Origin of the sequence: Micropruina sp., assembly GCF_047602085.1 — a bacterium.
Taxonomy (GTDB): domain Bacteria; phylum Actinomycetota; class Actinomycetes; order Propionibacteriales; family Propionibacteriaceae; genus Micropruina.
Genome location: NZ_JASGID010000002.1, coordinates 975,035 through 1,205,720, shown reverse-complemented (window position 1 = coordinate 1,205,720; position 230,686 = coordinate 975,035). Strand labels below are relative to the sequence as shown.

Sequence of the window (230,686 nt, the reverse complement as noted above, 5' to 3'; positions counted from 1 at the left end):
GTCCCGGGAGATCAACCTGGCAGCACTCGCGCACCCAGGCTACGCGTCGACGGCGACTGCCGAGGCTCCCGAGAACGGTCCTCGGGGAATGACGAAACCCAGGCGAGAAACATGCTCTTACCTGGGCTTTTACGTCGGGATGACAGGATTTGAACCTGCGACCCCCTGACCCCCAGTCAGGTGCGCTACCAAGCTGCGCCACATCCCGTTGTTCAATTTTCGACGCCACGGCACCTGATGAGCATTTGACCCCCAGTCAAGTGCGCTACCAAGCTGCGCCACAGCCCGCCCAGGGCGTGAGCCCCGACTGGTCACCTTACACGGTGGTCGGCGTCGTCCTCAAAGCGGCACTGCAGGCAGGACGGCACGCGCCCGGATGGGGCGGAGCGCAACCCCTCCGACTCCTAGACTGAACCGCGTGACCAACCCCACTCCCATGCTTCGCCCCAGCCCGATCGACATCGGCGATCTCTTTTCCGGGACCTTCGAGGCGCTCAAGCGCCGCCTGGGCCTATTCATTCTGCTCACCCTGGCCCCATCACTTCTGCTCATCGCGGTGATCCTGGTGGCGGTGCTGATCGGGGGCGGCGGAGCGCTCACCGGCAATCGATCCGCCGGCGGCGGCGCCCTGATCGTGGCAGTGTTGCTCGTCGCGGTCGGCGGCGCTGCAAGCATGCTTCTGTCGCTGAAGAGCTACGGCATGATCTCGCTGGGTGCCTACGAAATCGCTCAGAACCAAACCCCCACCTTCGGTGGCCTGTGGGCTCGCACCAAGGGGTTTCTGCCCCGCATGCTGGGGATCATCCTGATCGGCGCGGGTGTCGTGATTGCCTTGTACCTGGTCTTCTTCGGCGGCATTTTCACCATTGTCAGCAACTCCTCCCGTGGCGGTAGCCCCGGAGCGGCGGCGGCCGGCGTGCTGGGACTAATCGCCCTGATGCTCTTCGTGGCCACGCCGCTGGCAATCTTCTTGAGCGTGCGCCTGCTCTATGCGATCCAGGCGGTGGCCATCGAACAGCGCGGCAGCATCGATGCGCTGAAGCGCTCGTGGGCGCTCACCAAGGGCAGCTTCTGGCGCACCTTCGGCTACTCGCTGATCGCGCAACTCGCAGTCAGCGCGATTCTGTTCGTGATCAGCTTGGTCACGCAAGCGTTCAGTGGCGGAGTCGTAGGCCCACGGTTACAGAACCCGGAGAACACCGCACAGTTGATGGCGGCGCTGCTGGCCCTGGTGCCGGTGGTCATCGTGTCGCTTGTGCTGCAACTGGCCGTTCAGTTGCTCACCACGCCCTTTCTGCAGACCTACACCACCTACATGTACGTAGACCAGGTGCGCCGTCTTGAACTACCCCCGCAGCAGTACGGCTATGGCTCGCAGACCGGTTACGGCTACCCGGGCGCACAGGCCGGCCAGGCGTTCGGCCAGCAGGGCTACCCGCAGCAGTGCCCGGGTCAGCCTCAGTATCCCGGTCAGCCCCAGCAGTACCCCGGTCAGCCTCAGTACCCCGGTCAGCCCCAGCAGTACCCCGGTCAGCCCCAGTACCCCGGTCAGCAATACCCTCAGCAGGGCTACCCGCAGCCGCAGTACCCCGACCAGCCGGGACAGCCCGGCTCGTCACAGAACCAGTGGCCCGCCCAGAACTGACCTGAGCGGCTACTTGCCGCGCTTCTCGCGGGCCCGCACCTCGATGTGCACCGGCGTGCCGACGAAGCCGAATTCTTCGCGCAGCCGCCGCTTGACGAATCGGACGTAACCCGGGTCGAGCTGGCCAGAGGTGAACAGGGCGAACGTGGGCGGGCAGGTGTGCGCCTGGGTGCCGAACAGAATGCGCGACTGTTTGCCACCGCGCACCGGGTGCGGATGCGCTGCCGTGACCCGGCCCAGAAAGGCGTTCAGCTTGCCTGTCGACACCCTGGTCTCCCAGCCTTCGATGGCGGCCTCGATGGCCTTCGACAGCCGGTCGACGCCGCGTCCGGTCAGCGCCGAGATGTTCACCGACGGCGACCAGCCGAACGCCTGCACGTCCTGCTCGATCTCGCGGTTCAGGTAGCGCCGACGCTCCTCGTCGGTCAGGTCCCACTTGTTGTAGGCGATCACCAGCGCCTTGCCGGCCTCTTCGACCATGGTGAGCACCCGCAAGTCTTGATCGGCGATCGTTTCGGAAGCGTCGACCACGACCACGCACACCTCGGCCCGCTCGATGGCGCTCGCGGTGCGCAGCGAGGCGTAGTACTCGTGGCCCGAGGCCTCTTTGACCCGGCGCCGAATGCCGGCGGTGTCGATGAACCGGTACACGATGCCGCCCACCTCGACCAGTTCGTCGACCGGGTCGACCGTGGTGCCGGCCGCGTTGTCGACCACCGAGCGCTGTTGCCGAGCCAGCTTGTTCAGCAGCGACGACTTACCGACGTTTGGACGGCCCACGATGGCGACGCGGCGCGGCCCGCCGAGCGCCTCCTCGGCCTCACGGGGCGCCTCGGGCAGCGCCTCCATCAGGGCGTCCAGCAGGTCGCCCGACCCGCGTCCGTGCAGCGCCGACACCGGGTGCGGCTCACCCAGGCCGAGGTTCCACATCATCGCTGCCTCAGCCTCGTTGCGGGCGTCGTCGACCTTGTTGGCCGCCAGCACAACCGGCTTGCGGCTGCGGCGCAGCACGCCGACCACCGCCTCGTCGACGTCTTGAATGCCGACCGAGGCGTCCACCACGAACAGCACGGCGTCAGCCGCCGCGATGGCCAGTTCGGCCTGCTCGGCGATCTGCGCCGCCAGCCCCTTCGCGTCGGGAGCCCAGCCGCCGGTGTCGACGATCACGAACTCGCGGCCGTTCCAGATCGCGTCGTAGCTGACCCGGTCGCGGGTGACGCCCGGCAGGTCTTGCACGACGGCCTCGCGGCGTCCGATGATCCGGTTGACCAGCATCGACTTGCCCACGTTGGGCCGTCCGACCACCGCCACAACGGGCTTGATCGTCTCATCACATTGTTCACTCACTGCTGCACTCCCTTCGAGCCAGCGCCTGTTCGGCCAGGCCCACCACGGCGTCGATGGTCTGTTCGAGGGTGAGGTGGCTGCCGTCGAGGTGCACCACCCCATCGGCGGCGGTGGTGAAATCGACCAGCGTGGAGTCGTCGGCGTCACGGCGCAGAATCTGGTCGCGCAGGGCGGCGTCGTCGATCTGTCCCCCGTGGTCGAGCTTGCGCCGGGCCATCCGCACCTCGGGGTCGGCGCTCAGCAGCAGCCGCACCTCGGCCTCGGGGGCCACCACGGTGGTGATGTCGCGACCTTCGGCCACGATGCCGTTGGGCGAGGCCGCGATGATCGCCCGCTGCCGGGCCACCAGGTTGGCCCGGCACTGCGCGATCACCGCCACGGTCGACACATGGGTAGAGGTGCGCTGCGAGCGGATCTCGTCGGTGACGTCACGGTCGTTGACCCGCACCCACTGGTCGTCCGGGTCGGTCGAGATGGCGATGTCGGCACCGGTCACGGCCCGGGTGACGGCTGCCGGGTCGGTGCCGTCCACGCCCGAATCGAGGTAGGCCACGGTGACCGCCCGGTACATCGCGCCGGTGTCGAGGTAGGCCAGGCCGAGCCGCTTCGCCACCCCGCGGGCGGTGCTCGACTTGCCCGAGCCGCTGGCTCCATCGATGGCGATGACCAGGGGTTTCGTCATGATTCTCCTCACAGCTTCGGTGCCCATCAGAAGGGCTGGGCCGGACGCAACGCCCAGCCAGCCCGGGTCATGGCGGCCTCGAGTGCCTTGGCGACCGGCTTGGCCACCTCGACCGCCAGGTAGCCCACCTCGCGGGCCGGGTCGTGTTCGATGCGGACGTCCTCGACGTTGACACCGGCCGCCTCGATGTCGGCGAACAGCCTGGCCAAGGCCCCGGGGGCGTCCGGAATGGTCACGACCACCTGCCCGTAGGCCGCGGACCCGGTGCCGTGCTTGCCGGGAATCGCCTTGGCGCCCTGACGGCCCGCGGCCAGAAACCGGCGCAGCGACTCGTCGTCGCCCCAGCCGGCCAGCAAGTCGTCCAGAGCGTCGCGGACGGCCTCGAGCTCGGCCCGCACGGCCTCGGAGTTGGCGCTGATGATCTGGGTCCACAACCGGGGGTCGGAGGAGGCGATGCGGGTGACGTCGCGCAGCCCCTGCCCGGCCAGGTTGAGGTGCTCGTCGGGCACCTCGTTCAGCCGCCCCGCGGTGAGCGAACTCATCAACTGCGGCAGGTGCGACACCTGCGCCACCGCCTCGTCGTGATGCGTCGCGCCCATGCTGACGATGCGCGCACCACATGACCGCGCCAGCGCGTGCACAGTGAGCACCGCCTTGGCCCGGGACGTGTCGTGCGGAGTGATCACCCAGGTGCGGTCGTCGAACAGGTCGGCTCGGGCGGTCACCGGCCCGACCCGCTGCGAGCCGGCCATCGGGTGCGAGCCGACGTAACGGGCCAGGTTCACCCCACGGCCGCGTAGGTCGGCCAGCACGGTGCCCTTCACCGAACCGACGTCGGTCACCGTGGCCTTCGGGTAGGTGGCCAGGGCATCGGCGATGACCGCGGCCAGCTTGGCCGGCGGAACCGCGACCACGACCAGCCGGACGGCTGCGGGGTCGACCGGCTCGGTGGTGCCGCCACCGCGCGATGCGGCCACCCGGGCGTGCGACGACACGGAGTCGATCAGATGTACCTCGACACCGGCCCGGGTCAGGGCGGCACCGACCGAGGCCCCGACCAGTCCGGCTCCGATCACCACCGCTGGGGTCAGGGAGGGTTCGTTCACTGGCCGCCCTTCTGCACGAACGAGCGCACGTACTCCTCGGCGTCGGTCTCGAGCACCGCGTCGATCTCGTCGAGCAAGGCGTCGTAGTCGAACGAGGGCTTGGCAACGGCAGCGGTGACCTCGACCTGCGGCTCCTCGGCGCGCGTCGTGCCGCGCTGCCGCTGGATGCGCTCGGCCATGTCTCCTCCTGGTTCGACCAGACAGCCTATCGCGCGGCGCGCAGCCGTCCGTCCAGCCAGGTGCCCGAGCCCCAGGGACGCCCCATGGGGACGGTTCCGACTGGTTCAGGGGACGGTTCCGACTGGTTCACGGGACGGTTCCGACTGGTTCACGGGACGGTTCCGACTGGTTCAGTGGACGGTTCCGACTGGTTCACGGGACGGTTCCGACTGGTTCACGGGACGGTTCCGACTGGTTCAGTGGACGGTTCCGGCTGGTTCACGGGACTGTTCCGACTGGTTTAGTGGACGACTCAGTGAACGAGGACGGTTCGCCTCGGTCCGCTTTGAACCAAAGAGAACCGTCCCCTGAACCAAAGACCCAGGGTCAGCCGAGGCACGAGGTCACGTACGCGTCCAGGCCGCCGGACGCAGCCACGTCGGAGGCGCTGCCGCTGAACGGGTCATCCAGCCGCATCCGGCCCCGTCGGCCGCTCAGCAGCAGCCAGGTCCAATCGACGGCGGCCACCTCGGACGTCCGTTCGGACGCCAGCCGTCCGCGCAGGTACGCCCGGGTGTCGGACGGCGGCTCGGCCATTGCCGCCCGCACCTCGGCATCCGACACCAAGGCGGGCAGGCGCCCGGCCCGCAGCAGTGCCTCGTAGGGGCTGCGCTCGCTCAGTTCGGCCCAGGTCAGGTCGAGCTGGGCCAGCCGCGGATGCTCCCAGCCCAGGCCGTCCCGGCGCCTGAAGCTCTGCATCAGGTTGAGCTTCGCCACCCAGTCCAGTTCCCCACAACTCAGTGGATCGGCTGCCAGTCGGTCGAGCATCGACCCCCACAACGCCAGCACCTCGGCGTCGCCGAAACCCGCAGCCTGCACCTGAGCGTGATAGTCGCGTTGAATGCCGAGCGCGGAGAGCCGGCGGCCGTCGGCGAGTTCGAGCAACGCGCTGCAACGCACATCACGGCTCACGGTCTGGACGGCTCCGAGCGGGTCGGCCAGCCGCACCGGACGCACCGCGCCGGCCTCGATCGCCGCCAGCACCGCCGAGGCCGTGCCCAGCTTGAGCAGGGTCGAGGTGTGCGACCGGTTGGCGTCACCGGCGATCAGGTGCAGCCGGCGCCAGCGCGAGCGGTCTGCGTGCGGTTCGTCGCGGGTGTTCAGCAGCGGGCGCCGAATGGTGGTCTCAAGCCCGGTGATCGCCTCGAAGAAGTCGGCCCGCTGCGATAGCTGAAACCCCGGTGACCCACCGGCCTGGCCCAGCCCGACTCGTCCAGCACCGGTGAACACCAACCGGGTCACCACGAACGGCAGAAAGCCCTCGACGATCTCCTCCCAGGCGGTGGCGCGGCTGAGCAGGTAGTTCTCGTGATAGCCGTAGGACGCGCCCTTGCCGTCGGTGTTGTTCTTGAACACCAGCACTGGAGTGTCGAGCGCCGTCGTCGCGGCCTGCGCTCCCGCCCGCACCACCTCGTCACCGGCCAGGTCGGCCAGCAACCCCGCACGCGCAGTGGTCACCTCGGGGGTGGCGTACTCGGGGTGCGCGTGGTCGACGTAGAGCCGCGCCCCGTTACCCAGAAAGCGATTGTGGGTGTCTTCGAGCGGAACCACGCCGTCGTCGTCCACCCGCGCCCGCGTGCCCGGTCCGGGGTAGCCGTCCACGACTGCGGCTGAAACAAGGCTGGGGTGGAGCTCTGGCCGTCCGGGGGCCAGGATTCCGTACTCGGTCTCGGCTCCCAGCAACGGCATCCCCACATCGTAGGGTCGCTGCTGGTCCTAGGGTGGGCTCATGAAGTGGTGGACGACGCTCGGCCTCGACCTGCTGGTGGTGCTGTCATTCGCGGTGATCGGACGGCTGTCGCACGGCGAGGCCGCCGACCCGGCCGGCATCGCAACCGTGGCTTGGCCGTTCACCGTGGCACTGGTCGGCACCACGATCGCCCTGATCGGCATGAAGCGGCCCACCGACCAGGTGCTCAACGGCGCCCTCGCCTGGGTGGGCACTCTCGGTTTCGGCATGTGGATTCGCGCCACTGCCGGCGCCGGGGTGCAGGTCAGCTTCGTGGTCGTGGCCGGGATCTTCCTGGCCGTGCTCATGGTGGGCTGGCGATTATTGGCCGCCCGGCGGCGCACCGCGTCTGCCGCCGGTTGAGCTACGTCGAACACCCTTGCCACAGTGGCATAACCGGGGCCTTGACAGGCTCGACCAGCGAATATCAGCGGTTCGTCAGGCGACGGGCGCGAGGCGGGTCACCTTGGGCAAGCCTGCCGCGCGTTCCGTTGCCAGGTCATGGGCAGACTGCATGGCCAGCCAGGCCCGAGCGGTTCCGACACCGGCCTGCTCCAGACGAACGGCCAGGTTGGGGCTGATCCGGGCATGGCCGTGCAGCACGCGGCTCAGGGTCACGCGCGAGATGCCCAGCCGACTGGCCGCCTCACCCACGCTGAGGGCGAGATCGGCCAGAACGTCCTCGCGCAGAATCTCACCGGGATGCACCGGGTTGATCATTGCCATCGTGTTCACCTCTTCAGTGGTAGTCCTGGTAGTTGACGAGTTCGACATCGCTGTCGATGAATCTGAATGTGACTCGCCAGTTTCCGTTCACCCAGACCGACCAGTGACCCGCCAGGTCTCCCCTGCGTCGATGAGTCCTGAAACCAGGCAGGGCAAGGTCATCAGGGCTTTGAGTCACGTCCAGCAACGACAGAATGCGCAGCAACTTCGGCGCGTGAGCACTCTGGACCCCCTGGGTTGAACCGGAGCGATACAACCTCTCCAGACCTTTGTGCCGAAAGCCGACGATCACCTTCCCAGCGTATCGCGTAGCGCTACACGATACAAGCGCCGGTGTTGTCGTGCTTCGGCTCCGGTGTAGAACCCGCCACCAGGGAAGCCCAGATCATCGCAACCGCCGCTAGTTGGCTTATCGAACCCCCTTGCCACGGCGCGATGACCGAGGTCTCGACACGTTCGACCAACGAAAATCAACGTTTCCCTAGACGCTCACCTGACGCCCACCGCGCAGGGTGCGCATGAACGTGATCCTTTCGCCCTTGCGGCCCGAGATGCGGGCCCAGTCGTCGGGGTTGGTGGTGTTCGGCAGGTCTTCGTTCTCGGCGATCTCGTCGGCGCAGGCCGCGCGTAGATGCGCCAGGCTCACCCCGTCGGGGCCTCCGGCCAGCACCTGCTTGATCGCCGCCTTCTTGGCCCGTCCGACCACGTTGGCCAGCATCGCGCCCGAGCTGAAGTCCTTCACGAACAGCACCTCGCGGTCGCCCGAGGCGTAGGTCACCTCCAAGAACCGGTTCTCGTCAGTGTTCGCGTACAGCCCCCCGACCGTCGCCTCGATCAGCGCGCCGACCTCGGCCCCCGCAACCAGCGGCGTGTCACCGGTGAGGTACTTGCTCAGAATCTCGCGGGCCGCGGCCGCATCCGGACGGTCGAATTTGATCTTCACGTCGAGCCGTCCGGGCCGCAGGATCGCGGGGTCGATCAGGTCTTCGCGGTTGGTGGCGCCGATGATGATCACGTTGCTCAGCCGCTCGACGCCGTCGATCTCGCTCAGCAGTTGCGGCACCACGGTCGATTCCATGTCTGAGCTCACCCCAGAGCCGCGGGTGCGAAACAGTGAGTCCATCTCGTCGAAGAACACGATCACCGGACGGCCGTCGGCCGCGTGCTCGCGGGCGGTGGCGAAGATCACCCGAATCTGCCGCTCGGTCTCGCCGACATACTTGTTCAGCAGCTCGGGGCCTTTGATGTTCAGGAAGTGGCTGCCCACTCCCCCACCCACCTGCTGGGCCAGCGAGTTGGCCACTGCCTTGGCGATCATCGTCTTGCCACAGCCGGGCGGTCCGTACAGCAGCACCCCCTTGGGGGCCGGCAGTTGATAGCGGGCGAACAGATCGCGGTGCAGAAAGGGCAGCTCGACCGCGTCGCGAATCTGCTCGATCTGCCCGCCCAAGCCGCCGATGTCGGCGTAGTCGACGTCGGGCACGTCATCGAGCAGCAGGTCGTTGACGTCGGTGCGCTCCACCACGCGCAGCGCCAATCCAGCCCGGCGATCGGCGGCCACGCTCTGCCCGGCCTGCACGCCGGCCACGTCGGGACCGGCGGTCAGCAGGTGCTCGTCTTCGCCGCCACCGCCGACCAGCAGCCGTCCGCCCGGCAGCACGTCACGCACCACCAGCACGTCGAACTGGGTGGGCTCGGGGCCGGCGGCCACCAGCATCATGGCCTCGTTAAGCAGCACCGGCGCACCGGCGCGAAGCACCGGCTCACCCAGCCCATGCTCGCCCAGTTCGGGGGCCACGCTGACCCGCAACACCCGGCCGCCCACCGACACGTCCGCCTGCCCAGGCTCGGGAACCCCGAGCACGACAGCATGCGCCTGCGGCGGGTTCGAGAGGGCATCCAGTTGAGCCCGCAGCGCCAGTAGCGACTCGCGCGCCTCGCGCAGCGTCGCGTTCAGCTTCTCGTTCTGCTGCGCCAGCGAACGGGCATCGGCCCGGGCGTCGGCCAGCCGGCGCTCGGCGAGTTCGGCGGCCCGCCCGCGCGCCTCGGCACGAGCTTCGGCCGCGGCCAGCGAGTCGGGCTCGCTGCTCATTCCTTCGCCTCGGGCACCTCAACGCCGGGCGGACGCGGCCCGCTGTAGTCGGGACCATACGCCCCCGGTGCCGGACGCCGCCGGCGCAGCGGAGCGGTCACCCCCGGGGCCAGCCGACGGGTGAAGATCAAAAAGCCGGTATGCCCGGTGGTGCTGTGCCCGGGCCGAACCGCCAGCCCCTCGGCGTGCCACCCGCGCGAGGTCAGCTCGCTGGCCGCCGGCTCGGTGAACCCACCATGGGCCCGCAGCGTGTCCATGGTGCGGCCCAGTTGCGTGGCGGTGGCCACGTAGCAGCACAACATGCCGCCGGGCTGCAGCACCGCGGCCACCGCGTCGACACACTCCCAGGGGGCCAGCATGTCGAGGATCGCCCGGTCGACCGGTTCGGGCCCGATATCGGCGGCAAGGTCGCCGATGCGCACCTGCCAGGCCGGGTGCGGCCCCCCGAAGAAAGTCTCGACGTTCTTGCGGGCGACCGCTGCGAAATCGGCCCGCCGCTCATAGGAATACAGGCTCCCCGACGGCCCGATGGTGCGCAGCAGGTGCAGGCTGAGCGAGCCCGAACCGACCCCCGCCTCAAGCACCCGCGCGCCGGGAAAGATGTCGGTCTGCACCATGATCTGGGCGGCGTCCTTGGGGTAGATCACGGCCGCGCCGCGCGGCATGGTGACGGTGAACTCCTCCAGCAGCAGCCGGAACGCCACATAGCTCACGCCCCCGGCCGAGGTGACCACATTGCCGTCCGGCCCGCCGATCAGCGCGTCGTGGCTGATCGCCCCCTTGGTGGTGTGAAACGTGCCGCCGGGGGCCAGCACCACCGAGTGCCGGCGACCCTTGGGGTCGGTCAGGGTGACCCGCTCGCCGACCTGCAGCGGACCCGTCCGCACCCCGGTCAGCCCCGTTTCGTTCAACTCCGCCATCGTGCTCCCCACAACGCCAATTGCCACCCCGGCCCGAGGGCCTCGCCGACCAGTTCGACCCGGCTGGACAAAAACAACACCCCGTCGACCTCGGCGATCGGCACCACCGTGGCATCCGCCGCGGCCTGTTTCTGAATCTCTGACAACGCCGGCAGTTGCACCTCGTCCTTGCTCGAGGAACGGAAGCGTTCTTCCAGTTCCTCGAGCTTGCCGGCGCTGCCCGGCAACGGGTTCTTCAGGTAGTCCTGCAGCCAACCCAATGCGGTGTTCACCTGCGGGGCACTGTCGCGCAACTCCAGGTCGGCTGGCTCGCCCTCGGCCACCAGCCGCACGGTGATGCCCAGCCCGCTGTGCAGCCGATCGACCACCTGCCGGGCCAGATCTTCCATGCCGGGCGACGAGTCGGTGAACCTCACCGTGAGGGCACCTGCATGGTTGAGCTTGGGCAGCTTCGGGTCTCCACCCATGGCGAAGCTGTCGGTGTGGCCGTTGATCATGGAGGGAAGAATGGACGTGGCCGTGCGGTCGGCCTGCAGGGCGAGGGTGACAGCCCGTCGCAACGCGGCGTTCGACCGCTGCGCACTGCTCGGCAGCCAGACCAGCCGCTGCAGCACCGTCTTGAACAACCGCCAGCGATAGAAGTCCGGCTCCTGCCGCGTTGACTGCGCCTCGGCGATTTCCGCGGACAGCCGCTCAATGGCCGCCGGGCTGAGGGTGCGCCACACGATATCGGCCTGTTGGCCGACCAGGGCCTCTTCGGCCGTCGCCGAATCGGCCCAGTTGATCCTGATCTTCGGCATGTCGGTGTCGAGCGCACCCACGTAGCCGGCGAATTTGGTGATCGTCAGGCCGCGGTTGTCCCACGCTTCCAGTGCATAGGGGCCGCTGCCGATCGGTGCCTGGGTGACCGGACGCAGCTTGTCGGCGTCATAGGCCTCTTCGTCGACCACGGACGCCGCCGGCACGGCCAAGCCGTAACCGAACTGGTTGTCGGGGTACTTCAGCCGAAACCGCACCGTGTACGGGTCGGGGGTCTCGATCGTACGCAGGGCACCGAGCAACGACATCTGGCCGGGGGCGAGCCGCAGCGCCCGCAGCAGGCTGAACTTCACGTCCGAGCTGGTCAGCAGGTGCCCGTTGGAGAACTGGGCGTCTTTGGGCAGCGAACATTCGAACACGGTCGGGGCCGTGTACAGGCATTCCTTGGCCAGGTCGGGCTTGAGCAATTGGGTGCTGGGCTGCACCAGCATCAGCCGCTGAAACAGATCGAGCACCACCATCGAGTCGGAATCGTTGGTCACCCCGGCTGGGTCGGTGGTGGTCGCCGGCTGCACGGTCAGCACGGTGAACACCCGATCCGCGGTGGGCGTGGCCGTGCTGCCGGTGGGCAGCGGGTCGGGCGTACGAATGCAGCCGGCGGCCCCCACCACCGTCACGCAGGCTGTGGCCAACGCGATCAGGCTGCGGAGGAAGGGTGGCACGGACCCAAGGGTAGAGGTTTCGTCCACCGGGTGCCGACCGGGCCGGCCGGGGGCGCTCGCGTACAGTTGGCCGCGGGAACGCAGATCGTCGCCGGTCGAGCCTGCCGAAACCTCTGATATGCGCTGGCAAGGGGTTTCGACACGCTCAACCAGCGGGGCTTGGGTTGGTCGGCGCTTCCCCGTCTGACCCGGCCGAACGACGAAGGGAGGTGCCGGTGAGTTCCGATCTGCTGACCGCGCCCCGGCCCCACGCCGACCCGGCCGAGCTGCGTCCCGACGCCACCGCCGCATTGCGCGCAGCCCTGGCCACCCGGCTGCACTTTCTCGACGGCGCCATGGGCACGGTGATTCAACGCTTCGGGCTGCAAGAGGCCGACTACCGCGGCGCACGGTTCGCCGACTGGGGCCAAGACGTCAAGGGCAACAACGACCTGCTGTCGCTCACCCAGCCCGAGATCATCGCCTCGATCCACCGCGACTACCTGGCCGCCGGCGCCGACTTCATCGAAACCAACACCTTCAACGCCCAGCGCATCTCGCTGGCCGACTACGGTATGCAGAGCCTCGCCTACGAGTTCAACCTGGCCTCGGCCCGGCTGGCCCGAGCAGCATGCGACGCCGCCACCGCCGACGACCCGTCCCGGCCCCGCTACGTGATCGGGGCGCTCGGCCCGACCAGCAAGACGGCGTCCATCTCACCCGACGTTAACGACCCCGGCGCCCGCAACGTGCAGTTCGACGAACTCGTCGAGGCCTACCTGGAGCAGGCTGACGGGCTGGTCGACGGCGGCTCCGACCTGCTGCTGATCGAGACCATCTTCGACACCCTCAACGCCAAGGCGGCGATCTTCGCACTCGAGACCCTGTTCGAGCAGCGCGGACGCCGGTGGCCGGTGATCTTGTCGGGCACCATCACCGACGCCTCCGGACGCACCCTGTCGGGGCAGGTCACCGAAGCCTTCTACAACTCGATCCGGCACGCCAAGCCGATCGCGGTCGGGCTCAACTGTGCGCTCGGGGCGGCCGAGATGCGCCCCTATGTCGCCGAGTTGTCACGGGTGGCCGACTGTTTCGTCTCGTGCTACCCCAACGCCGGGCTGCCGAACGCGTTCGGCGAGTACGACCAGACCCCCGAAGAGATGGCGGCGATCGTCAGCGGGTTTGCCGCCGACGGCCTGGTGAACGTGCTCGGCGGCTGCTGCGGCACCACCCCCGAACACATCGCGGCCATCGTGGCCGCCGCCCGTGACTCGGCACCCCGGGTGCCGGCCGAGCCGGTGCCGGCGATGCGGCTGGCCGGGCTCGAGCCGCTGACGATCACCCCCGAGTCGCTGTTCGTCAACGTCGGCGAGCGCACCAACATCACCGGATCGGCACGGTTTCGGCGGCTGATCACCGAAGGCGACTACGGCACGGCGCTCGAGGTGGCGCGCCAGCAGGTCGAGAACGGCGCCCAGGTGATCGACGTCAACATGGACGAGGGCATGATCGACGGCGTCGCCGCCATGGACCGGTTCTGCAAGCTGATCAGCTCCGAGCCCGACATCTGCCGGGTGCCGGTGATGGTCGACTCGTCGAAGTGGCAGGTGATCGAGGCCGGGCTGCGCTGCCTGCAGGGCAAGCCGATCGTGAACTCGATCTCGATGAAATCGGGCATCGACGAGTTCATCGAGCAGGCCCGGCTGTGCCGCAAGTACGGTGCGGCGATCGTGGTGATGGCCTTCGACTCCGACGGCCAGGCCGACACCTTGCAGCGCCGGAAAGACGTCTGCGCGCAGGCGTACCGCATCTTGGTCGACGAGGTCGGCTTCCCGGCCGAAGACATCATCTTCGACCCCAACGTGTTCGCCATCGGCACCGGCATCGACGAGCACGCCAACTACGGCGTCGACTTCATCGAGGCCACTGGCTGGATCAGACAGAACCTGCCCGGCGCACAGATCTCGGGCGGCGTGTCGAACGTGTCGTTCTCGTTCCGCGGCAACAACCCGGTGCGCGAGGCGATCCACGCAGTATTTCTCTACCACGCCATCGCCGCCGGCATGAGCATGGGCATCGTCAATGCCGGCGCGCTGGTGGTCTACGACGAGATCGACCCACTGTTGCGCGAGCGCATCGAAGACGTGGTGCTGAACCGGCGCGCCGACGCCACCGAACGGCTACTCGAGATCGCCGCCGACTTCAACACCGCGGGACGTCCGGCCGAAGAGACCGTCGCCGAGTGGCGCTCGCTGCCGGTGCGCGAGCGCATCACGCACGCCCTGGTGAAGGGCATCGACGAGCACGTGGTGGCCGACACCGAAGAGCTGCGGGTCGAGCTGGCGGCGACCGGGGGACGTCCGCTCGACGTCATCGAAGGCCCGTTGATGAGCGGCATGGGCGTGGTCGGCGACCTGTTCGGCGCGGGCCGGATGTTTCTGCCGCAGGTGGTGAAGTCGGCCCGGGTGATGAAGAAGGCCGTCGCGCACCTGGTGCCGTTCATCGAGGCCGAGAAGAAGCCCGGCGAGGCGGCCTACAGCAACGGCAAGATCATCATGGCCACGGTCAAGGGCGACGTGCACGACATCGGCAAGAACATCGTCGGCGTGGTGTTGCAGTGCAACAACTACGAGGTGGTCGACCTTGGGGTGATGGTGCCGGCGCAGAAGATCCTGGCCGCCGCCGAGGCCGAGAACGCCGACATGATCGGGTTGTCGGGGCTGATCACGCCCTCGCTCGACGAGATGTCGAATTTCGCCGCCGAGCTACAGCGACTCGGGTTGACGCTGCCGTTGCTGATCGGCGGCGCCACCACCTCGCGGGCCCACACCGCGGTGAAGATCGCGCCGCGCTACGAAGGCCCGGTGGTGTGGGTGAAGGACGCCTCACGCTCGGTGCCCACCGCGGCCGCCCTGCTGTCGGACGAGAAGCGTCCGGGCTTCATGGCCGAGGTGTTTCGCGACTACGAATCGATTCGGGAACGGCACGCGGCCAAGCGCAACGACCGTCCGCTGCTCAGCTATGCCCAGGCGCTGGCCGAACGCACCCCGATCGACTGGACGGGCTACCAGCCGCCGCGGCCGGCCATGCTTGCGGTCGAACCGGTGCGCACGCTGGCGAACTACCCGCTGGAGGAGTTGCGGCGCTACATCGACTGGCAGCCGTTCTTCAACGCCTGGGAGCTGAAAGGCCGCTACCCCGACATTCTGAACAACCCGGCCTCGGGCGAGGCTGCGCGCAAGCTGTTCGGCGACGCACAGGTGATGCTCGACCGGGTGATCGACCAGGGCTGGCTGAGGGCCAACGGCGTGGTCGGATTCTTTCCCGCCTCGGCCGTCGACGACGAGCTCGAGGTGTACACCGACGAGACCCGTACTGAGGTGCGGCTGCGGCTGCAGCATCTACGGCAGCAGGGTCACCACCGCGACGGGGTGCCCAACCGCTCGCTGGCCGATTACGTGGCGCCGAAATCGTCGGGGCTGCCCGACTGGGTGGGTGGTTTCGCCGTGACCTCGGGGTTGGGCGCGGCCGAACGGGTAAGGGCTTTCAAGGAGTCGCTGGACGACTACAGCGCGATTCTGCTCGAATCGGTGGCCGATCGGCTGGCCGAGGCGTTCGCCGAGCGGCTGCACGAACTGGTCCGGCACGAGCTGTGGGGCTATGCGGCCGACGAGGCGCTCGACAACGAGGCGCTGATCGCCGAACGCTACCGCGGCATTCGCCCCGCCCCCGGTTACCCGGCCTGCCCCGACCACACCGAGAAGCTGGCCCTGTGGCAGTTGCTCGACGTGGAACGGCGCACCGGCATCGAGCTGACCGAGTCGATGGCGATGTGGCCGGGCGCGGCCGTCTCGGGCTGGTACTTCGCCCACCCCGAGAGCCGCTACTTCGTGGTGGGACGGCTGGCCCGCGACCAGGTCGAGAGCTATGCGACCCGCAAGGGCTGGAGCTTGGCCCAGGCCGAGAAGTGGCTGTCGCCGAACCTGGGCTACGACCCGGTCGACTGACCCTCGACGGTCGAGCCTCGCCCCCACCGCCGGTCGACCCCCACCACCGGTCGAGCCCGTCGAGACCCCCACCACCGGTCGAGCCCGTCGAGACCCCCACCACCGGTCGAGCCCGTCGAGACCCCCACCACCGGTCGAGCCCGTCGAGACCCCCACCACCGGTCGAGCCCGTCGAGACCCCCACTCGGAGCCACACCTACGAAACGCAGCGCCCGTGGCGCGGGCGAAGCACATCGCCCGGGCCCCGACCCGTCAACGCACTGATGATCGGGCACTCCACAAGGCTGTCCGCGACCATGAGTAGCATGGCCGGCATGGCAGAGGTGAAGCGGTTGAAGAACCTGCGCCGGCCGGCCGTGGTGGTCGCCTTCGGTGGCTGGAACGATGCCGGCGATGCGGCCAGTGGGGTGATCGACCACCTGGCGGCGCTGACCTCGGCCCGGCTCGCCTTCGCCCTCGACCCCGACGACTACTACGACTTTCAGGTCAACCGGCCCTCGTACACGATCACCTCGGGCGGCGAGCGCACCGTGCAGTGGCCCACCACCGAGGTGCTGGTGGCGCCGTTGCCACAGCGTGACCTGGTGCTGATCGGCGGCCCCGAGCCCAACTTCCACTGGCGCGGGTTCGCCTCGGCCCTGGTTTCGGCGATCCGGACGGTGAAGCCCGAGATCGTGGTGATGCTGGGCGCCATGCTCACCGACTCGCCGCATTCGCGGCCGGTGCCGGTGAATGGCACGGCCTCCACCCAGGCGCTGGCCGACCAGGTGGGTCTCGAGATGTCCAGCTACGAGGGGCCCACCGGCATGGTGGGGGTGCTGGCCTCCGACTGTGCGGTGGTCGGGCTGCCGACCGCCTCGCTGTGGGCGTCGGTGCCGCACTACGTGGCCGAGCCGCCCAACCCGAAAGCCACCCTGGCACTGCTCGACCGCCTGGAAGACCTGCTCGATACCCCGCTCGACCCGGGCGACCTGCCCGAGCAGGCTGCATCGTGGGAAAACCAGGTCAATGACCTGGCCTCCGAAGACAGTGAGATCTCCGCCTACATCAGTGCTCTCGAAGAGCGGCGCGACGAGAACCAGCCCGAGCCGCAGGGCGACGCGATCGCCGCCGAGATTCAGCGCTACCTGCGCCGGCGCAACCAGCCGCCCGGGCACCCCTCACGCTGACCGCTCGCCAGCCGAGAAGGCCAGGCAAGCTCTGACCTTCGTGGGTCGAGGTTGTCGCAAACCCCTAGTGAGAGCACTCTTTGAGGTCTCGACAAGCTCGACCAACGAAAAATCAGTGCTCCCCACGTGCTGCCCGGCAGACGTCCTCCGGGGGAAGGCGATGTCCGGGTGAATGCCCGGCAAGGCCGACGAGTGTCAATGGCCGGCCAGGGAGGCTTACCGGGTCGTGCGGCGATTGACAACAACGCCGCCGGACGCCGCCCTGGCGCGGAAAGACCCTCGAAAGACTTCCGTCGGGCAGCACCAGCCGACGCCCAGCCGTCGAGGACGCTCAGAAGCCTCCCCAAGCGGCGACCCGCGCCGACCAGTCGGCATCGACTCGCAGCGTGCGGCCGTCCAACCGGGTCACCGGGCAGACCCCGCGAATGGACGATGCCAGCCATACCCCGTCGGCCTCGAATAGGTCGGCCACCGGAATCAGCGCATGAGCCGTCGAAAAGCCCGCACCGGCCGCACGAGCGAAGACCTGCCGTGCGGTCACCGAGTCGAGAATGCCGGTGCCGCCGGTGGGGGTCGTGACCAGCCGCTCCCCCTGCCGTACGATCACCGCCGAGGTCGGCCCTTCGAGGGCATAGCCGTTGCTGCTGATGAACAGTGCATCGTCGTCGCCGGACGCCCCGGCGGCCCGCTTGGCGGCGGCGTTCACCGCGTACGACAGCAGCTTCACCCCACCCAGCAGCCAGGGGGCATCAGCGAACGCGTCGCTGGCATAGCCCCGGGGCAGCAGCCGCACGGCGATGCCCTGCCTGGCCCGCCGCATGACGTCCAGGTTCAACTCGGTGATGGTCAGAAAGCCGGTCGGTGCGCCGGGATCCGACTCGGGCCCACGGGTCAGCACCAGCTTCAGCACCGCCTCGGGGGCCGGCGGCCAGGCCGCCACCGCCTCGGCGATCAGCGAGCGCCAGGCATTCGCGTCGAAGGGCAGGCCCAACCTGTGTGCCGAGTGCTCGAAACGCTCCAGGTGTGCCTCGAGGTTCTCGATCACCGCGGGGCCGTCCGATGCCAGCACCCGCATGGCGTCGAAGCAACCGTCGCCCCTGACCAGCCCGACGTCGTCGGCGGTAGCGATCGGCGCTGTTGTCGGAACCACCCCGCGGCCCAGGACGGCGACCAACTGGCGGCTCACCGGCAGCACGCGGCGACGGCCTGCTCGCGCAGGGCCAGCACCATGGCGTCGGGGTTCTCGGCGCTGTACACGGCCGAGCCGGCCACGAACGTGTCGGCACCGGCCTCGGCACAGCGTTCGATGGTCTCCACCGAGACGCCGCCGTCGACCTGCAGCCAGATGTCGCCGCCGGTGCGTTCGATCAACTCGCGGGTGCGGCGAATTTCGGCAGCACCAGGTCGAGAAATTTCTGCCCACCGAAGCCGGGTTCGACGGTCATCAGCAGCACCATGTCGAGTTCGCCGAGCAGGTCGGCGTACGGCTCGATCGGGGTGGCCGGCTTGAGCGCCATGGACGCCCGGGCGCCCAGCGACCGCAGCTCGCGGGCAGTCTTGATCGGGGCGTCCGAGGCCTCGACGTGAAAGGTAACCGACTCGCAGCCGGCATCGGCGAAGGCCGGCGCCCAGCGGTCGACCTCGGCGATCATCAGGTGAATGTCGAGAAAGGCCGTCGTGCTCGACCTGATGCTCTCGACGACCGGTAGGCCGATGGTCAGGTTGGGCACGAAATGGTTGTCCATCACGTCGATGTGCACCCCGTCAGCGCTGGGAATGCGAGCAATCTCGCCGGTGAGATCGGCCAGGTCGGCGTTCAGGATGCTCGGAGTGATCCGCATCGTCATGGGCTCGACCCTATTGGGTCGCCTCGGTCTTGCGCAGCAGGGCCAGGAACATGGCGTCGGTGCCGTGCCGGTGCGGCCAGAGTTGCACGTAGTGCCCCCGGGCGGCGTCCGGCACCTCGGGCAGCGCCTCGGACGCGTCGAGCAGCTCAACGCCGGCGGCGGCCTCGACCACCTCGACGGTCTCGCGGTGGTGCGGCGAGCAGGTGACGTAGGCGATCAGGCCACCCGGCCGGGCCGAGGCAATGGCGGTGGCGAGCAGGGCGCGCTGCAGGGGCACCAGGTCGTCCAGGTCGGACGGTTGGCGGCGCCATCGCGATTCCGGACGCCGGCGCAGTGCCCCGAGCCCGGAGCAGGGGGCGTCAAGCATGACCCGGGCGAAGGCGTTGGCGGGCCAAGCGGGGCGGGTGCCGTCGGCGGCGATGACCAGCGGCGTCGGGTCTGGGTAGGCGTGCAGCGCCCGGGCGACGAGCGCGGCCCGGTGCGGCTGCAGTTCGGAGGCCAGCAGCGCGGTGTGCTGCCGGCGGGCCAGACCGGCGAGCAGCGCAGCCTTGCCGCCCGGGCCGGCGCACAGGTCGAGCCAGGGGCCAAACGGCGCGTCGGGCCGGCTGAGCGCCCACGCGACTAGCTGCGAACCTTCGTCCTGCACCCCGGCGCGGCCCTGGTGGACGGCGGCGATCTCGGCGGGGTTGCCGCTGGCGAGCGCGCCGAACGGTGACCAGCGCAGCGGCGTTCCGCCCAGTTCGGCGACCTCGGCCAGGTCCGGGCGGACCACCAGGTGCGGGCTTGGCGGGGCGTTGTCGGCCGCCAGCAGCGCCGGCAGTTCAGCGGCGGGCAGTACTTCGCCGAAGGCGTCGATGATCCATTGCGGGTGGCGGGCGATCAACGCCTCGGCGTCGTCTCGTTCGGCTCGCAGCCGCTCGGCCCAGCCGTCGGCGTCCAGGGCGGCGATCTTGCGCAGAATGGCGTTGACCACGCCGGTGACCCGTTGCGAGACCGCGGTGCGGGCCAGATTGACGGTGGCGGCGACGGCAGCGTGGCTGGGCACCCGCAGCTCGAGCAACTGGTGTGCCCCCAGCCTCAGCAGGTCGACCACGGCGGGCTGCAGGGTGGTCAGCGGCCGGCCACCGGCAAGGGAGATGATCGCGTCGTAATAACCCAGGGAGCGGCAGGTGCCGGCCACGAGTTCGGTGGCGAAGCCGGCGTCTCGGTGCGACAGCCCGGCTGTGTGCTCGGCCAGCACCAGGTTTGCGTAAGCACCCTCGGCGGTCACCGCTCGCAGTGCCCGGAAGGCCGCCAACCGCGCGGGATCACCTGTTCGCCGGTCGAGCTTGTCGACACCCCGGACACCCCCATCCACACCCCGCCGGTCGAGCTTGTCGAGGCCCGGCCCGACGTGCCCGCGGTTGCCGGGCATACTCCCGCGCCGCCGCCGTCCGCTCACTCGAACGACCCGGGGTCGGCACCCAGTCCACGGCCCCAGTCGGCAGCCGCCATCACCTTCTTGCCCGCGGGCTGCACCTGGAGCAGTTCGAGAACCCCGCGGGCGGTGCCGACATGCACACTGCGCTTGTCGACCGCGAGCACGCCAGGAGTCAGCACGGTGCCCGCATGGGCACGAGCCAGCCAGAGCTTGACCCGCTCGCCGCGGTGGGTGGTCCAGGCCACCGGCGAGGGGTTGCAGGCCCGGATCTGCCGGTCGATCGTCCTGGCAGACCCGGCCCAGTCGACCCGGGCGTCGTCGACGGTCAGCTTCGGGGCCAGCGTGATGCCGGTCTCCCCTTGTGCCGTTGCGACGGCAGTGCCGTCCGCCAGGTGGTCCAGCACCTCGACCAGCAGGTCGGCGCCACGGTGGGCGAGCCGGGTGAGCACCGCCCCGGCGGTCTCGGAGTCGCCTAGTGCGGACGCCTCCCGCAGGTAGACCGGGCCGGCGTCCAGAGCAGGCACCAGGTCGAAGATCGTGATGCCGGTGTCGGCGTCGCCGGCCAGCAGGGCGCGCTGCACCGGGGCGGCACCTCGCCAGGCCGGCAGCAACGAGAAATGCACGTTTACCCAGCCGTGCGATGGAATGGCCAGCACTTCGGACGGAATCAACGCCCCGTAGGCGACCACCGGGCAGACGTCGGGTTGAAGGGTGCGCAGCCGCTCGGCGAAGTCGGGGTCACGGGGCCGTTGCGGCTTCAGCGTCTCGATGCCGTGCTTCGCCGCCCAGTCCGCCACGGGGCTGGGCACCAGTCGCTTGCTGCGGCCCTGCGCCGCATCGGGCCTGGTCACGACGGCGATCAACTCGTGACCCGACGCAGCGATCGCGGCCAGGGCGGGCAGGGCAACCTCGGGGGTTCCGGCAAACACGACACGCACCGGGTCAGCCTAGTAGTGTGTCGTGTCTAAATATTTGGGTATAGGTGTCGGAGTTTGATGCGGGCGTCGTTTGTCGTGAACTGCCAGTCGACTTGCCGTTGGTCGTCGTTGGTCGCTTTCTGCCAGGCGGCGAGTTCGGCGTTGAGGACGTCGAGGTCGTCGATGCGGCGGGTGAGGCATTGCCGGCTGAGGGCGGACAGCTCGATCTCGGCGATGTTGAGCCAGGAGCCGTGCTTGGGTGTGTAGTGGATCTCGAGCCGTTCGGCGAGAGCGCGGGCCTTCGCGGGCTCGAACGCCTCGTAGAGCGAGCCGAGGGTATGGGTGTTGAGGTTGTCCATGACGAGGACGACGCGTTTGGCGTCGGGGTAGTCCATGGTCAGTAGCCGGTCCACGCCCGCGGCCCAGTCGATCCGGGTCCGCCGCGGCTTCGCGTCGACGTGGCGGTGTCCGGCGAGCGGCTCGACCCAGACGAAGATCGAGCAGGTGCCGTGACGGACGTACTCCGAGTCCTCTTTGAGATCGTGGCCGGGGCGCGCCGGGATCGGGTCACGAGCGTGGCCGAGCAGCTGGTACGGCTTCTCGTCCATGCACACCACCGGCACTGCCGGGTCGAAGGGCCGGTGGTAGACCTCCAGAACATCCTCCATCCGCGCCACGAACTCGGCGTTGGCTTTCGGCGGGATCGTCCAGCACTTCTTTAAGTGAGGACGAAGCCCCCCTTTTTCAGGGCCCGCCCAATCGTGGAGTGATCCAGAGGCGGCAGCCCGTCGGTAAGGGCCACGTGTTTCTCCAGCAGCCGCAACGACCACCGGTCGAACCCCTCCGGCGGTCTCGTGCACGCCAGCGCGATCACCCGCGCCTCGACATCCCCGGTCACCTTCGGTGGCACCGGCGGCGTGACCCGTTTGCGACGGCGAATCACCTCATCGGCATCCCCACCGGACTCGACGAACCGCTTCGCGATCAAATACACCGTCTGCTCGGACACCCCGACACGCTCCGCGACAACCCGCCGACCCGGCACGACCCTCGCGTTCTCATCCAGCTCAAGCAGAACCCTCGCCCGCGCAATCATCCGCGCCGGATGCGTCCCCCGCGACACGACCCTCGTCAACTTCACACGATCCTCAGCCGTCAACGCGACGACATGATCCTTCAGCCTGGGCACGATACGACTCCTCCCGATCAAGCATCAATCAGGACAAGCCAATCCCACCCATTACCAAACCATTAGGAGCGACACTCCACTAGTGCTGCCTGACGCAAGCCTCTCCAGGACTTTCGATGCCGGGGTTGCTGATCCGGTTCTGCACGAGGCGAATGGTGCGCCAAATCGGGCGCTCAAGGTGGTGCCCGATCTGGCCCGCTGTTCGTGGCGTCCCACTGACGCCCAAACCAAGCCCGTGACAAGCGTTCATCGAGGCTGCTTCGAGAAAAGAGCCTGTCCGGCCAGATGAGCGGAAACCACCAAAAGGCGCAGGCCTAGCGGTCATCCAGCACACGAGCCCGAGGCCCCCAATTATTTGGCCAAGTCCGCCGGGTGCACCCCAGCCGGAGCGTGATTGATCAGCGCCTTCCCAGGGAAGTCCTGATCAACGCACCCACCGCTGGTTGAGCTTGTCGAAACCCGAGTCAGAGCACTCTGTCCGAGGTTTCGACAAGCTCGACCAACGAAAATCAGCGTTCCCCTCACTCCGGGCTCTCACAGCACCGCCGGGTCGACCCGCACCCGCAGCGAGCCCTCCTCCTTGTGCGCGGCGCGCCGAACCTGGACGTGCTTGGCCGCCCCGACCAGCGCCGCGCCGGCACTGATCGGCACCCGCAGCATCGCGCGGACGGAGTCCTCGCCCGCCGGCACCGGGCCGAGCGGCGCCGCCCCGGTTTCGGTCGTGATCACCTGCACGGCCTCGTCGACCGCCCCCGCCATGCCCTCGAGGATGATCAACCGGGTCGCCGGAGGAAAGCCGGCTTCAGCCCGGTCAGCCAGCTCGCGCTCGGCGAAGCCGACCGGGTCGAGCCGCACCAGGGCCTGCACCGTCCGGGCCGACGCCTCCCCCACCACCATCACCGTGCCGTCGTCGGAGGCCCCGCGCACCAGTGCCACGGCGGACAGCCAGCGGCGCAGTGCCTCTTCGCCGGCCCGCAGGTCGGCCCGGGCCAGCAGCATCTCGGCGTCGAGCAGCACCGCCGCCGCATACCCGCCCACGGCGACCGGTTCGACCCCGGGGGTGGCCAGCACCAGCGCCGGCTCATCGGAGACCGAAGCCACCGGATGGTCGCCCGATGACTGCACCACCAGGGTGTTCGGAAACGCCCGGCCCAACTCTTCGGCCGTTCGCACCACGCCGACCCGCGGCGCGCGCAGCTCGGCCGACCCGCAATCGCCGCAGTGCCACGATTCGGGGTGCCCGCCGCACAGCCGGCAGACCGGCGCCGCACCCCGCTCGGTGCGCTCCCCCGCCAGCGGGTGGCCACAGTGGGGGCAGCGGGCGACGCTGCGGCAGCGGGCACAGGCCAGCGCCGCCAGATACCCGGCCCGGGGCACTTGCACTAGCACCGGCCCTGCCGCCAAACCGGCCCGAATAGCCGTGAAAACCTCGTGCGGCAAGCGGGAATGCGCCGCCGGGTCGCGACCTGCCACCGGGCTCGCATCGTTGCTGACCCGCACCACCGGGCACTCCTCGCGGCGTGCCGCCAGCGGCGCCGCGACCGCGGTGAGCCACCCCCGTTCGACCATCGCCTGGGTCTCGGTGCTGCGCCCGTAGCCGACGTACAACAGCCCGCAGTGCTGCACCGTCGCCCGCAGCCCCGCCACCACCCGAGCGTGCGGGTAGGGGGCCCGCGGCTCGGCCCACGAGTCGTCGCCGTCGTCGTACATCGCCACCAGCCCCAGGTCGGCCACCGGAGCGAACGCGGCCGCCCGGGTGCCGAGCACCAGCCGGACGCCACCCCGCGCCGCCGCCAGAAACGCCCGATAACGCGCCGCCGGACCCTTCTCGGCGGTCAGGGTAACGAAGCTGCCCCGGCCAAACACCTCCACGCAACGGGCCTCCAGCCGGACCAGGTCGGCGGCGTCTGGCACCAGCAACAGCACCCCACGGCCACCCCCGAGCGTGGCGGATGCCGCCTCGACCAACGCGCCCACCCAGTCGCCCACGGGACGAGCCACCGGAGCCAGCGTCAGTGCCGCGCGCGGGGCACGTCCGTCACCGAGCGCGGCCAACAATTGCGCGCCGTGCGGATAGCGCGCCACGCACCGGGACGACTCCCCCGCAAGGGGCACCGGGGCCGGGTGTTTGATCAGATCGGCCTTCTCGGTGATGCCGTGCCGGGGCGGAACAGCCAGCCGGACCACATCGGCGAAGGTGCCCGCGTAGTGGTCGGCGACCGCACGCACCAACGCCACGATCTCGGGCTTGAGCACCGGCTCGGACGACGTCACCTTGAGCAGCGGCGCCAGCTCACGGTCGACCTGCGACGAGTTCGCGACCTCGATCACGAAGCCGTCACGCTGCCGACCGGCGAAGCGGACCTTCACCCGGCACCCGGGCACCACCTCGGCCGCCAGCGCCTCGGGAATGACGTAGTCAAAAGGACGATCCAGATGCGGCAGCGGCATATCCACCACCACCCGCGCAACCTTCGGCTCACCCACGCCCCCGATGCTAGAGCCCCGCACTGACACCCCCCGCCCCCCCTTCCCCCTCCCCCCTTCCCCCCCCCCTCGTGCCGAAAGCGACACCCCTCGGACGTCCCCCACGACCACGTCTCCGTGATTCAGCTTCGTTTACTCGGTTTGAACCACGGAAAGGACACCGAAACACGGAATTGTGCCCCCGGAGGGGGATGGGAGGGAGGAGGAGGAGGAGGGGATGGGAGTCGTCCGGCTTGGGGGCGGTGACGAGGAAGCGGCGGAACCCCGAAGGGTTCCGCCGCTGGGAGTTGTTACCGAGTGGTCAGCTCACTTGATGCTGACGGCGGCACCGGCGGCCTCCAGGGCCTCCTTCGCCTTCGCCGCAGCCTCGCGGGTGACCTTCTCCAGCACCGCCTTGGGGGCGGCCTCGACCAGGTCCTTGGCCTCCTTGAGGCCCAGGCTGGTGAGCGCGCGCACCTCCTTGATGACCTGGATCTTCTTGTCACCGGCCGACTCGAGGATCACGTCGACCTCGTTGCTGACCTCTTCTTCTTCGGCAGCCTCGCCTGCACCGCTGCCGGCGGGACCGGCCGCGGCGACCGCGACCGGAGCGGCTGCGGTGACACCGAAGGTGTCTTCAAACTGCTTCACGAACTCGGACAGCTCGATCAGCGTCATCTCCTTGAACGCCTCGAGGAGGTCGTCAGTGCTGAGCTTCGCCATGATGGTTTCCTTTCTTTACTTCGATGCAGCGTCAGCCGCGTCTTCGGTGGCCTCCGCAGCGGGTGCTGCATCGGTTGCCGGGGTGGCCCCGGCCTGCTTCTGGTCGGTGAGCGCGGCCAGGACGCGAGCGGCCTGGCTGAGCGGGGCGGCGAACAGGCCGGCGGCCTTCGCCAGGTTGCCGTTCATGGCGCCCGCGAGCTTGGCGAGCAGAACCTCGCGCGACTCGAGGTCGGCCAGCTTCTTGACCCCGTCGGCGTCAAGGACGCGACCGTCCATGACGCCACCCTTGATGACCAGATGCGGGTTCGCCTTCGCGAAGTCACGCAGTCCCTTGGCGACGGTTGCAACGTCACCCGAGATGAAGGCGATCGCGGTCGGGCCGGCGAGCTGCTGCTCAAGGCCCTCGAGGCCCGCCTCGCGGGCGGCGATCGTCGTCAAGGTGTTCTTCGCGACGGCGTAGGTGGCGTTCTCTCCCAGAGACCTGCGCAGTTCTTGCAGGCTCTTCACTGAGAGACCGCGGTACTCGGTCAGTACGGCGGCAGCCGCGTTGGTGAAGCTGTCCTTCAGCTCCGCCACGGCTGCGGCCTTGTCATCCCTCGCCATGAGTCTCCTTCCCACTTCCGTCGATGCCTCGGACATGGAAAAACCCCGGCGCGCAGGGCTATCCGGGGCGAACTCTGACGAGCTGTTCAGGAATACCTGCGCGGGCGATCGTTGATCCTTAGGACATCGAGTGATGTCACCAGCGGTCTTCGGCTCCTCCTATCGTAAGACACGGCGTTCGGAGCGACCAAATCGTCGGGAGTCGGACGTGCACGGCGACAGGCCGGCCAGCCCCGGTCCCAGCGCTCGCCCGAGGGAAGAGTCGGCCTCCACCGGCGGGCCGGCCTCGTGCTTGTCTGCCATCACATCGTCTGGGAGAGTCTGCGAATGAGCAGAATTCGGGTTCGGGACTACACCGAGGCCGATGCCGCGCCGACCCTGAAGGTGTTCCGCGACGCGGTGATGATCACCGGGTCCCTGCGCTACACGACCGAGCAGATCGTGGCGTGGGCGGGGCCAGCGGAGGAGGACCGTCCGGGCTGGCACGCGCGACGGGCGTCGACGGCGACGATCGTGGCCGTGGTTGATGACCAGGTGGTCGGGTTCTCCGACGTCGACTCCAAGGGATACATCGACATGCTGTTCGTCGCGCCGGAATCCGGACGCCGCGGCGTGGCAAGTCGGCTCGTCGATGAGATCGAGGCCCGGGCGCGAGCGGCCGGACTCGGAGCGCTCACGGTCAGCGCCAGCCTGCTGTTGCGTCCGCTGCTCGAGCGCCGCGGCTTCGTCGTCGAGGCCCAGTTGGCTCCGGAGATCGGCTCGGTGACCCTGGTTAGCTTCGCCATGCGCAAGACCCTCTGACCTGACCAGATTCCGCGCCGTCGTCCCCACACGCTCGCCGAACTATCGGGGCTCGCTGAATTCGGCCGCCCAGATAGTTCGGCAAGGGTTGGGCCAACATGACGGCTGGTCGGGGACGCGAAACGGCCCGGCACCCCGTGGGGATACCGGGCCGCGGCCGGCGAATCGTGAAGCCGGTTGGCTCAGACCTCGGCGGGCTTGACCTTGGTCGGGTCGATGCTGACGCCGGGGCTCATCGTGGACGACACGGTGACCTTCTTCAGGTACCGGCCCTTGGACGAGGACGGCTTGAGCCGCAGCACCTCGTCCAGAGCGGCGAAGTAGTTCTGGGTGAGCTGCTCGGGGCTGAACGAAGCCTTGCCGACCACGAAGCACAGGTTGGCGTGCCGGTCGACGCGGAACTCGATCTTGCCGCCCTTGATGTCGCTGACGGCTTTGGCGACGTCCATGGTGACCGTTCCGGTCTTGGGGTTCGGCATCAGGCCGCGGGGGCCGAGCACCCGGCCCAGCCGTCCGACCTTACCCATCATGTCGGGCGTGGCCACGACGGCATCGAAGTCGAGGTAGCCGCCGGTGATCTTCTCGATCAGTTCGTCGGCGCCCACTTCGTCGGCGCCGGCCGCCAGGGCGTCCGCGGCCTTCTCGCCGGTGGCGAAGACGAGGACCCTTGCCGTCTTGCCGGTGCCGTTGGGAAGGTTCACGGTGCCGCGGACCATCTGGTCCGCCTTGCGCGGGTCGACGCCCAGGCGCATGGCTACCTCGACGGTCTCGTCGAATTTTGCGCTGGCGTTGTTCTTGACGAGCCCGAGCGCCTCTTCGGCGCTGTAGAGCTGATTCGGGTCGCGGGCTTCAGCCGCGGCCCGGTAGGCCTTGCTTCGCTTCATTCTGGTCTCCTTATGAGTCCGGCCTCGTATGGCCGGGTTGCCAGGTGCGGTACGGACCGACGTCCTGCCGCTGGGTGGTGTGTCTTCAGTTGTGTTCCGAGGTCTCGACAAGCTCGACCAACGCGGTGCAGGTCTCGACACGCTCGACCAACGCGGTGCAGGTCTCGACCGGCGGGGTGATTCAGCCCTCGACGGTGATGCCCATGGAGCGGGCGGTGCCCTCGACGATCTTGGCGGCGGCCTCAAGGTCGTTGGCGTTGAGGTCGGGCAGCTTGGTGGTGGCGATCTCGCGCACCTGGGCGGCGGTGATCTTGCCCACCTTGTCGGTGTGCGGACGAGCCGAGCCGCTCTTGATGCCGGCCGCCTTCTTGATCAACTCGGCAGCCGGCGGCGTCTTGGTGATGAACGTGAACGTGCGGTCTTCGTAGATGGTGATCTCGACCGGCACGATCGTGCCGCGCATGGCTTCGGTCTCTGCGTTGTACCGCTTGCAGAACTCCATGATGTTGACGCCGTGCGGGCCGAGCGCGGTGCCCACCGGCGGAGCCGGAGTGGCCGCACCCGCGTTGAGGGCGACCTTGACGATCGCCGATACCTTCTTCTTGGGAGGCATGGTTGGTTGGGTCCTTACTGGTTGTGTTTCTGAATCGCGAACTAGACCTTGGCGATCTGGTTGAACGTCAGGTCGACCGGGGTCTCACGACCCAGAATCTCCACCAGGGCCTTGAGCCGCTGGCTGTTCGCGTTGATCTCGGTGATGGTGGCGTGCACGCCGGAGAAGGGTCCGTTGACGACCATCACAGAGTCGCCCACCTTGAAGTCGGCGACCTCGACCTTGCGGGTGCGCCGCTTCGGTCCGTTGCTGGCGGCGGCGGCCGCAGCCAGTGCGGCCGGGGCCAACTGGTCTTCGACCTCTTGCAGCGACAGCGGCACCGGGGCGTTGGCATGCGCCACGAAGCCGGTGACCGACGGGGTGTGCCGCACCGCCGACCAGGACTCGTCGGTGAGATCCATGCGCACCAGCACGTAGCCGGGCATGCGGGTGCGGGTGACAGTCTTGCGGGTGCCGTTGCGGGTCTCGACGACCTCTTCAGTGGGTACCACCGACTCGAAGATCAGTTCCTCCATACCGAGGGTCTTCACCCGCGAGTCGAGGTTCTGCTTCACCCGGTTCTCCATGCCCGAGTAGGTGTGAATGACGTACCAGTCGCCCAGTTGGGTGCGCAGCTTCTCCCGCAGTTCGGCGAGCACCGCCTCGTCGCCGGCGTCTTCGTCGGACTCGTCCTCGGCGGCCGGCTCGGGCTCGCTCAGGTCGATCGTCAGGCCGTCGTCCGGCTCGTCGGTGTCGGCGCCGAAGCCCAGGTCGACCTCGAAGTCGTCGGAGGACGCGGGCGCGTCGGCCGGACCGAGATCGATCTCGAACTCGGTTTCGTTGCTCGTGGCATGCGTATCAGACACAGTTACTTCTCTCGTATTGACTTCGGTCAGCCCAAGATCTTCAGCAGGCCCCAGCCGAAGAGCAGGTCGAGGGCGAGGACGTAGGCGATCACCAGCAGCACGAACACCAGCACTACGACGAAGTACTGGCGCAACTGGCTGGCCGTCGGCCAGACCACCTTGCGCAACTCGCCGACCGATTCGCGCACGAACGAGACCGGAGTGGTGCGCTTACGCGTGGCCCGCGCACCGCCGGCGCGCCGCTTGGGGGTGGCGTGGTCCTTTTTGGTCGGCGCCTCGTCGCTCGCCGCCGCCTTGCGGACGGGACGGCTGCTCGCCGCCGCCTTGGCTACCTCGCGCGCGTGATCCTGGGCAGCCGGAACGCCGTTGTCGCCGTCGGCATTGTCCTTCTCCTGCGCCACAGATAGTCCTTCACACTCGGTTGGTCCAGCAGGGCAAGAGGGACTTGAACCCCCAACCTGCGGTTTTGGAGACCGCTGCTCTGCCAATTGAGCTATTGCCCTTCGTGGTGATCCCCACCCCGGCCGTCCCCGTCGCCTCGTGAGCATTATGGGCATGGCCGATCAGGGGTGGACTCACCAAGACAAGGAGTGTACCGGGCTTGCCGAAGCGAGTCGAACCGACGAATCGTTCAGGAACCGCGCCATCACCGCGACCACCGCTGGGGTTGAGCTTGCCGACATCGCCGACCCGCCGCGCCCGCCACCGGGGTCTGGGCTAGCTGTGCGGGTTGGCGATGGCTGGCCTGGGCTAGCTGGCCGGGTGGTCGGACCGGTTGTCCGGGCTCGCGTCGCGGCCCTTCGACAAGCTCGACCATCGTTGCTCCGGCACTCCGGCGAGGCCTCGCCCCAATTCGACCAGCCGCGATCACTGCTGCTCAGGCGCCTCGCACGGCCGCGACAGCCCGGCAGACGTACTCGACGTTGGTGTCGTTGAGCGCCGCAACGCAGATGCGGCCCTTGTCGGTGCCGTAGACCCCATGCTGCTCACGCAGAGCGACCATCTGCTGCTTGGTCAACCCTGAGTAGCTGAACATGCCCACCTGGGTGGCGATGAACCCCATGTCGGTGATGCCTGCGGCCTCAAGGCCGGCGACCAGCCGATGCCGCATGGCCTTGATCCGGTCGCGCATGGCCGCCAGTTCGGTGACCCAGAGGGCGCGCAGCTCAGGGTCGTTCAGCACGGTGGCGGCCAATTGCGCGCCGTGGGTAGGCGGGTTGGAGAAATTCGTGCGGATCACAATCTTGTCTTGGGAGAGCAGCCGGGCCGCCTCCTCGGCGTCCGCACAGACCACCGACAGGGCGCCCACCCGCTCGCCGTACAGGCCCAGGCTCTTCGAGAACGAGGTCGACACCAACACCGGCAGGCCCGTCTCGGCGAACCGCCGGACGACGGTGCCGTCGGCGTCCAGTGAATCGGAGAAACCCTGGTAGGCCATGTCGAGAAAGGGCACCAGCCCGGCCCGGGTCACCGTCTCGATCACCCTCCCCCACTGCTGCCCGGTCAGGTCGTAGCCGGTCGGGTTGTGGCAGCAGGCGTGCAGCACCACGATCGTGCCGGCGGGAGCCGCAGCCAGGTCGGCCAGCATGCCCTCGAAGTCGACGCCGCGGGCATCCGCGTCGTAGTAGCGGTAGGTCTGCACGGTAAATCCGGCCCGGGTGAACAGCGCCTCGTGGTTCTCCCACGACGGGTCGGAGATCAGCACCCTCGCCTCGGTGTCGAAGCGGCGTAGGAAGTCGGCGCCGATCTTCAACGCACCGGTGCCGCCGAGCGCCTGGACGGTGACCACCCGGCCGGCGGCTACGACCGGAGAATCGGCACCGAAGACCAGTTCCCGCACGGTCTTGGTGTAGCCGGGCAGCCCGTCGATCGGCAGGTAGCCGCGCGGCTTGGGGTCTTGCGCCAGCCGCTGCTCGGCCAGCCGGACGCACTCCAGCAGTGGCAGCTTGCCCGTGGCGTCCTGGTAGACGCCGACGCCCAGGTTCACCTTGTTCGGGTTGGTGTCGGCGACGTAGGCCTCGGTGAGGCCCAAGATCGGGTCGCGCGGGGCAAGCGGAACAGCGCTGAAAAGGGACATGGCGGCGAGTCTAGTGGTGCACCACCACCCGTCGAACGTCTCGTGCGCGGGCGAGCATCGGGTTCCGACCCGCTCACCCCCAGGCGCCGCCAGGCTCAACCATCTGGACGCGCCGATCATCGTCGGTCGAGCTCGTCGCGACCTCTCGCAACGGGTTTCGCCGCTCGACCCAAGAAAATGCTGATCACCGCAAGCACCACTGGTTGACCCCGTCGAAACCCCCTGCCACGGCGAGGGCCTGCCGTCGTTCGCACTCTCACCACTGGTTGACCCGTCGACACCCCCTGCCACGGCCACCTGCGAGGTGTCGACCAGCTCGACCAGCGAGAATCGGTGCTTACTACACGGTGACGCCCACCAGCACCGGCTCAGGGACCAGGGTGATGCCGAACCGGTCGCACACTCCGTCGCGCACCTGGCGGGCGAGGGCGAGCAGGTCGTCGGCGGATGCCCCGCCACGGTTGGTCAGGGCCAGTGTGTGCTTGGTCGACAACATCGCCGGCGCCGTGCCGAAGCCCTTGGGAAAGCCGGCGGCCTCGATCAGCCAAGCGGCACTGCTCTTGACCCGGCCATCAGGCTGCAAAAATCGAGGAGCCGCATCGGGCAGTGCCGCGGCCTGCTCGGCGTCCAGGATCGGGTTGGTGAAGAACGAGCCCGCGCTCCAGGTGTCGTGATCGGCTGCGTCCAGCACCATGCCCTTGCCGGCACGCAGGGCAAGCACAGCCTCACGAACCTCGCTCATCGGGGCCCGGCCCCGTCCGTCGAGCTGCAGCCGACGGGACAGTTCGCCATACCGGATGGGCATCGACAGTGCCCCCTGCTGAAACTGGAACGTGACGCTGAGCACCACGTAGCGCCCGGGTTCGGTCTTGAACCGCGACGTCCGGTAGCCGAAACCGCAGTCCCCCACCGCGAAGGTTCGGAAGCCGTTGGTTCGCCGGTCCCAGGTGCGCACCGACCACAGCGACTCGGCGACCTCCTGGCCGTAGGCGCCCACGTTCTGGATCGGGGTCGCCCCTACGCTGCCCGGAATGCCTGACAGTGCTTCGATGCCGCGCCACTGCCGCGCGATGGCGTGGGCGACGAAGTCGTCCCAGGTCTCACCGGCCGCCACCTCGATAACCGCACCGCCGCACATCGCCGCGCCCGGTTCGTCGATGGCGCAGGAGCCGCCGGCGAGCGCGATGCCGCGGGTGGCGACGTGCACGACGGTGCCGTCGAACCCATCGTCTGCGACCAGCACATTCGAGCCGCCGCCGAGCACCAGCACCGGCTCGCCGGTCGCGTCAGCACTGCGCACGGCCTCGACCAGCTCGGCCTCGGTGGTTGCTTCGACCCACCGCTTGGCAGTGCCGCCGACCCGCAGGGTGGTGTGGTCGGCGAGCCGGACGGTGTCGTTGCGCACCTCAGTCAAGGCGCACCTGCGCGGTGGCGGCGCCGAGCACTTTGGCACCGTCGAATACCGCTTCGATGCTGACCGTGGCCACGCCGTCGGCGACCTTGGTGACAGTGCCGCCAAAGGTGACCGTCGCCCCCTGGTCCTGATCGGGCACCACGACCGGCTTGGTGAACCGCACGTAGTAGTTCTGCACCCGGCCCGGGTCGCCGCACCAGTCGGTGACAACGCGCAGGGCGGTGCCCATGGTGAGCATGCCGTGAGCGATCACGCCCGGCAGGCCCAGGTCGGCGGCCGCCCGGTCGGACCAGTGAATCGGGTTGAAATCGGTCGACGCGCCCGCGTAGTGCACCAGGCAGGCCCGGGTGAAGGCGACGGTGATGCCGGGCAGCGTGGTGCCGGGTTCGACGGTACTCATGCCACCTCCGTGGGCCAAGTGTGCAACAGGGTGGACGTGGCGTCACAGACCCGCTCACCGGCGGCATCACACAGCCCGACCACGATGGTGATGAACGCGCTGCTGCCGCGGGCCCGGAACTTCTCGATGGTGAGCGTGGCGGTGATCTGGTCGCCCACCCGCAACGGGCGGCGCCAGGCGAACCGCTGGTCGGTGTGCACGGTGCGGCTCAGTGACAACTCCAGCTCGGGATCGTCGAACATGGCCCCCCAGGCTGCCGATGACAGCACCACGGCGAAGGTCGGCGGCGCGATGGCGTCCGATCCCGCATAGGCCGGATTGTCGGCGTCGCCGAGCGCGGCGGCGAACTCGGCCACCTTCGCCGCGCTGACCACGTAGGGGGCGGTCGGCGGGTAGCTGCGACCGATGTGGGTGTCGCTGATCATGGGCGTCAGGTTAGTGGCTGCTCTCGTCGCAGCGCACCGGCCACCGCCGGTTGAGGCTGTCGAAACCCATGCCACAACGCCACACGCCAGGTCTCGACAAGCTCGACCAACGACAACCAGCACCGCCGGTTGAGGCTGTCGAAACCCATGCCACAACGCCACACGCCAGGTCTCGACAAGCTCGACCAACGACACTCAACACTCCCCAACCCATCTGCCGCTGGCCCGGCTGCACGAGCGGCGAATGGTTGGGCGCACATCAGGCGACTAGACGCCAAAAAGCCGCCCGACGTGCGGGCGGCCCAGGCTTGGCTGCGCTCAGCGAGTCTCGCGGTGAGCGGTATGCAAGTGGCACTTGGGGCAGAACTTCTTCAACTCAAGACGATCCGGGTCGTTGCGCCGGTTCTTCTTGGTGATGTAGTTGCGCTCCTTGCACTCGGTGCACGCCAAGGTGATCTTCGGACGAATCTCCGATTGCTTCTTGGCCATCGCGTTGCTCTCTCTCGTCTTGCACGTTGTCGATCTGGTAGCGGGAGCGGGACTCGAACCCGCGACACAGCGATTATGAGCCGCTTGCTCTACCGCCTGAGCTATCCCGCCCCGTTCGGAGTACCCAACGGGCACGATGGGCGGTTTGTTCCATCACCCCAAACGCAGAGCCCCCATGCGGAATCGAACCGCAGACCTTCTCCTTACCATGGAGACGCTCTGCCGACTGAGCTATAGGGGCCTGAACCGCGAGAAACACTACACGAGTCGATGCGTGGGCCTCAAATCAACGACGATCGACGACGGCGGTCAGCCTTCGACAGCTACCGTCGGAGTGATCTGTGCGAACCCCAACGCCCGGTACAGGTAGCTTGCCTCGGCAGCGGTCTCGTCCTGCACGTTCAAGGCGATGCTCTGCCAGCCCTCGGCGTGGCAGGCGTGCGCGGCGGCCGACAGCAGCAGGGTGCCCAGCCCCCGGCGGCGATGGTCGGGGTGCACGAACAACTCGATCACGAACGGCACCGCGGGAATGCCCTCCCAGGGCGGGCTGGTGACGGTCTGAACGCAGCCGATCAGCCCGCCCGCGGGGTCTTCCACAACCAGCGATGCCGCATCGATCGGCGTGCCGTACTCACCGGCGAACACGCCCTCCATCTCTTCGACCGCGTCTTCGAGGTCGACGGCCGCCAGGCCCTTGGGGTACGAGTCCCAGTACAGGGCACCCAACGCTTCGGCGTCGGCGGGAACCTGGGGACGGAGCTTCACCCAGGCCGGCGGCTCCGGCGCGAGTAAGGGCAAGCCACGCTGCATCAGCATGGGGCCAGCTTAGGCACGAACTGGCGAGCCTCGCCCCGCCCTTGAGGGTTCGATGACCATCGCGACGCCGACTCGCTGTGACCCAGTACCCACGCTGACGGCACGAGAGCCGGGCCGAAACGCCCAAAAATGGCCCCTGACTCACCATTAAGGCTTATCAGAGGCCATTTCCGGCGCGTGGCAGGTGTAGGATTCGAACCTACGTAGGCGATGCCGACGGTTTTACAGACCGCTCCCTTTGGCCGCTCGGGCAACCTGCCAAGGCTGTGTGGGCCGACGACCAAGATAGCAACTCCACCGGCAGACCGACCAATCGAGACAGACGCGAGGTGAGGACGGACGATGGCGGGCGACAGCTCCTTCGACGTGGTGAGCAAATTTGACCAGCAGGAACTCGAGAACGCGGTCAACATGGCCGCCAAAGAGATCCGCAACCGGTACGACTTCAAGGGCACCGATGCCGCGATCACGGTGGCCGGCGACGTGATCGACATGGAGGCTTCCGGCGAAGAGCGGGTAAAGGCCGTGCTCGACGTGCTGCAGACCATGCTGGTGCGCCGCAAGATCGACCTGAAGGCGCTCAAGCCTGGTGAGCCACGGATCAGCGGCAAGATCTGGAAGCTGACCGCGACCATGCAACAGGGCATCTCGGGCGACGACGCCCGCAAGATTGCCAAGCTGATCCGCGATTCCGGGCCCAAGGGCGTCAAGACCCAGGTCCAGGGCGACGAACTGCGGGTTTCCAGCAAGAAGCGGGACGATCTGCAGGCCTGCCAGCGGCTGATCAAGGACGCCGACTACGACTTCCCGGTCCAGTTCGCGAACTACCGCTGAGGCGCCGGTCGAGCGTGCCGAGTCCTCGGATGCGGCGCTGAGGCAAGGAGTGTCGAGAAGCTCAGCCACTGTTCGCCCCATTTATCAGCCTTGTCCGGGCGCTACGTAAGAAGGCGCTGGTTCATCGCTGGTCGAGCCTGTTGAAACTTCGTACAGAGTGCCCTCACTAGGGGTTTCGACGTAGCTCAACCTGCGGTGGGCGCATTGATCGGCACTTCCCTAAGCGGGGACACGGACCCTGAGACAGTGCCGCACCGTCAGTTACCGTGACCGGTGTGAGTTCGACCCTGCGGATCGCCAGCGCCAACGTCAACGGAATCCGGGCCTGCGTCCGGCGCGGCTTCGCCGACTGGCTGGCCCAACGCGCACCCGACATCGTCGCTGTGCAGGAGGTACGCTGCCCGCACGACGAACTGCCCGCCGCTGCCTGGCCGGAGCATAGGTTCACGTATCACCCAGGGCTGCTGGCCGGCCGCAACGGCGTCGGCGTGCTGAGCCGCTGGGCTCCGTCCGCGGTACGGATCGGCTTCGGCAACCGGGCCTTCGACCACGAAGGGCGCTATATCGAGGTTGATCTGGAGCCGCGATCCGGGCCGGCGCTCACTGTGGGCTCGCTGTACGTGCCGAAGGGCGCGTCATGGGAGGGCCCCGACGCTGATCCGGAAAAGTACCAGCGCAAAATGCGTTTTCTCGCCTCGCTGGCGAGCTATCTGACTCGAGCCCGCCGGCAGGCCGTCCGACACGGTCGCGAGTTCTTGGTGATGGGTGACTTCAACATCGCCCACACCGAACTCGACCTGACCAACTGGCGGGCCAATCAGCGCAACTCCGGCTTTCTGCCCGACGAACGGGCCTGGTTCGACCGGATTCTGACCCCCCGGACCTTCGTGGACGTGGTTCGGAAGCTGCACCCCGATCGACCCGGTCCGAACTCGTGGTGGACGTGGCGCGGACAAGCATTCGCCAACGACACCGGCTGGCGGATCGACTACCACCTGGCCACTCCGGGACTCGCCGCCGCCGCCCGCACCGGCGGCACCGACCGTGAGCCGAGTTACGAGCAACGAATGAGCGACCACTCCCCCGTGACGGTGGACTACGTCGTGTGAACTGCCCCGGGGCCGTGGCCCGGTGTGAAATCTTCGCAGCAGTGATGCTGGCCCTGGCGGGCGAAGGCAAGGCCCGTGCCACTGGTGCGAAGAAATCACACCCCGGCGAACAGGGCCGCCACCTCGGCGGGGTTCACGTCTTCGAGCCGCCCCGGGCGCCAGGAAGGGTTGCGATCCTTGTCGACCAACTGGGCCCGGACACCCTCGGCGAAATCGGCGCGCAGCACCATCGGCACCGCCAGCCCCAAATCTTGGGCCAGCACGCTCACCACGTCGGGCAGCAGCGCCGCCCGCCGGATCGCGGCCAGGCTGACGGCCACCGAGAACGGGCAGCGCTGCCTGATCAGCGCGGCGGTGGCCCGGGCCTCGGCCTCGTCGTGGGCGGCCAGCCGGTGCACGATGGCGAGCGGGTCGTCGCCGGCGTAGCACTCGTCGATCCAACCCCGCCGGTCGGCCAACTCACCCGCCGGAACCTCGCCCTCGCTACGGTCGGCCAAGCCGACCAGCACCGCGTCGGCGGCCCCGATGCTGCCGCCGGTCAGCGCCAGATGCGTGCCCAGCTCGCCGGGCGCCCGCGACAACTCGAACAGCACCCCCACGTCGGGAAAGATCCCGATGATGGTTTCGGGCATCGCGAGGCGGCTGTCGGCCCGCACCACCCGTTCGGTGCAGTGCGCCGACAGGCCAAGCCCACCGCCCATGGCGATGCCGAACAGGTCTGCCCGCACCCGCTTGGGGTACGTGGCGATCAGGGCGTCGACCGCATATTCGACGCTGAAGAACACCTCGGCCGATATCTCCCCGCGCGCGAGCACGTCGGCGCGCAGGGCGCGAACGTCCGCGCCCGAGCACAACCCGCGCTCGCCCGCCCCGCGCAGGTGCACCGATTCGATCGACGGGTCGTCGCGCCAGCGACTCAACTGGTCACCGATGTCGGCCAGCATGGCGGTGGTGAGAGCGTTGATGGCGCGCGGCCGGTTGAGCGTCACCCGGCCGACGCCCTCGCTGACCTCGAAGATCACGTCGCTCATGGCGCCTCTCCACTGGCTCTGCGGTGTTCGTCAAGGTAGCGCACCAGCAGGGTGACGATCAGCGCCAGCCCGGCCAGGCCCAGCGCGATGCCGGTGTCGTTGCGCCAGGCCAGGTTGCCGGCCCCGTAGCCCAGCAGCACGCTGGTGACGCCGATCGCCACCCGCTGCAGTCGGTGCGTCGGCTTGGTGAGCGGCAGCAACAGGCCTCCCCACAGCAGGTACCACGAGTGCATGGCGGGGCCCAGCAGTGCGATCACCAGGTATGACCACGACAAGAAGGTGACCGGACGGCGCCGGGCCACGGTGACTGCCAGATAGGCCACGATCAGGGCGGAGGCCAGCACGCCGGCCACCAGCAGGCCGCCGGCGATCTGGCTGCCGAGTTCGGGGCGCCCTGCGGCCACGCAGAGCAGCCTGACGCCCTCGCCGAGCAACGACAGCGGGGCGAGGGTGACCACCCGTCCGGGCACGTCCAGGGCGTTGATCCAGCCGAAGTTCAGCCCGCTGACCAGCGAGATCGCCACGAAGGTGAACACGGCGATCAGCGACGACACCGCGGCCCGTCCGATCTTGTTGAGCACGTGCGAGGTGTTCCACTGCCAGGGCAGGCCGATCAGCGCCACCGGGTAGGCGGCCAGCAGGGCCGGCTGCTTGACCGCGGCCGCAACCCCCACCACGATCGCCCCCAGCCAGAAACGATCGGGCCGCAGGTGGGTGAGGTAGAGGGCCACGATGATCAGCCCGATCATCAACCCGTCGTTGTGCATGCCGCCGACCAGGTCGATGATGAGCAGTGGGTTGATGGTCGAGAACCAGGCCGCCAACTGCACGTCGGCGCCGAGCCGTGCGGCCAGCCGGGGCAGGAAGTAGACGATCAGCACCACGCCGACCAGTGCCGGAATGCGCATCAGCAGCGTGGCGTAGTACGGGTTGAGACCACCGACGATCACCATCAGATGCGAGATCTGCAGGCTCAGCGGACCGTACGGCGCGGGAGTGTAGCGCCACACCCACGCGACCTGGTCGGCGAAGGCGCCGGGCAGCACGCTGACCGGCGTGTCGTAGGGGTTGAGGCCGTTGTAGAGCAGCCAGCCCTGGGCGGCATACGAGTAGGCGTCGTGGCTGAAGATCGGTGGGGCGAACAGCAGCGGCAGGCTCCAGATCAGCCCGACCGCCCAGTGCTTGAAGTCGAGGTACAGGCCAGGACGCAGCCGGAACCAGGCATCCACCAGCAGCACCACGGCAGCCACGACCATCGCCGTGCCGAGCACCTTGGCCGGCCAGGTGTCCCAGCCCAGCGCCCGGATCGGATCCCACCACGGGCTGTTCTGCGGTAGGTAGGCGGGGGTCAGCGAGCCGACGAACAGCAGCGTGGTGGCCAGCAGGCCGCGGCGCACGGCGGGCACCCGCCACGCCGTGACGACATCGCCCCAGTAGCCGGCGAGCACTGCGCGACTGAACCGTTGGCGCCGAGGCGCGGAGCGCAATTGGTCCAGCTCACTCACCCGCGCACCCTTCGTCCGGTCTTCTGCCTCAGCCTACCGCCGTGGAATTTGGCGGCACTGAAGAAGCGATCATCGGTTGATCGGCGCCTTTTGCAGCCCCCACCGCCAGCCGCCGGCGCTGTCGCTGCCGAAGGGACGTCGAGCCCAAGCCGAACCGCACCCCAGCCCGCACCGCACCATGCGAGGGCAGTCGGATTCGGGCAGCCGTTACCCGACAGGTGGGCCGTTTGGCCACCCTTCGGGACGGCTCAACGCAAATACGTAGTACCATTGACGTAGTTTGGCTCTCTCGATTCAGGATCACCCAGCGTGGCTGTGTACGGTCGCACCATGCTTCGCATGCAACAGCCGATCTTCGTGACCCGACGTCACGTCGACCTGCTGCGCGTGCACAGCAGCGCGATGTGTTGCGCCTGAGTCAGAAGCCTCACCACGACCCGCGCTCCCCGCGAGTCCCCCACCTTCAGGAGTCTCATGAGCACACCTGCGTCCGCCCGGGTCCGCCCCCCGCGCGAGGGCCGCAGCAACGGCCAATGGCTGGTCGACGGCACCACGCCGCTCAACCACAACGAAGAGTTCAAGGCAGAGGACAACCCGCTCAACGTGCGCGAGCGGATCGAGAAGATCTACGCCAAAGAGGGGTTCGACTCGATTCCGGAGGACGACCTGCACGGCCGGTTCCGCTGGATGGGTCTCTACACCCAGCGCCGCCAGGACATCTCGGGCAGCCGCACCGCCTCCCTTGGCCCGGACGAACTCTCCGACAAGTACTTCATGCTGCGCGTCCGGATCGACGGCGGTGCGGTCACCACCGAGCAACTGCGCACCATCGGGCAGATCAGCCTCGATTTCGCCCGCGACACCGCCGACATCAGCGACCGGCAGAACATCCAGCTGCACTGGATCCGAGTCGAGGACATGCCCGAGATCTGGCGCCGGCTCGAATCGGTCGGGCTGATCACCACCGAGGCGTGCGGCGACTGCCCGCGCGTGGTGCTGGGCTCACCGGTCGCGGGCATCGCGGCCGACGAGATCATCGACCCGACCCCGGTGATCGAGCAGATCGTGCAGCGGTTCATCGGCGACCCCGACATCTCGAACCTGCCCCGCAAATTCAAGTCCGCGATCACCGGCCACCCCAGCCTCGACGTGGTGCATGAGATCAACGACATCTCACTGGTCGGCGTGGTGCACCCCGAACTGGGCCCCGGCTTCGACCTGTGGGTCGGCGGCGGGCTGAGCGTCGCCCCCCGGCTGGCCGAGCGGCTGGGCACCTTCGTCACCGCCGAGCAGGCGCCCGAGGTGTGGCACGGCGTGATCCGCATCTTCCGCGACTACGGCTACCGCCGGTTGCGCAACAAGGCCCGGCTGAAGTTCCTGCTGGCCGAGTGGGGGCCGCAGAAATTCCGTCAGGTGCTGCAGGACGATTACCTGGGCTACGAACTTCCGGACGGCCCGGCACCCGCACCGGCGCCCTACGCCGGCGACCACGTCGGCGTGCACGCCCAGAAGGACGGCCGCAACTACATCGGCTTCGCGCCCACCGTGGGCCGGGTCTCGGGCACGATTCTCAACCGTGTGGCGGACGTCGCCGAGGCGGCCGGGTCGCAGCGGGTGCGGTTCACCCCCCACCAGAAGATCCTGGTGCTCGATGTGCCGGGCGACCAGGTGGCCGGTGTGGTGGACGCGCTGCGCGAGCTGGGCCTGCACGCCGACCCCAGCCCGTTTCGCCGCAACACGATGGCCTGCACCGGCATTCAGTACTGCAAGCTCGCGTTCGTCGACACCAAGGACACCGCCACGGCGACCGTCGCCGAGCTCGAGCACCGGCTGCGCGACGTGAAGTTGGAGCTTCCGATCACGCTCAACCTGAACGGTTGCCCTAACTCGTGCGCGCGCATTCAGACCGCCGACATCGGGTTGAAGGGCCAGATTCTGACCGGCTCCGACGGCGAACCCGAGTTCGGCTTTCAGGTGCATTTGGGTGGTGGCCTGGCCAACGCCGATCGCGACGAGCCGGGGCTCGGCCGCACCGTGCGCGGGTTGAAGGTGAGCGCCGAGGAACTGCCCGACTACGTGGAGCGCGTGGTGCGCAGTTATGTGGGCTCCCACGATGCGGGTGAGACCTTCTCGGCGTGGGCCAAACGCTCCGATGAGCAGGCTCTGCGGTGACCGCCGAGGTGGCGATCGGCCGACGCAGCACCACCGAGCTCAAGGCCCTGGTGGCACAGGCCCAGGCCGAGTCGGCGAACTGGACCGCCGACGACGTGGCGGCCTGGACCTCCCGGCACTTCGCCGGACGAGTCGCCGTGGCCTGCTCGATGGCCGGTGACACCGTCGTGCCGCACCTCATCGGGCAGCACCTGCCCGGGGTGCACGTGCTGTTTCTGCAGACCGGCTACCACTTCGCCGAGACCATCGAGACCCGCGACTCACTGGCCCGCAACGCACCGGTGAGCATCGTCGACGTGCTGCCCCAGCAGACCGTGCCCGAACAGGACGCCCAGTACGGCCCCAGGCTGCACGACCGTGACGCGGCGCTGTGCTGCCAGTTGCGCAAGGTCGAACCGATCAACGCGACCCTGGCCGGCTACGAGGCCTGGGTCACCGGCGTGCGCCGCGAAGACAACGCGCTGCGCGCCAAGACCCCCCTGATTGAGTGGGACGAGGGCCACCAGATGGTGAAGATCAACCCGATCGCCGCCTGGACCTTCGACGAACTGCTCGACTACGCCCAACGGCACCAGGTACCCACCAACCCGCTGCTCACCCAGGGCTACCCGTCGATCGGGTGCGCGCCGTGCACCCGTCCGGTAGCCCCTGGCGAAGACCCGCGAGCCGGCCGGTGGGCCGGCCTTGCCAAGACCGAGTGCGGACTGCATGTGCAGGCCGACCTGACCGTTACTCCCATGGAGATCACCGTCGTGAGCGCATTGCACAGCCTGAACCCGGCCCCCCCTGTTGAGCCCGCCGAAACCGCCTCACCGCTGGTTGAGCCTGCCGAAACCCAGTCAGACGCCTCGACAAACTGGAGCGACGAGGACCAGGTCTCGACAAGCTCGACCGGCACAACGGACCAGGTCTCGACAAGCTCGACCGGCACGAACGCGGCCCCGGCCGACGTGCGGGCGCGACGGCTGAGCCAGTTACACGAGCTGGAGTCCGAGGCGATTCACATCATTCGCGAGGCGGTCAGCGAGCTGGAACGGCCGGTGCTGCTGTTCTCGGGCGGCAAGGACTCGGTGGTGATGCTGCACCTGGCCGCCAAGGCCTTCTGGCCGGCCCCGGTGCCGTTCCCGCTGCTGCACGTCGACACCGGCCACAATTTTCCTGAGGTGCTCGCCTACCGCGATGCCGAGGTCGAGCGGCTGGGCGTCCGGCTGATCGTGGCCAAGGTGCAGGACTACATCGACGACGGACGGCTGCTGGAGCGTCCCGACGGCACCCGCAACCCGCTGCAGACCCAGCCGCTGCTCGACGCGATCGCCGAGCATCGGTTCGACGCGGTGTTCGGCGGGGGGCGCCGCGACGAAGAGAAGGCCCGGGCCAAGGAGCGGGTCGTCAGCCTGCGCGACGAGTTCGGGCAGTGGGATCCGCGCAACCAGCGCCCCGAACTGTGGAACCTGTACAACCCGCGGCACCGGGCCGGCGAGCACGTGCGGGTGTTCCCGCTGAGCAACTGGACCGAACTCGACGTCTGGCGCTACATCGAGGCCGAGCAGATCGCGCTGCCCAGCCTGTACTACGCGCACTCCCGTGAGGTCTTTCACCGCGACGGCATGTGGCTGGCGGTCGGCGAGTACGCCCAGCCCAAGGCGTCCGAACCGGTGATCACCAAACAGGTGCGCTACCGCACCGTCGGCGACATGTCGTGTACCGGTGCGGTCGAGTCCGACGCCGCGACGGTGGCCGACGTGCTGGCCGAGGTCGCCGCCACCCGGATCACCGAGCGCGGCGCCACCCGAGCCGACGACCGGCTCACCGAGGCCGCCATGGAAGACCGCAAGAAAGAGGGCTACTTCTGATGAGCAGCACGGTTGTGACAAGTGCTGGGACTGCTGGCGAAGGATCGCGGCGGGTCTCGACAAGCTCGACCAACGAAGCAACGCGGGTCTCGACAAGCTCGACCAACGAAGCAACGCGGGTCTCGACAAGCTCGACCAGCGGGACGTTGTTGCGAATGGCGACCGCCGGCAGCGTGGACGACGGCAAGTCGACCCTGGTCGGGCGCCTGCTACACGACTCCAAATCGGTGCTGACCGACCAGTTGGACGCCGTCGAGCGGGTCAGCAAAGAGAAGGGCCTCGGCATCGTCGACCTGGCGCTGCTCACCGACGGCCTGCGCGCCGAGCGCGAACAGGGCATCACCATCGACGTCGCCTACCGCTACTTCGCCACCGCTAAGCGCACCTTCGTGCTGGCCGACTGCCCCGGCCACGTGCAGTACACCCGCAACACCGTCACCGGATCGTCCACCGCCGACGTGCTGGTGCTGCTGGTCGACGTGCGCAAGGGGGTGCTCGAACAGACCCGCCGGCACCTCGCCGTGGCGGCGCTACTGCGGGTGCCGCACCTGGTCTTCGCGATCAACAAGATCGACCTGGTCGACTTCGACGAGGCCCGGTTCAGCACGGTCGCCGCCGAACTCGACGAGGTGGCCGCCGGGTTGGGCATCGAGAACGTCCGTTGCGTGCCGGTCTCGGCGCTGCTCGGCGACAACATCGTGGAGCGTTCCGAGCACACTCCCTGGTACCACGGGCCCAGCCTGCTCGACCTGCTGGAGGAACTCCCCTCCGGCACCCCGGTGGAGGAAGAGCCGTTCCGCTTTCCGGTGCAGCTCACGATTCGGCCCCAGGCCGCGGCCCGCGACCCGCAGCACGCCGAGTACCGCGGGTATGCCGGCCAGATCGCCTCGGGCGTGGTGCGAGTCGGCGATCGGGTGAGCGTGCTGCCGACGGGACGCACCACCACGGTGACTGGCATCGACGCCGCCGGCGAGCAGCTCGACGAGGCTTTCGCACCGATGTCGGTGACGCTGCGGCTGGCCGACGAGGTCGACATCACCCGCGGCGAATTGATCGCCGGGGTCACCGACGCCCCGACCCCCACCCAGGACGTCGACGGGCTGGTCTGCTGGCTCTCGGATCGTGCCCTGCGACCCGGGTCGAAGGTGCTGCTCAAGCACACCACCCGCACGGTGCAGGGCATCGTGAAGCAGATCAAGGGCCGGCTCGACCTCGACACCCTGACGCCGGTCGAGGCCGAGGCGTTGACCCTGAACGACATCGGCCGGGTGACCATCAGGCTGGCTGCCCCGATCGTCGCCGAGGAATACACCACCTCGCGGCGCACCGGTGCGTTTCTGCTTGTCGACCCCCAGATGGGCAGCACGCTGGCCGCCGGCATGGTGCGCTCCGGTCTGGGCGCCGACGACTTCGAGGCCGAGACCCTGGACTGGTCGATCTAGATGACTTCGCTACAACCCGAACGCCGGCCGCTGGTGCTGGCCGTGCACGGCACCAGGTCACCGGAAGGAACCGCCACCTCGCGGGAACTAGCCACCGCCGTGGGCGACCGGCTCGACGTCGAGACCCATCTGGGCTGGGTGGATATTCACACCCCCACGCTGACCGACACCCTGCGCCGGCTCGGCGACGCGGTGGTGGTACCGGTGTTCCTGACCAGCGGCTACCACGTCACCTCGGACCTTCCGGCCGCGATCGCGGCGGCCGGCGGTCGGGCCACCGCCACCCCGATGGTCGGCGCCGACGTACTGCCCGCCGTGCTCGATCGGCTGGCCGAACTGGGCGGTTTCGATGCGGTCGCGCTCGCCGCGGCGGGGTCGCTGCGCTCCCGGTCCCTGGCCCAGGTCCGGGCCGCGGCGAACAAGCTCTCCGAGTCCGTGCACCGTCCAGCCCTCGCCGGGTTCGTCACCGCCGCCTCACCCACCGTGCCCGAGGCGGTGACCGCACTGCGTGCGGCCGGCCACGCCCGGGTGGCGATCGCCGCCTATCTGCTCGCACCGGGGCGGTTCAGCGCGCAACTCGCGAGCGCGGGGGCCGACGCCGTCAGCCGTCCCATCGGTGTGCACCCGCTGTTGATCGACGTGATCGCCCGCCGCTGGCACACCGCAACTGCCGACTCCCCCGCCGCGTTCCAACCGAAAGCCGTGAATGACTGATCTACTCGACCAACAGCTAGGCTTGACCGGTTCGTCACAACAGAGGGAGGGCGAAGCCGGGATGGGCGAAGTGCGCAGCATCGATCGAGTCGTGATCAGGTTCGCCGGCGACTCCGGCGACGGCATGCAGCTCACCGGCGACCGGTTCACCTCCGACACCGCGCAACTGGGCAACGACTTCTCCACGCTGCCCAACTTCCCTGCCGAGATCCGCGCGCCGCAGGGCACGGTGGCCGGCGTGTCGAGCTTTCAGGTGCACTTCGCCGATTTCGACATTCGCACCCCCGGCGACCGGCCGGACGTGCTGGTGTCGATGAACCCGGCGGCACTCAAGGCGAATCTGCCCGACCTGCCGCGCGGCGCGGTGATTCTGGCCGACACCGCCGATTTCACCGCCCGCAACCTGAACAAGCTCGGCTACGCCAGCAACCCCCTCGAAGACGGCACCCTCGACGCCTACGAAGTGCACGCTCTCGACCTGACCGGGCTGGCGGTGGCCGCGGTGGCCGGCTTCGGGCTGGGTCGCAAGGACGCCGCGCGCACCAAGAACATGTTCGCGCTCGGGCTGCTCACCTGGCTGTACAGCCGTCCGGAGCAGGGCACGCTTGACTTCCTGGCCCGCAAATTTGCCAGCAAGCCCGACATTCGCGACGCGAACATCGCCGCGTTCAAAGCCGGCTTCGCGTTCGGCGAGACCACCGAGGTGTTCACGGTCCGCTACCAGGTGGCGGCCGCACCGACGCCCCCGGGCACCTACCGGCAGATCACCGGCAACACCGCGCTCGCCTACGGGCTGATGGCCGGTGCCGCGAAGGCCGGCCTGCAACTGTTCCTCGGCGCCTACCCGATCACCCCGGCGTCCGACGTGCTGCATCTGCTGTCGCGGGCCAAGGACCACGGCGTGATCACCTTCCAGGCCGAGGACGAGATCGCCGCCGTCGGCGCCGCGCTCGGTGCCTCGTACGCCGGTGCTCTCGGCGTGACCAGCACGTCCGGGCCGGGCATGGCGCTGAAGATGGAGACCATCTCGCTCGCGGTCATGCTCGAGTTGCCGCTGGTGATCTGCGACGTGCAGCGCGCCGGACCGGCCACCGGCCTGCCCACCAAGACCGAGCAGGCCGACCTGTTCCAGGCGATCTACGGACGCCACGGCGAGGCCCCGCTGCCGGTGATCGCCGCGGCGTCCCCCGGCGACTGCTTCGACGCCGCGCTGGAGGCGACCCGGATCGCGCTCACCTACCGAACCCCGGTGATCCTGCTGTCGGACGGCTACCTGGGCAACGGCGCAGAACCCTGGGAGGTGCCGAACCTGGCCGACTTGCCCGCCATCGACCCGGGCTTCACCCTCGAACCGCCGGCCGACGGCCCGTTCCTGCCGTACTCCCGCGACGAGAAGCTGGCCCGCCCGCTGGCCGTCCCGGGCACACCGGGGCTGGAGCACCGGATCGGTGGCATCGAGAAGGCGGCCAACACCGGCAACGTCTCTTACGACCCCGACAACCACGAGTTCATGGTGCGGCTGCGGCAGGCGAAGATCGACGGCATCGCCGCCGACCTGCCGCCGCTGGAGGTCGAGGATCCCAGCGGCGACGCCCGGGTGCTGGTGGTCGGCTGGGGTTCCAGCTACGGCCCGATCTCGGCTGCCGCGCGCCGCGTCCGGCTCAGCGGCCGAAGCGTCGCCACGGTGCACCTGCGGCACCTGAACCCGCTGCCGTCCGACCTGGGCGACATTCTGCGCTCCTACGATCGGGTGATCGTGCCGGAGATGAACCTCGGCCAGCTGGCGTTTATCCTGCGCGGCAAATACCTGGTCGACTGCGAAAGCTACTCGCGGGTCCGCGGCCTGCCGATCTCGCTGTCGGAACTGGCCGAGGACTTGATCACCATCATCGACGGGAAGGACGGACGATGACCACCACGGCGACCGGCCTCGGAGGCGTTCCGTTGGCGCTGACCCCGCTGAACCGCAAGGATTTCACCTCCGACCAGGAGGTGCGCTGGTGCCCCGGCTGCGGCGACTACGCCGTGCTGGCCGCGTTCCAGGGCCTGATGCCGCAACTCGGCATCCGCCGCGAGAACACCGTGATCGTCTCGGGCATCGGATGCTCGTCGCGGTTCCCGTACTACGTCGACTCCTATGGCATGCACTCCATCCACGGCCGGGCCCCGGCGATCGCAACCGGTCTGGCGGTGGCCCGCGACGATCTGGCGGTATGGGTGGTCACCGGTGACGGCGACGCGCTGAGCATCGGCGGCAACCACCTGATCCACGCCCTGCGGCGCAACGTGAACATCACCATCGTGCTGTTCAACAACCGCATCTACGGGCTGACCAAGGGTCAGTACTCGCCGACATCCGAGCTAGGCAAGGTGACCAAGTCGACCCCGGCCGGCTCGGTGGACTACCCGTTCAACCCGATCTCGCTGGCGCTCGGCGCCGAGGCCGGTTTCGTGGCCCGCACCATCGATTCCGACCGGGCGCACCTGACCGAGGTGCTGACGGCGGCGATCGGCTACCGCGGGGCGTCCCTGGTCGAGATCTACCAGAACTGCCCGATCTTCAACGACGACGCCTTCCTCGAGCTCAAGGGCCCGAAGGCGCCCGGCGTGATCCGGCTGGTGCACGGCCAGCCCGTCACCTTCGGCCCGGACGGCGCCCAGTCGGTGATCCGGCGTGGCGACGGGTCGGTCGCGGTGGTCGACACCGTGGACGCCGACCCAGCCCAGGTCGTCGTCCACGACGCCCACGCCGAGGATCCGACGTCGGCGTTCGCCCTGTCGCGGCTGACCGATACTGGCGTGCTGCAGCAGGCACCGATCGGCATCTTCCGGCAGGTGGAGCGTCCCGCCTTCGACGACGGCGCCCGCGAGCAGGTCCGGATGCCGGAGCCGTCCGAACGGCTGGCAGCCCTGCAGGGTCTGATTAGCGGATCGGACACCTGGACGGTCAACTGACGCCTGACTCCACCGCTGGTCGAGCTTGTCGAGACCCTCGTGGCTTGCGCTTCGTCGTCGGTTGAGCTTGTCGAAACCTCCTCGTCGGGAGCAGTTTGGGCGTAGACAAGCGCGGCCAGCGACAGTCAGGCGTGCCTTTGCTCGATGGCATTGATCAGTGCTCGGTCGAGTTCCGGGGGCGTCCAGGCCGATCCTCCGGCCACGAACCGATCGACTCCCTGTCGCAGCGGTTCGGTGGGAGCAACCCCGCCGACAAGGGGTTCCAATGCTGGGAAGAGCAGGGCGTCGATGCCTCGCTCGTCACTGACGATGGCGACAGTGCGGGCATAGCCGAACAGGTAGGGGTCGATCATCGTCCAGTCGATCAGCCAGCCGGCGTGTAGCGCCAGTTGGTTGAAGAAGGTGAACTAGGTACGGGTGTTGACGTCGCGAAACGGGTGGATGACGGTCAGCTCACCCCACGTCCAGGTCAGCCCCCGCGAGAACGCGTCCCGGTCGCGGCCGCGCAGAAAGCTCTCTTCGGCGAGCGTGCCGAAGACTCGGTCGGTCTCCGCGCGGATGAACTCAGGACGGCAATGCGCGATGCCGGTGCCGCCCGGGCCGGTGTCGGCGGTTCGCAACTGGCCGCCCCAGCTGTAGAAGCCATCCACCAGCGCCGCATGGATCGCTTGCAGGTGAGCGAGGTCGAAGTCGCCCGTGATCGGGTGCTCAACGAGGTCGCCAAGGCGCGCCGAGACGTGTGCGACTGCCGCCTCCTTCCAGGCCTCGGGGTGGGTGTAGCCCGGGAGATTCACCAGGACATCACTGCCCGGGTAGGTGTACTGATCAGCCATCGCCGGCAATCACTGAGCCCGGCGAACGATCCCGTACTTCCTGTCGATCTGTTCGAACCGTTCGGCGATGACCTCATCCGCGGTCGCCTCGCCGGCAAGGACGCGGCGGGCGGCCTCCATGTCCTCGGCGGTGGGTTCCTCGCCCGCCATCCTTTGGGCGGCGGCGATGGCGACCAGGTTGCGCTCGATCTGCTCGGTCGAGCGGTGCTTCGTGAGTGCCATTGCGTCCTCCACGGAGTGTGAACCGGTTTGCGCCATGGTACGTCCCACCTCCGACGAATACTGAGTTATCCACAGCCTCTCGGGAAATCAGTTGGACGAGGCGTCACACCCTCGCTAGGCGAGCTTGTCGAGACCTCCGACCTACCAGGCAGAGGGTCTCGACAAGCTCGACCGGCGAAGGTCAACGTCTCCCGATGGCTTTCACCAACCGACGGTTGAACCCATCGAAACACCTTGTTATACCTTGTCAGAGCCATTTTTTGAGGCCTCGACAACCTCCCCCCGGCGACGATCGGCGATTCCGCAAACAAATTGAGCTCAGGGGTTCTCGCGGCCGCCGTCGTCCTCGGGGCCGGCGGCGTCGGCCAGGTCGGCAGGGTCGGTGGCGCCTTGGGGGTCGTCCTCGACGCTGAGGTTGCCGTACTCCTGCTCGGACGTCCCGGCCTGATCGGCGTCGGTCTTGGGGTCACGCTGTTGCTCGGTCATGGTTGGCACCTTTCGTTCGGGGAGCTTGAATGCGAGAATCCCCGCGGTCGGGCGTCCGCACCAGTGCCCAAACGGGTGGTTGAGCAGGCTGGGAGTGACTGGCAGCTTCGGGAGCCAGTGGCGCTTTGCAGGGCGGCAGTCACTCGCGAAGGTGCCAGTCAGTTCCGAGCCTCCGGACGGGGACGCGCTGCGGGTCCTGGGGGCAGGATGCCGACCGGACGGGCTTCGGAAACTGTCGGCCGGTGGCCATAGGATCGCTCGCGTGACCGCATTCGACGTCGATGCCCAGATCCGGCCCCAGGACGACCTGTTCCGCCACGTCAACGGGCCGTGGCTGGCCAGCACCCCGATTCCTGACGACAAGCCCGCCTACGGGGCCGCGTCCGTCCTCAGGGACGCCGCCGAAGAGGCGGTCCGCGAGATCATCACCGGCCTGTCCGGGGCCACCCCGGGTAACGAGGCGGCGAAGGTGCAGGACCTGTACGCGTCCTTCATGAACACCGACGACGTGGAACGCCGCGGGCTCGACGGAGTCCGTCCGCTGCTCGACGAGATCGACGCCATCGACAGCGTGGAGGCTCTGCTGGACTACTTCGGCCGCAGCGCCCGGCGCAACACGGGCACACCGCTCGACCTGTCGGTCGAGTCCGACCCCGGCGACCCGACCCGCTACGCACTGTTCGTCGGCCAGTCCGGGCTGGGCCTGCCCGATGAGGAGTACTACCGCGACGAACGGTTCGCCGACATTCTGGCCGCCTACCGCGACCACGTCGCCGAGACCCTGACGCTGGCCGGGCTGGACGCGTCCGAGGCCGATGCAGTGGTCGCGCTGGAGAGCGAGATCGCCGCCCGGCACTGGGACAAGGTGCGCACCCGCGACCTGCGCCAGATGTACAACCCGACCCGTCCGGAACCGTTCGCCGAACGGATCGACTGGCTGCGGATGCTGCGCGCCGCCGGGGTCGGCGAGATCGACCAGCTGATCGACGCGCAGCCGTCCTACGCGGTGGACGTCGTCGAGCTGCTCGGCTCGGAGCGGCTGCCCGATTGGCGCGCCTGGGCGCGTTTCCAGTTGCTGTCGGCGCTGTCGCCGTACCTGCCGGAGGTGTTCGTTCAGGCCCGGTTCGGCTTCTACGGCACCACGCTGAACGGCATTCCGGCCAACCGCGAGCGATGGAAACGCGGCCTGACCCTGGTCGAGCGGTGCCTGGGTGAAGCCGTCGGCAAGCTGTACGTCGAGCGGCACTTCTCGTCCGTCGCCAAGCAGCGGATGGACGAGCTGGTCGCCAACCTGATCGAGGCGTACCGAGGCTCGATCAGCACCCTCGACTGGATGACCGAGGCGACCCGCACCCAGGCCCTCGACAAGCTGAGCAAGTTCATCCCCAAGATCGGCTATCCGGACCAGTGGCGCGACTACTCCGGGCTCGCGGTGGACGCGTCCGACCTGATCGGCAACGTGCTGCGCGCCGCCGACTTCGAAAGCGACTACCAGCTGGCGAAGCTCGGTGGTCCGATCGATCGGCACGAATGGCTGATGACCCCGCAGACGGTGAACGCCTACTACCATCCGCTGCGCAACGAGATCGTCTTCCCAGCCGCCATCCTGCAGCCGCCGTTCTTCGACGAGAACGCCGACGCCGCACTCAACTACGGCGCCATCGGGGCGGTGATCGGGCACGAGATCGGGCATGGCTTCGACGATCAGGGCTCGACCTGCGACGGCGACGGCAAGCTGCGGGACTGGTGGACGCCGGAGGACCGCGAAGCCTTCGAGGAGCGGACGAAGGCGCTGATCGATCAGTACGACGCGCTCACCCCCGCCGCAACCCCGGGTCATCACGTCAACGGCAAGCTCACCATCGGCGAAAACATCGGCGACCTGGGTGGCCTCTCCATCGCCTACAAGGCGTGGCGGCTGGCGGTGGGCGAGGACGAACCGGAGCCGATCGACGGGCTGACCGGCGCCCAGCGGCTGTTCATGGCGTGGGCGCGCGCCTGGCAGCACAAGTCCCGACCCGAGGCGCTGATCACCCAGCTGACCAACGATCCGCACTCCCCGGACGAGTTCCGCTGCAACCAGGTGGTGCGCAACATTCCGGAGTTCTACGATGCCTTCGGGGTGACTGGCGACGACGAACTGTGGCTGGCGCCCGAGCTGCGGGTCAAGATCTGGTGATTCCGCGCTGGTCGAGCCGGTCGACCAGCAGGGTCGCGACACGCCGTGATCACCGGTGATTGAGCGTGTCGACATTTCTGCAGCCCGACCGTCAACTCAGCCCGTGTGGGCCAGCCGGGATGCCTGGTCGAGCAACCGGCGGTGAAACAGCTCCTCACCGGTGAGTTCAGGGTGGCAGGCCAGTGCGATCACCGAGGCGGAGGCCACGGCCACCACCCGTCCGGCATGCTCGGCCAGCACGTTCACGTCCGGGCCGACTCGTTCGATCGCGGGCGCCCTGATGAACGCCACCGCCGCCGGACCCCAAGCCGTGGCCAGCCGCACCTCGGCCGAGGCCACCTGCGGGCCGAAGGCGTTGCGCCGCACGTCAACGTCGAGCACGCGCAGACTCTGCTGACCAGGGGCCGGGTCAAGCACACCGTCGGCCAGCATGATCAGCCCAGCACAGGTGGCCAGCGTGGGCAGCCCGCCCGCAATCGCCCGCCGCAACGGCTCGGCCAGCCCCATCGAGCGGGCCAGCCGGTCGATCACCGACGACTCCCCGCCCGGCAGCACCAGGGCGTCGACCCGGGCCAGGTCGTCCGGACGGCGCACCAGCACCGGTTCCACGCCCAGCCCGGCCAGCAGGTCGGCATGCTCACGCACGCCGCCCTGCACAGCCAGTACCCCGATTCTCACCAGCCACGCTCGGCGAGCCGGTGCGGTGCGGGCACGTCAGCCACATTGATACCCACCATGGCCTCACCGAGGCCGCGCGAGACCCGGGCGATCAGCTCGGGGTCGTCGTAACCTGCGGTGGCGGCGACGATGGCCGCGGCCCGACGGACCGGGTCGCCCGATTTGAAGATGCCCGAGCCCACGAACACGCCGTCGGCGCCCAACTGCATCATCATCGCGGCATCGGCGGGGGTGGCCACCCCACCGGCCACGAACAACACCACCGGCAGGGCTCCCTTCTCGGCCACCTGCCGCACCAACTCGTAGGGTGCCTGCAGGTTCTTCGCCGCCACATACAGCTCATCGGGGTTGCTGCGCCAGGTCGCCTGCAACGCAGCGACCTCGCCGCGAATGGTGCGCAGGTGCCGGGTGGCCTCCGACACGTCACCGGTGCCGGCCTCGCCCTTGGAGCGGATCATCGCCGCCCCCTCGGTGATCCGGCGCAGGGCCTCGCCCAGGTTCGTGGCACCGCACACGAACGGCACGGTGAAGCTGTGCTTGTCGATGTGGTGGGCGTAGTCGGCCGGCGACAGCACCTCGGACTCGTCGATGTAGTCGACGCCGAGCTGCTGCAGCACCTGCGCCTCGACGAAGTGGCCGATCCGGGCCTTGGCCATCACCGGAATGGTGACCGCCGCGATGATGCCGCTGATCAGGTCAGGGTCGCTCATCCGTGCCACGCCGCCCTGGGCGCGAATGTCAGCGGGCACCCGTTCCAGGGCCATCACCGCCACGGCACCGGCGTCTTGGGCGATACGGGCCTGCTCGGGGGTGACCACGTCCATGATCACCCCGCCCTTGAGCATCTCGGCCAGGCCGGTCTTGACCAGATGAGTGCCGGTGCGGGGCACATCGTTCACGCGTGTCATGGGCCTAGCCTTGCCCTCTAACTGGTACTAGCCAAGCGCCAGAAACTCTGATCTGCAATGATCCAGTATGCGCACGACGGCCGAGGTCACGCTGCCGGTGCGGCTCGATCGCGACGATCTCAGGCCGCTGCCGGTGCAACTCGCGGACGCCCTACGACACCTGGTGCTCGACGGCTGGGTGGCGCCGGGCGACCCGTTGCCGTCCACCCGGTCGCTGGCCCGGGCGGCGGCGGTGTCGCGCGGCACCGTGGTGGCCGCCTACGACCAGTTGCGGGCCGAAGGGTTCGTCACCGCTCGCGAAGGCGCGGCCACGGTGGTCAACCCGCACCTGGCGGCGATACACCCCCAGCCGGCCCGCACCGGCCCGGAACCTCCGCCGGCGCCTGTCGCGCCGGTGATCGACCTGCGTCCAGGGCGTCCATGGACGGCGGGGGTGGCGACCGCCGGCTGGCGCGCCGCCTGGCGGGCGGCCGCCACCGACCCGTTCAGCACCGACCCCTCGCCCGCCGGCGACGCCGAACTGCGCTCGGCACTGGCCGACCACTTGCGCCGGATGCGTGGCGTCCATCGGCCGTCCGGGCAGGTACTGGTCACCGCTGGTGCTCGTGAGGGGCTGGCCCTGCTGCTGCATGCCCTGGGTCGTCCGGGTCCGATCGGGGTGGAGGAACCCGGTTACCCGTCACTGCGCCGGGTGCCCGGACGGCTGGGGCTGGCCACCACGCCGCTGCCGGCCGACGCCGACGGACTGGTCACCGATGCCTTGCCGGAGCACGCCGTGCCACCGGTGCTGGTGGTCACCCCCAGCCACCAGTACCCGCTGGGCGGGTCGATGCCGGTGTTGCGCCGCCAGCAGTTGCTGGCCTGGGCCGCGCGGCACGACGTGGTGATCGTCGAAGACGACTACGACGCCGAATTGCGCTACACCTCCCGTCCGCTGCCGGCGCTGGCGGCGCTGGACGACCCCGACCACGGCCGGGTGGTCACCCTCGGCACGTTCGCCAAGACAGTCGGGCCCGGCTTGGCCGTCGGCTACTTGCTGGCCCCGGGCCGATTGCTGCCCGACCTGCTCGCCGCGCGCACCGACCTGGGCCAGCCGGTGGCCCAGCTCACCCAGCGGGCACTGGCCCACTACCTCGAATCCGGCGAACTGCGCCGGCATGTGCAGCGCGTGCGGCAGCTCTACGGCAGACGCCGGCAACTGGTCGCCACTGCGCTGGCGGGGCTGCGGCACGGCCAGGTCTACCCGATGGACGGCGGCCTGCACGTGGTGATCGAGACCGAGCGCAACGAGGCCGAGGTGCTGGCGGTGGCTCGGGCCGGTGGCGTGCTGGCCGGACGCCTGTCGGCGCACTGGTCGGGAGAGCGCGACGATCGCTCGGGGGTCGTGTTCGGCTTCGGCGGCGTGGCCGAGCCTGATCTGTCGCGGGCGCTCACGGTGCTGGTCGCCGCAATCGACCGGTAGCCGGGGACGATGGTTCAGGGGACGGTTCCCGATGGTTCAGGGGAGTCTCTTGAACCAAAAAGAACCGTCCCCTGAACCAAAAAGAACCGTCCCCTGAACCATTCCGAACCGTCGCCGATGGTCAGGACAGCAGCGGACGTTCCCACGGCGCGACTGCCTCCAGGGCCGCGGCGAGTCCCAGCAGGGTGCTGTCGGCACCTAACCGGCCACCCAGCATCACGCCGATCGGCAACACCGGCGAGTCGGTGCCGTCCACCCGCGCGGTGTGCAGCGGCAGGCTGATCGCCGGCCGTCCGGACAGGTTGAACACCGAGGTCCAGGGCGTGAACCGCGTCTGAGCAGCGAAATCCGCCGCCGGGTCGTCATCGTCGCGCAGGCTGCCCACCAGTGCGGGCGGCTGGGCCAGGGTCGGCGAGACGATGACGTCGAAGTCGGCCCAGGTGCGCGCGATCTCACGAGTCAGCGACTGAATGGCGGCTAGGGCATCGGCATACTCCAGACCGGTTGCTCGCCGACCCTCGGCCCGCAGCCAGCGGGTCAGCGGAGTCAGCAACGGCTCGGCCTCGGCCGGCAGTGGAATGCTCAGCGCCCCGACCCGCCACACCGCCCCGAACGCCTCCCAGCGCCCGGCGGCGAAGGCCACCGGCGCCTCGGTGACGTCGTGGCCCAGCCCCTCCAGCAGCAGCGCGGCCCGCGCCACCGCGTCGAGACAGGCGGTGTGCACCGGAGCGTCCGCGACGATCACCGGAGCGGTCAACACGCCGATTCGCAACCGCTCGGGGGCCCGGTCACAGGCAGCCAGGTACCCGCCAGGGTCGGCCGGCGCCCAGTAGGTGTCGCCCGGACGCGACCCGGCCAGCACGTCCAGCGTCAACGCGGTGTCGCGTACGGTGCGAGACAGCACCCCGTCGGTGCCCAGCCCCGGGCCGGGCGGACGTGACCCGGGTGAGATCAGGCCCCGGCTGGCCTTCAGCCCGACCAGGCCGCAGGCGGACGCCGGAATGCGAATCGACCCGCCGCCGTCCGAAGCGTGCGCGATCGGCACGATGCCGGCAGCCACCGCGGCCGCCGCTCCGCCGCTCGACCCACCCGCTGATCGGGACGGATCCCACGGCGTGACGGCGGGTGGACGTCCGTCTGGCTCGGTATAGCAGGGCAGCCCGAATTCGGGCGTCGCGGTCTTGCCCAGCATGGTGGAGCCGGCCTGGCCGAACCAGCCGACGATCGGATCGTCGGCCCCGGCCACGGTGCCCCGCAGCGCGGCACTGCCCGCCTCCCAAGGCAGACCGGCAACAGGGTTCAGGTCTTTGATCGGGTTGGGCACCCCGGCCAAAGGCAGCCGCTCCCCCGCCGCCACGCGCCGATCGGTGCGCCGGGCGTCGGCCAGAGCCCGCTCGGGTGCCAGGCAGGTAAAGGCCCCGTACCGAACGCCGCGCCGCTCGGCCAGCGTCAGGGCGGCCTCGGCAATTTCGACGGCCGACAACCGCCCGGCGTTGACCTCGCGAGCGATGTCGAGAGCGGTCAGCGACGCGTAGGTGTCGACATCGAGCATGGCGCCATCTTGTCACCAGCGCAGGCGTCGGCGCTGGTCGCCGCCGGCTTGCCCCGCGATAAGGGACGAGCGACGACGCAGGCTGGAAGACTTCGGCAACGCTACCGAGATGGCGCCCGACTACCGACAGGTGCGTGGCGAAAAGGTGGGGGAACCTCACAAGTCGCACTTCAGCGGTTCACCTGGACGTTCTATTGGACAACCCGCTGTGTCACCGCACGCTGGGACATCCAGGGCTTCAGCACCGAACGTGGCAACCGAAGTCAGTGCACCACAGGCCTGCCGTGAAGGCCAAGGCCAACTATTCGACCAACGAAAACCAGCGCGCCCCTAGTGCTCGATCTTCTTCGGGTCGAGAATGCCGCTGATCGTCGGCTCGAAGGCCGGGCCCAACTGCTTCACGGCCAACCGCCCGACCAACTGCTGCTCGGTCGTCACCCGCTCGGAGCGTCCGCTGCCCAAGAAGGTGATGGCCCAGTGCATCAGCGTCGTGATGCGGTTCTTGAAGCCGACCACATAGAGCAGGTGCAGGCCCAGCCAGGCCAGCCACGCCATGAAGCCGCTCCACTGCACCTTGTCGTTGATCTTGGCCACCGCGCCGAACCGGCTGATCACCGCCATCGAGCCCTTGTCGAAATACTTGAAGTTCTCGGTCACCGGGATGCCGTTCTGCTCGCCGATGATCTTCTTCGCCGCATACTTGGCACCCTGAATCGCCACCTGGGCCACGCCCGGCAACCGGTCCAGGCTCATCATGTCGCCGATCACGAACACCTCTGGGTGGCCCGGCAGCGTGAGGTCGGGCTGAACAGGCACCCGGCCGGCCCGGTCGACCTCGATGCCCGACTGCTCGGCCAGAGTCTTGCCCAGCGGGCTGGCCTGCACGCCGGCCGCCCACACCTTGCAGATCGCCTCGACCCGCTCGGTGTTGCCGTCTTGATACTTGATGTCGAGACCGGTCGCGTCGACATTGGTCACCATCGCGCCGAGCTTGATCTCGACCCCGATGCGCTCGAGTTCTTTCTTGGCCGCGGCCGACAGTTTCTCGCCGAACGGCGGCAGCACCACAGGCGCACCGTCGAGCAGCAACACTCGGCACTGCCGGGTGTCGATGTTGCGGAACGAGTCGACCAGGGTCTTGTGACACAGCTCGACGATCTGCCCGGCCAGTTCAACACCGGTCGGCCCGGCCCCCACCACCACGAAGGTCATCAGTGTGCGGCGTTCGGCGGCGTCCTGGCTGAGTTCGGCCATCTCGAGCGCGCCGAAGATGCGGGCGCGCAACTCCAGAGCGTCGTCGATGGTCTTCATGCCGGGGGCGAAGGTCGAGAAGTGGTCGTTGCCGAAATACGACTGGCCGGCACCGGCTGCCACGATCAGGTAGTCGTAGCGCAGAATGATCTGCTTGCTGAGCTTCTCACCGATCACGATGTGGCTGTTCAGGTTGATCTTGCTGACCTCGCCGAGCAGCACTTTGGCGTTCTTCTGCTTGCGCAGAATGTCTCGGGTGGCCGGCGCAATCTCACCGCTGGACAGAATGCCGGTCGCCACCTGGTACAGCAGGGGCTGAAACAGGTGAGCGGTGGTCTTGCTGATCAGCGTGATGTCAACGTCGGCTTTGGCCAGCGCGCGCGCCGAGAACAGGCCCCCGAAACCGGATCCGATGATGACGACGTGGGGACGAGGCATGGCTACTCCAGTGGTTGGGCCGGACGGCTGCGTGGTCGAGTCTGCCGCCCACATGCGTGAGTGGCAAGCAGGTATGCCTGAGGTGGACGCTCACGTCGTACGTGACACAATGCGGTCGCACAACTCGAGCAGAGCTTCGCGGGCGTCACCCTCGGGCAGTACCGCGAGATGGTCCTTGGCCAAATGTGCCCGCCGCTCGACCTCGGCGCGAGCCGCGGCGAGCGCCGGGTGGGCGCGCATCAGCCCCAGCGCCTCGGCCAGAACGTCCGGGTCGGCGATCTGGCCGCTGAGCAACTGCCGCAGCCGGGCATCGGCCGGGTCGTGGCCGGCCTTCACCAGCAGGGTCGGCAGGGTGGGCACACCCTCGCGCAGATCGGTGCCGGGCGTCTTGCCGGTGGAGTCGCTGGCAATGTCGATGATGTCGTCGCTGAGCTGAAACACCACCCCCAGTTCTTCGCCGAAGGCGGCCAGCGCTCGCAGCACCTCGGTGGGGGCCCCGCAGACCATGCCGCCGAAGACGGCGGAGGTGGCGATCAGCGAACCGGTCTTGTCGGCCACCACCCGCAGGTAGTGCGCCACCGGATCGTCGCCGGCCTGCGGCCCGCGGGTCTCGGCGATCTGGCCCTGCACCAGCCGGGCGAAGGTGTCGGCCTGCAGCGCCACGTAGTCGACGCCGAGGGTCGCCACGATGGATGAGGCCCGGGCGAACAGAAAATCGCCGACCATGATCGCCACGGAATTGTCCCAGCGGTGGTTGGCGCTCTCGGCGCCGCGACGCAGGTCTGCCTCGTCCATCACGTCGTCGTGATATAGGCTGGCCACGTGAGTGAGTTCCACCACCAGGGCGGCACGCTCCACCGCGTCGGGGTCGGCGCCCGGGTAGAGCCGCGAGCCGAGCACCACCAGCAGCGGACGGAACCTCTTACCGCCGGCGTTGATGATGTGCGAGGCCGCCTCGGTGACGAAGGGTGTCTGGCCGAACGCCGAATCGGTCAGCCGATCTTCGATGCTGCGCAACCGGTCGCCGACCGACAACGCGAACGTTTCATCGACACCGATCTCGAGAGTCACTCTTCTCCTTGCCCAGGGAAACGCGCCCAGCTTAGCGGGGCTTCAACTCAGCGCAGGAACGTGCCCGCCGCGGTGGCCAGGGCGAGCACCGGGCCGGGGAACACGCCGAGCACCGCCACACCCAAGGCCGAGACCCCGATCGGCAGCCAGGTGAACGCACTCGCCTTGCCGACCACGACGCCGTCCACCGGCTCACCGAAGAACATCACCACGATGATCCGCAGGTAGAACACCGCGGCCACCAGGCTGAGCAGCACCGCCACCACCACCAGCCAACTGAACCCGCCCCGCCAGGCCGCCGCGAACACCGCCCACTTGCCGATGAAGCCGCCGGTCAGCGGAATGCCGGTGAAGCTGAGCATGAACAGGGTGAAGATACCGGCCACCAGCGGGCTGGTGCGGCCCAGGCCCGACCAGCTCGCGATCGCATTGGCCTCGCCGGTGGATGTGCGCACCATGGTGATCACCGCGAAGGCACCCACGCTGGCCAGGCCGTACACCACCAGGTAGAACAGCGCCGACGATGCGCTGTCGAGGGCGCTGGTCGCCGAACCGGTGCTCGCCCCGACCACGGCGGTCATGATGAAGCCGGCGTGCGCAATCGAGCTGTAGGCCAGGGTGCGCTTGATATCGGTCTGGGTGAGCCCCCAGACGGCGCCGACCACCATGGTGGCCACCACCAAGACGGCCAGCAGCGGTTGCCAGGTCCACCGCTCGCCACCGAAGGCGACGTAGAACACCCGCAGCGTGGCACCCACCGCAGCCAGCTTGGTGCAGATGGCCATGAACCCGGTGACCGGGGTGGGCGCGCCCATGTAGACGTCGGGCGTCCAGTTGTGGAACGGCACCATGCCCACCTTGAACAGCAGCCCGACGGCCAACAGGCCCAGGCCCGCGAACAGGATGCCCGGCCCCATGGTCGGATTCTGCACCGCGGCGGCGATGGCACTCAGATCGAACGACCCGGCGTAGCCGTACAGCAGCGCGATGCCGAACAGGAAGAACGCCGAGCTGAAGGCGCCGAGCAGAAAGTACTTCAGCGCCGCCTCCTGCGACAGCAGCCGGCGCCGCCGGGCCATGCCGCAGATCAAGTACAGCGGCAGCGAGAACACCTCGAGCGCGACGAACATGGTGATCAGGTCGGACGAGGCCGGGAACACCATCATGCCGCCGAGCGCGAACAGGGCCAGCGGAAAGACCTCGGTGTGTTCCAGTCGGGCGGCGGACGCCTCGGCCTCGGCCCGGCTGCCCGGCACGGACGCCGCGGAGGCTGCGAACGCCGACACGCCGCCGTTCAGTTGCCGCTCGGCGAACACCAGGATCGCGACCAGTCCGAACGCGAGCAGTGCGCCCCAAATGAAATAGGTGGGGCCGTCGAGCATCATCGACCCCATCGCCACCGAGCCACCGAGCCCGGCGCTCCAATTCGCCACCAGAAGAGCGCCGGCGGCGACGATGCTGGCCACGGTGAGAGAGACCTGTGCAAAGAACCGGTGCACCGCGGGCACGGCGGCCTCGACCAGAATGCCCCCGATGGCGGCCACCAGAACCAGCAGCACCGGCGCGAGCGCGCGCCATTCGATCACGGCGGTCATCACTTCTCTCCCTTCGCGGGCGCGACCGGGTCGTCGAGCTGCATCCGTTGCATGGCCGCCTTCGCCGTGGGTTCGGCCAGGTTCATGATCGGTGCGGGCAGAAAGCCGAACACCAGGATCACTCCGATCACCGGTATCAGCACGCTGCGTTCACGGCCGCCCAGGTCATCGGTGAAGTGCGTGGCCACCTCGTCGCTGACCGGGCCGGTCATCGTCCGCTGATACATCCGCAGGCCGTAGGTGGCGGCCAACACCATGCCCAGCGCCGCGATGGCAGCCACCCACGGCAGCCGCGACCAGGTGCCGGCGATCACCAGAAACTCGCTGACGAAGGTCGACATGCCGGGCAGCGAGACCGCCGACAGCGCAGCCAGCAGCACCGCACCGGCCAGCACCGGGGTGGCCTTCTCGACCCCGCCGAAGTCAGCGATATCGGCCGAGCCACGCCGCTTGATCAGAAACCCGACGGCCAGAAACAGCGCGGCGGTGGAGAACCCGTGGTTCACCATGAAGAAGATGGTCCCGTTGATCGACTGGGTGGTGAAGACGTAGATGCCCAGCACCATGAAACCGAAGTGGCTCACCGAGGTATAGCTGACCAGGCGCAACAGATTGGTGGACGCGATCGCGGCGACCGCGCCGTAGACGATCGAGATCAGCGCCAGGGCGATCATCACCGGAGCCACCCAGGCGCTGGCCTCGGGGAACAGCCCGATGCAGAATTTGATCATTGCGAAGGTGGCGATCTTGTCGAGTACGCCGACCATCAGGGTGGACGATCCGGGCGTGGCTTGTTCGGCGGCCGTCGGCAACCAGGTGTGCAGCGGCACCATGGGCGCCTTGATCACGAACGCGACCAGAAAGCCGATCATCAGCCAGCGGGCAGTGTCGGTGGGGATCTGCAGGCCGGCCAGGTCGGCCAGCAGGTAGCTGGGCGTGCCGCGGCCGGCCGAGACGGCAAAGAGCCCGATCACCGAGGCCAGCAGAATGAACCCGCCGACCAGGTTGAACATCAAGAACTTCAGCGCAGCCGCCCGTCGCAGCGCACCGCCGAAGCCGCCGATCAGAAAATACATCGGAATCAGCGTGGCCTCGAAGAACATGTAGAACAGCAACACGTCGTCGGCCAGAAAGGTCAGCAGCGCGGTGCCCTGCAACGCCAGCACCATGGCGAAGTAGCCCTGGGCGTTCCAGCGTCCGACACCCTGCACGCCCCATTCGGCCCACAGCACGATCGGGGTGAGCACGGCGGTCATCAACACCATCACCAGGCCCATGCCGTCGAGGCCGAGTGCCCACCAGGCGCCGAACTCGCTGATCCAGGGCTGGCGCACCGACAAGTCGGTGCCGCCGACGTAGAGCACCGTCACAGCCACCGCCACACCCAGGGTGGCCAGCGCGAACGACAGCCCGATCGCCCGCGCGGCGCCCCGAACCGGCAGGGCGAGCACCAGCGCACCCAGCAGCGGCAACAGGCCCAGCAGCGTGAGCCAGGGGAACGTCATCTCATCTCCTCCCTCAGGCCCCGAGGCCGAGGATCAACACGACTCCGACCAGCAGCACGCCCAGCACCATGGTGAGGGCGTAGCTGCGCACGTAACCGTTCTGTGCCTTGCGGGCTCCCACGCTGAGCCCGCCCAGGGCATTGCTGAACAGGTTGACGAAACCGTCGAAGGCTTTGGCATCGGCGGCGACCGCCGCCCGCGACAGGCCCAGCACCGGACCCACCACCAGGGTGTCGTTGACCGCGTTGCCGTACAGCTCGTTGCGACCCGCAACGGCCAGCACGTTGCCGTCCGGGGCGACCGACGGTATCGGCCGGCGGCCGAACACCAGCCAGCCGACCAGCACCCCGGCCGCGACCACCAGCATGGTCAGCCAGCCGATCGGGGTGGGCAGCAGTTCCACCTCGTGGGGGTGGTTGCCAGCGGCGGGTTCGAGCCAGTCCTGAATCCACCAGTTCATCAGCGCTCCCGCGCCGATGCTGAGCACCGCCAGCAGCACCAGTGGCACCGTCATCACCGCGGGCGACTCGTGCGGATGCACGCCGTCGAGCCAGCGCTTGCCGCCGCCGAAGGTCATCAGCATCAGCCGGGTCATGTAGAACGCGGTGACGCCGGCGCCGAGCAAAGCCAGGGTGCCGACCAGGGTGCTCTGGCCGAAGGCCGCCTCAATGACGTGGTCCTTGCTGAAGTAGCCGGCGGTGAGCGGAAAGCCGATGATCGCCAGGTAGCCCATGGCGAAGGTCCAGAAGGTGACCGGCAAGAACTTCGCCAACCCGCCGTAGTGCCGCATGTCGACGTCGTCGTCCATGCCGTGCATCACCGAGCCTGCGCCCAGAAACATATTGGCCTTGAACGCGCCGTGGGTGAGCAGGTGAAAGATCGCGAACGCGTACCCGGCCGGGCCGATGCCGGCCGCCAGCATCATGTAGCCGATCTGGCTCATCGTCGAGCCGGCCAGCACCTTCTTGATGTCGTCCTTGCTGCAGCCGATCCACGCACCGGCCAGCAGCGTGACGGTGCCCACGATCACCACGGCTAGCCGGGCCTCCGCGCTCAGGTCGAAGATGGCGTGGCTGCGCACCACCAGGTAGACCCCGGCGGTGACCATGGTGGCGGCGTGAATCAGCGCCGATACCGGGGTGGGGCCCTCCATGGCGTCCAGCAACCAGGCCTGCAACGGCACCTGCGCCGACTTGCCGCAGGCGCCGAGCAGCAGCAGCAGGCCGATCACGGTGGCCCAAGGGCCACTCAAGTGCTCGGCGCCGTGGTTGACCTCGACGAAGGCGGACGAACCGAACTGGGCCAGCATCGTCGCGATGGCCAGCACCATGCCCAGGTCGCCGACCCGGTTCATCACAAACGCCTTCTTGGCGGCCGCGGCGGCCGACGGCTTGTGCTGCCAGAACCCGATCAGCAGGTACGAGGCCAGGCCGACCCCCTCCCAGCCGACGAACAGCACCAGATAGTTGTCGGCCAGCACCAGGGTGAGCATGGCGGCCACGAACAGGTTGAGGTAACCGAAGAAGCGGCGCTTGCGCTCGTCGTGGGCCATGTAGCCCAGCGAGTAGACGTGAATCAGGCCACCGACGCCGGTGATCAGCAGGGCGAACAGAATCGACAACTGGTCGATCAGCAGCCCGACGTCGACCTGCCACGTGCCGGTGCCGAACCAGGTGTACAAGTGCACCGCCACGGCGCGCTGCTCGACAGGTGCGGTCAGCAATTGGCTGAACAGCGCCGCCGCGACGGCGAACGAACCGGCCACGGTGGCGACCCCCAGGTAGGGGCCGGCTCGCTCGACGTGGCGTCCGAACAGCAGCAGCAGCACGGCGCCGAGCGCGGGCAGCGCGATCATCAGCCAGGCGTAGCCGAACAGACCTGAGCCGGCGACCGGGTCGACGATTTCGAGGGGAATCATGCGTGCCTCACTGGTTCAGCAGGTTCGCGTTGTCGACCGAGGTCGAGCGTCGGGTCTTGTAGATGCTGACGATGATGGCCAGGCCGACCACCACCTCGGCCGCGGCCACCACCATCACGAAGAAGCTGGCCACCTGACCGTCGAAGTTGGCGTGGTGCCAGGCGAAGGCCACCAGGGCCAGATTGGCGGCGTTCAGCATCAGTTCCACCGACATGAACGCCACCAGCGCATTGCGCCGGATCATCACGCCGATGGCGCCGATCACGAACAGGATCACCGCCAGGTAGAGGTACTGATCGATCACTGTTCCTCGTCCTCCTCGTCGCCGACGCGCTGGGCGTCGGCGAAGGCCTCGGCGGTGAGCGCGCCCAACGTGGTGCTGTCGAGTTGGGCACCCCGTTCGGTCAGTGTTGCGCTGATCGACTCCTGGGCCACGCTGCCGTCGGGCAGCAGGGCCGGGGTGGCGATCGAGTTGCTGGTGGCGAACACGCCGGAGTTCGGCAGCGAGCCCGGGTGGGCGCCGGTCTCGGCGTAGGCCTTCATCCGGGCCTCGGCCCGCTCACGCTGGCCGAGCTTGGGCTTGACCCGCTGGGCGTGGGCCAGGATCATCGCACCGACCGCTGCGGTGATCAGCAGCGCCGAGGTGAGTTCGAACACCCACACGTAGCGGCCGAACAGCAACTGCGCGACGGCCTGGACGTTGCCGCCCGCGGCCTCGGTGGCACCGTCCAACCCCACCGACCCAGCGGTGATCGCGCCGCCGATGGAGAAGATCATCAGCCCCAGCAGACCCAGCGCGCCGAAAGCGGAAAGGATGCGCTGGCCCTTGATCGTCTCGACGATCGAGTCGGGGGTGTCGACGCCCACCAGCATCAGCACGAACAGGAACAGCATCAGGATCGCGCCGGTGTACACGATGATCTGGATGGCGAACAGGAACGGGGCCTCGAGCGAGGCGTACAGCACCGCCAGGCAGACCATGGTCAGGGCCATCGACATGGCCGAGTGCACGGCCTTGCGAAACAGGATCAGGCCCAGCGCGCCCAGCACCATCAGCGGCGCACAGACCCAGAAGGCGACGTTCATCGACCCTCCCCCGCCGGGACGCTCGGGGTGCGGGTGTCAGGCGTTCCGGTCTTGGGCAGCCCCAGAAAGTAGGTCTGCTCGTCGTTGCCCAGCCGGCGCGGGTGCGGCGGTGCCTCCATGCCGGGCAGCAGCGGGGCGAGCAGCCGGTCTTTGGTGTAGATCAGCTTCTCGCGGGTGGTGTCGCCCAGCTTGAACTCGTTGGTCATGGTGAGGGCGCGAGTGGGGCAGGCCTCGATGCACAGGCCGCACAGAATGCAGCGCAGGTAGTTGATCTGATACACCGACCCGTACCGCTCACCGGGCGAGAAGCGGTTCTCTTCGGTGTTGTCGGCGCCCTCCACATAGATGGCGTCGGCCGGGCAGGCCCAGGCGCACAACTCGCAGCCGACGCACTTCTCCAGGCCGTCGGGCCAGCGGTTCAACTGGTGCCGGCCGTGAAAGCGGGGTGCGGTGACCTTCACCTTGCCCTTCTCGGGGTAGCCCTGGGTGAAGGTCTTGCGAAACATCGTGCGAAACGTGACGCCGAACCCGGCCCACTGGTCTGCTAGAGATGCCATCAGGCGTCCGTTCTCTCGGCGTCGAGTTTCGAGGGCACCAGATCGGCCAGCTCGGGCAGCTTCTGGCCCGGCATCGGCGGCACCGGGTAACCGCCGGCGAAGGCGTCGAAGGGGCCGAGCGGCTCGGGCTCGGGTGGCTCGGGCTCGCGGTCGAGCAGCCACCACACGGCGAACAGGGCCACGATCACGATCAGCATGCCGCCCATCACCATCGGGTTGCTGAACCACTGCAGGTTCTTGGCGATCCGGAACGTGGCGATCAGCATCACCCAGACCAGCGAGATGGGGATCAGCCACTTCCAGCCCAGGTTCATGAACTGGTCGTAGCGGAACCGCGGCAGCGTGCCGCGCAGCCACACGAACACCGAGATCAGCACCTGCACCTTGAGCATGAACCAGAGCGGACCCCACCAGCCTTGATCCATCGCCGGGATGAGTGCGTTGAGCGGCCAGGGGGCGTGATAGCCGCCCAGGAAGAGCGTGGTGGCGACGGCCGAGACCGTGGCCATGTTGATGTACTCGGCCAAGAAGTAGGCGGCGTAGCGAAAGCCGCTGTACTCGGTGAGGTAGCCCGACACCAGCTCCGACTCGCACTCGGGCAGGTCGAACGGCGCCCGGTTGGTTTCGCCGACCATCGAGATCAGGTAGATCGCGAACGAGGGCAGCAGCAACAGGAAGTACCAGTTCTGCATGCCCCAGTCCCAGTGAATGCGGTACCCGAACACGTTGAAATCGGCCACGAAGGGCTGGCCTTGGGCCTCGACGATCTCGCTGGTCGACATCGACCGGCTGTAGAGGAACACCGCCACCAGCGCCAGGCCCATGCTCAGCTCGTAGCTGATCATCTGTGCCGAGCTGCGCAGCGCGCCGAGCAGCGAGTACGGCGAGTTGGACGACCAGCCGGCCAGCACGAAGCCGTAGATGCCCACCGACGCCACGGCCAAGATGACCAGCACCGAGATCGGCAGGTCGGTGAGCTGCAGCCGGGTGCGGACGCCGAACACCTCGACCTCGCCGCCGAACGGGATCACCGCCCAGGCCGAGAAGGCGGCCGTGCCGGCGATCAGCGGAGCCAGGGTGAACAGCACCCGGTCGGCCGAGACCGGCCGGAAGTCCTCTTTGATCAGCAGCTTGGTGCCGTCGGCCAGGGCTTGGCCCAGGCCGAACGGGCCGTTCATGATCGGGCCCAGCCGGTGCTGCATCTTGGCCACCAGCCGGCGCTCGTACCAGACGTTGAAGATCGTCCAGACCAGCAGCACCACGAACAGCACCACCACCTTGATCAGCACCAGCCACCACGGGTCGGTGCCGAACAGGGCGAGATCGAGCGGAATCATGCCACCCCCCCTTCACCGCGATCGAAGCCGTCGGCGCCATCGAGCGCGGCCGCCGGCGAGCTGACCGTGACGCCGTTTCCGTGCACCAGGCCGAGCTCCGACAGCGGCGTGTCGGGGGCGTGGCTGGGCACCCAGATCGTGTCGGGCGCCATCGGCACGATCTCGAGCGGCAGGGTGATCCAGCCACCGTGGCCCCCCACGGTGACGGTATTGCTGAGCCCATACTCCTCGGCCACCTCGGGCGAGGTGCGCGCCGACACCGGCTTCGCGGTGGCCTGCAGCGCCGGTTCGTTGTCGACCGAGCGCGATCCGTCGATCAACTCGCGCCAAGTGGCCAAGGAGAGCTCACCCGGGGCTGCCGCGGCCACCCCACGGGTACGGGCCAGCGGCTGCCGGGCACCGTCCCAGGTACCCAGTTCGTCGAGCTCGGCCAGCGCCTGCCGGGCAGTGCGAATGCCGAGCGGACGGCCCAGCGCGTCAGCCAGCGCCGCCAGCACCCGCAGATCGGTCATCGGCTGGTTGGGTTGCTTGATCACCGTGTTCACCCGGCCCCGGCGGCCCTCCCAGTTGACGAAATGGCCGGGCCGTTCCTCGATCAGCGCGATCGGGAACACCACGTCGGCCCGTTCGGTGACCTCGGAGAGACGCTGTTCGAGACTGATCACGAAGCCTGCCCGCTCGAGCGCTTCGCGCACCTCGACAGCGCTGGTGAAGTCGGCCGGCTGCACACCGCCCACCACCAGCGCGAAACCCTCGCCGGCGACGGCCACCTGCGCGTCGGCGGACAGTCCGGGTGTGCCGGGCAGGCTGTCGACACCCCAGGCGGCCTGCACGTCGACCCGAGCCAGCACGTCCGAGGCCGGACGTCCACCCGGCAACAGGTTCGGCAGGCACCCGGCTTCGACCGCACCACGGTCGCCGGCGCGCCGCGGCACCCAGCCCAGCCGGGCCCCGGTGCGGTCGGCGAAATCGGCCACGGCCCCCAGCAGCCCGGGCACCACAGCGGCCCGCTCACCGACCAGCACGATGGTGCCCTCGTCGGCCCGCACGCTGGCCAGCGCCTCGGCCTCGGCGCCCGGCACGGCCGGCACCAGTTCGGCCTTGAGCTTCACCGACCCGTTGGACGCGTAGGGCGCGACCGTGACCACCTTCACCCCGTGCTTGCGAACGGCCTTGCGCAGCCGGAGAAAGACCATCGCGGCCTCTTCTTCGGGCTCCAGGGCCACCAGCACCACCTGCTTGGCGTGCTGCAGGGCGGTGTAGCTGAGCCGTTCGGCGTCCAGCCCGGCGCCAGCCACCCGGTTGGCCAGGAACGCGGCCTCCTCGTCGCTGTGCGGGCGGGAGCGGAAGTCGATGTTGTTGGTGCCCAGCACGGCGCGGGCGAATTTGCTGTAGCCGTAGGCGTCCTCGATGGTCAGCCGTCCGCCGGTCAGCACGCCGACCCGCGACCCGGCCCGCCGCAGGCCAGCCACGGCCGCGTCGATGGCCTCGGGCCACGACGCCACCCGCAACACCCCGTTGTCGCGCACCAGCGGCCGGGTCAGCCGGTCGGCCCCGCGCCCCGACTTGAACGCGAACCGGCCCTTGTCGCAGTTCCACTCCTCGTTAACCTCGGGGGCGTCGCCGGCCAGCCGGCGCTTCACCTGAAAGTGCCGGTGGTCGCTGCGCAACTGACAGCCGCCCGCACAGTGCTCACAGGTGGTGGGGGTACTGACCAGATCGAAGGGACGGCTCTGAAACCGGTACGACGCGCTGGTCAGGGCGCCGACCGGGCAGATCTGAATCACGTTGCCCGAGAAGTAACTGTTGTACGGGTGGTCTTCGTAGTAGCCCACCTGTTGCAGCGCGCCACGCTCGACCAAGGTGATGAACGGGTCGCCCGAGATCTGCTCTGAGAACCGGGTGCAGCGGGCGCACAGAATGCACCGCTCGCGGTCGAGCAGAATCTGGGCCGAGATGCTGACCGGCTTGGGAAAGGTGCGCTTGACGCCCTCGTAGCGCGACTCGCCCGGCCCGGCCGACATGGCCTGGTTCTGCAGCGGGCACTCGCCGCCCTTGTCGCAGATCGGGCAGTCGAGCGGATGGTTGATCAGCAGGAACTCGATCATGCCCTTCTGGGCCTTGGCGGCCACCGGCGAGGTCTGTTGGGTCAGGATCTTCATGCCGGGCGCACACTCCAGCGTGCAGGACGCCTGCGGCTTGGGCATGCCGCGCCCATTGCCCATGTCGGGCACCTCGACCAGGCACTGCCGGCAGGCGCCGACCGGGTCGAGCAGCGGGTGGTCACAGAACCGCGGAATGGCCACGCCGATCAGCTCGGCCGCGCGAATGGCGAGCGTGCCCTTGGGCACCGAGACCTCGGTGCCGTCGATGAAGACGGTGATCAGGTCGCTGGCGACGATCCCGCCCGGCTTGGCGGTGACGGTCATGCGTGCGCTCCCTTCACGCCGGCACTCTCGCGAACCTCGAACGCCGCCGAGCGTTCGTAGGGGAACAGCTCCCAGGCCGGGGTCTTCATGCCGAGTTCGAACTCGGGCCTGAAGTGCTTGATCGCGCTGGTCAGGCAGGCCACCGCACCGTCGGCCAGGGCACAGAACGAGCGACCGCCGATGTCGTCGGCGATGTCGAGCAGCTTCTCGATGTCACCGGCCTCGGCCTTGCCGGCCTCGAATTTCTTCAGAATCTGCACCAGCCACCAGTTGCCCTCGCGGCAGGGCGTGCACTTGCCGCACGACTCGTGCTTGTAGAACTCGATCCAGCGCAGGGTGGTGCGCACCACCGAGGTGGTTTCGTCGAAGCACTGCAGCGCCTTGGTGCCCAGCATGGTGCCGGCCGCGGCCATGCCCTCGTAGTCGAGCGGCAGGTCGAGGTGCTCGGGGGTGAGAATCGGGGTGGAGCTGCCGCCCGGCGTCCAGAATTTGAGTTGGTGCCCGGCACGCATGCCGCCAGACAGTTCCAGTAGCTGCCGCAGGGTGATGCCCAGCGGGGCCTCGAACTGCCCCGGCCGGGCCACATGCCCCGACAGCGAGTAGATGGTCATGCCCTTGGACCGCTCGGTGCCCATCGAGCCGAACCAGGCCGCGCCGCGGTCGATGATCGCGGGTACCGAGGCGATCGACTCGACGTTGTTCACCACCGTCGGCGAGGCGTACAGGCCGGCCACCGCCGGGAACGGCGGACGCAGCCGGGGCTGGCCGCGGCGGCCCTCCAGCGAGTCGAGCAGCGCGGTCTCTTCGCCGCAGATGTAGGCCCCGGCTCCGGCGTGCACGACCACTTCGAGGTCGTACCCGCTGCCCAGAATGTTCGTTCCCGCATAGCCGGCCGAGTAGGCCTCGCGGACGGCCTGCTGCAGCCGCCGAATGACGTGCAGCACCTCACCGCGGCAGTAGATGAAGGCGTAGGCGCAGCCGATCGCGTAGGCGCTGATGATCACGCCCTCGACCAGGGTGTGCGGGCTGGCCAGCATCAGCGGCATGTCTTTGCAGGTACCCGGCTCCGACTCGTCGGCGTTGACCACCAGGTACTTGGGGTTGGGGTTGTCCTGAGGCACGAACGACCACTTCATGCCGGTCGGGAAGCCCGCGCCGCCGCGACCGCGCAGCCCGGAGTCCTTGACCGTGGCCATCACCTCGGCGGGCGTGCTCAGCAGCGCCTTGCGCAGCGCCTGGTAGCCGCCGCGGCGCTCGTAGTTGGTCAGCTTCCAGGCTCGTTCGTCGGCCCAGTTCTCGCTGAGCACCGGGGTGAGCAGATCGGTCACTTGACACCTCCTTGGCCGGCGGCACCCTCGTCGGGAGCCTCGTGCGTGGCCGGAATCGCCGGGGGAACGTCCGGCGCCTTCCAGCCCCGTTCGCCGGCCACCCGCAGCCCCAGGGTGGACGCCGCTCCGGCCGTGGGGCCCTCGTCAGCGCGGCCGTCCGGAAACCCGGCCAGCACCCGCTCTGCCTCTTGCCACGAGGTCAGCGTCGCCCCCCGCGGCGAGCGGACGGGTTGGCCCGCGCGCAAAGCGTCGAGCAACTCGTCCACCTTGTCGGGGGTCATGTTGTCGAAGAACTCCCAGTTGACCATCAGCACCGGGGCGAAGTCACAGGCCGCGTTGCACTCGATGCGCTCAAGGCTGACCGCACCGTCGGCGGTTGTCTCGCCCTCGTGAATGCCGAGCCGGTCGCACACCCGGTCGAGCAGCAGGTCGCCGCCCATCACCGCGCACAGTGCGGTGGTGCACACCCCGACGTGGTGCCGTCCGCCCGGACGTCGCCGGTACATGGTGTAAAAGGTGGCCACGCCCGAGACCTGGGCGGTGGTGATGCCGAGAATTTCGGCGCAGGCCCGCACGCCGGCCGGGCTGACCCGGCCGTCGACGCTCTGCACCAGGTGCAGCATGGGCAGCAGTGCCGAACGGGGCTGCGGGTAGCGGGCCGCGATGGAGCGCATCTCGGCCAGCGTTGTCTCGGTGATGTTGGTGGTGGTGTCGTCGTAGTCGATACCCCCTGATTCGGGGAACCAGGACTGGAACTCGTGCCCGCTCATCGCTCCACCCCTGGCATGCCTCGGTGGTTGAGCCTGCCGCAACCCCCGTCGGTTGAGATTGTCCGCACCGAGCTCGCCGAGCTTGCCCAGGCTGGGGTCGTTGAGCTTGCCCAGGCTGGGGTCTCGACAAGCTCGACCAGCGAAAGCTCGACCAGCGAAAGCTCGACCAGCGCTACGCCGCTCATCGGTCCACCCCTCCCATCACCGGGTCGAGTGAGCCGACCGCCACCACGACGTCCGAGATCATGCCGCCCTCACACTGAATCGGCACCGACTGCAGGTGATTGAACCCGGGGTCGCGCATGTGCACCCTAAACGGCTTGGTGCCGCCGTCGCTGACCACGTGGCAGGCGATCTCGCCCTTGGGCGACTCGATCGGCACGTAGGCCTGGCCGGGCGGCACTCGAAAGCCCTCGGTGACCATCTTGAAGTGATGGATCAGGGCCTCCATCGACTCGCCCATGATGTGCTTGATGTGCTCGTGGCTGTTGCCCTGCCCGTCGGGTCCCAGCGCCAGTTGGGCCGGCCAGGCGATCTTCGGGTCGGCCACCATCACAGGCTCCCCGCGTGAGCCCTCCAGCCGGTCGGCGCACTGCTCGACGATCTTCAGGCTCTCCCACATTTCGTCGAGGCGAATGCGAAAGCGAGCGTACGAATCGCTGGGCTCCCAGCCGTCGGTCGGCTGCCAGGCGATCGACTCGAAGTCGTAGCTGTCATAGCCGCAGTAGGGCTGCTGTTTGCGCAGGTCCCAGTTGTAGCCGGTGGATCGCAGCACCGGGCCGGTGACCCCGAGCGCCATGCAGGCGGCCAGGTCTTGGTGGCCGATGCCGATCATCCGCATCTTGAAGATGGGGTTCTCGTTGCAGAACTGCGCATACTCGGGCAGGTGCTTGTGCAGCCAGGTGATCAGTTCGCGAAGCTGGGCGATGCCGGTCTCGGGCAGGTCGTTGGCCACCCCGCCGGGGCGAATGTAGGCGTGGTTCATGCGCAGCCCGGTGACCGCCTCGAAGAAGTCCAGGATCATCTCGCGCTCACGGAAACCGATGGTCATCACCGTCAGCGCACCGATCTCCATGCCGCCGGTACCGATGCAGACCAGGTGCGAGCTGATTCGGTTGAGCTCCATCATCAGCACCCGGATCACGTTGGCCCGCTCGGGAATGTCGTTCTCGATGCCGAGCAGCCGCTCGACGGCCAGGCAGTAGGCCACCTCGTTGAACAGCGGGGCGACGTAGTCCATGCGGGTGACGAAGGTGGAACCCTGGGTCCAGGTGCGGTACTCCATGTTCTTCTCGATACCGGTGTGCAGAAAGCCGATGCCGGGCCGGATGCTGAGCACGGTTTCGCCGTCGCACTCGAGAATCAGCCGCAACACGCCATGGGTGGACGGGTGCTGCGGGCCCATGTTGATCACCAGGATCTCGTCGGATCGCTCGGCCTGCTCGGCGGCGATCTCGGCCCAGTCGCCGCCCATCGCGGTGTAGACGGTGCCCTCGGTCTCGTCGCCGGGCTGGGCGTAGAAGTCGGTGCTGCTCATCGGTAGCTCCTGCGCTGGTCGGGCGGCGGCACAGTGGCGCCCTTGTATTCCACCGGGATGCCGCCCAGCGGGTAGTCCTTGCGCTGCGGGTGGCCGACCCAGTCGTCCGGCATCAGAATCCGGGTCAGGTGCGGGTGGCCGTCGAACACGATGCCGAACATGTCCCAGGTCTCGCGCTCGTGCCAGTCGGCGGCCGGGTAGAGCGGAGTCACGCTCGGCACGTGCGGGTCGTCGTCGGGGCAGGTGGTCTCGACCCGCAGCCGGCGATTATGGGTCATCGACTGCAGGTGATACACGACGTGCAGCTCGGCTCCGCTGTCGGTCGGGTAGTGGACGCCCGAGACGCTGGGCAAGAACTCGAACCGCAACTGGGCGTCGTCGCGCAATTGGCCTATCACCGCGGTGAGCGTCTCGCGGGCCACCACGAAGGTCAGCTCACCCCGATCGAAGACCACCCGCTCCAGGGCGTCGGGCACCAGCGCCGCCAGCCGGGCGGTGACACCGGCGTACCAGCCGTCCGAAGGCAGCGGCTGGCTGGGCAGTTCGACCACCCGGCGGATCAGTCCGTAGCCGGAGGTGTCGCCCGAGCCGTCCGACCACATGCCGGTGCGGGTCTCGATCGGGTGTGGCGTGTCGACGTAGCTGCTCGGCTCATCGGCCTCGGGCAGCGCCGCAACCTGGTCCGGCTGGGCTTCGCCACGCTCCAGACCCACGACCGCAGCGGGGCCGGTGACGGTCTTGTCGTCGGACTTGTGATCGGGCAGCTTTGCGTCGCTCATCGCATCAGGCCCTTCATCTCGTGCGTGGCCATGGCCTCGAGCGCGGCCTTCTCTTGCGCCTCGATCTCTTCGAGCTCATGGGCACCGATCGGACGCTTGGCGACGATGTCTTTACGCAGCTTGAACATGGCGTCGATCAGCATGTCCGGGCGCGGCGGGCACCCGGGCACGTACATGTCGACCGGCACGATGTGGTCGCCGCCCTGCACGATGGCGTAGTTGTTGAACATGCCGCCCGAGCTGGCGCAGACACCCATGGCCATCACCCACTTGGGGTTCGGCATCTGGTCGTACACCTGACGCAGCACCGGCGCCATCTTCTGGCTGATCCGCCCCGAGATGATCATCAGGTCGGCCTGCCGCGGCGAGGCTCGGAACACCTCCTGGCCCCAGCGTCCGGCGTCGAAGCGCGGCGCGCCGTAGGTCATCATCTCGATCGCGCAGCAGGCCAGCCCGAAGGTAGCCGGCCAGAACGACGCCTGCCGCATCCAGCCGAAGATGCCCTCGACGGTGGTCAGCAGCACCCCTTGCGGGATCTTCTCTTCAAGCCCCATGACGCACCTCCGGACGACTCGTCGGCACAGCTTCGAATCTCAGTCCCATTCCAGCCCACCACGCCTGATCTCGTAGAAGTACGCCACGCCCAAGACGATCAGAAAAATCATCATGGCGGCGAACCCGAACACGCCCAGTTCGTCGAAGGTGACCGCCCACGGGTACAGAAAGGCGACCTCGACGTCGAAGACCAGAAACATCATCGCGGTGATGTAGTACTTGATCGGGAAACGACCGCCGCCGACCGCCGCCGGCGTGGGGTCGATGCCGCACTCGTAGGTGTCGTACTTGACCCGGTTGTAGCGGCGCGGGCCCACGGTGAGGCTGAGCACCACCGACATGACCAGAAAACCGCCGGCCAGCACCATGATGCCCAGAATCGGTATGTAGGGACTCATCACTGCCTCCGTCGGTTCATGCCGCCGGCACCGCCCGCGACAGCGCGTGGATCACACGATCCATCCAATCACCATCTTTGGTGTCGTAAAGGTGTGCCAACAACTTGATCGTGAACCGCATCAGCACCGGTCGTGGCAGCCCGTAGCGAGTGCACAGCCGCATCACCTGCGGGTGCTCGATCAGGTTCACAAACACCTGGCCCAGCCTGAAGTAGCCGCCCCACTCGGCGCTGAGTCGCGCCGGGTAGCTGTGCAGCGCCTTCTCGGCCGCCGCACTGCCCACCCCCTCGGCGTGGGCCCGCACGATCGCCTCAGCGGCGGCCTCGCCCGCCTCCATCGCATAGGGAATGCCCTCGCCGTTGAACGGTGACACCATGCCGCCGGAGTCGCCGACCAGCACCAGGCCGCGGGTGTAGGCGGGCTTGCGGTTGAAGGCCATCGGCAGGGCCGCCGAACTGATCGGGCCAACCTGGTTGTCGGGGCTGAAGCCCCACTCCGACGGGGTGTTGGCCAGCCAGGTCTGCAGCAGTCCGCGGTAGTTCAGCTTCTGCGACTTCGCCGTGCTTGCCACCGTGCCCAGCCCGACGTTGCAGGTGCCGTCGCCCATCCCGAAGATCCAGCCGTAGCCGGGCAGCAGGTTCGACTCCCCCGGCTTGCCGTCCCACAACTCCAGCCACGACTCCATCCAGTCGTCATCGTGCCGGGGTGAGGTGAAGTAGGTGCGACAGGCCACACCCATCGGACGGCGGGCGTTCTTCAGCAGGCCCAACGACTTGGCCACCGGCGAGCTGTTACCGTCGGCCGCCACCACGATCGGCGCGCTGAAGCTGCGTCCGTCCTTGGTGGTGACGCCGGTGACCCGGTCGGTGCGCTGGTCGACGATCGCACCGGTGACGTTGGCCTGCTGGTAGAGCGTGGCCCCTTTGGCCACGGCGTGGTCGGCCAGCAACTGGTCGAAGTCGGCCCGCTTGCGGACCAGCCCGAACGAGGGAAACTCGCCCAGCGTGGGCCAGGGCAGCTCGAAGGGCTCGGCACGCCCGCCGTAGACCCGTAGGCCCTTGTTGTGCAGCCAGCCCGCCTCGGGCGACACGTCGATACCCAGCCGCAGCAACTGCTTGGTGGCACGCGGGGTCAGGCCGTCGCCACAGACCTTGTCGCGCGGAAAGGTGCCCTTTTCGAGCAGCGCCACCGACAGGCCCTGATCGGCCAGCCAGCAAGCCGTGGAGGCGCCGGCCGGGCCCGCCCCGACGACGACCACGTCCGCGTGCTCGTCGGGCATGCTGCTCCTCGTCGCTGATCGTTTTGCCGGGTGGGCGTCGCCAGTGTAGGCACGAAATCGCACCACTAGCCATTCCGGGGCCGGGCATGTCGAGTGGCTAAGCTTCGCGGGTGATCTCTGCGCCTCCGGCCGCCTCGACCATTGCCCGAACCATCGCCATTAATGACCCTGGAGTGTTGGCAAAATACCTAGTGGACGGGTCGTCGGTGGCCTGGATCAGGCGCGGCGAAGGCATGGTGGGTTTGGGCTGTTACGCATGCACCGACGTCACTGACCCGGCCGAGGCGGACGCCTGGTGGAGCACCTTCATCGAGGGCCTGGAGCATCATTCGGAGCTGCCCGGTGTCACCGGTGCGGGGCCGTTGGCGTTCGGCTCGTTCACCTTCGATCCCCACCATACCCAGGCCGTGTCGCGGCTGATCGTGCCGAGAGTGATCATCGGACGCCGGCAGGGCCGGGCCTGGCTGACCGTGCTGGGTGACAGCACGCAGGCTGCCGACCTCAGCCGGCTGCTGGAGCTGGTCGAGACCGGGCCGCTCGGCGAGCCCCACCCGCTGGTCGAGCCCCACCCGCTGGTCGAGCTTGTCGAGACCCACCCGCTGGTCGAGACCCAACCGCTGGTCGAGCTTGTCGAGACCCTGGCCCGCGCCCATCTCATCGCCCCTCGTGCGCCGCGGGGCGTCCGGATCGAAGTCGACGAGCCCGCCCAGGAACGCTGGAAGGCCCGGGTCGCCGAGGCCGTCCACCGCATCGAGACCAACGGGCTGGAGAAGGTCGTGCTGGCGCGGTCGGTGGCGGCGCGGGCGTCCGAACCGATCGACGCTCGGCACCTGGTCGAGACCCTGGCCCGCGACTACCCGAGTTGCTGGACGTTCTGCATCGACGGCCTGGTCGGCGCCTCGCCCGAAATGCTGATCCGACGTGAGGGCGGGCTGGCAACCTCGCGCATTCTGGCCGGCACGATCAGGCGCAGCGGCTCGGAGGAGACCGACCTGAAGCTGGCCTCGGCGCTGGCCCGGTCAAGCAAGAACCTGGGCGAGCACGAGCTCGCGGTGGCTTCGGTGGCCGAGTCGCTGGCGCCGTTGTGCTCGGGCATGAACGTCCCTGAGTCGCCGTATGTGCTGGAGCTGCCCAATGTGCTGCACCTGGCCACCGACGTCACCGCCGTGGCTCACAAGAAGGCCGGGGCGCTGCGGCTGGCGGCGGCGCTGCACCCGTCCGCGGCGGTCTGCGGCACCCCCAGGTCGGTGGCCCGGGCGGCCATCGCCGAACTGGAGGGCCTCGACCGGGGCCGCTACTCGGGCCCGGTGGGCTGGATCGACTCCCGAGGCGACGGCGAGTGGGCAATCGCACTGCGCTGCGGGGTGCTGGACGCCGCCGACCCGCGCCGCATCGAACTGTTTGCCGGCTGCGGCATCGTCGAGGGCTCCGACCCCGACGAAGAACTGGCCGAGACCCAGGCGAAACTGGAGCCAATGGTGACCGCCCTCCTGAGCTGACCCCCCAGACACCCGTCCGACGTTGCTCAGGTTTGGGTTCGTTGCTCGGGTTTGAACCTGTGCGACGAACCCAAACCTGAGCAACGTTCAAACCGGTGGTCGCTGGACCTGTGGATAACCCCTCGTGAGGGGTTGCGGACGTGTTGGACTGGCCGGCATGTCCGTTCGACTGACCAGAGATCTGAGCCGCGAGGGGCTGGGGTCTTCGGCGATCCGCAAGCTGGTGCGCGAGGAGCACCTGCACCGGGTGCGGCGAGGAGCCTTCGTCACCGAGGCCGAGGACGACCTGGTGAAGCGTCATCTGCTGCTGATCGGCGCCACGCTGCCCCGGCTAGCCCCCGACCACGTGTTGAGCCACACCTCGGCGGCAATCACCCATCAGCTTCCGGCTGACACGACCACGCTGCAGCGCGTCTGGGTCACCCGTCCGGGCAGGGGCGGCACCTGGGTCGGCCCGTACGTGCACCGGTTTCGCACCCCGCTCGACCCCGACGACATCGAGGTGTCGGACGGGCTCACCCGCACCACACTGGCCCGAACCGTGATCGACCTGGCCCGCTACGGTGATTTGGCCTTCGGCGTGGCTGCGGCCGATCGGGCGCTGCGCGTCGGGCTGCCCCGCGAGGCTCTGGCCACCCAACTGACGGCGGCGCCGCGCCGCTTCGGAATTGCTCAGGCCCGCACCGTGGTCGAACTGGCCGACCGTCGCAGCGAAACGGCCGGCGAGTCGCTCAGCCGGGTGGCGCTGTGGCGTCTGGGGCTGGCGCCCGACGAGTTGCAATTCAAGGTGCCCACCGGCGGTCAGCTTTACCGCAGCGACTTCGCCTGGCTCGAGGCCAAGGTGCTCGGCGAGTTCGACGGCAAGGTGAAGTATGGGGCTCTGCTGCGGCCGGGCGAGTCGTCCGCCGATGTAGTGATGCGCGAGAAGCGCCGCGAGGCGGACCTGCGAGCCGCCGGCTGGTGGATCGTCCGGTGGACCTACGCCGATGTCATGAACCCCGCACGCCTGGAGCGCCTGGTTCGTCCGGCCCTGACCCGCAAGCACTGACACACCCACCGGCCCAGCCCGCCGGCCAACCCCCCGCTGGCCAACCCCCGCCTGCCCCCGCCTGGCCAACCCCCGCCTGCGACGCCGTTGCTCAGCTTTGGGTTCGTTGATCAGGTTTGAACCTGTGCAACGAACCCGAACCTGAGCAACGTCGTCCAGAGCGGGCCGGGATCCGGGCCGGGAGCCGGGCCGGGACGGCCGGGACGGCCGGGGACGGACGGGGGGACGGTCAGCGGCGGGGGGGCTGCACCTTGATCTTTTGGCCGGACGGCTTCTTCGCGGCTTCTTTTTCACGGTTCAACTGCTCTTGCTGGGCCTTCATCTCGTCCATGTTGAAGGTGCCGCGCAAGAAGACGAACGCCAGGCCGGCCAGTGCGAACGACCACAGCGGCGAGCCACCCAGCAGCACCGGCGCGGTGATCAACGCCACCATGTCGAGGCCGCGAAACAGGTTGAGAATCAGCGTGGGCGGCACCGCACCCGATTCGGTGGCCACCATCGGGCTGTTGAAGTCGACCTTCTTGGCCGTCACCCAGCGAACAGCCCCGAGCCAGCCCGCAATGCCGGTGATCAGCGCCACCGCGACCCCGTCGAGCACGCTGCGCTCGGCCCCGCCTGAAGTGATGCCGACGAAGGCCGGCACCGTGGCAACCTGCCAGACCAGGGCCAGCATCAGCGGCACCACCATGGCCACCGTGCGCACCTGCGAGGTGCGGAACGGGAACAGCCGGGCCAGCCCTCCGGTGCGGGTCAGCACTCGCAGCATCGACAGGAACGGCACCAGCACCACCACGAGAATCAGGCCAGAGATGAACGGGTTGACGGTGGTCATGCCCAGGGCGTCCAGGGCGTAGGGCGCCACCACTGAGGCCGCCAGCGGCACCAGCGGCCGCGGAAACCGCTTCAGCCGTTGCAGGTCGCGCCACAGCAACGCCTGCAGCCCGATGCCGCGGCCCGGCGTGGGCGTGACGTGCCCCCGCTCGACCGCTTCGCGCTCGACCACGATGTCACGCACAAGGCCGAAATCGAGGGCGTACATTGCGCCCTGCATGCCCGCCACCAGCGAACCGCCCGAAACCAGCCGGGCCCGCCTGATCGCACCCAACCGGCGCCGCGCCGCGATCAGTTCGAGCACCAGCAGCACCAACCCCGCCGAAGCGGCACCCACAGGCACCAGCGTCGAGGTGTCGGACGGCAGCGCCAGCGTCAGCCAGCCGGCCGCCACCGCCACGGTAAACAGCAGGGTGGCCAACGCCAGGGTGGCCAGCACGGTCTGCACGAACCGGGTCAGCCAGGTGCGTTCCCTGGTCTGCTCGGCAGCCGCGAAGGCGGTGACCGCCGCGGCACCCAAGGCATCAGCCAACGCCCAAAGCCCGATGTCGAGCGCGCTGGAGCCGCTCAAGGCAGCCGTCAGCGCACCCAGCACTGCGGCGATCAGGCCAGCGGCAATCACCGCGGTTCGCAGCCGTCCGGCCAGCAGCCGCGACCGCTCGATCGGGGCGTCCATCAGCCAGAAGCCCTCGGCGGCCGAGACCAGCACCGGGCCAAACAGCCGGCTGACCCCGAGCGCCAGCCCGAGCAGGGCGAACCAGGTGGCCCACGGCACCAGGGTGCGCGCCGACTGGCAGGACAGCTCCGAACAGCCCGCCATCGTCGACTGCGCCTGAATCACCAGGTTGGCGATCATCGCGCCCACCATCAGCACGCTGAAGATGGCCACATAGGCGTCTTGCACCGCGTCCCAGACCGACCGGGTGGCGCGACCGTGGCGCCACTGCTTGATCAGGTCGTGCAGGTCGCGCTCGTCGACAGTCTCGGCCGGAGCGTCCGGCAGAAACCAGAACTGCTGCTCGGGCGCCGTAAGGGCGAGCGAGGCGTCGTTCACCGGGACGCCCGGCTGCACCACCGGAGTCAGTTGGGCCGAACGGATCAGCTTGCGGGACTTCTTGCTCACCCGGCGACCTCGTCGACGGCCAGGCTCTCGCCGACCCGCACGATACGGGTGGCCACGCTCTGCACCAGCTTCGGCTCGTGGCTGGCCATCACGATCGCCAGCCCGCGGTTACGCTCGGCCACCAGCCGGGCCGCCAGCCACTCGACGCCCTCGACGTCGAGCCGCTGTTCCGGCTCGTCGAGCACCAGCAACTTACGGGGCCTGATGAAGGCCGTGGCCAGGGCCAGCCGCCGGCGCTGGCCGGACGACAGCGTGCCCGGCAACTGCCCCGACTGCGGCACCAGTTGCACCTCGTGGAGCACCTCGTCGACCGCGGCCTCGGCGTCGGCGATGCCGTGGGCCCGAGCCAACAGGTCGAGGTGTTCGACCACCGACAGGTCGGGAAAGAAGTCGAGGTCGTCGATCACGGTTGCCACGTCTCGGCGCACTTCGGGGTTCGTCTCGCTCATTCGAATGCCGCCCACCTCGACCGTGCCCGCGTCGGGCTGATCGGCACCGACCAGGCAGCGCAGAATGGTCGACTTGCCTGCACCGTTGCGTCCGGTCAGGGCGATCGCCTCACCCTCACGCACCTCGAGGTTGAAGTTGTCGACGATGACGACCGGCCCGAACGACTTGCTCAGTCCGGCCACCTTGAGCACAGTGCTGCGTTTGGCCATGGGCAGGATTCTCCCTCACAACCCCAACCGGACCCGAATCGTGAGCGGAGGCGTGAGCCCACAGCTAACCCCGGCCCCGCCTCCCGCACGGAGCGCCGGCCCGAACCCAGCACTGGCAGACCCTGGCTGGCGCCCGGCCACTGGCGCCCGGCGCCCGGTCACTGGGCCGATGTTGCTCAGGTTTCGGTTCGTTGCCCAGGTTTGAACCTGAGCAACGAACCCCAACCTGAGCAACGTCACCGACCGAGCCGGGGCGGCCGGGCCGGGCCGGGGCGGCCGAGCCGGGGCGGGGCGGCCGAGCCGGGGCGGGCGGGATCGGCGCGCGGTGTCAGCGGCGCGTGGCAGGCTATGGGCCGTGGTTGACACCGGACGGGCAAGGGCGACGCTGGCCAAGCGCAGAGCCGACGTGGCAGCGATGTTCGACGGGGTGGCGGCCCGTTACGACCTGGTCAACGACCTGCTCACCGGCGGGCTCGACCGGGGCTGGCGGCAAGCGGTGCTGGCGGCGGTGGCACCCAAGACGGGCGAGAAGATCCTCGACCTGGCGGCCGGCACCGGCACCTCGTCGCGGCCCTTCGCCGACGCGGGCGCCGTGGTGGTGGCCGCCGACCTGAGCCTCGGCATGCTGCAGGTGGGCAAGCAGCGCCAGCCCGGGCTCGCCTTCGTGAACGCCGACGCCCTCGCGCTGCCGTTCGCCGACCATGCCTTCGATGCGGTCACCATCTCGTTCGGGCTGCGCAACGTCGAAGACACCGCTGCCGCACTGGGCGAATTACGCAGGGTAACCCGTCCGGGTGGACGCATCGTGATCTGTGAGTTCAGCACACCCCGCTTCGCCCCGCTGCGTTGGCTGTACCAGAAGGTGGCGCTGCGGGCGTTGCCGGTGATCGCGCGGCTCGGCGCGTCGAACCCGGCGGCCTATGACTACCTGGCCGAGTCGATTCTGGCCTGGCCGGCCCAGCGTCCGCTGGCGGCGAAGCTGGCCGAGGCCGGCTGGTCGAGCGTGCAGTGGCACAACCTCACCGGGGGCATCGTCGCCCTGCACCGCGCCCGCGCCTGATGTTCACCCTCGACGCCTACGCCGCCCGCAGTTGCCCGGTCAAGACGCACAACGCGTTTCACCCCGGGCTGAGCGTGCCGACCCGGGCCGAGGAGGGTTTGCGCGAGGTGTTTCACGGGGGCGTGGCGTTTCAGGCCGAGGTGCTGCGCGAGCTGATCGGCGGGTTCACCGGCTCGGTGTTCGACGCCCGCGACCTGACCGACCTACCGGCCGCCGAACAGCAGCAGCTCGCCCTGGCGGCGATGGCGGAGGGGGTGCAGGTGCTGATCGCTCCGCTGCTGCCATCCGACTACGAACAGCATCGCCGCGGGCGCCCCGACCTGCTGCTGCGCGCCGACGACGGCGGCTACCACCCGGCCGAGATCAAATTCCACCGGGTCAGCGACCCGCGTCGCGAGCCCGCCACGCTCACCTGGTCGAGCCTCACCGACCCGCTGGCCCGCAACGAACTGCCCGGCCGCCGGTTTCGACACACCTGGCGGCTGAACGACCTCCTGCAACTGGCGCACTACCACCGCATGCTGCAGCACATCGGACGGGCTTCGGCGCGTCCGCTCGCCGCCGTGGTCGGCACCGACGAACTCGACGGCCTGGGCCGGGTGCTGTCGTGGGTCGACCTGGGGCTGCCGGTGGTGCCGCCCAGCCCGCGCGACCGGCTCGACCCCGACGACGTCGAGCACGTCTCGGCGCTGGAGCGCTACGACGGCGAGCACGCGTTCCGGGTCGAACTGGCGCAGGCCGCCTCGGCGTTGTCGCCGGACGACCCGCCGCTGCTAGAACCGATCGCCAACCGCGAGTGCGGCTGGTGCCAGTGGTGGGACGTCTGCCGTCCGCAGCTCAGCGACGACGACCTGAGCCTGCGGATCTCGAAGTCGCCACTCGACGTGCACGAGATCCAGGTGCTGCGCGACGTGGGCGTGTCCACCGTCACCGAGCTGGCCGCGCGCGACGTGGACGCACTGCTGCCCGACTACCTGCCTCGGGTGACCCACCGGGTCGGTGCCGAGGATCGGTTGCGGCTGGCCTGGCGGCGCTCGGTGCTGATGGCCAGGGGTGTCGACTTCGACCGGGTCACCCAGGGCCCGATCGCGGTGCCCTCGGCCACCGTCGAGATCGACCTCGACGTCGAGACGTCGGTGGGCGACCGAGTGTACCTGTGGGGATTCCTGGTCAGCGACGCCCGCGACGGCTCGCGCCACTACCGGCACTTCAGCGCCTTCGACGAGCTCGACGACGCGAGCGAGCAGGCGTTGGCCGAACAGGCCATGACCTGGCTGCGCACCCTCACCGACGGGGTGGACGCCCTGGTGGTGCACTACTCCGACTACGAGGTGGTGCGGCTGCAGCGGCTGGCCCAGCGCAGCGGGTCACCGGTGCTGGCCTGGGCGCTGGACTGGGCGCAGCGCCACTTCTTCGACCTGTTCACCGTGATTCGCACGCATTTCTTCGGCACCCAGGGGCTCGGGCTGAAGGTGGTGGCGTCGAAGGCCGCGGGCTTCGCCTGGCGCGACGCCACCCCGGGCGGTCTGAACAGCCAGGCCTGGTACGAGGAGGCGGTCTCGGGTGCCAGCCCCGAGCTGCGCGCATCGGCCCGGCAACGCGTGCTCGAATACAACGAGGACGATGTCGAGGCCACCTGGCACGTGCGGCGCTGGCTACGCACACTCGGCTGAGCGCCTGGGCCGTCGATCGAGCCTGGCGAAATCCTGCTGGGGTCTCGACACGCTCGACCAACGACACCGGGGGTTTCGAGAGGCTCGACCAGCGACACCGGGGGGATCGACGTAGGTCGACCGGCGGGATGGCTCCACCAGCACTACATCAGGACGTTGATCGCCTGATCGAGTGCGCGGCGTCCGGCCCGGTCGACCGAGGCCACAATCACCTCGACCCCGCTGACCGGGCGACTCAGTACCCCGGCGAGTTCGCCCAGTGTGCCGACCCGCTCAGCGGGTATGCCGTGCGCGACCGCAAGCAGTTCCACGTCGACCCCAGACGGTGTGCCGAAAACCCGCTCGAAGGCGTCGGCGTAGCGCGGGTCGCCGTACTCGAGGGTGGCGAAGATGCCGCCACCGCCGTCGTCTGCCACCACGATCCGTAGGTCGGGGCGTTGCTCCCCCAGCCCGGCAGCCAATCCGTTGGCGTCGTGCAAGAAGGTGAGGTCGCCGCACAGCAGGGTGACCGGCTGCTGGCGGGCCAGCGCAATGCCCACGGCGGTGGAGACCGTTCCGTCGATACCGGCCAGCCCCCGGTTGGCGAACACCGTCTGGGCAGACAGCGGTGCCAGGTCGGCGTCGCGTACCGGCTGCGAACTGCCCAGCATCAGCACTCCCCGACCGACCGATGCCCCCACCACCGCGGCGACGGTGGGGCCGGTGAGCATCGGCTGCGCGTCCAGCACCCCGTCGAGGGCGGCGCCGAGGCGGGCATCGGCCGACATCCACCGTTGCAACCACACGGGGTCGCCCGCGGCCGGCTCGACCCACGGCACGATCCGGGTGGCGCGCCAGCCCGGGTCGATCCAGTCGGCACCGGCACTGACCACGATCAGCTCCACATCGGGCCTGGCCAGCAACCGGTTGACCGGGCGTGACAGGGTCGGGTGGCCGAAAACCACCACCCGCTGCACCTGGTCGGCCAGTTCACCGGCCAACAGCAGCCGTCCAGTGCGCGCGGCGGCGGAGCGGGCGTTGCTGGACGGCTCGGCCACCAGCGGCAGCCCGGCGCGCCGGGCCAGCGCGGCGACCCGGGCACCCAAAGCGGGGGGCGCGTCGCCGCAGACCAGCAGGGTGCGTGGCCCCGCAGGCAACACCAGGGCCTCACCCTCGCCCTCCGGCGCCTGTTGCACCGCGCGCAGCTTCGGCAGGGTGACGTCGCCAACCAGCGGCTCGGTCAGTTCGACGTTGAGGTGCACCGGGCCGAAGTTGCGACTGCCGGCCGCCAGCAGGCAGGCGCGCGCGGCCTGGGCCGCCCAAGAAGCCGCCGGGGCCTCGGAACTCACCCGCGCCGACCAGCGCACGAACGGCTCGAACAGCCGCGCCTGATCGGTGGTCTGGTTGGCGCCGAAGCCGACCATCGCGGCGGGTCGGTCGGCGCTGATCACCAGCAACGGCACAGCGCCGTGATGGGCCTCCATCACGGCGGGCAGCAGGTTGCCCACCGCGGTGCCCGAGGTGGTGACCACCGGGACGGCGCGTCCCGAACCCTTCGCCAGGCCGAGCGCGAGAAAGCCGGCCGAGCGTTCGTCGTAACGTACGTGCAGCCGCAACCGTCCGGACGACTCGGCGCGGGCCAGCGCCAGCGCCAGCGGCGCGCTGCGCGAACCGGGTGCCAGCACGGCGTCGGTGACACCCTGGGCGAGCAGTTGGGCGACGATGGCGGCGGCGCAGTCGGGTGCGGTCACGGCTGCTCCTCGGGGCGGGGTGTGGTGCTCGACCCACTATCGGGTCGCGACCCACTCGACCCACTATCGGGTCTCGACCCACTCGACCCACTATCGGGTCTCGACGCACTCGACCGGCGGTCGGTTCCGCACGAACCCGACCCGCGATCAGTGGGTGACGAACCCGGCGGATGATCGGTGCTGACCAGGCTCGACCAGCCACTCAACTCAGCGCCGCGCTCGCGCCACCAGGCGTCAAGCTCGGGCGATGCCTGCCAACCGGTGCCCTCGGGCGCCACCCGGCGCACCGGCAGCCGACCCTCGCGCACCACCAGCGGATCGCCGGTGACGTCACCGGCCAGCAACGCCAGGGTGTTGAGTCCGCACGCATAGGGCAGTTCGGGCAGGGCAGCAGCCAGCGCCACCCCGGCCGCGATGCCCACCGACGTCTCCAGCGCTGACGACACCACCACGGGCAGCCCCAGCCGCTCGGCCAACCGCAGGCAGCGCCGCACCCCACCCAGCGGCTGCACCTTGAGCACCGCCACATCGGCCGCCTCGAGTTCGGCCACCCGCTCGGGGTCGCCCGAACGCCGAATCGACTCATCGGCCGCGATCGGCACGTCGATACCGCGCCTGGCCAGTGCGAGCCGCAGCTCGGCGAGCTCTTCGACCCCGGCACAGGGCTGCTCGGCGTACTCCAGGCCGAACCGGGCCAGCTCGCGCAGCGCCACCACCGCCTGATCGACGCTCCAGGCACCGTTGGCGTCGATGCGCACCCGGCCGTGGGTGCCCAGGGCGTCCCGGACGGCCTCCACCCGCGCCAGGTCGTCGGCCAGGCCCTGCCCCGGCTCGGCCACCTTCACCTTCGCCGTGGTGCAGCCGCCGGCCAGCGCGAACCGGGCCGCCTGCTCGGCGGGCACCGCGGGCACGATGCTGTTCACCGGCACGCTGTCGCGCACCGCCGCCGGCCAGGGCCGGGTGGCCGCCTCAAGCGCGGCATTCCACCAACTGTCGATCTCGGGCCGGACGTACTCGGCGAACGGGCTCCACTCGCCCCACCCCGCCTCGCCCTGCAGCAGCAGGCCGGAGCGCCGCAGCACCCCGCGAAAGCGGGTGGTCAGCGCCACGTCGTAGCTGACGACCCGCATCTCAGGCGCCGATCACCAGGCCGAGCGCCAGCCCGACCGCCGCGGCCAACTGGCCCAGGCCAACCCGCTTCAGCACGCCGATCAGAGCCCGTCCGGTGCCACCGGCCAGCACCTCACGCACCGCGCCGGCCAGCACCACCACCAGCGCCAACCCCAGCAGCGCCCAAGCGGTGGTCCACCAGGCCACCAGCAGCACCGACAGGGTGGCCACCGCCACCAGGGCGGCGAAGAACCACCGGGTGCCCCGGTCGCCCAGCCGGGTGGCCAGCGTCCGCTTGCCGACCGCCGCGTCGCCGCGCAGATCGCGCAGGTTGTTGGCCACCAGAATCGCGCAGGCCAGCGACCCGATCGTCACCGCCGCCGCCCAGGTTGCCGGGGTGGTGTGGCCCAGTTGCACCAGTACGGTTCCGCCCACGGCGACCAGCCCGAAGAACACGAAGACGAACACCTCGCCCAGGCCGAGGTAGCCGTAGGGGCGGGTGCCGCCGGTGTAGAACCAGGCCGCGGCGATGGCCGCAGCGCCGACCAACAGCAGCCACCACAACTGGGTGAGCGCCACGATGGTCAACCCGGTCAGTCCGGCGACCGCGAAGCTGGCGAAGGCCGCCCGCTTCACCGCAGCCGGCTCCGCGCTGCCCGACCCGACCAGCCGCATCGGCCCGACCCGGTCGGCGTCGGTGCCGCGCACCCCGTCGGAGTAGTCGTTGGCGTAATTGACGCCCACCTGCAGGGCGAGCGCCACCACCAGGCAGAGCAGGGCCGGCCCGAGTGTGAAGCCGCCGGAGTATGCGGCGATGCCGCTGCCGGCCACCACCGGAGAGACCGCGGCCGGCAGGGTGCGTGGACGAGCACCCTCAAGCCATTGCGTCGGTGTGGCCACTCAGCTCCCTTCGGCCCACAACTGTCGCAGGCTCGTCCGATCGATCTTGCCAGTGGACGTCCGGGGCAGGCCAGCGACCCGGCGCAGCTCGCGCGGACGGGCTGCCGGCTGCAGCAGTCCGGCCAGTCGGGCGCGGCAGTCGTCAGGATCGACCGACTCGTCCAGCAGCGCCACGATCCGCACCCCCCAGCGCTCGTCGGGCACCGCCAGCAGGGCGACCCGGGCCGGGCCGAACGCGGCGTCGGCGAGCCGTTGCGCCCGGCCCAGGTCGACGTTGACGCCGCCGGTGATCACCACGTCGTCCAGCCGTCCGAGCACCTGCAGCCGGCCCGCTGCCCAGCGTCCGCGGTCGTGGGTGCGCAGGGTGCGTCCATGCAGGGCTGCGGCGGTGGCCGCCGGGTCGAGCCGGTAGCCGCGAAACACCATCGGCCCGGTCAGCTCGATGCGCTCGTCGGCGGCGATCGCCACCTCGATCCCCGGCAGCGGCACGCCGTCGTAGACGCAGCCGCCGCAGGTTTCGGCCATGCCGTAGGTGGCGATCAGGTTGATACCTGCGGCGCGTCCGCGCCGCAGTAGCCCCGCCGGTATCGCCGAGCCGCCGACCAGCACCGCGTCGTACCGGCTCAGCGCATCGGTGAGCGGCGGGTCGGGCAACACCCGGTGCAACTGCGCGGCAACCACCGACACGTAATTGCGGCCCTCGTGCAGCGGAAGCGCCGAGAGGTCGGACGGCACCACGCTCAGCCGGGTGCCGGCCACGGCGGCCCGGGCCGCGGTCATCATTCCGGCCACGTAGTGCAGCGGCAACGGGCACACCCAGTGCCCGGGCCCGCCCAGCCGTTCATGCGTGGCAGCAACCGAGGCGCGGATCGCCGTGGCCGACAGCAACACTCCCTTGGGGTCGCCGGTCGAACCGGACGTGCCGACCAGCACCGCGACGTCGTCACCGAGAGCTACCCCATCGAGCTGCCAGGCGTCTGGGAAGTCGGCCGCGACGGCGACCGCGGGGCCGCCGAACAGCGCCTGCGCCACGGCGGCGGGAATGTCGGCGCCGGTCGCTCGTCGGGTGGGCACCCGATCACCCTAATGCCGCAGTTCGCCCCTGCTTGCGTTCGTCGCGCCCACCATCGGTCGGGTTCGTCGAAACCCCTTGCCAAAGCGGCACATCCGAGGTCTCGGCACGCTCGGCCGGCGACAATCAACCAAACTCTGGATGCGTGTCGTCGAAACCGCCGCCAGTGAGAGGTCTCGGCAGCCTCGACCAGCCACGGCCGCTCAAGCCCCGGACTATGATTGCTGCCATGCCACGGATCCTGCCGGTGCTGATTCTTGCGCTGCTGGTCGTCTACTGCGTGGTCGAGGTCGCTCAGGCCGACCCCGACCGGGTGCGACTGATGCCGCGCTGGTTGTGGGCCGTGGTCGTGATCGCACTGCCGGGCCTGGGCGCCCTGGCCTGGCTGATCTTCGGACGCCCGGTGCGCCGGCAGCAGCCGCCCAGCACACGTCCGCCAGCCCCCGACGACGACCCGGACTTTCTGCGCGGGCTCGGCGGCCCGGGCAATCGGTAGGGAAACGCTGAGTTTTCGCTGGTCGAGCGTGTCGAGACCTCGGATGTGCCGCTGTGACCCGGCGATTGGCCGAATTCTTTCGTCCCGATCCGCGCGCGAAACCACGACCCGTCGCTGGCAAGGGGTTTCGACCAAACTCAACCAGCGGTGGCTGCATCGTTCAGGGCTTGCCCGCTCGGTAGTCCCGCGTGGGAATCGGCGCTGTCACCCAGCCGGAGGACGGCTGAGATTTTCCTGAGCCGGTTTCGTGTGGCACTCTCATCTGGTGCTGCCATTGTTTCGCCCCGTGATCGGAGTGCTGGCCGCACTGAGCATCGGCACGGTTTTCGCCCCGGTCGCACAGGCCGACATTCGCCTTCCCGGTGACCTGCCGGTGGCCCCGGTGGGCGATCGTGATTCGCGCAACTCGCGTGACGACAGCCGTCCAGACATCGTGCCGGCGGTTGCCCGCGCGCTCGACCAGCGTGCGAGTTCGTTGTCGCAGGCCTCGGTCGAGATCGCCGTGGCCGAACGCACGCTGCGGGTGAGCGCGTTCGCTGAGCAGCGTGACCAGGCAGAAGCCGCCGCCCGCTACGCCGAGCAGGTGAAGCAGCTCGGCTACGATCCCAAGACCAGCGACCCGCGCGACATCGCCAAGCAGATCATGCTCAACGACTACGAGTGGGGCAAGGACGAGTTCACCTGCGTCGACAAGATCTGGACCCAGGAGTCGAACTGGAAGTGGAACGCCGAGAACCCCAGCTCGGGCGCCTACGGCATTCCGCAGTCGCTGCCGGGCACCAAGATGGCTAGCATCGCCGACGACTGGAAGACCAATCCGGCCACCCAGATCAAGTGGGGACTGAAGTACATCAAGGACCGCTACGGCACTCCGTGCGACGCCTGGGGGTTCAAGGCCGGTCACGGCTGGTACTGAGCGCCCACCCGCTGGTTGAGCTGCGTCGAAACCCCTTGCCACAGGGGCACATCCGAGGTCTCGACAAGCTCGCGAGGTCTCGACAAGCTCGACCAACGGCTGATCGGCGTTTCCTCAGTTGCGCCGCTCCACTGGCGGAATGATGCCGTCCTCGATCGCCCGCCGCAGCAGGTCGAGCTTGTTGTTGGCCGGACGGTTCACCTGGGTGTACTTCACCCGAATGCGCTTCAGGTACTCCTTGACACTGTTCTCGGTGATGTAGAGCTGCTGCGCCACCTCGGGAATCTCCAGCCCCGCAACGTACAGCGACAGCACCTGCCGTTCCCGCGGGCCCAGGCTGGCCGCCACGTAGCTGGTGTCGGACTCGATCGCCGCCAGAATCTCTTGCGAGAGCACCATCTGGCCGTTCACCACAGCCTCCAGCGCCTCGATCGTCTGGGCAATCGGTTCGGCCTTGCGGCACACCCCGTCGGCGCCGCCGGCCAAGGCCCGGCGCACCAACCTGATGTTGTCGGCGATCGAGTAGACCAGAATGCGGTAGCCGCCCTCGGCCAGCCGCTCCACATTATCTTTCGGGTCTGAATCGTCACCCAGCGACAGATCGAGCATCACCACATCGGCGTCGACGTCATCGACCAGAAAATCGTCGACGGTCTCGTGCGAGCTGACCACCAGCACGTGGCCGGCGGTGTGCTGCTGCAGGGCCGCGCCGACACCCAGCCTGATCGCCTCGTGATCATCGATGATGGCGGCACGAATCGGGGTTGGATGGTTCATGTCTTCCTCACTGTCACAGTGCCAGCCTCGTCAATCGTAGTCAGATTGCGCTCCGCGTCGACAGTAAGAATGGTGACGGCCTCCGAATAGCCTTCCGGGGCAGTGCGGGCGACGATGCGTCCACTGGTGGACGTCTTCACCAGGTCTTCGAGCCGGCGCAGGGTGGCCAGACGTACCGGCTCGGGCAGCTTCGAGCCTCGATTGTCGACCAGCACCACCTCGACACCGCGCCCACGCGCTGCCTGAATGGCGTCGGACACACCTTGCGACACCAGGTTTCCGGCGCGCAGGGCGTCGCGCAGCCGGCCCTCGAGAATGCGACAGGCATCACGCTCGGCCTGGCTGAGTTGATGGGTGGGGTCGGCCAGGTTCTGCAACAGCGGCCCGATCTGCCCGCGCAGCTCGGTGAGCCACACCTCGCGCAGCACCAGGTTCGAGAAGCTCTCGGCCATTGCCTTGGTGTTCTCGCGCGAACGGGTGCGCACCCGAACTAGCTGTTCGCCGATCGAACCCAGGCCGCGCAGCACCAGGGTGGCCAATGTCAGCCACAGCACCGGGCCGAACGTCACCTGCAGCATGGCGGCGACCCCCAATTGGTGGCTGTAGGCCCAGTACCCGGCCTGGACCACGAAGACCCCCAGCCCAAGCCAGGCGGCCGAACGTTGCCCACGCACCAGCACCGTGATCAGCAGCGCCATGATCACAGAGCTGTGCCAGGTGGAATAGTTCGGCAGCGACCCCAGCGGCAGTGCCGCGTGCACCAGTTGCGCGATGACCGCCAGAGCCACCACCACCAGGCCGGCCTCGAACGTGGTCATCGACCGCTCACCGGCGCGGCGCAACGCGATGCCGGTGGCGACGACCGCAAGCCCCTGTGCAATCAGCACCGGGGTCTGGTCGGGCAGCGACATCGCCGAGATCAGACCGACCAGCACCTGCACACCCACGACCAGCCAGACCAGAAACAGGAACAACTCCACCCGCAGTACCGACCGCAACGCCTCGGACGCCCGGCGCCGCGAGATGGTCTCACCGACCTGCTGGCTGCGGCCGCTCCAGCGCAGGCTCACCAGGGTGCCTTCGCCCGGCTTCGACTCGATGTCGACGGTGCCGCCGATGGCCGCCATGCGTTCCATCATCGAGACCTTGATACCGAAGCGTCCCTCGGCTACGTCGCCGGGGTCGAACCCCCGTCCGTCGTCGCGGACGTCCACGCGCACCCGCTGGTCGTTACCCACCAAACCAGCCGAGATCTCGATCGACACGTGCTCGGCCTCGGCGTGCCGGGTCACATTGAGTGCCGCCTCTCGGGCTGCCTGCCCCAACGTGCTCGCCACCGAGGCGGTCACCGGCACGGCATCGCTGCCGGGATCGACGCGCACGGTGGCCTGCGGGCAGACGGCCTCGACCATGCCTTCGATCAACCGCGCCAACTGGGGCGCCGACAATGACTGCCCGACGTTCGTGGGGGCGGCCGCCTCGGCCAGCGAGGCGAGCGCGGCCTTGGCCAAGTCAGCCACCTCGCCGCGCGGCTGGTCAGTCTGCACCGCTGCCACCAAGGTGGTCATCACCTGGTCGTGAATGATGCCGTCGAGAATGGTGCGGCGCTGGCCGATTGCCTTGTCGATGGCGCGGTCGGCCTCCACTCGCTGTGACTCGGCCGTGCTGGCGTCCAACTCGTCGACGGCCCGGGCGAAGAATTGGATCAGCAGCAGCAGTGCGGTGGGCAGCACCATCAGGGTGAGCACGTCCTGCAGCGCGCTGAGCGGGTCACGGTTGCCGCCGGCGACCGTCAGCCGGACCAGGCCGAAGGCAAGCGACGACACGGCCGCGTAGGCGAAACCGAGACCGACCGTGCTGGCCATCGCGGCGCACACGGTCGCCATGCCGAGACAGACCCATAACCAGGGGGCGCCCCCCGCGGGCGAAGTGCTCAACCAGGCCCAGGGCCAGGTGATCACCCCGACCAAGATGACCAGCGCGTATGCGCCGCAGAGCCAGCGGATGTCGCCCAGCGACCAAGCGTACACCGGCATCAACAGGGTGAAGCCGACGATGCCGCCGCCGACCAGCACCAGCCAGACCGGGTGCAGGTAGGGCAACTGACCCAGGGCGATGAACAGCGCCGGAATCAGGCTGACCAGGCAGGTCATGGCCACTGCGCGAGCCAGCCAGAGCCGTAGTCCGGACGCGGTCGCACCCCGGGCAGGGTCGGCCCTGCCCAGGTTTCCGGCTCGTACCAGCAAGGCCACTACGCGGCTCGGCACTCCGGCCGGACCGGGGCTGACACAGTGTGTGCGACCGTCAACACGCCGCCCGGGGTTGCAGCGCGCCACCCGGGTCTGGCCTGCCTCATGCAGTCATAGTGCCATTTCGCCTACCGAATTGTCAGGCCCGCCCATCACCCGGTAACACCGCGACTACACGGCAAAGTTGTTCGTGAAGGCGTCCGTGGCCGTCACCGGGGCCTTGAGCAGCTTGCCCGTCTCGAGAAATTGGGCCATCTGCGCCCACTGGCCGGCGTCCAGGGCCGGGCCGAAGACGCCATCGTGCAGCGCCATCAGGTTCACCGACGCCTGGAGCACGGCCTCGGCGTTGGGCCGCTGGGTGGCCGTCCAGCCCGGAATCTGGGCGGCCAGCAACATCGATGGCCCGGGACTGGTCGGCGGCCGTGGCCTGGATCGCGTTCTTCACCGCGGTGACCACCTGCCGCACCACCTGCGGGTGCGCCTTCGCGTAGGCGCCGGTGGTGAGCAGGCACGTGCTGACCAGCGGCACCGTGCCCTCGGCCACCGGCAGCGCCCGCGGCGTGTCGCCGGCCAGTTGCAGTTGCACCAATTCGTTGGTGGTGAAGCCGACCACGGCGTCCACCTTCTTCAAGGTCAGGGCGGCCACCTGGGTGTAACCCACCTCGACGATGGTGACGTCGCTCTCACTCAGCCCGGCGGTCTGCAGCGCGACCTGGACGGCCAGCCACGACTCGCCGTAACGGCCCGGAACCCCGAGCCGGCGGCCCTTCAGGTCGGCCAGCGTGACGATCGGCGACGACTCCAGCACCAGCACCTGCACCGGGAACGACTTGTAGTAGGCACCGACCGCGATCACGTCGACGCCCTCGGCCCGGGCCTGCATGGCCTCACTGCCGGCGGCCACCAGAAAATCCTCCGTACCCGAGCTGAGTGCGGTGAACAGGCTCTCGGTTGCGCCGTGGTGCCGCAGGCTGACCTGGGCGGCCACCGGGTCGAAGAGTTGGTCGGCCTCGGCGACGTAGAAGGGCGCAAACTGAACATTGGGAATGTAGCTCAGCCCGATCACGGCGCGGGCGTCACGGGTACCGCCGGTCGTGGACGGCGCCGATGACGTGACCGCGCTCGGCCCGGCACACCCGGCGGCCGCCAGGGCCAGGGCTGCGCTCAGCAGGGTTCTGCGGTGCATGGATCACTCCTCAGGTCGGGTCAGGTCAGGTCAGGTCAGGTCAGGTCAGGTCAGGGCTTGGACGATGGCGGAGCGGCGCTCCCACCAGGTGATCAACGAATAGACGGTGGCCGCGATCAGGCAGAGCCAGCCGATGGTGGCGAACATGCCGGTGGTGTCGACGGCGTCACGCTGCACGGTCAGCACGGCTCCCAGGCCGCTGCCCCCCATCACCATCTCGCCCACCACGGCACCGGTGACGCTGAGCGCGAAGCCGTTCTTGAGCCCGCCGAGCAACGACGGCAACGCCAGCGGCGCCTCGACGTGCCGCAGCAGCGCGCGGTTGCCCGCGCCGTCCAGCCTGGCGGCGGCGATCAGGTCGCGGGGCACCATGCGCAGCCCGACCACGGCCGAGACCAGGATCGGAAAGAACACGATCAACGCGCACAGCAGCACCACCGGGGTCAGTCCGTAGCCAACCCAGAGCACTAGCAGCGGGGCCAGCGCGATCGCGGGGATGGCCTGGGAGGCCCCCAAGAAGGGCTGCACGGCGTCACCGAACCACACCGAGCGGTGAATCGCCACCGACAGCGGCAGCGCCACCAGCGCGCCGACCAGGCAGCCGCCCAGCGCCTCGGCCAGCGTGACACCCAGGTAGGGCCACAACGCACCGGTGTGCAGGTCGTCCCAGAGCCGGGCGAAGACACGACCGGGGCCGGGCAGCAGCACAGGCGAGGCCAGGGAGGCCAGCGCCGCCCAGAGGGCGATCAGCACCACGCCGAGCAGCAGCGGCGCCACCAGGCGGCGGCGCTGCGGACTGAGCGTGGTCATGGTCTCCTCCGGTTCGCTTCGCGACCGGGGTCGGCGCAGGAGAATGCGCCGAACGACGGTGGGACGCCGTCGGCGACCACCGCCCGTGCTGCCTCCCATCCGGACTTTCACCGTCGGTTCCGGATTTTCACCGGATCAACCGCCGCACTGCTGCGGCGGGTCGCGGACTGTTACCGCCGGTTCGGAATTACACCGACCCCGGAGCACGAATCGAAGCGATGATACCGCGACCGAGTCGGGCCGAACGCTGCCGGCGGGGGGCCGAGATGGTGGCGGTGCATACCGAGAGCCAGTGACGCTCTCGAGCAACCCGATCGCGCCAATCCGAGGCAGCCCTGAGCAACACGACCACCGCCGGTTGAGCCCGCCGAAACCCCCGGCGAAAACACCCGACTTGAGGTTGACCCCGTAACCCGGACACCGTCTTGGCGGGTTCCCTTGTCGGAGACCGCCGGAGAGGATGTCCTTGATGGGAACTTCGAAGAAGCGGAAGAGTTACACCCCGGAGTATCGGCGTGAGGCTGCGCATCTGGTGATCGACACCGGCCGCACGATCGCGGCGGTCGCGGCCGAGATCAACGTGGGTGCGCAGCTGTTGGGCCGTTGGGTCCAGGCCGAGCGGGACCGGATCGGTGCGCCGCCGGAGGCGCCGTTGGACGTGTCGGAGCGGGCCGAGCTGGAACGGCTGCGGCACGAGAACACCGAACTGCGGATGGACAACGAGTTCCTGGGAAAAGCCGCAGCCTTCTTCGCGGCGAAGAACACTCCCGGCAGGAGTGCTTCGAGGTGATCGACGCGGAGAAGGCGAACTACACGATCAGCCGGATGTGCCGGCTGATCGGGGTTGACCGGCGCCGCTACTACGAGTGGTGCAAGCGTCGTCGCGGCGGCCCGACTCGCGCCGAGCAGCGGCGGGCCGAGCTGACCGGCAAGATCGTCGAGTTCCACAAGGCTTCCGATCACACGTATGGGGCGCCGAGGATCCGCGCCGACTTGCAGGAGGCTGGGGAGACGGTGTCGCGCAAGACGGTCGCGAAGCTCATGCGGCAAGCCAAGATAGCCGGGATCAGTCCCCGGACCTGGCATCCGCCGACCACGGTGCCCGGCCCGAACCCCGACCCGGCACCGGACCTGGTCAAGCGCCACTTCGACAAGGGACACCGCGATGTCGCCTGGTTCTCCGATATCACCTACCTGTCCACTGGTGAGGGCTGGGCCTACCTGTGCGCGGTCCGTGACGGCCACACCCGCCGGGTCCTGGGCCGTGTCATCGCCGACCACCTGCGGGCCGATCTCGTCGAGGACGCGCTGCGTCAGGCCGTCGCTCTGCGCGGTGAGCTGCCCGGGAAGGTGATCTTCCACGCCGATAGGGGCTGTCAGTACACCAGCCAGCAGATCGCCGAGGTGGCCGGCCAGCTCGACCTGCTGCGCTCGATGGGACGCACCGGGGTGTGCTGGGACAACGCGGCAGCCGAGTCGTTCTGGTCGACGCTGAAGAACGAGTACTACCACCGGCACGTGTTCGCCACGATCGTCGAGGCCCGCCGCGGCGTCTATGCCTGGATCGACGGGTTCTACAACGCCCGCCGGCGCCACTCCAAGACCGGCTACCTCAGCCCACTACAGTACGAACACCACCTGGCCCGACAGACCGACCAGCCGGCCCTCCAGGCCGCCTGACCAAACAACCACCTGTCCGGATTTTGGGGTCAACCTCAACTCGAGGTCTCGACACGCTCGACCAACGAAAAATCAGCGTTCCCCGACCACCGCTGGTTGAGCCTGTCGAAACCCCTAGTGAAAGCACTCCCGTTGAGGTCTCGGCACGCTCGACCAACGAAAACTCAGCGGCGCCCTGGACACCCCCCGAGGAACTGCGGTTGAGCCGGGTCGCGACGAGTTCGCCCAATCACAGCGCCGGAACAGGGCGCTGCGCCACAACGGGGTTCGTCCACCTGGGTGCCGTGGCTCGGTAGTCTGCCGGTGTGCAACGACCCGACCCGATCCGTGCAGTGGTGTTCGACTTCGACGGACTGCTGGCCGACACCGAAAGAGCGTGGGAGCTTGCGCAAGCGGCCATGTTCACCAGCCGTGGCTTGGTGATCGGCGACACCGACCGGGACCTTTTTCTCGGCACCGCCGTGGCCGACACGGCGACAATCATGGCCGCACGATTCAACGAGCCGCAGCCCGACGTGCTCGCCGACCTGACCCAAAGGGCGAAGGACGAGCTGCACCGCAACGCGCCGGCGATGCCGGGTGCCGCCGAGCTGCTCGCCGGACTGCGCGGTCGACTGCCCTTTGCCGTCGCGAGCAATACCCCACGCGAGTTGCTCGACATCGCCCTGCACGGTTCGGGGCTGGCACCGCTGATCGAGGTGGTGGTGTCCGCCGACCAGGTGCCGAACCCGAAGCCGGCTCCCGACGTGTACCTGCAAGCCTGCGCGTTGCTGGGCGTCGAGGTGTCAGAGGCGATCGCCGTCGAGGATTCGCGGCCGGGCACGGCGGCCGCCCGCGCGGCCGGACTATGGGTGGCGATGATCCCGTCCGGCGCCAGCGAGCCGTCCGACGCGCACGCTTTCGTGCACAGCCTGCGCGACCCCGAACTGCTGGGCTGGCTGGCCTAGGCAAGCGCCGATTTTTCGTTGGTCGAGCGTGTCGAGACCGACCTGGATGACGCCGGTCGGCACAGGCTAGGCCATAGCGTGGCACAGCGAAGACACAGGTTCGGCTTCTAGCTTGACGCTGTACATCACTGAGGAGACTCAAACCCATGTCAAGTAAAAAACCAACCGCGGTCGCTGACGATCAGCCCGCGGACGTTACCGAAACGGCGACGGTGCCACCCAAACGGCACCGTCTTCGCATGTCGGGCAAGCGGTGGCTGTGGCTGTCGGTCGCCTTCGTGGTGCTGGTGGCGGCAGGCGTCGGCGGCTGGATGCTGGCCCGTCCGCGAGCCAATGGCCAAAACCAGTCGACGACCCGCACCGTGCAGGTGAGCGTGGGGACGCAGACCCAGACAGTCAGCCTCGACGGCACGCTGAGCCCGCGCAAGCAGTCCGATGTGAATTTCGCGGTCTCAGGCACGATCACCACGATCTACGTGAAGGCCGGCGAGAAGGTGACCAAGGGCCAGAAGCTGGCCCGGGTCGACGACACCGACCTGCAAGACGCCGTGGACGTGGCCAAAGCCAACCTGACCACCGCACGGGCCAACTACACCGAGGTGGTCGACGACGACGGCAGCGACACCGCGATCGCGTCGGCCAAGGCCCAGGTGTCGTCGGCCAAGGCCGCCCTGGCCAGCGCGAAGCAGGACCTGTCGGATGCGGTGCTGCGCTCCCCGATCGCCGGCACCGTGGCCTCGGTCAGCGCCGAAGAGGGTGACAGCGTCACCGGCAGTGGATCGTCGTCGTCGCGCTCATCCAGTTCGAGCAGCTCCAGCAGCAGCTCGAGTTCGAGCAGTTCGAGTTCGTCCACTTCGAGCAGCTCCGCCCAGTTCAGCGTGATTTCGACCGCGACCTGGAAGCTTGAAGGCACCGTCGGCAGCACCGACCTGGGCAGCCTGAAAGCCGGCCAGGCGGTCGAGGTCACGCCGTCCGGTGCCACCGAGGCGATCAAGGGGACGGTCGCCTCGGTCGGCATCGTGGCGACCTCGACCAGCGACGGCGCCGCGACCTTCCCGGTCGTGATCAACCTGTCGGGCACCCACAAGGACCTCTACTCGGGCACCACCGGCACGGCGGTGATCACCACCGGTAGCTACGACAACGTGCTGACCGTGCCCACGGCGGCCCTTCGCACCGAGAGCGGCAAGACCGTGGTGACCAAGGTGGACGGCACCACGACCAGCACGGTCGAGGTCACGGTGGGCAAGGTGTTCGGCGACGCCACCCAGATCACCGACGGACTCTCCGAGGGTGACAGCGTGCAGGTCACCGTCACCCGGGCCAGTGGCACCAGCACAAGCAGCTCCAGCGAGGAGGGCGGCGGCTTCGGCGGTCTCGGCGGTGGCGGTCTCGGCGGCGGCGGTCTCGGCGGCGGTGGCGGTGGTGGCGGCGGCGGCGGCGGCGGTGGCGGCGGCGGCGGAAACGGGCCGTCGCGATGACCGCCATGCTGCAGATGACCGACGTCCGCAAGACCTACTCCACCGGTGTGGTGCAGGTCGAGGCGCTGCGCGGAGTCGACCTGAGCGTCGGCCAGGGCGACTACCTCGCCATCATGGGCCCCTCCGGCTCTGGCAAGTCGACGTTGATGCACATCATCGGCTGCCTCGACGTGCCGACGTCCGGCAGCTACCTGCTCGATGGCACCGACGTCAGCGAGATGTCTGAGAAGCAGCTCGCCGAGGTGCGCAACCGCAAGATCGGGTTCGTCTTTCAGCAGTTCAACCTGCTGCCCAGCCTGACCGCCCTGCGCAACGTGGAACTGCCGCTGGTCTATGCCGGGGTACCGACCGAGCAGCGCCGGGAACGTGCGCTGGCGGCCCTCGACAAGGTGGGGCTCGCCGCGCGCGTGCAGCACCGGCCGGGCGAACTGTCGGGCGGCCAGCAGCAGCGCGTGTCGGTGGCCCGGGCGCTGGTCACCGACCCGGCTCTGCTGCTGGCCGACGAGCCCACTGGCAACCTCGACTCGCACTCCACCGACGAGATCCTCGACCTGTTCGCCGAACTCAACGAGGCTGGTCGCACCATCGTGATGATCACCCACGAGCTGGAGGTGGCCGAGCATGCCAAACGGAGGGTGTTCATTCGCGACGGCCTGCTGAACGCCACCGATGCCGTGCTGGGGGGCGTGCGCTGACATGGAGTGGAAGGAAACGATCAGCACCGCCATCTCGGCGCTGAATGCCCGCCGAATGCGGTCGCTGCTCACGATGCTGGGCATTCTGATCGGCATCGCCGCGGTGATGCTCACCGTCGGACTGGGTCAGGGCGCTTCGGCTTCGATCACCTCACAGATCAACTCGCTGGGCTCGAACCTGATTGTGGTGACGCCCACCCAGTCAACGTCGTCCGGCGGCTTCCGGGGCGGCGGCGGGGCGGTGTCGACGCTCACCACGACGGACGCCACCATGCTGGCCGACGCGACCGTCGCCCCCGACATCGCCGCGGTCGCACCGGTTTCGACGACCTCGGGCTCGCTGCAGTCGTCGAGCACCACCTGGACCTCGACCGTGGTCGGCACCAACACCGACTGGCTCACGGTGCGGGCACGTGAGGTGGCCACCGGTCGCTACTTCACCAGTGAGGAACTCGACAGCGCCCAGAACGTGGCGGTGATCGGCTCCGAGACGGCCACCGAGCTGTTCAGCGACGGTTCGCCGGTCGGCCAGACGATGACCATCAATGGCTCGTCGTTCACCGTGATCGGGGTGCTCAACGAGCAGGGGTCGTCGGGCACCAGCAACGACGACGACACCGTCATCGTGCCGCTCACCACGTTCGCTGCGCGGCTGTCGACCTCGTCGAACGCCAACAGCATCTCGTCGATCTACCTCTCGGGGCGGGATGCCGACAGCTTGTCGGCGGCCTACCAGCAGGTGAAGACCGCACTGCTCGCCTCGCACGGTGTCACCTCCGACGATGCCGACTTCTCGGTGAGCACCCAGGCCTCGCTGGTCGAGACTGCCACCTCGATCACCGGAGTCCTCACCCTGCTGCTGGGCGGCATCGCCGGCATCTCGCTGCTGGTCGGTGGCATCGGCGTGATGAACATCATGCTGGTGTCGGTGAGCGAACGAGTGCGCGAGATCGGCCTGCGCAAGGCGCTGGGCGCGACGCCCGGCACGATCCGGCAGCAGTTCCTGGTCGAAGCCGGCATTCTCGGTACGCTGGGCGGCCTGCTCGGCATCGCCATCGGTATCGGTGGCGCCGCGATTCTGACCCCGATCATCGGCATCACCGTCGCCATCTCGATACCGGCCACGCTGCTCGCACTGGTGGTGTCGCTCGGCATCGGCCTGACTGCGGGCGTATACCCCGCGTCGCGAGCCGCCAAGCTGGCCCCGATCGACGCATTGAGGAGTGAGTAAGACATGGCCATCAATCGACGCCTGCGCGCGGTGATCATCGCCGGCGCCTCCCTGGCCGTGGTGGCGGGGGTGGGCATCGGGGTCGCGGTAGCAACTCCTTCGTCCCAGTCTCGGTACGTCACCGCGACCGCCGGCACCGGTGACGTCACGCAGACCTACACCACGACGGGCACGATCGCGCGCACCAACACCTCTGAGGCCTCGTTCGCCGTAAGTGGCACCGTGAGCAGCGTGAAGGTCGCGGTCGGCGACTCGGTCGAGGCCGGGGACGTGCTGGCGGTGCTCAAGAAGGGTCCGCTGCAACTGGCGGTGCTCGACGCCGAGACCTCCGTGGCCGAGGCCAAGGCGACGCTGTACTCGGCGCGGCACCCCTCGAGCAGCAGTTCGTCCAGCTCGAAGTCGTCGAGTTCGGGGTCGTCCAGCTCGGGGTCGTCGGGTTCGAAGTCGTCGGGTTCGAAGTCGTCGGGTTCGAGTTCGGGCACGACTGTGACCATCGACCCCACGACGCTGCTCGCTGCGACCACGGCGCTCACCACCGCTGTAGCGGCCGAACAAACCGCGTGCGAGCCGGTTTTCGGAGCGGTACCCGAGGTAACTCCCACGGCCACCGCGACCGCCACCGCCACCGCCGAACCGACCGAAACCGCCACAGCCGAGGCCACCGAAACCGCCACAGCCGAGGCCACGGCGACCGCCACGGCCGAGGCCACGGTGACCGACCAGGCCGACGTCATCGAGTCCAACGACCCCACCGAGGCCGAACTGAAGGCCTGCGGCGAGGCCCGGGCCGAGGTGAACCTGGCCACGACGAATCTTCAGACCCTGGTGGGGACGCTGACCAGCACCAGCGGCAGCGGCTCGAGCAGCAAGGCGAGCTCAAGCTCGTCGAAGTCAAGCTCGTCGAAGTCAAGCTCGTCGAGTTCCAGTTCCTCCAGCAGCACGACGACCGTCAGCGCGTCCCAGGTGGCCTCGGCCAAGGCCGCCCTCCTGGAGGCCGAGCAAGAGCTGCAGAGCGCCCAGGACGATCTCGAGAACGCCGAGCTGATCGCCCCGATCTCGGGCACTGTCGGCACGGTCGAGTTGACCAAGGGCTCTTCGTCGAGTTCGGGGTCGATCACCATCGTGGGCAGCGGCAACGCCCAGGCGAGCTTCGAGCTTCCGCTGGCCACCCGTACCCTGCTCAAGAACGGCCTGCAGGTGACGGTCGCTCCGGCCGGCTCGACCACGACGCTGGACGGCACGATCACGTCGATCAGTGCGGTAGAGACCAGCGGCACAGCGGGCGACACCCCGACCTACACCACTGTCGTCACCGCCTCCGACCCGGACGAACTGCTGACCACGGGCGCCAAGGCGTCGATCGCGATCCCGGTGGCCTCGGCCACCAACGTGGTGCGGGTACCGGCTTCGGCGGTCACCCCGACCGGAACGGGTACCGCCACCGTGAGCGTGCTGGAGTCAGGTGCGTCGACCGCGACGTCGGTGGCGGTCAGCACGGGCGCCGTCGGTGGCGGTTGGGTCGAGATCAGGCAGGGCATCAGCGCCGGCCAGACGGTGGTGCTGGCCGACAACACCGCCGAGTTGCCCACCAACAGCACCAACCGGCGCTCGACCAGTAGCTCCTCGGCCTCGGCCTCGGCGAGCCCCGCGGCCCAGCCCGGGGGTGCGAGCACCACGCAGCCGACGACCCAGCCCACGGCCACAGCCAGCCGCTGACGCCAAGGCAAGACGACGGGGTCGGCGCCGATTTTCGGCGCCGACCCCGTCGGCGGTTTCACCGCAGCCGGTGCCGTTCCAGCGATCGCAGACATTCCGGCTGCTGAGGTTGTCGCACCCCGGCACCTTCGAGCCGCGTCGACTTGGCTGCCAGTCCAGCGCTGGCTGAGCTGATCGAAACCCCTGACCGCAACAGCATTACCGAGGTCTCGACAAGCTCGACCAACGACAATCGGAACTTCCCCACAGCGGAGACCCGAACCCGCCCGGCAAACGACGAACACCACCACCACCGAGGTCTCGACACGCTCGACCAACGACAATCAGTGCGGGCTTCCCGCCACCTGGGTTCCGTTCTTGAGCACCGCGTGCACCAGGGGAACGCCCGGGCGGTAGGCCAGATGCAGATGGCTCGGGGCGGCCAGCAGCACCAGGTCGGCGGACGAACCCGGCCGCAGCACCCCGATGTCGTCGCGCTGCAGCGCCCGGGCACCGCCGGCGGTGGCTGCCCAGACCGCCTCGTCCGGAGTCAGGCGCAGGTCGCGCACCGCCAACGCGATCACGAACGGCATGGACGTGGTGTAGGACGTCCCCGGATTGCAGTCGGCACCGAGGGCCACAGTGACCCCGGCGTCCCAGAGCCGCCGGGCGTTCGGGTACTTGTTGCGGGTGGAGAAGTCGGCCGCCGGCAGCAGCGTCGCCACCGTGGACGAGGCCGCCAGTGCTTCGATGTCGGCGTCGTCGGTATGACAGACGTGATCCACCGATGCCGCCCCCAATTCGACGGCCAGCTGGATGCCGGGGCCCTGATGCAATTGGTTGCCATGCACCCGGACGCCGAGACCGGCCCGCCGGCCGGCGGTCAGCACCGCCCTTGATTGGTCTTCGTCGAAGGCACCTTGCTCGCAGAACACGTCGATCCAGGACGCCAGCGGCGCGCAGGCAGGGACCATCTCGTCGATCACCATCGCCACGTAGTCGTCGGCCCGGCCGGCGAACTCCGGTGGCGTCACGTGCGCGGCAAGCAGAGTGGTGAATGGAGTCCGGCTACGGGCGACGTCCAGGCTTCGGCGCTCATCGGCGACGCTTTGGCCATATCCGGACTTGACCTCGACCGTGGTGGTGCCCTGCGCCAGGTACTCCCCCAGCAGCCGGTCCACGTTGCGGGCCAGGTCGGCCTCCGTTGCGGCCCGGGTGGCGGCCAGCGTGCTGCGAATACCACCCGCTGCGTATTTCTGCCCCGCCATCCGGGCTGCGAACTCCTCCGCCCGCTCACCGGCGAACACCAGGTGGCTGTGGCTCTCCACGAAGCCGGGCAGCACCGCGCAGCCGCCGGCATCGATCCGCCGATCGGCGTCCGGGGCGTCGGCGCGAGGACCGACCCAAGCCACCCGGCCGGAACCCGACGGCACAGAGCGGGATCCGGTGCCAGCGGCCGTGCCCGCACCCGAGTGCTCTTCGTCGATCACCACGGCGGCATCGGGAATCAGCCCCAACAGCCCGCCCCAGTCAGGATCGTTGGTGACCAACGACCCGATGTTGTCGATCAGCAGGCTCACCAGCTCAGCCCTCCAGCATCGGAATCCGGACGCCGCGCTCGCGGGCCACGTCCGCGGCATGGGAGTAGCCGGCGTCGACGTGCCTGATCACGCCCATCCCCGGGTCGTTGGTCAGCACCCGCTCCAGCTTCTGCGCGGCCAGCTCGGTGCCGTCAGCGACGCACACCTGTCCGGCGTGGATGGAGCGGCCCATCCCGACCCCGCCGCCGTGGTGGATCGACACCCAGGACGCCCCGGATGCCGTGTTGACCAGGGCGTTCAGCAGTGGCCAGTCGGCCACTGCGTCCGTGCCGTCCAGCATGGCCTCGGTCTCCCGGTAGGGCGAGGCGACCGAGCCGGAGTCAAGGTGGTCGCGTCCGATGGCGATCGGGCCGATCTCGCCGGCAGCGACCATTTCGTTGAACTTGAGGCCGGCGCGATGCCGTTCGCCGTAGCCGAGCCAGCAAATCCGGGCCGGCAGCCCCTGGAAGGACACCTTTTCCTGCGCCATGGTGATCCAGCGCTTCAGGTGCTCGTTCTCACCGAAGAGCTCCACGATCGCGGCGTCGGTCTTACGGATGTCCTCGGGGTCGCCGGACAGCGCCGCCCAGCGGAACGGGCCGAGGCCCTCCTCGAACAGCGGACGGATGTAGGCCGGCACGAAGCCGGGGAACGCGAAGGCTCGGTCGAAGCCGCCCTTGCGGGCCTCGTCGCGGATCGAGTTGCCGTAGTCGAAGACCTCGGCGCCGGCGTCTTGAAAACCGACCATGGCGGCCACATGGGCGGCCATCGCCGCTTGTGCATCGCGGGTGAAGGTCTCCGGGTCGGCCGAGGCGCGATCCTTCATCTCGGCGAACTCGTAACCCAGCGGCAGGTAGGCCAGCGGGTCGTGCGCGGAGGTCTGGTCGGTCACAACGTCGATCGTGATATCACCGGCGATATGCCGGCGCAGCAGGGCGGGCACGAGGTCGGCAGCGTTGCCGAGCAGCCCGATCGAGAGCGGACGCCGCTCGCCCTTGGCCTGGTTGGCCTGGGTGATCGCGTCGTCCAGATCGGACGCCCTGACGTCGAGGTAGCGGTGTTCGATGCGCCGGTCGATGCGGCTGGAATCGCAGTCGAGGCAGATCGCGACACCGTCGTTCATGGTGACGGCGAGGGGCTGCGCGCCGCCCATGCCGCCCAGCCCGGCGGTCAGCGTGATGGTGCCGGCCAGGGTGCCGCCGAAGCGCTTGCGGGCGACCGCGCCGAAGGTCTCGTAGGTGCCCTGCAGAATGCCCTGGCTGCCGATGTAGATCCACGAGCCGGCGGTCATCTGGCCGTACATCATCAGGCCGGCGGCCTCGAGCTCACGGAAGTGCTCCCAGTTGGCCCAGTCACCCACCAGGTTGCTGTTGGCGATCAGCACCCGCGGCGACCACTCGTGGGTGCGGAACACCCCCACCGGCTTGCCGGACTGCACCAGCAGGGTCTCGTCGTCGGCCAGCGTCTCCAGCGTGCGCACGATCGCGTCGAACGCCGCCCATGAACGGGCGGCGCGTCCGGTGCCGCCGTAGACCACCAGGTCGTCGGGGTGTTCGGCGTTCTCGGGGTCGAGGTTGTTCATCAGCATGCGCAGCGCGGCCTCCTGCTGCCAGCCCTTGGCGTGTAACTCCAGGCCTCGGGGGGCGCGAACCGGACGCGGCCCCGGCACGTCGGCGGTGGTGGGCAACTGATCGGCGGTGATGGTCATGGGATTCTCCTCTCCCCTTCAGCATCTGCCCGCGCGCGATGCTCCGCACCCACCGCCAATCCCTAGTCTGAAATCCGAGACACAGTGGAATGGTCGAGACCTGAGTCCAGTTGCCCTGAGTGCCCACCTGTTTCCGCTTGCGGCGTACTCAGGCCCTCAGCCTCGGTAACGCAACTCCACACGGCGGTTCTTGGCCCGCCCCTCGGGGTTGTCCTTGCCGCCCGAGGTGTTCGGCGCCACCGGACGCGATTCGCCGTAGCCCGCCACGGTCAACGTCAGATCGGGGCGCTGCGCGCGGATCACGGCCGCGGCCGCCTTCGCCCGCGCGACCGACAGCTTCCGGTTGGACGACGTGGAGCCGACCGAGTCGGTGTGACCCGTCACCGACAGCCGGGAGTTCTTGGGCACATCATCGACGAGCGAGCGGATCTTCGCCTGGGCGGGCTCACTCAGCGTCGCCTTGCCGAAGGCGAAAAGGACGTCCGAGCTCAGCGTGACCAACTCGTCGCTGCCGTCTCGCGTTCGTTCCGCCGCGTCGGTGACATTGGTGGCGAAGGCGTCCACGTTCAGGGTCAGCGGCGACACGCTCGTGGCCAACTCGGCGTCGCTGAAACCGTTCGGATCCGGAGGCCCGAACCCGGTCAGCAGCAGGACGGCCGTCGCGGCCCCGGCCACCGCGATCGCCCGTGACCTCATGTGATCGGTACGTTCGTCGCGGTCGGCGCACCGTCGAGCATCTGGACGTTCACGGTGGTGACGGCCTCCGGCGGCGCGGCGAACATGGCGTAGGCGTACAGGGTCTGCCCTGGAGCGAATTTGGACAAATGGCTGGTCAGCGCGCGCGACCCGCCCCCGGTGAGGACGTCATGGCGCTTGAGGTTCGCGGTGTCGACCACGTAGGGCTGCCACAAGAGGCTATCCAGGTAATCGAACAGTGAGCTCGGCTCGTCCTGGGTCGAAGTCACCTGGAACGAGAAGGTGGCGATCATCACCTTGCCGCTGCGGCGCAGTTGATGCAGGTTGATCGTCAGCTTGGCGTCCGGGTCACCCTCGACACTCGCCGCCACGGTAGCGGAAGCGATCGGCGCGGGAATGTTGGTCACATCCACACCGGCCTGCGCCGCCGAGGACGCCTCGACAGAAGCCGGCGAGGAGGCCTCGACCGAAGCCGATGTGGGGGGCTCGACGGACGTCTGAGTTGCCGAGGGTTAAGTGCCACCACCAATGGTGCAACCGGCGAGCAGCGGAATCAGGACGGCGACAGCGCTCATGGCGATGCGGGTCGAAATCATGGCGCAGACCATAGCCTCAATCCACCCATCTACGGCTACTCCGCGACTCCAGCCAGACGCACTGGCTGCCCCGGGCACGCTCGCCGTACGACCCGGTACCCCTTCGCGCAACCGGCTCGCCATTGCATCCCTGCGATGCCGCTCGCTTCGCCGCCCGTCGGTGGACCACCGCTAAGGATGCGCCGATCAATGCGCCTACCGCTGGTTGAGCCTGTCGAAACCCCTAGTCAAAGCACTCCGCTTGAGGTTTCGACACGCTCGACCAGCGGAATTCAGCTTCTCCCTGAGCGGCCCTCGGTTCAGCGTCGGCCCAGTCATCGGAGATTGGCGCGGGCTCGGGCAGGATGGTCCCGTGGCCACCGAATCGAGCACCTCACCGGCGGTAGGCCGCGCCCTCGACATTCTCAGCTACCTCGCCGAGCGCACCGGCACCGTGTCCGCCTCGACCATGGCGCGCGACCTGGCCTTGCCGCGGTCGTCGGTCTACCACATCCTCGCCGTGCTGACCGGGCGCGGATTCACCGTGTACGTGCCCGAGGCCAAGGGGTACGCGCTGGGTGCGGCGGCCTACCAGTTGGCGTCGGCGTTCACAATGCACGACCAGCTCGAACGACTGGCCCGTCCGGTGTTGCGCACAGTGGCGGCCGCGGCCGGAATCACCGTGCACCTAGGCATTCTGCGCGGCGCCAGCACCCTGTACCTGCTGAAGGAGTACCCACCCAAGCAGAGCGAGCTCGAGCCTCCGCTGGTGACCGCGGTCGGCGTGCTGCTGCCGGCCCACCTGACTGCAAACGGTCGCGCGATACTGGCCCAACTGCCCACCGAGCAGTTGCGGGCGCTGTACAGCCGTCCGGGCGACTTCATCTCACGCACCGGCCGCGGGCCGCGCTCACTGGGTGAACTGCAGACCGCTCTGGCGCTCGAGAAGGCGCAGGGGTGGTCCGAAGAAGTGGAGTTGATCGCTGCCGGGCTTCGTTCGGCCGCGGCGCCGGTTTTCGACCTGCACGGCCAGCCGGTGGCGGCGATCAGTTGTACCTGGCGCTCCCGGGTGGCCGTGCGTGAGCCCTCGGAGCTGGTCGGTCGCCTGGTGTCGGGGGCACAGGAGATCACCCGGCGCCTGCGGTGAGCCGGCTCCCCCGCGGGCCTGGCTCCCGCGGGCCTGGCTCCCGCACGCCCGGCGAAGATGTGCGCCTGGCTCCCGCGGGCCCGGCTCCCGCGCGTCCGGCTCCCGCGCGCCCGGCGAAGAGTGCGGGCCCGGCGTCGGGCCAAGCGCCGCACCAGGAAAGCCCGGGCGTGAGTGTGAAATCTTCGCACCAGTGCTGACCTAGATCACTTTGCTGAGGCTGATCGACGCAACTCCACGCCCACGAGTGCGAACTTTTCACACTCGGGCGCGGAGGCCCTGCTCACTCCAGCGGGCCGGTGACGGCCTGCGCCGCCTCGATCAGGGCGCCCGCGCGCACCAGTTCGACCACCGCTTCGAGTTCGGGGGCCAGAAACCGGTCGGCGCCGATGCCCTCGACCACCTGACGAATCCGGTCGCGCACCGCGGCCGTCGCGGGAGCCGGACGCTGCTCCCGCAGGTCGAGCGCCCGTGCGGCGCTCAGCGCCTCGCCGGCCAGCACCCGGGCCAGGCCGTCCAGGCCGCGACGCAGCTTGCGGGCGGCGTGCCAGCCCATCGAGACGTGATCCTCCTGCATGGCCGAGGAGGGAATGGAGTCCACCGAGGCCGGCACCGCCAGTCGCTTCAACTCGGCCACGATGCCCGCCTGGGCGTACTGCAGAATCATGTGCCCTGAGTCGACGCCCGGGTCGCCGGCCAAAAACGGCGGCAGCCCGTGGCTGCGCCGCACGTCGAGCAACCGATCGCTGCGCCGCTCGCTCATCGACGCCACGTCGGCCACCGGAATGGCCAGAAAGTCGAGCGCGTAGGCAACCGGGGCGCCATGAAAGTTGCCGTTGGACTCCACCCGGCCATCCAGGGTCACCACCGGGTTGTCGATCGCCGCGGCCAGTTCGTTGTCGGCCACCCAGCTGCAATGCGCCAAGGTGTCGCGGGCGGCACCGCTGACCTGCGGCGCACAGCGCAGCGAGTAGGCGTCCTGCACGATCGGGCAGTCGTCAACGGCATGCGATGCGGTGACCTCAGAGCCGTCCAGCATCGCGGCGATCACTCGCGCACCGGCCGCCTGGCCGGGCTGGGGACGCAACGCCTGCAGGTCGGGCGCGAACACCCGCGGGGTGCCGAGCAGCGCCTCGACACTCATTGCCGCAGCGATGTCGGCCGTGGTCAGCAGCCGGGCCAGGTCGTGCGCGGCCAGCACCAGTTGGCCGAGCATGCCGTCGGTGCCGTTGATCAGCGCCAGCCCCTCTTTCTCGGCGAAGGTCACCGGCACGATGCCCGCGTCGCGCAAGGCAGCGGCCGACGGACGGTGCTCGCCGCTCGCGTCACGCACGTAGCCCTCGCCCATCATGGCCAGGGCACAGTGAGCCAGCGGCGCCAGATCGCCCGAGCAGCCCAGCGAGCCGTACTCGTGCACGATCGGGGTGATGCCGGCATTCAGCACGGCGGCGTACGTTTCGGCCACCACCGGACGCACCCCGGTTCGTCCGGTGGCCAGGGTGGAGAGCCGTAGCAGCATCATCGCCCGGACGACCTCGCGCTCGACCTCGGGCCCGGTGCCGGCGGCGTGCGACCGAATCAGGCTGCGCTGCAGGTCGGCCCGGCGCTCCAGGGGAATGTGCCGGGTGGCGAGCGCGCCGAAACCGGTGGACACCCCGTACACCGGACGATCCGCCACCGCGAGCGCCTCGATCCGGGCGCGAGTGGCAGCCAGAGCGGCGAGCGCGTCGGGGGCCAGTGCCACCCGCGCGTCATGACGGGCCACTGCCACCACCTCGTCCCGGCTGACCGGACCCATGCCCACCTGCACCACGTCGAGCTCAACCACACCGCTGGCCATCGCACACTCCTTTCGGTCCCACGCTGGCCCCTCGCCCCGAGGCGTCACCACCCCCCACCGCAGATCGTCTCGGATCCGAGCATCTAACACTCGTGTGCGGGTGCAGACCGCGCCTCCGTGCGCGCACTACTGTGGCAGCGGAGCAGAACACCGGAGCAGGAGGTGCGATGACACGGCAGCTACTACGGGCGTTGTCGGCCCTGGTGCTTGCCACCGTGCTGCTGGTGCCGTCGGGGCCGGCCGAGGCACGGACGGTGCGCTACCCCAGCGACGAGGCCAAGCCGAAACTCACCAGGCTGCTGGTTGGCTTTCGCACCCTCTGGGCACCCGAGGGCGGTTTCGCCGGCACGGTACGCGCTACCGAGCAATTGCAGTGGAACGACCGTGTGACGAGTTGGATCAACCAGCACGCCACCCGCCAGCAGCAGTTCCGCGCCCTGCAGAACGCCGAGTACCTCGGTGGCGACGGCTCCGGCTACGACCAGTCGATCACGATCGCGGACGGTCTGGGCCAACGGCTCGGTGCCCTGTACGCGACCGGCCGCATCACCGGACGGCTGCCGCTCACCGCCGCGCTGCTCAACACCAGCACCGGATCGGCGGGCCACTACCTCGACACCGGCGAGGCCAAGCTAGCCTTCGGCTACCCGCGCCCCTACCTGCCGGTCAGCGGGCGGGCGTCCCCGGTGAGCGGCGACGAGGCGGCCTGCGCGCCGAGCCGGGTCAACGGTTCCGCGCTGGCGGCGTTACGCAAGGGGCAGCCGTGGGCCACCGCGGCGGGCAACCTGCGCATCACCCGGGTCGCTCCCACCGTCGACACCACCCGCCGGTTCGCGACCTCAGACGTGCGGCTCGATGCTGGCTACGGCCGGTCAGGTATCTGCCTGGGCGGATCATTCCCCAGCGGCCATACCACCGCCGCCTATTCGGCCGGCATCACGCTGGCCACGTTGCTGCCCGAACTGGCGCCGTCGATTCTGGCCCGGGTGTCAGAGGCGGCCAACAACCGTGTGGTGCTCGGCGTCCATTACGCCCTGGATGTGATCGGTGGACGCGTGGCCGGTGAAGCCGCGATCGCCGCCCGCTGGTCAGACCCGAAGTTCCGCGCCCAGGTGCTGACACCCGCGCGCAAAGAACTGGTGAGCTATCTGGAGTCGGCCTGTGGCGACGCCCTGGCGGCCTGCATCGCGGCCGACCAGCCCTACGCCGACGACCCGTACGGAGGTGCCGCCCCACCGCTGATGACCAGCCAGATCGTCACCGATCGCACCACCGCCCTGATCGCCTACACCGAGCGGTTGAGCTACGGGTTCACGCCGACCACCCCGACTGGGTTCGGGGCGTCGGCACCAACGGGGGCCGAGAACCTGTTGCGCACCACCTACCCCGGGCTGAACGCGGCCCAGCGGCGCGCCGTGCTGGCGCAGACCTCGATCGGCTCAGGGCATCCGCTCGACACCACCATGCTGCAACTGCTGGGGCTCGCGGACGGCTCGTGGCAGCGGCTCAACCTGGCCGCGGCGATGTCGGCCACGGTGCTGCGCCACACCGACGGCACGGTGCAGGTGCTCAGCGTCGGCGGGCCGGCCACTGTGCTGGACGACTGAGGGTTCGGCTTCGTCACGGACCCCGCTGGTCAACTCGTCGCAACCCAGCATTGGTCAAAGAACCTGCCGCTTCCCGCCGGTCGAGCCTGTCGAGACCCCACCTGAGCCACCCCAGCAGCTAAGCCGCCCCCGCACCACAGTTTCAACACAGAAAGCGCACACTCGTCGCTGGTCGAGCTCGTCGAGACCTCGGGTAAAGTGCCCTCATTAGGGGTTTTCGACAAGCTCGACCAGCGAGGGTTGCGCTGATCGACGCTTCCCTCATGGTCAGGGCACCTCGCCGGACTGGTCCGGTCAAGCCGGGCTGGCGAGCCCGGGCTCAGGCAGATGCGCGGTTCGTCCGACGCCCGGAATGGCGTCGTGACCGGTTGCCCTGCCGCGACATTTCGACCGCAGAACCGGCCTGCGAGCTGGCCGAGGACGACCGGCCGGCCGGGCCGCCGGCGCCATGGCCGGCTCGGGCCTGGCCCGAGCCCCGGGCACCCTGGCGGCGGGCACTGTTGGCTGCCGACGGGTGGCCCCCGCCTCTGCCCTTGGCCGGCTTTGCGCCACTCTCGCCCTTACGGGCCGCGGCACTCGGCGCGTCCGCCAGCTCGACCCGCCGGGCCGGCTCGCCGGCCAGGGCACGCACCGCTGGGGCGCCGGCGCTCACCGGCTGCGGCTGCACACTGATCTTGGCGGCGCGGGCCAGCGCAGAGAAGTCCCGGCGCTGCTCGGGCAACACCAGCGTGATCACGTCACCGTCGTTGCCGGCCCGGGCGGTGCGCCCGGAACGGTGCAGGTAAGCCTTGTGTTCGGCCGGCGGGTCGACATGCACCACCAGGTCGACATCGTCGACGTGAATGCCCCGAGCGGCGATATCGGTGGCCACCATCACCTGAATCCGGCCATCGCTGAACGCCTGCAGACCACGCTCGCGGGCGTTTTGCGACAGGTTGCCGTGCAGCTCGACGGCCGGAATGCCGTCTGCCGTGAGCTCGCGGGCCAGCTTGCGCGCCTGGTGCTTGGTGCGCATGAACAGCAGACGCCGGCCTTGGCCACCGGCGAGTTGCCGGACCACCGCCCGCTTCTCGCCCGCGTCGGGCAGCAGAAAGACGTGGTGGGTGAGCGAGGCCACCGGCGAGGTCTCGGCGTCGACGCTGTGCTGCAGCGGACGGTGCAGAAAACGATTGGCTAGCTGGTCGATGCCGCGGTCGAGGGTCGCCGAGAACAGCAAGCGCTGCCCCTTGGCCGGAGTGCCGGCGAGAATCCGGGTTACGGCGGGCAGAAAGCCGAGATCGGCCATGTGATCGGCCTCGTCGAGCACGGTGATGGCCACCGCGTCGAGGCTCACGTGGCCCTGGCCGATCAAGTCTTCGAGCCGTCCCGGGGTGGCCACCACAATGTCGGCACCGCGGCGCAACTCGGCCACCTGCCGAGCCTGGGCGACGCCGCCGAAGATGGTCATGCAGCGCAACCCCACCGCCTGGGCCAGGGGCTGCAGCGTGGCCAAAATCTGATTGGCCAACTCGCGGGTGGGGGCCAAGACCAGCGCCCGCGGGGCGCCGGGACGGGTCCGGGCGGCGATCGTGCCACTGGACGGCGCCAGTCGCGCCAGCCGGGCCACCACGGGCAGGGCGAAGGCCAAGGTCTTGCCCGAGCCGGTGCGTCCGCGGCCGAGCACGTCACGCCCGGCGAGGGTGTCGGGCAGAGTGGCAGACTGAATCGGGAAGGGCTGATCAATGCCACGGGCATGCAGCACGGCGACAAGTTCGGCAGGTACGCCGAGAGAGGCGAAGGTCGCCTCGGAGGTCAAAGCGGACAAGAAACTGCTTTCGAAAGATCGAGTTCACCACGGTCCAGGTTCGCTGGCGATCTGCGGCCCCAGGGCCGGCGCGGTGCGAACGGTGGTGCGATGCCGGGCGGCAAGGTGCGCGCCCTGCGGCCATTGTCGCACGCCTTGCCGCGCGGCGAAGAATCGCCGTAACCGCTGTGTGCTGGTAGAGTGATTCGTCGCACCATTTGGTGCACGAAGGTCCCCCGAAAGCAGTCTCATCAGCATCGCCATTCGCACCATCGCCGCCATCGCATTGGGCGGCGATCCGGGCATGCACGGCGGACCCATTCCAACCCATGGATTCCTCTCCGGCGCCGCCGCAGAGGTAGGTATGGCCGCGTTGCGCGGCCCAAGAAACACGAAGGAATAACGACATGGCCACTGGCACTGTCAAATGGTTCAACTCCGAGAAGGGCTTCGGCTTCATCGCCCCCGACGACGGCTCGGCCGACGTCTTTGCGCACTTCACGGCCATCATCGGCACCGGCCGCCGCGACCTCTTCGAGGGTCAGCAGGTCGAGTTCGAGACCCAGCGCGGGCAGAAGGGCCTCCAGGCCACCAACATCCGCGCTCTCTGAGCCACCACGACGCTCCGTGACGCGGAGCAACCGGCGCGACACCGGGCGGCGCCGCTCGTCCGCTGTCTCAAGCAATCGATCGCCCCGGGCCGACCACGGCCCGGGGCGTTCGTCGTCCGGTTCAGGGGACGGTTCCCAAACGGTTCAGGGGACGGTTCCCAACGGTTCAAGGGACGGTTCCCAACGGTTCAAGGGACGGTTCCCAACGGTTCAAGCGACGGTTCCCAACCGGTTCACGAGACGCGAATCGCGCCAACGGCGATCAGGTGCTCCGCACCAGCCCACCGAAGCCCCCTCGTGCTGGGCTTTCGCCACCCCCACGACCCGACCCGCAGCAAGGGCTTTCCCCCAGCGACCCGACCCCCATGGATCCGAATCGCTGGTCACACGACGTCCGGGCGATGTCTTACCGCAATCGACCATTGTGGAAAACGCTGATCAATGCGGCTACCGCTGGTTGAGCTTGTCGAAAACCCTAGTAGTGTGTCGTGTCTAAATATTTGGGTATAGGTGTCGGAGTTTGATGCGGGCGTCGTTTGTCGTGAACTGCCAGTCGACTTGCCGTTGGTCGTCGTTGGTCGCTTTCTGCCAGGCGGCGAGTTCGGCGTTGAGGACGTCGAGGTCGTCGATGCGGCGGGTGAGGCATTGCCGGCTGAGGGCGGACAGCTCGATCTCGGCGATGTTGAGCCAGGAGCCGTGCTTGGGTGTGTAGTGGATCTCGAGCCGTTCGGCGAGAGCGCGGGCCTTCGCGGGCTCGAACGCCTCGTAGAGCGAGCCGAGGGTATGGGTGTTGAGGTTGTCCATGACGAGGACGACGCGTTTGGCGTCGGGGTAGTCCATGGTCAGTAGCCGGTCCACGCCCGCGGCCCAGTCGATCCGGGTCCGCCGCGGCTTCGCGTCGACGTGGCGGTGTCCGGCGAGCGGCTCGACCCAGACGAAGATCGAGCAGGTGCCGTGACGGACGTACTCCGAGTCCTCTTTGAGATCGTGGCCGGGGCGCGCCGGGATCGGGTCACGAGCGTGGCCGAGCAGCTGGTACGGCTTCTCGTCCATGCACACCACCGGCACTGCCGGGTCGAAGGGCCGGTGGTAGACCTCCAGAACATCCTCCATCCGCGCCACGAACTCGGCGTTGGCTTTCGGCGGGATCGTCCAGCACTTCTTTAAGTGAGGACGAAGCCCCCCTTTTTCAGGGCCCGCCCAATCGTGGAGTGATCCAGAGGCGGCAGCCCGTCGGTAAGGGCCACGTGTTTCTCCAGCAGCCGCAACGACCACCGGTCGAACCCCTCCGGCGGTCTCGTGCACGCCAGCGCGATCACCCGCGCCTCGACATCCCCGGTCACCTTCGGTGGCACCGGCGGCGTGACCCGTTTGCGACGGCGAATCACCTCATCGGCATCCCCACCGGACTCGACGAACCGCTTCGCGATCAAATACACCGTCTGCTCGGACACCCCGACACGCTCCGCGACAACCCGCCGACCCGGCACGACCCTCGCGTTCTCATCCAGCTCAAGCAGAACCCTCGCCCGCGCAATCATCCGCGCCGGATGCGTCCCCCGCGACACGACCCTCGTCAACTTCACACGATCCTCAGCCGTCAACGCGACGACATGATCCTTCAGCCTGGGCACGATACGACTCCTCCCGATCAAGCATCAATCAGGACAAGCCAATCCCACCCATTACCAAACCATTAGGAGCGACACTCCACTAGTGAGAGCACTCCGTTCGAGGTCTCGACAAGCTCGACCAACGAAGAATCAGCGCTTCCGTAGAGATCCCGCAGGTGGGGCTGTCGAGTTGGGCGTCGTTCCAAAGCGTGCCAGAGTGCCGCCGACGAGCGAAGACGTGGCGCAGCCACGTCGAGTGAGAAGGTCGAGTGAGAAGGTCGACTAAGAGTGCAGGTGCGTGCGGGGGCGACGACCAGCAGCCTTCGCCCACCGGCGGAATCTCTCAGCGCGCGGACCTGTGACGACGACAGGCCTGTCAGTGAAGACTCGGCGTACCATGCTGAACAGGAGAACGGAGGGCAGATGACCCAGACCTTGGCGCAACTCGTGATCGAGGGCCAGCACCGTCGCTCGACCACCCCACGCGGGAGCTTGGGCAGTGGCTTCGCGACCGATCGCGACCCGTTGGAGATTCTCGGAGCGCAGAACGCCAACCGGCTGCAGTCGCTGGTGCCGTTGCGCTGGGGACGCATGTCGGCCTCGCCGTTCACCTTCTACCGGGGAGCTGCCGCGCTGATGGCGCACGACCTGGCCCCCACCCCGACCTCGGGTATCACGGTGCAGGCCTGCGGTGACGCACACCTGTCCAACTTCGGCCTCTACGCCTCGCCCGAGCGGGCGCTGGTTTTTGATCTCAACGACTTCGACGAGACCCTGCCTGCCCCCTGGGAATGGGACGTCGAGCGCCTCGTCGCGTCGGCTGCCATCGCGGCGCTGCATCGCGGTCACTCCGAGGCCGAAGCCCACGAGGTCGCTTTGACGGCTGCGAACGGCTATCGCGCCGCCATCCGGCGATTCAGCACGCTCAGTGCACGCGAGATTTTCGACTACGTGATCACCGTCGACTACATCGATCAGCGAGTGAAGGCCACCAGCACTGACAAGGCCCAGCGCAAGGCACGGGCACAAGAACTCGAGCGGGTGGCTCGCAAGGCGCGTAGCCGCACCGCAGGCACCGCCGCCGCCAAACTGACCAAGCAGATTCACGGCGAGACCCACCTGATCGACCAGCCACCAGTAATGCAGCGGCTGGCCAGCGACCAGTTGCCCAGCGACGCCGCCCGGGTGCCGGAGCTGTACCTCGATTCGCTACCGCTGAAGATGCGGATGTTGCTCAGCCGCTACCGTCCGGTCGACTATGCCCTGCGCGTGGTCGGCGTCGGCAGCGTCGGCACCCGATGCTTCATCAGCCTGGTGGTCGATGCAACCGACGACCCGCTGATTCTGCAGATCAAAGAGGCCACCAGCTCAGTGCTGGCCCCCTATGCCCAGCCCAGTGAGTTCGCCAACCAGGGCGAGCGAGTGGTGACCGGGCAAAGGATCATGCAGGTGGTGAGCGATCCCTTCCTGGGCTGGGCCGAAGCTGAAGGGCATCACTTCTACGTGCGCCAGTTCCGCGACATGAAGGGCAGCTTCGACCTCGATCGGTTCAGCTACGACATGCTCTGGGGCTACGCCCGGCTGTGCGGGGCTGTGCTGGCCCGCGCGCACGCCCAGAGCTGTGAGCCGGGCCTGATCGCCGGGTATCTCGGCAAGAGCGCCACGACCGACCGGGCTTTCGCCGATTTCGCGATGGCCTACGCGGCCCAGAACGAGCGAGACCACGCGGTGCTGGTCGAGGCGATCCGCTCCGGACGCATCGAGGCCCAGACGGACGTCTGAGCCCGGGGCGATCCCGGCCGCCGGCCGGGCCTTGTCGAGACGTGCCGACCGCCCATCACGGCGGCGCTGGCCAATGCCGGCCACCGCTGGTCAGGTTTGCCGAAACCCCTTGCCACAGCGCCATATTCGAGGTCGCGACACGCTCGACCAGGGAAAATCAGCGCGCGGTCAGTTCACGATCGCGCGCAATCCCAGCTCGACCGCGTCCAGCCAGCGCGGCACCTGTCGCATGGCCTCGGGCGTGTTCGGGTAGCGGGCCCGCAGGTGCAGCCCGGCGTCATTGACGATGAACCAGATCATCACGCCGTCGTCGTGCACGCCTGCCGAGACGTACTGCACGTCCGCGTCATCTGGAACCGGCGGCAGCCGACGAGTGTCGAGCCACGACAACGCGAACAGGCCAGGGCGGGTCGGCATGCCGCCATAGGGAGCGAAGATCGGCGCCAGCGGGTACGACCCCAGCCGGATCGCTTCTCGGACGGCGGCGGTGCACGCCGCCGGGTCGGGGTCGGTGCACTCGAGCACCGAGTTGGTGATGAACCAGCCGACCGAGTCACGCCACCGTGGCTCGTCGCGGCTGTGCACCGGGAACAGCGCACGCAGTGGCGCTCCGGCCAGTTCGCGGGTGGCCCTGGTCAATACCGACATCGCCAGCCCTATGGTGCGCACGCCCAGCTCGGCGGCTCGACTGGCGAAGGCCACCGCCGACGCGGCGTCGAGAACATCGCGCACCTCGATCAGGCTCTCGCCGCAGAAATCGCGCGAACCGAGTGGCAGCGGAAAAGTGGGCATCGCTCCCCCGCCGGCGGCCAGCAGGGCCGCCCAGCGCCGCTGCACCTCTACCGGGGCGGGTGGACGCGCTTCGAGCGCGGCGGTGTGTTCGGCGAACTCGGCCACGGCTTCGAGCCCGGCCCCGAGCGGCCGGCCGGCGCGGCGGTCGTCCAGACAGGTGACCAGGTCGCGCAGCAACACCAGGAACGACCACATGTCGACGTGCGCGTGGTCTGCGCCGAGAATCACCATGGGGCGACGGTCGGGGTGGCCAGGGTGCGGGGTCAACAGGACGAGCCGATGCGACGGTTGCTGGAAGGGCGCGCAGGCCTGGTCGAACAGCGCCCGCAGCACCTGGCGTGGGTCTTGGCCGGAGGGCACCGGCAGTTCGTTCCAGCACCCTGGTTCGAGAGCCACGCGGTGCAGCCCGAGAGTGCCATCGTCGGCGGCGCCGAAGGCCGTGGCGAGCGTGCCGTGCCGTGCAACCACGGCCCACCAGGCGGCCGACAGATCGTCCGGCCGCACCCAGCGCGGCAGCCGAGCGGCAACCGCCATCCACGACGCCGGGCGCTGGCCCTGGCCGACGTGCCGGCGTTGATCGAACGAGATCGGCAACTGTTCGCCGGTGGCGGTCACGGTGGCGGTCAACCCATAGCTCATCAACCGGCCCGGGGGCAGGGCCATCCGCGTGACGTTGGTCAGCCGCATAGCGCCGTAGCCTAGGAGCCGCACACGACGATTCGGTTACGGAGGCGGGTATGCCCTTCCTTGATCTGGGGAATGCCGTGATCGACTACGAGGTGACCGGCGGCAAGGGGCCGGTGGTGGTGCAACTGCACGGGCTGACCTCCTGCCGAGCGCGCGACACGGCCCTGGGCCTTGATCTGGGACGGGCGCTGCGCGGGCATCGCATCGTTCGCTACGACGCGCGGGGGCACGGGTTCTCCTCCGGAGATCTCGATCCACACTCGTACACCTGGCAAGCGTTGGCCAGTGATCTGCTGGCCCTGCTCGACGTGCTGTCGCCCGACCGTCCGGTGCACGGTATCGGCACGTCGATGGGTTGCGGCACCCTGCTGCATGCCGCGGTGCGCGTGCCGGATCGGTTCGCCAGCCTCACCCTGGTCACCCCGCCGACCGCCTGGGAGACGCGAAAGGCGAAGTCGGAGGCCTACCGGCACAACGCCGACCTGGTTTCCCAGGGCGGCATCGAGGCGTTCCTGGAGTTGGGCAACAACACCCCCGAACCACCCGTATTGGCCGATGTGCCGCTGGCGAAGCCGAGCGTCACCGAATGCCTGTTGCCGAGCGTGCTGCGCGGTGCCGCCGATTCGAACCTGCCACCGCTGCTCACCGTCGCTCAGATCACCGCACCCACCTTGATCCTGGCCTGGGCTGACGACCCCGCCCACCCCCTGCGCACCGCCGAGGCATTGCACCAGACCATGCCCGACAGCCGCCGAGTGATCGCTCGAACGCCTTACGGCATCATGGCCTGGCCGGCACTGTTCGCCGACCACGTGTCGTCGGTAGAGAGCCGCCCCTGAGATCGGGGACGGTTCTCGGCGGTTCAGGAAGCGCTGAATTTCGCTGGTCGAGCCAGTCGAGACCTTCGGGATGCCGCTGCGGCAAGGGGTTTCGACAAGCTCAACCAACGGTGGACGCATTCATCAGCACTGCGCTGAATTTCGCTGGTCGAGCTTGTCGAGACCTTCGACATGCCGCTGCGGCAAGGGGTTTCGACAAGCTCAACCAACGGTGGACGCATTCATCAGCACTGCGCTGAATTTCGCTGGTCGAGCCAGTCGAGACCTTCGACATGCCGCTGCGGCAAGGGGTTTCGACGTAGCTCAACCAACGGTGGACGCATTCATCAGCACGGCGCTGAATTTCGCTGGTCGAGCCAGTCGAGACCTTCGACATGCCGCTGCGGCAAGGGGTTTCGACAAGCTCAACCAACGGTGGACGCATTCATCAGCACGGCGCTGAATTTCGCTGGTCGAGCCAGTCGAGACCTTCGACATGCCGCTGCGGCAAGGGGTTTCGACGTAGCTCAACCAACGGTGGCGGTATTGCTCAGCGCTTCCCCAAGGGTGCCCTCGCCGGCACGGGGTCTCGATCAGCTCGACCAGCGAAATCAGGGCTCCAGCAGGCCGCGAATGTCGTCGGCCGTCAACGGGGCCGCCAGGTCGCCGGCCTCGCCGACCACCTTGTCGAACAGGTCGCGCTTGCGGGCCTGCAGCGCCACCACCTTCTCTTCGATGGTGTCGGCGCTGACCAGCCGGTACACCATCACGTGCTTGCTCTGACCGATCCGGTGGGTGCGGTCGATCGCCTGCAGTTCGGCGGCCGGGTTCCACCACGGGTCGAGAATGAACACATAATCGGCCTCGGTGAGGGTCAGCCCGAAACCACCGGCCTTCAGGCTGATCAGGAACACCGGGTCGGTGCCGGTGCGGAACTGTTCGATGCGCGCCGCACGGTCGCGGGTGCGTCCGTCGAGATAGCTGGTCGCGATGCCCTCGGCGTTCAGTCGCTCACGCACCATGCCCAGATAGGTGGTGAACTGGCTGAACACCAGCGCCCGGTGCCCCTCGGCCGCCAACTCGGCAACCATGTCGACCAGCGTGTCGATCTTGGCCGACACCGCCGCCTGGCCGGGCAGCACGAGCGCCGGCGACAGTGCCAACTGTCGCAACGTGGTGAGCGAGGCCAGAATCGTGATCCGGTTGCGACGCATGTCGTCGACCAGCCCGAGCACCTTCTTACGCTCGACCGCAAGCTGCTTGTCGTACAGTCTGCGATGGGCCGGCGACAGCTCGATCGACAGCACCTGTTCCTGCTTGGGCGGCAACTCGGCGGCCACGGTCTCTTTGGTGCGCCGTAGCATCAGCGGACGCACCCGGCGGTGCAGCCGGCCCAGCGCCGCAGGGTCTGAGCCGTTCTCGATCGGACGGCGGTACCGCTCGGTGAACAGCTTGGGGTCGGCGAACAGTCCCGGCGACACGATCGACAGCAGCGCCCACAGGTCCATCAGGTTGTTCTCCAGCGGCGTACCGGTGATGGCGAATTTGGTGCGGGCCCGCAACTTGCGCACCGACTGGTGCCCGCGCGCCTGCCGGTTCTTGACGAACTGGGCCTCGTCGAGCAGCACCACCGACCAGGTCTGCTCGACATATTCCTCCTCGTCGAGTCGCAGCAAGGTGTACGACGTGACCACGATGTCGGCCCCCGCGTTCATCTCGGCCAACGGTTCCTGCCGCTTCTTCGCGGTCTGGGTGACCACCCGCACGCTCAAATCGGGAGCGAACCGGGCCGCCTGCTCGGCCCAGGTGCCCAGCACCGACGTGGGCGCCACCACCAGCAGCGGACGATCCAACTCGCCCGACTGCTTCAACGAACAGGCCAGGGCCAGGGCCTGCACCGTCTTGCCCAGGCCCATGTCGTCGGCCAGGATGCCGCCGAGCCGGGCGGAGTGCAGAAAATGCAGCCAACGAAACCCTAGCTCCTGGTACGGACGCAGCGTGGCGGTCAGCCCGTCCGGCACCGGCGGCTGCGGCAATTCCTCCACGTCGAGCAGCGCGGACGCGGCTCGGGCCCAGGCCTGGGACTGCTCGGCGACCACGCCGAGCGAGACCAACTCGTCCCACAGCCCGGCGTGTTCGGTGCGCAGCCGAACCCGTCCGTCGCCGTCACCACCGGCCAGCTCGTGCGCTTCGGTGATCAGCAGCCGCAACTGCTCCAGTTCGGGCCGTTCCAGGCTGAACCAGGTGCCGGACGGCAGAATCAGATGCGTCTGCCCGGTGGCCAGGGCGGTGAACAACTCGCGGTACTCCACCGGCTCGCCCTCGATGCTCACCCGCACTGCCAGGTTGAACCAGTCGGCGCCATCATCGGGGTCGGTGACACTCAGGGTCACTTCGGGCGCCTCGGTGGCCAGCCGGTACTCGGCGGGCCGTCCGGTCACCTCGACCAACACCCCCAGCTCGCGCAACCGGTCGACCCACAGTTCGGCGAGTTGCGCGGTGGCCGCTCCGGTGATCGTCGCCGTCTCGACCGGACGCCGCTCGGTACCCAGACCGAGGCTGGGCCATGGTCCCTCCGGCAGCCCGGCCAGCAGGGCTGCCTCACCGTCGGCGTCACGGAAACCCTCGGGGTCACGCCCGGCCTCCAACGGAACGTCCAGCCCCGCCTCGCCGACCCGGTAGCGAAAGGCCCACTGCAGCACGCTGACGTGGTCGGGCTCGAACTCCACCCGCAACAGCAGCCGGGGCGGCTCGGGTTCGGGCAGGGTGACGCCGTCATCGACCTCTACGTGAGTGAGGCGGGTTAGCTGCGGGTAGAACTGGGCGGCGAACGACGGCACCTCGGCCTGCGGAATCTGCAGCCGCGCGTGCTGCAGCAGCAACGCCTTCTGGCCCGAGCTGAGCGACTCGGCGAACGGCACCAGCAGCAGCTCGTCGGCCGAGTCGACGAAGAAGCCGTGCGGTGGGTCGCCGAGCAGGTCTGACAACGGCACCGCCCGTTCGAACTCGTCGGTGACCGCCGCGGTGCGCAATTCGATCCCGCCCTGGGTGCGGCCGACCCGGCTGATCAACCGGGCACTGTCATGGGCGAGTCGCACCGCGGCGGCCCCTTGACCCGGCACCAGCTCAACCCCGGCCGCCACCGCCTGCCGCAGCCAATGCCAGACGCCAGCACCCAGTTCGCCCAGTGACAGCTCGTCGGCCCGGCCGCGCGCATAGTAGTAGCTGGACGAACTGCCCTGGTCGCGGGTGCGGGCCAGCCCGGCCAGCGCGGCACGATGCTGCTCGCGATAATTGCCCTGCCATGGGTAGGCGACCTGATCCCAGGAGATGCCGGTCTTGACCCATCGACCGGAGCGCCCCCAGACCAGCGGACGCAACTGCACTGTGCCGCCTGGCCGGCCCACCTGAATGGCCAGCGGCTGGCCCGCGCCGAGCCGTCCGGCGCTGGCGGTCACCTCGACCAGGGCTCGTTGCCAGGCCGGTGTCATTGCCCGCTCGTTGACTGTGCGCATATGCAACAACAGGGCCGCGCCGTGCTTGCAGTTGTCCCGCATCCGGCAGGAGCAGGTCGAACTCACCTCGCGGGCCGAGGCGGCGTAGCGCAGCACCGTCGCATAGGCGTAGTAGGACGATCCGCGCACCTGCGCCTGGACCAGCGAACCCCCGGTGCCGGAACCCACGGCGATACGGCCGACCCGGCCCTGCTCGGCGTACGCCCGGCCACGCGCGAGGGTTTCGACGCCGAACAGTTCGGTGATGCGCCGCTCGCTCACCTGGGTGACCCAGGCGGGGTACTTGAGTTTCGACATCGCGCAATACCGTACCCCCTGGCCACAATGTGGCGGTCCTATTCCCAGTGACGCTACCCAGGTCGCAGGGCGCGGGTCTGGCCAGGCGCCCTCCCCTGGCTGCATTGATCGGGCACGTTCGCGATCTCGACTCACCGCCGTTCACCACACACGCGATCAGGGAAGCACTGATCAAAGCATCCTCCTGAGTTGAACTCGAAACCCCTTGCCAGCAGCTAGCCGCGGTTTCCAAGCGACGGGGCAAGGCTGCGCCAGCGGATGGGTGAGTCGAGAGACTCCTGTGAATCGGCAACTCACAGCGACAGCAGCGAGGTCTTGACAAGCGCGACCCCCAATGATCAGCGGCACTTGGCGCGCATGCCGAGAAACGCGCGTATTGATGCGTACTCCCGCGACAGTTCGCTCCCGACGCCGAGAAACGAGAGTTATGGTCGGCCACGGAGGCTGGCAAAACGCTCATTTCTGCGCACGGAGTCCTGGGAGAGGTACGAGCGATGGCCATAACGCACGTATCGCCGCGAAGCCCTGGCCTGGCGAGTCGGCGCAACAAGCCGATACGTCGCTCGGACCCGCCCGGCTCTGCCACGCCTCGGGCGGCGTTAGTCAACCGTGTCGATGGCGGGCCTCAGGGCGGTAGCCGTGACGCCCGCCAGACGCGATCCGTTGCCGTGCAGGGACGGCCCTGCGCTGCTGGCTGAGACCGCGGGCGCGTCGCCTACGACCGTGTGCTGTGCGGGACGCCCCTGCCCTACGGGCTGAAACAGTGACCTGTCTTCGTGACCGACCACCCGGACCCACTGGCCAATCCGCGTGGCTTCGCCGCCCTCAACACCCGTGGCGTGTCGGAACAGTTCGCCAGGCGCCTGCGCAACCCGCATTGGGAGATGGCGGACAACGCCCTCCGCAAGGCGCGCCGGGTGCTGGCAGATGATCCGGCGAGAGCGCAGCACTATGTCGACCTGGCACTGCGGCTTCCCTACGACGAGTTCGAGAAGCAGGCTTCGGCAGGGGTCGAGGCGCACCTGATGCTGTACTCGCTCGTCACCGATGCCGCCGAAGAATCCGATCAGAACGATCCGGCCTGGTTGGATGCGGCGATCGACGCCATGCGGGTCTCCGAAAGGGCCGGGCAGGCCGAGACCCGGGTTGTGCTGGAGATTGTCGACGACGACTTTCAACTGCCGTCGGCGGAGCAGCGCAAACCGCGCCGAGCGGTCAGCGAGGTTGAGCCGACGTTGACGCTGCATGACGCAGACTTTCCGATCGAGTCGATGAGTGACCGGATCATGGCGGTTCCGGAGCTCTGGAACCGCTGCGAGGAGACGCTCGACCAGCACTACGCCTGACGGCGAACACTCCACGTGAGCCCGCATCATTGGCGACTCCCGACCGTCAGGTCCACTTCACACTCCCGAACTGCGTGCGGGTCGAACTCCGGCCAAGAAGCGGAATCCGCCTGGCCGCAGCCAGACTAATCCGATCCCTCGACCTTCTTACTCCGGCTGGACCGCCTAGCCCGTCAATGCAGGTTATCCACAGATGTCCGAGCGAATCGTTCCGCGTTCCCGGTGTGCCACGATGATGGCGGAATGCGCACCCCACGCCCTTGGGCATTGCCTTCCGAGCCGGCACCACTCACCGCCCTGACCGAGCAGGGCGTCACCCGAGGAATGATCGCCACCCAATTGGCAGCCGGACGGCTGATCAGAGTTCGCCAGTCGGTCTTTCTGGGTGCCGAGCACTGGCCCGCCGACACCGCCGAGCAACATCTGGTTCGAGCCCGTGCCGAAACGGTGGTCCACCCTGACGCAGCGATCAGCCATGCGTCCGCGGCCCTGGTTTGGGACTTGCCGACGCCGAGCCGGGCCAGGTGGGAAGACGCCCCGATAACGATCACCCTGCCCGGTGGCGGGCGGTACAGGTCCCGTCCGGGGCCAATCACCCATCAGCTCGGGCCACTACCGGCCGGCCACGTGACCCGAGACCCGAACGGGTACCGGGTCACGACGATCGCGCGTACAGCAATTGACCTCGTCCGTGGCCTCGCCGTCCCCGAAGCACTGGTCGTGCTCGACGCCGCGACCCGGCGCATCTGCACTTCGTATGTCACCAAGCCGCGCCGGGCCGACTACAGCAACCCCCGGCACCGCAGCCGAGCCATTGAGGAGCTCGATGTTGTCGCACGCACCTGTGGAGTCGACGGGTTGGCCGATGTGCTGGAGCTGACCGAACCGGCGAGGGAGTCGCCGGCAGAGTCACTGACAGCCGGGCACATTCACCTCGCCGGCATACCGCGCCCGCTGTACCAGGCCGCGGTGCGCACGCCCGCGGGAACGCTCTACCCCGACTGTCTATGGGCGGACGAGCGGCTGATCGGTGAGTGCGATGGCGCCGTGAAGTACACCGATGAAGCGAGCATCGTGTACGAGAAGGAGCGCGAACAGACGCTGCGCGACCTGGGGTTCCGAATGGTGCGTTGGCTCGCCAAAGAGATCATGATTCGACCCGACGTCGTCATGGACCGTATCGCCCGCGAACTCGCCAGCGGCTGACTCGAAACAACTGCGTCTGCGCTTGCCCGAGCCGCATCGCCCAACACCTTGTTCTCAACCTGTTGCCCACCCATGGTGGCGAAGTGCCGATAGCTGATGTGAAACAAGTGGCATCTTGGCTTGCTGTGGGCACGTGCCCGAGCCGCACCGCTCGATGTCTGTTGCCCCACCCACGGTGAGCGAAGCCCGACAGCTGAGGAAGCGCTGATCGACGCGACCGCCGCTGGCTGAGCTACGTCGAAACCCCCTGCCACAGCGGCATGCCCGAGGTCTTGACAACCCCGACCAGCGAAAATCAGCGCTTCCCTGACTCGAATCGCCGAAGTCTTTCCTTTCGACCATCCGTCCGCGAAGCGGCGGCCCGTTGCCGGTGCCAAAAATTCGCCCCAACTACTCGCACGATCGATCCGCGTGAACCGCCCGCCCGTTGCTGAGCAGAAGCTTCGCAGCGAGCCCGTCCGCTCCTTGGCGGCCTCGACGTGCCATGGACTACAGACGCCGAGATATGAGCGTTATGCAGCGACGTGGTCACCGCCGGGGCACCTGCCGCGCAGAGATGAGCGTTATGGCCCACCCAGATGATCGCCATAACGCTCATCTCTGCGCGGCGGAGCCATTTGGCTGCCAACTGGCCCGCCATAACGCTCATCTCGCCGCGGGGAGGTGCCGCTACTCGACCCCGTCGATCAACTCGCGCATCGACCGCACCCCGGCTCGCAGGCGCTCCCCCAGTTCGGCCCCCGACGGCTCCAGTTGGGTCATCACCGAGGTGACTGCCGCCATCACCATGCCGAAGATCAACCGGGCGGTGTGTGGGTCGCCCACCCGTTCGTTGATCAGCCCGAAGAATGGCTTCAGCCGCTGCAGGGTTTGCTGCCAGAAGTCCATCGCCAGTTCGGGGCGATCCTGCAGCATCGCCTTGATCCGCGGGTAGTCGGTGGGCAGGCTCACGATGCGCGCTACCAAGTCGCAGGTGTCGTACACCAGGTTGTCGGAAGAGGCCAGAAAGCGATCCCGTTCGACCTCCGGAATCTCGGCGACAGGCAGGTCGAAGGCCGCCGCGAGCTTGGTCGGATAGTAGTTGAAGAAGGTCCGCGGCGAGACTCCCACCTCGTCGCAGATCTCTTCGACGGTGACCACGTCGAGCCCCCGCTCGGCGACCAGCCGCAAAGCGACGGCGTGCAGCGCCTCGCGGGTGGCACGCTTCTTTCGCTCCCGCAGTCCGTAGCAGGCGTGCGTAGCCGTCGCCTCGCTCATCCTCAGCCCCTCAGCGTCGTCTCGGCGGGCCCATTCTGCTCGGGCCCCGCGCTCTCAGGCAGCGAGTCCGGCAGATCCGCAGCGGCACCGCCGTCCGGGTCGGCCGAGGCAGCAGCAGCCGCCGACCGCTCCTGCATGGCCGAACGGGTGCGCAGCGGCGGCACTCGGAAGAACCATGTGATCACGAATGCCAACAGCATCACGCCCAGGCCGACCCAGTAGATGGTGACCACCGAGGCGTTGAACCCGGTCAAGAACGGCCTGGTCAGGCGCGGGTCGGCGCCGTTCAAGAACGAGGTGTCGCTGCTGCTGGTGTCGGTCTTGACGTTGTCGGTGTCGCCGTCCTTGATCGTCTTGATCATCTCGGGCACCAGTTGGTCGATGATCGCGCGGCGCTGCACCGGGTCGCTGTAGTCCACCGTCAGCTTGCCGTCGACGACGCTGAAGTGCTTCTCGTCGGCAACCTTCTTCAGCGCCTTCTTCTCGGCCGCCGGCGTGAGCTCTTTGACCTTGTCGTCGATCACCCGCTCGATCGTCGACAGCTTTCGCGCCCCGGCGCTGAGCTTCGCGGTACCGGACGCCACCGCCTTGGTTCCGGTGGTCAGCGCACCGCCCTTGTCGGCCGCCGTGGTGACGCCGTCGGCCAGCTTCTGGGTGCCGGTGGCGAGCTGCTGCAGGCCCGAGGCCAGCCCCTTGCTGCCGGTGGCCAGCTTGGCGACCCCATCGGCCAAGCCCGACTTGCCGGACGCCCCGTTCAGGTACCCGCTGGTGGTGTACACGCTGGTGCCCAGCGCCTTCATGGCCGCGCTGACCCCCGCCTGATCGTTGACCAGCTTGTCGCAGGCGCTCTGGTCGCCGCCGGCGCACGCCTTCTGGTCGGCGCCCATGGCGGTCATCGCGGCGCTGAGCGCCTGAAAATCGGCGGTGGCCTGCGCGGCGTTCTTGGCCGCGATCTGCTCGGCGGCGCTCACCTTTGACAGCCCGGACGCCAGTGCGCCCGCCCCGGTTGCCACCTTGGCCGTTCCGGTGGCCAGTTTCTGAGCCCCGGCGCCGATCTGGCCGACGCCGCCGACGAAGGCCCCGGTGCCGGTGCTGAGCTTGTTCAGGCCCAGGCTGACCGCCGATACGCCATCGGCCAGCTTGCCGGCACCCTTGGCCGCATTGGCGTGCACCGCATCGGCCACCTTCTCGCGCACGGCTGCCTCGACCTTGTCGTGCACCTTCTCGGTGGCGTCGGAGAGCTTGTCGTCGATTTTGTCGGTGATCTTGTCGACGATCGGGCTCCACATCTGGGCCATGATCGCCGCGTTGGCCGGGTCGTTCGCCACCGCCGGGTCAAGGGCGGCATCCAATGCGTCGGTGAGCACCTGCTCGTCGGTCAACGAATTGGTGATGTTGGTGGGCAGAATGCTGAAGAGCAACGACAGCATGATCGCCGTGCCCATGGTGCCGCCGATCTGGCGAAAGAACGTCGCCGAACTGGTGGCCACGCCGATGTCGCGAGCCTCGGCCGAAGCCTGCGCGGCCATCGTCAGCGTCTGCATCAACTGGCCCAGGCCAAGGCCGATCACGAACATCGCGATCATCAAGAACCACAGCGGCCGGTCGACGGTGATGAAGGTCAGAACGCCGAAGCCGACCGCGGTCGTCCCAGTGCCGGTGACCGGCAGGATTCCGTACTTGCCGGTGCGGGCAACGAGCTGGCCCGAGGCGATCGACGCAATCATCAAGCCGGCCATCATCGGCAGCGTGGCGAAGCCCGACTCGGTGGGGGTCAGGCCGGTGACGATCTGCAGGTAGAGCGGAATGGTCAGCATCGCGCCGAACATGCCGAAGCCGACGAGCACGCTCAGCACGGTGGTGAACGAGAAGCCGGACGACCGAAATAGCCGTAGCGGAATGATCGCGTCGGAGCCCATCGCCCGCTCGACCAGAATGAAGGCCAGCAATCCCACGGCACCGATCGCGAAGCAGACGATCGAGGCCACCGAGCCCCAGCCCCACTCGCGGCCCTGCTCGGCCACCAGCAGCAGGGGGGCCAGGGTGCCGACCACGAGGGTGGCGCCCCACCAGTCGATGCGGGGGTGCCCGTGCGGTTCGTGCGGCAGGTGCAGAAAGGCGATCACCATGAGCAGCGCCACCGCGCCGACCGGCACGTTCACCAGAAACACCCAGCGCCAGCCGGCGATCCACAAAATGCTGTCGGCACCGGCGAACAGGCCGCCGATCAGCGGGCCGATCACCGATGCGATGCCGAAGGTGGCCAGAAAGAACCCTTGATACTTGGCCCGTTCACGCGGGGCCAGCATGTCGCCAATGATGGCCAGCGGCAGCGACATCAGGCCGCCGGCGCCGAGGCCCTGAAAGGCCCGGAACGCCGCCAGGCCGAGCATTGAGGTGGCGAAGCTCGACAGCAGCGAGCCCAGCACGAAGATGCTGATGCTGGCGATGAACAACGGGCGGCGGCCGAACTGGTCAGACAGCTTGCCGTACAGCGGTGTGGTGACGGTGGCGGCGATCAGGTATGCGGTGGTGACCCAGGCCTGCTGATCGAGGCCCTGTAGATCGTCGCCGATGGTCCGGATCGCGGTGCCGACGATGGTCTGGTCGAGGGCGCTGAGAAACATGCCGGCCATCAACGCATAGATCACCAGGGTGATCTGCCGGTGGCTCATGATCGGGTTGGTCGCCTCATCGGGCTCGACCGGGCGCTCCAGGGTGGCTGCTGCCACGGAAACCTCCTGCTGCATGACAAACGCCGCCGATTTGCGGCAGCGCATGAATACGTTAGCGCAATTTTGCACGTCTGCAACTCTTCGCCCGTGGTGGAGGTAGCTCGTGGCCACCTGCATCTGACGACAACTGGGCGCCATCTCGGAAGCACCGAAGGGCCGTCCACGCCGCCGGACCGACCGACCACAGAAACCGTCCACGCCGCCGGACCGACCGACCACAGAAACCGTCCACGCCGCCGGACCGACCGACCACAGAAACCGTCCACGCCGCCGGACCGACCGACCACACGGCCGTCCACGACGCGCCACCGGGGCCGGCCTCACCACGTCGCAGGACTGACCTCGCCACAAGGCCGGCCGCGCCGCGCCCAGCACTGTCTGGACTGCAGGGCCCACGGTGGTCGGTGAACGGTGACGGTGCTCCTGCGTCGAGCGACCCGCGGGCCTAACGGCGGTCGGCGAACTCGTCCACGAACTGCTCGACGGTCAGTGGACGACCGCTCCAGCCCAGTCGGGCCGCCAGCCTGACGAGTTGGGGTGGCTCCACCGCCGCCTGCGCCAGGACCTCCGGGTCACCGAATACCGCCGCCGGCGCACCGTCTGCCAGCACCTGCCCGTCAGCCATCACCACCACCCGGTCGAAGTTCTCGGCGGCGAAGTCCATGTCATGGGTGATGGCGATCACGGTGCGGCCAGCGTTGGCCAGCGACCACACCACCCCGGCCACCATGGCGATGCCGCGGGCGTCCTGACCTGTGGTGGGCTCGTCGAGCACTACGACCGGGGTGTGCATGGCCAGCACCGCAGCCAACGCCACCCGCTTGCGCTCGCTGAGCGAGAGGTGCAGCGGGTGACTCGCCGCCTCGGACGCCAGCCCCACAGTCTCGAGCGCCGCCAGTGCCCGTGACCGCGCCAGCTCGGGTGAACAGCCCAGGTTGCGCGGCCCGAACTCGACATCGGCGGCCACCGTCGAGGCGAATAGTTGCTCGTCGGGGTTCTGGAACACGTACCCCACCGAAGCCGCCAGTTCGGCGATCGGACGCCCTGTCGTGGGCACGTCCGCCACGAACACCGTGCCCGCACTGGGCTGACAGATGCCGTTCAGGTGCCGCACCAGCGTGCTCTTGCCCGCGCCGTTCTGCCCGACGATGGCGACCCGCTCCCCCGTCTCGACGCCCAGCGACACCCCCCGCACCGCCTCAACCCCACTGCCATACCTGAACCGCACCCCCTCAAACCGCACCGCGCTCACCTTCCACCCCCAAGTCGGCGCCGCACACACCCACGCCGCTCACACCCACGCCGCTCACACCCACGCCGCTCACACCCACATTGCGTAGGTTGAGGCTCATTGCGGACGGTAGACCCTGCGCAATGAGTCATAGCCTGCGCAACGTCGGCTTGTGTCAGTGGGGTCATGGGAGGAGGGGGGAGGAGGGGTGCGCGAAGAGCGACGCGGCCTGGTCGAATGAGACGGGGAGGGGCACGTCGGGCGCGATCAGGGCACGCTCGCGGGCCAGCCGGGCGGCCCTGGTGAACCGGGTGGCGGCGATGCCCCAGTGCTCGAGCCGTTCGTCGGCCAGCACCTGGGTGGGGGTGCCATCGGCCACGATGGTGCGGTCGGCCAGCACCAGCAGCCGGTCGGCGTGGGCGTGCAGCAGCTCCAGCTTGTGCTCGACGATCAGCACGGTGGCCCCGGTCGCCCGGAGCGTGTCGAGCACGCTGAACACCAGCCGTGTTCCGGCCGGGTCGAGTTGCGAGGTGGGCTCGTCCAGCACCAGCACGGGCGTGCGCAGCACCAGCATGGACGCGATCGCCACCAGTTGCATCTGCCCGCCCGACAAGGCATAGGGCGAGCGGTCGAGCAGGTCGGTGATGCGTAGCAGCGCCGCCACCTCAGAGACCCGAGCCGCCATCTCGTCGCGCGGCGTCCCCAGGTTCTCAAGCCCGAACGCGATCTCGCCGCGCACCGTGTACCGGGCCCCCGAGATCTGGTTGAACGGGTTCTGAATCACCAGCCCCACCTGGCTGACCGCCTCGATGAGGCTGAGCTCGGCCAGGTTGCGCGTGCCGACGATGGCCGAACCGGTCAGCTCACCGCCCTCGACCTGCGGAAGGAACCCCGCGATCAGCTTGGCCAGGGTGGACTTGCCGGCCCCGGACGCCCCCGCGATGCCGGTGATCGACCCCGCATCGACCTCGAAGCTGACCCCTTCTAGCGTGGGTCGGGACGCCTCGGGGTAGGTGTAGCCGACATTGCTCAGCCTGATCACGACAGCCTCCCAACGAATGCTGCGATCACGACCAGCAACGCCAGCGCCGGCATCGCCCAGCGGGCCGCCCGCTGCGCGGTGGTGTCACGGACGGGCACCAGCACCGTCCGTTTCGCGGTGGAGCCGAACCCCCTGGCCTCCATCGCCGTCGAACGCTCCTCGACGTCGGTGAACAGGCCCAGCACCAGCGGGCCGAGCAGCGGCATCAGTACGCGCAGCCGGCGAAGCGGGTTGCGCGGCACGGCCAGCCCGCGGGCCTGCTGGGCCAGCAGAATGCCGGCGGCCCGGTCGCGAAAGGACGGAATCAATTGCAGCGTCGAGCTGACGATGTAGCTGAACTTGGGCGACAGACCGCTTTGCGTAAGCGCTGACATCAGGTCGCCCGGGTGCGTGGTGAGAACCAGCAGCATCGACGCCAGCACCAGGCAGACCAGCCGTGAACCGATGGTGGCCGCGAAGATCAGCCCCTCTGTGGTCAGGGCCAGCGGCCCCCGTTCCCACAGCACCGTCCGCCCGCCGGGGAAGGTGAGCCCCTGCACGATCACCAGCACCGCCAGCAGCGGCAGCAGAAGCTGCCCGCCGAACCGGCCCAACCGGCCAGCGCAGCCGCTGACCACGGCGGCGGGCACGATCACCAGCACCACCATGCCCAGCACCGCCCACCACTGCGGAATCGCGAACACCACCACGATCAGGCACAGCAACGCGACCAGTTTGGTCACCGGGTTGAGCCGGTGAAGCGGCGAGGCCCGGTCGACGTACAGCGTCGATGACACCGGCGATTCAGCCCTTGGGTGCCGCGGACGTTCCGCTGCCGAACACCCGGTACTCGCGCACGAACGGGAACCGCTGCCTGAACCGCAGTGGCAGCGCGCTGAGAATCAGCGCCACCGCGGTGAAGCTGATCAGCTTGTCGAGCGGGTCGGACAGCAGGCCCTGGAACGTCGTGGCGGCCAGCAGTGAGTTGCCCCAGGCCTGGAACATGCCGACCAGGGCACCGGTGCCGGGGGCCGTGACGCCACCGAACACGAATGCCGCGATCGGCGCCGAGATCATCGCCGCCACGATGCCGGTGACCGCGCCGGCGATCGGCGGCAGCCACAGCGTGCGAAAGACGCCGATTCGGGCCGCGTAGCCGGCCAGCAGGCCGATCACCACCTGCACCACTGCGAACGGCAACGCCGACGGACTCAGCAGCAGGCCCCAGACGAGGTTGGTGAGAATGCCTGTGACCACGCCCGCCGCCGGCCCGGCCAGCACCGCGACCAGCACCGTGCCCATCGAATCCAAGTAGACGGGCAGCACCAGAACCGCGGTGAGCTGGCCGACCACGATGTTGAGCGCGATGGCGACCGGAATCATCGCAATGGTGGCGGTCGACAGCCGATGAATTGACCCGGCCGCGATCAGCACCGCGCCGATCAGGTAGCCGGCCATGGCGATCAGGCCGGCGGGGGCCGAGGCGCTGGTCGACAACTCTGCCGGCTGGGCGATCACCAGGTAGAGGTAGGTGGCCAGCACGGTGGCGGTGCCCGCGATCACGAGAGCGGTGGTGCGGGACTTGTTCGGTGTGACGGTTGCGCCTGTTGGCATGGTTTCCTCCTGTGCGACTTCGTCGGCCGGCAACTGCTGCGCCGTCCGATAGCTACTGCACCATCTCGTGGAACTCAGCCGACGCTGCGAGCCAGGGCGCCGACCCGGTCGATCGTGCGTCGGAAGAACTCGGCCGGGTCTGTGTTCACAACGATGTCAGCGTTGGGGCGCCGTCCCCAGATGCCACGCCAGTCGGCCACCGTCTGGCCCCGGGTGAGGCTGCCGGCGAGTTCGACGTCGACGGTTGCCGGACGGGTAGTGGCCAGGTTCGGGTCGAGGGCCACGGCGGCGGCGAACGGGTCGTGCATGTGGGCCAGAAAACCCTGGTCGTAGAGCCGGTGGAATTCCATGTAGAAGCGGACGGCGTCACTGAGGTGCCGGATCACCCGATTAGAGGCGCGCGAGCGGGTGCCGGGCTGGTCATCGGGCGCGATCACCTCCTCGGGGGTACTGCCCGCCGCCCGGGCGAGCGAAGCTATGTGGTGCGGGTGCATCTCGATGCGCTCAGTGACGTCGAGGGCGCAGATCACCGGACGGCGGTCGTCGGGCAGCTTTGAGAAGGCGTCGAAGACGATCTTGGCGGCGTCGGGGTCGACGGCGACGTTCCACTCGGTGGTGGGGGTGGTGTTGCCGGGGTGGTTGAACGCGCCGCCCATCACCACGATGCGCTTCAGCAGCCGGGGCAGTTCGGGTTCGAGCTTCACCGCTAGGGCGAGGTTGGTCAGCGGCCCGGTGATCAACCCGGTGATCTCGCCCGGACGCTTGCGGGCGTTGTCGACCCAGACCTCGGTGGCGTGGCGGGGCGAGAGCGTCCGGGTGGGTAGGGGCAGTTCGGCGTACCCGATGCCCTGCGGCCCGTGGGTCTCTTCGGTGGTCATCAGTGGGGCGATGATCGGCACCTCGGCACCCAGTGCGACCTCGATCTCTGGAGCGTCGCACAACTCGAGCCAGGCCAGGTTGTTGCTGGCGACCTGGCGGGCGTTGACGTTGCCGGCGGTGCAGGTGATGCCGACCAGTTCGGCCTCGGGACTGGCCAGCAGATAGAGCAGCGCCAGCGAATCATCGATACCGGTGTCGACATCGACGATCAGCGGCGTGGTCGGCCTAGTCGGCATGGCTGCGGCGGGCAAGGGCGCTCCCGATCATGAGTGGTGCGGCGGTCGGCCCACCTTAGCCAAGCGCGCCCGAACGCAACATTTCTGGTTCAGTGGACGGTTCCGAACGGTTCAAGGGACGGTTCCGAACGGTTCAGGGGACGGTTCCGAACGGTTCAAGGGACGGTTCCGACGGTTCAGGGGACGGTTCCGAACGGTTCAAGGGACGGTTCCGACGGTTCAAAGGACGGTTCCGAACGGTTCAAGGGACGGCTTGTTGAAGACAGGACGCCTGTCGCCACGCACTACCAGCAGTCTGCTGGCACACTGCTGCGGGTGAGGGGGACGAGCTGGCGGGAGCGACTGCGCATACGCATCGACCCTGCGAGCGTGCGCGGCCAGGTCGAGAACGTCAACGACGGCATCCTGGCCATCTCAGGTTTCAGCCAGGGCCTGTACGGCGGCGACGAATTGAACAATCTGTGGTCGCCGATCATGGCGATGGCGGCCTTCGCAGGTGCCCTGTCGATCTTCTGCGTCACCCTCAGTTCGGGCTTGGCCGACCGCGACGCCGAATTGCTGGTGGCCGAAGAAGAGCAGCGCCTCTTGGCATTGGCACCCGATGAGCAGATCGCCGAACTGGCCGAATACTACGAAGGCAAGGGGCTGACCACCGACACCGCCCATCGCGTCGCGGAGGAGCTGACGGCCACCGACAGTTTGGCCGCGCACCTCGAGATCGAAGGCTTCGACGAGCCCACGACCATCAGTAGCGCGATCGCCGACGCCTTCTGGGCCGGCGTGGCGTTCTTGCTCGGGGCGACGGTTCCCATTCTGATCTCGATCGTCGCCCCGGGCCTGTGGCGCGACAGCTACACCGCTGTCGCGGTGGCAGTCGCGCTCGCGATCACCTCGGTGGTATTGGCGCGGCTGGGCCAGACCCGCATCTGGCAGACGCTGCTGCGCTCGGTGTTCATCGGCCTGGCAGCACTCGGATCGAGCTATCTGGTCGGCTTGGCGCTGCTGTAGGGCTGCACTCGGTGTCGTTGGCGGACGTCCGGCACCGGTAGAGTGACTCTGCGCACGCGCGCGGGCCTATAGCTCAATCGGCAGAGCAGCGGACTTTTAATCCGCGGGTTCTGGGTTCGATTCCCAGTGGGCCCACCCAAAGGTCGTTGTTCAAACCGCCGAACATCTGAGGCTTGAGGTCCAGATTCCCCCATTCGCTCGAGTTGGCCGGCGACTGCCACGCCAGCTACGGGCGAGGCCGTCTCACGCTATCGTGAACATGTTCACCGAACACATTCAGGAGATGGCTATGGCGACGAGCCGCGACCAGCAACGACAGGAGACCGTGACGACCGTGCTCCGTGCGGCTGCGGAGATGTTCGAGGCGAGGGGGTTCGCAGACACGACCATCCGCGACATTGCCAACGTCTGCGACCTGAGCATCGGAACGGTCATGTCGGTCGGAGACAAGAACGGGCTCTTGCTCACCACCTTCGATCAGCAGATCAGCGAGATTCACGAGCGCCGCTCAGACGCATGCGCACGCCAAGGAAGCATCGTCGATCAGGTCGCGGCGCTTCTTGATCCGTTCATCGAACTCTTCACGCGCAACCCGAGCCTGGCGCGTTGCTATGCCTCGATCCTCGTTGCGGGTAAGAACGAGCCGAACGCCTTCACCGAGCTGTCACAGACGCTGATCGCTGAGATAGAGGCGGTGCTTGAACACGGCACGGATCACGTGCGCAGTGGCGTTGCGGCCTCGGCGCGAGCGGTGTACTTCGCCTACCTCGGACGACTCTTCAGCTGGCCCCCAAGCAGCGACGCCGATCCGGGTTCGCTCAAACGGAGTATTCGCGAGGTCGTCGAAGCGATCTGCACCAGACACGAGGTTCGCCCGTGAACCTGATCCCCGAACCCTGGTGGCTGCCAGCCCTTCTCGCCGGCGCCCTGCTCTTCGACGCAGTCGCTTCGGTCCGACCGCCGGCGTTCATCCGCGATTGCCTTGACGGGGTCAGGTTCCCGCGGGACTGGTGGTGGACCCTCATCGTCATCAAGACCCTCGCCGTCGGCGGTCTTGTCGTGGGGATGTGGGTTCCCGGTGTTGGCCTTGCGGCGAACGTAGGAGTAGTCGTCTACTTCCTGTGCGCGTGCATTGCTCACATCAGATCGCGATTCCTCCGACAGGCGTTCTGGATCAACTGCTTGGGCATGCTCGCAATCGCGCTCGTCAGCCTGACCGGCGCTTTCCTCCTGTAACGCAACGAAGGCCCGCGCAGTCGACAGCCGTTCGACGTCGAACCCAGTGGCGAGCGCCACTAACCGGTGTGCCTGGCGCACGACAGTGCCTGGTTGGCTGGCGAGATCACGAACTTCCTCCGGCCAGATGAAGCGCTGACTTTTCGCTGGTCGAGCGTGTCGAGACCTCGAATATGCCGCTCCGGCAAGGGGTTTCGACAAGCTCAACCAGCGGTGGGCGGATTAATCAGTACTTCCCTGGCCTTCGGCGGCGCACGACTGCCCCGATCTGGCAGCTAGCCGAAAAGGTTCCCGTTGCCCGACATCTGCACCAGCCTCGGACACCTGCACCGCCCTCGGACATCTGGCACATCGGCGCCCGCGGGAACCTGCACCGGAGCCGTCCCACCTGTCGCCTGCTCAGCCACAGTCCCAGGAGTACATCACGTTCGAGAAGTCACGATTGGCCAGCCTCTGTGGTTCGATCAGAAAGCAGCCCACGCCGGCGTCGCCCCAGTTCACCGATCCGGTCGAGTCGAGCAGCAAGAGCACCGTGGTGTGCCCCCGCAGTTGGGGCGCTCCCTCGCGTGGGTCTTCTTGGGTGAACTGAGGGTAGCCGCCCATCTGGTGCCCGCCGACCAGTAACCGATCGTCGCTCCCGGAGTAGCCGGCCTCTGCCACAGCATCGACAAGGCCCCGCACGACCTCCGCCGAGGGTTCACCGAGGTGGCCGAGGTGTCGGCGCCAACTGGCCGCGACGGCATCTGTGCAGCGCCAGTCGGAGGCAGGCATCACCATGCTCGCCGGCGTCGCGACAAGTCGCAACGCGTCGGGAAAGGGCAGGCCCTCGGCGTCCGACGCCACTGGCACAGGGTTGGGCAGCGTGATCTCGCCCACCTCACGGTGGTAGATCACTCGAAACCCCGTCTGGCTCGTGAGGTTGTCGAGATCCATGCCGTAGGAATCTTCGTCCGCGATGAAGAACTGCAGCATGCCGCTGTCGGGAAATCCGGGCAGGCGCGGCAATTCGGCAAAGTTAAGCTGGGCCAGCGGCAGCATCAGTTGCCCCAGAGCGGTCCGTGGCCAGTCGAAGCCGGGTGGCGCATAGAAGGGGCCACCGAGGTTCGTGGCGTAGGCGTGCGTGTCGCCAGGTGCCTCCTCGAGCCGGACGACGGGCTGCTGGGTCAGCTCGACGTAGTCGTCGAACAGCCCCGACCGGATCAGCCTCTGGGCTTCTGCCGCTCCTTGCTGCCTCAACTGGTCCGCCCGGACGGCGCGCCGCGCCTGCAGCATGAACAGGCACGCCGCCGCCAGGCAGGCCAGCCCCAGCACCGCCAGCATCGCGGCCTCACCGCCCGACGGGGGGCGCAGCCGAGAGCTTCTGGGCCACAACGGCATGCTCGCTACGGCCAGTACGACGACGCCCAGCAGAGTCAACAACCAGGAAGCCAGGCGCATGTGGTCAGGTTAGCCGCATCTGCCCGACACCGACTTCGAGCCGGCCACAAAACCGTCGGCATCGCGGCCGCCAAGCCGGAGTGAGCCGAGCCCGAGGGAGATGCGCAGTCGGGACGTCCGCGACGGGCCTCATTCGTCCTCGGGGTTGAGCGCGGCAACCGTGCCCGACAACGCGGTGGCGAACGCGCACCAGGCCGCGTAGCCGGCCAGCCCGAGGGCGGGACCCGGCCCGACCGCGGATGCCCGTTTGGCCAGGCCGGCTGACGACGACGCGAGCACTGCGGCGCCGATCGTCGCGATGGGCAGGTTCTGCCCCCGGAAAAACAGCCCCGACCAGCCGGCGTTGAGCAGCAGATTGGTGGCCAGCGCCCGCCGGAAACCGGACGCCTCGGCGCCCCGCCCCGCGGACTCCAACCGGGTGACCGTCGTCGCAGCAGACACCGCGACGATCGCGTACAGCGAGGTCCAGACGATCGGGAAGGCGGCCCTCGGCGGCTGCCACGACGGTTTCTTCAGGTTCTCGTACCAGGTGCTGCGCGGATCGCTCAGCAATGAGCCGATCGCCGCACAAGCGGCGACTCCGGCGCCGATCACAGCGAAATTGCGACGCCCCGATGAGGGGGCTTGGTTCTGCTGATGCTCGGGCACGCGATCCTCTTCTCTCGTCGAGTGGGCGGGCACGGACGACGATACCCGGCTCACCCTAGGAGGCGCTGATCGGAGCCTGCGCCATCGGCTGGTCGAGCCTGTCGAGACCCACGATTGCCGCTGGGGCAAAGGGTTTCGACACGCACAATCGGCGGTGATGGCCTTGATCAGCACGTCCGCCAGCGAAACACCGACTCCTCGCTGGTCGAGCCTGTCGAGACCCACTATTGCCGCTGGGGCAAAGGGTTTCGACACACTCAACCGGCGGCGATGGCCTTGATCAGCACGTCCGCTAGACCGGGCCGAGCAACAGCAGATCACGGACGCGGCCCGGTCCACCGACGAGCCTTTGTGCTCAGCGCGAACCACGTCGACGTGCACGAGGGGCCCGGCGCGATTCGCCGAGCCCCTCGTCTGTGTTTGAACTACTTCGCTGCCTCGATCGTGTCGTCGGGGTTCAGCAGGCGGAACGCGAGCGCGGCCACCGCACCACCGACGATCGGCGCGATCAGGTAGAGCCAGTACAGGCCCCAGGCGAACTGGCCGGTGATCGCCAGGCCGAGGGCGATGGCCGGGTTGAAGCCGCCGCCCGAGATGCCGCCGACCGCCACGGCGCCGACGAAGACCGTCGAACCGATGGCCAGACCGTAGAACGAGTTGTTCGGGTGGTCCTTCGACGTGGCAACGTTCAGCACCACGAAGGCGAGCACGAACGTCCACAGCGCCTCCACCAGGAACGCGGGCCCGGCCTGCACCGGCGTGGGCTGGCCCAGCGGCCAGACCGCGAAGCTGAGCGCGCCGGCCAGGGCCGCCCCGACCAACTGGGCGCCGATGTAGGCGAGCATGCCCTGCAGGTCGATGGCGCCACGCAGCCACACGCCCACCGATACGGCGGGGTTCAGGTGCGCACCCGAAATGTGCCCGGTGGCGTAGACCAACACCGTCAGCACGAAGCCGATGGCGAGCGGGGTCAGCTCGCTGCCGCTGTTGACAGCGCCGATGGCCGCGAAGGCGAACACGAAGGTTCCGATTGCTTCGGCAAGCGCTTTGCGCGCAAGACCAGTCATGACTTTCTTTCCTCAATTCTCCAGGCTCCCGGTAGGGAGCGAAGGCACGCTCCTGCCCTTGTCAGAGCAGGAACGCGTACGAGAGCCCCTGCAATCCACGCTGTTCGTCGTCGGATGGCAGGAGCCTGCGACCACTATTGCCGATCGGGGGGTCGGTCGCCACTGCACTCAGCATGCGGACGTGCCACACCGCAGCGTCGAGCACGCCACAACCGCGGTCGTCCACGAAGGACCTGTTGAGCGGACGATCATCGAAAGCCCGGCCGGCCGGCTCACGTCAGAACCCGTTGGTCCAGTCAGACTTTCCGCGTCGCCCAAAGCCACGCCACGCAGGGTCGAGCCGGTCTACTCGGGCAACCAGGGAAGCGCCGACCAACGTAACCAGCGCTGGTTGAGCTGGTCGAAACCAGGGCCACACGCCCCCTACCGGGAGGCACTTACCTCCTCTACGTCGAAACCCTGGCCGGAGCCGGTGGCTGTGCCGGCGTTCGCCATGGCCTCGGCCGGAGTAGTGGCGACACGCTACTTGGGGCAGCAACGAGGAACTGCTACGGCTGGGGTTCACCCGCCCGTCGAAGAGGAACCCGAACTGGTGGATCGGCATCGACGGCGGGCAGGGCGAGCTGCGAAGGGCCGCGGGCGCCGCCGTGCAGGCGCTGGTCGACGTGTACAGCATCGACCCAGGCGACATCGCGGACGCCGTCGACGTTCCACTGAGCGAACGCGCGGCCTTCGCATCCCTGTCGACCGCCGAACGGCGCGCCACCACCTCCCATGAAGGGCAGGTTGACAAGGTCGGACGGCCCTACATCGAGCATCCGCGGCGAGTCGCCGACCGGGTCGCGGAGGTCGACGGTCGGGCGGCCGCGGTGTGCGTGGCGTGGCTGCACGACGTGGTCGAGGACAAGCGACGTCACCTTGGACGAGCTGCGCGACGACTTCAGCGACGCCATCGTGGACGCCCTCACTCGGCGCGACGGCGAGGGTGACGACTACTACCGGTGGGTGGCGTCCACCGATCTGGCCGTGGCGGTGAAACGGGCGGACATCTGGGACAACACCAACCCCGAGCGGCTCGCCACGCTACCGGCGTCCGCCCGCAACCGGCTGCAGGCCAAGTACGCCCACGCGCTCGCACTTCTCGACCAGCTCGCTCCACCGGACTCAGCCACGCCGCCGGAGACCTCCGGCGATCGGGACGACAGCGTGGGCATGGACACCGAAGCGATCGGACGCCTGATGGCCTACGCCATTCAGGGCTACTCGTTCGAGGAATACCTGCTCACCCAGAAGATCCCTGAGGCACATCGGACCGAGGCCGCCATCTACTTCCAGGACACGATAGAGACGCAGAAGCGCGCCGTGGCCGCCGGCGGTGCGGTGTATCCGATCAGCGACTGGTGAGCCTGGGCCGGCCGATCGCGTCGAGGCGACAACTGCATCCCAATGCTCGCTGACCACTGACGCGACGATCCGGACATCCATTCAGGAGGGAGCGCGCTACACTGTTGCGTGCGGCGGGCAGTAGCCCTCAGAGCCTGGCAGTCTTCCGGACGGTACGACGAGCCAGGCTCACGCATTTCTACAGCCTGATCACGCGAGCCTCAACGAGCTGTTCCGTCCTACGCAACCAATCGCCGCCGCTTGAGTAACACCAGGCGACCGCATCACTCACCCACAGCAGCGGGCACTCATGCGGGGCAACATGACGATACTGGAGTTCGGACGAACGGTTCTGCCGCAGCACACCAGCGATCAGGCGCCGATCAATCTGCATGATTGAGTCGTCTCTCTCGATAAACAGCTGCGCCGCGCGTCCCCGCACCGCCTCTTGGGTGAGCGACGTGAGGCAGAGCGGTCGCGCCTCCCTGTCAGGCAGACCCTTGGCGACCCAAACCGCAACGCGTACGTCGAGTTCGTTCATACGGGCAAGAATTTCGCGGCGCCGGCTGTCGCGTTCACTCTTGAAATGGATGCGACGCTGACCAGGCTTGAGGAGTGAACGGAGCATCTTCTCTGATGCCGACACCGGCCCCACCCCCGATGCTGTTGCCACGACGAAGTACCCACGCGCCTTGGACTCATCTACATAGAGGCGGTCGGAGGCTCGGAACATCGACTCGACGGATGATTCCAACGGGACGCTAACTCCAACAGCTCAGGTCCAAAGGGGACAGGGGGATCCGGAAGTCGAAAGCGGCAACTGGACTTGACTCGGCGCCGCACACGCGGCCAAGGCTACGCTCGCTTCACCACCAGTGCGATCAGCTCCCGGCTACACCCAATCGCCGCAGCCAGCACCCCATAACTCCATCGCTTGGGATCGTCTTCCCGCAGCCGCCGGATCAACGCGTCCCGCTCCGCCCGCTGCCGGGCCGCGAGCTCGTCCGCCTCAACTGCCTTGCGATGCAACTCCCGCGCCCGCGCGGCCCGGGAGTCCGACACTCCCCCGCCGCGTGACGCACGGGAGGCGGCACCCCTGGCAGGGGTACCGCCTCCTTTCAGCGCATCAGCCACGGGCGAACTCCGTGATCAAGTTCGGCACGGCCGCGTCGAACCCGGCGATGTCGAGCATGCCGGCGTCGTCCGGATCAGCGATGCTGAAACCCGTCGCCGTGATACCGACCACCACGAGCTTGGCCGGAATCCCGGTCTTCTCCCGGTACGCCCGCAGCGCCTGGTGCGGATGCACCTCACCGGACCAGGTCTCGTTGTCCGTATAGACCACGAACACATCAACCGCGAGGCCCTGCTCCGCCGCGTACAGCATCGGCAACGCACAATCCGTCGGACCGAACGGCATCGCGTCGACCACCCGCAGTGCGTCGTCCAGCCGCTGCGGCGGCGAGATCGCCAACGGCTTCAGCTCGGTGTGGCCTCCGGGGCCGAACGAACCCGAGAAGCCGACCGCACTCGATTCCGGCTCGGTCGCCAGTTGCACCAGCACCAGCGCCGCGGACGCCTCGCGCGCCGTGATCGGCATGCCGGAGATCGGCACACCCATCGAGCCGGACACGTCCACCGCCAGCAGCATCCGCTTACCGGACGGCTCGACCGCACCGAACGCCGCGTAGAAGGCCGCGTCCAGGGCGTCCACGATCCGCCGGGTCGGCTTCCACGCCCCCGAACCGCGGGCTGATCGGCCCGAGGCGTAGGTGCGCTGGGCGACCAGCACATTCATGGGGTGCACCCGGGCCCGCTTGAGCCGCTCGGCATCCGCCAACTGTGCGGCCACCTCACGGGTCCGGCCACCCAGCAACGGCAGCATGCCCAGACCGGTCAGCCGCGGCAGCTGACGGATCAGCGCCGTCTGCGGCATGCCGGCGTCCAGCAGCGCATCCCACACCGTGCGCTCGGTGAGCGCCCGGTCGGGCAGCATCTCCCAGCTGAGGCCGTACTCGCGGACCAGCCGCGCCCAGGTCGCCGCGTCGGACGCCTGCTGCGCCGCCGCGAAACCCGTGACCAGAGCCGGAACCTCAGCCCCGACATTGCCGCGGACCACCCACTCGAAGGTGTCCCGCAGCGCCGGCACGGACGTCGCCGGGTGCGCCAGCCGCAGCAGGTCGCGATGCGACCAGCCCTCACGCTGGCGGTACTTGACCACCTGGTAGGCGAGCCGGTCGGCGTCCTTGGACGTGTACCAGCCGGCCACCGCACGCCGCAGGCCACGACCCCAGCCGCGGAACTGCTCGACGTAGCCGGCGAACAGGAACAGGTGGGTACCGGTCCGGGCCACCTGCGGCAGCGCGGCCAACGCCGCCGGAGCCGCCTCAGGAACGGACGCCGCGTAGGCCAGCGCGAACAGCGCCGGGTTCTGCTTCGGCGCCGCACCGCGGGTCGAGACGTCCACGATGGTGGCGACCAGCCCCTCCGGGTCGGACGCCGCCATCCGGGTCAGCACCGCGGCGTTCTCGATCGCCAGGGCACGGTCGGAGGCGTAGTAGGTGCCGCCGTCCACACCGAGGGTGAGGAACCGGCGCAGCCGCGCGGCGTCGTCCAACTCGAAGACGTAGCCACCCGCCGAGTTCACGACCTGCTTGGGGTCGGCGGCCTCGCTCTGTGGGGTCCGGCGCAGGTTCAGCATGCGCAGAATGTCCATTCTCAGTTCCTCCTTTCGATGTGCGGGCGGGGACGGGCGTGTTGTGCGGACCGGGCGGGACCCGGCCTGCGCCGGGTTGGTCCACTCCTGGACCATCCCTGAGAAGGTAGAGGTAACCGATCCACTCCGGCCCGTCCCCGCGTCGCGGTTTCGGGGACGGCGGGCGTGTGGTGCGCTCCGTTCCGGGAATCGAACCCGGCACTCCAGATAACCGAAGCACGTCGGCCCGCCGTCATTGCGTGAGGCCGGGCGGGCGTGGTGATGACCACCGGAAGCTGCTCTGCCGATTGAGCTACGCCACGAATGACGGCGGGACTCGAACCCGCAACCCGCCCATGAGAAGTGGTAACCGATGATCTCCGGCCCACCCGACCTCATGTTCTTCAGTTGTTGGGTGCCAGGCGGGCATGGAACTGGCCGCCGGATTCGTTGCTCTACCACCTGAGCTACTGGCAAATGCCAGCAAGGACTCGAACCTCGGACCCACGATTCAGATAACCGACGACCTCCGGCCCACCTGACACGCGGACTAGTGTGTAGGGGTCTACACAGCTGCGTCAAATGGGAGATCCTGCGAATGGGCTTGGGCTACCCCGATCACAGGTGCACCAGCCAGAACAGTGGAGCCGTTGCGCTCCTCAAGATGGCCGTGAGGATCCACAGTATCTTGGTTTGTATCCAATAGACAGATACACTTCAAGCATGAAGTCGAAGGATGCTCTTGCCACACTGGCGGAGCTGACTGCCGCACAGTGGGGCATGGTCACGTCCGCCCAGGCTGCTGCGCACGGCGTCACTCGACTCAGCCTCTCCCGGCTGACCGAATCCGGCAACCTCGTCCGACTCGCCCACGGTGTGTATCGGGACGCTGGCGCACCCAGCGGCACATTTGCCGACGTCCGCGCGGCATGGCTGAGCAGCGAACCCTCGCGACTCGCTAGCGACCGACTCAGCGATGGACACCGCGGCATCGTGGTCTCCGGCGAGACCGCAGCCTGGATTCACGACATCGGTGACCTTCGGTCGAACCGAACCGAACTCTCCGCGCCGGTTCGACGCCAAACGCAACGAGCCGATCTCCACTATCGGTGGCGCGAGTTCGACGAGACTGATGTCACCATTCGCGAAGGGCTGCCTGTGACGACGGTAGAGCGAACCATCGCAGATCTCGTCGAGGGTCGGACCGACCTGTCGGTCGTTGCCAACGCGCTGCGCGAGGCGATTCTGCGGTCCGAACTAGACCTGGCGCGGCTCGCTGAGAACCTGGCGCCACTCGCTCGACGCAACGGCCATAGCAAGGACGACGGGGCGGCGCTGGTCGATGAACTGCTGGCCATTGCGGGCCTTGATCAGGAGACGATCGCGTCACAGATAGCGGCTCTCGACGGTGTGGGCGCGCTCGTGGCTCGGCACTATCTGGTGCACACCGCGAAGGCCACACAATCCACACCATTCGCAGTCCCTGCCCAGACCACGCAGCCGGCGCTCGCGGCGCAGTTGAGGGCCTTTGACTGGCTCAGACTGGCACAGATCAGCACAACGCCGGAGGCTAGCAAGACGCTGCCGAGCGAGGCTGGCCCATGACGGAGCCCTACCGAAGTGCCGCAGCCGTCGAGGCGGCAATTCGCGACGCGGCACGACGGGCATTCGCCATGGATGGATCCATGTCTACGCAGGACCGCATTCGCCAGGAGCACTTTCGGCGCTTTCTGAGTCGCATTTTCTCCGATCGCAACGCTGACTGGCTCCTCAAGGGCGGCACTGGAATCCTCGCCCGGGTTCCGTCCGGTCGACGCACGACTGACGTCGATCTCTATCGTGTCAATGACACCCTCGACGCCGCCCTTGAGCAGCTCATTCTCGCGGCCAGCATCGACCTGGGCGACTATTTCCGGTTCGTCTATCTGAGACACCGACCGGCCTTGGGTGCCGATCAGCAGACCTACGCCGAAGGCTACCGAGTCGACTTTGCCGTCTACATCGGTCCCGACAGGAAGGAACCTCTCCACGTCGACCTCGTCGTCGGAGTCGTGGTCACCGACGAGCCGACGGTGATGGCGCCGTCAAACGGTCTCGAATTGCCCAGGCTTCCGAGCACCGACTACCGGCTGTACCCGATCACAGACCAGGTGGCCGACAAGGTATGCGCCACCATGGCCGACTATAACGGCCGGCCGTCCAGCCGCGAGAAGGACCTTGTGGACCTTGTCGTGATCGCGAAGACGCAGACCATGAGTGCGGACAGAATGGCCCGCGCCATCCATGCGGAAGCGCGTGCGCGCTCACTCGCATCGCTGGTGGAGTTCACCATTCCTCCGACCTGGGGACGGCGATACGCCAGCGAAGCGAGGAACGTGTCGCCCTGTACCAACCACCGAACCGTCGAACTGGCGCGGGGACTCATGCGAGAGTTCGTTGATCCTGTTCTGCGGGGCAGGGTGGCCGGCTGCTCGTGGAACCCCGGCACCTGCACGTGGGTCTGAATGACCCACCAAGCGACCCGCCTCCACGAGGCTACCCGACCGGACAGAGTTAACCTGGACCGCATGAGTACCGCCGACCTGATCTACGACCCGAACGGAGTCGGGGCGGATCTTGTCGTCACTTGTCTGATCTCGCAGAGTCCGCGAGCAACTGACCTCACGTCCGACCCGCAACCCAGCGACATTCTGCTCGTGACCGACGCCGACGGCGAAGATCTTCGAGCTCGGGCGGTGCGACGCGACGGCAACCGGGTCGCCGTGCAACTCATCGTCCCGGAACTGCTGACGACGCCAGCCGCTGCCTCGGTCTAGCGCGCGCCCGATCCGGGCAACCGCAGCCATTGAGGGAAGCCTTGTGAGCGTCGACTGAGCCGAGTACGGTCCGGTGAACCTGGGGCGCGCATCCAAGGAGCAGCGAGATGAGAACACTTCGATACTCGATCAACGTCACGCTCGACGGCTGTTGCCATCACGAAGCCGGGCTTCCTCCGGACGAAGAGTCGATGCACTACTGGACCGATGAGATGGCCCGGGCCGACCCGCTGCTGTTCGGCCGGGTGACCTACGAAATGATGGAGTCGGCGTGGCGGCGTCCGCCTTCGGGCACCTGGCCCGACTGGATGGGCGAGTGGGAGGTTCCGTTCGCCGAGGCCATCGACCAGGCGAAGAAGTACGTCGTGTCGAGCACGCTGAACGACGTCGCCTGGAACGCCGACCTGCTACAGGGCGACCTCGAACAAGCGGTGCAGCGGCTCAAGCAGGAGCCGGGCGAGCGCCTCTGGGTGGGCGGTGTGACACTCCCGGTGGCATTGGCCGATCTGGGCCTGATCGACGAGTATGAGTTCGTCATACAGCCGGTCCTCGCCGGACACGGGCCGACGCTGCTCGCCGGCCTGCGGGAACGCGTCCAACTCGAACTGGTGCATCGCCGGGAGTTCGGGTCGGGGGCGGTCGCCCTGCGCTTCCGGCCCAGGCCTGCCCCGGCCTGACGGCTTCGTCCTTCCCCCCGCGCCGCCCCACGAAGGGGCACCTGAGTTTCGTTTTGCCATGTTCAGACTTTCGTTCTGCCTCTGTCGAGATGGGGTCTGCCCCGCTCATCGCGCGACCGCTTGCTGCACCCGCGCTGCAATGATCGGGCCAGGAGGTCTCGATGGATGCCCTGCAGCTACCCCACGCAGTAGTGCGCGAACTGGAACGCCTTCGCCAGGAGAATGCTCGGTTGTCGCGCTTGCTGGAACTGCGTGGCGACACGACACCCGCGGACGAACAACCGGCCATTCCTCTACACCGGCCCGGCCTGGTCACCCACGACTCCCCCATCGCCGACAAGCTCGCGTTGTATGCCGACCTATTCCGGGCACGACGGGATGTGTATGCCCTTCGATGGGAGAACCACCGGACCGGGCGGAGCGGCTGGTCACCAGCGGTGGCAGGGGGCTGGGGTCGCGTCGCCGACAAGAAGCGCGCGCGGCATCTGCAGCTGACCATTGATGTCCTCGTCGCTCACCTCAGTGGCGACGTCTTCATTGGGCTCTATCCGCTCCTGTCAGGCAGTGAATGCCACTGGCTGGCCGCCGATTTCGACGGTCCGGCCGCCATGCTGGACGCCCTCGCCTACGCGAAGGCTGCGCGGAGCCGGGGCATTCCCGTAGCCCTGGAACTGTCCCAGTCCGGACGAGGCGCGCACGTCTGGATCTTCTTTTCCGGCCCGGTGCAGGCATCCTCTGCCCGAGCGATCGGAAGCTGGCTGATCCATGAAGCCATCGTGCTGCGCGGGTCGATGGACCTGCGATCCTACGATCGCGTGTTCCCGAATCAGGACGTCGTACCGGAGGGCAGCTTCGGCAACCTGATCGCCGCGCCCCTTGAGGGCACCCGTCGTGCGAATGGACTGACCGTCTTTCTCGATCTGGCCACTTTGGAACCACATCCGGATCAATGGGCCTTCCTGTCCACACTCGCCCGGCTGAGTCCGGGTGAGGTCGCACGGTTCGCACGCGAGGCATCTCGCCACGCCACCGGGGTCGAGGTCAAGGTGATCGAGCGATCGGCGGCCACCAAAGTGCACCCACCGCTACCGCCGGTTGTTCGGGCCGAACTCGGTGCCGGGCTGGCGATCCCCACCGGGCAGTTAACGCCGGCCGCGCTCGCCACGTTCAAGCACGCGGCATCCATGGCGAACCCGAAGTTCTACGAGCTGCAGCGGTTGCGCAAGTCGACCTGGGACACGCCCCGCTTCGTCCGCGGTTATGACCTGACGCTGGATGATCGACTCATCCTGCCTCGCGGGCTGCGGCACACGATCGGTGAGGTGCTCGACCGGTCGGGGACCCGCTTGGACGTCACCGATCTGCGGCAGTCAGGCTCCGAGATCGAGGTCAGCCTGGCGACCGAACTCCACGACGCGCAGGCGTCCGCGGTCAGCGAATTGCTCACGCACGACGACGGGGTTCTGGTCGCGTCGCCTGGCTCCGGCAAGACAGTGATGGCGTGCGCCATGATCGCCGAGCGTGGCGCATCCACGCTCGTTCTGGTCGATCGCAAGGCGCTTGCGGAGCAATGGCGCAAGCAGATCGAGCAGTTTCTGGGTGTTCGCCCCGGCCAACTGGGTGGTGGTCGCAAGAAGCTCACCGGAGTCATAGACATCGCGATGCTGCCGTCACTGGCAAGGCGTGATGACGTCGCAAGCCTCACGGTCAACTACGGCCACGTGATCGTCGATGAGTGTCACCACCTGGGTGCGGCCGCCTACGAACACTCGGTGAAACCGATGGCCGCTCGGTACTGGCTCGGCCTCACAGCGACTCTCAACCGCCGCGACGGACTGGCGGATCTGGTGACCTGGCAACTCGGTCCCGTCCGGCACACTTTCGATGCAAGGCGCGACCGGGACACACTGCTCGATGTGCAACCCCAGCGCGGCCCGCTACTGCGGCTGCATCTGCATGAGACCGCCTTCGCACACGGTGAAGTCGATCTGTCCGAACCGGGCGCTTACGCCGAATTGCAGCGAGTCCTCATCCACGATGCCACCCGCAACAACCAGATCGTGCACGACGTCGTCGACGCACTTGAACGGGGACGCAACTGCGTGGTGCTCACTCGCCGCGTCGCCCACATCGACACCCTTGCGAAGGCACTGTCAGAACGCGGGCACGTTCCACTGCGCCTGCAGGGCGGGATGGCTGTGGCCGACCGTCGAGCCGTCATCGATCGGTTGGCGGACACCAAGGCCGGCGACGGCGTCCTCGTCATCGGAACCACGCCGTTCATGGGCGAGGGCTTCGACGCGCCCGCACTCGACACTCTGTTCCTTGCCGGGCCGATCAGCTTCGACGGGCATCTCGTTCAATGCGCGGGGCGGATCATCCGCACCTTCCCGGGCAAGGAGGTGGCCGAGGTGCACGATTACCACGACGTTCTGGCACCCATCCTCGCGACATCCCTGCGGCGGCGAATGCCGGGATATCGCTCGCTTGGTTTCGTCAGGCCGGACGGCACTTCGGTGTGAGAGAACCGACCGATTGGTTGGGCACGATCCCGGCATCGTGAAACGATGCCGGCTCCGGGGACCGGTTTCGGCCCCCAACACGAGATCATGCACCTACCCCCGCGCATCCAGTGCTGGTGCCGAGATCGAATCGCCCTCTGGGGAACTCACCCCGGCCGAACCATGAGGAGGCTCCCGATTAGCTCCCGCTGTCCCCATCGACGGCCATCCCGGCGAACGCCGGGATCTCCGAGCGGCCTACGCAATCACCCGTAGAGCTCGCCCAAGGCGTCCTCGTAGCGCTGGCAGAGCGCCAGCATGACGCGAACGGACCGGGCTTCGCAACCGGGCACTAGAACGGACGTGCGACCTTCGCGGCCGCCGCACGGATCCCGGCGACCAGATTCGGGTACGGGTCGACCAGCGGCTCACGCTGACTACGGATCGATCGCATCTTCTCGACCAGCGGCGCACCTGCGGTATAGAACCGCGCCCGGGTTTGTCCGTGTGGCTGCAACAGTCCCAATCGTGCGAGTTGAGCGAGGTCACGGGTGGCCGTCCGCTCCTCGACCTCGGTGCGCTTGACGTAAGACGGTCGAGTCACGCGCAACCCGAGCAGCACATCGAACAAGGCCTCGGCCATCCGGTCAGAAAGTCCGTGCTGAGACACCAGGGAGTCGATCAACCCCCAGAGGCGCTCCGCTTCGGCGAACCGACGCTGCAGAGTCTGTGCCTGCATGTGGTGGGCTCGTAGATTGAACTGGATCCACATGCGGGCGTCGCGTTCCGGATGCCAACCGCCGCCCCCGGTCGCAGCCAGCACTGCGTAGTAGTCGTCGGTGCTATGTCCCAACCACTCTTCGATGCTGCTGAAGGTCGGTTCCAGCACCTGGTCCTGGGCCAGCACCATGGTTTGCAGGGCGCGGGCCATGCGGCCGTTTCCATCCCGGAACGGGTGGATCATGACGAGGTTCAGGTGCGCCATGGCGGCCCGGACCATGGCCTCGCCCTCGGAGTTCTGCAGATCGCGCACCAGTCGGCGCATCAGCCCCGGCACATCCTCTGACTCAGGCCCTTCGTACACGTTGCGGTCGGTTCGATCGTCGCGGACGTAGATAGAGGTTGTGCGGTAGCGGCCAGGGGACTTGGCGAGCTCGTGTTCCAACAGCATGAAATGCATCGATCTGAGCATGCTCTCGTCGATGGTGAACTCCGCGTCAGCGGCCACGCTGAGCACGTAGGTGAGCACCCGGCGATACCCGATGATCTCTGCCCAGGTCCGCTCGTCCGCGGTCAGCGGCGGTTCGTCCTCGACGGCGGCGGCCGCGTCCTGGTCGCTGACCGTATAACCCTCGATGCTGTTGGATCCCTGAATCGCTCGCGCCTGGGCCGTGCGGCGCAGCCCGCCGTCCCACCTCTTAGGGACGCGAAGCACCGACGCCAGGCGCTCGCGGATCTGGCCGATCTCCTCGATGACGGCCAGATCGTCGAGGCCCAGGTCGGGTGACTCGAAGAGGCTTCGCATGACGATGTCCTTATGTCCTAATTATTAGGACATCCAGAGTAGATCTCGCCCGCCGATGTCGCAATGATTGAGACATAAGGACATCGACCGAATGGGATCGGCCGCCCGACAGGCCGAACAGCGACTCTCGACCCCAGCACGCGGATGGCAAGGGGCCATCGTCGCCACCGAGTCGATCGCATGAGCATGGAGGGTCGCGGCGATCAGCAACGAAGCCGACAACCGCGCTGAGCAGACATCCACGACCGGATCGTGCCCGCGCACCGGAACTGTCGGTCACCGCGTTTACCCTGTTGGCGAGGTTCGGAGAGTGATGAGCAGTGATCGGGTAGTGGCACGAGCCGCACGGCTGCGTCGGTTGCGCGACGCCGACGCCGGCTTGGCCCTGCTGCGCGCCGACCTGCTGCCCGTGCTGGTGGCGGTGCTCGCCGAACGCTTCACCGGCACCCGCCGCAGTTGGCCGTCGGCGGAGTTCCTCGAGTTGCTCGCCGACGACCTGGACGTGTTGCGCGACGCCGGCTTCGACCTGCCCCGCACTGCCCAGGACTACCTGTCGGAGTGGGTGCGGCAAGGGTTTCTGATCCGCCGTGCCGGCGAGGCCCGCGAAGAGATCATCGAGCCGTCGCCGGCTACCGCCCGCGCCCTGCGATTCGCGACCGACCTTGAGTCGCCGCACTCGGCGGTCACTTCGTCACGCCTCAGCAACCTCGCCGAACTTCTGAACCGGCTGGCGATGGACACCGACCCCGAGCAGGCGTCCAGGCTGGAGAACCTGCAACGGCAACGTGACCTGTTGGACGCCGAGATCGCTGCCGTCGAGGCCGGGCGCTACACCCCGCTGAGCGACGATCTCGCCCTGGAGCAGTTGACCGAGATCGTGCATCTGGCCGCCGAGATTCCGGACGACTTCGGACAGGTCAGCGCGGCACTGGAAGAGCTCAACCGGGGGCTGCGGGAACAGATCATCGGCCAGTCCGGGTCGCGCGGCGACATTCTCGACGAGGTGTTCGCCGGGGTCGACCTGCTGGAGAACTCCGAGGCCGGGCGGACCTTTGCCGCCTTCCACTCCTTGGTGCTCGACCCCGAGCAGGCGGTCGCCCTCGATCAGGCGGTCGACAGCGTGCTGTCGCGTGAGTTCACCGCGGCGCTGACCCGCGACGAGGTGGTGTTCTTGCGCCGGCTACTCACCACCCTGCAGCGCGAGAGCACCAGCGTGCGCCAGGTGATGACCGGGTTCTCGCGCAGCCTGCGGCGCTTCGTCGAGACCCACGCCTACCGGGAACACCGGCGGCTGGCCACAGCGCTGGGGCAGGCTCAGTCGGCGGCCGTGGCGGCGTCCAGGGTGGCCCGGCTGTTCGACCCATCCGGGTACGTGCTCGATTCGAGTTCGGTGCCGATGCGCTCGATCAGTTCGTGGGGCCTGCACAACCCGGCCGACGTCCGCACCGCCCAGCCGGTGACCGAGCACGTCGCCGCGCCGCTCGATCTGGCCACGCTGCGGCGCCAGGTGCGCGAGAGCGAGATCGACTTCGCCGAGCTGCGTGGTGCCGTGGTCGATGTGCTGCAGCGCCGACGGGTGGCGAGCATCGCCGACGTGCTCAGCGAACATCCGGCCAGCCAGGGGCTGGCTTCGGTGGTCGGGCTGCTGTTGCTCGCCCACAGCGCCGGCAGCCGGGCCGACGGCGTCGAGAACCTCACCTGGCGTGGGGTGACCGGTGCTCCGAGATCTGTCAGTGTGGCCCGCTACGTTTTTCACGATGTTCCCGACGAGTGGAGAACGGCATGAACGCGCGCCGCGCCTACGACGACATCCTGCCTGCTGCCCAGCGTGACGAGACCGACGCCCCGGCGGCCCCCGGGGGTCTTCCCGAATCGACCAGCCGTGCGTTGGTGCAACTGCTGCAGGGCCCCTACCTGATGCGCGAGCGGCACCCGAAGCTGTGGCCGGCGCTGCTCGCCGACGAGCCGGTGATCAGGCAGCGGCTGGCCGACCTGTTCCTCGACCTCGTGATCGACACCGATGCCGGGCTGGCTTTCGTCCGCAACCGCAACGACCTCGAAGGCGATCTGCCGAAGGTGATCCGCAGCACCCCGCTCACCCTGATCGACACCGCCCTGGTACTGCACCTGCGTGACCTGCTGCTGCGGGCCGAGGCATCCGAGGGCCGGGTCTTCGTCGGCCGCGACGAGATCGACGACCACCTCGGCGTGTATGCGGCCGCCAGCAGCACCGACCGGGTCACCTTCGCCAAACGGGTGAACGCGTCGGTGGAGAAGCTGAAGAAGAACTCGGTGCTGCTCAGCTCCGCCGAGGAGGGACGCTACGAGGTCTCGCCGATCTTGGCCATGGTGTTCGACGCCGACCAGGTGTTGGCCGTCGCGCGCGAACTGCGCGCCCTGGCCGGGGTCGCCGAACCCGGCGACGATGGCGATCTGACCAGGGCAGGCGGTGCAGCATGAATTTCGACGGTCAGCACCGGCTGCGGCGGGTGCAGTTGGTGAACTGGGGCACGTTCAACGGCGCCTTCGACCTCGCGGTGCCCCGCTCGGGGCTCCTGGTCACGGGCCCGTCAGGGTCGGGTAAGTCGTCGTTGTTGGACGCACTGGCGGCGGTGCTGGTGCACCCGAAATGGCTGCAGTTCAACGCCGCCGCGCAAGAAGGCGGGGTCACCGACCGAGCCCGTTCGCTGCTGTCGTACGTGCGCGGTGCCCATAAGCGTGAAGCGGACGCCGAGAGCGGCGAGGTCGCAACCGCCTACCTGCGGCCGGGCGCCACCTGGAGCGGCATCGCGCTCACCTTCGACGACGGTGACGGCCGGCTGACCACGCTGATCCGGTTGTTCCATCTGGCCCGCGGGGCGAACGCCGTCACCGACGTGAGTTCGCTGTTCGTGCTGGCCGACGAGGCTGTGGAGCTGCTCACGCTCGCCCCGTTCGCCCAGAACGGGTTGCAGCAGCGCCAGTTGAAGGCGGCCCACCCCACCTGGCCGGTCGCCCCCACCTACCCGCCGTTCGCGGCCCGGTTGCAGCGCCGGCTCGGGTTGGCCTCCGACCAGGCGCAACGGCTGCTGCACAAGACCCAGTCCGCCAAGAGCCTGACCAGTCTCGACACGCTGCTGCGCGAGTTCATGCTCGACGCGCCCGACACCTTCGAGTTGGTGCAGCAGGCGATCGCGCAATTCCAAGAGCTGGCGGCCGCGCACTCCTCCGTCGTCGACGCGCGGCGCCAGGTCGAGACGCTGCACCCGTTGCAGCAGATCGCCGTCGAGCACGGCGAGCTGGAGTCGCGCCAGGCCGTCCTCGCCGAGGAACAACTGCATCTCGACGCCGTCAGGCTGCACCTGCAACTGCAGCGCTCCGCGGCGCAGGAGCAACAGCTCGCTGACACCCTCACTGGCCTGGAAATCGAGGTGCAACGAGCCGACGCCGCCCTGGCCGAGCGGCGCCGCGACCGTGACACCGCCAAGAGCGCCGTAGACGGACTGGGCGGTCAAGAACTCACCGCCCTGGAGCGCGACGCCGACGACCAGGCACAGCGGCTGGAGCGGGTCACCCGGCAACGGGCCCGGGCCGAGCAACTCGCGTCCGGCTGCGGACTGACCCTGCCCGACACGGCTGCGGAGTGGAGCGCGTTCCAGGCGACCGTGTCGGCACGGCTGGCAGAACTGGCCGAGACCACCGAGCAGAAAGAGCGACGCTACTCGTTGAGCGGGGCGCACGCCGACGCGCAACAGCAGCTTCGGCGGCTGCAAGCCGATCTCGACAGCCTGAACCGCCAAGGATCGACCATTGAGCCCGGCCTGCTGGCGCTTCGCGACGACCTGTTGCGTTCAACCCGGGTGCCGCGCGAGCGGCTGCCGTTCGCCGGCGAGTTACTGGCTGTGCATGCCGAGCACGCCGAGTGGACCGGCGCCATCGAGCGGGTGCTGTACTCGTTCGCCCGCACCCTGCTGGTGCCGGACGACCTGTACCCACACGTGAGTGAGCTGATCGAACAGCGACATCTGGGCCTGCGGCTGCGCTACGACCGGGTGCCGTCTTCGTATCGCGAGGCCGGCACCCCGTCCGATTCGCGCTCGCTCACCCTGCGGCTGGACGTGGTCGACTGCGAGTTCGCCGGCTGGCTGCGCGCCACCGTGGCCACCCGATTCGACTACGCCTGTGTCGGCTCGGTGGCCGAACTGCGTGCCGTGCAGCGCGGGGTCACTCGAACCGGGCAGGTGCGGCATTCGGCCACCCGGCACGAGAAGGACGACCGAACCAAGGTCGACGATCGCCGATTCTGGGCGCTCGGCTCATCCACCGATGCCAAACGAGACGCACTGCAGACCGCGATCGCCGAGGCGCAGGAGGCCGAGCAGGGCGCCCGCAACCAACGCGACCACGCCGAGCAGCGTCGTGACGCCAGGCAGCAACAGGCTGCCGAGCTCGACCAGTTGGCCAGCATGGAGTGGCCCGAACTCGACCGCGCCGGAGTGGCCCTCCAGCTCGAGCAGACCCGTGCCCGGGCGGCCAGGCTGCGGGCCACCAATGCCGACTTGGCGGCTGCACTGAACGCCTTCGAGGTGGCCGAATCCGCGGTCAGGCAAGCCGAGAAGCTGCAACGCAGCCTGCTGGAGGAGCAGTCCGGGGTGCGGCACCGGTGGAGCGCCCTCACCGAGCGTCGTGCACGTTGGAGCGAGGAACTCACCCCGCTGCCGCCGGTGCCGCCGGCAACGCACGCCGCCCTGACCACTCGGTTCGCCGAGGCGTCCGACGAACCGGACGTCGCCGCCCGCGCAATCGCCCACGACCTGGCGTCGGCCGCCCAGAAGGTCACCGCACGACTCGAGCAGAACCATCGGCGCACCGAGCGGATCATGCAGGACTACAAGCAGAACTGGCCCGCCCGCGCCGCCGACCTGGCCATTCAGGCCGACTTCCTGCCCGACTACCTGACGATCCTGGAAGCCCTGCGTGCCGACCGACTGCCCGAGTTCGAGGACCGCTTCTTCGACCTGCTGCAGAGCCAGTCCCGCAACAACATCGGAGCCATCGCGCAGGTGCTGAACAACTCCCGCCGCGAGATTCGCGAACGCGTCGATCCGATCAACGCGTCGCTGCTGCGCACCGAGTTCGCCCCGGGCAGGCATCTGCACGTGCGGGTCGACGACCGCCGGCTGCCCGAGGTGACCGAGTTTCTGCGCACGCTGGCCGAGATCACCTCCGGTTCGCTGGAGGATGCCTTGGGCTCTGACCTGAGCAGCGAGGCGCGCACCGCCGCCGAGCAGCGATTTGTGGTGCTACGCGATCTGCTCACCCGGCTGGCCTCCTCAGAGCCGATCAATCAGCGCTGGCGCAACCAGTGCCTCGACACCCGGCTGCACGTGCAATTCGTCGCCGAAGTGCGCGACGGCGACGGCCGGGTCGTCGACCTGTACACCGGCGCCGGCGGCCTGTCGGGCGGCGAACGGCAAAAGCTGGTGGTGTTCTGCCTGGCGGCGGCGCTGCGCTATCAATTGGCCCGCGACGGTGACGACCAACCCAACTACGGGCTGGTGGTGCTCGACGAGGCGTTCGACAAGACCGACCCGGCGTTCACCCGGGCCGGGCTGGACGTCTTTCGCAGCTTCGGCTTTCAACTGGTGCTAGCCACCCCGCTGAAGATGCTGCAGACCCTGGAAGATTACGTCGGCGGTGCGGCGGTGGTGCTCAACGAGCCGGGCGTCGGGTCACGGTTCGAGGTGATGCTGTTCGAGGACGCCGAGCAGACCCAGCGGATCCCGAGCGACGGTGCACGGGTCGACTCAACCGAGCCTTCCGGCAGCCATCTGTCCGCGACCCAACCGACCCTGGGCGAACCGTCCGATGCCCAACCCACCCTGAGCGAACCATCCGACGCCCAACGGCCCCCCGGTCAGCCAACCTTGGATGGGCACCAGGAGAATCTGGTGTGAGAACCGTGGCCGACCTCAAGGCCTGGGCCGTGACCAAGTATCGGGCCGGTAATCGCCGCTGGCTCGGCAGCGACGACCTCGGCGCAAGCCTCGAACTCGGCTATCCCTTGCAGCCACCGACCGAGACGATCGCCGTCGCCGACACAGCCGCCGTGATCCGCTGGGTGGGCGCCTGGAGGACGGCCACGCTCCCGCCCGGCGTCGACATCGCCTGGCGCCAGGTGCGTTGGCGCAGCCTGGGCACCCAACAGTTGCCTGCCAGTGTGACGGTGCGCGGCGCGGACGCCGTGGCGGCTCTGGCCGGCGCGTCGACCCCCTGGCGCAGGCTGTCGGGGGTCAGCGAGCGGCTGCGTGCGCGCTGGCCAACCGCCGCAATGGCCGAAGCGCTGCCGGGCCTGGTGGCTGCCCTGCTGAAGCTGAGCGATGACGACGAGACGCGGCTGTGCGCCGTCGTGGAGTGGTTTCTCGACCACCCCGAGTCGGGTCTGTTCGGCCGCCAGCTACCCGTCGAAGGGGTCGACACCAAGTGGCTGGAGCGGCACTCGACGCTGGTCAAGCGGTTGGTGGCCGCGCATACCGGCAGCACCGACCTCGGCCTGCGGCACGAGGCTCGCCGGTTCCGGGTCAGGGTGCTGGATTCCGCCATCGCCGGCGAACTACTCGACTTCAACGCCCCGACCAGTGAACTCAGCCGTCACGACTGGCGTCCGCGCTGGGTGCTGATCTCAGAGAACCTACAGACCGCCGGCCGCCCTCGAACCGATGCCCGGCGTCATTGCCGTGCACGGCAACGGCCTGGTGGTCACCGAACTCGCCGCCGTGGCGTGGATCGCCGGCTCGCGAGTGCTCTACTGGGGCGACCTCGACAGCCACGGCCTGGCCATTCTGGGCGAGCTGCGGGCCGTGCTGCCGCAAACCGAGTCCGTTCTGATGAACACCGAGGTGCTCCAGCGCTTCGCACACCTCGCCGTCGCCGATCCGACGCCCAGACGTGGTGCGATCGGGCACCTCACCCCCGGCGAGACCCGGGCACTGGAGTGGTTGCGCGAGGGTGATCTGCGGCTCGAGCAGGAGCGCATCCCCTGGCCCTACGCGGCGGCCGCGATCAGCCAGGCCATGGGGGTGGGGCAGGACTCCAGCGGCAGCCGGGTCAGATGATTGGGCCCGGCCACGAACCGAGCCATCCACGATCGGCCAGGCGCTGTGCACAGGACCCTGACGCACAAGGTCCAGCGATTGCTGAACCAGCTCCCTGGTCATCGAATCCGCAGAACCGGGCTACCCCCCCCCCGGTCGCGGCAGCACGGATCTCGGGTGACGAGGCCCCGCTCAGTCGTTCACACCGACGAATGGCTGATCGACCCGCGAGGCGCGCACCACCTGGTGAATGAACTCCAGCTTGCGCGCCACCGGTACCGGAATGTGAAACGGGTACAGGTCGCCCTTGCCGACGGCGTGGTTGGCCCGATTCAGCAGGTGCGAAACCCACTGCCAGTCGTCCAGGGCCTCGCTGAAGGGCGCATCGGCGTACGACATCCGCGGGGTCACCTCGTGATCGAGCAGGGCCGTGCGCTCCGGGTTCAGCTCCAAACCGCCGGCGGCCACGATGGTCAGCGTCGCCTGAATGTGCAGGTAGTGAGCGAAGGTCTCGGCGAAGTCCTCCCACGGGTGCATGGTGGCGTATGAGCTGATGTAGCTCTCGGCCCAGTCGCCCGGCGCTCCCTGCTTGTAGTGCCGGTCGATGGCGTCGCGGTATGAGGCGGTCTCGTCGCCGAACAACGCGCGGCAACGGTCGAGCAACTCGCCGCCAGGCGCTTCGACGAGTTGCCACTGGTAGTAGTGGCCGACCTCGTGGCGAAAATGCCCAAGCATGGTCCGGTACGGCTCGTCGAGTCGAATGCGCATGCTTTCGCGGTAGTCATCGAGCGATTCGGCAAGGTTGATCGTGATCACCCCGTTGGCATGCCCGATGATCACCGAACCCTGCCCCGGTGATTTCGACGACAGCAGGTCGAACGCCAGCCCACCCTCGCGCACCCAGTGCGGCACCACGGGCAGCCCCAGGGTGGCGAGGTCGCGCAGCAACCGCCGCTTCGACTGCCCCGTGCTGGCCAGCTTCGCCCGGGCCACCAGGTCGTCGGGGTGAGGGCTGCGGCGAGTCAGCCGGCACGAGTAGCACGACATCGCCGACGACCCCGACGGAACCGCCCAGTTGCACTTCCACTCGCGTTGGTCGCATGGACGGTGCGTGGTCGCCGTCAGCGGCAGGGGGCGAAAACCGTTCGGGTCGAACATGACGGGGGTGCTGCAGGTGGGGCACTCAAGTGACTCAAGCCACAGGGCGCTGGAGCACTGCAGACATTGCAGAATGGGCACGGGTTCAGGCTAGTGCGGAGGCTGGCTCCATGGCGAAGACGCGCTCAGGTGGGGCGCTCGCGGAGGAATGTGCGTATTGATCTGCGCGCTGCCCGCCCTTGTGTCACAGCGCGCAGCAATGAGCGTTATGGCCACCGCCGCAACAAGCCATAACGCTCATTTCGCCGCGGGAAGGTCCCAGGTCGGCGGGGGCCATCGCGAAAACGCGCGTATCTCCGCGGGCACGCGGCCAGGCCGGATCAGGTCAGGCCGGGTCAGGTCAGGTCAGGTCAGGCCGCGCCACGCCGGGCCGGGCCGGGTCAGGTCGCGCCGGGCCGGGCCGGGTCGGGTCGGGCCGGGCCGGGTCAGGTCGCGCCGGGCCGAGTCAGGTCAGGTCAGGCCGCGCCACGTCGGGCCGGGTCAGGTCGGGCCGCGCCACGTCGGGCCGGGTCAGGTCGGGCCGCGCCACGTCGGGCCGGGTCAGGTCGGGCCGCGCCACGTCGGGCCGGGTCAGGTCGGGCCGGGTCAGGTCGGGTCGGGTCAGGTCACAACCTGCCCTGGGATGAACACCTGCCACGTCCCCTCCCGCCAGGATCAACACCCGCCCTGCGCCCAGCGGGCCGACACCCACACTGCACTCCAGTGGCCCAGCACAGCGCCGCACCCGGGCACACTGGGGGCATGGATTGGTGGGGCATCGGGGTGATCCTGGCCGTCGGCATCACGGTCGTCGCGTTCGGCTACCTCGACGATCGTCGTAAGACCCGCGAGCGCGACGCGGCCATGGCGGCGCCGCCCCAGCGCGACATCCCCCGCTTCGAGCCGACGCACAGCACCCCGGAGTACCTCAACGAACTGACCGCGCGGCAGCGTCCGCACAAGCTGGCCAGTACCGACCTGAGCGAGTTGACCCGCACCGACCTGAAGGCGGCCCAGGCGTCCGCGGCCAGCGTCGCCGCGGGTATTGCCACGACCAGCTTTGTCACAGATGGCCCCACGGGCTGGGCGGTCGCGACCGATCCGGTCGTGGCGGTGCTGAGTGGCCGGGTCGACACGGTGCGCGAACTGCTGCCCCTGCTGGAGCGTGCGCAGTGCGCCAAGCGACCGCTGGTCTTGGCAGCCCCGGGGTTCAGCCCCGAGGTGCTCGACACCCTGGCCGCCAACACCGTGCAGGGCAAGCAGCAATGCCTGCCAGTGGTGGTGAACGCCGAGCAGGCCGAACGGCTCAGCGCCCTCACCCTGGCCCGCCCGCTCTCACACAGCGACCTGCAGGCGGGTTGGCTGCCCGACGAAGCGTTGGGCAGCATCGACACCTGGCTCAGCGATCGCACCACCAGTTGGCTGATCGCCTATTGAGCTCGCCGCTGGCGCTTCGGCGAGACGCACGCAACCTCGGAGACCCGAGAGATATCTCAAGTAACGCTCAAGGTGTCTTCAGGTTCAGCGGCTGGCACCTGACGCCGCCACTCCGCTTCCCCGCCCCGTGCCCTTACGCGTAGCCGAGTTCGTCCAGGCGCTCGTCGTCGATGCCGAAGTAGTGGGCCACCTCATGCCACACCGTGATGCGCACCTCGTCGACCACCTGCCGCTCGTCGTCGCACAGGTCGAGAATCGCGTCGCGGTAGATGACGATGCGGTCGGGCAGTACGCCCGAGTACCACGAATCACGCTGCGACAAGGGAATACCGTCGTAGAACCCGAGCAGGTCGGGGTCGGGCTCGGCAGCCCGGGGTTCGATCACCAGCACGCAGTTCTGCACCAGGGCGGCCAGGTCGGTGGGTATCTGCGCGATCGCCTGATCGACCAGTTGGTCGAACCGTTCCTCGCTCATCGAGACGGGCATGCAGCCACTGTAGACAACTGAGTGCGACTACAAATCACATCGTTGTCGTTTTTGCGATCCACCCGGCGTGTCGACTTGCCTCGGCGCCACAACCCAACCTTCGGCGTTGTTGCCGGCGCGAACCCGTGCGTAGAGTCCTGCGCATTCTGAGGCCGTTGTGACGGCTGCGACGAACCGGGCAGCGGTCGTCCGATCAAATGACTGGGGAGTGATCGAAACCAATGGGTCAGCGGACGAGCGCCACCACGCGCACGCTCATCGCGGTCGTGACGAGCGTGGCGCTGAGCTTCAGCCTGGGCGGCCTGCTGATCGCCGGATCCGCCAGCGCGGCCGTGGCGTACGTGGCGACCGGAGCGGTCAACGTGCGTTCGGGCCCCGGCACCTCGTACTCGGTGCTGGGCGTGCTGCACCTGGGCGACTCGATCAGCGGCACGAGCACGAGCAATGGCTGGGTGCAGGTCACCTTCGAGGGAGCCAATGCCTACGTGTCGGCCAGCTACCTGAAGCAGTCGGCCACCGCCACCGCCACCGCCAGTGCCACCACCACGACCGGCACCGCCGGCACCAAGGTCACCACCGCAGACCTGAACCTACGCTCGGGGCCGAGCCTGGAGGCGTCGGTGGTGAAGGTGATCGCCAAGGGCACCACGGTGAGCACCACCGGCACGGTCACCGGAACCTTCGCCCAGGTGACCATCGACGGCGCAACCAACTGGCTCTCGACCAAGTACCTCGCCGACGCGGCGACCACGACCCCGGCCATCGCCTACCGGGCGGTGACGACCGCGGCGCTGGCCATGCGCGCCACCCCCCAAATCGAAGCCAAGTCGGCGGGCACACTGAAAGCCGGCTCGACGGTGTCACTGACCGGCACGCATTCCGAGAGCTACTCACAGATCGTCAACGACGGGGCGGTGCTGTGGGTGCTGACGGGCTACCTGAACACGGAGGGCCAGGGGACCGACGTGCCGGTGCTGCCCACCTCGGCAGGCAAGCGGTACGTGGCGGTCGACGAGGTGAACATTCGCGCCACCTCGGCATCGGACGGCAAGGTGGTCGGCTCGGCGACCGAGGGCACGGTGCTGACCATCACCGGCAAGACGGCCAGCAGCCGCAGCGAGGTGATCTACAACGGGGAGCGCCGCTGGGCCTACTCGTCGTACCTGTCGAAAACCCAGCCGAGCGCATCGTCGAGCACCAGCGACGGCGGCAGCCTCGGCAGCACCAGCCTCGACCGCACCAACGCCTACATTCACGTGATCGTGCGCGAGATCAGGGCCGAGTTCCCGCAGATCAAGACCATGTACGGCTGGCGCATGTACAGCGCGTACTCGTCCGACCACCCGAGCGGACGGGCACTCGACATCATGATTCCCAAGTACAAGACGTCGTCGGGCATCTCGCTCGGCAACAAGATCGCCCGCTACCTGCAAGACAACTACAAGCGGCTGCACGTGCACTACCTGATCTGGCGGCAGCGGCAGTGGAACGTCGAGCGCAACACCAACCCCACCACCGGCTGGCGCAAAATGTCGGACCGGGGTGGCGCCACCGCCAACCACATGGACCACGTACACGTGTCGGTCTACGCACCGTGACCTGATTGCCCACCAATCAGCGCGCCCGCCGTTGGTCGAGCGTGTCGAGACCACTGGCCAGCGAGCGCACGCTGACGACCACACGCTCAGTAATTTCCGGCCCGTTCAGGGGACGGTTCTCATTGGTTCAGGGGACGGTTCCTAACGGTTCAGGGGACGGTTCCCAATGGTTCAGGGGACGGTTCCTAACGGTTCAAAGGTGCGGGATGGTCAATCTGAAACCAGTTGGAGAAGACAAGTCACACCACTGCTGACTAGGTCTTTCATCCAGCATCCCGAACAGGATTCGAACCCGCACCGCCCCCTCGAAAGGGTGCTCCGTGGCACCTTCGGTGCGTTCATGGCGTTCACTTGAGCGCCTAGTAGTGTGTCGTGTCTAAATATTTTGGTATAGGTGTCGGAGTTTGATGCGGGCGTCGTTTGTCGTGAACTGCCAGTCGACTTGCCGTTGGTCGTCGTTGGTCGCTTTCTGCCAGGCGGCGAGTTCGGCGTTGAGGACGTCGAGGTCGTCGATGCGGCGGGTGAGGCATTGCCGGCTGAGGGCGGACAGCTCGATCTCGGCGATGTTGAGCCAGGAGCCGTGCTTGGGTGTGTAGTGGATCTCGAGCCGTTCGGCGAGAGCGCGGGCCTTCGCGGGCTCGAACGCCTCGTAGAGCGAGCCGAGGGTATGGGTGTTGAGGTTGTCCATGACGAGGACGACGCGTTCGGCGTCGGGGTAGTCCATGGTCAGTAGCCGGTCCACGCCCGCGGCCCAGTCGATCCGGGTCCGCCGCGGCTTCGCGTCGACGTGGCGGTGTCCGGCGAGCGGCTCGACCCAGACGAAGATCGAGCAGGTGCCGTGACGGACGTACTCCGAGTCCTCTTTGAGATCGTGGCCGGGGCGCGCCGGGATCGGGTCACGAGCGTGGCCGAGCAGCTGGTACGGCTTCTCGTCCATGCACACCACCGGCACTGCCGGGTCGAAGGGCCGGTGGTAGACCTCCAGAACATCCTCCATCCGCGCCACGAACTCGGCGTTGGCTTTCGGCGGGATCGTCCAGCACTTCTTTAAGTGAGGACGAAGCCCCCCTTTTTCAGGGCCCGCCCAATCGTGGAGTGATCCAGAGGCGGCAGCCCGTCGGTAAGGGCCACGTGTTTCTCCAGCAGCCGCAACGACCACCGGTCGAACCCCTCCGGCGGTCTCGTGCACGCCAGCGCGATCACCCGCGCCTCGACATCCCCGGTCACCTTCGGTGGCACCGGCGGCGTGACCCGTTTGCGACGGCGAATCACCTCATCGGCATCCCCACCGGACTCGACGAACCGCTTCGCGATCAAATACACCGTCTGCTCGGACACCCCGACACGCTCCGCGACAACCCGCCGACCCGGCACGACCCTCGCGTTCTCATCCAGCTCAAGCAGAACCCTCGCCCGCGCAATCATCCGCGCCGGATGCGTCCCCCGCGACACGACCCTCGTCAACTTCACACGATCCTCAGCCGTCAACGCGACGACATGATCCTTCAGCCTGGGCACGATACGACTCCTCCCGATCAAGCATCAATCAGGACAAGCCAATCCCACCCATTACCAAACCATTAGGAGCGACACTCCACTAGTGAGAGCACTCCGTTCGAGGTCTCGACAAGCTCGACCAGCGTTCCCTCAATATGCCCTAGGGCCAGAAACGGCATCCCCAACGGGATTCGAACCCGCGCTGCCGCCTTGAAAGGGCGGTGTCCTAGGCCGCTAGACGATGGGGACCTGACCGCTCAACCATACCGGCCCCGGCTTGGCACGCCCAAACGCGTCTGGTCTGGTCGGGTGTGCCGCTACCTCCCGGTTCGAAGGGGGCGTCCGGGTCAAGTCCGGAGGCGACTGAGCGAGAGGTGGGTCGTGTGGCTGAACCGTTGGGAACCGTCCCGTGAGCCGACGAGAACCGTCCCACATCCGGCATGAGCGGCACATCCCGCACCATCAGCAGGTCGAGGACGGCCCCTGCCACAGCTCGATCGCAATCAGGTTGGCAAGGTCCGGCACAGTCCGGGGGCAGCTCACAATCAGGCGGGTGCCCATCCCCCAGCACCCGTCACCCCGCATTGACAAGGCGTTTCGGCCAGCTCAGCAAACGCCGAATGCAATCACCTCCGCAGGCTCAGAGGCGTCAACACCATGGCACGTCGGTCGTGAGTGCACCGTCGCCACCATGATCACTCGTCATGCTTGCGCGTCTCGCAAACCCCGCTGCAGTAAGGTCACGGGTACTGCCACGCGAAGGGAAGCCGGTGCGAATCCGGCGCTGACGCGCAACCGTGAGCCGATCGTTCGGCAAGTCGGGTTACTTCACGTGGCGCAAGGCCCTACCCGCTGTCGCGAATGCATCGGGGGCGGTGCGTCCGTCCCTTGTGCAGCAGCAAAAGGATGACGACGATGCACGCTGCCTGGCCCCTGCCCGACCAGTCACCGCTCCCGCTACGGTTCGATGCCGCCCTGCGCACCTGGCTCGACCGGCGCACCGGCACCGTCGCGGCCAAGACGCTGCGCGCCGACCAAGACCTGCTGAGGCTCGTTCCCCAGGCGTTCCTGGCCAGGCCGTTGGCCACCATCGGCCCCAAAGACGTGACCGGCATACTCAGCCGAATGCGCGCCCGCGGGCTGTCGGAACCATCGGTGCGCCGGCACCGCTCCAGCCTGTCACAGTTCTTTGCCTGGAGCGTGCGGAGCGGGCTGATCACGGCCTCTCCGGTCGAACCGCTGGGCGGCTTATTGCCACCCGCCCCGGCCACGGTCAATCCCTTCACCGCGGACGAGCTCGAAGCGGCCTGGCGGCAATGGTGCGGCCACTCGACCGTGCTGGCGGACGTGATGCTGATCCTCGCCCGCACCGGGCTGCGCTGGAGCGAGGCGCGGGCCCTGACCACCGCGGACGCCACCCCCGACTCCATCGTGGTCGGCCGGCGCTGCAGCGAGGGCGGCACCCTGCGCCGACTGCCCCAAGCCCAGCGCCGTGCGGTGCCGGTGGCGCCCCGCATTCGGCCGATCATCGGGCGCCTGATCGCTGGACGCGACCCCGCCGAGTTGCTGCTGACCACGGGTTTCGGGTCGCAACTTCATCGCACCGCGGTATTGCGCAGGCTGAACTGGGCCGAGACCGGACGCGGCCGGCGGCTGCACGATCTGCGGCACACGGCCGCCCACCTATGGCTGGCCGAGGGGGTGTCGACCCGCGATGTCCGGGCCTGGATGGGCCCCACCCGGCTGGCCGAATAGCCTGCCCCTGAGCCTCGATCCTGACTGAGACGCCGAACGCCCCGGGGTTACCGGGGCGTTGTCGGTGGCCAGGACCGGGGTCGAACCGGTGACCTTTCACTTTTCAGGCGAACGCTACTACCAGCTGAGCTACCTGGCCTCTCGAGCGATTGCTCGCTCAGCGACCCCGACGGGACTCGAACCCGCGACCTCCGCCGTGACAGGGCGGCGCGCTAACCAACTGCGCCACGGGGCCTTGACAGGCCTCACCGGTCGTTTCCGACCGGCCCAGAAACTATAACAGCCTGTCGCAGAGGGGTGGAAATCGACAGGATCGGCACCGACCGACCCCCGCCGCTCCGGAATGGCTGAGGCCCCCGCCTGCGACGAAACAGGCGTGGCGAAGCCACGCTCACCCAGAGGGGATGATGCTCAGGTGCGTGCTGGGGCGGCGACCAGCCGACTTCACCCATCTGCGGAATCTCCTAGAAAGCGCTGATCAACGCAACCTCCGCTGGTCGAGCCTGTCGAAACCCGTAGCCAGAGCACTCCGCTCGAGGCCTCGACACGCTCGACCAACGAAAATGCAGCACTGATCAACGCAACCCTCGCTGGTCGAGCCTGTCGAAACCCGTAGCCAGAGCACTCCATTCGAGGCCTCGACACGCTCGACCAACGAAAAAGCAGCACTTCCCTTAAGCCACCTGCGAGGCCCGCACCAGCCAGGCCCTGGCCAGATCGAGCCGGGCCAGCGCCGTCGGCGTGTCGGCCCCGGCAATCAGGCTCAGAATCACCGCTGCCGTGCGCGCCCGCAACGAAGCCGGGTGCACCCGACGTTCGAAGTCGCTGCGCCAGAGTTCCACGATCTCGGCCACCCGGCCGTAGTGCTCCGGCGAAAGATGCGGCAACACCGCGACATGCCCCAATAGGCAGGCCAGGTCGTCTTCGCGTCGCCCCGGGCCTACAGAATCGACGTCGATCACCGAACTCGCCCGTCCGTTCAGTGTGAAGATGTTGGCCTCGTAGAAGTCGCCGTGGGTCGGCACCACCGGACCGACCGGGGCGCTGATCAGCAGCCGCTTGAGTTGCGCGGTGACGTCCATGATCTCGGTGCGCAACTGTGGCAGCGCGACGACCGCGCCGGCGGCGTGAAAGTCGATCCGGTCACTCCACGACTCTCGGCGACTGAACCGCACCGCTTCGACGGGCAGAGCGTCGAGCAGGGCGACCAGCGACTCCGGTGCGGGCAACTGCGAAGGGTCGTGCCGCCAGGCCACCAGCGCATGGGCCAGCGAAGCACCCTCTGCGACCGTGCTGATCACCACCCCAGGCTCGGGTTCTGCAAGCAGGGCCGGGGTGATCCCGGCCGCATGCAGCAGCCGCTGACGCTCGGCCAGGTCGGACGCCTTGCCGGGCCGCAACACCTTGACGAACCCCGGACGGCTGCCCCGTGCGGCCAGCACCGCCCGGCGCAGCGGGCGATAGGCGAGCATCTCGAGTTCGACCGGGGCACCCAGCCATTCACTGACCACAGCGGCACTGCACGCCGAGGGCAACCCCGGCAGCCGAGGGTCGGCAGGGTGCCGCCAGGCGCGCAGCACCAGCCGGTTGTGAATCAGGGTCGCGACGCCCTGCTCGATGTCGGCGGAGGTTAGTCCCAGCCACTCCTGGGTCGGTGCCGCGGCGGACGGCAGGTCGTAGCAGATGCGAAAGACCGCACTGACGTCGATGCCCGGACGGTGGTGCGCCTTGTCGAGTTCGAAGCGAAACCCAGGCAGGTGTGCGTTGGGATCGCCGGTGAGCGCCAGTTGCAACACCTCGCCGACCGCGGGCGAGGTGATCAGTGCATGTGCCCGGTCGACGGTCATCGACACTCCTTCGATCGTCACTGAACGGTCGCCTCGTGCTGTGAACCTCAGGTGGCTCGCCGGCGGTTCCCTCGGCAAGCACTGATCAACACAACCACCGCTGGTTGAGCCTGTCGAAACCCCTAGCCAACGCACTCCGTTCGAGGTCTCGACACGCTCGACCAGCGAAAATCAGCGGTTCCCCAGAGGCAGCCCGCACCGGATGGGCGCGAGCAGCCCGGTCCAGCCGGCGGCAGCGATCTGAGGACACACCCCTAGCATGCCGGATGCCCGCCGCAGGGCGGGCGACATCTACTGGGTCAGTCGTTGCTGGCCGCCGAGGGCCGCTGGTTGGGCTGTTCGACGTGTTCGCGAAGTGGCCGTGTTCGCCGCATTGGGCGTAGTGACAGTGGTCGCTGTGCTCGCTGTCGGCGGCAGTGCTCATTGTCGGCGCCGTGCTCGGGGTCGACGCCATGCTCACGGTCGGCGGCAGTGCTCGGGGTCGGCGCCGTGCTCGGGGTCGGCGCCGTGCTCATCGTCAGCGGCGTGCTCACGGTCGGCGCCATGCTCACGGTCGGCGCCGTGTTGGTCGTCGCCGGCACGTGCTGCGCGCCGCCGAGGCTCGGTGCGCCGGCGATCGCAGCGGCGGCCGGGCCCGAATCTGTCGCGAGCTGGCCCGGCTGACCGGCGAACGCGGTCGCGGTGCCCGCGAAGGCCGTGAGACCCGAGGCCCCCGACACCGGTGCCTGGCAAGCCACCAGCGGGCAAGGCGTCCGTGCGGCCAGCGACGCCCTCGATCAGGGTGCGACCGTGCCGCCACTCTGAGATGGTTGGCGCACTCTACGGAGAGCGCTGATTTTTCGCTGGTCGAGCGCGTCGAGACCTCAAACAAAGTGCCCTCACGAGGGGTTTCGACGTAGACGAGCGGTGGGCGCATTGATCCGCACGTCCCTAGGCTCGTCGCATGCCGACCTTCACCAAGACCCGTCCAGACGCCCCGGACGGCTTCTTCGCGGCCGAAGCCGCCGGATTGCGCTGGCTCACGGTGCCGGGCGGCGTGCGGGTCGTCGCGGTGCACCAAGTCACCCGCAGCTCGCTGATCATCGAGCGCGTCGCGACGGTAGGTGCGTCCGCGCCCCTCGCAGAAGACTTCGGACGCCGCCTCGCCCACACCCACGACGCCGGCGCTGACCACTTCGGCGTCGGTCCGGACGGTGGCCCCGAGGTGGGCTGGATCGGCGACGCGCCGCTGCCGTTGCGCGCCCGCCCGCCCAGCGGCTGGGGGGCTTGGTACGCACAGGATCGGCTGCTGCACCACGCCCGTCGTGCCCGCCTGAGCGACCCGGCCCTGAGCCGGGTGATCGAACGGCTGGCGTCCGGGGACTTCGACGACGAGGCTGCTCCCGCGCGGCTGCACGGCGACCTCTGGTCGGGCAATGTGCTCTGGTCGGCCGAGGGCGTGGTGTTGATCGACCCGGCCGCCCACGGCGGGCACCGAATCACCGACCTGGCCATGCTGGCCCTGTTCGGCACTCCACAACTGGCACGCATGTACGCGGCGTACGCCGAGGCGTCAGACCACCTGCCGGACGGTTGGCGCGACCTGATCGGGCTCCACCAACTGCACCCGCTGCTGGTGCACGCCGACCTGTTCGGCGGCGGCTATGCGGCCCAGGCGATCGAGGTGGCCAAGCGCTACGCCTGAGTTGCCGGACGGTGCTGGCCCAAGAAAGCGCTGACTCTCACCGGTCCGGCCTGTCGAGCCCCAGACGTGTGCTACCTGGCTCCGACAGGCCCAGCCCAACCACCGTCGGTCGCGATTGTCGGGACCACCAAGGATGCGCTGATCAACGCACCCACCGCTGGTTGAGCTACGTCGAAACCCCTTGCCAAAGAGCCATCTGCGAGGTCTCGACCAGCTCGACCAGCGAAACCGGCGTCTCCCCGACCCGCGGCCGGCGACCGCTCAGCCGAAGCGAAGGATGCGCTGATCAACGCACCCACCGCTGGTTGAGCTACGTCGAAACCCCTTGCCAAAGAGCCATCTGCGAGGTCTCGACCAGCTCGACCAGCGAAACCGGCGTCTCCCCGACCCGCGGCCAGCGACCGCTCAGCCGAAGCGGCGGGTGTCGCTCTCGCCGTCGGCGTAGCGGCTCGCCAGCTCTGCGTAGGGATCATCCTCGGCGTCCTCGTCCGAGTCTTCGGTGACCTCGTCGGGCTCGTCGTAGCTGCCACCACGGAGCTCACGTTCAAGTGAGGAGAAGTCGGTGTTGAAGGAACGGTACTTGAGATCGCGAGCAACTCGTGTTTGCTTCGCTTTGGCACGGCCGCGCCCCATATGGGTCAGCCCCCTCGCAGGTCACAGCGGCGATGCCGCTTCATTCGTCAGAAATGTGTCGTGAGCACAGGGTACCCAAAGAGGCCAACCCAGCAAAGCACACCTCACCCAGCGGAATGCCTGCCCGACAGCACCACCGAGGCCGCGTCACCGGTCGCTTCGCGAGCCTCGCCGAGCACCCACGAATCGATGCCGCGCGCCCCCAGCAGGGCGATCGCGGCACTCACCGAGGCCGCCGGCAGCAGCACCGCCATGCCGACCCCCATGTTGAGCGTCGCCTCAATGTCGGGCTGCGAAATGCGGCCCACGTTCTGCACCGTGCTGAACACCGGCGCGGGCGTCCAACTGCCTCGGTCGAGGCTCACCGCGACCCCCGCCGGCAGCACCCGCACCAGATTGTTCGCCAGCCCTCCGCCGGTGATGTGGCTGATCGCGTGCACCTCGACGGCCTCGATCAGCGCCAGCACGTCACGCGCATACACCCGGGTCGGGGTCAGCAACTCTTCGCCCAGGGTGCGGCCGAAGTCGTCCACATGCCGCTCCAGCGACCAGCCGGCATCGGTCAGCAGCACCTTGCGCACCAGCGAGAACCCGTTGGAATGCAAACCGGAAGAGGCCAGCCCCAGCACCACGTCGTCGGTGCGCACTCGCGCCGGGCCGAGGATCTTCGCCTTCTCGACCACGCCGGTGGTGGCACCGGCGATGTCGTACTCATCGGGGCGCAGCAACCCGGGGTGCTCGGCAGTCTCGCCGCCCAGCAAGGCCGCGCCGGCGGCCGCACAGGCCTCGGCGATGCCCTTGACGATGCCTGCGATGCGTTCAGGCAGCACCCGTCCGCAGGCGATGTAGTCGGTGACGAACAGTGGTTCGGCACCGGTTACCACCAAATCGTCGACAAGCATGCCGATCAGGTCCCAGCCGATCGTGTCGTGCACGTCGAGGGCCTGCGCGATGGCCACCTTGGTGCCCACCCCGTCGGTGGAGGTGGCCAGCACCGGGTGGTCGTAACGGGCCAGCGCCGAGGCGTCGAAGAAACCCGCGAAGCCGCCCAGGCCACCCAGCACCTCGGGTCGCCGGGTGGCCGCGACATGCGCCTTCATCAACTCCACGGCACGGTCACCGGCCTCGATGTCGACGCCAGCGGCGGCATAAGCAGAACGGGCGGCGGTTTCGGTCATGCGGGGGTCCCTCGTTCAAGACGCAGCTTCTCGGCCGGTCCGGCCGGCACCTGCACCGGGTAGACCCCGTCGAAGCAGGCCATGCAGAGATTGCGTTTGGGCAGCCCGGTGGAGGCCACCAGGCCCTCCAGGCTGATGTAGCCCAGCGAGTCGGCGCCGATCGAGCGGCAGATCTCGTCGGTGCTCAGCCCGGGCGCGATCAGTTCGGCGCGGGTGGCGAAATCGATGCCGTAGAAGCAGGGCCACTGCACCGGCGGCGAACTGATCCGCACGTGCACCTCGGCCGCCCCCGCCTCGCGCAACATCTTGACCAACGCCCGCTGGGTGTTGCCGCGCACGATCGAGTCGTCGACCACCACCAGCCGCTTGCCCTCGATCACGTCGCGAATCGGGTTGAGTTTCAGCCTGATGCCCAACTGCCGAATGGTGTTGGACGGCTGAATGAAGGTGCGACCCACGTAGGCGTTGCGGGTCAGGCCCAACCCGTAGGGAATGCCGGACGCGTCCGCGTAGCCGATCGCGGCCGGAATGCCCGACTCCGGGGTCGGAATCACCATGTCGGCATCGGCGGGCGCCTCAAGAGCCAGGGTGCGACCGATCTCGACGCGCACCGAATGCACCCGGCGGTTGCTGATCTGGGTGTCGGGGCGGGCCAGGTAGACGTACTCGAACAGGCAACCCTTGGGGTCGGCCGCGGCGAACCGCTGCGATCGCAGCCCGCCCTCGTCGATGGTGATCAGCTCACCCGGCTCGATCTCGCGAATGAACGTGGCCCCCACGATGTCGAGCCCCGCGGTCTCCGACGCCACTACCCACCCGTTCGACAGCCGTCCGAGAACCAGCGGACGAATGCCCTGCGGGTCGCGGGCGGCATAGAGCGTGTGCTCGTCCATGAATACGAAACAGAAGGCCCCGCGCAGCCGCGGCAGCACCTCGAGCGCGGCACCCTCGACGCCCAGATGCGAGTAGGTGGCCATGATGGCGGTGACCAGGGCAGTGTCGCTGGTGGAGTCCATGCGGTCTTTGTGCGGCACCTCTTGGCTGGCGTCGCGTTGCTTGAGCCACTGCTCCAACTCGTCGGTGTTGGTCAGGTTGCCGTTGTGCGCCAGCGCCAGGCCGCCCGAGGTCGTGGCCCGGAACGTCGGCTGCGCATTGCTCCACACGCTGGCCCCGGTGGTGGAGTAGCGGCACTGACCGACCGCCAGGTGACCGCCCAGCGAGTTCAGGGTCGGCTCATCGAACACCTGCGACACCAGGCCCATGTCTTTGAACACCATGATGCGTTCGCCGTTGCTGACCGAAATGCCCGCCGATTCTTGCCCCCGGTGCTGCAGCGCGAACAGGCCGAAGTAGTTGAGCTTGGCCACCTCTTCGCCCGGCGCCCACACGCCGAACACGCCACACGCGTCTTGGGGGCCCTTGTCCTGCGGGTCGAGATCGTGGGTCAGACGACCGTCTCCGCGCAGCACGGGTTCACTCTACCGCGCTCGGGGCGACCCCGAGCCGTGCCCGGCGTGTGGCGGTCCGGACACGTGCGCGGTCGTGACGAGCGGCGGCGCCGCGGCGCGACCGCCCGGGACTCAGCGTTGGGCGGAACCTACTTCACGACCTTGATCGAGAACGGGTAGGTGTAGGGCCGGCCCTGGTTCTCGGCCATCGCGCCCATGATCGAGAAGATCAGGCTGGCCAGACCGACCAGCGGCAGCAAGACTGCCCCGATCACGACGCCCATCAAGATGTAGCTGATGATGAAGCCGATCGCGATGGCGATCTGAAAATTCAGCGCTGCAACCGCCGCGGCCCGCACCCGGGGGCTCTTGGCACCCTGAGTGATCAGCACGATGAGCGGGGCGAGCCAGCCGAGCGCGCCCAAGGTCACGACGGCGGCCGCCGGCCCCGACCAGTGCGCCGCCATTGCCCAGGACTTCTCCCCCGACGCGTTGAGCCCAACGTACGGCTGCACGCCGTAACCCTGCTGCCCATAGGCCGGCTGCTGGCCATAGGGAGCCTGCTGGCCATAGGGCGGCTGCTGGCCATAGGGCGGCGGCTGCTGCCCGTAACCGGCCGGCGCTTCGGGGTAGGGCAACTGGTGCTGGCCCTCGCCGGAGGGCTGCTGGCCATAGGTGGGGGGCTGCCCATAGCTGCCCGTTTGGCCCACCTGCGAGGCGGACGGCGCCGACGGCACGCCGCCGAACTGGCTGTAAGCCTGCTGCGGCGGCTGGCCGTACCCGGGCTGGCCATAGCCGCCCTGCTGGCCGTAACCGGTGTAGCTGCCGGGAGTCGTCGGCTGGCCGTACTGCGATGTCGGGTACTGCGCGGGTGGCTGCACCGGCTGGCCGTGCCAGCCACCCTGTCCGTAACTGGGCGGCGAGGGGGGTGCCCCGTAGCCACCCGGCTGCCCGTACCCGGCGGGGTGCCCATAGCCGCCCGCTGGAGCGGTCGGACTCTGCTCGAACGGACCACCGAGCCCGGGCGGGGTCGCGCCCAGGTCGAACGCACCGGGGGCTGCGGTCGGCAGATCGCCCGGAAGGTCGAGGGGGGAACCGGTCGGCACGCCCTGGGGCGGGGTCCGGTCACCGGCGGCCGCCTCGAAGTCGGTGCCCACCGGGGCCGGCGGCTCGTCCTGGCCGAGGTCGAAGTCGGGTTGCCTGGGTTGGAGCACCTCCGTCGGGGCGGACCCCTCGGCGGGCTCGGACGCCTCGGGCATGCCCTCGGCGGTCGCCTCGGCTTCTTCGACCTGGTCGTAGGAGTCATCGGGGCCCACGTGATAGTCGTGCCGTGCGGCAGGGTGGGCCTCAATCACCTCGGGCTCAACCACCTCGTCCGCCACCTCGGGCTCAACCACCTCATCCGCCACCTGCTCGACGACCGGTTCGGCGGGCTCCGCCACCTGGTCACCCTCCCCGGGAACCTCGGGCCCAGCGCTCGAGCCTGCCGCCGGCGCAGCCTGCGGCACCTCGAACTCAAGAGCCGACGATGCCACGAGGTCCGGCTGGCTCAACTCCCCGGGAACCACTGCCGACTCGGCGGCAACCGCTTCTGGGGCGAGGGAGTCCGGCTGCGGAGCCGACCACGGCTGCAACAGATGGCTCCCCGGAGCCTCAGCGGTGCCGGTCGGCTCGCTCTCGACGGGACGCTCCCACGGGTTCTGGATCATGGCGGCTGCTCACTGTTCTGACGGGGGTGCCCGGCTCACCTGGCCAGGCTGTTCCATTCTTGCTCACGACCCCTCACGCCAACAGCGGGGTCAACCCGGAAACCACCCCCTGCTCGGTGCCCGGTGTCGCGGCCACCCGGGGTGACGATCCGGTCAGCCGACGGGCTCGACCCGGACGTCGGCGGCCCGGCCGCGGTAGACAAACATCATCAACTCGCCCGGTGCGCCGGTGACCAGCCGCGGGCGAGGGCCGGCGACCACCGGCGCCTCCGGGCCGTCCGGGCACCGCAACACAAGTCCGTCGCCGCGACGACACAGAATCCGCGCCGCCGTCTGAACCTGCTTCCACAGCAGCGCATCCAGCTCCGCGTCGGGTTCGGCCAACGGCAGGCCATTGGCGCGGCGGACGTCCTCGGTGTGCACAAACCACTCCCCCAGGTGGTGCGGCCAGCCGAGCAGCGGGTCGAGATGGAACAGCGGAATCACCGGTGAGCGGTGGCGCAGCCGCTGCACCAGGTCGGGGTAGCCGAGCCGCTGCTGCAGCCGGCGGGCCCGCCGTTGGGTCAGTGCCGCCAACGCTGCCAGGCCGATGCCCGGCCAGCTCACCGGATCACGGCACAGCGCATCCAGGTGAGCGGCCAGATCGAAAGCCGTCCACCCCCGGCACAGCGTGGGCGCCTCACAGGGCACGGCCTCCAGCACCGAGCAGCAGCGTTCCCGCTGCCGCTCCAGCAGCGTCCGGCCGAGTTGGTAGGAGGAACCCACCCTTCGATCCTGCCGCCGACGGGAAGGCGCCGCAGCCGCTTCACGGGTTCGCCGAACTCGAGCAACCACAAGGACGGGTCTCGACCAGTTCGAGCAGGGAGCCGAGCTGGCACGGTGGGCCGGACGGCTCCACCACAGACTGGCGTCAGTGCCCCATCGCAGCGCGCAGCGGGGCCGACCAGCGGGCGCGCAACTCGTCCAGCCCAATGGCGAACCTGCCGACCACCTCAAGTTCGGGCAGCTCGGTCACCTCGCCGAGCCGTTCGGCGGCAATGCCGTGCTCGCCGCACAGCGCCAGGAACGATGTCGCGGTTGCCGCGGGCAGTGAGACCAGCACGCGCCCCGGGGTCTCGGCGAACAACTGCACTGTCGGGTCACCGGACGGCAGCGTCACCGCCACCCCAAACCCGCGCCGCAAGCACGATTCGACCAGCGCCTGCGACAGTCCCCCGTCGGCCAAGTCATGCGCCGAACTGAGCAGGTGCCCCTTCGAGGCCGCCACCAGCACTTTCGCCAGCCGTCGCTCGTGGTCGAAGTCCGGCACCGGCGGCAGGCCGCCCAGATGACCGTCGTGTACGACGTCGGCCCAGGTGGTGCCGGACAGATCCTCAGCGGTCTCGCCCAGCAGGAAGACCGCGTCCCCGGGGTGCGCGAACCCGATCGGGGTGCGGTCGGCGACATCGTCGATCACGCCCAGCACCCCCACCACCGGGGTCGGAATGATGTTGGTCTGATCGGTCTGGTTGTAGAAGCTGACATTGCCGCCGGTGACCGGTGTGCCGAGGGCGCGGCAGCCGTCCACCAGTGCGATGACGGCCTCCGAGAACTGCCACATCACCGCCGGGTCCTCCGGCGAGCCGAAGTTGAGACAGTCGGTGATCGCGACCGGCTCGGCACCGGTGACGGCCACGTTGCGGTACGCCTCGCACAGCGCCAACTGGGCGCCCAGGTACGGGTTGAGGTAGGCGAAGCGTCCGTTGCAATCGGTGGCCAGAGCGATACCCAGGCCGGTCTCTTCGTCGATCCGCAGCATGCCGCCGTCCTCGGGCTGGGCCAGCACCGAGTTGCCCCGCACGTAGCGGTCGTACTGGTCGGTAACCCACGACTTGTCGCACAGATTGGGCGAGCCCGCCAGGGCCAGCACCTGCTGGGCCAGCGCCTCGCCGGTGGTGGCCCGGGGCAGCGCGTTGGCGGTGTCGGCGTTGACCGCGTCGATCCAGTCCGGACGGGCATAGGGCCGCTCGTAGACCGGGCCCTCGTGCGCGACGGTGGCCGGGTCGACGTCGACGACCACCTCGCCGTCCCATTCGATGATCAGCCGGTCACCGTCGGTGACCTCGCCGACCACAGTGGCCAGCACGTCCCATTTCGCGCAGATCTGCATGAACCGTTCGACGTTGTGCGGCTCGACGACCGCCATCATGCGCTCCTGCGACTCGCTCATCAAGATCTCTTCGGGGGCGAGCGTGTGGTCGCGCAGCGGCACCGTGTTGAGGTTGACGTGCATGCCGCCGTCACCGGCACTGGCCAGCTCGGACGTCGCACACGACAGCCCGGCGGCACCCAGGTCTTGAATACCCGAGATCAGGTTCTCGGCGAACAACTCCAGGGTGCACTCGATCAGCAGCTTCTCCATGAACGGATCGCCGACCTGCACGCTGGGGCGCTTGGCCGGGCCGTCGGCGTCAAAAGTCTCGGAGGCCAGAATGGATGCCCCGCCGATGCCGTCGCCACCGGTCGCCGCGCCGTACAGGATCACCTTGTTGCCGGTGCCACGGGCGAACGCCAAGTGCAGATCGTCGTGCTTGAGCACGCCCACGCACAGCGCGTTGACCAGGGGATTTCCGTAGTAGGTGGGGTCGAAGACCACCTCGCCGCCAATATTGGGCAGTCCCAAGCAGTTGCCGTAGCCGCCGACACCGGCGACGATGCCGGGCAACACCCGGGCGGTGTCGGGGGCCTCCAGCGGGCCGAACCGGAGCGGGTCCATCACGCCGATCGGGCGGGCGCCCATCGCCAGAATGTCGCGGACGATGCCACCCACGCCGGTGGCCGCACCCTGGTACGGCTCGACGTACGAGGGGTGGTTATGCGATTCGATCTTGAACGTGACCGCCCAGTCGCCGCCGATGTCGACCACGCCGGCCTGCTCGCCGATACCGGCCAGCAGCTTGCCCCGCGGGGTCTCACGGTCGAGTTCGCCGAACTTCTTCAGGTGCACCTTCGACGACTTGTACGAGCAGTGCTCCGACCACATCACCGAGTACATCGCCAGCTCGCACGAGGTGGGCCGGCGGCCGAGAATCTCGCGGATAGTCAGATATTCGTTCTGGCGCAGGCCCAGCGCGGCCCAGGGCTGCTCAACGTCGGGAGTTTCGGCGGCATGTGCAACGGTGTCGACCACGCCCACAAGCTACCGTCTCGGCGAGCGGGTTCGGTGCGCGTCCCGGGGTGGGGCCGCACATTCCCCTTGCAGCGCAGCGCCGGCCACCCTCGAGCGAGCGCCGCGCCGAGGCCCCGACAGTAACCAACGACCGCCTCGACACACTCAGTCAAGGAGCGGCAGAGTGCCCGTCGATTGCCTAGACTTTGTAGAAAATCCGAAGCCAAAGGCGGCGATGCAGATGACCGATTCGACAGCCGGTGTCCTGGCCCTCGATTGCGGCCAGACCAGCCTCACCTGGAGCCTTGTCGATCACGACGGCGAGCAGACCGGCAGTGCGAAGGGCGTCGACACCAGCCGCCCGATCGAACCCCAGCTGGCCGAGGCCGTGCGCGCGATTCTCACCCTGACCGGCCAGAACCCCTCCGTCGTCGCCTGTGGGTCGAGCGGCATGGACCGTCCCGACGCCGAGGCTGTGCTCGACGGACTCGGCGGCACCTCGGTGCGCCAGGTCCTGCTGGCGCACGACTCCACCACCTCGTACCTGGGCGCGCTCGGCAATACCGAGGGGGTGATGATCGCCTCCGGCACCGGAGTGGTGACACTGGCCGTGGGACGCGACGAGGTGGCCCGGGTGGACGGTTGGGGCTGGATCATGGGCGACGCGGGGTCGGCGTTCTGGATCGGCCGCAACGCGCTGGAGGCCGCCATGCGCGGCTACGACGGACGGCGGGCCGCCACCGTGCTGACCGACGTGGTGGCCGCCGACTTCGACGACATCGAACTGGCCTACCTTGAATTGCAGGCCGACCCCGACCGAGTGGCGCGGGTGGCCTCGTACGCGGCCAAGGTCGACCGGGTGGCGGGTAGCGACCCGGTGGCCCGTGACATTCTCGATCGCGCCGCCGCGCACCTGGCCGAGGCGGTCGGGTCAGCCGCGCACCGGGTGGGTCTGGGTCGTGACGAGCCGCCTCTGGTGTGTGCGCTCGGACAGACCTTCAGCTCGGCCCGGTTACTCGACCGGTTCGTCTCTTACTTGACCATGGAGTGGCCGTCGTTCGCGCTCCTCGAAGCGCGGGGCAACGGGTTGACCGGCGCGACGTTGCTGCCGACGGTGACCGGCAGCGCTCTGGCATCGCGGGTGGTCCGGGCCTCCCACTGAACCTCGTCGCCCAGACCATGGAGACGCTGCTCGACTCGGAGCACCACCTGCTTGATCCCGATGCAGCCGTTAGCGATTCGACCCCGCCCGACGTGCAAGCACGTCCGGTCACAGTCGCTCGGCAGGTGCGGAGCCGTCAGCCGACGAGGGCCTTCAGGTAGCGATCGAGGGAGGCGAAAAACGCCCGACCGTCGAGGCTGGGCGAGGTCAGCTGCTCCATGTTGTGTTCTGGGTGCGGCATCAAACCGACGACGTTGCCGCGGGCATTGGTGACTCCGGCGATGTCGTTCAGCGAGCCGTTGGGGTTGCCGTCGAGGTAGCGGAAGACGACCTGGTTCTCGCCTTCCAGCCGAGCCAGGGTCTCGGGGTCGGCCACGAACCCACCCTCGCCGTTCTTGAGCACGATGGTGATCTGCTGCCCGGGCTCGAAGGCACCAGTCCAGACTGTGTCGACCGATTCGACCCGCAGCCTCTGGTCGCGGCAGACGAAGGTGCGCACGTCGTTGCGAATCAGTGCGCCCGGCAGTAGGTGCGACTCGCAGAGCACCTGAAAGCCGTTGCAGATGCCGAGCACCGGAAGCCCCTGCTGGGCCGCACCGATGACCTCGGTCATGATCGGGCTGAACCGCGCGATGGCCCCGCAGCGCAGGTAGTCGCCGTAAGAGAAGCCGCCCGGCAGAATCACCGCGTCGACCCCCTGCAGCGACTCGTGGGCGTGCCACAACGCGACCGGCTCGTGGCCGGCCAGCTTCACCGCACGCTGCGCGTCGTGATCGTCGAGCGAGCCCGGAAAGGTGACGACGCCGATCCGGCTCACGGCCCGACCTGAACGTCGAATGCCTCGATAACGGTATTGGCGAGCAGCTTCTCGGCAGCCTCTCGCACCTGCTCAAGACGCTCATCGGTGAGGTCGCCCTCGACGTCGACCTCAAACCGCTTGCCCTGCCGCACGGTCAGGCCGTCAAAACCGAGGCGCGTCAGCGCCCCGGTCACGGCCTTGCCTTGTGGGTCGAGAATCTCGGGCTTGGGCATCACATTCACGATCACGCGGGCCATGCGGCGATCTTATCGGGGCCGGACGACCGCTCGGTTCCACGCCCATCCCTCGCGCTGATCGTCCTGCGCCCTCCCCAGCTGCTGGATTGAACCGTCCGGAACCGTCCCCACCGGTTCAGGGGACGGTTCTGGACGGTTCAGGGGACGGTTCTGGTTGGTTCAGGCAAGCGCGTGCCCAAGCAGCGGATCGTCCCACCCCGACGCACCACGCCCCTCCTGGCGCCGTCATGCCTGGACGGGTCGTCGCGTCAGGCCATGAATGCGCGTTCGGTCAGCCTCTCGTAGGCCTCGACGTACTTCGCCCGGGTGGCAACGACCACCTCGTTGGGCAGCGTCGGCGGCGGGGTGTCGGACGCCTTGTCCCAGCCCGATTCGCCGGTCAGCCAGTCGCGCACGAATTGTTTGTCGAACGAGGCGAGTGCGACGCCTGGCTGCCAGGTCGCGGCGTCCCAGAACCGGGACGAATCGGGTGTGAGCACCTCGTCGGCGAGCACGATCGTGCCGTCTTCGCGGCGTCCGAACTCGAATTTTGTGTCGGCCAGAATGATGCCCCGGGCACGCGCGATCGCCTCGGCGCGGGCATAGATTGACAAGGTCAGGTCACGCAGGGCCGACGCGAGTTCTTCACCGTGCAGGGCGACGACGGTGGCGAAGTCGACGTTCTCGTCGTGCTCGCCCAGCGGCGCCTTGACCGCGGGGGTGAAGATCGGTTGGGGCAGTCGCGAGCCGTCCACCAGGCCCGGGGGCAGCTCGACGCCGCACACCGTTCCGCTCTGCCGGTACTCAGCCCAGCCCGAGCCGGTCAGATACCCGCGCGCGACGCATTCCACCGGCACCATCGCCAGCGGCTCGGCAACCACGGCCCGCCCCCGGACGGCCGGCGGCACGTCTGTGCTGACGATGTGGTTGGGCACGTCCGACAGTTGCTCGAACCACCACACAGACAGTTGGTTGAGAATGGCGCCCTTGTCGGGAATCACGGTCGACAACACGTGGTCGTAGGCCGAGATGGCGTCCGTGGCGACCATCAGAATGTTGCCGTCGGGCAGGGCGTAGAGCCGGCGCACCTTTCCGGCATGCAGCAGCGGCAGGTCAAGCGCGAAGTCGGTCACGCGGTCAGTCTAGGGACGCTTTGAGACGCGCCACGCGCGGTCTCGACCCGAATCGTGGCCGGTTCTCCAACCTTTCAGGGTACGGGTTCTCCAAGGGTTGGGAGCACCCTTCCCATCTGGCTTTAAACGGGCCGATGCAACCGAGAACAAGGGCAGGAACCATGGGGCTGGATGATGAAGAACCGTCCCCTGAACCATCTGGAACCGTCCCCTGAACCAAAAGGTGGGCGGAGCCGAGGCAACGGGCCGGAATGGTTCACCCGCTGTTTGCCTGGCGGCGTCATAATGCAGTCTCACCCGGATCGGCCCGCCGGCAGTTGACCCCGCCTGCGGTTGAAGGAGCACTCGTGAGCCTGTTGCGCGGCCCGCTCGCACCCCCTCCGCGCACCCTGGTAGACGTCTTTCGCGAAACCGTCGCCCAGTGCGGCGACGCCGAGGCGCTCGACAACGGTGCCACCGTGCTCACCTACGACGAGTTCGCCGACGCCGCCGACGAGGTCGCCGACGATCTGGCCCAGCTCGGGATCGGTCCCGGCGACAAGGTCGGCGTGCGCATCGCCTCAGGAACCACCGAGTTGTACCTGGCGATCATGGGCATTCTGCTGGCCGGTGCCGGCTACGTGCCGGTCGATGCCGACGATCCGGACGACCGCGCCCGCACCGTCTTCGCCGAGGCCGGCGTGCGCGCGGTGATCGGCAACGATCTCGAGATCACGCCGCACGGCCAGGCCCGTCCAGCGGTCGAACGGGTCGACCCGAGCCCCGACGATGACGCCTGGGTGATCTTCACCTCGGGCTCGACCGGCACACCCAAAGGAGTCGCCGTCACCCACCGCAACGCCGCCGCATTCGTGGACGCCGAGGCCCGGCTGTTTCTGGCCGACGCACCGCTGGGTGTGGGCGACCGGGTGATGGCCGGACTCTCGGTGGCCTTCGACGCCTCGTGCGAAGAGATGTGGCTGGCCTGGCGCTACGGCGCCTGTCTGGTGCCGGCGCCCCGCTCGCTGGTGCGCTCCGGCATGGATCTGGGCCCGTGGCTGCAGGCCAACCGGATCACCGTGGTGAGCACCGTACCCACCCTGGTGTCGCTGTGGCCGGCCGAGGCGTTGCGCCGGGTGCGGCTGCTCATTCTGGGCGGCGAAGCCTGCCCGCCTGAACTGGGCGCCCGTCTGGTCACCCCGCAGCGCGAGGTGTGGAACACCTACGGCCCCACCGAGGCCACGGTGGTGGCCTGCGGCGCCCGGCTGACCGGCGAACCGCCGATTCGCATCGGGCTGCCGCTGGACGGCTGGGACCTGGCTGTCGTCGACCCGTCCGGCAACCCGGTGCCGCCGGGCGGCACCGGCGAGCTGATCATCGGCGGCGTCGGCCTGGCCCGCTACCTCGACCCGGTCAAGGACGCCGAGAAGTACGCCCCGCTGCCGTCCTTGGGCTGGCAGCGGGCCTACCGCTCGGGCGATCTGGTGATCAACGACGAAGCCGGACTGCTGTTCGTCGGCCGGGCAGACGACCAGGTGAAGGTCGGCGGACGACGCATCGAACTGGGCGAGATCGACAACGCGCTGCTCGACCTGCCCGGGGTCAGCGGGGCGGCCGCGGCGGTGCGCCGCACCGGTTCGGGCAGCCAGTTGCTGGTGGGCTACGTCGCGGTCGAACCCGGCTTCGACGCGACCGCCGCGCTGGCCCGGCTGCGCGAGCGGCTGCCCGCTCCCCTGGTGCCCCGGCTGGCCGTGGTTCCCGAACTGCCCACCCGCACCTCGGGCAAGATCGACCGCGACGCCCTGCCCTGGCCGCTGCCCAACACCAGCGGCGACGCGTCCGACCTGCAACTCAGCGGCACCCCGGCCATGGTGCGCGACCATTGGGAATCGGTGCTCGGCGCCCGGGTCGGCTCGCTCGAGGCGGACTTCTTCGACCTGGGCGGCGGCTCGCTGACCGCGGCGCAGATGGTGTCGCTGCTGCGCCGCACCCACCCCGAGGTGACCGTCGCCGACATCTACGACCACCCCACCCTGGCCGGCCTGGCCCACCATCTCGACGAGATGGCTGCTCCGGCGTCGCAGCTCAACGCCAACGTGCACCCGGTGCCGCGCAAGACCCAGCGTGGCCAATTGCTGGCCCTGCTGCCGCTGCGCACCATCGCCGGCGTGCGCTGGACGATCTGGGCCGCGGCCGCGAGCAACCTCGCCAACGCCGCGGGGCTGGCCTGGGCGCCGACGCTGTCGTGGTGGTGGATCATGCTCGGCTGGGCGCTGCTGATCTTCACCCCAGGACGGCTGCTGCTCACCGCGTTGGGAGTGCGGCTGATCCTGGCCGGCATCGGGCCGGGCAGTTACCCGCGCGGCGGCCGGGTGCACCTGCGGCTGTGGCTGGCCGAACGGTTCGCCGACGAAATGGGGGCCGAGTCGATCGCTGCCGCGGTGCTGCTGCGCTGGTACGCCCGGCTGCTCGGCGCCACCGTCGGCCGGCACGTCGACCTGCACAGCGCCCCACCGGTCACTGGGCTGCTGCACCTGGGCGCCGGCTGCTCGATCGAACCCGAGGTCGATCTGACCGGCCACTGGCTCGACGGCGGGCAACTGATCATCGGCGCACTGCGGGTCGGCAAGGGCGCCCGGGTCGGCGCCCGCAGCACCTTGGTGCCCGGCGCCGAGGTGGGCGCGGAAGCCGAGATCGCCCCCGGCTCGTCGGTGTTCGGGGTGGTCGGAGCGGGCGAGTACTGGTCGGGATCACCGGCGGTGAAGGTGCGCGACCGGTCGCGCGGGCCGTGGCCGGAGCGTCCGAACAATAAGCCGGCCTGGCTGCTCGGCTACGCCGGCATGGGGGTGCTGATCGCCGCGCTGCCGCTGCTGGCCACACTGGCCGGGTTCGCGGTGCTGTGGCCGGCGCTAGGCGGGGTGAGTTCGCCGGGCGCCGCGCTGCCGGCCGTGCTGCCCTGGCTGCTGCCGGCCACGCTGGCCGGCTACCTGGTGCTGACGGCGCTGGTCTGGGCCCTGGTGCGGCTGCTCGGCATCGGGCTGGTGGCCGGTCATCACCCGGTGCAGTCGCGTATCGCCTGGCAGGCCTGGTCGACGATCCGGGTGCTCGACGAGGCCCGCACCTGGCTGTTCCCGCTGTACTCGAGCTTCGCCACGCCGGCCTGGCTGCGTAGCCTCGGCGCCACGATCGGCCGCGAGGTCGAGGCGTCCACCACGCTGCTGATCCCCAAGCTGGTCACCGTGGCCGATGGTGCCTTTCTGGCCGACGACACCCTTATCGGCGGCTACGAACTGGGCGGCGGCTGGTTGCGCATCGAGGAGGTGCGCATCGGCAAACACGCCTTCGTCGGCAACTCGGGCATGGCCGCTCCCGGGCGCAAGGTGCCCAAGGGCGGGCTGGTCGCGGTGCTGTCGGCCGCCCCGGCGCGGGCCCGCGCCAAGCGCGGCACGTCGTGGATCGGGTCGCCGCCAACCCAGCTTCGGCGCAGCGCCGCAACCGCGGACACCTCGCGCACCTACGCCCCCACCGCGGCGCTGAAAGTGGCCCGAGCCGCGGTGGACGTCTGCCGGCTGCTCGCTCCGCTCACCCTGGTGACGCTCACCACGCTGTGCGTGGCTGCCCTGATCGCTCTGGCTGGCATCGGCTGGTGGCTGGCCGCATTGGCCTCCGGGCTGGTGCTGGCCGTGGGCGGGGTGCTGGCGGCGGCGGCGGCGTCGCTGGCCAAGTGGGTGCTGCTCGGACGACTGCGGCCCTCAGACCACCCGTTGTGGAGCTCCCTGGTGTGGCGCAACGAACTGGCCGACATGTTCGTCGAGTTGCTGGCCGCTCCCTGGTTCGCCCACCCCACGATGGGTACGCCGGCATTGAACCTGTGGTTCCGTTCGATGGGCGCCAAGGTCGGCCAGGGCGTGTGGTGCGAGACGTACTGGCTGCCGGAGGCCGACCTGATCGACCTGCGTGCCGGGGTGAGCGTGAACGCGGGCTGCGTGGTGCAGACGCACCTATTTCACGACCGGGTACTGAGCATGGACACCGTCACCCTGCGGGCCGGTGCCACGCTCGGCCCGAACAGTGTGATCCTGCCCGCGGCGACCATCGGGCGACACGCTACGATCGGGCCGGTATCGCTGGTCATGCGCGGTGAATCCGTTCCTGACAAGACCCGATGGATCGGTAACCCGATTGCCCCGTGGCCGGCGCCCGAGCCGACCACGGAGGAATGATGCCTGCTGCCGACCCGTACGTGCCCGGCCACGGGAACCGTCGGTTCGGCGTACGGTCGTATGCCCTCGAACTCGACTACAAGATCACCACCAACCATCTCAGCGGGCGGGCAACACTGGCGATCGAGGCCGTCGAGCCACTCACCCAGGTGGCGCTCGACCTGTACGGGCTGAAGGTCGCGAAGGTGCGGGTCGATGGACGCCCCGCGCGGTTCACCCACCGTGAGCGCAGGCTGCGCATCGGGTTGCCGTCGCCGGTGCCGGCCGGCGCACTGGTCCGCGTCGAGGTGGACTATGCGGGCAAGCCGCGTCCGATGCCCAGCGTGTTCGGCCCGGTGGGGTGGGAGGAGCTCACCGAGGGCGTGCTGGTGGCGGCGCAGCCATGCGGGGCGCCGTCGTGGTTTCCGTGCAACGACCGACCCGACGACAAATCGTCCTACAGCTTCGCCGTCACGGTCACCGACGGCTACCGGGTGGTGGCCAACGGGGTGCTGGCCGGGCGTGACCGGCGTTCGGGACGCACCACCTGGCGCTACGAGCAGGCCGAGCCAATGGCGCCATACCTGGCGGTGCTGCACGTCGGCAAGTACGTCAGCTCTGCGGCCGGCCCGGTCGAGCTGGTGCATCCGCGGGCTGTGGAGGTGGGCAAGAACACGGCCTTCGAGCGGCAGGCCGAGATGCTGACCACGTTCACCGAACTGTTCGGGCCGTACCCGTTCGACCATTACTCGGCGGTGATCACCGCCGACGACCTGGAGATTCCGCTCGAGGCGCAGACGCTGTCGACCTTCGGCGCCAACCACGCCGTGGCCGGGTGGAGCAACGAACGGCTGGTCGCGCACGAACTGGCCCACCAATGGTTCGGCAACAGCCTCACCGCCGCACGCTGGGCCGACATCTGGCTGCACGAGGGGTTCGCCTGCTACAGCGAATGGCTCTGGTCGGACGCCTCGGGCGGACGCTCCTGCCATGAGCTGGCTGCTGAGCATCACCGCAGGCTGGCCGGGCTGCCTCAGGATCTGCTGCTCGGCGACCCGGGCCGGGAGAAGATGTTCGACGACCGGGTGTACAAGCGGGGGGCGCTCACCCTGCACGCGCTGCGCGCGCTGCTGGGCGGGCGGTTCTTCGAGATGCTGCGCGACTGGACGTCGGCGAACCGCTGGGGCGTGGTGACCACGGCCGGGTTCGTGGCGCACGCCCAGCGCTACACCGACGGCGACGTGGCGGGCCTGATCGACACCTGGGTGTACGCCAGGCCGCTGCCGCCGATGCCGGCCAGCGCCGCGGTGTAGCCGTCCGGGGCACTCAGGTCGCGCAGTTCGAGGTGCTCCGGTGGCCGTGGGTCGGGCCATTCGAGCAGCCGCGGCGGGTCGCTGGTGGCGAGGCGCACCGTGCGGGGGTCGATCCGCAGCCCGCTGCCCAGTGCCTTCAGCACCGCCTCCTTTCGCACCCACAGCCGGGTGGCGTCGGCGGACGAGGCGGGTGCGGGTTCGTCCGGGTGCAGGGCCACCGTCGCGAAGCCGTCGAACCCGGCCGCCTGGTGTCGTTCGATGTCGATGCCGATCGAACCGTCGAGGCTCGCCGCCGCGGCGATCACCCCTGGTGCCCGCGAGATCGACAGGGCGATGCGTCGTTGGTCGAAGTCGGCGAAGGGCACGCCGTGCTCACCGGAGCGGCACCTTGAGCAGCGGTGCCGTAGCTGCCGGACGTCCGCACCGACGAGGTTCGAGGCGAGCTGCAGGGCCAGACAATGCCCCGGGTCGCTGGTCACGAGTTCATCCTGCCGGTTCAGGGGACGGTTCCTTCGGTTCAGGGGACGGTTCTCAACGGTTCAAAGACGGCTCTTGAACCGAAGGAACCGTCCCCTGAACCAGGAAGAACCGTCCACCGATGGTTCAACGTCACCCCGACGGTTCACATCACCCGCCGGCCAGCCAGCCAGCCAGGGCGCCGGTGCCGATGCTGAATGCGCGACGGTCGGGACGGGCCAGAAAGCCGTGCATGGTGCCGGGCAGGTACCACCCCTCATGCGGCACGCCGGCAGCGGTGAGCCGACGGGCGAAGTTCTCGGCCGAGGATCGCAGCAGGTCGCGATCGGCGTTCAGCAGGTGCACCGGCGGCAGCCCCGCCAGGTCGGCCACCCCGGGGAAGATCGCCGGATTGTCCAGGTCGGCGGCCGAGCCGGCGTGGTTGACGGCCGCCCGCCGCACCATCTCTTGCACCACCCGCAGGTCTGACACGCCGAACATGCGCCGGCGCAACGAAGCCGACGGGGCCGGCAGTTGGCCGTGGAACAGGCCGTAGAGAAAAGCCAGCCCGAGCGGACGGCTGCCCTCGCCGTCGCGCAGCCGCAGCGCCACTGCCGCCGCGAGACATGCACCGGCGCTCGCACCCCCCAGCCACATCGGGCCGCCGTGGGTGCGCTCGGCGTACAGCCACGCGTCCATCACCTGGTCGTGACTCACCGGGTAGCGAAACGGCGACGGTTTGAGCCGCAGCGGCCCGACCACCGGAAACCGCGGCAGCAATCCGTACTCGACGCTGGTGACCGGAAAGCCCGCCTCCGCCACTGCCATGCTCACCCCGTGCGCCTCGGGCTCGTCCAGCGTGCCGACCACCCAGCCACCGCCATGCACCCAGACCAGGCGCGGACCGCGCGGCTCACCGTCGGGGGTGTACTCGCGCACCCTGACCTCACCGTGCCGGCCCGGAACACCGTGCTCGATCCACGTGGGCTGCGCCACCGTCACCTCCGATTCGTCGACCGCGACCGCGGCGTGCTGCCCATGATGCCAGCCCGGCTTCGTGCCGCGTTGCTGAAGGTTGTACCTTGTCTGACATGCACGAACTGAGCCGTCGGACGGCGCTTGTCGGTCTGCTCGGAACCGCCGGAGCCGTCGCCGCGGGCTGCACGGGGCAGCAGACCCCGTCGAGCACCCCGGAGCCCTCCACGAGCGCAACCCCGACGCCGTCGCCGTCGGCCAGCGTCGATGACCGGCCCCGCTGGCCGCTGTCGGGCAAGCTGCTGAAAGACGCCGACGACGCCAAGCACGCCGCGGTGGCGGTGAAGGTGCCCGACAACCGCAACGAGCACCCGCAGCGCGGCCTCGACAAGGCCGACATCGTGTTCGTCCAGTTGGACGGCTACCGCGACGCGTCCGGCTACAGCAGCACCCGGCTGGTCCCGGTGTTCCACTCCTCGATGCCGGACGCGGTGGGCCCGGTGCGCTCGATCCGTCCGGTGGACGTTCCCTTGCTCAGCCCCATGCACGCCATCATCGGCAACACCGGGGCCACCGGCTGGGTACTCAAATACGTCAAGCACTACAGCAGCTTTCTCGAGGGCATGTTGTCGTACATGAAAACCAAAGGCACCGGGTCGTACTCGATCGACCCGGCCCGAGTTCGGGTGTACCAAGGCGTCACCTACTACGACCGGGCCGTCTTGTGCCACCCGAAGGTGCTGGCCAAGCAGACCAAGAAGTTTCGCGACGGGCCGCCGCAGGTCTACTTTCCGTTCGGCGACGCGAAGCTGGCCAGCACCGTCGACGGCAAGACCGCGGCGTCGATCAGCGTGCCGTGGAAGAGCGGCAACAGCTACAACATGTTGTACACCTGGAGCGAGAAGACCGGAACCTGGCTACGCAGTATGCCGTGGGGGGCGCACACTCTGAGCGACGGCACCAGGGTGGCTCCCGACAACGTACTGATCATTCGCGCCAAGCAGCACTACGACAAGATCTACTCCGGCAGCGGCCACGACGAACCGATTCACGACATCATCGACACCAGCGGCCCGTTCCACTACTTTCACGGGGGAAAGTACGTCACCGGCACCTGGGCCAAGGGCAGCGTCGAAGAGATCTTCTCGTTCACCCTCGACGACGGCCGCCCGCTGTCGATGGCCCCGGGCCAGACCTACGTGGAGTTGCCGAATAAGAGCGCGAAGATCGTCATCAAGAGCTGAACCAGGCGCTGACCAACATGCCCACCGCTGGTTGAGCCACCGCTGGTTGAGCCACCGCCGGTTGAGCTAGGGCGAAACCCCTCATCAGCACGGCACGCCTGAGATCTCGACAAGCTAGGGACGTACTGATCAACGCAACCCTCGCCGGTCGAGCTTGTCGAAATCCCTAGTCAGAGCACTCTGCCTGAGGTCTCAGCAGGCTCGACCAGGGAAAATCAGCGCTTCCCTCGACCGGCGAAAACCGGAACCTCACTACAGCACCGAACCCGGGGTGTAGGCCGCGGCAGCCGGGTACTTCTTCGCGATCCGCTTCACCTTGTCGGCCACGTCGTCCACCTGGTCGCGAGCCGCCCCGGTCAACTCCAGCGGATCGGCCTGCGTCGCCTGCAACTGCTCCCGGGTCAGCCCGAGCCGCGGGTCGGCGGCCAGCCGGTCGAGCAGGTCGTTGCTGCGGACGCCGCGGCGCAGGTCGAGCGCCACCGCCACCGCATGCTCCTTGATCGCCTCGTGGGCCGCCTCGCGCCCCACCCCGGCCCGGACGGCCGCCATCAGCACCTTGGTGGTGGTCAAGAACGGCAGGTAACGGGACAGCTCGGCCTCGATCACCGCCGGGAAGGCGCCGAACTCGGCCAGCACCGTCAAGAAGGTCTCGAACAGGCCGTCGAGGGCGTAGAAGGCGTCCGGTAACGCCACCCGGCGCACCACCGAACACGACACGTCGCCCTCGTTCCACTGATCGCCGGCCAGCTCGCCCACCATGGTTGCGTAGCCGCGCAGGATCACGCTGAGACCGTTGACCCGCTCGCACGACCGGGTGTTCATCTTGTGCGGCATCGCCGAACTGCCGACCTGTCCTTCTTTGAACCCTTCGGTGACCAGTTCGTGCCCGGCCATCAGCCGAATCGTCGTCGCCACGTTGGACGGTGCCGCCGCCACTTGCACCAGCGCGGTCAGCACCTCGTAATCGAGCGAACGCGGGTACACCTGACCGGTTGAGGTGAAGATGCGGGCGAAGCCGAGGTGCTGGCCGATCTGGCTCTCTAGCGCCAACTGCTTCTTGGCGCTGCCGCCGAGCAGGTCGAGCATGTCTTGCGCCGTGCCCATCGGCCCCTTGATACCTCGCGCCGGGTAGCGGTTGATCAGCTCGTCGATGCGCGCGAACGCCACCAGCAGCTCGTCCGCAGCCGTGGCGAACCGCTTGCCCAGCGTGGTGAGCTGCGCGGCGACGTTGTGCGAGCGTCCGGTCAGCGGCTGGTCGCGGTACTGCAGCGCCAGCCGGGTGAGCGTCACGAGCACCGTCACGATGCGCTCGCGGACCAGTTTCAGCCCGCTGAGCACCTGGTATTGCTCGATGTTCTCGGTGAGGTCGCGGCTGGTCATGCCCTTGTGCACCTGCTCGTGCCCGGCCAGCGCATTGAACTCTTCGATGCGCGCCTTCACGTCGTGCCGGGTGATCCGCTCGCGAGCCTCGATCGAGGCCAGGTCGACCTGGTCGACCACTCGCTTGTAGTCGGCGATCACCGTCGCTGGGTCGGCACCGCCGAAGTCGACGCCGAGTTCCTTCTGCGCCTTCAGCACCGCGATCCACAACCGCCGCTCGGCGACGATCTTGTTCTCAGGGCTCCAGATCGCCCGCATCGGCTCGGACGCGTAACGGGTGGCCAACACGTTGGGAACGGTCATGCCTTCATGCTTTCACGACCCCCGGCAACGGCCCCAATGCGAACGGCTCGCAGCGCGCGTGGCCCCTCGGCAAAGCCGCACAGCACAGGTCTCGACAAGCTCGACCGACGATTAATCAACGCACCCACCGCTGGTTGAGCTTGTCGAAAGCCTTCCACCGCAACGACACACCTGCGATCTCGACAAGCTCGACCGACGATTGATTGGTGGCTGCTGCTCACCACTGGCCGGCATCGCCCTCGGCGACGTCGGCCACGTACTGGGCGTAGCTGGAGTTCACCTGATAGGCCCGCGACACCTCGATCGTGCCCCGCTCCGCCTTCTCGGCGATGTCGCGCCGGCAGAACAGCGTGGGGGCGTCCAACTCGTCCACCGCGGCGTAGGCATCGGCCCGGGCCTTCTGCAGCGAAGCCGCCTGCGCCACCACGGCCAACACCCGGCCGCCTGCCGCGACCAACTCGCCGTCGGCGTTCAGCGCCGTGCCGGCGTGCACGATGTGCACGTTGTCGGCCGAGCCTCGCAGCCGCGGCCCGGCGATCGTGCCGCCCAGCACCGGCTTGCCCGGGTAGCCCTCGGCAGCCAGCACCACCGCCACCGCCGAGCCCGACTTCCAAGCCAGCTCTCCGACGTCTTCCAGGTTGCCGACGGCCGCCGCATACAAGACCTGCCCCAGCGGCGAGTCGAGGGCGGCGAGCACCGCCTGGGTCTCGGGGTCGCCGAAGCGTACGTTGAACTCGACCACCCGCAACCCGTTCGAGGTGAGCGCCAGCCCGGCATACAGCAAGCCGACGAACGGGGTGCCCTGCCGGCCGAGTTCGGCGATGGTCGGCTCGATAACGCTCTGCATGATCTCGTCGACCAGCCCCGGCGGCGCCCACGGCAGCGGCGTGTAGGCACCCATGCCGCCGGTGTTCGGCCCGCTGTCGCGCTCACCGACTCGCTTGAAGTCCTGTGCGGGTTGCAGCGGCAGCGCAGTCAGACCATCGGTGATCGCGAACAGGCTCACCTCGGGACCGTCCAAGTACTCCTCAACGACCACCGGCAGGCAGCCCTGTGCGTGGGCCAGCGCGGCGGCGCGGTCGTCGGTGACGATCACACCCTTGCCTGCAGCCAGACCGTCGTCCTTCACCACGTGCGGCGCACCGAAGTGGTCGAGCGCCTGTGCCACCTCGTCGAGCGTCTCGCAGTAGCGCGACCGGGCGGTCGGCACACCGGCAGCCGCCATCACCTCTTTGGCGAACACCTTCGACCCCTCAAGTCGGGCCGCCGCCTTGGACGGGCCGAAGCACGCGATACCGGCCCCCCGGACGGCGTCGGCCACCCCGGCCACCAGCGGTGCCTCGGGCCCGATCACCACCAGGTCAACGCGCAGCCGCCGGGCCAGCGTGACCACCGCACGGGGATCGTCAATCACCACCGGATAGTTGGTGGCGACCGTGGCAGTTCCCGGGTTTCCGGGCGCGCAGAACAGCCGGGTGACCGACGGGTCGTGCGCCAGCGCCAAGGCGAGGGCATGCTCACGGCCACCGTTGCCGACGACCAGGACGGACAGTTGCTGGTTTCGCACGGGCTCAGCCTAGGGAAGTACTGATCCATGCGTCCACCGTTGGTTGAGCTTGTCGAAACACCTAGTGAGGGCACTCTGTTTGGGGTCTCGACAGGCTCGCCCAGCGAAAAATCAGTGCTTCCCGAGTGTTGCCAGGCGGGAGTTCTCCGGGAGAGGTGCAGTGTCTGGCAGATGCGCCGCCAGACCAACAGCACGGTGCCCGGATCGCCCGACGTTGCAGTCCACGACCGCCGCACCCAGCCTCACGACGGGGTTGCGTCGGGCGGCACCGACGATGCGGGCCGTGCCGGCCCGGGAGGCCGTCGGGAACCCGATCAGCTCGGCACACCCTTGCGGGCGGTGGCAAGAAACACACCGAACCTGCGCGGCACGCCGTCCACCTGCTTCTCGACCTCGAGCACCTGGCGCACGGTCAGGTGACCGAAGCCTGCCGCGGCCAGCGTCCGCCGCAGCATGCCCCGGCTGAAGCCGTGGTGGCCGGTGAAGCAGGGGTCGTGGTACTCCCCCTGCTCGGGCTCCAGGTCGAGCAGGGCGATCCAGCCGCCGTCGTTCGTGGCGTCGAACAGTCGCTTGAGTAGCACCGGCACGTCGTCGACGTGGTGCAGCACCATCATCGAGATCACCAGGTCGAACCGCTCACCGCCGGGCAGCGGGGCCTGGGTCAGATCGTGCAGTTGGGCCCGCATGCCTGAGCGCCCACACGCGGCAATCCGCCGACGGGCGGCTTCGACCATGCCGTCAGAGGCATCCAGCAGCAGCAGGTCGCCCACCTGGTCGGCCAGCGCGAAAGCCAGCAGCCCGGTGCCGGCACCGTAGTCGAGCACCGACCACGACGGGTCGAGCGGCACCTCGGCGGCGATGGCGTTCGCGGCCCGACGGGCCCGCTCGACTCTGCGCGGGTCGTCGTCCCAGGTCGCCGCCTGACTGGCGAACCAGCGGGCGTCGTACTTCATCATGACCCACATGCTGCCCCAGTAAGCGCCGGCGTGGAAGCAGCGGGGTCGAGGGTTGGGTCAGGTCTTGGCTGCGACTGTGCTGCCCGATCGGCGCCGAGCCCGGTAGGCCGCCACGTTGCTGCGGTTGCCGCAGCCCGAATCACAGTACTTGCGCGAGCGGTTGCGGCTCAGGTCGAGCACCACGTCATCGCAGTCGTCGGCGGCACAGTAGTGCAGCCGGTCGAGCTCGCCGGAGCGCACCACGTCCATCATCGCCATGGCGTACTCGACGAGCATGCGCACCACCAGCGGGGCGTCGGGCGGCGCGGCGTGAATGTGCCAGTCGAAGTCGTCGTGCCGCACCAACTGGGGCAGCGCCCGCCCCTCGACCAGCAGCGCGTTGATCAGGTCGACGACGGCCTGCTCGTCGGCGCCCCAGAAGCCGGCCAGCCGGTCTCGCACCCCGCGGACGGCCTCAAGCTCGGCCCCATCGTGGGTGCGGCTGCCCGACCATCGCCACCGGGCGCACAGCTCATCGAGGTCGACCACGGTGGTCAGGGTGTCAGGGCGGCGGGTATTGACCAAAGCGGTGAGCGCCTGCAGCGACAGGCGGGTGTCATGAGTGAAGTCCATCTTGACTCCTGACGCATTGGTACGATGTCATGGTCATGGTAACCGATTACTCATTACAGGGGGTGGAGGGCGTGGTGGTCGAAGCGGTCGCTGAGAGCGTGCTGCCGGTCGCCCCCGCGCGCCGCACCGGAGTCGTCGGCTGGACCGCCGCGCTGGTCTCGGCCGCGGCGTTCGGCACCTCGGGCGCCTTCGCCAAACCGCTGCTTGCCTCCGGTTGGAGCGCCGGCGCCGTGGTGGCCGTCCGACTGGGCCTGGCGGCCGCGGTGCTGCTGGTCCCCGGGCTGATCGCGCTGCGGCGGCGGTGGCGGCTCCTGCTCGACCACTGGCGTCCGCTGCTCTGCTACGGCGTCTTCGGCGGCGCCACGGCCCAAGTGGGCTTCTTCAACGCGGTGCATCACGTGCCGGTGGCGCTGGGCATACTGCTGGAGTACCTGGGCATTCTGCTCGTGGTGTGCTGGGTGGCGCTGCGCACCCGGCGGCTGCCGTCCCGGCTCACCGTGCTGGGCGTCGTGACCGCCATCGCCGGACTGGTGATCGTGCTCGACCCAGCGAGCATGGGCGGGCTCGACCTGCGCGGCATCGCCTGGGGGCTGCTCGCCACCTTCGGCCTGGCGGTGTACTTCGTGGTGTCGGCGCAGCCGATGACCCTGCCACCGCTGACGTTCGTGGCCGTCGGGCTGACGATCGGCACCATCGCGATCCTGGTGGCCGCTCTGGCCGGGCTGATGCCGCTGCAGGCGGCCACCGCCGACGTCAGCTTCGCCGGCCTGGACCTGCCCTGGTGGGTGCCGCTGCTCGAGCTTGCATTGGTTGCCGCGGCGGCCGCGTACGCGCTGGGGTTCGTCGGCGTGCAGCACCTGGGATCGACGGTGGCGAGCTTCGTCGGGCTGACCGAGGTGCTGTTTGCGGCCGGCTGGGCCTGGCTGCTGCTCGGCGAGCTAACAGGCCTGCCGCAACTGGCCGGCGGGGTGATCCTGCTGGCCGGCGTGGCGATCGTGCAACGCGGTCAGTCCGGCGAACAGCAGCCGTCCTGAGCGCGTCGCTGAACCAAAAAGAACCGTCCCCTGAACCATTGGGGACGGTTCTTTTGGTTCAGAGCAGGTCGTTCAGCACGACCACTTGCTCGCGGCCGGGCCCCACGCCGATGCCCGAGATGCGGGCGCCACTGAGCTCCTCCAGCCGGCGCACGTAGGCCTGACAGGTCTTGGGCAGGTCGGCGAAGCTGCGGGCACCGCTGATGTCCTCGCTCCAGCCCTCCTGCAACTCGTACACCGGGACGGCCCGGGCAAAGTCGTGCTGCGTCATCGGCAGCCGGTCGGTGCGCTCGCCGTCCACGTCGTAGGCGACGCAGACCGGAACCTTCGGCCAGCCCGACAAGATGTCGAGCTTGGTCAGAAAGATGTCGGTGAACGCGTTGGCGGACGCCGCCGCCTCGACCACCAGCGCGTCGTACCAGCCGCAGCGGCGCTTGCGTCCCGTGGTGGTGCCGAACTCGGCTCCGTCGGCGCGAATCTTGTCGCCGTCGGCGTCCAGCAGTTCGGTCGGGAACGGCCCCTCCCCCACCCGGGTGGTGTACGCCTTCGCGATGCCCACCACCCGGTCGATGCGGGTGGGGCCGATGCCGGCGCCGGTGCAGGCACCCGCCGCGATCGGGTTGGACGATGTCACGTAGGGGTAGGTGCCGTGGTCGACATCGAGGTGGTGCGCCTGGGCGCCCTCGAACAGCACCACCTGGCCGGCGTCCAGGGCGTCGTTGAGCACCCGCGAGGTGTCGGTCACCATCGGCCGCAGCCGCTCGACGTGCCCCAGCAGCCGCTCGGCGATCTGATCGGGGTCGATGGCACGCTGGTTGTACACCTTCACCAGCAGATGGTTCTTCTGCCACAGCGCCGCCTCGACCTTCTGCCGCAGCAGCTCTTCGTCGAACAGATCCTGCACCCTGATGCCCAGTCGGTTGACCTTGTCTGAGTAGGCCGGGCCGACGCCGCGTCCGGTGGTGCCGATCTTGCGCTTGCCGAGAAAGCGTTCCGAGACCTTGTCGATGGTCTGGTGGTAGGGCGTGATCAGGTGCGCGTTGGCTGACACCAGCAGCTTGCGGGCGGCATCGACGCCGCGGGCCGCCAGCCCGTCGATCTCGTCGAACAGCACGTCGAGGTCGATCACCACGCCGTTGCCGATCACCGGCACGCTGTTCGGGCTCAAGATTCCCGACGGCAGTAGGTGCAGCGCGTACCGCTCGCCACCCACCACGAGGGTGTGCCCGGCGTTGTTGCCGCCCGAATAGCGAACCGTGTAGTCGACGCGGTCGCCCAACTGGTCGGTGGCCTTGCCCTTGCCCTCGTCGCCCCATTGCGCTCCGACGACCACGATGCCCGGCATGTGTGAATCCCTCCGGCACGAGAACGGCCCGTCGCCGGGCCCTTACCGGCTGAGCCTAGCGGAGTGTGTTCGCCTGCTCCCGACGGCGGGTCAGGTCGAGACTCGCCGGGTTTCGCCGACGAGGACGACGAGGTGAGCGTGCGCCGGCCTCAGCGCACTCGCTTGGGCGCAACGGAGGTGATCCCGGCAAGCGGAGGTGATCTCACGATCAGGTTTCGACAGGCTCAACCAACGGCGGTCACTGGTCCTCGCCGGTCGAGCCTGTCGAGACCCCAACAGACTGCCCTCACGATCAGGTTTCGACAGGCTCAACCAGCAAGGGTTGCGTTGATCAGTGCTTCTTCAGCTCCCGCTCAGTTCGGCATACCCGGTCGGGGATGAGTCCACCAGCAATTGCACGCAGCGTTCGTTCTCGGCGGTCTCGCCGATCGCCTGCGCCGCACGGGCCAGCGCCCACACCGCGCGCAGAAAGCCCTGGTTCGGCTCGTGTTCCCACGGCACCGGGCCGGAACCGCGCCAACCGTGGCGGCGCAGAGCATCCAGACCGCGGTGGTAGCCGGTACGGGCAAAGGCATAGGCCTGCAACACCCCCGCGCGCGTGCCCTGATCCAGCGCCTGCTCGGCCAGCACGGCCCAGGCCAGGCTCGACGTCGGAAACTCGGCAGCCACCTCGAGCGGGTCGGCGCCGGACGGCGCGGTGGCGGCCGGATCGTCGGGCAGCAATGTGCGTCGGGCGTCCGGGTCGGCAAAGGGCAGATGCGGCATGGACTCCACCCTAGCGATCGACGATCGGGCAGCGGCCAGGGACTTGACCGGGCGCCGCACTGTTGCCGCTGGGGCTGCAGAGCATGCGGCACCGTCGCGCGCACAGGTGTTGCCGCAGCTCACCGCTGCCCCGACACCCGCTCGACCCAAGCTGTGCTGCTCGAAGCGGCGGACATTGTGGGCCCGGTGATGAGCGTGGCGCGGGTCGGCACGCCCCACCAGGAGCCGCCGCTGAGCCAGCGCCGGGCAATGCCGATCGTGGGTTGCTCAAACCGCCCCGACGCCCTTGTCGATTCGATGTGAGTTGTGCCGCGACAGGCCCTATGCTGCCGCCATGGTCGATGACGACACCACGTTTCAGCTTCGGATGGAACGCTACGGGCCACAGTTGCTCAGCGGTCTCCAGGGTGCCTACGGCGAGCGGGCCGAGGCACTCTTCGAGCGCCTGACCGGAGCCATGCGCGACGCGTTCGACAGCCGTCCGGCCGATCTGCGGGTGCTCGACGAGGCCCGGCTGCTCAGCCCGGATTGGCTGCAGCAACCCGAGCAGATCGGCTACGTCTGCTACGCCGACAGGTTCGCCGGCACGCTGGCCGGCGTGGCCGAGCACATCGACCACCTGAAGTCGCTCGGCGTGACCTACCTGCACCTGATGCCGTTGTTGCAGCCGCGTCCGGGCGACAGCGACGGCGGCTACGCGGTGGCCGACTATCGCCAGGTCGACCAGCGACTGGGCACGATGGACGACCTGGTGGCGCTGGCCGCCACGCTGCGCCGGGAACGCATCTCGCTGGTGGTCGACCTGGTGCTCAACCACGTGGCGCGCGAGCACGAGTGGGCCGCACGGGCCAGGGCCGGCGAGCAGAAGTACCGCGACTACTTCATGATCTTTCCCGACCGGACGATCCCCGACGCCTACGAGCGCACCCTGCCGGAGGTCTTTCCCGACTTCGCCCCCGGCAGCTTCAGTTGGGACGACGAGTTGCAGGGCTGGGTCTGGACCACCTTCAACACATTTCAGTGGGACCTCAACTGGGCCAATCCCGACGTCTTCGCCGAGTTCGTCGACATCGTCTGCTTTCTGGCCAACAACGGCGTCGAAGTCCTGCGGCTCGACGCGATCGCCTTCATCTGGAAGGCCATGGGAACCGACTGCCAGAACGAACCGGAAGTGCATGAGCTCACTCAGGCGCTGCGAGCGGTGCTGCGGATCGTCGCCCCGGCCTGCTCTGTGAAGGCAGAGGCCATCGTGGGCCCACAAGACCTGGTCGCCTACCTGGGCCAGGGCAAGCACTTCGGCAAGGTCTCCGACCTCGCCTACCACAACTCGCTGATGGTGCAGCTATGGGGTGCGCTCGCCTCGCGGCACACCCGCCTGTTCGAGGTGGCGCTGTCGAATTTCCCGGCGAAGCCCGCCAGCACCACCTGGGGCCCCTATGCCCGCTGTCACGACGACATCGGCTGGGCGATCTCCGACAGCGATGCCCGCGGCGCGTATTTGGAGGGCCACACCCACCGCGCGTTCCTGTCCGAGTTCTACGCCGGCCTCTACCCCGGGTCGTTCGCACGCGGCCTGGTGTTTCAGCACAACCCGGCCACCAACGACCGCCGGATCAGCGGCTCGCTGGCCAGCCTGGCCGGCCTGGAGGCGGCACTGGAGGCCGGTGACCAGGCCCAGCTCTCCAACGCGATCGCCCGGATCAACCTGCTGCACACCGCCATTCTGGGTTTCGGAGGCGTCCCCTTGCTCTACATGGGTGACGAGATCGGCCTGCTGAACGATCACGGCTACCGCGACGACCCCGAGCACGCCGCCGACAACCGCTGGGTGCACCGTCCGGCGATGGACCCGGCCGCCGTGGCGCTCGCGAACGCCGACCCGAGCACGCCGGGCGGACGGATCCTGGCCGGCCTGCGGCACACCATCGGCGTCCGCAAGCGGCTGCCGCACCTGCACGCGTCCATCGAGTCACGAGTGCTGCCCAGCCCCGATTCGCGGGTGCTGCTGCTCACCCGCGACCATCCCGAGGGTTTGCTGGTCGAGGCCTACAACTTCAGCGAGGACGCCGTCGAGTTGCCGTCTTATGTGTTGCGCTCCCGCCTCGGCGACACCGCCGTCGAGCAGATCAGCGGCTACGACTACTCGCTGCTCCCCGAAACGCTCCTGATCCGCCCCTACCAACCGCTCTGGCTGACGGCCGGCTGACCGTCCCTACTCGAAGCGGGTGGCCTCGGCTGCGGTGGCGCGACACGCCACCGCGTGGCTGGCGACGATCGCCGTAGGTCCGCGAGCCGCGTAGAAGTCAGATCTATGTGGCGCGGGCTGGTCTCGCCCTGGAAAGGTCCCGGTCACGAGGAGAAAGCGATCGGGCCGACGGGCAGGCGCGGCACAGCGAAGACCCGCCGGGCCCCGAAGGCCCCGGCGGGTCCGTTGAGCGGAGAATCCTCAGCTCAGTACAGGGTGGGATCGGCCTGCTTGACCGCCTCCACCTCCTCGGACGTCGGGGCATAGGCACCGCTCTTGCTGACGGTGATGCCCGAGGTGACGACCGCATTGTGCAGTGCCGACTGGACGTCGGACCAGCCGGCGTCGGCCAGCCGTTGCCGGGCCTCGACCGAACCCAGCAAGCCGCCCTTCAGCAGTCCGGCGATCAGCCCGGCCATGAACGAGTCACCGGCGCCGACGGTGTCGCCGACGGTCACGTTCATCTGGTCGATGTGCAGCATGTCGCGGTTGTCGGCCAGCAGAGCGTACGCGCCCCACGGCCCACGGGTGACGACCACCATCGACGGTCCGGCCTTGATCCAGCGCCGCATCACGTCCTCGACCGGCTCACCGGGGTAGAGCCATTCCAGGTCCTCGTCGCTGACCTTGACCAGGTCGGAGAGGCTGACCAGGTCCTCCACCCGGCCGACCACCTGCTCGGGCGCGATCATCAGCGCCGGGCGGATGTTCGGGTCGTAGGAGGTGGTGGCGTGGCCGCGGATCGCCCGCACATTCTCGACCACCGCGGTGCCGCCCGGTTCGAGCGTGGCCGCGATGCTGCCGGTGTGCAGGTGACCGTACTTCGACAGGTCGTCGATCGCCGGGACGTTCCACTCCAGGTCGAACTCGTAGGTGGCCCGGCCGTCGGCGTCGAGGTGGGCGAAGGCGACGGCAGTCTTCTCGGCCGAGTCGGTGCCCGGCACGATCGACACCCCAGACGCGGTGGCCCACTGAGCGAGCCGGCCCCCCCGTTCGTCCTTGCCCCACCAGGCGCAAATGCTGGCCGGCTCGCCGAGCGTGGCGACCCCGGCCGCCACGTTCAGCAGACTGCCGCCCACATGCTCTTGGGTGGAGTCCTGACCGATGACGACGTCGATCAACGCCTCGCCCAGGCACAACACTTCGCGGTCAGACATTCAGTGCCCTTTCGCTGCGAGTGGATCGCCGTTGTCGCTGGGATCATGGGTCAGGCCGAGTTTGGCCTCCATCTCCTCCAGCGGCACACCCTTGGTCTCAGGCATGACCTTGAGCACCCAGAACAACTGGCCGACCATGAAGATCGCGAACACCGCGAACGCCACGCCGCCACCGAGACCGTTGATCACCGGCGGGAAGAAGGTCGAGGTCAGCCAGGCGAACACCCAGTGGGTCAGCGAGCCGAAGGACTGCCCACGGCCACGGATGCGGTTCGGGAAGATCTCGGAGATGAACACCCAGATCACCGCGCCCTGACCGAAGGCGTGAGCGGCGATGAAGACGAGCAGGCCGGCGAGCACCAAGAAACTGGACTTCGAGTCGAACGCGCCGCCCAGTGCCTTCTCGTAGTAGAACATCAGCGCGGACATGAAGCCCAGGCTGACGATGTAGCCGATCGAGCCGATGATCATCAGCTTCTTGCGGCCGATCCGGTCGATCACGGTCAGCGCGGCCATCGTGGCGATCAGGTTCATGAAGCCGACCGCGATGCTCATCTGGAAGGCAGCATCGGTGGACGCGCCGGCCTTCACCATGACGACCGGGGCGTAGTAGAGAATCGCGTTGATGCCCGACATCTGGTTGAACATGGCGATCATGAAGGCCAGCAAGATGACCTTGGCATGGCCCTTGGTGAAGAACGGCACCTTCGGTGCGTTCGCGGCCGCAGCCAGCGAGGAGTCGATCTCCTCGATCTGGAAGTCGGCCTCTTCCTTGCTGGTGGTCAGCTTGGCGATGACGTCCCGGCCGGCCTGCTCCTGGCCGTTGGCCATCAGCCAGCGCGGAGTCTCGGGAACGCTGAAGAGCATGATCAGGAAGATCGCGGCGGGAATGGCCATCACGCCGAACATCCAGCGCCAGTCGGAGGTTTCGTCGTTGACCACCGCGCGGACGATGGCGTTGGACAGGTAAGCCAGCAGGATGCCGAGCACGATGTTGAACTGCACCAGGCCCACCAGACGGCCACGGACCTTCGCCGGGGCGATCTCAGCGGTGTAGATCGGGGCACACACCGATGCAGCGCCGACACCGATGCCGCCCAGGAACCGGAAGATCTCCAAGGTGACGATGTCGTGGGCGAATGCCGAGCCGAGGGCGCCCGCCAGGTAGAGGACGCCGATCACGAACAGCACCGGCTTGCGGCCATAGCGGTCGGCCGGCTTGCCGGCGGTCAGGGCACCGAGGATCGTGCCGAGGAGGGCCATGCCCACGGCCCAGCCGAGGTAGGCGTCAGAGAGGTTGAAATATGTTTGGAGTTGCTCGGTCGTGCCGGAGATGACGGCGGTGTCAAAACCGAACACCAGGCCGCCGATCGAGGCGACCAGCGCACTGCGTATCACTAGGGGTCTCATGGGCGTCATGTTAAGGGCGTGCACCGTCTAGATGTTCTGATTACTACGACGACATTTCGAACCCACACCAACCCAACTGAACCCACAGCAAGGGCTGTCGAAATGCGAGCAAATACACACCGTTCGGACGCCGCCCTCGGCCGCAGATCACCTCCGCTGGTACGGGTCCTCGATGTCACGCCGAGACCAGCGCTGGAAGACCCGAGCTGGTCGAACTCATCGAACCGGTCGAGTTGGTCGAGTTGGTCGAGACGTGAACGTGCGCCCGCCGGCGAAGGATTTCAAGCTCGACCGGCGGTGGTTTCGTCAATCGGCGCCTCGCAACAAAGCGACGATGCCCGGGCACGCGGCCCGGGCATCGTCGCTGGAGACTGGTCGATCAGCCGATCGTCTTGCCGGCGGAACGCAGGTTCTCGCAGGCCTCGATGATGCGCTGCCCCATGCCCGCCTCGGCTGCCTTGCCCCAGGCGCGCGGGTCGTACATCTTCTTGTTGCCGACCTCGCCGTCGATCTTCAGCACGCCGTCGTAGTTGGCGAGCATCCAGCCGGCCACCGGACGGGTGAACGCGTACTGGGTGTCGGTGTCGACGTTCATCTTGATCACGCCGTAGTCGACGGCGTCGCTGATCTCTTGCGGGGTCGAGCCCGAACCGCCGTGGAAGACCAAGTCGAACGGCTTATTGACGCCGTACTTCGCGCCGACCGCGTCCTGAATCTCTTTGAGCACCTCGGGGCGCAGCTTCACCGAACCCGGCTTGTACACGCCGTGCACGTTGCCGAAGGTGAGGGCCACGATGTAGCGCCCCTTCTCACCCAGGCCGAGCTTCTCGACCGTGGCCAAGCCGTCCTCGACGGTGGTGTAGAGCTTCTCGTTGATCTCGGCCGCGACACCGTCTTCTTCGCCGCCGACCACGCCGACCTCGATCTCGAGAATCTGACGGGCCTTGCTGGTCAGCGCCAGCAGCTCGTCGGCGATGGTGAGGTTCTCGGCCATCGGCACGGCCGAGCCATCCCACATGTGCGACTGGAACAGCGGCTCGAGGCCGCGGTCGACCCGCTCCTGCGAGATCGCGATGAGCGGCTTGACGTAGGTGTCGAGCTTCTCTTTCTGGCAGTGGTCGGTGTGCAGCACGATGTTGACCGGGTAGTTCTTGGCCACCACGTGCGCGTACTCGGCCAAGGCGACGGCGCCGGTGACCATGTGCTTGATGGTGGGACCGGACGCGTATTCGGCGCCACCGGTGCTGACCTGCACGATGCCGTCGGAGCCCGCGGCGGCGAAACCGGCGAGGGCGGCATTCAGGGACTGCGACGAGGTGATGTTGATCGCCGGGAAAGCGAACGAACCGGCCTTCGCGGCCGCCAACATCTCGGCGTACTTCTCGGGTGATGCGATGGGCATTTACTGCGCTCCTCACGGGGTCGTGGCGTCACCGGACTGCAGGGTGACGCCTGCGATGACCTCCCCAGTCTTGCAAAAGTCACCGGGCTGCGCGACCCATTTTTCAAGCCTGGAGGTGTCAGTCGTCGAGCCGGGACAGATCAATGCGGCAGCGACCACCCGACAATGCCCGCACGGCAGAGTCGATGTTGGCCGGCAATGCGCTCAGGTACTCCATCGGGACGGCCGCCGACCGTCCGTCGCGAGCCTCGACCTTCAGCTGGGGCGAGCGGCCGAAGCGACCCGGGTTCGCCAGCACAGCGCCCACCTCGGGCCAGGTCAGCCACAGCCCGGCGACCCACACGCCGTCGCGGGTGACGGCGAACGCGGGGCCGGGGGCCACCGGGCGGGCATCGCGTCGCGCGATCAGTAGGCCGGATCCGCTGATCACCACCCAGATCAGCCCGACCACCAAGGCCGAGCCGACCAGCCAGGGCCCCCACGAACCCACCTGGGCGGCGAAGAAGTACCACACGGCCGCGCCGATGGCGACCGATACGGCGGTCGAGATCAGCCGCTGGATCAACAGCGAGCGCCAGCGGGCGACCTTGGCCTGGACGGCCTCGGGCGCATAAAACACCACGTACTCGCCGACACCGTTCACGCCGCCATCGTAGTAGGCCGGACTCGCCGCCGACCGTGGCCGCCTGCGGGCGCGAGCGCGGCACCAACTCCCCCGCTGGTCGAGCGTGTCGAGACCCCTGGTGAGAGCACTCCGTTTGAGGTCTCGACACGCTCGACCAGCGAAAAATCAGTACGTCCCTCACGCAACCAGCGGGTGGGCGCGTCGATCCGCGCATGCCACGGCGATGCCGCGGGCACAGTCGGGCTGTACGACGCCCGGTGAGCCTCAGCGGCCGCCCCAGCGCAGGCCCCAGTGGTACATGGCGATGGCCGCGGCGGCTCCGGCGTTGAGCGAACGGGTGGAGCCGTACTGGGTGATCGACACCAGGCCCGCGCAGCCGACCACCACCTCGTCGGTCAGCCCGGGGCCCTCGGACCCGAACACCAGGCAGCAGCGCTGCGGCAGCTCGGTCGCCTCCAGGGGCACCGAACCGGGCAGGTTGTCGACGCCGATCGGGGTGACATCGGCGGCGGCCAGAGCGGCGAAGAACGACGCTACGTCAGGGTGGTGATACACATGCAGGTACCGGTCGGTAACCATGGCACCGCGCCGGTTCCAGCGTCGGCGACCCAGAATGTGCACCGCGGACACGTTGAACGCGTTGGCCGTGCGCACGATGGAGCCGATGTTGAAGTCGTGCTCCCAGTTCTGAATCGCCACCTGCAGCGGCTGACGCCGGGTGTCGAGGTCGGCGACGATCGCATCGAGGCGCCAGTACCGGTAGCGATCCCCCACGTTGCGGCGGTCGCCCTCGGCCAGCAAATCAGGGTCGAGCCGCGGATCGTCCGGCCACGGTCGGGGGTGTGGGCCGACGCCGACCAGCGGGACGGTCGGGTCGTACGGCTCAACGCTTGGGTCAGCGGCTACGTCCGCCAATGACCCACGGCCTGGCTGCTCTGAGCCCTCGCTTACCGGCTGCACAGCCCCCCACGGTAGCCTGAGTGACTGTGACCCTGCTGCCTTTGCTCGTGCCGCTGCTGCTGCCCGACTGGATGGACCCCGAATATGTCATTCATGCCCTGGGCAACTGGGCCCTGTGGGGCGTGGCGCTGATCCTGATCGTCGAGTGCTCGATCTTCCCGATCTTGCCCGGCGATTCGCTGCTGTTCACCGTCGGCATGTTCATCGCGATGGACCCCCCGTCGATCGCCTTTGCCGGGCTGAGCCAGCCGATGGTGCTGCTGGTCTCGTGCGTGATCCTGATGATCGCCGCGGTGCTCGGCAATGTGATCGGCTATTTCGTCGGCAAGTGGATCGGTCCGGCGATCTTCAGGCCGCGGGAGGGGTTCTGGGGGCGGGTGTTCGACCCCAAGCGGGTTGAACAGACCCACGAGCTGATGGAGCGTTATGGCCCGCGCGCACTGGTGCTGGCCCGGTTCGTTCCGTTCGCCCGGACGTTCATCACCCTGATCGCCGGCATCGGCCAGATGAGCTTCCGCAGATTCATCACCTGGTCGGGGGTCGGCGCGGTGATCTGGGCGGCGGGCATCACCGTGCTCGGCTATTTCATGGGCAACCTGCCGTTCATTCACACCAACCTCGAGATGGTGTTGATCGTCATCGTGCTGATCTCGGTGCTGCCGATGGTCGTGGAGTACCTGCGCGAACGACGCAAGCTGAAGGCCGAAGCCGGACAGACCGCGTCGGAGTGAGCCGGTGGCCGCGCAGCGGCGCACCCTGTTGGCACTGACCAACTTGCGCGGACGCGACTACCGGGCCGCTGCGCACCGCACCCGCCGGGCGTCCGGCACACGACGGCCCCCGCCGGTCGAGCGTGTCGAGACCCCGAACGGAGCGCTCCCACTACCGAAGCACTGACTCTCCGCCGGTCGAGCGTGTCGAGACCCCGAACGGAGCGCTCCCACTACCGAAGCACTGACTCTCCGCCGGTCGAGCGTGTCGAGACCCCGAACAGAGTGCTCCCACTACCGAAGCACTGATCCTCCGCCGGTCGAGCGTGTCGAGACCCCGAACGGAGCGCTCCCACTACCGAAGCACTGACTCTCCGCCGGTCGAGCGTGTCGAGACCCCGAACAGAGTGCTCGCACTAGGGGTTTCGACACGCTCAACCAATGGTCGGCGCCTTGATCAGCGGTCCCTTGACTGCGTCGGTCAGGACTGCGGCGGCGGGTAGCCACCCTGGGACGGCCGGTTGCCCTGGTCCTGCTCCGGGAACTGCTGCGGCTGACCCTGCTGCGGCGCTTGGTACTGCTGAACCGGCTGAGTGAACCCGCCGGGCGCCGGGGCCGGGTAGCCCTGGCCCTGGCAGGCCTGCGGGTTGGGCAGGTCGCCCGACGACTGCGGGGCGGCGTTGAGCTGCGCATTGGTCGGTTCCGCACCCGGCTGCTCACCGCGGTAGCTGATCTCGCCGAAATTCACATCGGGTGCCCGGCGCACCTCGGTGTCGTTGACTTCGAAATAGGTGGCCTTCTCGAAGTGGTACATGCCGGCCAGGACGTTGCTCGGGAACGAGTCGACCTTCGTGTTGTAGTTGCGCACGTTCGCGTTGTAGAAGCGGCGTCCGGCGGCGATGCGGTCTTCGGTCTCGGTGAGCTCGCGCTGCAATTCGAGAAAGTTCTGATTGCTCTGCAACTGCGGGTACGCCTCGACGCTGACGATCAGGTTGCGCACGGCGGCCGACAACTCTTCTTCGGCCTGGGCACGCTGGTGGGCAGTGCCGCCGTGCTGCGCCAGCGCTGCGGCCTGGTTGCGCATGCGGGTCACCCCTTCGAGGGTGTTGCGCTCGTGGGCGGCGTAGGCTCGCACCGTTTCGACCAACCGCGGGATCAGGTCGTAGCGCCGGTTCAGCTCCACGTCGATCTGACGCCAGGATTCCTGAATCAGGTTTCGGTCGCGGGCGAAGCCGTTGTACAGCGACACCGCATACAGGCCGGCGACGACCACGATGATCACCAGGATCACCAGGAACCACAAAATTCCTTCCATGGGGCAACTCCTTGTCGTGGGACGGTGCCCGGCCAGCCTAACCGGTCGGTGTGGCGATGGGACCGGCTACAGACCCAGATCGGCCAGGCTCACCGCGTACCGGTACGGCACCCCCGCGGCTTCGATGCGTTCGGCCGCACCGGTGTTGCGGTCGACGATCACGGCGACGCCGATCACCTCGCCACCCTCGGCGCGCACGGCCTCGATGGCCTCCAGCGGCGAGCCACCGGTGGTGGAGGTGTCTTCGACCACCAGCACCCGACGGCCCTCGACCGCTGCACCCTCGATGCGTCGCTGCATGCCGTGGGCCTTGGCCGCCTTGCGCACCACGATGGCGTCCAAGCACCCGCCCGCGGCGGCCCTGGCGTGCAGCATCGCGGTGGCCACCGGGTCGGCACCCATGGTCATGCCGCCCACGAGGTCGAAGTCCCAGTCGGCGACCAGCTCGTTCATCACCCGTCCGACCAGGGGGGCGGCAACCCCGTTGAGCGTCACCCGGCGCAGATCGACGTAGTACTCGGCCTGGGCACCCGAGGTGAGGGTCACCGTGCCATGCACCACGGCCAGGTTCTTGATGTGTTCGATGAGTTGGTCACGATCCGCCATGTGGCCCACCCTAGTGCTGACCCGCCGGTCACTTCTCGACGGTCTCGACCAGTTCGCCGAAGGCCACCGAGCGCTCCGCGGAGTGAAAGAAGTTGCGGCAGGTGATCAGGGTGATCAGCGCTTCGGTGGGCTTCTGGTCGGGGTGGCCGGGCACCGGGTCGATCACCCAGGTCTCGTACTTGTCGACCGTCAGGTCTTTGGGGTAGTTGGTCAGCGCATAGGTGTAGACGGCGGTACGGGTCTCGACGATCACCTTCGAGCCGGGCTTGAGGTCGAGCAGCGGCACGAACGGTCCGGACGCTCCGCGATGGCCGGCCACGGCGAAGTTGCCGACCTTTCCCGGAGCGGCGGTGTGGTCGAACCAGCCCACGCCGACGTTGAGCGAGTAGGGGGTGGTTCCGGTGACGACCGCGACCTCATAGTCGGCGCCGAATTCGGGAATGCGCATCAGCGCGACGGCGTTGCCGGGAATCGTGGACGACGGCGACCTGCCCTGCGCCCACTCCTTCTTCACCTCGTCGACCTGCTGCTGCGCGGCCTTCACATCCATCACGGGGTTGAAGTAGGCGTCCCACACGTACAGCCCCAGAAACGACAGGCCGGTTGCCATCAGCAGCACACCCAGCACGGTCAGCAGCCTCCGGCGCCCCTTGGGCGCCGGCGAGTCCGGCCGTATCGCCCGCGGCGTCACCGTGCTCGTCTCCCCCACGGCGTCCATTGTGAACGCGCCCGGAGGCTCCGACAACTCGCCCGTACCAGGCAGCTCACCCGTACCAGGTGTGCCCACTGGTAGGCCCGTAGGAGTCACGTGGCGCGTCGTCGGTGAACGGCAGCGCAGACCCGACCCAGCGGCGTAGCTCGGCACCGGCGACGGCACGGTAACCGAACAGGGCCCGCCGGGCGTCCGCCGCGATGGTGTCGAACGGCAGCGCCGCATGCGACGCGGCGACCACGACGTTGCCGTACCGGCGCCCCTTCCAGACCGCGGTCTCGGCGCTGGCCAGCAAGTGCCGGAAGTGCACCTGAACGCCGGCCAGGCAGGCTCGCGACCACCCGAACGGCGACTCGTCGGCCAGGTTCATCACCAGCAGCCCACCGGGCCGCAGCACCCGGCGCAGCTGCCCGAAGAACTCGGTCGTGGCCAGTTCACCGGGCACGTGCAAGCCGTCGAAGGCGTCCACGATCACCGCGTCGGCGTAATCGGACGGCATCGCGGCCACGCCAGTGCGTCCGTCGGTCTCACGCACCTTGATGCCGCTGCGCGGCGGCAGCGGCACCTTGCGGCGCACCTCGGCGAGCAGTTCGGCGTCCGGCTCGCAGACCACCTGGGCGGTGCCCGGGCGCACCGAAGCCAGCCAACGCGGCAGCGTCATTCCCCCACCGCCCAGATGGACGACCCGCAGCCTGGCGTCCGGCTCGCGGGTGAGGATCGTGACCCGCAGAATCTCGGCGATCCGCTGGACGTACTCGAACTCGAGCCGCAGCGGATCGTCCGGGTCGACCCATGACTGCTGGGTGCGACCGGAGCACACCAGGTAGGCACCGCGCACCTCGCGGTCGGGCTGCACGCGGTCGTTCATGCGCTCGGGTCGTTCATGACGCGCTCACCGGCTGATCATGCCGATCAAGCCCGCGATCAGATTGCCCGAGCCATGCGCGGCCCAGGGCAACAGCAGTGAGGCGGTGCGCTGGCGCACCCAGCCGACCATCAGCGCCGACCCGACCCCCAGGGCGAAGACGGCCAGTCCCGCGCCCAGTCCGCGGTCGATGAACACCCAATGGCCGGCGAACCGCAGCGCGCCGCAACACAGGGCCTGGATCGCATTGGCGGCCACCGCGCCACCGCGCTTGCCGCCCAGCCAGTTGAGCATGAAGCCGCGAAAGAACAGCTCCTCGCTAAGTGCGGTCTGCACCACCGCGACCAACACCACCGCCAGCCAGGCGAAGTAGCCAGAACCTGCCACCACAACCCCGGGGCGTCCGAGCAGGGCGCTGCCGACGAACCCGAGCGCCGCCAACGCCGTCGCCGCAAGCACCAGCGGATCGGCACCGTGACAGACCTGACGGAAGCCCAGCCAACGCAGCAGCGACCCCTCGGGCCGCGACGCGTTGAGCCAGTAGGCCAGCGGCACCAGGGCAAACACCGCCACCTGGCCGGGCACGCCGACCAGGAGCGTCGTCACCAGGTCCATTGGCTCAGTCTGTACCTGTAGTGACACGGCCCCCAAGTCACACCCCTGAGCTGGGAGTCTCAGCACTAGAGTGGGCCGCGATCGGCAGGAGGACGAATGAACTCGGAAAAGGTCATATTCGGCTTTTTCATCACGCTGGCCGCGACGCTGAACTTCGGCTTCTGGACCGGCGACATGGAGAAGGTCGAGTTGCACAATGTGTGGGAGCTGGCAGCCGCCCTGGTGGTGAGCCTGATCGCCACCGTGCTCAAATTCGGCGACCGCACCCAATTGGGCGCCGTTCATCTGGCCACGTCGCTGGTCGCCGACGTGCAATTGATCGCCGGTTCGATCATCTGGACCTGGGCGGCCAGCACCCCCTCCGGCATGACTCCGGCCGATATGGCGCTGGTGGTGTCGATGTCGGCAGGCGCACTGTTGGCGAACCTGATCTCGGTGGTGCTGATGATCAGCGAAATCATCACCGCACGACGGTGACCTCAATCCCGCGAGGGACGATCAACAACGTCACCTATCTGTTCCTGCGGCGCATGCGGCTGCCGCTGGGGCTGGTGATCCTGCTGTACACGGTCAGCGTGTTCGGCCTGGCGCTGATGCCGGGGGTCAACGATGCGGGCCACCCCACCGAGGGCATGGGCCTGTTCAACGCGTTCTACGTGATCAGCTACACGGCCACCACGATCGGCTTCGGTGAACTGCCGCACCCCTATTCGACCGCACAACGCATGTGGATGACGGTGTCGATCTACCTGACCGTGACCGGATGGTCGTATGCAGTGGTCACCGTGGTCGGCCTGCTTCAGGAACCGGTCTTTCAGAACGCCTTACGGCATGGCCGCCACGCCCGGCGCATTCGCAACCTGAGAGAGCCGTTCTACATCGTCTGCGGCGTCGGCGAAACCGGCACCCTGGTCTGCCATGGTCTCGACCGGCTGCGCACGCGGTTCGTGGTGATCGATGCCGATTCCGACCGCATCGAGCAGATCAAGCTCGAGAACTTCTTGTACGACCCACCCAGCGAGGTCGCGGACGCCTCCCAGCCGGCCACGCTCACCGGCTCGGGCCTGCTCTCGCCCTACTGCCGCGGCGTGATGGCGCTAACCGTGGACGACGCCACCAACCGGGCGATCGCGGTGTCGGCGCGCCTGCTGCGGCCGGGGCTGCCGGTGATGGCCAGGGTCGGCGACGCCGACACCGACCATTCCCGCGGCGCCTTCGGCGGCGACATGGTGACCAACCCGTTCGAGCGGTTCTCCACCTTCTTGGCGCTGGCGGTGGCCCGTCCGGAGCGTTACCGCATGGGTCAGATCCTCACCGGATTTCCCGGCGACGACCTGCCCGAACCACACCACCCTCCACGCGGTCACTGGATCATGTGCGGCTACGGACGCTTCGGGCACGGCGTGCGCGAAGCACTCACCAAGGCCGGCAACGAGGTCACCGTCATCGACCGGATGCACTACGGCGAAGAGGGCGTCGACATCAAGGGCACCGGCACCGATTCGGCGAGCCTGATCAAGGCCGGCATCGAGCACGCTGTCGGCATCGTCGCCGGCAACGCCAGCGACCTGAAGAACCTGGCGATCGCCCTGGTGGCACGCGACCTGAAGCCCGACATCTTCATCGTCACCCGGCAGAACCAGATGAGCAACACCACCCTCTTCGACGCCTTCGAGGACGACCTATGCATGCAGCCCAGCCGCATTGTCGCCCGGGAATTCCTGGCCCTGATCACCACGCCGCTGCTGGCGCGCTTCCGGCACGAGATTCGTGGGGCGTCCGAAAGGTGGAGCGCGGAGCTCACCGAGGCACTGTCATTCCTCAACGGCGGGTACGTGCCCGAACTGTGGGGGGTGACGATCAACGATGAGCAGGCGGCGGCAGTGGTGGACGCGATCCGGCACGAGCAGTGGGTGAATATCGGCCACCTGCTCGTCGACCCGTACGACGCGCACCGTCCGGCTAACGCCTTGGTGCTGATGGTGGCACGCGGTGAGGGCGGCGAGATTCTGCCCACCACCGGCTACCAGCTCGAAATCGGCGACCAGTTGCTGATCGCAGGCTCACGCGATGCTGCCCGCCGATTGCAGTTGACGCTGAACAACCCCAACGTGCTGTTCTACGTGCGCACCGGACGGGAGCGCGGCGGCGGCTGGGTGTGGAACCAAATGCGCTCGCTAAAGCGCTGGTGGATCAAATCTCGCCAGCGACACATCGAGCACTGACCCGTCCAGGGGACGGTTCCGTTTGGTTCAGGGGACGGTTCCCAACGGTCCAGGGGACGGTTCCGCTTGGTTCAAGGGATTGGTTCAAGGGACGGTTCCCAACGATCCAAGGCACGGTCCCCAACGGGATCATGAACCAGACGGAACCGTCTCCTGAACCAGACGGAACCGTCCCCTGAACCAAACGGAACCGTCCCCTGAACCAGACGGAACCGTCCCCGAGCGTTCTCTGCTGGTCGAGGTGCCGTCCGTGGATTCTCTGACGGGGCTCTGGCCGGACCCCCGGGGCCTCAGCGCGTGACGGGGTTGCCGGGCAGTCGCTTGGCCACCTCGTCACGCACCCGGCGGGCCGTGGCTCCAACCGACGGTGCCGTGTTCGACGCCATCTCGGTGCGGGCCTTGCGCACCACTGCCGGTGCGGTGCGATCGAATGCCGCATCCCGGCCCGTCGCCGCCGCCAGCACCCCGATCAGGGCCTCGACGGCGAGATCGATGGGTATCGCGTCGACCTTGGCGTGATGTACATAGTCCTGCTTCGGCGTGCGGTCAGCGCTGACCAGATGATCGGCCGAACCGACCAGTCGCACGCCGGTCGCCCCGATCGCGTCCACCACGCCGCACTCGTGCTGCAAGGCCGGCTTGAGTGCCCACCGTGGCAGCCGCAGCCGGGGCTCGTCCGGGCCGGGCCTGCGGTAGCCGACCACCCGCGACAGCGCACCGTAGTAGTTCAGCCACTCGTGGTTGGCCCACTCCAGGCCGAGTTCGGTGGTTCTGCGGTTGAGCTGCCGAAACAGTTCGGCCTCTGGAACGGTCAGGCCGCGGTTGGTCACGTCGTCGGTGCCCGGCGCGGCTGCCAGTAGATCGCGAGGCAGTCCCAGCAGGTCTTCGAAACGGTGGAACAGGAAACTGTGATCGTTCGGGTCGAGGGCGATCACCGTGACCCGGTCGGGGCCCGCGGCTGCCGCCCATCGCCGAATCAGCCCGGCGTGGTCGAAACTCAGCTGGCGACGATCGTAACCGGCGTGTTCCGGCTTCAACACGCCCTTCAGCCAACGCTCGAACGACTCTCGGCGGGCGTTGCGCTTGAGCCGTTCCTGCCACAGCGACGGCAGCATGCGGCCGAAGGCGCGCAGTGTGATCACGACGTGCAACCGCGGCCCCAACTCATCGACCCAACGGGCAATCGTCGCGTCGTCGGCGGTCGAGACGTACTCGTGACCCAGTAGGATCCGCCGCTCGTGGTCGGCCTCGATCTCACGCTTCAGCAACCACCAGTGCCGGTACGACGGCGGCGGCCCGACACTTCCATCGCCGTTCCAGCCCAGGCCACGACGTTGAAAAGCGCTGACCGCCACCCGCTGGTTGAAGGTGGCCCCGGGGTAGCGCACCCCGTGGCGGAGCAGTTCGGGACGCATGACGCGCGCCACCGTCTGCAGCGATGTGGTGCCGGTCTTGAACGGCCCGATGTGCAACAGCCGGGTGCGTTCGGCAAGCAGCAGCTCGGTGTCACCCCCAGGGGTGGACGTCATCGGCAGCTCCGTTCTTCTCGGGCAGCTGAACCCGGCTGCCTCTTCGGCCAGGCCGCGCGCACGGCAGACCTCAACTCAGAAATCCGGCACCGACGGTGCGGTTGGTGGCCTCGTCGACCAGGATCACCGAGCCGGTGGTGCGGTTCTGCGCGTACTCGTCGAGGAACAGCGGGCGGGTGCAGCGCAGCCGCACCCGGCCGATCTCGTTGAGGGCCAAAGCGGTGACGCTTTCGTCGCGATGCAGGGTGTTGATATCGACTCGATAGAGCACCTCGCGCACCTTCACCCGCGCCCACACGGTGGTGTGTTTGATCGCCAGGGTCCGGCCGGGCGTGAGGGCGCTGCCCTCGTCCATCCAACACACCCGCAGGTCGAGATCCTGTCGCGCCGGGGCCGGGTTGTTCGGCCGTACCAGCAGGTCGCCCCGGCTGATGTCGAGCTCGTCGGCAAGTCGCAGCGCCACCGACATCGGCGGGTATGCCTCGCGCAGCGGGCCCGTCGGAGAATCGATCGCACTGATCGTGGTGGTGAACCCACTGGGCAGCGCCATCACCTGGTCGCCCACCTTGATCACGCCGCCGGCCACGGTGCCGGCATAGCCGCGATAGTCGCGCGCCTGGGCCGACTGCGGCCGAATCACGTACTGCACCGGGAATCGGACGTCGGTGAGGTTGCGATCGCTGGCAACGTGCAGGTGTTCGAGGTGGTACAGCAATGCCGGGCCGTCGTACCACGGAGTGCGCGCGCTGCGGGTGACCACATTGTCGCCGTGCAGCGCCGAGATCGGGATGAACTGCAGATCGCCGACCTTGAGCCGGCTCGCGAACTCGGTGAACTCGTCCACGATGCGCTCGTAGACGGCGACGTCGAAGTCGACCAGATCAAGCTTGTTGACGCACACCACCAGATGCCGCACGCCGAGCAGCGTGGCCAGGAACGAGTGCCGCCGGCTCTGCTCGGTCATGCCCTTGCGGGCATCGACCAGAATCAGCGCCGCATCGGCGGTGGATGCCCCGGTCACCATGTTGCGGGTGTACTGCGGGTGGCCGGGGGTGTCGGCGATGATGAACGTGCGACGCGGCGTCGCGAAGTAGCGGTACGCCACGTCGATGGTGATGCCTTGCTCCCGCTCGGCCCGCAGGCCGTCGGTGAGCAGGGCCAGGTCGACGTAGTCGTTACCACGTTGGGTGCTGACCCGCTCGACCGCCTCGTACTGGTCGACGAAGATGGCTTTGCTGTCGTACAGCAACCGGCCGATCAGCGTGCTCTTGCCGTCGTCGACGCTGCCTGCGGTGGCGAACCGCAGCAGGTCGCTGCCCGTGGTTGTCTCGCCGCTCATCAGAAGTACCCCTCCTTCTTGCGATCCTCCATCGCGGCTTCGCTGACCCGGTCATCGCCGCGGGTGGCTCCACGTTCGGTGAGCCGGGCGGCGGCTATCTCGGCCACGATGGCCTGCTTGGTGTCGGCGGTCGACGCGACCGCCGCGGTCAGGTTGGCGTCGCCCATCGTGCGGTACCGCACCGAACGGCGCTCGACCCGCTCGCCCTCACGGGGGGTCACGAACTCGTTGACCGCGTACAGCATGTTGTCGCGCACCACCACGTCACGTTCGGCCGCGTAGTACAGGTTCGGCAGCGGAATGTCCTCGTGAAGGATGTAGGCCCAGGTGTCGAGCTCGGTCCAGTTCGACAACGGAAACACCCGAATGCTCTCGCCGGGGTGCACCCGTCCGTTGTAGAGGCTCCACAGCTCGGGACGCTGGTTCTTGGGATCCCACTGGCCGAACTCGTCACGAAAGCTGAACACCCGCTCTTTGGCCCGGGCCTTCTCTTCATCGCGGCGTGCTCCGCCGAAAAGCGCGTTGAAGCGGTGTTGCTCGGCGGCCTCCAGCAGCACCGGGGTCTGGATCCGATTGCGCGAACCGTTCGGCTCCTCCTGCACCAACCCCCGCGCCATCGCCTCGGGCACCGACGCAACGACGAGTTGCACCTCCAGTTGGTCGAGCCACCAATCCCGAAAGGCGATCACTTCGGGAAAGTTGAGACCCGTGTCGACGTGCATGAACGGGAACGGAATGCGGGCCGGGGCGAACGCCTTGCGAGCCAGCACGCTCATCACCACCGAGTCCTTGCCGCCGGAGAACAGCAGGCAGGGTCGCTCCATTTCGGCGGCGACCTCACGAATGATGTGAATGCTCTCGGCCTCGAGAGCCCGTAGTTGACTGAGCACGTAGCCGGTCATGATCCTCCTTCGAGCTGCGCAACGGCGGCCAGCAGCCGGGGCGCATGTTCGGTGCGGCACACCATCAGGTCAGGCAGCCACGGGTCGGGTCGGTTGTAGCACAATGGCGAGCCGTCCAGTCGGGACGTGTGCAGGCCGGCCGCCGCGGCAACGGCCACCGGAGCCGCCGAATCCCACTCGAACTGCCCGCCGCCGTGCAGGTAGGCGTCGACCTCGCCGGTGACCACGGCCATCGTCTTGACCCCGGCAGAACCCATGCCCACCAGTTCGACCGGCAGCAGCTCACCGAGGCGTTGCACCAGCACCGGCGGACGTGACCGGCTGACCGCCAGCCGGAGCGGACCCCCGCGGCGCAGGGGCGGCAGTGGCTCGGCGGGGTCGGTGCCGAACACTCGCTGCCGCGCAGGCAGGGCGACGGCACCCGCGACCAGCCCGGTATCGCGTTGCCACAAAGCGACGTGCACCGCGAAGTCGGTGCGCCAGGTTTCCCCGGTGCGTTCGGCGTACTCGCGGGTGCCGTCGAGGGGATCCACGATCCAGACCCGGTCGGCACCCAGCCGGGAAGGGTCGTCCTTGGCCTCCTCCGAGAGCACCGCGTCGCCCGGACGGTGGGTGGCGAGTTCGGCCAGCAGGTATTCGTTGGCCAGTCGGTCACCATCGGCGCCCGACACCGCACCGTCGGGGCGCCGCAGGCCCAGCAGCACGGCACCGGCACCCTGGGCCAGCGCGACGGCCAGTTCGGCGTCAGATGTCATAGCCGGTCAACTCCTCGTCGCTGACGTCGTCGGTGGCGAAGCTGGTGCGGCGACCGAGCTCTTGGCCCCGGCGCAACGCTCGCGCCTCGAGTTCTGCGACCACCAGCTTCACCGCCTCGTCGATGCCGTAGCCGGTGGTGTCGATCACCAAGTCGGCGTCATCGGGCGGCTCATAGGGCGAGTCGATGCCGGTGAAGTTGGCCAGTTCCCCGGCCCGTGCCCGGGCGTAGAGGCCCTTGCGGTCGCGCCGCTCACATTCGGCCAGGGGGGTCGAGACCCACACCTGCAGAAAGTCGGCACCGTCGCGTGCCATCCGGGCCGCCTCGGCGCGACCCTCGGCGAACGGCGCGATCAAAGCGGTGATGGCGATGCCGCCGTGCCGGGCCAGCAGCGCGGCGACCCAACTGGTGCGGCGCACGTTCGCCTCCCGTCCGGCGGTGTCGAACCCGAGCCCCGCCGATAACATGCGGCGCACGTCGTCACCGTCGAGCAGGGTGACCTCGCGTTGTGACTCCTGCTCCAGAAAATCTCGCAGCGCCTTGGCCAGGGTCGACTTGCCCGAGCCCGAAAGCCCGGTGAAGAACACCACGGTGCCACCCCGGTCGTGCCGCGGCACGTCCGCGCCGGGCAGCTCACCGACCACCACGAAGTGTTTGACGCCGAAGGCCTCGGCCAGCGCCTTGGGCGTGGGTAGCCTTGGCCGCTCGAACACGCCGCGGCTGCCCGCGGTGGGCCACGGCACCCTCACGATGCGATGCGCACCCCGGGCACGGGCATCGACAACGCCGGGCAGATCGGCCAGCAACTGCCGTCCGGCCCGGGTATGGCCCGCCAGCACCAACCAGAGCACCCGGCTGTGCGGTGCGGTCAGGGCGTCCACCCGCACCAGATCGGCGGTGCTGGGCATTCCGCACACGACCACCGCCAGATCGAACGGCCCGGCCTCGGCAAGCGAGGCCGCCTCGCCGTCGAGGCGAGCGACCGACCGCAACGTGGTCACCTCAAGCAGGCCGGCGCGCAGTCGTCCGAGCAGCAACGGGGTGGACTCGGGGTCGTTGATCACGACGGTGTCCACCGCGCCGAGCACGGCCAGCGCGGCGTGGCTGAACCGCAGCGTGGGCGCGATCAGGTCGCGTTGCACCAGCTCGACCACATCCAGGTCACCGGCATCGGCAGTGACTGTGGGGAGCGCGGCAATCTGGGCCCAGTCGACGGTGGCTGCTGCAGGATTCCGCTCAGGCGTCATCGAGGAACCTCCGATCGGGTTGAGTCCGGCCACGCGCCGACCGGCCGCGGCTGCAGCGGTGTCGCCCCAGCAGCAGAGCCTACGCCAGCGGGCCGAGCGGCAGCACACACCCGCCGGTGCCGGCCAGGGTGGGTGCACGGGCTACTGGGCTGGTGCCCGTGGCGGCGGTGGCGAAACTGCCTGGGTGCCCCGCAGGATACGCGCTGAGGGCCAGGGTGGGTGGTCGACATTGCGCCCTCAGCCGCGCCCGAGGCGCGTCCACCGGCGGGTCCCACGCCGTCCACGCCGACCCAGCTCGGCGAGCAGTTCCCGGGCGGGGACTTGCTGGAGCATCACGCCGAGCGCCGTTGGGTGCGGCTGGCTGAAGCGGGCGTCGCGGAGCAGCGCCGCCGCCGAGATGCCCACCATCGCCTCGACCGCCAGATCAATGGGCACCTGGCTGACCTGTCGGTGGTCCTCGGCCGCGTCCGTGCGGCGCTTGGCCGGTTGCATCAGGTGAGCGGGATCACCGATCACCCGCACCCCGCTGGCCACGACCTCTTCGGCTTCGCGCACCGATATTCGGTCGGCCTGTTCAGCCGCCCAGTCGGGCATGGTCAACCGGGGCTCGCACTGTGCTGGCGTCCGGCTGCCGAGGACGCGCTCGAGACCGCCTTTGATCAACAGCGCGTCATACTGCCGCCACGTCGTGTTCTCTGCCCGAAAGCGGCGGTTGAATTGCCGGAACAACTCGAGCTCGGGCACCGTCATCGACCTGTTCGTAGTCCAGGCGTGGGTGTCGGACCGCGCGAGAAGACCGTCGGGCAGGGCCAGCAGTTGCTCCACAACCCGGTACACCATGCCGTGCTCGTTCGGATCGAGAATTATCGCCGTCACGTTCTCGGGACCAACGACCTTCGCCCACCGCCGGATCAGTTCCCCCTGGGCGTGTCGCCGTCGGACCAGTTGGTTGATGTCACTGCCCGGCTCCAACGCCGCCTTGAGCCAACGATCGAAGGTGCCACGATTGCCCGCCGCCTTGTTCGTCTCTTGCCAGATCGAGGGAAGCATCAGCGAGTGACTGCGCAGGGTGACCAGCACATGCAGGCTCTCACCCATGTCGTCACGAATCCGTTGCGCGGCCTGAACGCCGGCACCGGCGGCATACTCGTGACTGATCACCACACGTTGGTGCGGGTGCGAACGCACCTCGTCGACGAGGCGGTTCCAGCGTTCGATGCTGGGTGGTTTGCGCGGCCTTCCGTCGCTTCGGGTCTTCCAGCCGATCGTCTTGCCGACCACCGCGGCGACCTCGTAGCGATGGTTGTAGCCCGTGCCGGGGTAAACCACCCCATGGTGAACCAAGTCCTCACGACTGGCGGCCAGCGCCGCCTGCAATGCGGTGGTGCCCGTCTTGGGTGGTCCGACGTGAAAGAGCCGGACGTTGCTGGGCAGGGCTTCCACCGCGGGCATCGACTGGCTTCTCACAATCTCTCAGGAACATCCGGCTCGTCCACCGGGTACTCCAGCCAACCCAAGAAATCTCGAAGCAGGCTGTGCCGAAGCTATTGCTGAACTGTGTGTGGGCGGTTGACAACGTGAACCACTCGGAACCGTCCCCTGAACCGGAAAGAACCGTCCCCGCTGGTTCAGGGGACGGTTCCTTCTGGTTCAGCTCGTCAGCTCGGCACGACCACCAGGCCGCCGGCGTCCGGCTGCAGGTCGAACCGCACCGTGTCGCCGTCCAACACCTCGCCCGAGAGCATCCGCCGGGCTAGCGCGTCCTCGATCGTGGTCTGCACCAGCCGCTTCAACGGACGGGCGCCGTACACCGGGTCGAAGCCGGTCAACGCCAGCCAGTCCTTGCCTGCCTGAGAGACCTCGACGCGAATGCGCCGGTCGGCCAGCCGGGCGTTCAGCCGCCCCAACTGAATCTCGACGATCCGGCTCAGGTCGTCGGTGCCCAGCGGGGTGAACATCACGATCTCGTCGAGCCGGTTCAAGAACTCGGGCTTGAACGCCTGCCGCACCACGCCCATCACCGCCTGCTCCTTCAGCTCGGGCTCGAGCTTCACATCGGCCAGGTACTGCGAACCCAGGTTGCTGGTCATGATCAGAATCACATTGCGAAAGTCGACCGTGCGGCCCTGGCCGTCGGTGAGGCGCCCGTCGTCGAACACCTGCAGCAAAATGTTGAACACTTCGGGGTGCGCCTTCTCGACCTCATCGAGGAGGATCACCGAATACGGACGGCGCCGCACCGCCTCGGTCAACTGGCCGCCCTCTTCGTAGCCGATGTAGCCGGGAGGTGCGCCGACCAGCCGCGACACCGAGTGCTTCTCGCCGTACTCGCTCATGTCGATGCGCACCATCGAACGCTCGTCGTCGAACAAGAACTCGGCCAGCGACTTGGCCAGCTCGGTCTTGCCGACCCCGGTCGGCCCCAGAAACAGGAACGAGCCGGTCGGACGATTGGGGTCGCTGATGCCTGCGCGCGAACGCCGCACGGCATCGGAGACCGCCACCACCGCCTGGCGCTGGCCGATCAGCCGCTCCCCCAGCCGCTGCTCCATCTGCAGCAACTTCTCACTCTCGCCCTGCAGCAGCCTGCCGACCGGAATGCCCGTCCACGCGCCGACCACCTCGGCGATGTCGGTGGCCGACACCTCTTCGGAGACCATCGGGGTGACGCCGGATTCCTCCTGCTCGGCGGCGTCCATCTCGGCCTGCAGCGCGGGGATCTCTCCGTAGAGAATCTGCGAGGCGCGGGTCAGGTCGCCCTCACGCTGGGCGCGGTCGGCGGCGATCCGCAGTTCGTCCACCCGGGCCTTGAGCTCGCCGACCCGGTTCAGGCCGGACTTCTCGGCCTCCCATCGGCCCTCCAACCCACGCAGTTCCTCCTGCGCGTCGGCCAATTCGCCCTGCAGCCGCTGGTGCCGCTCGACGGACGCCGGGTCGGTCTCTTTCTCCAAGGCGAAGCTCTGCATCGTCATCCGGTCGATGCTGCGCCGCAATTGGTCGATCTCTTCGGGTGATGAGTCGATCTCCATGCGCAACCGTGACGCGGCCTCGTCGATCAGGTCGATGGCCTTGTCGGGCAACTGCCGGCTGGTGATGTACCGGTTCGACAGGGTGGCCGCCGCGACCAGCGCACCGTCGGTGATCCGCACCTTGTGGTGCGCCTCGTAACGTTCCCGCAGCCCGCGCAGAATCGCGATCGTGTCTTCAACGGACGGCTCGCCCACGAAGACCTGCTGAAACCGGCGCTCCAGCGCAGGGTCCTTCTCGATTCGCTCGCGGTACTCGTCCAGGGTGGTGGCGCCGATCATCCGCAGCTCGCCGCGGGCCAGCATCGGCTTGAGCATGTTGCCGGCGTCCATCGACGAGTCACCAGACGCCCCGGCGCCGACCACGGTGTGCAGCTCGTCGATGAAGGTGATCACCTGGCCCTCGGCGTCGCGGATCTCGTTCAGCACGGCCTTCAGCCGCTCTTCGAACTCGCCGCGATACTTGGCGCCGGCCACCATCGACGCCAGATCGAGCGAGACCACCCGGCGTCCCTTCAGCGAATCGGGGACGTCGCCCGCGATCACCCGCTGGGCCAGGCCCTCGACGACGGCGGTCTTGCCGACCCCGGGCTCGCCGATCAGCACCGGGTTGTTCTTGGTGCGCCGGGCCAGCACCTGCACCACCCGGCGAATCTCGCCGTCGCGTCCGATCACCGGGTCGAGCTTTCCGTCGCGGGCCTTGGCGGTCAGGTCGACGGAATACTTGTCGAGGGTGGACTCGCCACCCTCGGCCTCGGCCGAGGTGACCCGCTTGTCGCCCCGCGCGTCGCTGAACGCCTTCAGCAGCGCCTTGGGCTCGGCGCCGAACTGCAGCAAGATCTTCTGCGCGTCGCTGACGATGCTGGCCAGCGCGATCATCAGGTGCTCGGTGGCCACGAAATCGTCGCCCAGCTGCTCGGCACGGGTCTCGGCGTCGGCCAGCACCCGAGCGAGACTGCCCGACAGGCCAGGCTGGCTGACCGAGTTGCCGGACGCGCTGGGCAGCTTGGTGATCGCGCCCTGCGCCGCGGCATCGACCACCTTGGGGTCGGCCCCGACCGCGCCCAGCAGGGTGCCGACGGTGTTGTCGGGCACCATCAGCAGCGCGTGCAGCAGGTGCACCGGTTCGGCGCTCGGGTTGCCGTTGGTCAGGGCGTTGCGCAGGGCGGCCGAGACTGCATCCCGGCTCTTGGCAGTGAGCTTGGAAGTGTCCATGTGCTTGTTCATCTCCTGTGAAAACAAGGTTGAGTCCACTAGGCTCAACCATACTCGCAGGGGTGCTATTCCGCTGGCGAGGGACGAGATCGGCGGGTCTTGCCGACGATCGTGACGACCGGCCGGACCGAAGCCGGCCGGCCAAGAAAGCGGGTCTTCGCTGGTCGAGCCTGTCGAGACCCACCCACCAGTCGAGCCCCCAGCCACCCCGCCCCGGCAAACGGTCTCGACAAGCTCAACCGGCGGTGGTTTCGGCGCAAAGGCAAGGCGAACCGCGTCGTCCCGCGAGCGCGGACCGCGCAGCCAGTCCGTCCCAGCCGGGGTCGTGCCGGGGCCGTGCCGGGGCCGTCGAGCGCCGTGCAGCGGTGGAGCGACCCTGGGTAGGCTGCCAGAGAACCATCCGTTCTTCAGCAGTCCGACGCGGAGGAGATCACGATGGACATCCGAGGCCGGCACCTGTTGTCTTCGGTGCTGTTGTGCCTGGGCCTACTGGCCGGCTGCGCCCCGGCGTCCGGCCCTTCGGCAACGCCGTCGGCGAACGCTTCGGCACCACCAGTGGGCGGCACCGTGATCAGCACCGGCGATTCGCCCAACCAGATGGTCACCACCCTGCCCCAGGCGGTCGCCGACCAGTGGAACGCGCTGGCCTCGCAGGACGCCGGCGTGGAGTGGGTGAGCACACCCAACACCACGACGATCGACACCACCGCCCGCGCCGTCGGCGGTGCCGGCAGCCAGCAACTCGTGGACGCCATCAACGGCACGGCGGGCACCGGCACCGACCGCTCGGTGCTGGCCGCGCTCAACGACCTGAAGTCCCCCGCCGGCTCGCCGGTCTGGGTCTTCTCGCCGCTGCTCGACACTCGCGACCCACTGAACTTCAACGAGCTGGCCTTCGACGAGCCCCCCGCCGACGTGGTCAAGGCGATCAAGAAGGCCAAGCAATTGCCCGACCTTGAGGGCCGGCTGGTCAGCTTCGTGATCAACCCGGTGGCGGGTGACCAGGCGGCTCTCAGCGACCTGCAGAACGGCTACCTGCACACGGTCTGGGAGGGCCTGGCCAAGGCTGCCGGCGCCAAGCGGGTCGAGTTCTTCGACGGCACCGGCACCGCCCCTGGCCAGGGCGTCGGCCCGGTGGTCGCCGTTCCGCAACCGGACGACGTCGACACCGCCACCCAGGGCACCGAAGTGGTCTGCACCCTGCCCACCCCCGCCCTGTTCGTGATCAACACCCCCACCCTGATCGATCGCGCCAAGACCTTGCAGGGGCTGAAGAAGTGCCTGGCGAAGGCACCCCAGAACTACCGGGTGGTCGTCGAGGGACGCACCTCGGGCGACCCGTCCGACAACGGACGGGCGACTGTTGAGTTGTCGAAACAGCGTGCCACCGTGGTGGCGGTGCTGCTCAAAGACCTGGGCGTTCCGGCGAAGGCGATCTACAAGGTGGTCGGCTACGGACGCAGCAAACCACTGGTGCAACCGCCCAGCGATGCCCGCAACCGTGCAGTGGTGGTGCGCTTCGAGGTGACCCGCTGAGGTCGTCGGCGGATGCCATCGAAGGAGACGCCGATTTTTCGCTGATCGAGCGTGTCGAGACTTCAGATGTACCGCTGTGGCAAGGGGTTTCGAAAGGCTCACCCAGTGCTTTGGTTACGTCGACCAGCGCATCTCGAAGCCGCGGGTTCCCGGTTGCCGGCAACGGGTGGCTACGCTCAGGCGAACGACGATGGAGGATCAGATGCGCGCACCCGACTTTTACCTCGACACCACCAACAGCCGCGATGTCGTGCTGCACGTCGCGGCCCGCGGACGACAGATTCTGCGCAACCCGATCGCCAACCGGGGCACGGCCTTCACCCTGTCGGAGCGCGAGTTGCTCGACCTGTCGGGGCTGCTGCCCAGCCGGGTGATCACCATCGAGGAGCAGTTGCGCCGCACCTACGCTCAGTACAGCCGTTCGCCGTCGCCGCTGGCCAAATTCATCTACCTCTCGGCACTGCGCGACCGCAACGAGGTGCTGTTCTACCGGCTGCTCAGCGAGAACATCGAAGAGCTGCTGCCGATCATCTACACGCCCACCATCGGCGAGGCGATCGAGCGGTTCAGCCACGAGTACGTGGGCGCTCGCGGCCTGTTCTTGTCGATCGACCGGCCCGACCTGATCGAGCAGTCGCTGAAGAACTACGTGCCCGACCCCGACGAGATCGACCTGGTGGTGGTGACCGACTCGGAGGGCATTCTGGGCATCGGCGATCAGGGCATCGGCGGCATTCAGATCGCGACCGGCAAGCTCAGCGTGTACACCGCGGCGGCCGGAATCCACCCGCGCCGGGCCATTCCGATCGTGCTGGACGTCGGCACCGACAACCTGGGCCTGCTGAACAGCGACCTGTACCTGGGTGAGCGGCACGCCCGGGTGCGCGGTGAAGCCTACGACGCGTTCATCGAGGCCTTCGTGGCGGCTGTCACCCGGCAGTTCCCCAACGCGATGCTGCACTGGGAGGACTTCGGCGCCGGCAACGCGCACCGCATTCTGCAGCGCTACACCGACTCGATCTGCACCTTCAACGACGACATTCAGGGCACCGCCGCGGTGGTGCTGGCCGCCGTGTTGGCCGCCGTCCGACTCACCGGGGTGCCGCTGCCCGAGCACCGGGTGCTGATCTACGGGGCGGGCACCGCCGGGGTCGGCATCGCCGACATCATCCGCGAGGCGATGGGGCACGAGGGACTACCGGCCGATCAGGCCTACAACCAGTTCTACGCGTTCAACAGCCGCGGGCTGATCGTCGACGACGGTTCCGGCATTCGCGACTACCAGCGGCCCTACGCGCGTAGCCGTGCCGAGGTGGACGACTGGGACGTCGCGAACCCGGCCAAGATCACCCTGGCCGAGGCGGTGCGCACGGTGCGTCCGACCATTCTGATCGGCACCTCGGCCCAGCCGGGGGCGTTCAACGCCGAGATCGTCGGCTCTATGGCCGAGGGCTGCGAACGGCCGATCATCATGCCACTGTCGAACCCGACCAGCCGCTCCGAGGCGCACCCCAACGACCTGCTGGAATGGACCGACGGCCGGGCGCTGATCGCCACCGGCAGCCCGTACGGCACCATTCGGCACGGCGAGGTGTACCACACCATCGCGCAGGCCAATAACGCGCTGATCTTCCCCGGGCTCGGCCTGGGGGTGTCGGTGGTGCGCGCCACCCGGGTGAGCCACGAGATGATCTACGCGGCCGCCGACGCTCTGGCGGGGCTGGTCAACGAATACCGTCCGGGCGCGTCGCTGCTGCCGTCGATGAACGACCTGCGGCTGGTCTCGGCAACCGTTGCGATGGCGGTGGCCCAGACGGCCGAGCAGCAGGGGCTGGCCCGCACGCCGCTGACCAACCCGATTCACGACATCTACAACCGCATGTGGAAGCCGGAGTACCCACGGCTCGACGTGGTCTCGCGCGAGGACTGACCCACCACCGCGTCCGGGGTGTCCTTCGCGCTCGTATTCGGCACAGCGACCGAGACCGTCTCCCGCCACGAAGATCCCATCTGGGTGGCCGGGCACTGCCTTGTGCAGACAGGGTTCTCTGGGTGCGTCAACGGGTGCTGCGGCGTAGGCTCCAGGCCCAGCCGAGCCGGTCGAGTTCGTCCGCCACTCGCCGGATCGCCTTCGGGCCGAGGCCGTGCAGCGCCAGCAACTCCGCCTCGGAATGCTCGATCACCCGCTCCAGGCTGGTGATGCCGACCGACGCCAGGGCTTCGGCGGCCGGACGTCCGATGAACGGCAAGGGCGTCGAGGCGGCGGCCAGCACGGCGTCCAGCGCCTTGCGGTAGGCGTGCTCGAGTGCCACCTGGTCGGCGCGGTAGTGGGCCATCCGGCACCCGAGGCCGTTGGGCTTGACCGCGATGCCCTCGTCGCTCCAGTGCGGACGGCAGTGGTCCAGCAGCCGCCCACCCGGGTCGCCGGACGACCCGACCACCCGCCACCACGGCACGTCGTGGGCGTAGAGCCGCATGATCGTGCCGACCCGGCGCGGCGATGTGCCGACCAGGCGAGCGATGTCGCCGTAGGCGGCCACCCGTCCGAGAGGAATCTGCTCCACCGCGAGCAGCACCCGATCGACCAGATAGTCGTCCACCGGTTCACCGTAGTGCAGCGCCGGCGGCCGATAGATTGGGCGCATGATCAAGCACATCGTGGCCTGGAACTTCGCTGACCAGGCCGAGGGCACCGACAGGGCCACGAACGTGGCCCAGGCGGCCACGGCGCTGCGCGAGCTGCCCGACCTGGTGCCCGGCATTGTCGAGTTCGAGGTGGTCGAGGCCCAGGACGGACTCGACAACTCCTTCGACCTGGCCCTGTACTCGGTGTTCACCGACACCGACGCCCTGCACGCCTACGCCGTGCACCCCGACCACCTGAAGGTGGTCACCTTCATTCGCGCCCGGGTCACCGGTCGTTCGGTGATCGACTACGACCCGACGGTCCTGTAGGCGCAGCATGGGCTGCCGAGGCACTCGGCCGGCGCACAGAGCCGGGCCTCACCCGACCCTGACCAAGGGTTCGTACCGACTCGACCAACGGTGAATGCAAGAGAACCCGGACTTGCGCCGGTCGAGCCCGTCGAGACCTCAAACATGGCACTCCGACACAAGGGTTTCGACAAGCTCAACCAACGGTGAAGGAAACCCAGACTTGCGCCGGTCGAGCCCGTCGAGACCTCAAACATGGCGCTCCGACACAAGGGTTTCGACAAGCTCAACCAACGGTGAACGCGGCGATCCGCACGTCCTCAATTCCAGGCGGGCGAAGCCGATCGGCAGCACCGCCTGCGCAACCTCTTACAGCTCGGCGCGGGTGGGCGCGTAGGCGCCGGCCTTGCTGACCGTGATGGCCGAGGTGCCAATCGCCCGGTCGATGGCAGGCATCACGTCGACCAGCCGGGCGGCCCGCAACGCCTCGCGTGCCTCAGGGCCGCCCAGATAGTCGGCGTCGAGCAGTCCCGAGATCAGCCCCGCCATGAACGAATCGCCGGCGCCCACTGTGTCGATCATCGCCACCCGCCTGGGCGCCACCTCGACGATCGCGTCGTCGGTGGCGATCGCGACATACGCGCCGTCGCCGCCTCGAGTGACCACGGCCAGCGCCGGCCCGAGGTTCAACCAGTGCCGCATCACGTCGGCCACCGAACGGTTGGGGTAGAGCCACTCGATGTCTTCGTCGCTCGACTTGACCACATCGGCTAGCGCGATGATCTCTTCGACCCGGCCGATCACGGCGCCCGGACTGCCCATCAGCGTCGGCCGGGCGTTCGGGTCGTAGCTGATCGTCGCACTGTCGACGTTGGCACGCAGGGCCCGAACGACCTGCGAACCGCCCGGCTCGAGGGTCGCCCCAATACTGCCGGTGTGCACATGGCCGACGCTGCCGGCAACCGGCAACTCGGGCAACAGCCACGACAGGTCGAACTGGTAGGTGGCCTTGCCGGCGGCGTCGATCTCGGCATTGGCCACGGACGTACGGGGAGCCCGGTCAGCGCCCGGCGCCACCTTCACCCCGGTGTCTCGGCAGGCCTTCGCGATGCGCTCGCCGCGCTCGTCCTTGGCGAACCAGGCGGCCAGCGTGATGTCGTGCTCGAGCCGTCCGAGACCGAAGGCGACGTTGGCGGGGCTGCCCCCCACATGCTCGCTGATCTGACCACGCTGGTGCACCACATCGACCAGCGCCTCGCCGATCACCAGCACCGAACTCTGCTTGCCCATGCTGCTCCTGTCAGTGCATGACGGGAGCGGAAGGCCCACCCACATCATTGGGATCGCGGACGAAACCGAGCTTATGCTCCATCTCCTCCGGCGGACCACCCTTCGTCTCAGGCATCCACCTTGAACACCCAGATCACTGCCACGTCGGCCGAGGGCAGTCGAGGGTCGTCGAAACGCTGCGGACGGGTCTCGACAGGCTCGACCGGCGAGCTCACGCCACGACGATGGCGCCACTGAAGCCGAGGGTGCCGCCCGGTGCGGGTATCGTCGCTGCGCGCGTCAACTCTTCGCTGGTCGAGCTGTATCGCGCCGTGGTGGCCTTGACCTCGCATCAGGCGCCCCTCAACTTTTCGCTGGTCGAGCTTGTCGAGCTGTATCGGGAAGGCGTGGCCTTGACCTCGCACCAGGTGGTCCTCAACTCTTCGCTGGTCGAGCTTGTCGAGACCTCGGAGGCCCAGGGCTGGCAAGGGGTTTCATCACCCGCTCCGGGTGGGTGTACAGGTTCAGCGACGAATCGCGCACGAACCCGGCCACCGTGAGACCCAGCCGCTCCCCGGTCGCAACGGCCAGCGAACTGGGCGCCGAGACTGCCGAGACGATCGGGATTCCCGCCAGGTATGCCTTCTGCACCAGCTCGAACGACAACCGACCGCTCACCTGCAGCACCGTGCCGGCCAGCGGCAGCCGTCCGGCCAGCAGTGCCCAGCCCACCACCTTGTCGACCGCGTTGTGCCGGCCGACG

The 230,686-nt window shown here is 68.3% G+C and carries 195 protein-coding genes, 10 tRNA genes, 5 pseudogenes and 2 riboswitches (1 of these 212 only partly in view); of the genes and pseudogenes, 68 read left to right on the top strand and 142 right to left on the bottom strand.

The window, feature by feature from the left end:
* Nucleotides 1-134: 134 nt before the first annotated feature.
* Nucleotides 135-208 (bottom strand) — tRNA-Pro (locus QM721_RS06250).
* A gap of 210 nt (nt 209-418) precedes the next feature.
* Between QM721_RS06250 and QM721_RS06245 the strand changes: the two genes are divergently transcribed.
* Nucleotides 419-1,645 carry a glycerophosphoryl diester phosphodiesterase membrane domain-containing protein gene (locus QM721_RS06245; protein WP_415120026.1) on the top strand — a complete coding sequence of 409 codons (1,227 nt, stop codon included), beginning with the start codon at nt 419-421 and terminating at the stop codon, nt 1,643-1,645.
* A gap of 9 nt (nt 1,646-1,654) precedes the next feature.
* On the opposite strand, the gene der is transcribed toward QM721_RS06245, so the two are convergent.
* The 5 genes from der to QM721_RS06220 form a co-directional block, all read right to left on the bottom strand.
* A complete protein-coding gene (gene der, locus QM721_RS06240) occupies nt 1,655-2,992 on the bottom strand; it encodes a ribosome biogenesis GTPase Der (RefSeq protein ID WP_415120024.1) in 1,338 nt (445 codons plus the stop codon).
* Nucleotides 2,985-3,677 carry a (d)CMP kinase gene (gene cmk, locus QM721_RS06235; RefSeq protein WP_415120139.1) on the bottom strand — a complete coding sequence of 231 codons (693 nt, stop codon included), beginning with the start codon at nt 3,675-3,677 and terminating at the stop codon, nt 2,985-2,987. Before cmk ends, der begins: the two co-directional genes overlap by 8 nt.
* Nucleotides 3,678-3,700: 23 nt before the next feature.
* Nucleotides 3,701-4,780, bottom strand: coding sequence for a prephenate dehydrogenase (locus tag QM721_RS06230; protein WP_415120022.1), 1,080 nt, complete (start codon nt 4,778-4,780; stop codon nt 3,701-3,703).
* On the bottom strand, nt 4,777-4,959 hold the full coding sequence (locus QM721_RS06225) for a ubiquitin-like protein Pup (protein ID WP_415120020.1): 183 nt from the start codon (nt 4,957-4,959) through the stop codon (nt 4,777-4,779). The genes QM721_RS06230 and QM721_RS06225 overlap by 4 nt, the downstream gene beginning before the upstream one ends.
* 367 nt (nt 4,960-5,326) lie before the next feature.
* On the bottom strand, nt 5,327-6,688 hold the full coding sequence (locus QM721_RS06220) for a proteasome accessory factor PafA2 family protein (protein ID WP_415120018.1): 1,362 nt from the start codon (nt 6,686-6,688) through the stop codon (nt 5,327-5,329).
* Between the two features lie 40 nt (nt 6,689-6,728).
* Here QM721_RS06220 and QM721_RS06215 point away from each other — a divergent pair, with 40 nt between their 5' ends.
* Nucleotides 6,729-7,091: a DUF3054 domain-containing protein gene (locus QM721_RS06215; RefSeq protein WP_415120016.1), complete on the top strand. Its 363-nt coding sequence runs from the start codon at nt 6,729-6,731 to the stop codon at nt 7,089-7,091.
* A 75-nt stretch (nt 7,092-7,166) separates the two neighbouring features.
* Here QM721_RS06215 and QM721_RS06210 read toward each other — a convergent pair whose 3' ends face one another.
* The 5 genes and pseudogenes from QM721_RS06210 to QM721_RS06190 form a co-directional block, all read right to left on the bottom strand.
* A complete protein-coding gene (locus QM721_RS06210; protein WP_415120014.1) occupies nt 7,167-7,454 on the bottom strand; it encodes a HigA family addiction module antitoxin in 288 nt (95 codons plus the stop codon).
* 13 nt (nt 7,455-7,467) lie between these two features.
* Nucleotides 7,468-7,746: a type II toxin-antitoxin system RelE/ParE family toxin gene (locus tag QM721_RS06205; protein WP_415120012.1), complete on the bottom strand. Its 279-nt coding sequence runs from the start codon at nt 7,744-7,746 to the stop codon at nt 7,468-7,470.
* Between the two features lie 189 nt (nt 7,747-7,935).
* A complete protein-coding gene (gene arc / locus QM721_RS06200) occupies nt 7,936-9,546 on the bottom strand; it encodes a proteasome ATPase (protein WP_415120010.1) in 1,611 nt (536 codons plus the stop codon).
* Nucleotides 9,543-10,418 (bottom strand): annotated as a pseudogene (locus tag QM721_RS06195) (tRNA (adenine-N1)-methyltransferase); the annotation flags it as partial. The gene arc and the pseudogene QM721_RS06195, both read right to left, overlap by 4 nt.
* A 35-nt stretch (nt 10,419-10,453) precedes the next feature.
* Entirely contained in the window at nt 10,454-11,947 is a 1,494-nt protein-coding gene (locus QM721_RS06190) for an ABC transporter substrate-binding protein (RefSeq protein WP_415120008.1), read from the bottom strand.
* Nucleotides 11,948-12,213: 266 nt separating this feature from the next.
* Between QM721_RS06190 and metH the strand changes: the two genes are divergently transcribed.
* On the top strand, nt 12,214-15,933 hold the full coding sequence (gene metH / locus QM721_RS06185; RefSeq protein ID WP_415120137.1) for a methionine synthase: 3,720 nt from the start codon (nt 12,214-12,216) through the stop codon (nt 15,931-15,933).
* Nucleotides 15,934-16,247: 314 nt separating this feature from the next.
* The gene (locus QM721_RS06180) at nt 16,248-17,102 is read left to right on the top strand and encodes a PAC2 family protein (protein WP_415120006.1); all 855 of its coding nucleotides are present in this window, start codon (nt 16,248-16,250) and stop codon (nt 17,100-17,102) included.
* Nucleotides 17,103-17,433: 331 nt separating this feature from the next.
* Here QM721_RS06180 and QM721_RS06175 read toward each other — a convergent pair whose 3' ends face one another.
* The 9 genes and pseudogenes from QM721_RS06175 to rplJ all read right to left on the bottom strand — a co-directional run bounded on the left by QM721_RS06175 (nt 17,434) and on the right by rplJ (nt 26,267).
* A complete protein-coding gene (locus QM721_RS06175) occupies nt 17,434-18,288 on the bottom strand; it encodes an aminodeoxychorismate lyase (RefSeq protein ID WP_415120004.1) in 855 nt (284 codons plus the stop codon).
* Nucleotides 18,285-18,949: pseudogene (rpe, locus tag QM721_RS06170) on the bottom strand (ribulose-phosphate 3-epimerase). The gene QM721_RS06175 and the pseudogene rpe overlap by 4 nt, the downstream one beginning before the upstream one ends.
* Nucleotides 18,950-18,959: 10 nt before the next feature.
* Nucleotides 18,960-20,390, bottom strand: coding sequence for an RsmB/NOP family class I SAM-dependent RNA methyltransferase (locus QM721_RS06165; RefSeq protein ID WP_415120002.1), 1,431 nt, complete (start codon nt 20,388-20,390; stop codon nt 18,960-18,962).
* Nucleotides 20,387-21,307 carry a methionyl-tRNA formyltransferase gene (fmt, locus tag QM721_RS06160; RefSeq protein WP_415120000.1) on the bottom strand — a complete coding sequence of 307 codons (921 nt, stop codon included), beginning with the start codon at nt 21,305-21,307 and terminating at the stop codon, nt 20,387-20,389. Before fmt ends, QM721_RS06165 begins: the two co-directional genes overlap by 4 nt.
* A gap of 26 nt (nt 21,308-21,333) precedes the next feature.
* Nucleotides 21,334-21,963: an IS630 family transposase gene (locus QM721_RS06155; RefSeq protein WP_415117916.1), complete on the bottom strand. Its 630-nt coding sequence runs from the start codon at nt 21,961-21,963 to the stop codon at nt 21,334-21,336.
* 41 nt (nt 21,964-22,004) lie between these two features.
* Entirely contained in the window at nt 22,005-22,295 is a 291-nt protein-coding gene (locus QM721_RS06150) for a helix-turn-helix domain-containing protein (RefSeq protein ID WP_415117914.1), read from the bottom strand.
* A 714-nt stretch (nt 22,296-23,009) separates the two neighbouring features.
* Nucleotides 23,010-24,962, bottom strand: coding sequence for a primosomal protein N' (locus QM721_RS06145; protein ID WP_415119998.1), 1,953 nt, complete (start codon nt 24,960-24,962; stop codon nt 23,010-23,012).
* A gap of 306 nt (nt 24,963-25,268) precedes the next feature.
* Nucleotides 25,269-25,664, bottom strand: a complete 396-nt coding sequence (gene rplL / locus QM721_RS06140) for a 50S ribosomal protein L7/L12 (protein ID WP_415119996.1) — start codon at nt 25,662-25,664, stop codon at nt 25,269-25,271.
* A 15-nt stretch (nt 25,665-25,679) separates the two neighbouring features.
* Nucleotides 25,680-26,267 (bottom strand): 50S ribosomal protein L10, encoded by a 588-nt coding sequence (gene rplJ / locus QM721_RS06135; RefSeq protein WP_415119994.1) that lies wholly within the window; start codon nt 26,265-26,267, stop codon nt 25,680-25,682.
* Between the two features lie 327 nt (nt 26,268-26,594).
* Here rplJ and QM721_RS06130 point away from each other — a divergent pair, with 327 nt between their 5' ends.
* Nucleotides 26,595-27,068, top strand: coding sequence for a GNAT family N-acetyltransferase (locus QM721_RS06130; RefSeq protein WP_415119992.1), 474 nt, complete (start codon nt 26,595-26,597; stop codon nt 27,066-27,068).
* A gap of 182 nt (nt 27,069-27,250) precedes the next feature.
* On the opposite strand, the gene rplA is transcribed toward QM721_RS06130, so the two are convergent.
* From rplA to QM721_RS06060, 14 genes are all read right to left on the bottom strand, one after another.
* Complete coding sequence (gene rplA, locus QM721_RS06125) at nt 27,251-27,952, bottom strand: 50S ribosomal protein L1 (protein WP_415119990.1); 702 nt, start codon at nt 27,950-27,952, stop codon at nt 27,251-27,253.
* Between the two features lie 181 nt (nt 27,953-28,133).
* Nucleotides 28,134-28,565, bottom strand: coding sequence for a 50S ribosomal protein L11 (rplK, locus tag QM721_RS06120; RefSeq protein WP_415119988.1), 432 nt, complete (start codon nt 28,563-28,565; stop codon nt 28,134-28,136).
* Between the two features lie 41 nt (nt 28,566-28,606).
* Entirely contained in the window at nt 28,607-29,410 is an 804-nt protein-coding gene (gene nusG / locus QM721_RS06115) for a transcription termination/antitermination protein NusG (RefSeq protein WP_415119986.1), read from the bottom strand.
* A 26-nt stretch (nt 29,411-29,436) separates the two neighbouring features.
* Nucleotides 29,437-29,811, bottom strand: coding sequence for a preprotein translocase subunit SecE (gene secE / locus QM721_RS06110; protein WP_415119984.1), 375 nt, complete (start codon nt 29,809-29,811; stop codon nt 29,437-29,439).
* A 29-nt stretch (nt 29,812-29,840) separates the two neighbouring features.
* Nucleotides 29,841-29,913, bottom strand: a tRNA-Trp gene (locus QM721_RS06105).
* A gap of 374 nt (nt 29,914-30,287) precedes the next feature.
* Nucleotides 30,288-31,487: an aromatic amino acid transaminase gene (locus QM721_RS06100; RefSeq protein WP_415119982.1), complete on the bottom strand. Its 1,200-nt coding sequence runs from the start codon at nt 31,485-31,487 to the stop codon at nt 30,288-30,290.
* A 340-nt stretch (nt 31,488-31,827) separates the two neighbouring features.
* Nucleotides 31,828-32,901, bottom strand: a complete 1,074-nt coding sequence (locus tag QM721_RS06095; RefSeq protein ID WP_415119980.1) for a UDP-N-acetylmuramate dehydrogenase — start codon at nt 32,899-32,901, stop codon at nt 31,828-31,830.
* Nucleotides 32,894-33,301: a MaoC/PaaZ C-terminal domain-containing protein gene (locus tag QM721_RS06090; RefSeq protein ID WP_415119978.1), complete on the bottom strand. Its 408-nt coding sequence runs from the start codon at nt 33,299-33,301 to the stop codon at nt 32,894-32,896. The genes QM721_RS06095 and QM721_RS06090 overlap by 8 nt, the downstream gene beginning before the upstream one ends.
* Complete coding sequence (locus QM721_RS06085; RefSeq protein ID WP_415119976.1) at nt 33,298-33,726, bottom strand: MaoC family dehydratase N-terminal domain-containing protein; 429 nt, start codon at nt 33,724-33,726, stop codon at nt 33,298-33,300. The genes QM721_RS06090 and QM721_RS06085 overlap by 4 nt, the downstream gene beginning before the upstream one ends.
* Before the next feature lie 318 nt (nt 33,727-34,044).
* The gene (rpmG, locus tag QM721_RS06080; RefSeq protein ID WP_105184661.1) at nt 34,045-34,215 is read right to left on the bottom strand and encodes a 50S ribosomal protein L33; all 171 of its coding nucleotides are present in this window, start codon (nt 34,213-34,215) and stop codon (nt 34,045-34,047) included.
* A 35-nt stretch (nt 34,216-34,250) separates the two neighbouring features.
* Nucleotides 34,251-34,326: transfer RNA gene (locus QM721_RS06075), tRNA-Met, on the bottom strand.
* A gap of 57 nt (nt 34,327-34,383) precedes the next feature.
* Nucleotides 34,384-34,456: transfer RNA gene (locus tag QM721_RS06070), tRNA-Thr, on the bottom strand.
* Between the two features lie 68 nt (nt 34,457-34,524).
* Nucleotides 34,525-35,031: a GNAT family N-acetyltransferase gene (locus QM721_RS06065; RefSeq protein WP_415119974.1), complete on the bottom strand. Its 507-nt coding sequence runs from the start codon at nt 35,029-35,031 to the stop codon at nt 34,525-34,527.
* Between the two features lie 178 nt (nt 35,032-35,209).
* Nucleotides 35,210-35,291: transfer RNA gene (locus QM721_RS06060), tRNA-Tyr, on the bottom strand.
* Between the two features lie 82 nt (nt 35,292-35,373).
* Here QM721_RS06060 and QM721_RS06055 point away from each other — a divergent pair.
* Nucleotides 35,374-35,865 carry a YajQ family cyclic di-GMP-binding protein gene (locus QM721_RS06055; RefSeq protein WP_415119972.1) on the top strand — a complete coding sequence of 164 codons (492 nt, stop codon included), beginning with the start codon at nt 35,374-35,376 and terminating at the stop codon, nt 35,863-35,865.
* A gap of 287 nt (nt 35,866-36,152) precedes the next feature.
* A complete protein-coding gene (locus tag QM721_RS06050; protein WP_415120135.1) occupies nt 36,153-36,974 on the top strand; it encodes an exodeoxyribonuclease III in 822 nt (273 codons plus the stop codon).
* A 95-nt stretch (nt 36,975-37,069) separates the two neighbouring features.
* On the opposite strand, the gene QM721_RS06045 is transcribed toward QM721_RS06050, so the two are convergent.
* Nucleotides 37,070-38,005 (bottom strand): enoyl-CoA hydratase/isomerase family protein, encoded by a 936-nt coding sequence (locus tag QM721_RS06045; protein WP_415119970.1) that lies wholly within the window; start codon nt 38,003-38,005, stop codon nt 37,070-37,072.
* Nucleotides 38,002-39,510: a polyprenol phosphomannose-dependent alpha 1,6 mannosyltransferase MptB gene (gene mptB / locus QM721_RS06040; protein ID WP_415119968.1), complete on the bottom strand. Its 1,509-nt coding sequence runs from the start codon at nt 39,508-39,510 to the stop codon at nt 38,002-38,004. Before mptB ends, QM721_RS06045 begins: the two co-directional genes overlap by 4 nt.
* A 474-nt stretch (nt 39,511-39,984) precedes the next feature.
* Here mptB and QM721_RS06035 point away from each other — a divergent pair, with 474 nt between their 5' ends.
* The 7 genes and pseudogenes from QM721_RS06035 to QM721_RS06005 all read left to right on the top strand — a co-directional run bounded on the left by QM721_RS06035 (nt 39,985) and on the right by QM721_RS06005 (nt 48,646).
* Nucleotides 39,985-41,682 carry a nitrite/sulfite reductase gene (locus QM721_RS06035; RefSeq protein WP_415119966.1) on the top strand — a complete coding sequence of 566 codons (1,698 nt, stop codon included), beginning with the start codon at nt 39,985-39,987 and terminating at the stop codon, nt 41,680-41,682.
* Between the two features lie 14 nt (nt 41,683-41,696).
* Nucleotides 41,697-42,392, top strand: a pseudogene (locus QM721_RS06030) (phosphoadenylyl-sulfate reductase); the annotation flags it as partial.
* A 27-nt stretch (nt 42,393-42,419) separates the two neighbouring features.
* Nucleotides 42,420-43,535: a sulfate adenylyltransferase subunit CysD gene (gene cysD / locus QM721_RS06025; protein ID WP_415120133.1), complete on the top strand. Its 1,116-nt coding sequence runs from the start codon at nt 42,420-42,422 to the stop codon at nt 43,533-43,535.
* A gap of 155 nt (nt 43,536-43,690) precedes the next feature.
* Nucleotides 43,691-44,977: a sulfate adenylyltransferase subunit 1 gene (locus QM721_RS06020; protein WP_415119964.1), complete on the top strand. Its 1,287-nt coding sequence runs from the start codon at nt 43,691-43,693 to the stop codon at nt 44,975-44,977.
* Entirely contained in the window at nt 44,978-45,691 is a 714-nt protein-coding gene (locus tag QM721_RS06015; RefSeq protein ID WP_415119962.1) for a sirohydrochlorin chelatase, read from the top strand.
* Nucleotides 45,692-45,752: 61 nt separating this feature from the next.
* On the top strand, nt 45,753-47,603 hold the full coding sequence (locus QM721_RS06010; RefSeq protein ID WP_415119960.1) for a 2-oxoacid:acceptor oxidoreductase subunit alpha: 1,851 nt from the start codon (nt 45,753-45,755) through the stop codon (nt 47,601-47,603).
* Nucleotides 47,600-48,646, top strand: a complete 1,047-nt coding sequence (locus tag QM721_RS06005) for a 2-oxoacid:ferredoxin oxidoreductase subunit beta (protein ID WP_415119958.1) — start codon at nt 47,600-47,602, stop codon at nt 48,644-48,646. The genes QM721_RS06010 and QM721_RS06005 overlap by 4 nt, the downstream gene beginning before the upstream one ends.
* Nucleotides 48,647-48,771: 125 nt before the next feature.
* Here the strand turns inward: QM721_RS06005 and QM721_RS06000 are convergent, their stop codons facing one another.
* The 4 genes from QM721_RS06000 to QM721_RS05985 form a co-directional block, all read right to left on the bottom strand.
* Nucleotides 48,772-48,999 carry a hypothetical protein gene (locus QM721_RS06000; protein ID WP_415119956.1) on the bottom strand — a complete coding sequence of 76 codons (228 nt, stop codon included), beginning with the start codon at nt 48,997-48,999 and terminating at the stop codon, nt 48,772-48,774.
* Nucleotides 49,000-49,053: 54 nt separating this feature from the next.
* Nucleotides 49,054-49,479, bottom strand: coding sequence for a Fic/DOC family protein (locus QM721_RS05995; protein WP_415119954.1), 426 nt, complete (start codon nt 49,477-49,479; stop codon nt 49,054-49,056).
* A 9-nt stretch (nt 49,480-49,488) separates the two neighbouring features.
* The gene (locus QM721_RS05990; protein WP_415119952.1) at nt 49,489-49,701 is read right to left on the bottom strand and encodes a hypothetical protein; all 213 of its coding nucleotides are present in this window, start codon (nt 49,699-49,701) and stop codon (nt 49,489-49,491) included.
* A 318-nt stretch (nt 49,702-50,019) separates the two neighbouring features.
* Nucleotides 50,020-50,187 carry a hypothetical protein gene (locus tag QM721_RS05985; protein WP_415119950.1) on the bottom strand — a complete coding sequence of 56 codons (168 nt, stop codon included), beginning with the start codon at nt 50,185-50,187 and terminating at the stop codon, nt 50,020-50,022.
* Nucleotides 50,188-50,449: 262 nt separating this feature from the next.
* Between QM721_RS05985 and QM721_RS05980 the strand changes: the two genes are divergently transcribed.
* Nucleotides 50,450-52,366, top strand: coding sequence for a M13 family metallopeptidase (locus QM721_RS05980; RefSeq protein ID WP_415119947.1), 1,917 nt, complete (start codon nt 50,450-50,452; stop codon nt 52,364-52,366).
* A gap of 96 nt (nt 52,367-52,462) precedes the next feature.
* On the opposite strand, the gene pdxT is transcribed toward QM721_RS05980, so the two are convergent.
* A complete protein-coding gene (gene pdxT / locus QM721_RS05975; protein WP_415120131.1) occupies nt 52,463-53,047 on the bottom strand; it encodes a pyridoxal 5'-phosphate synthase glutaminase subunit PdxT in 585 nt (194 codons plus the stop codon).
* Nucleotides 53,041-53,952 (bottom strand): pyridoxal 5'-phosphate synthase lyase subunit PdxS, encoded by a 912-nt coding sequence (gene pdxS / locus QM721_RS05970; RefSeq protein ID WP_415119944.1) that lies wholly within the window; start codon nt 53,950-53,952, stop codon nt 53,041-53,043. The genes pdxT and pdxS overlap by 7 nt, the downstream gene beginning before the upstream one ends.
* 67 nt (nt 53,953-54,019) lie before the next feature.
* Between pdxS and QM721_RS05965 the strand changes: the two genes are divergently transcribed.
* Entirely contained in the window at nt 54,020-55,414 is a 1,395-nt protein-coding gene (locus tag QM721_RS05965) for a PLP-dependent aminotransferase family protein (protein ID WP_415119942.1), read from the top strand.
* Between the two features lie 121 nt (nt 55,415-55,535).
* On the opposite strand, the gene QM721_RS05960 is transcribed toward QM721_RS05965, so the two are convergent.
* The 18 genes from QM721_RS05960 to QM721_RS05875 form a co-directional block, all read right to left on the bottom strand.
* A complete protein-coding gene (locus tag QM721_RS05960) occupies nt 55,536-56,966 on the bottom strand; it encodes an amidase (protein ID WP_415119940.1) in 1,431 nt (476 codons plus the stop codon).
* A 330-nt stretch (nt 56,967-57,296) separates the two neighbouring features.
* Nucleotides 57,297-58,655 (bottom strand): NAD(P)/FAD-dependent oxidoreductase, encoded by a 1,359-nt coding sequence (locus QM721_RS05955; RefSeq protein ID WP_415119938.1) that lies wholly within the window; start codon nt 58,653-58,655, stop codon nt 57,297-57,299.
* Between the two features lie 90 nt (nt 58,656-58,745).
* Nucleotides 58,746-59,714 (bottom strand): polyprenyl synthetase family protein, encoded by a 969-nt coding sequence (locus QM721_RS05950; RefSeq protein WP_415120129.1) that lies wholly within the window; start codon nt 59,712-59,714, stop codon nt 58,746-58,748.
* 59 nt (nt 59,715-59,773) lie between these two features.
* Nucleotides 59,774-61,321 carry an NADH-quinone oxidoreductase subunit NuoN gene (gene nuoN / locus QM721_RS05945; RefSeq protein WP_415119936.1) on the bottom strand — a complete coding sequence of 516 codons (1,548 nt, stop codon included), beginning with the start codon at nt 61,319-61,321 and terminating at the stop codon, nt 59,774-59,776.
* Nucleotides 61,321-62,826, bottom strand: a complete 1,506-nt coding sequence (locus tag QM721_RS05940; protein WP_415119934.1) for an NADH-quinone oxidoreductase subunit M — start codon at nt 62,824-62,826, stop codon at nt 61,321-61,323. The genes nuoN and QM721_RS05940 overlap by 1 nt, the downstream gene beginning before the upstream one ends.
* A 13-nt stretch (nt 62,827-62,839) precedes the next feature.
* Nucleotides 62,840-64,744 carry an NADH-quinone oxidoreductase subunit L gene (nuoL, locus tag QM721_RS05935; protein ID WP_415119932.1) on the bottom strand — a complete coding sequence of 635 codons (1,905 nt, stop codon included), beginning with the start codon at nt 64,742-64,744 and terminating at the stop codon, nt 62,840-62,842.
* 7 nt (nt 64,745-64,751) lie between these two features.
* Entirely contained in the window at nt 64,752-64,988 is a 237-nt protein-coding gene (nuoK, locus tag QM721_RS05930) for an NADH-quinone oxidoreductase subunit NuoK (protein ID WP_415120127.1), read from the bottom strand.
* 56 nt (nt 64,989-65,044) lie between these two features.
* Nucleotides 65,045-65,830 (bottom strand): NADH-quinone oxidoreductase subunit J, encoded by a 786-nt coding sequence (locus QM721_RS05925; RefSeq protein ID WP_415119930.1) that lies wholly within the window; start codon nt 65,828-65,830, stop codon nt 65,045-65,047.
* The gene (nuoI, locus tag QM721_RS05920; protein ID WP_415119928.1) at nt 65,827-66,387 is read right to left on the bottom strand and encodes an NADH-quinone oxidoreductase subunit NuoI; all 561 of its coding nucleotides are present in this window, start codon (nt 66,385-66,387) and stop codon (nt 65,827-65,829) included. The genes QM721_RS05925 and nuoI overlap by 4 nt, the downstream gene beginning before the upstream one ends.
* Nucleotides 66,387-67,724: an NADH-quinone oxidoreductase subunit NuoH gene (gene nuoH, locus QM721_RS05915; RefSeq protein ID WP_415119926.1), complete on the bottom strand. Its 1,338-nt coding sequence runs from the start codon at nt 67,722-67,724 to the stop codon at nt 66,387-66,389. Before nuoH ends, nuoI begins: the two co-directional genes overlap by 1 nt.
* Nucleotides 67,721-70,153, bottom strand: coding sequence for an NADH-quinone oxidoreductase subunit G (locus QM721_RS05910; protein WP_415119924.1), 2,433 nt, complete (start codon nt 70,151-70,153; stop codon nt 67,721-67,723). Before QM721_RS05910 ends, nuoH begins: the two co-directional genes overlap by 4 nt.
* A complete protein-coding gene (gene nuoF, locus QM721_RS05905; protein ID WP_415119922.1) occupies nt 70,150-71,481 on the bottom strand; it encodes an NADH-quinone oxidoreductase subunit NuoF in 1,332 nt (443 codons plus the stop codon). Before nuoF ends, QM721_RS05910 begins: the two co-directional genes overlap by 4 nt.
* The gene (gene nuoE, locus QM721_RS05900) at nt 71,478-72,251 is read right to left on the bottom strand and encodes an NADH-quinone oxidoreductase subunit NuoE (protein ID WP_415119920.1); all 774 of its coding nucleotides are present in this window, start codon (nt 72,249-72,251) and stop codon (nt 71,478-71,480) included. The genes nuoF and nuoE overlap by 4 nt, the downstream gene beginning before the upstream one ends.
* Before the next feature lie 181 nt (nt 72,252-72,432).
* Nucleotides 72,433-73,788 carry an NADH-quinone oxidoreductase subunit D gene (locus tag QM721_RS05895; protein WP_415119918.1) on the bottom strand — a complete coding sequence of 452 codons (1,356 nt, stop codon included), beginning with the start codon at nt 73,786-73,788 and terminating at the stop codon, nt 72,433-72,435.
* The gene (locus QM721_RS05890) at nt 73,785-74,567 is read right to left on the bottom strand and encodes an NADH-quinone oxidoreductase subunit C (protein ID WP_415119916.1); all 783 of its coding nucleotides are present in this window, start codon (nt 74,565-74,567) and stop codon (nt 73,785-73,787) included. The genes QM721_RS05895 and QM721_RS05890 overlap by 4 nt, the downstream gene beginning before the upstream one ends.
* Nucleotides 74,564-75,121, bottom strand: coding sequence for an NADH-quinone oxidoreductase subunit B (locus QM721_RS05885; RefSeq protein WP_415119914.1), 558 nt, complete (start codon nt 75,119-75,121; stop codon nt 74,564-74,566). The genes QM721_RS05890 and QM721_RS05885 overlap by 4 nt, the downstream gene beginning before the upstream one ends.
* 39 nt (nt 75,122-75,160) lie before the next feature.
* Entirely contained in the window at nt 75,161-75,520 is a 360-nt protein-coding gene (locus QM721_RS05880) for an NADH-quinone oxidoreductase subunit A (RefSeq protein ID WP_415119912.1), read from the bottom strand.
* Between the two features lie 16 nt (nt 75,521-75,536).
* Complete coding sequence (locus QM721_RS05875; RefSeq protein ID WP_415119910.1) at nt 75,537-76,799, bottom strand: geranylgeranyl reductase family protein; 1,263 nt, start codon at nt 76,797-76,799, stop codon at nt 75,537-75,539.
* Nucleotides 76,800-76,975: 176 nt separating this feature from the next.
* Here QM721_RS05875 and QM721_RS05870 point away from each other — a divergent pair, with 176 nt between their 5' ends.
* Complete coding sequence (locus QM721_RS05870) at nt 76,976-78,298, top strand: isochorismate synthase (RefSeq protein WP_415119908.1); 1,323 nt, start codon at nt 76,976-76,978, stop codon at nt 78,296-78,298.
* Between the two features lie 157 nt (nt 78,299-78,455).
* The gene (locus tag QM721_RS05865; protein ID WP_415119906.1) at nt 78,456-79,346 is read left to right on the top strand and encodes a hypothetical protein; all 891 of its coding nucleotides are present in this window, start codon (nt 78,456-78,458) and stop codon (nt 79,344-79,346) included.
* A gap of 229 nt (nt 79,347-79,575) precedes the next feature.
* Here QM721_RS05865 and QM721_RS05860 read toward each other — a convergent pair whose 3' ends face one another.
* Nucleotides 79,576-81,300 (bottom strand): DUF6297 family protein, encoded by a 1,725-nt coding sequence (locus tag QM721_RS05860; RefSeq protein WP_415119904.1) that lies wholly within the window; start codon nt 81,298-81,300, stop codon nt 79,576-79,578.
* Nucleotides 81,297-81,959 carry an ABC transporter ATP-binding protein gene (locus tag QM721_RS05855; protein ID WP_415119902.1) on the bottom strand — a complete coding sequence of 221 codons (663 nt, stop codon included), beginning with the start codon at nt 81,957-81,959 and terminating at the stop codon, nt 81,297-81,299. The genes QM721_RS05860 and QM721_RS05855 overlap by 4 nt, the downstream gene beginning before the upstream one ends.
* A 226-nt stretch (nt 81,960-82,185) precedes the next feature.
* Between QM721_RS05855 and QM721_RS05850 the strand changes: the two genes are divergently transcribed.
* Together QM721_RS05850 and QM721_RS05845 are read left to right on the top strand one after the other, a co-directional pair.
* Nucleotides 82,186-83,019 carry a demethylmenaquinone methyltransferase gene (locus tag QM721_RS05850; protein ID WP_415120125.1) on the top strand — a complete coding sequence of 278 codons (834 nt, stop codon included), beginning with the start codon at nt 82,186-82,188 and terminating at the stop codon, nt 83,017-83,019.
* Nucleotides 83,019-84,692 (top strand): TM0106 family RecB-like putative nuclease, encoded by a 1,674-nt coding sequence (locus tag QM721_RS05845; RefSeq protein WP_415119900.1) that lies wholly within the window; start codon nt 83,019-83,021, stop codon nt 84,690-84,692. Before QM721_RS05850 ends, QM721_RS05845 begins: the two co-directional genes overlap by 1 nt.
* A 143-nt stretch (nt 84,693-84,835) precedes the next feature.
* On the opposite strand, the gene menD is transcribed toward QM721_RS05845, so the two are convergent.
* From menD to QM721_RS05825, 4 genes are read right to left on the bottom strand one after another with little or no spacing between them, the layout of a single operon-like run.
* A complete protein-coding gene (gene menD, locus QM721_RS05840) occupies nt 84,836-86,422 on the bottom strand; it encodes a 2-succinyl-5-enolpyruvyl-6-hydroxy-3-cyclohexene-1-carboxylic-acid synthase (protein ID WP_415119898.1) in 1,587 nt (528 codons plus the stop codon).
* Nucleotides 86,419-87,552, bottom strand: a complete 1,134-nt coding sequence (locus QM721_RS05835; protein ID WP_415119896.1) for an o-succinylbenzoate synthase — start codon at nt 87,550-87,552, stop codon at nt 86,419-86,421. Before QM721_RS05835 ends, menD begins: the two co-directional genes overlap by 4 nt.
* 1 nt (nt 87,553) lies before the next feature.
* A complete protein-coding gene (locus QM721_RS05830; RefSeq protein ID WP_415119894.1) occupies nt 87,554-88,432 on the bottom strand; it encodes a 1,4-dihydroxy-2-naphthoate polyprenyltransferase in 879 nt (292 codons plus the stop codon).
* Nucleotides 88,433-89,506: an AMP-binding protein gene (locus QM721_RS05825; RefSeq protein ID WP_415119892.1), complete on the bottom strand. Its 1,074-nt coding sequence runs from the start codon at nt 89,504-89,506 to the stop codon at nt 88,433-88,435.
* Nucleotides 89,507-89,733: 227 nt separating this feature from the next.
* On the opposite strand from QM721_RS05825, the gene QM721_RS05820 reads away from it, so the two are divergent.
* Both QM721_RS05820 and QM721_RS05815 read left to right on the top strand, forming a co-directional pair.
* Nucleotides 89,734-90,000: a PLD nuclease N-terminal domain-containing protein gene (locus QM721_RS05820; protein ID WP_415119890.1), complete on the top strand. Its 267-nt coding sequence runs from the start codon at nt 89,734-89,736 to the stop codon at nt 89,998-90,000.
* Nucleotides 90,001-90,265: 265 nt separating this feature from the next.
* On the top strand, nt 90,266-90,916 hold the full coding sequence (locus QM721_RS05815) for a transglycosylase SLT domain-containing protein (RefSeq protein WP_415119888.1): 651 nt from the start codon (nt 90,266-90,268) through the stop codon (nt 90,914-90,916).
* Nucleotides 90,917-91,030: 114 nt separating this feature from the next.
* Here QM721_RS05815 and QM721_RS05810 read toward each other — a convergent pair whose 3' ends face one another.
* The 4 genes from QM721_RS05810 to QM721_RS05795 all read right to left on the bottom strand — a co-directional run bounded on the left by QM721_RS05810 (nt 91,031) and on the right by QM721_RS05795 (nt 95,938).
* Complete coding sequence (locus QM721_RS05810) at nt 91,031-91,693, bottom strand: LuxR C-terminal-related transcriptional regulator (RefSeq protein WP_415119886.1); 663 nt, start codon at nt 91,691-91,693, stop codon at nt 91,031-91,033.
* Nucleotides 91,690-93,945 (bottom strand): sensor histidine kinase, encoded by a 2,256-nt coding sequence (locus tag QM721_RS05805; RefSeq protein ID WP_415119884.1) that lies wholly within the window; start codon nt 93,943-93,945, stop codon nt 91,690-91,692. The genes QM721_RS05810 and QM721_RS05805 overlap by 4 nt, the downstream gene beginning before the upstream one ends.
* Nucleotides 93,946-94,081: 136 nt before the next feature.
* Nucleotides 94,082-95,128, bottom strand: a complete 1,047-nt coding sequence (locus tag QM721_RS05800; protein ID WP_415119882.1) for an ABC transporter substrate-binding protein — start codon at nt 95,126-95,128, stop codon at nt 94,082-94,084.
* A gap of 45 nt (nt 95,129-95,173) precedes the next feature.
* A complete protein-coding gene (locus QM721_RS05795; RefSeq protein ID WP_415119880.1) occupies nt 95,174-95,938 on the bottom strand; it encodes an ABC transporter permease in 765 nt (254 codons plus the stop codon).
* Between the two features lie 81 nt (nt 95,939-96,019).
* Nucleotides 96,020-96,149: riboswitch (FMN riboswitch) on the bottom strand.
* A gap of 255 nt (nt 96,150-96,404) precedes the next feature.
* Here QM721_RS05795 and QM721_RS05790 point away from each other — a divergent pair.
* From QM721_RS05790 to QM721_RS05765, 6 genes are all read left to right on the top strand, one after another.
* Nucleotides 96,405-97,618 (top strand): IS3 family transposase gene (locus QM721_RS05790; RefSeq protein ID WP_415119878.1). Its coding sequence is split into 2 segments (ribosomal slippage): nt 96,405-96,677 and nt 96,680-97,618, totalling 1,212 coding nucleotides; the frame shifts between segments, so codons are not numbered across the junction.
* 305 nt (nt 97,619-97,923) lie between these two features.
* Nucleotides 97,924-98,565, top strand: coding sequence for an HAD family hydrolase (locus tag QM721_RS05785; protein WP_415119876.1), 642 nt, complete (start codon nt 97,924-97,926; stop codon nt 98,563-98,565).
* 239 nt (nt 98,566-98,804) lie between these two features.
* Nucleotides 98,805-100,046 carry an efflux RND transporter periplasmic adaptor subunit gene (locus tag QM721_RS05780; protein ID WP_415119873.1) on the top strand — a complete coding sequence of 414 codons (1,242 nt, stop codon included), beginning with the start codon at nt 98,805-98,807 and terminating at the stop codon, nt 100,044-100,046.
* A complete protein-coding gene (locus QM721_RS05775) occupies nt 100,043-100,741 on the top strand; it encodes an ABC transporter ATP-binding protein (protein WP_415119871.1) in 699 nt (232 codons plus the stop codon). Before QM721_RS05780 ends, QM721_RS05775 begins: the two co-directional genes overlap by 4 nt.
* 1 nt (nt 100,742) lies before the next feature.
* Complete coding sequence (locus QM721_RS05770; RefSeq protein ID WP_415119869.1) at nt 100,743-101,972, top strand: ABC transporter permease; 1,230 nt, start codon at nt 100,743-100,745, stop codon at nt 101,970-101,972.
* A gap of 3 nt (nt 101,973-101,975) precedes the next feature.
* On the top strand, nt 101,976-103,688 hold the full coding sequence (locus tag QM721_RS05765) for a biotin/lipoyl-binding protein (protein ID WP_415119867.1): 1,713 nt from the start codon (nt 101,976-101,978) through the stop codon (nt 103,686-103,688).
* Between the two features lie 323 nt (nt 103,689-104,011).
* Here QM721_RS05765 and hutI read toward each other — a convergent pair whose 3' ends face one another.
* The 4 genes from hutI to QM721_RS05745 form a co-directional block, all read right to left on the bottom strand.
* Nucleotides 104,012-105,247, bottom strand: a complete 1,236-nt coding sequence (gene hutI / locus QM721_RS05760; RefSeq protein ID WP_415119865.1) for an imidazolonepropionase — start codon at nt 105,245-105,247, stop codon at nt 104,012-104,014.
* A gap of 4 nt (nt 105,248-105,251) precedes the next feature.
* Complete coding sequence (gene hutU, locus QM721_RS05755) at nt 105,252-106,955, bottom strand: urocanate hydratase (protein ID WP_415119863.1); 1,704 nt, start codon at nt 106,953-106,955, stop codon at nt 105,252-105,254.
* Between the two features lie 156 nt (nt 106,956-107,111).
* On the bottom strand, nt 107,112-107,651 hold the full coding sequence (locus tag QM721_RS05750) for an OmpA family protein (RefSeq protein WP_415119861.1): 540 nt from the start codon (nt 107,649-107,651) through the stop codon (nt 107,112-107,114).
* Nucleotides 107,648-108,058, bottom strand: coding sequence for a hypothetical protein (locus tag QM721_RS05745; protein ID WP_415119859.1), 411 nt, complete (start codon nt 108,056-108,058; stop codon nt 107,648-107,650). The genes QM721_RS05750 and QM721_RS05745 overlap by 4 nt, the downstream gene beginning before the upstream one ends.
* A 541-nt stretch (nt 108,059-108,599) precedes the next feature.
* On the opposite strand from QM721_RS05745, the gene QM721_RS05740 reads away from it, so the two are divergent.
* The gene (locus tag QM721_RS05740; protein WP_415119857.1) at nt 108,600-109,373 is read left to right on the top strand and encodes an IclR family transcriptional regulator; all 774 of its coding nucleotides are present in this window, start codon (nt 108,600-108,602) and stop codon (nt 109,371-109,373) included.
* A gap of 280 nt (nt 109,374-109,653) precedes the next feature.
* Here the strand turns inward: QM721_RS05740 and hutH are convergent, their stop codons facing one another.
* The gene (gene hutH / locus QM721_RS05735; RefSeq protein WP_415119855.1) at nt 109,654-111,210 is read right to left on the bottom strand and encodes a histidine ammonia-lyase; all 1,557 of its coding nucleotides are present in this window, start codon (nt 111,208-111,210) and stop codon (nt 109,654-109,656) included.
* Nucleotides 111,211-111,377: 167 nt separating this feature from the next.
* Between hutH and QM721_RS05730 the strand changes: the two genes are divergently transcribed.
* On the top strand, nt 111,378-112,817 hold the full coding sequence (locus tag QM721_RS05730) for a phosphatase PAP2 family protein (RefSeq protein ID WP_415119853.1): 1,440 nt from the start codon (nt 111,378-111,380) through the stop codon (nt 112,815-112,817).
* A gap of 319 nt (nt 112,818-113,136) precedes the next feature.
* Here the strand turns inward: QM721_RS05730 and QM721_RS05725 are convergent, their stop codons facing one another.
* Nucleotides 113,137-114,621 carry a DEAD/DEAH box helicase gene (locus QM721_RS05725; protein WP_415119851.1) on the bottom strand — a complete coding sequence of 495 codons (1,485 nt, stop codon included), beginning with the start codon at nt 114,619-114,621 and terminating at the stop codon, nt 113,137-113,139.
* A gap of 386 nt (nt 114,622-115,007) precedes the next feature.
* Between QM721_RS05725 and QM721_RS05720 the strand changes: the two genes are divergently transcribed.
* Nucleotides 115,008-115,211, top strand: coding sequence for a cold-shock protein (locus QM721_RS05720; protein WP_415119849.1), 204 nt, complete (start codon nt 115,008-115,010; stop codon nt 115,209-115,211).
* Nucleotides 115,212-115,703: 492 nt separating this feature from the next.
* On the opposite strand, the gene QM721_RS05715 is transcribed toward QM721_RS05720, so the two are convergent.
* A complete protein-coding gene (locus QM721_RS05715) occupies nt 115,704-116,333 on the bottom strand; it encodes an IS630 family transposase (RefSeq protein WP_415117916.1) in 630 nt (209 codons plus the stop codon).
* 41 nt (nt 116,334-116,374) lie between these two features.
* The gene (locus tag QM721_RS05710; RefSeq protein WP_415117914.1) at nt 116,375-116,665 is read right to left on the bottom strand and encodes a helix-turn-helix domain-containing protein; all 291 of its coding nucleotides are present in this window, start codon (nt 116,663-116,665) and stop codon (nt 116,375-116,377) included.
* Between the two features lie 582 nt (nt 116,666-117,247).
* On the opposite strand from QM721_RS05710, the gene QM721_RS05705 reads away from it, so the two are divergent.
* Nucleotides 117,248-118,606: a DUF2252 domain-containing protein gene (locus QM721_RS05705; protein WP_415119847.1), complete on the top strand. Its 1,359-nt coding sequence runs from the start codon at nt 117,248-117,250 to the stop codon at nt 118,604-118,606.
* 168 nt (nt 118,607-118,774) lie between these two features.
* Here the strand turns inward: QM721_RS05705 and QM721_RS05700 are convergent, their stop codons facing one another.
* Nucleotides 118,775-120,085: a peptide synthetase gene (locus QM721_RS05700; protein ID WP_415119845.1), complete on the bottom strand. Its 1,311-nt coding sequence runs from the start codon at nt 120,083-120,085 to the stop codon at nt 118,775-118,777.
* Nucleotides 120,086-120,135: 50 nt separating this feature from the next.
* On the opposite strand from QM721_RS05700, the gene QM721_RS05695 reads away from it, so the two are divergent.
* Nucleotides 120,136-120,924: an alpha/beta fold hydrolase gene (locus QM721_RS05695; RefSeq protein ID WP_415119843.1), complete on the top strand. Its 789-nt coding sequence runs from the start codon at nt 120,136-120,138 to the stop codon at nt 120,922-120,924.
* 590 nt (nt 120,925-121,514) lie between these two features.
* Here QM721_RS05695 and QM721_RS05690 read toward each other — a convergent pair.
* A complete protein-coding gene (locus tag QM721_RS05690; RefSeq protein WP_415119841.1) occupies nt 121,515-124,715 on the bottom strand; it encodes an SNF2-related protein in 3,201 nt (1,066 codons plus the stop codon).
* A gap of 776 nt (nt 124,716-125,491) precedes the next feature.
* On the opposite strand from QM721_RS05690, the gene QM721_RS05685 reads away from it, so the two are divergent.
* Together QM721_RS05685 and QM721_RS05680 are read left to right on the top strand one after the other, a co-directional pair.
* Entirely contained in the window at nt 125,492-126,061 is a 570-nt protein-coding gene (locus QM721_RS05685; protein ID WP_415119839.1) for a hypothetical protein, read from the top strand.
* Nucleotides 126,062-126,304: 243 nt separating this feature from the next.
* Nucleotides 126,305-127,267: a DUF559 domain-containing protein gene (locus QM721_RS05680; protein WP_415119837.1), complete on the top strand. Its 963-nt coding sequence runs from the start codon at nt 126,305-126,307 to the stop codon at nt 127,265-127,267.
* A gap of 669 nt (nt 127,268-127,936) precedes the next feature.
* Here the strand turns inward: QM721_RS05680 and QM721_RS05675 are convergent.
* The 7 genes from QM721_RS05675 to QM721_RS05645 form a co-directional block, all read right to left on the bottom strand.
* Complete coding sequence (locus QM721_RS05675) at nt 127,937-128,524, bottom strand: TetR/AcrR family transcriptional regulator (protein ID WP_415119835.1); 588 nt, start codon at nt 128,522-128,524, stop codon at nt 127,937-127,939.
* Between the two features lie 2 nt (nt 128,525-128,526).
* Complete coding sequence (locus QM721_RS05670; RefSeq protein ID WP_415119833.1) at nt 128,527-131,256, bottom strand: DHA2 family efflux MFS transporter permease subunit; 2,730 nt, start codon at nt 131,254-131,256, stop codon at nt 128,527-128,529.
* 448 nt (nt 131,257-131,704) lie between these two features.
* Complete coding sequence (locus QM721_RS05665) at nt 131,705-132,502, bottom strand: energy-coupling factor ABC transporter ATP-binding protein (RefSeq protein ID WP_415119831.1); 798 nt, start codon at nt 132,500-132,502, stop codon at nt 131,705-131,707.
* A 172-nt stretch (nt 132,503-132,674) separates the two neighbouring features.
* Complete coding sequence (locus QM721_RS05660; RefSeq protein ID WP_415119829.1) at nt 132,675-133,532, bottom strand: energy-coupling factor ABC transporter ATP-binding protein; 858 nt, start codon at nt 133,530-133,532, stop codon at nt 132,675-132,677.
* Nucleotides 133,529-134,308 carry an energy-coupling factor transporter transmembrane component T family protein gene (locus tag QM721_RS05655; protein ID WP_415119827.1) on the bottom strand — a complete coding sequence of 260 codons (780 nt, stop codon included), beginning with the start codon at nt 134,306-134,308 and terminating at the stop codon, nt 133,529-133,531. The genes QM721_RS05660 and QM721_RS05655 overlap by 4 nt, the downstream gene beginning before the upstream one ends.
* A gap of 7 nt (nt 134,309-134,315) precedes the next feature.
* Nucleotides 134,316-135,125 (bottom strand): hypothetical protein, encoded by an 810-nt coding sequence (locus QM721_RS05650; protein ID WP_415119825.1) that lies wholly within the window; start codon nt 135,123-135,125, stop codon nt 134,316-134,318.
* A 74-nt stretch (nt 135,126-135,199) separates the two neighbouring features.
* Nucleotides 135,200-136,240, bottom strand: a complete 1,041-nt coding sequence (locus QM721_RS05645) for a nucleoside hydrolase (RefSeq protein ID WP_415119823.1) — start codon at nt 136,238-136,240, stop codon at nt 135,200-135,202.
* Nucleotides 136,241-136,276: 36 nt separating this feature from the next.
* On the opposite strand from QM721_RS05645, the gene QM721_RS05640 reads away from it, so the two are divergent.
* The 4 genes from QM721_RS05640 (at nt 136,277) to QM721_RS05625 (ending at nt 138,484) form a co-directional block, all read left to right on the top strand.
* Entirely contained in the window at nt 136,277-137,248 is a 972-nt protein-coding gene (locus QM721_RS05640) for a VIT1/CCC1 transporter family protein (RefSeq protein WP_415119821.1), read from the top strand.
* A gap of 62 nt (nt 137,249-137,310) precedes the next feature.
* A tRNA-Lys gene (locus QM721_RS05635) sits at nt 137,311-137,383 on the top strand.
* 124 nt (nt 137,384-137,507) lie between these two features.
* Nucleotides 137,508-138,128, top strand: coding sequence for a TetR/AcrR family transcriptional regulator (locus tag QM721_RS05630; RefSeq protein ID WP_415120123.1), 621 nt, complete (start codon nt 137,508-137,510; stop codon nt 138,126-138,128).
* Nucleotides 138,125-138,484 carry a DoxX family protein gene (locus QM721_RS05625; RefSeq protein ID WP_415119819.1) on the top strand — a complete coding sequence of 120 codons (360 nt, stop codon included), beginning with the start codon at nt 138,125-138,127 and terminating at the stop codon, nt 138,482-138,484. Before QM721_RS05630 ends, QM721_RS05625 begins: the two co-directional genes overlap by 4 nt.
* A gap of 399 nt (nt 138,485-138,883) precedes the next feature.
* Here QM721_RS05625 and QM721_RS05620 read toward each other — a convergent pair whose 3' ends face one another.
* From QM721_RS05620 to QM721_RS05600, 5 genes are all read right to left on the bottom strand, one after another.
* Nucleotides 138,884-139,921: a YwqG family protein gene (locus QM721_RS05620; protein ID WP_415119817.1), complete on the bottom strand. Its 1,038-nt coding sequence runs from the start codon at nt 139,919-139,921 to the stop codon at nt 138,884-138,886.
* Between the two features lie 129 nt (nt 139,922-140,050).
* On the bottom strand, nt 140,051-140,569 hold the full coding sequence (locus tag QM721_RS05615) for a TspO/MBR family protein (protein ID WP_415119815.1): 519 nt from the start codon (nt 140,567-140,569) through the stop codon (nt 140,051-140,053).
* Nucleotides 140,570-140,994: 425 nt separating this feature from the next.
* A complete protein-coding gene (locus tag QM721_RS05610) occupies nt 140,995-141,636 on the bottom strand; it encodes an MIP/aquaporin family protein (RefSeq protein ID WP_415119813.1) in 642 nt (213 codons plus the stop codon).
* A 61-nt stretch (nt 141,637-141,697) separates the two neighbouring features.
* Nucleotides 141,698-141,862: a hypothetical protein gene (locus QM721_RS05605; protein ID WP_415119811.1), complete on the bottom strand. Its 165-nt coding sequence runs from the start codon at nt 141,860-141,862 to the stop codon at nt 141,698-141,700.
* Nucleotides 141,863-142,184: 322 nt separating this feature from the next.
* The gene (locus QM721_RS05600; protein ID WP_415119809.1) at nt 142,185-142,589 is read right to left on the bottom strand and encodes a hypothetical protein; all 405 of its coding nucleotides are present in this window, start codon (nt 142,587-142,589) and stop codon (nt 142,185-142,187) included.
* Here QM721_RS05600 and QM721_RS05595 point away from each other — a divergent pair.
* A complete protein-coding gene (locus QM721_RS05595) occupies nt 142,555-143,040 on the top strand; it encodes a hypothetical protein (RefSeq protein WP_415119807.1) in 486 nt (161 codons plus the stop codon). The genes QM721_RS05600 and QM721_RS05595 overlap by 35 nt on opposite strands.
* A 178-nt stretch (nt 143,041-143,218) precedes the next feature.
* Here QM721_RS05595 and QM721_RS05590 read toward each other — a convergent pair whose 3' ends face one another.
* The 4 genes from QM721_RS05590 to QM721_RS05575 all read right to left on the bottom strand — a co-directional run bounded on the left by QM721_RS05590 (nt 143,219) and on the right by QM721_RS05575 (nt 146,033).
* Nucleotides 143,219-143,773: a hypothetical protein gene (locus QM721_RS05590; protein WP_415119805.1), complete on the bottom strand. Its 555-nt coding sequence runs from the start codon at nt 143,771-143,773 to the stop codon at nt 143,219-143,221.
* Between the two features lie 101 nt (nt 143,774-143,874).
* Nucleotides 143,875-144,153, bottom strand: coding sequence for a hypothetical protein (locus QM721_RS05585; protein WP_415119803.1), 279 nt, complete (start codon nt 144,151-144,153; stop codon nt 143,875-143,877).
* Complete coding sequence (locus QM721_RS05580) at nt 144,146-145,735, bottom strand: TROVE domain-containing protein (protein WP_415119801.1); 1,590 nt, start codon at nt 145,733-145,735, stop codon at nt 144,146-144,148. The genes QM721_RS05585 and QM721_RS05580 overlap by 8 nt, the downstream gene beginning before the upstream one ends.
* A 168-nt stretch (nt 145,736-145,903) precedes the next feature.
* Nucleotides 145,904-146,033, bottom strand: a tRNA-OTHER gene (locus QM721_RS05575).
* A 404-nt stretch (nt 146,034-146,437) separates the two neighbouring features.
* Here QM721_RS05575 and QM721_RS05570 point away from each other — a divergent pair.
* The 5 genes from QM721_RS05570 (at nt 146,438) to QM721_RS05550 (ending at nt 151,729) form a co-directional block, all read left to right on the top strand.
* A complete protein-coding gene (locus tag QM721_RS05570) occupies nt 146,438-147,319 on the top strand; it encodes a type IV toxin-antitoxin system AbiEi family antitoxin domain-containing protein (RefSeq protein WP_415119799.1) in 882 nt (293 codons plus the stop codon).
* Nucleotides 147,316-148,218 (top strand): nucleotidyl transferase AbiEii/AbiGii toxin family protein, encoded by a 903-nt coding sequence (locus QM721_RS05565; protein WP_415119797.1) that lies wholly within the window; start codon nt 147,316-147,318, stop codon nt 148,216-148,218. The genes QM721_RS05570 and QM721_RS05565 overlap by 4 nt, the downstream gene beginning before the upstream one ends.
* A gap of 63 nt (nt 148,219-148,281) precedes the next feature.
* Entirely contained in the window at nt 148,282-148,530 is a 249-nt protein-coding gene (locus QM721_RS05560) for a hypothetical protein (protein WP_415119795.1), read from the top strand.
* A 107-nt stretch (nt 148,531-148,637) separates the two neighbouring features.
* On the top strand, nt 148,638-149,207 hold the full coding sequence (locus QM721_RS05555) for a dihydrofolate reductase family protein (RefSeq protein ID WP_415119793.1): 570 nt from the start codon (nt 148,638-148,640) through the stop codon (nt 149,205-149,207).
* Nucleotides 149,208-149,368: 161 nt separating this feature from the next.
* The gene (locus tag QM721_RS05550) at nt 149,369-151,729 is read left to right on the top strand and encodes a TOTE conflict system archaeo-eukaryotic primase domain-containing protein (RefSeq protein WP_415119791.1); all 2,361 of its coding nucleotides are present in this window, start codon (nt 149,369-149,371) and stop codon (nt 151,727-151,729) included.
* Between the two features lie 331 nt (nt 151,730-152,060).
* Here QM721_RS05550 and QM721_RS05545 read toward each other — a convergent pair whose 3' ends face one another.
* Entirely contained in the window at nt 152,061-153,233 is a 1,173-nt protein-coding gene (locus QM721_RS05545; protein ID WP_415119789.1) for a Fic family protein, read from the bottom strand.
* A gap of 313 nt (nt 153,234-153,546) precedes the next feature.
* Between QM721_RS05545 and QM721_RS05540 the strand changes: the two genes are divergently transcribed.
* The 5 genes and pseudogenes from QM721_RS05540 to QM721_RS05520 all read left to right on the top strand — a co-directional run bounded on the left by QM721_RS05540 (nt 153,547) and on the right by QM721_RS05520 (nt 160,327).
* Nucleotides 153,547-155,019: a DUF3375 domain-containing protein gene (locus tag QM721_RS05540; protein WP_415119787.1), complete on the top strand. Its 1,473-nt coding sequence runs from the start codon at nt 153,547-153,549 to the stop codon at nt 155,017-155,019.
* On the top strand, nt 155,016-155,693 hold the full coding sequence (locus QM721_RS05535) for a DUF4194 domain-containing protein (RefSeq protein WP_415119785.1): 678 nt from the start codon (nt 155,016-155,018) through the stop codon (nt 155,691-155,693). The genes QM721_RS05540 and QM721_RS05535 overlap by 4 nt, the downstream gene beginning before the upstream one ends.
* Nucleotides 155,690-159,169, top strand: coding sequence for an ATP-binding protein (locus QM721_RS05530; RefSeq protein ID WP_415119783.1), 3,480 nt, complete (start codon nt 155,690-155,692; stop codon nt 159,167-159,169). Before QM721_RS05535 ends, QM721_RS05530 begins: the two co-directional genes overlap by 4 nt.
* Nucleotides 159,166-159,675, top strand: a pseudogene (locus tag QM721_RS05525) (DUF3322 domain-containing protein); the annotation flags it as partial. The gene QM721_RS05530 and the pseudogene QM721_RS05525, both read left to right, overlap by 4 nt.
* A gap of 256 nt (nt 159,676-159,931) precedes the next feature.
* Nucleotides 159,932-160,327: a Wadjet anti-phage system protein JetD domain-containing protein gene (locus QM721_RS05520; protein ID WP_415119781.1), complete on the top strand. Its 396-nt coding sequence runs from the start codon at nt 159,932-159,934 to the stop codon at nt 160,325-160,327.
* A gap of 171 nt (nt 160,328-160,498) precedes the next feature.
* On the opposite strand, the gene QM721_RS05515 is transcribed toward QM721_RS05520, so the two are convergent.
* Nucleotides 160,499-161,545: a putative zinc-binding metallopeptidase gene (locus QM721_RS05515; RefSeq protein ID WP_415119779.1), complete on the bottom strand. Its 1,047-nt coding sequence runs from the start codon at nt 161,543-161,545 to the stop codon at nt 160,499-160,501.
* A gap of 364 nt (nt 161,546-161,909) precedes the next feature.
* Nucleotides 161,910-162,101, bottom strand: a complete 192-nt coding sequence (locus QM721_RS05510; RefSeq protein ID WP_415119777.1) for a hypothetical protein — start codon at nt 162,099-162,101, stop codon at nt 161,910-161,912.
* A 104-nt stretch (nt 162,102-162,205) separates the two neighbouring features.
* Here QM721_RS05510 and QM721_RS05505 point away from each other — a divergent pair, with 104 nt between their 5' ends.
* On the top strand, nt 162,206-162,880 hold the full coding sequence (locus tag QM721_RS05505) for a hypothetical protein (RefSeq protein WP_415119776.1): 675 nt from the start codon (nt 162,206-162,208) through the stop codon (nt 162,878-162,880).
* Nucleotides 162,881-163,013: 133 nt separating this feature from the next.
* Here the strand turns inward: QM721_RS05505 and QM721_RS05500 are convergent, their stop codons facing one another.
* Nucleotides 163,014-163,367: a metallopeptidase family protein gene (locus QM721_RS05500; protein ID WP_415119774.1), complete on the bottom strand. Its 354-nt coding sequence runs from the start codon at nt 163,365-163,367 to the stop codon at nt 163,014-163,016.
* Nucleotides 163,368-163,588: 221 nt separating this feature from the next.
* Here QM721_RS05500 and QM721_RS05495 point away from each other — a divergent pair, with 221 nt between their 5' ends.
* Entirely contained in the window at nt 163,589-164,965 is a 1,377-nt protein-coding gene (locus QM721_RS05495) for an SH3 domain-containing protein (RefSeq protein ID WP_415119772.1), read from the top strand.
* A 376-nt stretch (nt 164,966-165,341) separates the two neighbouring features.
* Here the strand turns inward: QM721_RS05495 and QM721_RS05490 are convergent, their stop codons facing one another.
* From QM721_RS05490 to QM721_RS05480, 3 genes are all read right to left on the bottom strand, one after another.
* Entirely contained in the window at nt 165,342-165,971 is a 630-nt protein-coding gene (locus QM721_RS05490; RefSeq protein ID WP_415119770.1) for an IS630 family transposase, read from the bottom strand.
* 41 nt (nt 165,972-166,012) lie between these two features.
* Nucleotides 166,013-166,303, bottom strand: a complete 291-nt coding sequence (locus QM721_RS05485; RefSeq protein WP_415117914.1) for a helix-turn-helix domain-containing protein — start codon at nt 166,301-166,303, stop codon at nt 166,013-166,015.
* A gap of 335 nt (nt 166,304-166,638) precedes the next feature.
* Nucleotides 166,639-166,711: transfer RNA gene (locus tag QM721_RS05480), tRNA-Glu, on the bottom strand.
* A gap of 477 nt (nt 166,712-167,188) precedes the next feature.
* Nucleotides 167,189-167,312, top strand: a riboswitch (cobalamin riboswitch).
* Nucleotides 167,313-167,377: 65 nt separating this feature from the next.
* Here QM721_RS05480 and QM721_RS05475 point away from each other — a divergent pair.
* Nucleotides 167,378-168,217: a tyrosine-type recombinase/integrase gene (locus QM721_RS05475; RefSeq protein ID WP_415119768.1), complete on the top strand. Its 840-nt coding sequence runs from the start codon at nt 167,378-167,380 to the stop codon at nt 168,215-168,217.
* A gap of 65 nt (nt 168,218-168,282) precedes the next feature.
* On the opposite strand, the gene QM721_RS05470 is transcribed toward QM721_RS05475, so the two are convergent.
* The 3 genes from QM721_RS05470 to QM721_RS05460 all read right to left on the bottom strand — a co-directional run bounded on the left by QM721_RS05470 (nt 168,283) and on the right by QM721_RS05460 (nt 170,064).
* Nucleotides 168,283-168,356, bottom strand: a tRNA-Phe gene (locus tag QM721_RS05470).
* 22 nt (nt 168,357-168,378) lie between these two features.
* Nucleotides 168,379-168,452, bottom strand: a tRNA-Asp gene (locus QM721_RS05465).
* A 439-nt stretch (nt 168,453-168,891) separates the two neighbouring features.
* Nucleotides 168,892-170,064, bottom strand: coding sequence for a hypothetical protein (locus tag QM721_RS05460; RefSeq protein ID WP_415119766.1), 1,173 nt, complete (start codon nt 170,062-170,064; stop codon nt 168,892-168,894).
* Between the two features lie 471 nt (nt 170,065-170,535).
* Here QM721_RS05460 and QM721_RS05455 point away from each other — a divergent pair, with 471 nt between their 5' ends.
* Nucleotides 170,536-170,727 (top strand): hypothetical protein, encoded by a 192-nt coding sequence (locus QM721_RS05455; protein ID WP_415119764.1) that lies wholly within the window; start codon nt 170,536-170,538, stop codon nt 170,725-170,727.
* A gap of 280 nt (nt 170,728-171,007) precedes the next feature.
* Nucleotides 171,008-171,748, top strand: a complete 741-nt coding sequence (locus QM721_RS05450) for a fructosamine kinase family protein (protein WP_415119762.1) — start codon at nt 171,008-171,010, stop codon at nt 171,746-171,748.
* A 405-nt stretch (nt 171,749-172,153) separates the two neighbouring features.
* Here QM721_RS05450 and QM721_RS05445 read toward each other — a convergent pair whose 3' ends face one another.
* The 6 genes from QM721_RS05445 to purL all read right to left on the bottom strand — a co-directional run bounded on the left by QM721_RS05445 (nt 172,154) and on the right by purL (nt 179,885).
* The gene (locus tag QM721_RS05445; protein WP_415119760.1) at nt 172,154-172,381 is read right to left on the bottom strand and encodes a DUF3073 domain-containing protein; all 228 of its coding nucleotides are present in this window, start codon (nt 172,379-172,381) and stop codon (nt 172,154-172,156) included.
* A 104-nt stretch (nt 172,382-172,485) separates the two neighbouring features.
* Nucleotides 172,486-173,559, bottom strand: coding sequence for a phosphoribosylformylglycinamidine cyclo-ligase (gene purM, locus QM721_RS05440; RefSeq protein WP_415119758.1), 1,074 nt, complete (start codon nt 173,557-173,559; stop codon nt 172,486-172,488).
* Nucleotides 173,556-175,028 (bottom strand): amidophosphoribosyltransferase, encoded by a 1,473-nt coding sequence (gene purF, locus QM721_RS05435; RefSeq protein WP_415119756.1) that lies wholly within the window; start codon nt 175,026-175,028, stop codon nt 173,556-173,558. Before purF ends, purM begins: the two co-directional genes overlap by 4 nt.
* Before the next feature lie 128 nt (nt 175,029-175,156).
* Complete coding sequence (locus tag QM721_RS05430; protein ID WP_415119754.1) at nt 175,157-176,716, bottom strand: DUF4870 domain-containing protein; 1,560 nt, start codon at nt 176,714-176,716, stop codon at nt 175,157-175,159.
* Between the two features lie 153 nt (nt 176,717-176,869).
* Nucleotides 176,870-177,481, bottom strand: a complete 612-nt coding sequence (locus tag QM721_RS05425; protein ID WP_415119752.1) for a maleylpyruvate isomerase family mycothiol-dependent enzyme — start codon at nt 177,479-177,481, stop codon at nt 176,870-176,872.
* A gap of 145 nt (nt 177,482-177,626) precedes the next feature.
* Nucleotides 177,627-179,885: a phosphoribosylformylglycinamidine synthase subunit PurL gene (purL, locus tag QM721_RS05420; protein WP_415119750.1), complete on the bottom strand. Its 2,259-nt coding sequence runs from the start codon at nt 179,883-179,885 to the stop codon at nt 177,627-177,629.
* Nucleotides 179,886-180,105: 220 nt separating this feature from the next.
* Between purL and QM721_RS05415 the strand changes: the two genes are divergently transcribed.
* A complete protein-coding gene (locus QM721_RS05415) occupies nt 180,106-181,026 on the top strand; it encodes an N-acetylglucosamine kinase (RefSeq protein ID WP_415119748.1) in 921 nt (306 codons plus the stop codon).
* Between the two features lie 136 nt (nt 181,027-181,162).
* Here QM721_RS05415 and purQ read toward each other — a convergent pair whose 3' ends face one another.
* Nucleotides 181,163-181,843 (bottom strand): phosphoribosylformylglycinamidine synthase subunit PurQ, encoded by a 681-nt coding sequence (gene purQ, locus QM721_RS05410; RefSeq protein ID WP_415119746.1) that lies wholly within the window; start codon nt 181,841-181,843, stop codon nt 181,163-181,165.
* Nucleotides 181,840-183,194: pseudogene (locus tag QM721_RS05405) on the bottom strand (phosphoribosylaminoimidazolesuccinocarboxamide synthase). The gene purQ and the pseudogene QM721_RS05405 overlap by 4 nt, the downstream one beginning before the upstream one ends.
* Nucleotides 183,195-183,541: 347 nt before the next feature.
* Between QM721_RS05405 and QM721_RS05400 the strand changes: the two are divergent.
* A complete protein-coding gene (locus tag QM721_RS05400) occupies nt 183,542-187,396 on the top strand; it encodes a Pls/PosA family non-ribosomal peptide synthetase (RefSeq protein WP_415119744.1) in 3,855 nt (1,284 codons plus the stop codon).
* Nucleotides 187,396-188,688 carry a M1 family metallopeptidase gene (locus QM721_RS05395; RefSeq protein ID WP_415119742.1) on the top strand — a complete coding sequence of 431 codons (1,293 nt, stop codon included), beginning with the start codon at nt 187,396-187,398 and terminating at the stop codon, nt 188,686-188,688. Before QM721_RS05400 ends, QM721_RS05395 begins: the two co-directional genes overlap by 1 nt.
* Here QM721_RS05395 and QM721_RS05390 read toward each other — a convergent pair.
* Both QM721_RS05390 and QM721_RS05385 read right to left on the bottom strand, forming a co-directional pair.
* Entirely contained in the window at nt 188,601-189,167 is a 567-nt protein-coding gene (locus tag QM721_RS05390) for a 4'-phosphopantetheinyl transferase family protein (protein ID WP_415119740.1), read from the bottom strand. The genes QM721_RS05395 and QM721_RS05390 overlap by 88 nt on opposite strands.
* Nucleotides 189,168-189,315: 148 nt before the next feature.
* Nucleotides 189,316-190,140, bottom strand: a complete 825-nt coding sequence (locus tag QM721_RS05385; protein ID WP_415119738.1) for an alpha/beta hydrolase — start codon at nt 190,138-190,140, stop codon at nt 189,316-189,318.
* Between the two features lie 95 nt (nt 190,141-190,235).
* On the opposite strand from QM721_RS05385, the gene QM721_RS05380 reads away from it, so the two are divergent.
* Nucleotides 190,236-191,363, top strand: coding sequence for a DUF3048 domain-containing protein (locus QM721_RS05380; protein WP_415119736.1), 1,128 nt, complete (start codon nt 190,236-190,238; stop codon nt 191,361-191,363).
* Nucleotides 191,364-191,615: 252 nt separating this feature from the next.
* Here the strand turns inward: QM721_RS05380 and purB are convergent, their stop codons facing one another.
* From purB to QM721_RS05360, 4 genes are all read right to left on the bottom strand, one after another.
* The gene (gene purB / locus QM721_RS05375; RefSeq protein WP_415119734.1) at nt 191,616-193,046 is read right to left on the bottom strand and encodes an adenylosuccinate lyase; all 1,431 of its coding nucleotides are present in this window, start codon (nt 193,044-193,046) and stop codon (nt 191,616-191,618) included.
* A gap of 217 nt (nt 193,047-193,263) precedes the next feature.
* Nucleotides 193,264-194,598 (bottom strand): phosphoribosylamine--glycine ligase, encoded by a 1,335-nt coding sequence (gene purD, locus QM721_RS05370; RefSeq protein WP_415120121.1) that lies wholly within the window; start codon nt 194,596-194,598, stop codon nt 193,264-193,266.
* Nucleotides 194,599-194,927: 329 nt separating this feature from the next.
* On the bottom strand, nt 194,928-195,569 hold the full coding sequence (locus QM721_RS05365; RefSeq protein WP_415119732.1) for a class I SAM-dependent DNA methyltransferase: 642 nt from the start codon (nt 195,567-195,569) through the stop codon (nt 194,928-194,930).
* A 57-nt stretch (nt 195,570-195,626) separates the two neighbouring features.
* Entirely contained in the window at nt 195,627-196,181 is a 555-nt protein-coding gene (locus tag QM721_RS05360) for a CGNR zinc finger domain-containing protein (protein ID WP_415119730.1), read from the bottom strand.
* Between the two features lie 35 nt (nt 196,182-196,216).
* On the opposite strand from QM721_RS05360, the gene QM721_RS05355 reads away from it, so the two are divergent.
* Nucleotides 196,217-197,215 carry an EamA family transporter gene (locus QM721_RS05355; RefSeq protein ID WP_415119728.1) on the top strand — a complete coding sequence of 333 codons (999 nt, stop codon included), beginning with the start codon at nt 196,217-196,219 and terminating at the stop codon, nt 197,213-197,215.
* A gap of 58 nt (nt 197,216-197,273) precedes the next feature.
* Here QM721_RS05355 and QM721_RS05350 read toward each other — a convergent pair whose 3' ends face one another.
* Complete coding sequence (locus QM721_RS05350) at nt 197,274-198,560, bottom strand: adenylosuccinate synthase (protein ID WP_415119726.1); 1,287 nt, start codon at nt 198,558-198,560, stop codon at nt 197,274-197,276.
* 342 nt (nt 198,561-198,902) lie between these two features.
* Nucleotides 198,903-199,325 carry a DUF3151 domain-containing protein gene (locus QM721_RS05345; RefSeq protein WP_415119724.1) on the bottom strand — a complete coding sequence of 141 codons (423 nt, stop codon included), beginning with the start codon at nt 199,323-199,325 and terminating at the stop codon, nt 198,903-198,905.
* 334 nt (nt 199,326-199,659) lie between these two features.
* Between QM721_RS05345 and QM721_RS05340 the strand changes: the two genes are divergently transcribed.
* Nucleotides 199,660-201,531, top strand: coding sequence for an alpha-amylase family protein (locus QM721_RS05340; protein ID WP_415119722.1), 1,872 nt, complete (start codon nt 199,660-199,662; stop codon nt 201,529-201,531).
* A 245-nt stretch (nt 201,532-201,776) separates the two neighbouring features.
* Here the strand turns inward: QM721_RS05340 and QM721_RS05335 are convergent, their stop codons facing one another.
* The 5 genes from QM721_RS05335 to QM721_RS05315 form a co-directional block, all read right to left on the bottom strand.
* A complete protein-coding gene (locus QM721_RS05335) occupies nt 201,777-202,727 on the bottom strand; it encodes a PfkB family carbohydrate kinase (protein ID WP_415119720.1) in 951 nt (316 codons plus the stop codon).
* Nucleotides 202,728-204,137, bottom strand: coding sequence for a sugar porter family MFS transporter (locus QM721_RS05330; protein WP_415119718.1), 1,410 nt, complete (start codon nt 204,135-204,137; stop codon nt 202,728-202,730).
* Nucleotides 204,138-204,516: 379 nt separating this feature from the next.
* Nucleotides 204,517-205,539, bottom strand: coding sequence for a class II fructose-bisphosphate aldolase (gene fbaA, locus QM721_RS05325; RefSeq protein WP_415119716.1), 1,023 nt, complete (start codon nt 205,537-205,539; stop codon nt 204,517-204,519).
* Between the two features lie 118 nt (nt 205,540-205,657).
* Complete coding sequence (locus tag QM721_RS05320) at nt 205,658-206,182, bottom strand: hypothetical protein (RefSeq protein WP_415119714.1); 525 nt, start codon at nt 206,180-206,182, stop codon at nt 205,658-205,660.
* A gap of 246 nt (nt 206,183-206,428) precedes the next feature.
* Nucleotides 206,429-207,025, bottom strand: a complete 597-nt coding sequence (locus QM721_RS05315) for a TrmH family RNA methyltransferase (protein WP_415120119.1) — start codon at nt 207,023-207,025, stop codon at nt 206,429-206,431.
* 119 nt (nt 207,026-207,144) lie between these two features.
* Between QM721_RS05315 and QM721_RS05310 the strand changes: the two genes are divergently transcribed.
* A complete protein-coding gene (locus QM721_RS05310) occupies nt 207,145-207,855 on the top strand; it encodes a DedA family protein (RefSeq protein WP_415119712.1) in 711 nt (236 codons plus the stop codon).
* A gap of 4 nt (nt 207,856-207,859) precedes the next feature.
* The gene (locus tag QM721_RS05305; protein WP_415119710.1) at nt 207,860-208,021 is read left to right on the top strand and encodes a hypothetical protein; all 162 of its coding nucleotides are present in this window, start codon (nt 207,860-207,862) and stop codon (nt 208,019-208,021) included.
* 294 nt (nt 208,022-208,315) lie between these two features.
* Here the strand turns inward: QM721_RS05305 and QM721_RS05300 are convergent, their stop codons facing one another.
* The 5 genes from QM721_RS05300 to QM721_RS05280 form a co-directional block, all read right to left on the bottom strand.
* Nucleotides 208,316-209,149, bottom strand: a complete 834-nt coding sequence (locus tag QM721_RS05300; protein ID WP_415119708.1) for a LemA family protein — start codon at nt 209,147-209,149, stop codon at nt 208,316-208,318.
* Between the two features lie 66 nt (nt 209,150-209,215).
* Complete coding sequence (gene pyrE, locus QM721_RS05295) at nt 209,216-209,755, bottom strand: orotate phosphoribosyltransferase (RefSeq protein WP_415119705.1); 540 nt, start codon at nt 209,753-209,755, stop codon at nt 209,216-209,218.
* Nucleotides 209,756-209,783: 28 nt separating this feature from the next.
* On the bottom strand, nt 209,784-210,464 hold the full coding sequence (locus QM721_RS05290; RefSeq protein ID WP_415119703.1) for a class E sortase: 681 nt from the start codon (nt 210,462-210,464) through the stop codon (nt 209,784-209,786).
* A 55-nt stretch (nt 210,465-210,519) separates the two neighbouring features.
* Nucleotides 210,520-211,335 (bottom strand): spermidine synthase, encoded by an 816-nt coding sequence (locus QM721_RS05285; RefSeq protein ID WP_415119701.1) that lies wholly within the window; start codon nt 211,333-211,335, stop codon nt 210,520-210,522.
* A gap of 24 nt (nt 211,336-211,359) precedes the next feature.
* The gene (locus QM721_RS05280) at nt 211,360-211,947 is read right to left on the bottom strand and encodes a lysostaphin resistance A-like protein (protein ID WP_415119699.1); all 588 of its coding nucleotides are present in this window, start codon (nt 211,945-211,947) and stop codon (nt 211,360-211,362) included.
* Nucleotides 211,948-212,043: 96 nt separating this feature from the next.
* On the opposite strand from QM721_RS05280, the gene QM721_RS05275 reads away from it, so the two are divergent.
* Together QM721_RS05275 and QM721_RS05270 are read left to right on the top strand one after the other, a co-directional pair.
* On the top strand, nt 212,044-212,424 hold the full coding sequence (locus tag QM721_RS05275; protein ID WP_415119697.1) for a DUF6394 family protein: 381 nt from the start codon (nt 212,044-212,046) through the stop codon (nt 212,422-212,424).
* On the top strand, nt 212,421-214,172 hold the full coding sequence (locus QM721_RS05270) for a potassium channel family protein (protein ID WP_415119695.1): 1,752 nt from the start codon (nt 212,421-212,423) through the stop codon (nt 214,170-214,172). The genes QM721_RS05275 and QM721_RS05270 overlap by 4 nt, the downstream gene beginning before the upstream one ends.
* 290 nt (nt 214,173-214,462) lie before the next feature.
* On the opposite strand, the gene QM721_RS05265 is transcribed toward QM721_RS05270, so the two are convergent.
* From QM721_RS05265 to clpB, 7 genes are all read right to left on the bottom strand, one after another.
* On the bottom strand, nt 214,463-215,701 hold the full coding sequence (locus QM721_RS05265) for a hypothetical protein (protein ID WP_415119693.1): 1,239 nt from the start codon (nt 215,699-215,701) through the stop codon (nt 214,463-214,465).
* A 70-nt stretch (nt 215,702-215,771) separates the two neighbouring features.
* Nucleotides 215,772-217,040, bottom strand: a complete 1,269-nt coding sequence (locus QM721_RS05260; RefSeq protein ID WP_415119691.1) for a sulfate adenylyltransferase subunit 1 — start codon at nt 217,038-217,040, stop codon at nt 215,772-215,774.
* Complete coding sequence (gene cysD, locus QM721_RS05255; protein ID WP_415119689.1) at nt 217,040-217,942, bottom strand: sulfate adenylyltransferase subunit CysD; 903 nt, start codon at nt 217,940-217,942, stop codon at nt 217,040-217,042. The genes QM721_RS05260 and cysD (QM721_RS05255) overlap by 1 nt, the downstream gene beginning before the upstream one ends.
* Nucleotides 217,939-218,697, bottom strand: coding sequence for a 3'(2'),5'-bisphosphate nucleotidase CysQ (locus QM721_RS05250; RefSeq protein WP_415119687.1), 759 nt, complete (start codon nt 218,695-218,697; stop codon nt 217,939-217,941). The genes cysD (QM721_RS05255) and QM721_RS05250 overlap by 4 nt, the downstream gene beginning before the upstream one ends.
* Nucleotides 218,687-219,943: an adenylyl-sulfate kinase gene (gene cysC, locus QM721_RS05245; RefSeq protein ID WP_415119685.1), complete on the bottom strand. Its 1,257-nt coding sequence runs from the start codon at nt 219,941-219,943 to the stop codon at nt 218,687-218,689. The genes QM721_RS05250 and cysC overlap by 11 nt, the downstream gene beginning before the upstream one ends.
* 237 nt (nt 219,944-220,180) lie before the next feature.
* Entirely contained in the window at nt 220,181-221,395 is a 1,215-nt protein-coding gene (locus QM721_RS05240; RefSeq protein WP_415119683.1) for a hypothetical protein, read from the bottom strand.
* A gap of 206 nt (nt 221,396-221,601) precedes the next feature.
* Nucleotides 221,602-224,184: an ATP-dependent chaperone ClpB gene (clpB, locus tag QM721_RS05235; protein WP_415119681.1), complete on the bottom strand. Its 2,583-nt coding sequence runs from the start codon at nt 224,182-224,184 to the stop codon at nt 221,602-221,604.
* A gap of 435 nt (nt 224,185-224,619) precedes the next feature.
* Between clpB and QM721_RS05230 the strand changes: the two genes are divergently transcribed.
* A complete protein-coding gene (locus QM721_RS05230; RefSeq protein WP_415119679.1) occupies nt 224,620-225,720 on the top strand; it encodes an OmpA family protein in 1,101 nt (366 codons plus the stop codon).
* Between the two features lie 202 nt (nt 225,721-225,922).
* The gene (locus tag QM721_RS05225; RefSeq protein ID WP_415119677.1) at nt 225,923-227,650 is read left to right on the top strand and encodes an NAD-dependent malic enzyme; all 1,728 of its coding nucleotides are present in this window, start codon (nt 225,923-225,925) and stop codon (nt 227,648-227,650) included.
* Nucleotides 227,651-227,777: 127 nt separating this feature from the next.
* Here QM721_RS05225 and QM721_RS05220 read toward each other — a convergent pair whose 3' ends face one another.
* Nucleotides 227,778-228,365 carry an MGMT family protein gene (locus QM721_RS05220; protein ID WP_415119675.1) on the bottom strand — a complete coding sequence of 196 codons (588 nt, stop codon included), beginning with the start codon at nt 228,363-228,365 and terminating at the stop codon, nt 227,778-227,780.
* Between QM721_RS05220 and QM721_RS05215 the strand changes: the two genes are divergently transcribed.
* Complete coding sequence (locus tag QM721_RS05215) at nt 228,364-228,675, top strand: Dabb family protein (protein WP_415119673.1); 312 nt, start codon at nt 228,364-228,366, stop codon at nt 228,673-228,675. The two genes, QM721_RS05220 and QM721_RS05215, sit on opposite strands and share 2 nt — an antisense overlap.
* A gap of 348 nt (nt 228,676-229,023) precedes the next feature.
* Here the strand turns inward: QM721_RS05215 and QM721_RS05210 are convergent, their stop codons facing one another.
* Together QM721_RS05210 and fdhD are read right to left on the bottom strand one after the other, a co-directional pair.
* Nucleotides 229,024-229,944 (bottom strand): PfkB family carbohydrate kinase, encoded by a 921-nt coding sequence (locus QM721_RS05210; protein ID WP_415119671.1) that lies wholly within the window; start codon nt 229,942-229,944, stop codon nt 229,024-229,026.
* Between the two features lie 414 nt (nt 229,945-230,358).
* Nucleotides 230,359-230,686 carry the final stretch of a formate dehydrogenase accessory sulfurtransferase FdhD gene (gene fdhD, locus QM721_RS05205; RefSeq protein ID WP_415119669.1) on the bottom strand. 557 nt of this gene lie beyond the right edge of the window, so only the last 328 of its 885 coding nucleotides appear in the window; its start codon lies off the right edge, out of view; the stop codon is at nt 230,359-230,361.

Bases quoted from the DNA above. Each gene is read 5' to 3' on its own strand.
- QM721_RS06225 (WP_415120020.1), bottom strand. From the start codon at position 4,959: ATGGCCGAGCGCATCCAGCGGCAGCGCGGCACGACGCGCGCCGAGGAG.
- QM721_RS06220 (WP_415120018.1), bottom strand. From the start codon at position 6,688: ATGCCGTTGCTGGGAGCCGAGACCGAGTACGGAATCCTGGCCCCCGGA.
- QM721_RS06215 (WP_415120016.1), top strand. From the start codon at position 6,729: ATGAAGTGGTGGACGACGCTCGGCCTCGACCTGCTGGTGGTGCTGTCA.
- QM721_RS06210 (WP_415120014.1), bottom strand. From the start codon at position 7,454: ATGGCAATGATCAACCCGGTGCATCCCGGTGAGATTCTGCGCGAGGAC.
- arc (WP_415120010.1), bottom strand. From the start codon at position 9,546: ATGAGCAGCGAGCCCGACTCGCTGGCCGCGGCCGAAGCTCGTGCCGAG.
- QM721_RS06180 (WP_415120006.1), top strand. From the start codon at position 16,248: ATGGCAGAGGTGAAGCGGTTGAAGAACCTGCGCCGGCCGGCCGTGGTG.
- rplL (WP_415119996.1), bottom strand. From the start codon at position 25,664: ATGGCGAAGCTCAGCACTGACGACCTCCTCGAGGCGTTCAAGGAGATG.
- rplJ (WP_415119994.1), bottom strand. From the start codon at position 26,267: ATGGCGAGGGATGACAAGGCCGCAGCCGTGGCGGAGCTGAAGGACAGC.
- QM721_RS06130 (WP_415119992.1), top strand. From the start codon at position 26,595: ATGAGCAGAATTCGGGTTCGGGACTACACCGAGGCCGATGCCGCGCCG.
- rplA (WP_415119990.1), bottom strand. From the start codon at position 27,952: ATGAAGCGAAGCAAGGCCTACCGGGCCGCGGCTGAAGCCCGCGACCCG.
- rplK (WP_415119988.1), bottom strand. From the start codon at position 28,565: ATGCCTCCCAAGAAGAAGGTATCGGCGATCGTCAAGGTCGCCCTCAAC.
- QM721_RS06100 (WP_415119982.1), bottom strand. From the start codon at position 31,487: ATGTCCCTTTTCAGCGCTGTTCCGCTTGCCCCGCGCGACCCGATCTTG.
- QM721_RS06090 (WP_415119978.1), bottom strand. From the start codon at position 33,301: ATGAGTACCGTCGAACCCGGCACCACGCTGCCCGGCATCACCGTCGCC.
- QM721_RS06085 (WP_415119976.1), bottom strand. From the start codon at position 33,726: ATGATCAGCGACACCCACATCGGTCGCAGCTACCCGCCGACCGCCCCC.
- rpmG (WP_105184661.1), bottom strand. From the start codon at position 34,215: ATGGCCAAGAAGCAATCGGAGATTCGTCCGAAGATCACCTTGGCGTGC.
- QM721_RS06065 (WP_415119974.1), bottom strand. From the start codon at position 35,031: ATGCTGATGCAGCGTGGCTTGCCCTTACTCGCGCCGGAGCCGCCGGCC.
- QM721_RS06055 (WP_415119972.1), top strand. From the start codon at position 35,374: ATGGCGGGCGACAGCTCCTTCGACGTGGTGAGCAAATTTGACCAGCAG.
- QM721_RS06045 (WP_415119970.1), bottom strand. From the start codon at position 38,005: ATGAGCGACGTGATCTTCGAGGTCAGCGAGGGCGTCGGCCGGGTGACG.
- QM721_RS06035 (WP_415119966.1), top strand. From the start codon at position 39,985: ATGAGCACACCTGCGTCCGCCCGGGTCCGCCCCCCGCGCGAGGGCCGC.
- cysD (WP_415120133.1), top strand. From the start codon at position 42,420: ATGGAGATCACCGTCGTGAGCGCATTGCACAGCCTGAACCCGGCCCCC.
- QM721_RS06020 (WP_415119964.1), top strand. From the start codon at position 43,691: ATGGCGACCGCCGGCAGCGTGGACGACGGCAAGTCGACCCTGGTCGGG.
- QM721_RS06015 (WP_415119962.1), top strand. From the start codon at position 44,978: ATGACTTCGCTACAACCCGAACGCCGGCCGCTGGTGCTGGCCGTGCAC.
- QM721_RS06010 (WP_415119960.1), top strand. From the start codon at position 45,753: ATGGGCGAAGTGCGCAGCATCGATCGAGTCGTGATCAGGTTCGCCGGC.
- QM721_RS06005 (WP_415119958.1), top strand. From the start codon at position 47,600: ATGACCACCACGGCGACCGGCCTCGGAGGCGTTCCGTTGGCGCTGACC.
- QM721_RS06000 (WP_415119956.1), bottom strand. From the start codon at position 48,999: ATGATCGACCCCTACCTGTTCGGCTATGCCCGCACTGTCGCCATCGTC.
- QM721_RS05995 (WP_415119954.1), bottom strand. From the start codon at position 49,479: ATGGCTGATCAGTACACCTACCCGGGCAGTGATGTCCTGGTGAATCTC.
- QM721_RS05990 (WP_415119952.1), bottom strand. From the start codon at position 49,701: ATGGCACTCACGAAGCACCGCTCGACCGAGCAGATCGAGCGCAACCTG.
- QM721_RS05985 (WP_415119950.1), bottom strand. From the start codon at position 50,187: ATGACCGAGCAACAGCGTGACCCCAAGACCGACGCCGATCAGGCCGGG.
- pdxS (WP_415119944.1), bottom strand. From the start codon at position 53,952: ATGACACGCGTGAACGATGTGCCCCGCACCGGCACTCATCTGGTCAAG.
- QM721_RS05965 (WP_415119942.1), top strand. From the start codon at position 54,020: ATGCGCACGACGGCCGAGGTCACGCTGCCGGTGCGGCTCGATCGCGAC.
- QM721_RS05960 (WP_415119940.1), bottom strand. From the start codon at position 56,966: ATGCTCGATGTCGACACCTACGCGTCGCTGACCGCTCTCGACATCGCT.
- QM721_RS05955 (WP_415119938.1), bottom strand. From the start codon at position 58,655: ATGCCTCGTCCCCACGTCGTCATCATCGGATCCGGTTTCGGGGGCCTG.
- nuoN (WP_415119936.1), bottom strand. From the start codon at position 61,321: ATGACCGCCGTGATCGAATGGCGCGCGCTCGCGCCGGTGCTGCTGGTT.
- QM721_RS05940 (WP_415119934.1), bottom strand. From the start codon at position 62,826: ATGACGTTCCCCTGGCTCACGCTGCTGGGCCTGTTGCCGCTGCTGGGT.
- nuoL (WP_415119932.1), bottom strand. From the start codon at position 64,744: ATGATTCCCCTCGAAATCGTCGACCCGGTCGCCGGCTCAGGTCTGTTC.
- nuoK (WP_415120127.1), bottom strand. From the start codon at position 64,988: ATGATCCGGCGCAATGCGCTGGTGGCGTTCATGTCGGTGGAACTGATG.
- QM721_RS05925 (WP_415119930.1), bottom strand. From the start codon at position 65,830: ATGAACGTCGCCTTCTGGGTCTGTGCGCCGCTGATGGTGCTGGGCGCG.
- nuoI (WP_415119928.1), bottom strand. From the start codon at position 66,387: ATGGCATCTCTAGCAGACCAGTGGGCCGGGTTCGGCGTCACGTTTCGC.
- nuoH (WP_415119926.1), bottom strand. From the start codon at position 67,724: ATGATTCCGCTCGATCTCGCCCTGTTCGGCACCGACCCGTGGTGGCTG.
- QM721_RS05910 (WP_415119924.1), bottom strand. From the start codon at position 70,153: ATGACCGTCACCGCCAAGCCGGGCGGGATCGTCGCCAGCGACCTGATC.
- nuoE (WP_415119920.1), bottom strand. From the start codon at position 72,251: ATGAGCGGGCACGAGTTCCAGTCCTGGTTCCCCGAATCAGGGGGTATC.
- QM721_RS05895 (WP_415119918.1), bottom strand. From the start codon at position 73,788: ATGAGCAGCACCGACTTCTACGCCCAGCCCGGCGACGAGACCGAGGGC.
- QM721_RS05890 (WP_415119916.1), bottom strand. From the start codon at position 74,567: ATGAGCGACGCAAAGCTGCCCGATCACAAGTCCGACGACAAGACCGTC.
- QM721_RS05885 (WP_415119914.1), bottom strand. From the start codon at position 75,121: ATGGGGCTTGAAGAGAAGATCCCGCAAGGGGTGCTGCTGACCACCGTC.
- QM721_RS05880 (WP_415119912.1), bottom strand. From the start codon at position 75,520: ATGAGTCCCTACATACCGATTCTGGGCATCATGGTGCTGGCCGGCGGT.
- QM721_RS05875 (WP_415119910.1), bottom strand. From the start codon at position 76,799: ATGCCCGACGAGCACGCGGACGTGGTCGTCGTCGGGGCGGGCCCGGCC.
- QM721_RS05865 (WP_415119906.1), top strand. From the start codon at position 78,456: ATGTCCGTTCGACTGACCAGAGATCTGAGCCGCGAGGGGCTGGGGTCT.
- QM721_RS05855 (WP_415119902.1), bottom strand. From the start codon at position 81,959: ATGGCCAAACGCAGCACTGTGCTCAAGGTGGCCGGACTGAGCAAGTCG.
- QM721_RS05845 (WP_415119900.1), top strand. From the start codon at position 83,019: ATGTTCACCCTCGACGCCTACGCCGCCCGCAGTTGCCCGGTCAAGACG.
- QM721_RS05835 (WP_415119896.1), bottom strand. From the start codon at position 87,552: ATGCGGGTCGTCAGCTACGACGTGGCGCTGACCACCCGCTTTCGCGGG.
- QM721_RS05820 (WP_415119890.1), top strand. From the start codon at position 89,734: ATGCCACGGATCCTGCCGGTGCTGATTCTTGCGCTGCTGGTCGTCTAC.
- QM721_RS05810 (WP_415119886.1), bottom strand. From the start codon at position 91,693: ATGAACCATCCAACCCCGATTCGTGCCGCCATCATCGATGATCACGAG.
- QM721_RS05800 (WP_415119882.1), bottom strand. From the start codon at position 95,128: ATGCACCGCAGAACCCTGCTGAGCGCAGCCCTGGCCCTGGCGGCCGCC.
- QM721_RS05795 (WP_415119880.1), bottom strand. From the start codon at position 95,938: ATGACCACGCTCAGTCCGCAGCGCCGCCGCCTGGTGGCGCCGCTGCTG.
- QM721_RS05780 (WP_415119873.1), top strand. From the start codon at position 98,805: ATGTCGGGCAAGCGGTGGCTGTGGCTGTCGGTCGCCTTCGTGGTGCTG.
- QM721_RS05775 (WP_415119871.1), top strand. From the start codon at position 100,043: ATGACCGCCATGCTGCAGATGACCGACGTCCGCAAGACCTACTCCACC.
- QM721_RS05770 (WP_415119869.1), top strand. From the start codon at position 100,743: ATGGAGTGGAAGGAAACGATCAGCACCGCCATCTCGGCGCTGAATGCC.
- QM721_RS05765 (WP_415119867.1), top strand. From the start codon at position 101,976: ATGGCCATCAATCGACGCCTGCGCGCGGTGATCATCGCCGGCGCCTCC.
- hutU (WP_415119863.1), bottom strand. From the start codon at position 106,955: ATGACCATCACCGCCGATCAGTTGCCCACCACCGCCGACGTGCCGGGG.
- QM721_RS05750 (WP_415119861.1), bottom strand. From the start codon at position 107,651: ATGAGGTCACGGGCGATCGCGGTGGCCGGGGCCGCGACGGCCGTCCTG.
- hutH (WP_415119855.1), bottom strand. From the start codon at position 111,210: ATGGCCAGCGGTGTGGTTGAGCTCGACGTGGTGCAGGTGGGCATGGGT.
- QM721_RS05730 (WP_415119853.1), top strand. From the start codon at position 111,378: ATGACACGGCAGCTACTACGGGCGTTGTCGGCCCTGGTGCTTGCCACC.
- QM721_RS05720 (WP_415119849.1), top strand. From the start codon at position 115,008: ATGGCCACTGGCACTGTCAAATGGTTCAACTCCGAGAAGGGCTTCGGC.
- QM721_RS05705 (WP_415119847.1), top strand. From the start codon at position 117,248: ATGACCCAGACCTTGGCGCAACTCGTGATCGAGGGCCAGCACCGTCGC.
- QM721_RS05700 (WP_415119845.1), bottom strand. From the start codon at position 120,085: ATGCGGCTGACCAACGTCACGCGGATGGCCCTGCCCCCGGGCCGGTTG.
- QM721_RS05695 (WP_415119843.1), top strand. From the start codon at position 120,136: ATGCCCTTCCTTGATCTGGGGAATGCCGTGATCGACTACGAGGTGACC.
- QM721_RS05690 (WP_415119841.1), bottom strand. From the start codon at position 124,715: ATGTCGAAACTCAAGTACCCCGCCTGGGTCACCCAGGTGAGCGAGCGG.
- QM721_RS05680 (WP_415119837.1), top strand. From the start codon at position 126,305: ATGCGCACCCCACGCCCTTGGGCATTGCCTTCCGAGCCGGCACCACTC.
- QM721_RS05675 (WP_415119835.1), bottom strand. From the start codon at position 128,524: ATGAGCGAGGCGACGGCTACGCACGCCTGCTACGGACTGCGGGAGCGA.
- QM721_RS05650 (WP_415119825.1), bottom strand. From the start codon at position 135,125: ATGCCAACAGGCGCAACCGTCACACCGAACAAGTCCCGCACCACCGCT.
- QM721_RS05645 (WP_415119823.1), bottom strand. From the start codon at position 136,240: ATGCCGACTAGGCCGACCACGCCGCTGATCGTCGATGTCGACACCGGT.
- QM721_RS05630 (WP_415120123.1), top strand. From the start codon at position 137,508: ATGTTCACCGAACACATTCAGGAGATGGCTATGGCGACGAGCCGCGAC.
- QM721_RS05620 (WP_415119817.1), bottom strand. From the start codon at position 139,921: ATGCGCCTGGCTTCCTGGTTGTTGACTCTGCTGGGCGTCGTCGTACTG.
- QM721_RS05610 (WP_415119813.1), bottom strand. From the start codon at position 141,636: ATGACTGGTCTTGCGCGCAAAGCGCTTGCCGAAGCAATCGGAACCTTC.
- QM721_RS05600 (WP_415119809.1), bottom strand. From the start codon at position 142,589: ATGGCGTCGCTGAAGTCGTCGCGCAGCTCGTCCAAGGTGACGTCGCTT.
- QM721_RS05580 (WP_415119801.1), bottom strand. From the start codon at position 145,735: ATGGACATTCTGCGCATGCTGAACCTGCGCCGGACCCCACAGAGCGAG.
- QM721_RS05570 (WP_415119799.1), top strand. From the start codon at position 146,438: ATGAAGTCGAAGGATGCTCTTGCCACACTGGCGGAGCTGACTGCCGCA.
- QM721_RS05565 (WP_415119797.1), top strand. From the start codon at position 147,316: ATGACGGAGCCCTACCGAAGTGCCGCAGCCGTCGAGGCGGCAATTCGC.
- QM721_RS05560 (WP_415119795.1), top strand. From the start codon at position 148,282: ATGAGTACCGCCGACCTGATCTACGACCCGAACGGAGTCGGGGCGGAT.
- QM721_RS05555 (WP_415119793.1), top strand. From the start codon at position 148,638: ATGAGAACACTTCGATACTCGATCAACGTCACGCTCGACGGCTGTTGC.
- QM721_RS05550 (WP_415119791.1), top strand. From the start codon at position 149,369: ATGGATGCCCTGCAGCTACCCCACGCAGTAGTGCGCGAACTGGAACGC.
- QM721_RS05545 (WP_415119789.1), bottom strand. From the start codon at position 153,233: ATGCGAAGCCTCTTCGAGTCACCCGACCTGGGCCTCGACGATCTGGCC.
- QM721_RS05540 (WP_415119787.1), top strand. From the start codon at position 153,547: ATGAGCAGTGATCGGGTAGTGGCACGAGCCGCACGGCTGCGTCGGTTG.
- QM721_RS05535 (WP_415119785.1), top strand. From the start codon at position 155,016: ATGAACGCGCGCCGCGCCTACGACGACATCCTGCCTGCTGCCCAGCGT.
- QM721_RS05530 (WP_415119783.1), top strand. From the start codon at position 155,690: ATGAATTTCGACGGTCAGCACCGGCTGCGGCGGGTGCAGTTGGTGAAC.
- QM721_RS05520 (WP_415119781.1), top strand. From the start codon at position 159,932: ATGCCCGGCGTCATTGCCGTGCACGGCAACGGCCTGGTGGTCACCGAA.
- QM721_RS05505 (WP_415119776.1), top strand. From the start codon at position 162,206: ATGGATTGGTGGGGCATCGGGGTGATCCTGGCCGTCGGCATCACGGTC.
- QM721_RS05500 (WP_415119774.1), bottom strand. From the start codon at position 163,367: ATGCCCGTCTCGATGAGCGAGGAACGGTTCGACCAACTGGTCGATCAG.
- QM721_RS05495 (WP_415119772.1), top strand. From the start codon at position 163,589: ATGGGTCAGCGGACGAGCGCCACCACGCGCACGCTCATCGCGGTCGTG.
- QM721_RS05475 (WP_415119768.1), top strand. From the start codon at position 167,378: ATGCACGCTGCCTGGCCCCTGCCCGACCAGTCACCGCTCCCGCTACGG.
- QM721_RS05460 (WP_415119766.1), bottom strand. From the start codon at position 170,064: ATGACCGTCGACCGGGCACATGCACTGATCACCTCGCCCGCGGTCGGC.
- QM721_RS05450 (WP_415119762.1), top strand. From the start codon at position 171,008: ATGCCGACCTTCACCAAGACCCGTCCAGACGCCCCGGACGGCTTCTTC.
- QM721_RS05445 (WP_415119760.1), bottom strand. From the start codon at position 172,381: ATGGGGCGCGGCCGTGCCAAAGCGAAGCAAACACGAGTTGCTCGCGAT.
- purM (WP_415119758.1), bottom strand. From the start codon at position 173,559: ATGACCGAAACCGCCGCCCGTTCTGCTTATGCCGCCGCTGGCGTCGAC.
- QM721_RS05430 (WP_415119754.1), bottom strand. From the start codon at position 176,716: ATGATCCAGAACCCGTGGGAGCGTCCCGTCGAGAGCGAGCCGACCGGC.
- QM721_RS05415 (WP_415119748.1), top strand. From the start codon at position 180,106: ATGACCGATTCGACAGCCGGTGTCCTGGCCCTCGATTGCGGCCAGACC.
- QM721_RS05395 (WP_415119742.1), top strand. From the start codon at position 187,396: ATGCCTGCTGCCGACCCGTACGTGCCCGGCCACGGGAACCGTCGGTTC.
- QM721_RS05380 (WP_415119736.1), top strand. From the start codon at position 190,236: ATGCACGAACTGAGCCGTCGGACGGCGCTTGTCGGTCTGCTCGGAACC.
- purB (WP_415119734.1), bottom strand. From the start codon at position 193,046: ATGACCGTTCCCAACGTGTTGGCCACCCGTTACGCGTCCGAGCCGATG.
- QM721_RS05365 (WP_415119732.1), bottom strand. From the start codon at position 195,569: ATGATGAAGTACGACGCCCGCTGGTTCGCCAGTCAGGCGGCGACCTGG.
- QM721_RS05360 (WP_415119730.1), bottom strand. From the start codon at position 196,181: ATGGACTTCACTCATGACACCCGCCTGTCGCTGCAGGCGCTCACCGCT.
- QM721_RS05355 (WP_415119728.1), top strand. From the start codon at position 196,217: ATGGTAACCGATTACTCATTACAGGGGGTGGAGGGCGTGGTGGTCGAA.
- QM721_RS05350 (WP_415119726.1), bottom strand. From the start codon at position 198,560: ATGCCGGGCATCGTGGTCGTCGGAGCGCAATGGGGCGACGAGGGCAAG.
- QM721_RS05345 (WP_415119724.1), bottom strand. From the start codon at position 199,325: ATGCCGCATCTGCCCTTTGCCGACCCGGACGCCCGACGCACATTGCTG.
- QM721_RS05340 (WP_415119722.1), top strand. From the start codon at position 199,660: ATGGTCGATGACGACACCACGTTTCAGCTTCGGATGGAACGCTACGGG.
- QM721_RS05335 (WP_415119720.1), bottom strand. From the start codon at position 202,727: ATGTCTGACCGCGAAGTGTTGTGCCTGGGCGAGGCGTTGATCGACGTC.
- QM721_RS05330 (WP_415119718.1), bottom strand. From the start codon at position 204,137: ATGAGACCCCTAGTGATACGCAGTGCGCTGGTCGCCTCGATCGGCGGC.
- fbaA (WP_415119716.1), bottom strand. From the start codon at position 205,539: ATGCCCATCGCATCACCCGAGAAGTACGCCGAGATGTTGGCGGCCGCG.
- QM721_RS05300 (WP_415119708.1), bottom strand. From the start codon at position 209,149: ATGGAAGGAATTTTGTGGTTCCTGGTGATCCTGGTGATCATCGTGGTC.
- pyrE (WP_415119705.1), bottom strand. From the start codon at position 209,755: ATGGCGGATCGTGACCAACTCATCGAACACATCAAGAACCTGGCCGTG.
- QM721_RS05285 (WP_415119701.1), bottom strand. From the start codon at position 211,335: ATGAACGACCGCGTGCAGCCCGACCGCGAGGTGCGCGGTGCCTACCTG.
- QM721_RS05280 (WP_415119699.1), bottom strand. From the start codon at position 211,947: ATGGACCTGGTGACGACGCTCCTGGTCGGCGTGCCCGGCCAGGTGGCG.
- QM721_RS05275 (WP_415119697.1), top strand. From the start codon at position 212,044: ATGAACTCGGAAAAGGTCATATTCGGCTTTTTCATCACGCTGGCCGCG.
- QM721_RS05265 (WP_415119693.1), bottom strand. From the start codon at position 215,701: ATGACGTCCACCCCTGGGGGTGACACCGAGCTGCTGCTTGCCGAACGC.
- QM721_RS05260 (WP_415119691.1), bottom strand. From the start codon at position 217,040: ATGAGCGGCGAGACAACCACGGGCAGCGACCTGCTGCGGTTCGCCACC.
- cysD (WP_415119689.1), bottom strand. From the start codon at position 217,942: ATGACCGGCTACGTGCTCAGTCAACTACGGGCTCTCGAGGCCGAGAGC.
- QM721_RS05250 (WP_415119687.1), bottom strand. From the start codon at position 218,697: ATGACATCTGACGCCGAACTGGCCGTCGCGCTGGCCCAGGGTGCCGGT.
- cysC (WP_415119685.1), bottom strand. From the start codon at position 219,943: ATGACGCCTGAGCGGAATCCTGCAGCAGCCACCGTCGACTGGGCCCAG.
- QM721_RS05240 (WP_415119683.1), bottom strand. From the start codon at position 221,395: ATGCCCGCGGTGGAAGCCCTGCCCAGCAACGTCCGGCTCTTTCACGTC.
- clpB (WP_415119681.1), bottom strand. From the start codon at position 224,184: ATGGACACTTCCAAGCTCACTGCCAAGAGCCGGGATGCAGTCTCGGCC.
- QM721_RS05230 (WP_415119679.1), top strand. From the start codon at position 224,620: ATGGACATCCGAGGCCGGCACCTGTTGTCTTCGGTGCTGTTGTGCCTG.
- QM721_RS05225 (WP_415119677.1), top strand. From the start codon at position 225,923: ATGCGCGCACCCGACTTTTACCTCGACACCACCAACAGCCGCGATGTC.
- QM721_RS05215 (WP_415119673.1), top strand. From the start codon at position 228,364: ATGATCAAGCACATCGTGGCCTGGAACTTCGCTGACCAGGCCGAGGGC.
- QM721_RS05220 (WP_415119675.1), bottom strand. From the start codon at position 228,365: ATGCGCCCAATCTATCGGCCGCCGGCGCTGCACTACGGTGAACCGGTG.
- QM721_RS05210 (WP_415119671.1), bottom strand. From the start codon at position 229,944: ATGGGCAAGCAGAGTTCGGTGCTGGTGATCGGCGAGGCGCTGGTCGAT.